Here is a 227497-nt window from a genome sequence, read left to right on the forward strand (position 1 = left end):
CGGCTACGACGCGCCGCAGGTCGGCGAGGTGCTCGACCCCGACCGGTCCGTGCTCGGGCGCGCGGCGGCCGAGCACGGCGGGCAGCGGCTCGCGTCGTTCCTCGACGGGCTCGACGCCGCCCGCGGGGAGGACGCGCACGTCACGGCGATCGGGCACTCGTACGGCTCGGTGGTGACGGCGGCGGCGCTCGCGCCGGGCGGGGCCGAGGGTGTGGACGACGCCGTCTACCTCGGCAGCCCCGGCGTGGGGGAGGCGCCCGGCCGGCCGCCGGGCCACGCGTGGGTGGTCGAGGCGCCGGGCGACCCGGTGGCCGACACCGGCTGGTTCGGCCCGGATCCCAACCGGATGCCCGGTGTCACGGGGCTCTCGGCGCGCGAGGTCGTGCTGCCCGACGGGCGGGTGCTCACGGGCTCGCAGGGCCACGCCGGCTACCTCGAGCCCGGCTCCACGAGCGCCGCCAACGTGGCGGCCGTCGTCGGGGGACGCCCGGGCGACGCGGTGCTCGACCGCGGCGTGGGTGTCGGCGACCGCCTGCGGCGCCTGGTGGGCGGGTGATCACCGTGCCGCGCGCACGACGGCCCGCCCCCCGGTCGGTGGTGACCGGGGGACGGGCCGACGTGTCGACGAGCGCGGGGGACCGGTGTCAGTCCTTGCCGCCCGAGGCGGGCTTGTCCGAGGTGACCGACCCGTTCGGGCTGGTGCCCGAGACGGCGTCGGTGGCCGTGTGGCTCGGCACCTCGTTGGCGCCGGCCGGCGAGGGCGTGCCGGGCGTGCCGGCCGTGCCGGGCGTCGTGGACGCGGCCGACGTCGCCGGGCGCGGACGCGGGGCGGGCGGCGGCGGGGGCGGCAGCTCCGGCTCGCGACGCGTGGCGACGACGGCGATGCCGGCGCCGAGCACCGCGAGCACGACCAGCCACAGGCCCCAGCGGCGACGCTTGGTCTCCGGCGGCTCGATGCGGGCCGCGAGGTCCTTGCGCACCGAGGTCAGCTGGTCGTCGAACTGGCTGCGCACGGTGTCGCGCACGGTGCCGCCGAGATCGCGCAGCTCGTCGGCCGAGGTCGGCACCGACGACTTCTCGAGGCGCTTGCGGGCGTCCTTGGCGTACGCCTTGGCCTGCTTGCGGGCCTCCTTGGCGGCCTTGTTGGCGCGCTTGCGGGTCTCCTCGCGCGCCTCCTGGGCGCGCTGGCGGGCCTCGGCCTGCGCCTCCTCGGCGCGCTGGCGGGCCTCGGCGCGGGCGTCGAGGACGCGCTGGCGGGCCTCGTCGGCCGCCGCCCGCACGTCCTTGCGCACCTCGGCACGCTTCTTGGCGCCCTGCTTGCGCGCCTTCTCCTTGTCCTTGCGGGCCTGCTCGGCCGCCTTCTGTGCGCGCTTCTCGGCCTTCTTGCGGGCCTTCTGGCCCTCCTTGCGCAGATCGTCCAGGTCCTCCCTGGCACCGATCAGAGTCTTGCTGCTCACCAGTTCGTTCACCTCACTCGTCGTGGGTCGGCCATCATGCTCCCGGCCCCTCTGGTGCAAGTGCCCGACCCGCCGGGACGTCACACCCGCTACTCCATTCGAAGGTCCCCCCAGCCTGGTGGCACCATGGCCGGGTGACCTCCGCCGACACCCCGACCGCCACGCTGCACACCACCAACGGCGACATCTCGGTGCGCCTGTTCCCGAACGAGGCCCCGAAGACCGTCGAGAACTTCGTGGGTCTGGCCACCGGCGACAAGTCGTACAGCGAGCCGAACGCCAAGGGCGGCAGCAACGGACCCTTCTACGACGGCACGATCTTCCACCGCGTCATCGCCGGCTTCATGCTCCAGACGGGCGACCCCACGGGCACCGGCCGTGGCGGACCCGGCTACAAGTTCGCCGACGAGTTCCACCCCGACCTGCGCTTCGACCGCCCCTACCTGCTGGCCATGGCCAACGCCGGGCCCGGCACCAACGGCTCGCAGTTCTTCATCACCGTCGCGCCGACCACCTGGCTCAACCGCAAGCACACGATCTTCGGCGAGGTGGCCGACCAGAGCTCGCGCGACGTCGTCGACGCCATCGCCGCCACGGCCACCGGCCCCGGCGACCGCCCGGTCCAGGACATCGTCATCGACTCGGTGACCATCAACTGACACGACCGACAGGTGAGGTGAGCGGGACGTGACCGCGTCCGGACCGGGGCCCGCCGCGGGGCCGGACGCGGCGCCGTCCTGCGCACGCCACCCGGACCGCCCCACCAACCTGGCCTGCACGCGGTGCGGGCGGCCGGCGTGCCCCGACTGCCTGCGTCCGGCACCCGTCGGCGCGCACTGCGTCGACTGCGTGGCCGAGGCCGCCCGCACGACCCGCACCGCCCGCACCGTGGGCGGCGCGCCGGCGCGCGCGACGACGGCCACCCCGGTCGTCACCATCACGCTCATCGCGGTCAACGTCGCGGTCTTCGTGCTCACCGCGCTCTCGGCGGGCAGCGCGTGGAACAACGTCGCCTCGCCCTGGGTCAGAGCCACCTGGCTCGTGCCCGCCGACGTGGCGGCCGGCGAGTGGTACCGGCTCGTCACGGCGGGCTTCCTGCACGCCGGGCCGCTGCACATCGCCTTCAACATGATCGCGCTGTGGGTGCTCGGCCGGGACCTCGAGCTCGTGCTCGGCCGCCTGCGCTACGGGCTGCTCTACGGGGTCTCACTGCTCGGGGCCTCGACGGCCGTCGTGCTCCTCGGCGCACCTGACCGGCCGGTGCTCGGCGCATCCGGCGCCGTCTTCGGGCTCATGGGCGGCCTGGTGATCGTGCTGCGCCGCCTGCGGATGTCGCCGGGCCCGGCGCTGGCGACGATCGCGATCAACGTCGTGCTGACGTTCACCATCCCCGGCCTGTCGGTGCTCGGGCACCTCGGCGGGCTGGTCACCGGGCTGGCGGTCGCCGCGGCGCTCGTCCACGGGCCCGGGCGGTCACGGCCGGCGACCGGGCTCCTCGCCGTCGGCGGGATCGCCGTCGTCCTCGTCGTGCTCGTCGCCCTCCGTTCCCTGACGCTCTAGCCCACGCGCCCGCCCGGCCCGCGCGCGGTGGACCTGCAGCGCGTCGGCGACCTCCACCGGGTCGGCGCCGAGCTCGAGGCGGCCGAGCACGAGCAGCCGGCTGTCGGGCTCGGGCTCGTCGCGTCCCGGCTCGTCGCGGGCCTCGACCTCGAGGTACGACGTCGGCAGGCCCATGCGGCGCATCCGCATCGTGCGCACGGCGTCGACGCGCTCCCACGGCCAGCGCCGCGTGCCGGTGGCGCCGCGCAGCGCCAGGCCGGTCTCGTCGGCGCGCAGGCGCGGACGTGCGACGGCCCCGATCACCGCGGCCACGGCGAGGACGACCGCCGCGACGCCCGTGAGCACCCGTCCCGGGGCGTCGTCGGCGCTCACCGCCCAGGCCGCGAGCCCGATCGCGGCCACCGCACCCGCGACGACCGCGGGCCACGGCGCGGCCCAGGCCGACGACGCGCCGGGCTCGTCAGAGCCGTCCACGCGCGCTGTCCACAGGGTCCGTCCACAGCGGTGGATGAATCACACGCGTGTGGTTCAGCGCCACTTCATGGTCATCAGCAGCGACACCACGATGAGCCCGAAGCCGATGAGGAAGTTCCACGGCCCGAGGTCCTGCATGAACGGGATCGACTCGGAGGCGAGGTAGTTGACCACCAGCCACGCCAGGCCGACGAGGCCGATGCCGAGCATGACGGCGACGTACGCCGGGTGCGACGGCCCGGCGGGCGCGGGCCCGGCCTTCGGCGGCGGGGTGTAGGCCGGCTTGCGGCGGACCTTGGACTTCGGCACGACGGCTCCGATCGGCGGGATTCGGCCCGCAGTCTAGTGCACTCCGCCGTCCGGTCCGTCCGTACGCTGGAGGGATGCGCGTCCTGGTCGTCGACAACTACGACAGCTTCGTCTACAACCTCGTCCAGTACCTCGCGCAGCTGGGCGCCGAGCCGGTCGTGCACCGCAACGACACCGACGGCGTGGTCGACCTCGTCGACGAGGTCGACGGGGTGCTCGTCAGCCCCGGCCCGGGGACGCCCGACGACGCCGGCGCCAGCACCGAGATCATCCGTCGCTGCGCGGCCGTCGGGCGCCCCATGCTCGGGGTCTGCCTCGGTCACCAGGCGCTCGGCGCGGCGCACGGTGCGGTGGTCGAGCGCGCGCCCGAGCTGCGCCACGGCAAGACCTCGCTGGTGCACCACGAGGGCGCCGGGGTGCTCGCGGGCCTGCGCACCCCGTTCACGGCCACCCGGTACCACTCGTTGACCGTGCGCCCGGACTCGCTGCCCGCCGCGCTGGAGCCCACGGGCTGGACCGACGACGGCGTGCTCATGGCCATGCGCCACCGCGAGCTCCCCCTCGAGGGCGTGCAGTTCCACCCGGAGTCGGTGCTCACCGAGGACGGCCACCGCCTGCTGGCGACCTGGATGGGCGCGAGCGGTCACCCGGTCGACGCCGGCGTGGTCGACGACCTCACCGAGGGCCTGCGGGCGCTGGCCCTCGCTGCGGCACCTCCTGCATGACCCGCTAGTTGCCGAACAGGCCGCCGCCGCTGCCGCCGTCGCCGCTCCCGGAGCCGCCTCCGGCCCCGGTCCCGACGACGACCTGGATCGTGTCGCCCGCGCCGGCCTCGCTGCCTGCGGTCGGGTTCTGACTGATGATCTTGCCGACCTGCGACGGGTCGGAGACCTGCTGCGAGGTCTGGGAGAGCTGGCCGGTGAACCCGGCGCTGGAGAGCGCCGAGGCGGCCTCGGAGGGCGTCCGGCCGACGATCGAGGGCACCGAGAGCTGGTTGCCCCGCGACACCTCGAGGGTGATCTGCGAGTTCCGCGGCACCGTGGAGCCCGAGCCCGGCGAGGTGTCGACCACCGTGCCCGCCGCGCGGGCGTCGTCGACCTCGGTCGTGGTCACGCGCAGCCCCACGCCCTCGAGGGTGCGGATCGCGGTCGCGCGGTCCTGGCCGACGACGTCGGGGACGCGCAGCGTCTCGCGCTGGCGGCCCACGGTGAGCAGGACGGGGGTGCCCGGCGCGAGGAACTGCCCGGCGGCCGGGTCCTGGGCCAGCACGCGGCCCACCTGCGCGGAGTCGTCGACCTCGCGCTGCTGGGGCACCGGGGCGAGCGAGAGGCCGAGGCGCTGCACGCTGGCCTGGGCCTCGGTGGCGGTCTGCCCGACGAGGTTCGGCACCTGCACGTTGTCCGGCCCGCGCCCGACGCGCAGCTCGACCACGCTGCCCGGGGGGATCTCGATGCCGCTCGAGGGGTTGGTCGTGACGACCTGCCCGACCTGCTCGGGCGGGGAGGCCACCGGGACGACGGTGGGGCGCAGCCCCGCGGTCGACAGGGCCTGCAGCGCCGCGGCCTGCGGCTGGCCGACCACCGAGGGCACCGCGATGGTGTTGGCCGACGGCGAGAACAGGAAGTACGCGCCGGCCAGGGCCGCGAGCAGCACGAGCACGGCGACGAAGCCGATCGCGCGCCGCCGCCCCTGCCGGCGCCGGGCCTCGGACTGCTCGGCCTGCCACGCGGTGAACTCGTCGACCTCGTCGGCGTCCCCGCCGGGAGCGACGGCGGGCTGGCGGCCCGTCATGTACTCGGTGCGCTCCTCGGGCGTCATCACCATCGGGGCGCCGGGGCGCTCGCCGGTGAGGACGCGGTAGAGGTCCTCGCGCATCTCGTCGGCGCTCTGGTAGCGGTTCGACGGGTTCTTGGCCAGCGCCTTCATCGTGATGGCGTCGAGCTCGGGCGGCACGCCCGGGTGGACCGACGAGGGCGTCGGCGGGTCCTCGCGCACGTGCTGGTAGGCGATCGCGACCGGCGAGTCGCCGGTGAACGGGGGCCGGCCGGTGAGCAGCTCGAACAGCACGCAGCCGGTGGCGTAGACGTCCGAGCGGGCGTCCACCGACTCGCCCCGGGCCTGCTCGGGCGAGAGGTACTGCGCGGTGCCGATGACCGCCGCGGTCTGCGTGACCGCCGGCTGGGCGTCGGAGAGCGCGCGGGCGATACCGAAGTCCATCACCTTGACCGCGCCGGCCGGCGTGATCATGACGTTGGCCGGCTTCACGTCGCGGTGGATGATCCCGTGGCGGTGCGAGAAGTCGAGCGCGGCGCAGACGTCCGCGAGCACCTCGCAGACCCGGTACGGGTCCATCGGGCCCTCGGACTTGACGATGTCGCGCAACGTCCGCCCCGCCACGAACTCCATGACGATGTAGGGCAGCGGCACGTCGCTCGAGGGCGCCTCGCCGGTGTCGTACACGGCGACGATCGCGGGGTGGTTCAGCGCCGCGGCGTTCTGCGCCTCGCGGCGGAACCGCACCTGGAACTGCGGGTCGCGCGCCAGGTCGGCGCGCAGGACCTTGATGGCGACGTCGCGACCGAGCCGGACGTCACGACCCCCGTGGACCTCGGACATGCCGCCGTAGCCGAGTGCCGGACCGAGCTCGTAGCGCTCGGAGAGGAGCCGCGGCGTGGTCATCCTCAGAACTCCTGACAGGTGACGTTGATCGTCTCCCCGCGGGGGACCTCACCGGACGGCGAGAGGGCGAACACGCGGCAGGTCGCCTCGTCGTCGGGAGGGGAGCCGAGCACCGTGCTCACCTCGGGCTCGAGCCCGAGCTGGCGCAGGCTGGCCGAGACCGTGTCGGCGTTGCGGCCGAGGTAGCTCGTCAGGTTGACGCTCACCGTGTTGCCGGCGGTCGTCGTGGTGGTCGTCCGGCTGCTGCGCGTCGTCGTGGGGCTCGGCGTCGTCGTCGTGGTCGTCGTCGTGGTGGGCGTCGGCGGCGGCGGGTCGGAGGTCTGGGCCTGGTTGATGACGTAGAAGACGCCGCCGACCAGCAGCAGCGCGACGAGCGCCAGGGCCGCGACCGTGCCCCAGGGCCCGCGGCGGCGGGGCTCCTCGGGCCGGGAGGCCCAGCGGTCGGGCCGCTCGGCGCCCCGCGGCGGGGACGGCTCGCGCGTCATCGCGGGCGCCACGCGCGTCGCGGGGTTCACGCGCTCGGTCGGCGCGGAGCCCGGCAGCGGCAGGGGCTCGCCGCGGCGGACCGCGGCGACGGCGGCCGCGAACTCGCCGCCGGTGGCGTAGCGCTGGCGCGGGTCCTTCGACAGCGTCGCCTCGATGAGCTGCCGGACGACCGGCGGCACGTCGTTCGGCAGCGGGGGCAGCGGGTCGCGGATGTGCATCATCGCGACCGTCACCGCGTTCTCGGACAGGTACGGCCGGCGCCCGGCGAGGCACTCGTAGCCCACGACGCCGAGCGAGTAGACGTCCGACGCGGGCCCCGCGTCGCCGCCGCCGGCCTGCTCCGGGGCGATGTAGTGCGCGGTGCCCATGACCATGCCCGAGCGGGTCACCGGCGCCGCGTCCACCGCCTTCGCGATGCCGAAGTCGGTGATCTTCACCTGGCCCGTGGGCATCACGAGGATGTTGCCGGGCTTGACGTCGCGGTGGACCAGCCCGCGCTCGTGCGCGGCCTCGAGCCCGTGCCCGCACTGCTCGAGGATGTCGAGCGTGTAGTCGACGCCGAGGCGCCCGTGCACCGCGAGGATCTGGGCCAGCGGCTCCCCGCGGACCAGCTCCATGACGAGGTAGGCGGTGGGCACCTGCACCGTGCCGCTGGCCGTGGACCACTCGGTCGTGGTCTCGCCGTAGTCGTGCACCGCGGTGATGCCGGAGTTGTTGAGGCTCGCCGCGGTGCGCGCCTCGGTGCGGAAGCGCTGGAGGAACTCCGGGTCGCCGGTCAGCTCGGCTTTGAGGATCTTGACGGCGACCGTCCGGCCCAGCCGCGAGTCCTCGGCCTCCCACACCTCACCCATGCCGCCGACCGCGATCCGCCGGCCCAGCCGGTAGCGGTCGCCGATGAGGGACCCCGTCGTGGGTGCCACTAGGAATTCCCTCCCAGGGCGGCGGCGATGACGGCACGGCCGATCGGTGCGGCCACCGAGCCGCCGGTGGCCTCCTCGCCACGGTTGCCGCCGCGCTCGACGATGACCGACACGGCGATCTGCGGGTTGGGCACTGGGCCGAACGCGTCGTACCAGGTGTGTGGCGGGTTGGTCTTGGGCGACGCGCCCCACTCCGCGGTGCCGGTCTTCGACGCGATCTGGACGCCAGGGATCTTGCCCTCGCCCGAGCCGTTGTTCTCCGAACCGATCATCAGCTGGGTCAGCGTGTCGGCGGTGGACTGCGAGAACGCGCGGGCCAGGCGGTCGGGCTCGGTGGTGTCGACGGTCGAGAGGTCCTGGCCCTGGATCTGGGCCACCGCGTTCGGCGTCAGCGGCACGCCGCCGTTGGCGACGGTGGCGGTGATCTGCGCGTTCTGCAGGGGCGTCAGGCGCACGTCGCGCTGGCCGATGCCCGACTGGGCGACCGACGCGCCGTCGTCGAGGTCGCCGACGACGGAGGCCGTCACCGGCATGGGCACCGTCAGGGCCGGGTTGTTGAAGCCCAGCGACGTCGCCATGCCGCGCAGGCGGTCGGCCCCGACCTGCACCGCCATCTGCGCGAACGGCCCGTTGCAGGACTTCGCGAACGCCGTCGCGAACGGCACCGTCGCGCCCGGGCCGCACGGCTTGCCGTCGTAGTTCTCCAGCTGCGTGGTGCTGTCGGGCAGCGTGATCCGCGGGGCCGCCGTCACCGGGGTCTGCGGCGTGATGAGTCCGGCCTCCAGCGCGGCCGCCGTGTTCACGATCTTGAACGTGGAGCCGGGCGGGTAGGTCTCGCTGGTCGCGCGGTTGGACAGCGTGGGCGGGTCGTCCTCGGTCAGCGCGTTCCAGGCGTCCTGCTGGGTGGTGCCCGAGTGGCTGGCCAGGGGGTTCGGGTCGTACGACGGCGTCGAGACCATCGCGAGGATCTCGCCGGTCTGCGGGCGGATCGCCACGACCGAGCCCTGGTAGCCGCGACGGGTCATCGCCTCGTACGCCGCGCGCTGGATGCGCGGGTCGATGCTCAGCACGACGTTGCCCCCGGCGGGGTCGCGCCCGGTGATGGCGTCGGAGATGCGGCGCACGAACAGCCGGTCGTCGCTGCCGTTGAGCACCGGGTCCATGGCGCGCTCCATGCCGCCGGCGCCGTAGATCTGGGAGTAGTAGCCGGTGACCGGCGCGTAGAGCGGCCCGTCGGTGTACTGGCGCTGGTAGCGCAGCCGGTCGCCCGGGTCGGGGCTCTCGACGCTCTGGGCGAGCACCTCGCCGCCGGCCGAGATCTGGCCGCGCTGGCGCGAGTACTCGTCGAGCAGGACGCGGGCGTTGCGCGGGTCGGCGCGGTACTCGTCGGCCTTGACGACCTGGATCCAGGTGGCCTGCCCCAACAGCAGCAGGACGAGCACCATGACCGCGAGGGAGACCCGTCGCAGCGGGGTGTTCACTCTCCTCGGGTCCTTCCTCGCGGGGCCCCGTCGGCCGGGGCGGCCGCGGTCTGCCGCACGCCCTGCGGGGGCGTGCGCACCTGGTCGCGCGAGACCATCTCCGTGCTGGCCTCGGCCAGGGGTGCGAGCGGTGCCTGTGACGGCCCGGGCGTCGCGCCCGGGCGCTTCTCCGTAGCCGGCTGGCGGGCCGCGTTGGAGACCCTCAGCACCAGGGCGACGAGAGCATAGTTGGCCACCAGCGACGACCCGCCGTAGGACACGAACGGGGCCGTGATGCCGGTGTTCGGGATGAGGTTGATGACGCCGCCGACGACGACGAAGACCTGCCACGCGGTGGCGAAGCCCAGCCCGGCGGCCAGCAGCTTGCCGAACGTGTCGCGCACCGCCAGCGCGCTGCGCATCGCCCGGGTGGCCAGCACGCAGTAGAGCAGCAGCATCGCCGCGATCCCGACGAGCCCGAGCTCCTCGCCGAGCGAGGTGAAGATGAAGTCGGTGCTCGCGAACGGCACGAGCTCCGGGCGGCCCGCCCCGAGCCCGGTGCCGCCCATCCCGCCGGTGGCGAGGCCGAAGAGGCCCTGGCTGACCTGGTACCCGCGCCCGTTGTAGTCGGCGAACGGGTCGAGCCACACGGACACGCGGATCTGGACGCGGGACACGAACGTCCACGCGGCGAAGGCGCCGGCCCCGAAGATGGTCAGACCGATGATCACCCACGAGATGCGCTCGGTGGCGATGTAGAGCATCACCAGCACGATCCCGAAGAACATCAGCGAGGTGCCGAGGTCGGACTCGAAGACCAGGACGGCCATCGCGACGCCCCAGGCCACGAGCAGCGGGCCGAGGTCGCGGGGCCGGGGGAAGGTCATGCCGAGGAAGCGCTTGCCCGCGGTGGTGAACAGGTCGCGCTTGACGACGAGGAACGACGCGAAGAAGACGACGAAGAGGATCTTCGCGAACTCGCCGGGCTGGATGCTGGCCGGGCCGAGGCGGATCCAGATGCGGGCGCCGTTGACCTCCGAGAGCGAGGCGGGCAGCACCGCGGGCAGGGCGAGCAGGACCAGGCCGACGAAGCCGGCGGTGTAGCCGTACCGCGAGATCGTGCGGTGGTCCGGCACGAGCGCGAGCACGCCGACGAAGAACACGAGGCCGACCGCGGTCCAGCCGACCTGGCGCAGCGCCTCCTGCGCGGGCTCCTCGTTGCCGAGGCTCGCCGCGCGGGCGATGCGCGCGAGGTCGACCCGGTGGATCATCACCAGGCCCAGCCCGTTGAGCAGGGCGGCCACGGGGAGCACGAGCGGGTCGGCGTACGGGGCGAACTTGCGCACCGCGAGGTGCGCGGCGGCGAGCAGGGCCAGGTAGGCCGCGCCGAGGTAGAGCAGGGTCCAGGTGAGCTCCTGCTCCTGGTTCGCCTCGACGAGCGCCAGCGCGCCCGTGGTGATCACGGCCGCGAACGCGAGCAGGGCGAGCTCGACGCCGCGCCGGGTGGACACGGCGGCCGCGACCGCCGGCCGCAGCGCGGTGCGGTCGGCGGGGCGCTCGATGCCGGGGGCCCCGGGCGCGCCGGAGGCGCCGGGAGCGGTCGGGCCCGCCACTACGGCACCTGGCGGCAGTCCCGGCCCGGGACCGGCGCGGCGACCGTGGGGGTGCTGGCGGCCGGGGGCGGCTGCTGCTGCGGGTTGGCCGGGTCCACGGGCACGACGGGCGTCGGCGCCGGGGACGCGACGGGCTGCGGAGCCGGGCAGGGCGGGAGCATCTGCTCCTGCGTCAGCCGCTGGACCGTGCCCTCGGCGCCCGCGAGGTCCTCGGCGGGGATGCCCTCGCCGGCGAGCCGGTTGCGGGCCACGGGCGTGAGGTCCACGAGGCGCGGACCGGGCTCCCCGACGACCTCCTGCAGCGGCACGCCGAGGAACGAGCCGGGCACGCCCTGGTAGACCGCGACGTGGTCGCCCTCGGCCGCCACGTAGTACTGGCTGTCGATGTAGACCTTGGCGGCGATGACGCCGATCGCCGCGATGGCGACGACCGTCAGCGCGGCGAGCGCCAGGCGCAGCCGGCCGCGCTGCGGGCGGCCGCGCGCGGGCTCGGAGGTGGCCGGCGCGGGGCGCGGCTCGGGCTCGCGGCGGGTCATCGTCGCGGCGGAGGCGCGCGCCGCGGCGGAGTCGCCGGGCGGGGGGTCGGCGCGGCCGTCGCCCGCGGCGCCGCCGTAGATGGGGTCGTGCTCGCCGTAGTCGACGTCGACGACGTCGGCGACGATGCAGGTGACGTTGTCCGGCCCGCCGCCCTTGAGGGCGAGCTCGATGAGCCGGTCCGCGCAGTCCTGCGTGTCGGGGATCGTCAGCGCGTCGGCGATCGTCTCGGCGCTGACGACGCCGGACAGCCCGTCGGAGCACAGCATGTAGCGGTCGCCGGACCGGGCCTCGCGCACGGTGAGGGCGGGCTCGACGTCGTGGCCGGTGAGGGCACGCAGCAGCAGGGATCGCTGCGGGTGGCTGGCCGCCTCGTCCTCGGTGATCCGGCCCTCGTCGATCAGCGACTGCACGAACGTGTCGTCGCGCGTGATCTGGGTCAGCACGCCGTCGCGGAAGAGGTAGGCCCGCGAGTCGCCGACGTGGACCATGCCGAGGCGGCTGCCCGCGAACAGCACGGCCGTCAGCGTCGTGCCCATCCCGTCGAGGTCGGGCTCCTCGGCCACGAGCTCGGTGATCGCGTCGTTGCCCTGGCCGGTGGCCTCGGCGAGCTCGCCCAGGAGGTCGTCGCCGGGCTCGTCGTCGTCGAGCGGCACGAGCGCGGCGATCACCAGCTTGGAGGCCACCTCGCCGGCCGCGTGCCCGCCCATGCCGTCGGCGAGGGCGAGCAGGCGCGGGCCCGCGTAGACCGAGTCCTGGTTGTTCTGCCGTACCAGGCCCCGGTCACTGCGAGCGGAGTAGCGCAGCACCAGGGTCACGGGTCGATCCTGCACGGGAGGGGATGGGGCGGCGACACCCGGGTCCGGGTGCCGGACGCGGGTGCCGGGTGGGGCGTCATGACCGCAGCTCGATGACCGTCTTGCCGATGCGGATCGGCGTACCGATCGGGACCCGCGTGGGTCCGGACACCTTGTTGCGGTCGAGGTAGGTGCCGTTCGTCGACCCGAGGTCCTCGACGTACCAGTCGTCGCCGGACTGGGAGATCCGGGCGTGGCGGGTCGAGGCGTAGTCGTCGTCGAGCACCAGCGTGGAGTCGTCCGCCCGGCCGATCATGATCGGCCGGCCGTCCAGGGCGATGCGCGTGCCGGCGAGGGCACCGGCGGTGACGATCAGGGCACGGGGCCCCGAGCGCCCGCCGCCGCGGGCCGGCTTGGACGTGCCCCCGCGGGGGGGACGTCGTCCGCCGGGCGCCGCGGCCCGCAGACCCGAGGCCGCGTAGAGGTCGCTGCGCACGACCCGCAACGCGGCGAGGACGAACAGCCACAGGAGGGCCAGGAAGCCGGCCCTCGTGATCTGGAGGACGAGTTCGGGCACGCCGTCGGGCCTTCGGGCCGTCAGCCCTGTGCGCGGAAGAGCAGCGCGGAGTGCCCGACCCGGATGGTGTCGCCGTCGGCGAGCTGCCAGGTCTGCACGGGCGTGCCGTTGACGGTGGTGCCGTTGGTCGACCCCAGGTCGGACAGGGTGGCCTGCTGGCCGTCCCAGTTGACCTCGAGGTGGCGACGCGAGACGCCGGTGTCGGCGAGGCGGAACTGGGCGTCCTGCCCGCGGCCGATGACGTTCGAGCCGTTGACCAGCTGGTACGAGCGGTTCGAGCCGTCGTCCAGGGTCAGCGACGCGGTCAGCTGCCGGGTCTGCACGCCGCCGCCGTAGCCGCCGCCCTGCTGCCCGTACTGGTCGTAGCCGCCCTGCTGGGCGTAGGGGTCGTAGCCACCCTGCCCGTACTGGCCGCCGTAGCCCTGCTGCTGGCCGTAGCCCTGCTGCTGGCCGTACTGGTCGTAGCCCTGCTGGCCGTAGCCCTGCTGGGGCTGCCCGTACTGGTCGTAGCCGGGCTGCTGGCCGTAGCCCTGCTGGCCGTAGCCCTGCTGCTGGCCGTACTGGTCGTAGCCCTGCTGGCCGTAGCCCTGCTGGGGCTGCCCGTACTGGTCGTAGCCGGGCTGCTGGCCGTAGCCCTGCTGCTGGCCGTACTGGTCGTAGCCGCCCTGCTGGCCGTAGCCCTGCTGCGGGTAGCCACCCTGCTGGGCGTACTGGTCGTAGCCGCCCTGCTGCGGGTAGCCGCCCTGCTGCGGGTAGCCCTGCGGCTGGCCGTACTGGTCGTACCCCTGCTGGGGGTAGCCCTGCTGCGGCTGGCCGTACTGGTCGTACCCGGGCTGCTGGGGGTAGCCGCCCTGCTGGCCGTAGTTGCCGTCGCGACCCTGCTGGTCGTCCGGGTAGCGGCCGGGTGCCTGACTCATGGGGTGTTCTCCTGCGGATCGGGGGCTCGCGGCCCGTCGCCGCGACGCGTCGGGGTCAACGGACGACCTGGTGCGGAACTGTCCCGTGTGCAGCGCGTCGGAACGCTCCAGAGAGACTACGACCTCACCGTATGTTTCCCACCCGCCCTCGGTGAGGTGTTCCTCCACGACATCGATCAGCGAGTGGGTGATGGTCTCCTCGTCGCCGGCCAGGCGTTCGTGGTCCGCGGGACTGAGCACCACCGTGTACTGGTTGGGCGCCAGGCGGCGTCCACCTGCCAACTCTCGCACGCCGTCCTCCGCCTCGCGGCGAAGGCCCTGTGCGATCTCCTGCGGGACGACCTTGCCGCCGAACACACGTGCGAAGGCGTCACCCACCAGACCTTCGAGCTTCCGCTCGAAGCGCTGTGCGCGCCCCACCGCGATCCCTCCTGTCCGGTAGCCGGTTCGGCCGTCCCTGGTCACTGCTGCCCGGTGCGGGGTGTCGCCACACCACAGGGGCGTCATCGATGGTATCGGTCCCCCTCCCGCGGGTGCGGACCTCCTTCGGGAAGGCCTCTCGAGCCCGTGCTAGCGTCCTCGCCAGCTCACTCCGGGCGAGTGGCGGAATGGCAGACGCGCACGGTTCAGGTCCGTGTATCCGAAAGGATGTGGGGGTTCAACTCCCCCCTCGCCCACCACCACGAAGGCCCCGGTCGGGTGACGACCGGGGCCTTCGTCGTCCCGGTCGCTGCGCGGGCGCTCCGACCGGCCCGTCGCCAGAGAGGACACCGACCCCGGATGCACGACGCACGGCTCCTGCTCGAGCTGGGGGACGAGGCGGTGCGCCGCCTCGCCCGTCGCGGCTACGCGCTCGACCTGGCCGGCCTGGAGGCGCTGTCGTCGCGGCGCGCCGCGGCGATCGGGCGGGTGGACGAGCTGCGGGCGGAGTCCAAGCGCGCGGCGGCCGAGGTCGGCAAGGCCGCCAAGGGTGGGTCGCCGTCGGCGGACGTGGACGCGCTCAAGGACCGCGCCCGCGAGCTCAAGGAGCAGATCCGCCGGGCGGAGGACGAGGTCGAGGCCGCCGAGGCCGCGCTGCGCGACCTGCTGCTGTCGATCCCGAACCTCCCGTCCGCCGACGCGCCCGACGGCGACTCGGACGCCGACGCCGTCGAGGTCCGCCGGGTCGGCGACCCGCCGGCCTTCGGCTTCACCCCGCGCGACCACGTCGAGATCGGCGAGGCCACGGGCATCCTCGACTTCGGCCGGGCCGCCAAGCTCTCCGGCGCGCGCTTCAGCGTCGCGCGCGGGCCGGGCGCGACGCTCGAGCGGGCGATCGCGTCCTTCTTCCTGGCGCTGCACACCGGACGGCACGGCTACACCGAGTTCTCGGTGCCCTACCTCGTCACCGGCGAGACGATGACGGGCACGGGCCAGCTGCCGAAGTTCGCCGAGGACCTGTTCCGCACCGGCACCGGCGACCGCGACCTCTGGCTGATCCCCACCGCCGAGGTGCCGCTCACCGCGCTGCACGCCGGCGAGATCCTCGAGACCGAGACCCTGCCGCGCGCCTACACCTCGTGGACGCCGTGCTTCCGGTCCGAGGCGGGCTCCTACGGCCGTGACACCCGCGGCATCCTGCGGCTGCACCAGTTCTCGAAGGTCGAGCTCGTGCGGGTGTGCGCCGCCGAGGACTCCCCGGCCGAGCTCGAGCTGATGCTGGGCCACGCCGAGACGTGCCTCCAGGAGCTGGGCCTGGCGTACCGGGTGGTGCGCCTGGCGGCCGGCGACATGGGCTTCAACGCCCAGCTCACCTACGACATCGAGGTCTGGCTGCCGAGCCAGGGCACCTACCGCGAGATCTCGTCGTGCTCGGACTGCGGCACCTTCCAGGCGCGCCGTTCGGGGATCCGCAGCAAGGACGCCCGGGGCGGGCGCGGCCAGGTCGCCACGCTCAACGGCTCGGGTCTCCCGATCGGGCGGACCATGGCCGCGATCCTCGAGCAGTGCCAGGCCGAGGACGGCTCGGTGACGCTGCCCGAGGTGCTCGTGCCCCACGCGGGCTTCCGGCGGCTGCTGCCCGACGGCTCGACGGAGTAGCTCTACCGCCGGATCGCCGCGAGCTGGTGGGCGTGGCCGACCAGCCGGCCCGCCGGGTCCCAGACCCGGCAGGTCTCGTGCATGCGGTCGGCGCCGGCGTGCTCGACCCACTGCGTCACGCGCAGCGGCCCGGGCGCCGGTGCGGCGACGACGTGCGCCGAGAGCGACATCGTCGGCGACCAGCCCACCAGCCCCATGTCGAACGTCGCGGGCGGCAGGACGTCGAGGGCGACGAGGAGCCCCTCGGTGGTCCAGGGCTCGCCGGTGTCGAGCGCGACCCAGCCGGAGATGCGGCCCTCGCCCGACGGCGTCCCGCGCAGGAAGCCGGTGGTGCGCGGGTCGAGCCGGGTGTCGACGACGTCCATGAGCGGCAGCGCCCCCCGCCCGTCCTCGCTGGTCGACGGGCTGCGGGGGCACTGCTCGCGCGGCGTGAGCTCCGGCGGGGGCGGCTCGTGGTCGTCGGGCGAGGGGTCGGCCGGCGGGCCCAGCACGCACGCCGCCTCGACGCAGGGCCCGCCCTGGTCGAGGTGCACGCGCAGTTGCGTGGCGCCCCGCCCGGTGCGCAGCACGGTGACCTGCAGCGAGGCCGGGCCGGGCTCGGGCGCGCGCAGGAACGTGCCGGTGAGCGCCTGCGGGCAGGTGTGCTCGGGCCGCTGCACGACGGCGGTCTCGCGGGCGGCGCGCGCCATCACCGCGAGCAGGTAGCCGCCGTGCAGCTTGGGCCCGATGCACCACTGCTCGTCGAGGAGCACCGACCACCGGCCCTCCTCCTCGGGCTCGGGGCGGGTGGCCTTCTCGAACTCAGCCACGCGCGGCGCCGGGGCTCGAGGGGGCGGTCACGACTGCGGCGGGCGCGGCCAGTCGGCGGCGTCGTCGCGGGGCGGCGCGGTGGGACGGATCGGCCGGGTGGACCGCTCCTCGGGCTCACCCGGCCGCCCCTCGCCGGACCGGGCGCCGGTCGGGGGGCCGACCGGGCCGGTGACGTCCTCGGACGCCCCGACGCCGGGGGCGCCGCCTGCCGGTTCCGCGGGGTCGCCGGGGACACCGGGACCGCCGGGCGCGCCGTAGCCGCCGGGAGCGCCGGTCCCGGGCGGGCCGTAGCCGCCGGAGGCCTGGGGGCCGCCGAGGCCGCCGTAGCCGCCCGGGGCGTCCGGGGCGCCGTACCCACCGGGAGCACCCGGGGCGCCGTAGCCGCCGGGTGCACCGGGGACGTCCGGGGCGTCGGGGTCGCCGTAGCCACCCGCGGCCTGCGGACCGCCGGGGGGCGGGCCGTAGCCGCCGGGGCCGTCGGGACCGCCCGGGTTGCCGGGTGCCGGGGTGCCCGACGGCGGGGTCACCGGCTCGGTGCCCGGGCCGGCCTGGGCGCCCGGGGCCTGCGGGCCGCCGGTCTCGGGTCCGCCCGGGCGGGCGACCTTCCCGACGCCCTCGCCGGCCTTCGCCTCGGCGCGACCGATCTGCTCGGAGTACTTGCCCCCGGTCTTCTGGTCGACCCAGCGCGCGGCCTTGCCCAGGCCGCCGCGGATGCCCTGCTCGTTGTCGGCGACCTTCTTGCCGACGGTGTCGCGCAGGTCGGAGATGAACTGCTTGCCCTGCTTGGCGTAGTCGTCGCGAGTCACGGGTCCTCCACCCACCGGGGTCCGGGCTTGGACGGTACCCGGGCGGCGACCGGGCCCACACCCGATCGATGGCCGTGACGGTGTCGCCGCGGGGGCGGTCTGCGGCAGGGTGGCCGTCGGGCGTGCCGGACGGCCAGGCACGATGGACGCGCGGGCCCGGGTCCGGAACGGGCGCGCACGGAACGGACACGACGGGACGACGGACACGGAGCGGGGCCGGCAGGCCCCGCCCGGAGCACGGGGATCGAGGAGGCGCGCGGGCGTGAGTTCGACGGAGGCGGGCCCGCCGCCCACCGTGGGCGGCGGGCGCTACACCCTCGGCGACCTCATCGGCCGTGGTGGCGCGGCCGAGGTGTTCCGGGCGCGCGACGAGCTCCTCGGGCGCGACGTCGCGGTGAAGCTGTTCCCGGCGGGCGTCGGCGAGGCCGACGAGTCCCGCCGGCAGCGCGAGGTCCAGACGCTGGCCGGGATGAACCACCCGGGCCTGGTGACGATCTACGACGTCGGCCAGGAGCGCGACCGCGCCTACTTCGTCATGCAGCTCATCGAGGGCGAGTCGCTGGCGGACCGCATCCGCAGCGGCCCGCTCGCCCTCGGCGACGTCGTCGCCCTCGGCGCGGCGCTGGCCGACGCGCTGACCTACGTGCACCGCCACGGCGTCGTGCACCGAGACATCAAGCCCGGCAACGTCCTGCTCGACACCGACGGGCGCCCCCACCTGTCGGACTTCGGCATCGCCGTCCTCGCCGACGCCACCAACATCACGGCCACCGGCATGGTCATCGGCACCGCGTCGTACCTCTCGCCCGAGCAGGTGCGCGGCCAGCAGGTGGGGCCCGCGTCCGACGTCTACGCGCTGGGCCTGGTCCTGCTCGAGTGCATCACCGCGCGCCGCGAGTACCCGGGCAACGCCCTCGAGGCCGCCGTCGCCCGCCTGCACCGCGCCCCGGAGATCCCGCCGGACCTCCCCGGCCCGCTCGCGGGGCTGCTCGCCGGGATGACGCTCGACGAGCCGATGGAGCGCCCGACCACCGAGCAGGTGGTCGGCGAGCTGCGGATGATCGCCCGCGAGAGCGGCATGGACGCGCAGACCGTGCTCGCGCCCGCCCCGGTCACCGGCAGCGGCGCGATGCGCACGACGGCCATGGGCCCGCCCGGCACCGGGCCCACCGCGTACGCGCCGATGGGCGCGACGGCCGCGGGGGCGACCCGGGCCCTGGGGACGCCGCCCGGCGGCTACGGCCCCGCGGGCGCCGCGGCGTACGGCACCGGGTACGGCGACGCCACGGCCCTGGTCGGCGGCGAGCCGGACGGCCCCCCCGCCGCGGAGCCGCGCCGGAGCCGGCGCACGGCCGCGGTGCTCGCCCTCCTGGCCCTGCTGCTGCTCGGCGGCATCGGCGGCTACCTGCTGCTGTCGAACAACGAGGAGCCCGCGCCGGCCGCGCCGCCGGTCCTCCCGCCGGTCCTCAGCACGTCGAGCACGACCACGACGCCCGAGGAGACGACGACCCGCACCACGCGGCGCACGACGACGCCGCCCCCGACCACCACCGTCGCACCGCCGCCGCTGACCACGCAGCGCCCGGTCGAGCCGACCACCACGACCACCACGGCCGTCGTGCCGCTGCCCGGCGGTGGCGGGGATGACGGCGACGCCGGCGGTGCCGGTGGTGCGGGCGGCGAGGGTGGCGGACTGACCCGCCGCGGGCCCTAGGCCGCCCCGGGCGAGAACTCCCCGGCGACCACGCCGTCGCGGAACGCCGCCCACTCGTCGGCGCGGAAGGCCAGCTCCGCGCCCGAGGACGTCTCGACCACCGTGCGCCCGCCGTCCGGCCGGGCGGTGACCTCCACCGCGCCGTTCGCGGACGCGGCGTCGCGGGCGACCTCGTCGAGGAACGCCGACCACGCCGGGCCGTCGAGGTGCACGACCGGCCCCTGGCCGTGCTCCTTCGTGTCGCGCAGGTACGTCGCGCCGTCGGCCTCGAGGACCTCGACGCAGCTCGCCCCGTTGGAGCTGAAGCTGGAGGTCCGCCATCCACGGGTCGGGTGAGGGGTCGTGCCGTCGGCCATGGCCGTGTCTCCTTGCACCGGGGGAGCGGAGGGACGCGCGCGGCGCCGGGGAGGCGCGGCGCGGGCGCGTCACCGGCCCAGCGCCGCCCTCCGGGCACGGATCACCTCCCGGGAGGTGTCCTCCGGCAGCGCCGCGTCGCGGAGTCTGGCAGCGGCCGTGCGGTATCCGCCAATCCGGTCGGGATCCTGGACGTAGACGGCCCCGTCCTGGAACTCCACGTAACCGATCGATCGCGCAGCGTCGAAATCGAGCAGCGTGAACTCGCCGTCGAGTCCGTCGTGCACCGCGACGGCGAGCGGCATCACCCGGATGCTGATGGTGTCGAGGGCCGAGAGGGCGAGCAGGTGGTCCATCTGCTCGGCCATCACCGCCGGGCCGCCGACGAGGCGGTCGAGGATCGTCTCCTCGATGACCGCCTCGTAGTGCAGCGGGCGGACGGGGTCGTGCAGGCGCTGCTGGCGGGCGAGGCGCAGCGCGACCACCCGCTCGACGTCGACCACCCGGACGCGCAGCGCGTCCGCCAGCAGCGCGGTCGCGTAGGCGCGGGTCTGCAGCAGCCCGTGCAGCAGCAGCGGCTCGTAGGCGAACGACGCCGACGCGAGCCCCTCGAGCCCGACGAAGGTGCGCAGCCAGTCGGGCACGACGTCGGCGAACGGCGCCCACCAGGTGCCGCGGTCGGCGGCCGAGGCCAGGGACGAGAGGCGGTCGACGTCGGCGGGGTCGGCGCCGTAGGAGCGCAGCAGCCGCACGACCTCGTCCGGGCGCTGCTGGTTCTTCCCCTGCTCGAGATAATTGATCTTCGCATGGGTGCAGTCGAGGACGCGGGCGGCGGCGCTCTGCGTGTGGCCGGCGTGCTCGCGGGCGGCACGCAGTTCGTGCCCGATCAGCCAGCGCAGGGCGCTCGGGTCGTTCCTCTCGGGTGCGCTGCGGTCCACCCGCCGGTTCCTCCGCCAGCCCGCGGCACCGCCGGTCGGCGCCGGTCGACACAGGGTAGCCAGCTGCCGCGCCACGAACCGGTGAACTACTCTCTGCCCTACATGTAACGAGGTGGGTGTCCCCGGAGGGCCGCGATGGCGTTCGAGCGATCCGTGGAAGCCGTCGGCGGACCGCCGCCCGCGCCCCCCGCCGACGGGCCGTGGGTCCTCCCGCCGGAGCCCGCCTGCGGCACGTTGACCACCACCGCGACCGGGCACCGCGCGACGCTCTCGCACTGCCGCTGCGGGCTCCCGGCCGGCGGTGAGGGCTACGACGTCGCGGTCGACGCCGAGCCCGGCGACGTCACCTCGGTGACGGTGCTCGGCCAGGTGCCCGGCGTCGCGCGCTGGGACCGCGGCGCCGACGGCCTGTGGCACCCCGCCCGCACCCGCTACCAGGCGCCGGGCCCGCCGCTGCCCTGGCGCGCGCTCGGGGTGTGCGGCGAGCACCGGCGCCACCGCCTGGTCCCGGTGGCCTCCCGCTGGTGACCCCGGCGACTAGGAGTGCCTCCGGAAGAGCGGGGCACGCCCGGGCGGCTGCTCGACCTCGCCGACGTGCGGCGCGGGCGGGACGGCGAGGGTCACCGGCTCGTCGACCGACACCTTGAGGTCCTCGTCGTGGTGGCGCAGCGCCAGGTCGTCGCCGTGCTCGAGGGTGTAGGTGACCTCGGTGCCCGACACCGCGAGGTGCAGTGAGCGCCCCCGCCACTGCACGCGGAAGCGCAGCCCCGAGAGCGCCTCGGGCAGCCGGGGCGCGAAGGTCAGCGTGCCGTCGTGGGTGCGCATGCCCCCGAGGCCCATGACCACGGCCGTCCACGCGCTGCCGAGCGCGGCGAGGTGCACGCCGTCGCGCACGTTGTGTTCGAGGTCGGCGAGGTCCATCTGCGCGGACTCGCAGAGGTAGTCGTAGGCGAGGTCGAGGTGGCCGGTCTCGGCGGCCATCACCGCGAGCGTGCCCGGGGACAGCGAGGAGTCCCGCACGGTGATGCGCTCGTAGTAGACGAAGTTGTCGTACTTCTGCTGCGGGGTGAACGCGTCGGGGCACTGGACCATGGCCAGCACGAGGTCGGGCTGCTTGACGACCTGCTTGCGGTACAGGTCGAAGTACGGGTAGTTGAGCAGCAGCGGGTAGTTCTCCTCGGGCGTGTGGTCGAAGTCCCAGACGGCGTGGCGGGTGAAGCCCTCGCTCTGCTGGTGCACGCCGAGGGCCTCGTCGTACGGGATCACCATCGCCGACGCCGCCGAGCGCCAGCTCGCGATCTCCTCGGGGCTGACGTGCAGCCGCTCGGCCTCGCGCGGCCAGCGCACGGCCGCGTCGGCGGCGCCGCGCAGGTTCTTCTGCGCCATGAGGTTGGTGTAGACGTTGTTGTCGGCCACCGCGGAGTACTCGTCGGGGCCGGTGACGCCGTCGATGCGGAACGCGCTGTCGCTGTCGTGGTGGCCCAGCGAGCGCCACAGCCGCGCGGTGGCGACGAGCAGGTCGACGCCGACCTCGCGCTCGAACTCCTTGTCGTCGGTGGCCGCGACGTAGCGCATGACGGCGTCGGCGATGTCGGCGTTGACGTGGAACGCCGCGGTGCCCGCGGGCCAGTAGCCCGAGCACTCCTCGCCGCGGATCGTGCGCCAGGCGAACGCGGCGCCCGCGAGGCCGAGGTGCTCGGCGTGCGCGTAGGCCAGGTCGAGGGTCGAGTGCCGCCAGCGCAGCGCGTCCGCGGCGGCGCGGGGCTGGGTGTACATGAACACCGGCAGCACGAAGGTCTCGCCGTCCCAGAACGAGTGGCCGTCGTAGCCCTGGCCGGTGAGCCCCTTCGCACCGATGGCGCGCTTCTCGGCGCGGGCGCCGGCCTGCAGCACCTGGAACAGGCACCACCGCAGCGCCTGCTGCAGCCGCGGGTCGCCGTCGATCTCGAGGTCGGCCGTGGACCAGAACCCGTCGAGGTACTCGCGCTGCGCGGCGAGCAGGCCGTCCCAGCCGGTGTACACCGAGGCGTCGAGCGCGGCCTCGACCTGGTCGACGATCGCGGGCTGGGAGCGCTGGCTCGACCACCCGTAGGCCATGTACTTGACGACGCGCAGGCTCTGGCCGGGCTCGAGCCGGGTGATCACCGTGGTGCGCCCGACGTTGTTGGAGCACGAGCTGGTGACCTGGGCGTCGTCCGGCCCGAACACCTGGTGCTCCATCGCGGCGCCGACCCGCAGCTCGGACCGCCGCGTCTGGTGGGTCATGCGCGCGCCGTGGCTGGAGTTCGAGTGGTGCTCGGGGACCAGCACGTTCTGCAGGGCCGCCGCGACCCGCGGGTCGCCCTCGATGACGGGCATCTGCTCGTTGGCGAAGAGCTCGGACTGGATCACGAGCAGCGCCGACGAGCCTGCGTCCTCGGGCACCGCGACCTCGTAGGAGATCGCCGCCACCGAGCGCTGCGAGAACGAGACGAGTCGCTGCGAGGTCACCGTCACCCGCTGGCCGTTCGGCGAGACCCAGTCGACGTGGCGGGTCAGCGTCCCCGCGCGCAGGTCCAGCGTGCGGTGGTGCTCGAGCAGCTGGCCGTAGCGCACGTCGAGCGGCTCGTCGTCGACGAGGACGCGGATGAGCTTGCCGTTGGGGACGTTGACCAGCGTCTGGCCCTCGTCGGGGTAGCCGAACCCGCCCTCGGCGTGCGGCAGCGGCCGGGACTCGAAGAACGAGTTCAGGTACGTCCCGGGCATCGCGTGCGGCTCCCCCTCGTCGAGGTTGCCGCGCATGCCGACGTGGCCGTTGGCCAGCGCGAACAGCGACTCGGTCTGGGGCAGGGCGTCGAGGTCGACGCGCGGCTCGTGCACCGTCCAGGGATCCACGCGGAAGGCGTTGCTGATCACGGGCGCTCCTCGTCACGGGAGGACGCGCGGACACCGGCGCCCTCGGGTCCGCGGTGCGTCGGCGATCTCCCGCGGAGGACGGCGGGAGCGTATCGGCCTCCCCCGGTGGCGAGAGGCGCGCGTGCCTACGGTGGGTCCATGGCCGCACGCGTCCGCATCCCCCGCACCGAGCTCGACGTCCACCCGCTGTGCCTGGGCGGCAACGTCTTCGGCTGGACCGCCGACGCCGAGACCTCCTTCGCCGTGCTCGACGCCTACGCGGCCGCGGGCGGCGACTTCGTCGACACCGCCGACTCCTACACGTGGCGGGTGGCGGGCAACTCCGGCGGCGACTCCGAGCGCGTGCTGGGCGACTGGATGGCCGCGCGCGGGTCGCGAAACCGCATGGTGGTCGCCACCAAGGTCGGCTCGTGGCCCGAGCGCCCCGGGCTCTCGCCGGACAACCTGCGGGCGGCGTGCGACGACTCGCTGCGACGCCTGCGCACCGACCACATCGACCTCTACTACGCCCACCGCGACGACCCGGACGTGCCGGTCGAGGACACGCTCGGCGGGTTCGACGAGCTGGTGCGCGCGGGGAAGATCCGCCACGTCGGCCTGTCGAACTACTCGGCGGAGCGGCTGACCTCCGTGCTCACCGTGGCCGAGCAGCACGGCCTCGCGCGGCCGGTGGCGCTGCAGCCGCACTACAACCTCGTCGAGCGCGCGGTGTACGAGGACGAGCTCGCCGAGGTCGCGTCGTCGGCCGACCTCGGCGTCATGCCCTACTTCGCGCTGGCCAAGGGCTTCCTCACCGGCAAGTACCGCCCGGGCGACGCCCCGCCCGACACCAGCGGCCCCATGGCCTCGGCGCGCGCCGGCGGGGCGATGGCCTACCTCGACGACCGCGGTGCGCGCGTGCTCGCCGCCCTCGACGAGGTCGCGGCCGCGCACGCGGCGCCGGTGGCCGCCGTCGCGCTCGCCTGGCTCGCCGCGCAGCCCACCGTCACCGCGCCGATCGCCAGCGCCCGCAGCGTCGACCAGCTCGGGACGATCCTGCCCATGGCCGAGCTGACCCTCGCCGAGGACGAGCTCGGCGCGCTCACGCAGGCCTCGGAGGACACCCGACTGGACGCCTGAGCGCCGCTCGGGTTTCGTGGTCGGGGTGAGCGCGCTCTCCTCGGTGCACCGCGCCCTGCAGGTGCTCGAGGTGGTCGCCGCCGCTGGCGACGGCATCAGCGCGAAGGCCGTCGCCCGCCGCCTCGAGTACAACCTCTCGACGACGTACCACCTGCTCGAGAGCCTGGTCGCCGACGGCTACCTGGTGCGGCTCGACGCCCTGCGCGGCTTCGGGCTGGGCCCCAAGCTCCCGGCGCTGCACGACCGGCTCGTCGCCCAGCTGCCCGTGCCGCGCGGGCTCGGGGCGATCCTGCGCGACGTCCACGCGAGCGCCGGGGCCGGCGCGCTGTACGCGGCGTACCGCGACGACGACGTCGTGGTCGTCGCCCACGACGACTGCGCCGACCACCCGGTGCCGGTGATCTCGACGTGGCGCGGCGCCCTGCACGCGACGGCGGTCGGCAAGCTCCTGCTGGCCGAGGCCGGCGACGCCGCCCGGCGAGCGGTCCTCGACCGCGACGGCCTGCCCTCGCACGCCTACCGGACGATGACCGACCGGGCGGCCCTCGACCGCGAGCTGCACGGGGTGCGCCGGCGCGACCTGGCCACCGACCGCGGCGAGTTCCGCGCGCGCCTGGCCTCCACGGCCGCCCCGGTGCGCGTGCCCGGCGCCGGCGGGCCGACCTTGGTGGGGGCCGTCGCGGTGTGCGTCCCCGTCGTGCCGGCGGGCGGGCCGGGCAGCCTCGGTGACCGGCGGCACCGCCTCGAGCGCGCGGTCCGCGACGGCGCGCGGCGCCTGGCCGACGCCCTGGGCGATCCGGTTTCCACTGGATGGGACGACGGGGGCCCGGGCGCGGTCCGCCGGGGTTAGCGTCCCCGCCATGAGTGCCCGGACCACCGCACCGTTCCGCGCCGACCACGTCGGGAGCCTCCTGCGCCCGCCCGCCCTCAAGCAGGCGCGCGCCGACCACGCCGACGGCCGCCTGTCGGACGCCGACCTGCGCGCCGCCGAGGACGAGGCGATCCGCGACGTCGTGGCCCTGCAGGAGTCGGTGGGCCTGCAGGCGGCCACCGACGGCGAGCTGCGCCGCAACTCGTGGCACATGGACTTCCTCTACCAGCTCGACGGGGTGTCCTCCTCGAAGGACTCGTCGGTGGAGGTGGCCTTCCGCAACGCCTCGGGCGACCTGACCTTCGCGGCGATGTCCCTGGTGATCGACCAGCGGATCGGGCTGTCGACCACGATCTTCGGCGACGCGTTCTCGATGCTCGCGTCCACGGTCACCACCGCGGTGCCGAAGCTGACGATCCCCTCGCCGTCGATGCTGCACTACCGCCTCGGCGGGGCCCCGGTGCACGAGGGCTCCCCGTACCAGGACCCCGACGAGTTCTGGAACGACCTCGCGGCCGCCTACCGGTCGGAGGTCTCGCGGCTCTACGACCAGGGCGTCCGCTACCTGCAGCTCGACGACACCTCGCTGGCGTACCTCAACGACCCCGCCCAGCGGGAGTCGATGGCGGCGCGCGGCGAGGACGCCGACCACATGCACGTCCGCTACGTCGACACGATCAACGAGGTGCTGCGCGACCGCCCGTCGGACCTGCGGGTGACGACGCACATGTGCCGCGGCAACTACCGCTCGTCCTGGGCGGCCGAGGGCGGCTACGACCACGTGGCCGAGAAGGTGTTCGGCGGCCTGGAGATCGACGGCTTCTTCTGCGAGTACGACGACGCCCGCTCCGGCGACTTCTCGCCCCTGCGCTTCCTGCCCCGCGGCGACCAGCAGGTGGTGCTCGGGCTCGTGACCACCAAGACCGGCCAGCTCGAGGACCCGGACACCCTCAAGCGCCGGATCGAGGAGGCGACGAAGTACGTGCCGATCGAGCAGCTCTGCCTGTCGCCGCAGTGCGGGTTCTCCTCCACGGTCGAGGGCAACGACCTCACCGCCGACCAGCAGCGCGCCAAGCTCGAACTGATCGTCTCCGTCGCGAACGACGTCTGGGGCTGAGGGGCTCGCTCGCCTTCGGGCCCACCTGGAACGAACGAACGGCGCTCTCGCTGCTTCCGATGCAGCAGGAGCGCCGTTCGTGTTTCGAGGCCGGCGACCGAACGCCAGGACGTGTCCGCTGTCCGGACGAGCGTGCGCCTGAGCGCTGCACGCCGGCATCCCCAACCCCGCCCGCCGTCCCCAGGGCGCCACGTCGGGCTCCCGTCGCACGCCGCAGCGGCGCGACGCTCCGTCCGTGCCACGACGACCCCGCCGGCAGGGACCGACCGCGAACGAGCTCGTCGTCATGGCCCCGTTGCGGGTCGTCGCCGTCGCGGACCTCGTCACCGCCGGTCTGTCCTCGTCCACGGTGGCCCGGCGCATCCGGCGCCGCCTCTGGCAACGCCCCGCACGTGGGGTCGCGCTGTTGCACAGCGGCCCGGCGACCCGGGATCAGCTCGTCCACGTCGCGCTCGTGTACGCCCGACCCGACGGTGTGATCACCGGTGTCGAGGCCGCTCGCCGTCACGGCTTGCGTCGGCTCCCGGCTTCGGACGAGATCCACGTCCTCGTCGAGGAGGACCGGCGCCTCACGTCGTCGGGCCTGATCGTCATCGAGCGCACCGAGCGTCTCCCGACGCCGATCGTCCGCGACGGTGTCCCGGTGGTGCCCCTCGAACGCGCGGTCGTCGATGCGCTCCGGCGCTCGTCCGACCGTGACGAGGTGCGGGCCCTCGTCGCGGAGGTGATCGGTTCCCGGCGGACGACCGTGCAGCGATTGCGGGACGAGCTCGAGGCCGGGAACCAGCGCGGGAGCGGTCTCGTGCGTGAGGTCCTGGTCGAGGTCGAGGACGGCATCCGCTCGGCCGCCGAGGGATGGGCCCGCGAGCTCCACGCGACGAGCGACCTCCCGCCGGTGTTGTGGAACCCGACCGTGCGTCGGCCGGACGGCCGGCTGCTGGGGAGGCCGGACGCGTGGTTCGACGACGTCGGGCTCGCGTGGGAGATCGACTCGCTCGAGTTCCACCCGGAGGGCGACGACGCCACGGCCCGCCGGCGTGCCGACTTCGTCGCCGCGGGCGCCCTCGTCGTGCACCACCGCCCGCGGCTGTTGCGCGTCGAGCCGCAGCGGGTGATCGAGGAAGTCTGGAGCCACTACCTGCTGGCGGCCTCGCGTCCTCGGCCGCTGCTCATGGTCACCCCGTCCTTGCGGGCCGCATAGCCCGCTCGCAGGACTCCCTACGGCCGACTGCGACTCGCCCCGCAGAACGAACGGCGCTCTCGCTGCTTCGGAAGCAGCGAGAGCGCCGTTCGTTCGGTCTGGGCGCGGGCGATGACCCGGCGAGCGAGCGAGGCGAGACGAGCTCTCAGACCCCGTACCGCGCCGCGAGCTGGCCTCGGCAGATGCTGGTGTTCGCGTCCACGCCCACCTGGTACGAGCGCGCCTTGCGCAGGTGCAGCGGCAGGGCCTCGACGCCCACGGTGGCGCCGGTGGGGTCGACGACGAGCGGCGCGGCGTCGTCATCCGGGATCCCCAGCTCCCGGCGCCTCGCCCGCAGCCGGCGGAGGTCGTCCGACGGCGGCGCGTCGCCCAGCGTCATCGCCGCGACCTGCTCGGGCGTCGCGCCGTCGCGCACGATCGGGCGGACGACCAGGTCGGTGCCCGCCATGAGCGCGCGCTCGGTGAAGTTGCGGCGCAGGTCGTCGAGCTCGTCCACCGCCTCCCCGACCTCCGAGCCGGCCATCGAGGTCACGAAACCCGCCCGGGCGGCGACGCCGGCGTTGATCGCGTCGGACGCGAAGTGGTCGATCAGCTCGACCTCGGCGCGCACGACACCGTCGACCGCCGACACCGCGTCGTGCGCGTCGGCGACCATGAGGAACGCGAAGTTCGGGGCACAGAAGTACGTGGGCAGGCGCAGCGAGACGGACGCGACACCGTCGGACACCGAGCACGACCCGACGAAGTCCAGCGAGACCACGTCGGTGTCGAGCTCGGGGTCGCGGACGGTCCGCAGCGCCTCCCACACCCCGGCCACCAGCGAGGTGGCCGGGGAGTCGGAGAGCACCGTCATGCCTGCGCCACCGCCCGGTCCTCGACCAGCTCGGCGTCGTCGGACGACGCCGGCGCGCTGGCGTCCGCGGACAGCTGGCACTCCGCCGGCACGGGGATGTCGTAGAGCCGGGCCGCGTTGAGGCCGAGGATCTTCTTCTTCCCGTCGACGCCGAGGCGGGGGTAGTCGTCGTACTCGTGGCCCTCGGGGTAGTCCCAGTCGACGAGGCCCTCGACCTGCCACTTCGGTTCCCAGATGTTGTAGTCCGAGCCGAAGGTCATCTTGTCCTCGCCGACCCAGAACAGCAGCTCGCCCATGACCTTCGCGAAGAAGCGGGGCCGGGCGTGCATGAGGCCGCCGAGCACGACCGAGAGGCCGGCGTAGACGTTGGGCTCCTGCGTCGCCATGAAGCAGAAGTCCTCGATGCGGGGCAGCCCGACGTGCTCCACGACGAAGTTGAGGTCCTGGAAGTCGGTGGCGGCGTGGTCGACGTCGGAGACGTCGAACGCGTCCTTGTCCAGCGGCCAGATGGTCGGGCCCTTGTGGACGTGGATGTTGCGGATCCCGAGCTCCTGCGCGCGCTCCAGGAACCGGTAGCACTCCGGGTCGGAGAGCTTGAACCCGCGCGAGTCGCCGTTCCACTCCGCGGTGTAGAGCTTCGCGCCCAGCGGCTGGTAGCGCTCGACGTTGGCCTCGAACTCGCGCATGCCGGCGTCGCCGTCACGCGGGTCGAAGCGCGTGTTCACGCGGAACTTCTCGGGGTGCTTCTTCGCCAGCTCGCCGTTGCGCTCGCTGGTGTTGAAGCCGTTCTTGTACCACTCGCGCAGGTAGGTCGACTGGAAGATCGCGACGTCGACGTGGCCCTCGTCGAAGACCTCGCGCATCAGCTGCTCTTCGGAGACCTTCTGGAAGTCCTCGATGGTCTGGTGCGTCTCGGCCGGGCCCAGCGACTGGTACGCGTGGAAGCACTCGATCCAGCCCTTGGCGTACTGCTCCGCACCGGGCACCCAGTTCTCCGGCGACGCGTCCCAGTAGTGCATGTGGGAATCGACGACGAAGTACTTCTCGCCATTCTTCTCGTACACGGATTGTCCTCCCGAACGGTGGTGGATGGAGGGATGACTAGGGGACGAGGATGCCGCGGCCGCGGATGCGACCGTTCTCGAGATCCGCGATCGCGGTGTGCACGTCGTCCAGGGAATACGTCTGCGTGTGGAGCGTGACGAGGCCGCGCTGCGCGAGGTTCATCAGCTCAGCGAGGTCGTTGTGGGTGCCGACGAGATTGCCGATCACGTTGATCTCGCGGGACACGATCTGGATGGTGTCGAGGTCCAGCGCGCCGCCGTAGCCGATGACGAAGTGCGACCCGCCGTTGCGCAGCAGCGACGGGGCCTGCTTCTCCGCCCCGCCCTCGCCGACGAAGTCGAGCACCACCTGCGCGCCGCCGTGCGAGATCTCGGCGACCTGGTCGACCTGCGACCCGTCGGCGAGCACGGTGTGGTGCGCGCCGATCTGCTCGGCGAGCTCCAGCGCCTCCGGGTTCGGGTCGACCACGGTGATCTCGGTGGCGGTGAGCGCGGCCAGCGACTGGATGCCGATGTGCCCGAGCCCGCCGGCGCCGACCACGACGCAGTGGGTGCCGGGGTGGAGCAGCGGCATCGCCTTGCGCACCGCGTGGTACGCGGTGATCCCGGCGTCGGCCAGCGCGGCGACGTCCTGCGGGTTCGTCCCGTCCTCGAGCTCGATGCAGGCCCGGTCGTGCGTGTGCAGGTACTCGGCCATCCCCCCGTCGCTGTCGATGCCGGGGAACGTCGAGTCTGCGCAGTGCATGTCGTCGCCCGCGCGGCACGCGTGGCAGAGCCCGCAGGTGGGCGTCGGGTGCAGGATCACCGTGTCGCCGACGGCGACGTTGGTGACCGCCGAGCCGACCTCGCTGACCCAGCCCGCGTTCTCGTGGCCGATCGTGTACGGCAGTGCGACGCCGGAGATCTCGGCCCACTGGCCCTCGATGATGTGCAGGTCGGTGCGGCACAGCCCCGCGCCGCCGATCTTGACGATGACGTCGTGCGGGCCCTGGATCGTCGGTTCGGGCACCTCCTCGAGCTGCGGCGGCTCGTGGTAGGCGTGTACCCGGACGGCTCGCACCGGTGGACCTCCTGCGTGGTGGTGGCGTGTTCCACACGCGGTCCACATCACACGTGATGCATCCATGGTGGGCAAGGCCACGGATTCCACCGATCGCCGAAACAGGCAGAACAGACGTCCTCCAGCGCCGCGTTAGGGTCGGGATCATGCGCATCGTCATCGCCGGGGGACACGGGAAGATCGCGCTGCTGCTCGAGCGCCGGGCCGCGGCGCGCGGTGACGCCACCGGCGCGATCATCCGGGATCCCGCCCAGTCCGACGACGTCCGCGAGGCCGGCGGGGAGCCCGTGGTGGCCGACCTCGAGGCGGTCGACGCGGGCGAGCTCGCGACGCACCTGACCGGCGCGGACGCCGTCGTGTTCGCGGCCGGCGCGGGCCCCGGCAGCACCGCCGAGCGCAAGGACACCGTCGACCGCGACGCCGCCCTGCTGCTCGCCGACGCCGCGGCCGCCGCCGGCGTCCGGCGCTACCTGCTCGTCTCGGCGATGAACGTCGACAGCCCGCCCGCCCCCGAGGACGACGACTCGATCTGGGCGCACTACCTGCGCGCCAAGAAGGCGGCCGAGGACGCGCTGCGCGCCCGGGACGACCTCGACCTGACGATCGTGCGGCCCGGGCGTCTCACCGACGAGCCGGGCACCGGCCTCGTGCGGCTCGGGCCCGTCGGCGGCGAGCCGCCCGTCGGCTACGGCGAGATCCCCCGCGAGGACGTCGCCGCCGTCCTGCTCGCCCTGCTCGACGCGCCCGCCTCGGCCGGCGCGGTGCTCGACCTCATCGGCGGCACCGTGCCGCCGGCCGAGGCCGTCGCCGCCCTGACCCCCTGACCCTGGCCCCCTGACCGGACCTCCTCACGGCGTGAGCCCGGCGTCGCGCGCCCAGCCGCGGGCGACGTCGCGGGCGTCGCGGCCCTCGACGGTGATCCGCCGGTCCAGCTCGCGGACCACGTCGTCGGTGAGCCGGCTCGTGAGCGCCCCGAGCACCGCCGCGACCTGCGGGTGCGCCGCGTAGAGCGACGTGCGCACCACCGGTGCGGCGCCCCCGCGCCCCGGTCCCGGAGCGCCGTCCACACCGCGCCCGAACCCGCCCCGGTCGTCCTCGAGGGCGACGAGCCCGAGCGCGGGGATGCGTCCGGACGTCCCGGGCACGAGGCCCGCGGTGCACCGGCCCCGCGCGGTCTCCGCGAGCACCGCGCCGGGGTCGAGCGGGCGCACGACCGCGGGGTCGACGCCGTAGGTCGCGAGCAGCCCGCCGAGCCCCCGCGGGTCCGTGGCCGCACCGGGTGGCGCGCACAGCACCGCCCAGGGGCGCGCCACCAGGTCGGAGACGGTGCGCACCCCGCCCGCGGCCACGGGACCGCCGACCACGAGCGCGTCGGTGTCGGCGAACGCGGTCGGTGCGAGCCAGGTGACGCCCTGCGCGGCGTCCGCGGCGGCGATCGCGGCGAACGGCGCGGGCCGGTCGGGGCCCCCGTCGAGGTCCCGGTCGGCGCGCCCGACGTAGGCCCAGCCGAGGTCGACCGTGCTGCGCGCGGGGAGGCGGACGTCGACCGCGCCGAGCTTGCCGCACTGCTCGGTGGCCTCGGCGCCGGCGGCCTGCACGACGGCGACCGCGAGGTGGCAGAGCAGGACGAGCTGGTCGGTGGGCCCGCCGGCGACGACGTAGCGCGCGCCGTGCAGGTCGGCCGCGGGCACCGGGCGCGGCGGCGGGGCCGTGCAGGCGCCCACCAGCAGCGCGGCCCCCACGAGCACGGCCGTCACGAGCGAGCACCCACGCACGACCGGGATCGTCCCCGACCGCCGCGAGCCGCCGTCAGGCACCTACCCGATGAGCCCCTGCTCCCGCAGGAAGGACCGGGCGACCTCGTCGGGGTCGCGGCCGCCCGCGGACACGCGCTCGTTGAGCTGGCGCATCACGGGCTCGGTGAGCGTCGGGGCGACCATGCGGCCCAGCAGCGCGAGACGCGGGGTGCGGGCGACGACGTCGCTGCGCGCGGTGAGCGCCGCGTTGTAGGGCAGGAAGTAGCCGCGGTCGTCGACGAGGGTCGAGAGGCGCAGCGGGTTGATCCGCCCGTCGGTGGCGAACACCTCGCCGAACGTGCACGGGTTCGCGGCGGCGATCGCCGCGTAGATCTCGTCGATCTCGCGGGTGTCCAGCGCCTGGTCGCCCAGGGTGATGTCGTACGTCGAGAGCAGGCCCTGGAGGCCGTCCTCGCGCCCGGTGAACTCCTGGTCCACGCAGAGCGTCGCCTCGGGCGAGCCGGTGCGCACGAGCGCGGCGAGGTCGCTGATCGTGCGGATGCGCAGGCGCTGCGCGGTGTCGGTGCGCACGCCCATCGCGTAGGTGTTGTTGAACGGGGTGCGGTCGAACCAGGTGACCTGGTTGCCGACGTCGGCGGCCTTGACCGCGTCGTAGAGCACGGTGGGGTCCGCGATCGTGGACTCCTGCGACAGGTAGGTCCGCCACGCGGTGCCGGTGTACTCCCAGTACATGTCGATCTGGCCCGAGGTCAGGGCCGCTCGCACGTTGGCGGAGCCCTTCGTGTCGCACCGGTCGATCGCCGTCGCCCCCGTCGACTGGAGCAGGGCGATCGTCATCTTGCAGAGGACGATCTGCTCGGCGAACTCCTTGCCGCCGACCGTCACCGTGGTGCCGGTGAGGTCGAGCTCGCGGGCCAGGCTCCCGGGCGGGGTCAGCCGGTCGCCGTCGCCGCACCCGGCCAGGGTGAAGAGCAGCGCAGTGACCAGGGTGAGGACCAGGGAGACGGGGAGCCGGTCTCGGATCACGGGGCGGAAGGCCTTCCGAACTCGTTCGATCGATTACTGGTCGCCACCGATGAGTCCCTGCTGCCGCAGCCAGCCGTCGGCCACCTCGGCCGGGACCTCGCCCTGCGAGGCCACCCGCGCGTTGAGGTCGAGCATCACCTCGTCGGTGAGACGCGGAGTGAGCGCATCGAAGACACGGCGGACGGTCGGGTGCTGGTCGAAGACCTCCCGGCGGATCGTCGGCGACGCGTTGTACTCCGGAAAGTAGTCCCGGTCGTCCTGGAGCGTCACCAGGTCCAGCCCGCGGAGACGGCCGTCGGTGGTGAACACCTCGCCGAAGTGGCACGGATTCCCGCTCGCCGCGGCCCGGTAGACGTCGTCCATCGCCACGGTGGTGAGCTGCGGCGGCCCGGTCGGCGGATCGGTGACCCCGTAGGTGCGGAAGAGCCCGGCGACGCCGTCGCCACCGGTGGCGAACCCGGACTCGACGCACGTGGTGGCGAGCGGGTTCCCGCTGTTGACGAAGTTGGCCCAGTCGCTGAGCGTGCGCAGGCCGTTCTGCTGTGCGAAGGCCCGCGTCGTCGCGATGCCGTAGGTGTCGTCGAAGGGCGCGGGCGGCAGCCACACGACGCCGTTCCGCTCCAGGTCCTGGTCACGCACCCCGATGTACTGCTGCTCCGGGTCCTGGATCGGGCTCGTGTTCCCGAGGTGGCTGATCCATCCCGTGCTCGTGTACTCCCAGTACAGGTCGACGCGGCCGCCGAGCAGGGCACCCCGGACGTCCGGCGAGTCCTCGGTGTCGCACCGGTCCACCGCCGCCGCACCGGTCGACCGGAGCAGGGCGATCGTCATCTGGCAGAGGATCAGCTGCTCGACGAAGCCCTTGCTGCCGACGGTGAAGGTGGCCCCGGTGAGGTCGACCTCGCGGGCGACGCTGCCGGGCGGGGTGGGGCGGTCCTCCCCGCCGCAGCCGGCCAGCATCGTCACGGCGGCCAGCGTCGCCGCCACGACGCGCAGGGTGCGCGACGTGCGGGATCGGGTGGGCTGTCCGGAGGAACGACGCTCCCCGGTCCGGCGGTCGGTGCTCATCCGCACAGTCTTCCTCGCCCCCTCACGCACGACCGCCCCGGTGCCGACGTGTCGGCACCGGGGCGGTGTGGGCCTACCCGGAGGTAGGAGTGGTGCTTACTGGCCGATCAGGCCCTGGCTCTTGAGCCAGTTGCGGGCCACCAGGTCAGGGTCCTGCCCCTCCGAGGAGATCTGGCCGGTGAGGCGGAGCTCGGTGTCGAAGTCCAGGCGTCGGGCGATCTCGTTCGACAGCTGGACGATCTGCGGGTTCCGGTCGACGACATCACGGCGGATGTTGTTCGACGCGTTGTACTTCGGGAAGTAGTTCCGGTCGTCCTCCAGCGACACCAGCCGCAGGCCGGGGATGCGGCCGTCGGTGGTGAAGACCTCCCCGAACTTGCAGGGGTTGCCGTTGGCGGTGGCCTGGTAGATCGCCCCGGTGTCGAGGGTGACGACCTGCGGCGGGGACGCGAGCGGTGCGGTGATGCCGTAGGTCTGGCGCAGGCCGGGCAGGCCGTCCGGACGCACCGCGAACTCGGACTCCACACACAACGTCGCGTCCGGGTTGCCGGAGTTGACGAAGTTGGCGAAGTCCGTGGTCGTGCGCAGGTTGTTCTGCTGGGCGAAGGCCTGGGTCGTGGCGATCGCGTAGGTGTTGTTGAACGGCGTCGGCTCGGTCCAGACGATGTTGTTCCGCTGCAGGTCCATGTCGCGCACCGCGATGTACTGGGCCTGCGAGTCCTGGATCGGCGGGCTCTGCTGGAGGTCGGTCACCCAGCCGGTACCGGTGTAGGACCAGTACATGTCGATGTCACCGCTGAGGATCGCGGTGCGGGCGGCGGCGGAGCCGGGGATGTTGCAGCGGTCCTCGGCCTGACCGCCGACCGACTGGATGGCGGCGATCTGCATCTTGCAGAGCAGCAGCTGCTCGTCGAAGTTCTTGCCGCCGACGGTGTAGGTCTGGCCGGACAGGTTGATGCCGCTCGCGGACAGGCTGCCGGCCGACGCCGCCGGAGCACCGCTGCCCGAGAGGCCACCACACCCGGCTGCCACGAGGGCGGTCGCCGCGAGCAGCACCGCCGACACCCGCCACCGGGCGCGGCCGGGGCGCAGCTCGCCGCGCCGGGGAATCCACTTCACAGTCGTTCTCCTTCTCCTCGGTGGAACCGGGCCGGCAACGCTCGGGACCGGTCGGGGGAATCCAGGGGGCGCCGGCCAGCTAGCCGGAGCGGGCGACGACGACGCGCTCGACGATGCCGGCCAGCCAGTCGACGATCAGGGCGAGGGCGGCGACCAGGGTCCCGCCGATCACCAGGACCGGGAAGCGGTTGGACGTCAGCGACTGGACGATGATGTCGCCGAGACCGCCGGCCCCGATGTAGGTGGCCAGCGTCGCGGTGCCGATGTTGAGGACGAGGGCCACCCGCATGCCGGCGATGATGACCGGCACGGCCAGGGGGATCTCGACGCGGAAGAGCGTCTGGCGGGACGACATGCCCATCCCACGCGCTGCCTCGATCAGCGAGCGGTCGACCTGCTGCAGCCCGACGACCGTGTTGCGCAGGACGGGCAGCAGCGCGGCCAGCGTGAGGGCGAGGACGGCGGTCCAGAAGCCGAAGTCGATCAGGAACGCGAGCAGCACGATCAGGCCGAACGGCGGCAGCGCCTGGGCGAACCCGCCGATGGCGAGCACCGTGCCCTGGGCCCGTCGGGCCCGGCGACGGCTGACCAGGATGCCGACCGGCACGGCGATGACGAGCACCGCGATCGTCGAGGCGACGGTCAGCGCCAGGTGCGTGCCGATCTTGCTGACGACGGTGGCGGGATCCAGCGCCTGGGTCTCGATGAAGTCCAGGGGCTGGCTGAACACCGAGACGAAGGCGATCGCGAGCCCGACGACGACGATGACCGGGTAGACGAAGAGGTCGGCGTTGTCGCGCAGGAGGGCGCGCTTGCGTCCGGAGGTCGCACCGCCGACGGCGGTGATCGCGGGGTTGCCCGCGAGCCCCGGGACGGGGTCGTGGGCGGTCACTGGCCACGCGCCCGCGTCTTGAGCCCGCCGACCAGGTCGTTCCAGTGCAGGACGCCCTGGGCCCGGCCTTCCTCGTCGACCACGGCGACCACCGAGGCGCCGCCGTCGAGCATGACGTCGACGGCGTCGTAGACCGTGCCCGAGATCGGCACCGTCACGAGGGGCATGCCCGTCGCGTCGCCGCCGGGGAGGTGGCGCCACGACACGGGCTTGCCCGAGCCGTCGACCTCGGCGACGGCGGTGCCGTTCTGGCTGCCGGCGGCCTTCTCGTCGGTCTCGATCGGGTGCAGCTCGAGGCGGGACAGCTCGAGCAGGCTCAGCCGTCGGACCGCCGCGCCGCCGCCGACGAAGTCCGACACGAAGTCGTTCGCCGGGCGGGTCAGGATCGTCTCGGGGTCGGCGTACTGCTCCAGCCGGCCGGTGGCGAACACCGCGATCTTGTCGCCGAGCTTCACGGCCTCCTGGAGGTCGTGGGTGACGAAGGCGATGGTCTTGCCGACGGTGCGCTGGATCTCCAGGAACTCGTCCTGGAGGCGGTCGCGCGTGATCGGGTCGATGGCGCCGAACGGCTCGTCCATGAGCATGACGGGCGGGTCCGCGGCGAGCGCCCGGGCGACGCCGATGCGCTGCTGCTGACCGCCGGAGAGCTGGCGCGGGTACCGGTCGCGGAACGTCGAGGGCTCGAGGCCGACGAGGTGGAGCAGCTCGTCGGCGCGCTCGCGGACGCGCTGCTTGTCCCACCCGAGCATCTTCGGGACGACGCCGATGTTGTCGGCGATCGAGAAGTGCGGGAACAGGCCGCCCTGCTGGATGACGTAGCCGATCTCGCGACGCAGCTGGTCGCCGTCGACGTTCGTGACGTCCTTGCCGTCGAGCAGGATGCGCCCGGCGCTCGGCTCGATCAGGCGGTTGATCATCTTGAGCGTCGTCGTCTTGCCGCAGCCCGAGGGCCCGATGAGCATGACGATGTCGCCCTGCTGGATGGCCAGGTCTAGCTGACTCACCGCGGGCTGGGTGCTGCCCGGGTAGATCTTCTCGACGCCCTCCAGGACGATCATGTCCGATCTCCCGGCGTCGTGCGCCGGGACGGTGGCGGTCTGGTCTGCGGTCTCAGACACGGATACCCCTGGGGATGGTCAGTCGCTGGACGATGGCGAAGAAGATCTCGAACGCCGCGGCGACGAGGAGACAGAACACGGTGCCCGTGATCACCTGCGGGAACGAGTTGGCGGAGCCGATGCGGGAGAGACCGGAGAGCACGAGCGTGCCGAGGCCGGGGCCCTGCACCAGGGCGGCGACCGTCGTGATCGCGATGGTGATGAGCGTGGTGACGCGGATGCCGTTGAGGATGATCGGCCACGCGAGCGGCAGCTGGATCGTGAGCAGCCGCCGCATGCGGCTGTACCCCAGCCCGCGTGCCGACTCCAGGACGGCCCGGTCGACCGACGTGAGGCCGGCGACGGTGTTCCGCAGGACCGTGTACAGCGAGTACACCGTCAGCACGATCACGGTGGTCGTCAGCCCGAAGCCGGTCAGCGGCAGGATGAGGACGAACAGGGCGAGCGAGGGCACGGTCAGGGCGGCCGCGGTGATGAGGAGCGAGCCCTCGCGGATCCCGACCGCGAACCAGTCGAAGCTGTAGCGCGGGGGATCGGGCTCACCCGATGAGACGATCATGCCCAGGACGATGCTGATCGCGGACCCGATGGTGACCGCGATGAGCACGACCAGGAAATGGGCCTGGGTGAGGAACAGGACCTGTTGGAGGTTCTGCGAGAGATAGGAGAAGTACTCGTTCACAAGGCTCCTTCCCGGGGAGCGGGACGGGTTCGCCAGGGCCGCTGGAACGCGGCACCCAGGGAGGTGGACAGATCCGAGGCCGCCCGCAGCACCGCGGCGCGGACCTCGTCGAGCACCGGGTCGATCCGCGACTCGGGGCCGCTGACGCCCAGGGCGGCGACGACGGTGCCGCCGCTGTCGCGGACCGGCGCGCCGAGGGACAGCAGCCCCCGGTCGGTCTCGTGACGGGCGGTCGACCACCCGCGGCGGCGCTCGTCGGCCACCCGTGACACGAGCTCGTCCAGCGAGCGGGGGGCCGCGGGACCCGCGGGCCCGAGGCCCTCGGGCACGATGACGCGGGCGATCGCGGCGGTGTCGAGGTCGAACAGCAGTGCACGTCCGGTCGCGGTGCACGACAACGGGGCGGTGCGGCCGACCCATCCCGCGGCGCGCAGCTCGCTGTCCGGCGCGGCGGTGCTGATGGTCATGACGCTGCCGCCGCTGCGGATGCCCACGTCCACGCGCTCACCGAGCAGCGCCGCCTCGCGGGAGACGGCCGCGTCGGCCTCGTCGCGCAGGCGGCGGTCGACGGCGGTGGCGCCGATGGCGAACAGCCGCGTGCCGATGCGGTAGCGCAGGGACCCGGGCTCGCGGTCGACGTAGCCGGCGTCGGCGAGCAGCTTGAGCAGGCGCGAGACCTGCGACTTGTCCCGTCCCAGCTGGCGGGCGATCTCGACGACGCCCAGCGAGGAGGGCCCGCCGGGGGTGCCGAGCAGGTCGAGCACGTCGAGGGCGCGGTGCACCGGGCCGCTGGTCTCCTCGCGCGGGCGCCGGCCGCGGGGGGCGGGCGCGCCGAGCGTCGGGTCGAGGGCGCCGTCGCGGGGCGGGGCGGGGCTGCGCTGGGCCGGTGTGGAGGCCGGTGTGGAGGCCGGCGCGGGTGCCGAGGCGGGTGCCGGGGCCGGTGCCGCGACGTCGGGTGCGTCGGCACGGGCGCGTGGGCTCACACGACACCTCCCGTCCCGTCACCCCGCCTCGCGGTCGGCCCCGGCGGGGCGTCTGCGGCAACGGGCGTTGTCCCTGCGACAACGATTGCGGGGACAGTAGGCGGGTCGAGCGAGGTTGTCACCCCGTTGATCTGACATCCGAGGGATGTCCGGGACGCCGCCGTGGACGCCGTGGGTAGCGCCCTGGCGCTCCGCACCCGGGCACGAAACGGATCCCGGCAGCTCCGGGCCACGGACGGGACGCGAACGGCCCTCCTCGGGCACGCAGGCGTAACGGAGAGTGACCTCCGCGCGTGTCGAGATCGTGATGTGTAGAGCGTCCCCGGCTGTCGTCCGTCCGGGGGAGCGTCCGCGCCCGTCCGTCAGGTCGGGTTGGCCGCGTCCCGGGAGTCGATGGCCTGGCGCTGCGGCTCCCCGACGCCCCAGAGCCCGAGCAGCCGGTTCTCGATGCGGTCGAGCTCCGCGCCGATCGCCACGTGGGCGCTGCGCCGGCGCGAGGCGGGCATCTGCTCGGAGGCGCGCACCGCGGACTCGAGGTCGGTGAGGCGCTGCTCCGCGTCGTCGACGAACGAGGTGATCTCGCCGGCTCGCCCGCCCTGGTCGCCGCCGTGGCGGGCGCGCAGGTCGCGGGCGGACAGCGCGAGGTTGTGGATGCGCGCGTAGAGCGCCGCGCCGCGGCCGGTGAACTCGTTGAGCTCGTCGGGGGCGATGCCGAACTGGCGCGCGCGGTGCGCGTCCCAGCGGTCCCGCGCGGTGCCGACGGCCTGGTAGACGATGGGGGCCACGACCGGGATGAGGATGCGCGCGATGCCGATGTAGCGCTTGATCTTCGCGCCGGTCAGCGGGTCGGCGGCCGTGCCCTCGACGTCGTCGTCGTCGCCCTCGGGCTCGGGGCCCTTGGCCTTGCGGCGCTTCTTGACGGCCTTGAGCGCCTTCTTGTCCCCGAGCAGGACCGCTTCCTGAGCCTCGGCGAGGAGGCGCTCCGCGCGGGCCGCCTTGCGCTGCTCGGATTGGGCGGCGGCCGCGAGGGCGGCGGCCCTCGGGCTCACTACGAACACGTCGTCGGCCATCTCCAGCGCGTCCGCGGCCGTCGCGGGTCGCTCGCGTGAGCGCCGCAGCAGTCCCATGGACCCTCCCCGTCTCGTGCCGGCGCTCGTGCCCCGGGCGATCGTCGAGCACCCTAGTGGGCCGGGACGGCTCGCCGCGGGCGCGACGGGCGCCGAGTGCCCCGCCCGGAGCGGGCGCACACCCGCCGCGGCGCCGGGGGCTGTCGGGGCCGCGTGGGAAGCTCGAGGGGTGAGCACGACGACCGCCCCGGGGGCCGGCGACGCGGGCGCGCCCGTCGCCGCCCCGCGTCCGGTCCTGCTCGACGCCGCGGCCACCACGCGGTGCCGTCGCCGGGTCCACCTCGAGCACGTCCCGGTGGAGGACCTCGTGGCGGGCGCCCCGCGCGACGAGGACGCCGACCCCGGGGTCGCGATGCGCCGGGCCGACGCGACGGCGCACCGGGCGGCGCTGGCCGCGCGCTGGGCCGAGCTGCTGGGCGCGCGCTGGACGGAGGTGCCGCCGGCGAGCGGCTCGGCGGCGCGGGCGGCGGCCACGCGGGCGGTGCTCGCGGAGGCGGGGCCCGGTGTCGACGTCGTGGGCGGCGCCGAGCTGCCGGCCGCCGAGGGCCGCCGGGGTGGGGCGGAGGTGCTGGTGCGCGCCGTGCCCGGCGACCCCGCGTCCGGCTGGTGGCCGCTGATCGTCGTGCGCCACCGGGTCACCGATCCCGGCGGCGGCGCGCTCACCTCCCCGCTCGCGCAGCCCCACCCCCTGGCCGCGGCGCCCGACGCGACGCGCCGGGTCCGCACGGTCACACGCGACGTCCTGCGCCTGGCGCACCTGCACCGGATGCTGCGCGCCGCGGGCCTGGCCCCGCCCGAGGCCCCGCCCGAGGAGCCCGACGCGCCGGTGTGGGGCGGGCTCGTCGGGCTCGACGCCGACGCCGTGGTGTGGATCGACCTCGCCACGCCCTCGGGGCCGGGCGGGCGCAGCGTGCTCGAGACCTACGACCGTCGCCACGCCGACCGCCTCGCCGTCGCCGAGTCCGCCCGCACGCGGGGCCCGGTGCTCGCCGAGCCCTCGCGCATCACCGAGTGCCGCCGCTGCCCGTGGTGGCCGACGTGCGAGGCGGCGCTGCGGGCCGTCGACGACGTCAGCCTCGTGGTCCGGGGCGACGCGGCGCTGCGGCTGCGCGGCCAGGGCATCACCACGGTGCGCGAGCTCGCGGCGGTCGACCCCGCGGTCGGGCTCCCGGGCCCGGAGCCGGACGAGGGCGCCGACCCGTCCGACCGAGGGGCCGACGCGGTGCCCGACGCGCCCGACCTCGTCGAGGCGGTCGCGCTGGCGCGGGCCTGGCGCGGCGACGTCCCGCTGGTGCGCCGGGTCGCGCGGCCCACGGTCGCGCGGGGCGAGGTCGAGCTCGACGTCGACATGGAGAGCCTCGGCGAGGACGGGGCCTACCTCTGGGGCGTGCTGCTCTCGGGCGCCGACATCGGCCTCGAGCCCGGCTACCGGGCGTTCGCGACGTGGGACCCGCTGCCCACCCGCGACGAGGGCCGCTCGTTCGGCGAGTTCTGGACGTGGCTGTCCGACGTGCGCGCCCGGTGCGCCGCGCGGGGGCTCGAGCTGCGCGCCTACTGCTACAACGAGCAGGCCGAGAACCGCTGGCTGCGCGGGTCGGCCGAGCGCTTCGCCGGCATGCCCGGGGTGCCCACGGCCGACGAGGTCGAGGAGTTCATCGCCTCCGACGTGTGGATCGACCTCTTCCCCGTCGTCAGCGAATCGTTCCTCTGCCCCCACGGCAAGGGCCTCAAGCGGGTCGCGCCGTCGGCGGGCTTCTCGTGGCACGACCCCGAGGCCGGCGGCGAGAACTCCATGCGCTGGTACCGCGAGGCGGTCGGCCTCGACGGCGGCGAGCCGGACCCCGCCCAGCGCGAGCGGCTGCTCGTCTACAACGCCGACGACGTCCGGGCGACGTGGACGCTGCGCACGTGGCTCACCTCGCCCCGGGTGCTCGAGGTGCCCCACATCGACGACCTCTAGCGGGGCTGCATCCGCAGCGCGCCGTCGAAGCGGATGACGTCGCCGTTGAGGTAGTCGTGCTCGACGATCATGGCCACCAGCTGGGCGTACTCGTCGGGCTTGCCCAGGCGCTGCGGGAACGGGATGCCGGCCGCCAGCTGCTCGCGGAACGACTCCTCGACGCCCGCGAGCATCGGGGTGTCGATGATCCCGGGCGCGATCGTCATGACGCGGATGCCGTACTGGGCGAGGTCGCGCGCCGCCGGCACGGTCATGCCCACGACGCCGCCCTTCGAGGCGGAGTAGGCGATCTGCCCGACCTGGCCCTCGAACGCGGCGACCGAGGCGGTGTTGACGACGACGCCGCGGGCACCGTCGGCCAGCGGCTCAGTCTGCGCGACGGCCTCGGCGGCCAGGCGCATCACGTTGAACGTGCCGATGAGGTTCACGCCGATGACCTGCTGGAACGTGCCCAGGTCGTGCGGGCCCTTCTTCGACAGGACGCGCCCGGGGGTGCCGATGCCCGCGCAGTTGACCACCACGCGCAGCGGCAGCCCCGTGTTCACGGCCACCTCGACCGCCACGGCCACGTCGTCGCCGTCGGTCACGTCGGCGCCGACGTACTCGACGCCGTCCAGGGGCTCGGCGCCGTCGACGGCCTTCGGCAGGTCGATGGCGATGACGCGTGCCCCGTCCGCGGCGAGCCGGCGCACGGTGGCGCCGCCGAGGCCGGAGGCCCCGCCGGTGACGATCGCGGCGACGTCGGTGGTGTCCATGCGCTGCAGTGCTCCTCGGGACGCGGCGGGTGGTGACGCTCGGTCGGGCGGCTGCCCGGCGGGGAGGCTATCGCCGACGAGCCCGCCGGTCAGCGCTGACCGTTCGCGTCACACCGCGCGGTCAGCGGCGCGTGATCCCGAGCTGGAGGTCGTCGAGGTAGCGCGCGGCGAAGCCCGCCTCGGAGTAGGCGAGGTAGAAGTCCCACATCCGCACGAACGTCTCGTCGAACCCGAGCGCCCGGACCTCGGGCTCCCGCGCCAGGAACGTCCCGCGCCAGCGGCGCAGCGTCTCGGCGTAGTCGGGCCCGATGGAGCGGCGCTCCACGACCTCCATGGTCGTGTGCTCGGCGAGCGTGTGCTCGATCGCCTCGATGCTGGGGATGAGCCCGCCCGGGAAGATGTACTTGTGGATCCAGGTGTACGAGGACTTCGTCGCCTGGAGCCGGTGGTCGGGCATCGTGATCGACTGCAGGCCGAAGCGGCCGCCGGGCGCGAGCAGCCGGTCGACGGTGCGGAAGTACTCGGGCCAGAAGCGCTCGCCCACCGCCTCGATCATCTCCACGCTGACGACCGCGTCGTACTCGCCGGTCGCCTCGCGGTAGTCGCGCACGGCGATGGTGATCCGGTCGGAGACGCCGGCCGCCTCGGCGCGGGCGCGGGCGAGCTCGGCCTGCTCCACCGACAGCGTCAGCGTCGTGACGCGGGCGCCCCGCTGCGCGGCGCGGATGGCCGTCTCGCCCCAGCCGGTGCCGATCTCGAGGACCTGGCTCCCGGCGCGGACGCCGGCCAGGTCGAGCACCCCGTCGATCTTGCGGTGCTGGGCGTCGACCAGCGGCTCCTGCGGGCGTGACGGGTCGAACCAGGCCGCCGAGTACATCATCGACTCGTCGAGGAACAGGGAGAACAGGTCGTTCGACAGGTCGTAGTGGCGGTGCACGTTCTCCCGCGACACGGTCGCGTCGGCGGCGACCTCCTCGTGCGGCTGCCCCCGGTCGTAGACCCGGCGCAGGTTGCGCACCGGGCGGGGCACGAGCTGCTCGACGTGGTCGGTGAGGCAGCGCAGCACGCCGACGAGGTCGTCGGTGTCCCAGTCGCCGACCATCCAGCCCTCGCCGAACCCGATCAGGCCGTGGAGGCCGAGGCGGGTGAAGAACGCCTCCGGCCGGATGATGCGCAGACCGGGGCCGCGGGGGTCGCCCTCGACCGACCCGTCCGGCCACACGAGGTGCAGCGGCAGGCGCCGCACCGCCGCCCGCACGAGGGTGCGGGCCACCGTCCGGCGCAGCAGGCTCTCCCCGGGGTCCTGCAGCCCCGGCCAGACACCCTCGGCGGGCTGGGGGACCACACGACGGGGTCCGGTGACCCGGGAGCTGGTGGAGGAGGTCGGTGACACGTCGCTGTCCTCTCGTCCGCGGCCGGGTGCTCGACCGCCTGGGCGCCTGCGCAGCGCCATGTGCGCCACGCTCGCTGCGTCCTTCGTCCTCGAGGCCCGAGGTGTTCGACGTGTTTCGCGCGGATCACGTCGGGAACCGCCGGAGCGAGGGCCCGCGACGATCACTCACGGCCCCGGCCGGTGCGTTACCGTGCGGCACCTGCCGAGGTCGGACGGTGACCGTGCGGCACCGGCACGGCCGCGGAGGAAGGTGCGATGGGCGTCCCCGAGCAGCTGCGCCGGCTCGACGAGGACCTGGCCACCGGCCGCGTCGACGCCGAGTCCTACCGGCGACGACGCGACGAGCTCCTCGCCGCCCGGCTGCCCGCGCCACCCCCGCCCGTCGAGCCCCGGGCCGATCCCTCGCCGGACGACGCCGACCTGGACGACAGCGAGCTCGACGCCGCCGAGCGCGAGCTCGGCTTCGGTCCCGAGTTCGACGAGCCCTACCCGGCGACCCCCACGGACGCGCCGTCGACGCCGCCGACCCGGGCCCCGGCCGCTCCGGCGACCCCGGCCGTGACCCCGCCGCCGCCCGCGGAGTCCCCGCGTCCACTCGCCGGCGCCCGCGTCGAGACCGGGCCGCCCGCGGACAGCGCGCCCGTTCCCGAGGCGCCGGCCGAGGTCGTGGCGGAGACCGTCGAGACCGCCGAGGACTCCGACCCCCCGGAGCCCGACCCCGCCCCGCCGGTGGAGGACACGACGACGGCGGAGGACGCGCCCGCCGAGGACGTCCCGGTGGAGGTCGCGCGGGCCGAGGTCACCCCGTCCACCACCCCGCCCCCCGACGACGACCCCGACGCCGCCCACCCCCGCGGCATCCCCGTCCCACCGCCGCCGGCGGACGCACCGCCGCTGCCGGGCACGTCGGCCGCGCCCGGTCTGCGCCCGCCCCCGCCCCCCGAGGACGACGACGCGGCCGAGACCGACGAGCGCCCGCTGCCCGCCGACCCGTTCCCGCCGCCGTTCCGCTGGTCGTCACCCGACGAGACCGGCGACCCCGACGGCGAGGCGTCGCCGGACACCACGCAGGTCGTGCGCGGCGCCCCCGGCCCGGCGGCGGACCGCACCCAGGTGGTGGCGACCGGTCGGGCGCCCGAGGAGACGCAGGTCGTGCCGGCGCGGGTCGCGTCGACCCGGTCCGGGCCGCCGCCCCCGCCGCAGGGCCCCGGCCGCACGCCCGGCCGCCCGCCGGTCCGGCCGCCGCCGGAGCGCACGCAGTTCGTGCCCGGCGCGGTGCCGGCCCGGGCCGCGAGGGGCGGGGTGGCGCGCCCCGAGGAGACGGCTCCGCCGTGGGCGGCCGCTGCGGCGCGCTCCGAGGGCCTGCAGGGACGCGAGCTGTTCGCCCGCGGATCGGGCCCGCGGGCGGGCGCGATCCTCGGCACGGTGGCGGTGCTGCTGCTCGTGGTGCTCGTGCTGGTGGTGTCGTTCGCCCTGGCCTGAGCGGGCGTCACTAGGCTCGCCCCCGTGGCGACGATGGTCAGCTTCCACGCTCACCCCGACGACGAGTGCATCGCGTGCGGCGGTGTCATGCGCGCGGCCGCGGACGCGGGGCACCGCGTGGTGCTGGTGGTCGCCACCCGCGGCGAGCACGGCGAGATCGTGCCCGGCGTCCTGGACGACGGCGAGACGCTGGCCGACCGGCGGGTCCGCGAGACGCACGCGGCCGCCGAGGTGCTCGGGATCGCCCGCGTGGAGTTCCTCGGCTACGTCGACTCCGGCATGGTCGACACCGAGACCAACGGCGCGCCCGGCTCGTTCTGGTCCGCCGACGTCGACGAGGCCGCCCAGCGGCTCGCGGCGATCCTGCGCGAGGAGGACGCCGACGTCCTCACCTGCTACGACCGCATCGGCGGCTACGGCCACCCCGACCACATCCAGGTCCACCGCGTCGGCCTGCGCGCCGGGGAGCTCGCCGGCACGCCGCGGGTCTACGAGGCGACCCAGAACCGCGACGAGTTCCGCCGCATGGTCGCGATGGCGCGCGAGGTCGGCGAGGACGCCCCGGACCTCGACCCCGAGGGCTTCGGGTCGCCCGAGGCGGAGCTGACCACCCGCGTCGACGTCACCCCGTGGCTGGACGCCAAGCGCGCGGCGATGCGGGCGCACCGCAGCCAGATCGCCGACGACTCCTTCTTCCTCACGCTCGACGACGCGCGGTTCGCGCTGGCGTTCGGCACCGAGTGGTTCATCCGCGTCGGCGGCGACCCCGCGCAGCGGGAGGACACCCTCTTCCCCGTCTGACCCTCGCTATGCCCCTCGCGCTGCGCACCCCGCGGAGGCCAGGGTGGGCGACGTGGAACGAGGACGGCGCCTGCTGGCGGACCCGCAGCACACCAAGGGCACCGCGTTCACCGACGCCGAGCGGCGGCGCCTCGGTCTGCTCGGCCTCCTGCCCGCGGGGGTGCAGACGCTCGAGGAGCAGGTCGGCCGGTGCTGGTCGGAGGTGCAGCGCCTCGCCAGCGACCTCGACCGCTACGTCTACCTCCGCTCGCTGCAGGACCGCAACGAGCGACTGTTCTACTCCGTGCTCGCCGCGCACGTGGCGGAGTCGATGCCGCTGGTCTACACGCCGACCGTGGCCGAGGGCTGCCGGCGGTTCTCCGAGATCTGGCGCCGCCCGCGCGGGCTGTACCTGTCGTGGCCCGACCGCGAGCACCTGCGCGAGGCGCTGCGGAACCGGCCGCACGCCGAGGTCGACGTCATCGTCGTCACCGACGGCCAGCGCATCCTCGGCATCGGCGACCAGGGCGTCGGCGGCATGGGCATCCCGATCGGGAAGCTGTCGCTCTACACGCTGATCGGCGGCATCGCGCCGGCGCGCACGCTGCCGATCCTGCTCGACGTCGGCACCGACAACGCCGAGCTGCTCGAGGACCCCTTCTACCTGGGCTGGCGCCACCACCGCATCGACGACGACGCCTACACCGAGTTCGTCGACCGGTTCGTCGAGGCCGTGCGCGCGGAGCTGCCCGACGTCCTGCTGCAGTGGGAGGACTTCGCGACGCCGCACGCGCTGCCGATCCTGCAGCGCTACCGCGACCGGCTGCTGACGTTCAACGACGACATCCAGGGCACCGCCGCGGTCGCCCTCGGCGCGCTGCGCGGGGCGACGGCCGTGGCGGGCACGCGGCTCCGCGACCAGCACGTGGTGATGCTCGGCGCGGGCTCCGCCGGCGTCGGGGTGATGGAGATGGTCGCCCAGCAGATGGTCGACGAGGGCCTGTCGGAGACCGAGGCCCTCGCGCGCTGCTGGCTCGTGGACGTCCGCGGCCTGCTCACCGCCGACCGCGAGGACCTCTCCGACGCCCAGCGCCGCTTCGCCACCGACCCCGCCGCGGTGGCGGACTGGGGTCCCGGTGCCGACGGGGGGCTCCCGCAGCTGCGCGACGTCGTCGAGCACGTGACGGTCGGTGTCCTGCTCGGTCTGTCGACCGCGGCCGGCGCCTTCACCGAGGAGATCGTCCGGACGATGGCGGCCAAGGTCGACCGGCCGATCGTCTTCCCGCTGTCCAACCCCACGGCCAACGCCGAGGCCCGGCCCGCCGAGATCGACGCCTGGACCGACGGGCGGGCCCTCATCGCCACCGGCTCGCCGTTCACGCCGCTGCGTCGTGGCGACCGCGACGTCCCCGTGGCGCAGTGCAACAACGTCTACGTCTTCCCGGCGATGGGCCTCGCCGTCACCGCCGCGCACGCCACGCGCGTCACCGACGCGATGATGCGCGCCGCCGCGGGCGCGCTCGGGGCCGCCTCGCCGGCCCTGCGCGACGGCGACGCGCCGCTGCTGCCGCCGTGGGCGCAGGTCCGCGAGCTCGCCGAGGACATGGCCGTGGCGGTGGGGCTGCAGGCGGTCGCCGACGGGGTCGCGCCGCGGCGCACCGAGGCCGAGCTGCGCGAGGCGGTGCGGGCGACGCGCTGGGAGCCCGGCTACGACGAGCCGTAGGTCCCCGTGGTGATATGGACGCCGACACCGGACGCGCGAGGGCCGGAGCCGGCGGAGGGGGAGGACCTGACGTGGCCACCGGCCTCGACCAGTCCGTGGAGGGACCGGCCCGGGACGTCCCGACCGTCCCCGACGAGCCCGACGCGACGCCTCGCCGGCGCTGGTGGGACGGGCGCACGGCCCTCGTCGCGGCCGGCGGCGGCCTGCTCGGCGCGCTGCTGTTCCTCGTCGCGTACCGGGGCATGCCCGACGACTCCTACATCACGCTCGACTACGCGCGGAACGTCGTCGAGCACGGCCACTGGGGCCTCACCCCGTTCCGGGACGCGAACTCCGCCACCTCGCCGCTGAACGTCTGGCTGCTCATCGGCGGCATCCTCGTGTCCGGCCGCCCGGTCGTCGCCGTGGGTCTGGTGCTCGTCGCGACCACCGCCCTCACCGCGGTCTGGGCCGCGCAGCTGGGACGGTCGGTGGGCGTCCGGCCCCCGCTCGTCGCCGGGCTCACCGTCGGCCTGCTCGTCACCTCGCCGATCTTCGCCTCCGTCGTCGGCATGGAGTCGTTCCTCGTCGCGGCCACGCTCGTCGGCGTCGCGCGCTACGCCGCGGACCGCCGTGCCGTGGCGGCCGGGATCCTCACGGGCCTCGCGGTGCTGACGCGCCCCGACCTGGTGCTGCCCGCGGTGGTCCTCGTCGCCGTGCTCTTCCTCGCGCAGGCGCCGCGTCCGTGGTTGCGGGCGCTGCTGGCGGTGGGCGTCGGCGCGGCGGTGACGCTGCCGTGGCACATCTGGTCGTGGTTCGTGCTGGGCAGCTTCGTGCCCGACAGCCTCATCATCAAGACCGGCGGCGCCTTCCCCGGTGGCGAGGTCTTCGGCAACGGCCCGCTGTTCATGGCCGAGCGGTGGCCGATCCCGATGCTCGTGGTCGGCGTGGTGGCCGGTGTCGGCGTCGTGTCGATCGTGGCGTCCGCCGTGCGCTGGGCGCGCGGGGCGGACCGCTTGCTCGACCGCGTCGTCGTCGCCGCTGGGCTCGCCGCGGCCGCGCACTACGGGGCCTACGCGGCGATGGGCGTCTCGTCCTACATCTGGTACTACTGCCCGTCGCTCGCGCTGCTGACGCTGTGCGCCGCGGTGGGCGCCGCGGACCTGCGGGCGCGCGTGACCGGGGCCGTCGTCACCGGGCTCGCCCTCGTCGCCGGCGTCGGTGTCGGGAACCAGGTGGCCCTGGGCGTCCCGTGGCCGCACCCGTCGATCTTCGGCAACTGGGCCAGCGCGGCCGACTACCTGAACGCGGGCCGCGAGCTCGGACGGGCGCTGCCCCCGGGCCAGAGCGTCCTGGCGCCCGGCGAGATCGGCACCCTGGCCTACGGGTGCGGCTGCGACATCGTCGACCAGTTCAGCGACCGGGCCCGGCTCATGGCGATCGTCGACGCGCGGGTGGCCGAGGCCGGTCCCGTCGGGGCCGCCCTGCTGCGGCTGAACTTCCTGCACGCGGAGCGCGGGCCGCTCGAGGCGCCCGACCACATCCTGACCTACCGGGTGGGCCCCGGTCCGGGCTGGCCCACCTACGTCCTCGGACGCGGCGCCGGGCACCTGGTCCTGGAGTAGAGGGGTTCAGCCCTCGAGGATGTAGCCGCGCCCGCGCACGGTGCGGATGCGCTCGGCCCCGAGCTTGCGGCGCAGGTAGCCGATGTAGACCTCGACGATGTTCGAGGTCGGCGGCCCGCCCCACACGCGGGTGACCAGCTGCTCCTGCGACATCGCCTGCCCGCGCGGGTGGCGGATGAGGGCGTCGACCACGGCGTACTCGGTGCGCGAGAGGCTCACCGGCTTGCTCTCGACGAACACCTGCTCGAGCGCGGTGTCGACCATGATCTCGCCGCGGCGCAGGAAGAGCTGGGCGGTGGGGCGGTCGTCGCCGAGGCGCAGGCGCAGGCGGGCGAGCAGCTCCTCCATCGGGAACGGCGTCACCAGGTAGTCGTCCTGCGTCGCGCGCAGGGTCGACACTGTGCGGTCGCGGGCCTCGGGGCTGGTCAGCGCGATGACCGGGGTGCGGGGGCTGTCGCGGTGGAGGTCCGCGAGGACCTCGACCGGCCGCAGCCCGGGCATCTCGATGTCGAGCACCACCGCCCGCGCCCCGCTGGCCCGTGCGGTCGCCCCGACGCTCCAGCTCTCGCGCAGCAACTGGGGCTCGAAGCCGTGGGACCGCAACGTGCCCACCAGGACGCTCGTTGTGCGGTGGGAGGGGGCCACGCACAGCACGCGGCCCCGCTCCGCGCCCGCATAACGATCAGGTCTCATCGACGACAGCTTGACGCGGACCTCGTCCGAGGGCAATCGACGAGCGGCGAGCGGAGACGTGACACACGTCGGCGGTGGTCTCCTGAGAGACACGCCCCGCGAGCGGGCGAAATCTTCACCCTTTCGGAGTCATCAGCCTGCTGTTCATCGCGCCGAGCGGGCCTGCGAGCGGTCGTTCGACGACGGATCTCTCAGCTCCGGCGTCGCCCGGCGGTCGGATCCCTAACGTCACCCGCCGTCGGAGCCGTGCGGCGACGCTCCCCCTTCTGCCGCCGCCGGCTCCGTGGTCACACCCCGCACACCCGTGCCCGGTACCGACCCCGGACGAGCTCCCCCGTCCCGGCGCCGCGGCACTCTCAGGAGGATCCCCGTGCCCCGACGCGGACGACATCGCACAAGTGTCCCGACACGCCTCATCGCGGCCGTGGCGGCGTTGCTGGTCACGGCCGGCGTCGTCGTCGCCGCCGGATCGGCGGCTGCCGACGACCAGGACGGCGGCCTGTTCAGCGCCCTGAGCAGCGACGAGAGCTCCGGTGGCTCCGACGACGAGGGCTCCGGCGACGACCAGGACGGCCAGGACCAGGAGTCCGAGGGCTCCGAGGGTTCCGGCGACGAGGAGTCGGGCGACGGCTCCGAGGACGCCGACGGCCAGCAGGACGGTCGGGACGGCCAGGACGGCCAGGAGCAGCGCCGCCAGCAGGACAACGACCTCGTCGAGGACGAGGGCGAGGTCGACGCCGACCGCGAGGCCCCCGAGGTCGAGGCCGCCGAGGCCGCCGACCCGTTCCCCGGCCGTGACGAGATCGCGGACGCGGACGAGGGCGACTTCGTCGACATCGCCGACGTCGACGCCAACGGCGGCGAGTTCGGCGAGGGCGGCCGCCGGCTGAGCGGCGGGTCGTACACCGTCGACTGCGGCGTCAGCGACCACAACAACTCCGACAACTACATGGCGGCGCCGGGCAAGCGGAACGGTGCCCAGCACGTCCACGACTACGTCGGCAACGAGAGCACCAACGCGAACTCCGACGACGACTCGCTCGAGCAGGCCGGCACGTCCTGCGTGAACGGCGACCAGTCGACGTTCTTCTGGCCGGTGCTGCGCGACCTCAACGGCACCGGGCCCGACGTGGACGAGGACGGCGGCACGCTCGACGGCAACCGGGGCGCGATCCTGCAGCCGCGGTCGGCCCAGCTGAGCTTCCACGGCCACGGTGACGAGCCGGTGGAGCCGATGCCGACGCACCTCATGATGATCATGGGGAACGCCAAGCAGGGCGCGCAGGGCGGCGAGAACGCCAACGCCAAGTACACCTGCACCGGGCAGGAGGAGCGGGTCACCAGCCAGTACCCGATCTGCGGTGCGGGCTCGAACCTGGTGCGCATCCTCGACTACCCGAGCTGCTGGGACGGCCAGAACCTCGAGTCGAAGAACTTCCGCGACCACATGGCCTTCACCGACGAGGACGGCAACTGCGCCGACGGGCTCACCCCCATCCCGGCGCTGCGGATCACGCTGACCTACGACCAGCCCGAGGGACGCGCGTTCCAGATCGACAGCTTCCCGAACGAGCAGCACGACCCGGCCACCGACCACTCCGACTTCGAGAACCTGGCCACCCAGGACTCGAACGACGCCGGTGCGGCCTGCATCAACGAGAACCGGACCTGCGCGAACCTGCAGCAGTAGTCCCGCACGACCCGAGGGGCCGCCCGCCCGTGATCTGCGCGATCACGGGCGGGCGGCCCCTCGCGTTCGTGGGCCCGCCGACCTACCGTCGGCGGCAGGCGTCGAGGAGGCGCTCACGGGAGTCCGGGCCACCGGGCTGAGAGGGGACCTGACGCGGTCCCGACCGTTCGAACCTGATCCGGGTCATGCCGGCGCAGGGAGGCCGCTGATGAGCACGTCCACGTCCACCTCCGGGTCCACCTCCGGGTCCGCCACCTCGGGCCCCGCCGAGGTCGCCCCCACCCTCGACGGGCCGGTGCCCAGGACCCTCGGCTTCCTCGACCAGGGCGCCTTCTGGGCCAACCTCGGGGTCAGCCTGCTCGGCTTCGCCGGGGTGCTGGCCGTGCTGGAGCCCGCCGGCGCCCCGCCGCTCACGGTGGCCGCGGCCGTCACGGCGACCGTCGTCGGCACGCTGATCGGCAGCGCCATGATCGGGCTCTCGGCGATGCCCGGCGCCGCGACCGGGGCGCCGGCCATGGTGCTGCTGCGCGGGCTCTTCGGCGGCGTCCTGTCGTGGGTCCCGTCGGTGCTCAACGTCGTGCAGCTCATCGGCTGGGGCACCTTCGAACTCGTCGTCATCGCCCAGGCCGGCACCCTCGCGCTCGGCGGGCCGACCTGGGCGTGGGTGCTCGGGGCCGGCGTCGTCACCACCGTGCTCACGCTGCGGCCGCTGGGGATGCTGCGGCTGCTGCGCCGGGTGGTCACGGTGCTCGTGGCGATCTCTGTCGCATACCTCGCGTGGTGGCTGTTCTCGAGGCCCGAGCTGTCGCTCACCGCCGGCGGCGGGTCCTGGGCCGGCTTCTGGGCGGGGTCCGATGCGGCGATCGCGGTAGCGGTGTCCTGGATCCCGGTGGCCTCGGACTTCTCCCGCCACTCGCGGCGCGTCTCCACCGCCTTCACCGCCGCGACCGTCGGCTACGGCGTCACCCAGATCCTCTGCTTCGTCGTGGGCCTCGCCGCCCTGGCGCTGGTCGGGGGCGACGGCGACGCGGTGTTCGCCCCGATGCTCGCCGCGCCGCTCGGGGTCGTCGCGCTGCTCGTGCTGACCGCGCGGGAGACCGACCAGTCGTTCGCCAACGTCTACTCGACGGCGGTGTCGGTGCAGAACCTCGCGCCGCGTGCCGACCGGCGTCTGCTCTGCCTCGCGATCGGTGCGGTGATCACCGTGCTCGCGCTCGGCGTCACGATCGACGACTACGCGGTCTTCCTCGCCGTCATCGGCTCGGTGTTCGTGCCGCTGCTCGGCGTCGGGGTCGGCGACGCGCTGGTCCGCCGAGGTACTCCGCCCGACCTGTCCCGCTGGGCCCCCTCCCGCCCGCTCATGGTCGTGGCCTGGGGGGTCGGTCTCGTCGCGTACCAGCTGGTCAACCCCGGTGGCGCGCCCGTGTGGTCGGACGCCTGGATCGCGCTGCGCGAGGCGCTGGGCCTCGCGCCGCCGTCGTGGCTCTCGGCGTCGTTGCTGTCGTTCCTCGTCGCCGCGCTCGTCGCCGCGGGGCTGGCGCGTCTCGAGCGGCGCGGGACGGGGTGACCGTGGGCCGCAGGGTCTTCGGGGGGCTGGTGCGCGAGCTGCGCTCGCCGTTGACGCTGCTCCTCGTCGTCGCCTGCGTGGTCGCGGGGGTCGGCGCGGCCGTCGTGCTGACGCCCACCCAGGAGGTGGAGGCGTTCGGGCAGCAGATCGGCGTGGGGGTGCAGGCGCCGTCGGCGACCTTCGCCGGGCCGCCGCGCATCGTCCAGATCGGCAACACCCGCCTCGACGTGCCCGACGTGACGATCTACGGCCCGTTGCGCCCGGAGCTGGTGATCGGCCCGGTGCAGCGCAACGAGACCGCCGGGCAGGCCATGACGTCCCTGGCCGGGGGCGCCGCACCGGCGGACGCGCTGGCGGCGATCGTCGGCGGCTTCGAGCGGTGGTTCGGGTGGGCGACGCTCGTGCTGGTCGCGGTCGTGCTCGGCGTCTGCGGCCTCGTGGGGTCGGTGCGCGTCCTGGCGACCCTGAGCCGCACCGCGCGGCGCTCCGGGGCCGCCGCGCGACCGTCGCTCATCGCCCGGCGGCTCTCGCGCCGGCTCACCCGCTCGACGGTCGTGGCGCTCACCGTGTCCCTGCTGGTGTGGGGCGTGTGCGGGGTGCTCGCGGTGGTCGGTGCCCGCGACCTGCGCGACGCCCGCTCGCTCACCGACCTCACCGGCGCGCACCACGTCACGCCGTCGCCGGTCGGGCCGACCGTGTCCGGGGTGCGCGGGGTCGTGATCGGCGACTCGCGCGTCGCCCGGCTCGGCGGGCCGCTCGCCCCGGACGCGACCCCGGAGGACGCCGCCTGCGCCCGCAGCACCGACTCGCTGGCCCGCCAGGTCGGCGCGGCGGTCGGCGACGAGGTCCTCAACCTCGCCTGCTCGGGCGCGCGCATCACCGCGGGGCTGCGCGCGCCGCAGTTCACCGGCGGGCTGGCGGTGCCGCCGCAGGTCGGGCGGCTCAAGCAGGTCGACGACCCCGCGTTCGTGGTCGTCGCCGTCGGGCCCAATGACCTGAACTGGACCGACCTCATCGGCTACTGCTACGCGGTCGCCGACTGCTCCGACAACTTCACCGCCGGCGAGTTCCGCTACCGGCTGGCCGCCTTCGACCGCGACTACGCCGACCTGCTCGCCGACCTCGCCACGCTGCCGTCACACCCCCGCGTCGTCGTCCTCACCAGCTACGACGTGCTGCGCCCGGACGCGCAGTGCTCGACCGTCCGGGGCCCGCGGCAGTACCCGGGGCTCACGCCGCCCGAGATCGCGCTGCTGTCCGACCGCAACGCCGAGCTCAACGGGGTGCTCACCACCGGGGCCCGGCGCTACGGGCTCGACGTCGTCGCCCCGCCGCTCGCGCCGCTCTGCACCCCGTCGGCGGACGGCCTGGGCCCGGACCTGCAGTCCCTCGACGACCCGCACCCGTTCCACCCCACGGGCATCGGGGAGCTGCGGCTCGCGATCCCCGTCGTCGACCGCGTCGGGGTTCCGCCGGGCTGACACGGGCTACCTGTGCCCCGTGAAGATGCGGACGCTCGGCCGGACCGGCATCAAGGTCAGCCCCTACTGCCTCGGCGCCATGATGTTCGGCGCCTGGGGCAACACCGACCACGACGACTCGATCGGGATCATCCACAAGGCGCTGGACGCCGGGATCAACTTCGTCGACACCGCCGACGTCTACGCCCAGGGCGAGTCGGAGGAGATCGTCGGCAAGGCGCTCGCAGGCCGCCGCGACGACGTCGTGCTGGCCACGAAGGCCCACGCGCCCATGGGCGACGACCCGAATCACCGCGGCAACTCGCGACGCTGGCTGGTGCAGGAGGTGGAGAACTCCCTGCGCCGCCTGCGGACCGACCACGTCGACCTCTACCAGATCCACCGGCCCGATCCGGACACCGACGTCGAGGAGACGCTCTCGGCGCTCACCGACCTCGTGCGCAGCGGCAAGGTCCGCGCGATCGGGTCGTCGACGTTCCCGGCGTCGGAGATCGTCGAGGCGCAGTGGGTGGCCGAGCGGCGCGGGCTCGAGCGCTTCCGCACCGAGCAGCCGCCCTACTCCATCCTCAACCGGGGCATCGAGCGCGAGGTCCTGCCGGTCTGCCGCCGCTACGGCATGGGCACGCTGGTCTGGAGCCCGCTCGCGATGGGCATGCTCACCGGGAAGATCCGCAAGGGGCAGGAGGCCGGGACGCAGCGCGCGCAGCGCACCCCGGGCCGCTTCACCGACGAGCGCAAGCTCGACGCCGTCGAGCAGCTGATCCCGCTCGCCGAGGAGGCGGGCCTGTCGATGGTGCACCTGGCGATGGCGTTCGCCGTGGCCCACCCGGGCGTCACCTCGGCGATCATCGGTCCGCGCACGGCGGAGCAGCTCGACGACGTCCTCGCCGGCGCCGAGGTCACCCTCGACGACGAGGTCCTCGACCGCATCGACGCGATCGTGCCGCCGGGGGTCGACGTCAACCCCGGCGACGTGTCGTACGAGCCGCCCGGGATCGGCGACGTGACCCAGCGCCGACGGCCGCGCGAGGAGCGCGCCGCGGCGGGGAATTAATTCCCGTTGTGGGGACAGATGGCTGATTGAGCTGCCGGCCCGGGGCCGCCACGATGATCAGTCCCACGGGTGCTCGGAGGGGGTTCGCCGATGGACGTCGTCGTCATCGTGATCGTGATCGTGGTGGTGCTGCTGGCGGTCGCCGGCGTCGCCGCCCTCGTCATCGCCCGTCGACGTCGGCAGCGTGAGCTCGCCGACGAGTTCGGGCCGGAGTACGAGCGCCGCGTCGCCGAGACCGGCGACCGCAAGCAGGCCGAGAAGGAGCTTCGCGAGCGCAAGGACCGGCACGACCAGCACGAGCTGCGTCCGCTGCAGCCCGACGAGCGGGAGCGCTTCCACGCGGACTGGCAGCAGGTGCAGCGCGGCTTCGTCGACGACCCGGGCGGTGCCGTGGAGCACGCCGACGCGCTGGTCGTGACGATCATGCGCCAGCGCGGCTACCCGATCGAGGACGGCCAGCGCCGCACCGACGACCTGTCGGTCGCGCAGCCGCACCTCGTCGAGGACTACCGGCACGCCCAGCGCGTCACCACCGCCCACCGCGACGGCACGGCGAGCACCGAGGATCTGCGCGGGGCGTTCACCGCCTTCCGCTCGCTGGTCGAGGCGCTGCTGGACGACGACGGCGGCGACCGCGGCGGTGATCACGGCGGTGATCGCGGCGGTGCGCACGGCGGCGCCCAGGACGGCGCCCACGGTGCCGGCGCCCCGGGTGCCGGGCCGGCGGGATCGACCGAGCGGATCCAGGGGCCCGGCGGGGGTGCGCCCGGCCAGGCCGGCGGGCACCCGGACGCGGGCACCGAGCGGATCGCGCCCGGTGGCGCGCCCGGCCCGGGGGGACAGCCCGGCGGGCCCGCGCCCGGACAACGCCCGACGGCACCCCCGGCCGGCGGCCCCGACGGACACCAGGAGCGCAGGCGATGAGCCACCCCGAGCAGGGCCGACCGACGGACCAGGCGGCCGACGACCAGGTGCCGGGCGAGCACGGCCGCCCGGGCGGGTACGACGAGGACCCCCGGCAGAACGCCGGCCAGGACCAGTACGGCCAGCCCCAGTACGGCGAGGCGCAGTACGGCGGGCAGCCGCAGGGCGACCCCTACGGCGGCCAGCAGCAGCACGGCCAGCAGTACGGGGGCCAGCCGCAGGGCGACCCGTACGGCGGCCAGCAGCACGGCCAGCAGTACGGCGGTCAGCCGGGTCAGCCGGGTCAGCAGTACGGCGGGCAGCCCGGTCAGCACTACGGCGGTCAGCCGGGCGGCGGGTACGGCGGCCAGCCCGGCCAGCAGTACGGCGGCCAGCCCGGCGGCGGGCAGGGCGGCGGGCAGGGCGATGTGTACGGCGGCGACCCGCAGGGCGCCCGGTCGGGCACGCCCTACACCGAGCGGCACGGCGACCAGCCGGGCCAGCAGCACGTGGGCCAGCAGCAGTACGGGGACCAGCAGTACGGCGGCCAGCAGCAGTACGGCGGCCAGGCCTACGGCGACCCGCAGTACGGCGGTCAGCAGCAGCAGTACGGCGGTCAGCAGTACGGCGGCCAGCAGCAGTACGGCGGGCAGCCCGGCGGTGCCGGTCCCGGCGGTGTCGGCCCCGGTCAGCCGGGCATCGGCGGGCAGCCGGGCGCCTACCCGGGCCCGCCCGACCACGGGCGCGGCGCGCCCGGCGAGCCCTCCGACGGCCGGGGTGGTCAGCCCGGCCAGGTCGGTCAGGCCGGTGGCAACCCGGCCGCCCAGGGCGGCTACGCCGACGAGGGCAGCCTCGGCCGCGACCAGGCCGGCCACGGCGACGACGACGACGCGCCCCGCGGGACGATCATCGACCCGGAGCGGGCGGCGCAGTGGCGCTCGCAGTGGGAGGACGTCCGGATGATGTTCGTCGACCGTCCCCAGGACGCGGTGGCCCGCGCCGACGGGCTGGTCGGCGACGTCCTCGAAGAGCTCTCGCGCACGTTCTCCACCCAGCGCAGCGCCCTAGACCCCAACGCGCTCGGCGGGGAGCCCTCCACCGAGGAGATGCGCCGGGCCGTCCAGCGCTACCGCGAGTTCTTCGACCGGCTGCTGACGCTCTAGATCACCTCTACGGTGCGGCCATGGTCTCCACCCCGGACTTCGGCCGCACCCTGGATCGGCTCGCCCCGGTCGTCGGTGCGGTGACGCGCGCGCACATCGCGCTCTACCGCCGCACCGGCGGCCGGCTCGGCCACGCCGTGCCCGGCATGCCGTCGATGCTCCTGCTCGACCACGTCGGGGCGAAGAGCGGGCAGCCGCGCACCACGCCGCTGCTCTACTTCACCCACCCCGACCAGCCCGACGACCTCGTCATCGTCGCGTCCTACGGCGGGCACCCGCGCCACCCCGCGTGGTTCCACAACCTCCGCGCGCACCCGGACACCACCGTCCAGGTGCGCGACGAGGTCCGGTCGGTGCACGCGCGCATCGCGACCGACGAGGAGCGCGAGCGCCTCTGGCCGGCGGCGCTCGCCACGTACCGGCCGTTCGCGGGCTACCAGCGGCGCGCCGAGGAGGTCGGGCGCACGATCCCGTTCGTCGTGCTCACGCGCCGCGAGGGCCCCTCAGTCGCGTAGCCGCACGTGGTCGGGGGTGAGCTCCTTGACCGACGACACCCCGAGCAGCGCCATCGTCCGGCGGATCTCCGCGGTGAGCATCGTCGCGAGGTGGTCGACGCCCTGCTCGCCGCCGGCCATCAGCGCGTAGAGGTAGGCCCGGCCGACCAGGCAGCCCGACGCGCCGAGCGCGACGGCGGCGACGATGTCGGCGCCCGACATGATCCCCGTGTCGAGCAGGACCTCCGCCTGCCCGCCGACCTCGGCCACGACCGAGGGCAGCGTCTCCAGGGGGACGGGGGCGCGGTCGAGCTGGCGTCCGCCGTGGTTGGACACGACCACCGCGTCGGCGCCCGCGTCGACCACCCGGCGGGCGTCCGCGGCGGTCTGCACGCCCTTCACCACGAGCGGGCCGTTCCACGTGGATCGGAGCCACGTGAGGTCGTCGAGGGTCAGCGCCGGGTCGAACATCGTGTCGATGAGCTCGGCGACCGTGCCCTCCCACGACGTCAGGGCCGCGAACTCCAGCGGGTCGGTGGTCAGGACGTTCGCCCACCAGTGCGGGTGGCGCGCCATGTCGAACAGGGTCCGCGCGGTGAGGGCCGGCGGGATGGTCAGCCCGTTGTGGGCGTCGCGCAGGCGCGCCCCGCCGACCGGGGTGTCCACCGTCAGCATGATCGCCTCGTTGCCGGCCGCCGCGGCCCGCCGGACGATCTCCTGGCTCGCCGCCCGGTCGCGCCAGAGGTAGAGCTGGAACCAGCGCCGCGTGTCGGGCGCGGCCGCCGCGAGGTCCTCGGGCGACGTGGTGCCCATGGTCGAGAGGGTGTGCGGCACCCCGATCCGGCCCGCGACGCGCGCGACCGCCGGCTCCCCGGCGTGGTGCATCATCCGGGTGAACCCGGTGGGGGCGAACGCGAACGGCAGCGCCGAGGGCCCGCCGAGCATCGTCGTCGAGGTGTCGATGTGCGAGACGTCGCGCAGCACCGACGGCCGGAACTCCAGCGCGGCGAACGCGTCGCGGGCGCGCCGCAGCGACAGCTCGCCCTCCGCGGCGCCGTCGGTGTAGTCGAAGACGGCCCGGGGCGTGCGCCGGCGGGCGATCTCGCGCAGGTCGGCGACGGTGTGGGCGCGTGCGAGGCGCCGGCGCACGGGGTCGGGGTCGGGGCGGGCCAGGCGCAGCAGGGGCCGCAGCTCCGCGGGGCGCGGCAGCCGACGGGCCGTGCGGGCGGGTGCCGGGTACTCCGGACGGGACGTCATCGGCCTCGCTCCTCGTCGCGCGTCGGCGGTTCGTCCCCAACCGAACGGGGCGGCGCGCCGCGCGTCAAGGCGACGGGGGAGCCGATCGGCGACGCCGCGGAGCCGGGGATGGTCCGCCCGTGGTGGAGCCCGGTGCGGTACAACCATCGAGCGAAGGCCGGATCGGCGGTCGGCAGGCCCGGTCGCCATCGGGGGAGAGGACGAGGTCGTGAGCTACCCGCAGCGCTCGTGGGACGAAGGCGAGGTGGAGGTGGTCGGCAAGCGCCTGTGGGCCGGCGGCGTCGCGACGGCGGTGGTCGCGGCCGGCATCGCGATCGTCGGCGTCCTCATCCTCACCAACGTCTTCGACCTCGGCATCCAGACCGCGGAGCGCAGCGGCGCCCTGGTCGACAACGCCATCACGATCATCCCGGTCTGCGCGGCCATCGCGGCGCTGGCGGGCACGGCCCTGCTGCACCTGCTGCTGCTGACCACGCCGCGGCCGGCCACGTTCTTCTCCGCGCTCGTGGTGCTGGCGCTCGTGGTGCTGCTCCTGCAGGTCTTCCTGGCCCGCGGCAGCGTCGTCGACCACATCGCCACCGCCGTGCTCTACGCGGCCATCGGGCTCGCGATCATCTCGATGCTCTCGGGCGTCTCGCGCACCGCGGTGCGTCCCGTGACGGCCGGCAGCGGCTGGGGCGGGCGCCAGTACGACGGGCGCTACGACCAGCGCTACGGCAGCTACGACCAGCCCTACGACCAGCGCGGACCGTACGCGGACCCCTACTCCGGTCAGGACGACCGCACCACCCGGCACGACCCGCGCGGACCCCAGGGCGGGCGCTGGTCGTGACCCCGCGGTGGCGGACCCACCGCACCGTGACGTTGGTTCTATTGACGCCCCTTCCCTTGACCCTTCGTGCGGACCCTGACGACGATCGAGTCGCGTGAATGCTCTGCGTGGGCGATACCTCCTGCCCGCGTCCAGCTCCGTCGCCCCGGTGGGCGACGCCGGGACGAGAGGTCAGTGATGGCACCGACAGCGGTCAACGGCACGAACGGCAGGCGTGAGCGCGGCGTCCTCCAGCGGACGGCGACCCCGCCGTCGAAGCACATGAGCCTGGAGGAGGCGCGGACCACCCTGCGGCTGGCCCTCCCGGAGCCCGGCAGCAAGTTCAGCCAGGACGACGAGTGGTGCGTCGTCGCCGAGCCCGACGGCACGTGGGGCGAGTACCGGTTCCACGACTACGACCGTATCTTCCGGATGCCCGGGCTCTACGAGAAGATCTTCTACGACGTCCTGGGCTGCGACTCGCCGCGGTTCATGGTCGGCCTGTTCGCCGAGGCCCTGGCCTCCGCGGGCGTGTCCGCCGAGACCCTGCGCGTGCTCGACCTCGGCGCCGGCAACGGGATCATGGCCGAGGAGCTCGCCGCGATCGGCGTCGGGCACGCCGTCGGCGTCGACATCCTCCCCGAGGCGGAGGAGGCGGCCGAGCGCGACCGCCCCGGCCTCTACGCCGACTACCACGTCGCCGACCTGACGGCGCTGGCCGCGGCGGAGCGCGAGACGCTCGCCGCGCACCACCTCGACACCCTCACGGTCGTCGCGGCGCTCGGGTTCGGCGACATCCCGCCGGCGGCCTTCCGCACCGCCTACGACCTCATCGCCCCCGACGGCTGGGTCGTCATGACGATCAAGGACGCGTTCCTCGACGAGACCGACACGTCCGGGTTCGCCGGCATGATCGGCGAGTCGCTCCGCTCGGGCGCGCTCGAGGTCGTGCGCCGCGAGCGCTTCCAGCACCGGCTGGCCACCGACCGCACCCCGCTGCTCTACGAGGGCATCGTCGCGCGCAAGAGGGGGCCGCTCGCGGGGTGATCGCGGGGTGAGCCGCGTCTACGACTCGTCGGTAACCGTGTGACCCAGGTCGCGTCCGGGCACACTCCACATCGGGGCACGTCGAAGGTGGCGTGCCCCGGAGACGACGTGGAGGTCGCCGACATGACCGTGGAGCAGCACCGCAGCCGGACCCCGGTGGGCCGCGACGCCGCCGCCGGCACCGTCGACGTGGCGACGGCGCTGGAGGCGGTGATCCCCGCCGACCTGCTGGCCGAGGTCGATCCGGCCCTGTGGGGTCGCACGGTCGTCCAGCTCGCGCAGGGCCTGGCCACCCACCCCACCGACGTGGGCCGGGTGGTCGCGGGACACGCGGCGCTGGCCGCGCGCATCGGCAGCGCGACGGTCGCCCGGGTGCTGGGGTCGGACGCGGAGGGCCCGGTCCCGGTGGAGAAGGACGGGCGCTTCCGCGATCCCACGTGGGAGGAGAACCCCGTCTACTGGGCGGTGCGCCAGCAGTACCTCGCCGTGGTGCAGACGCTGCACGACCTCGTGGGGGCGGCGGGGCTCGACGAGTCGTCGCGCGAGCGCGCCGAGCTGCTCATGGACGTGCTCGGCAGCGTGCTCTCGCCCACCAACCTGCTGCCCGGCAACCCGTCCGCCCTCAAGCGCGCCTTCGAGACGGGCGGCTCGAGCGTGCTGGCCGGCGCCCGCCAGATGCTCGACGACCTGGCCACCAACCAGGGCCGGCCCCAGCAGGTGGACCGCTCGAGCCTGCGCGTCGGCAAGGAGCTCGCGGCCACGCCGGGCAAGGTCGTGTACCGCAACCGGCTGATGGAGCTCATCCAGTTCGAGCCGCAGACCGACGAGGTCCACGAGATCCCGATCCTGGTCAGCCCGCCGTGGATCAACAAGTACTACATCATGGACCTGGCCCCGGGCCGCAGCCTGCTCGAGTGGGCGGTCCAGCACGGGCACACCGTGTTCGTCATCAGCTACCGCGACCCCGACGAGTCCATGGCCGACGTCGGGCTCGACGACTACCTCGAGCTGGGCAACCTGGCCGCGCTGGACGTCGTCCAGGACATCACCGGCGCCGAGAAGGTCAACCTCGTCGGCCTGTGCCTCGGCGGCCTCATGGCCACGATCGCCAGCGCGATGCTCCACGCCCGCGGACAGGAGCACCGCCTCAACTCGCTGACGCTGACGAACACCCTGCTGGACTACTCCGACCCGGGTCCGGTGAGCAGCTTCGTCGACCCCGAGATCGTCGACCGGCTCGAGCGCAAGATGGCCAAGACCGGCTATCTGCCGGCGGACTCGATGGCCGGCACCTTCGACCTGCTGCGCGCCAACGACCTGATCTTCAACTACGTCGGGCCGAACTGGCTGGAGGGCAAGGCCCCGCCGGCCTTCGACATCCTCGCGTGGAACGCCGACTCCACCCGGATGCCCGCGAAGATGCACGCCTTCTACCTGCGGCACTTCTACCTGATGAACGAGCTCGCGCGGGGCGAGCTCGAGCTGCTCGGCGAGCACCTCTCGCTGAAGTCGGTCACCAACGACACGTTCATCGTGGCCGCGATCAACGACCACATCGCGCCGTGGCGGACGTCGTTCCAGTCGACCACCCTGCTGGGTGGCGACGTCACCTTCACGCTGTCCAACGGCGGCCACATCGCGGGTGTGGTCAACCCGCCCGGCAAGAAGGCCAAGTACTGGATCGGCACGGTCGGGGGCGACTCCGCGCCGGACGCCGACACCTGGATGCAGCGGGCCACCGAGGTGGGCGCCTCCTGGTGGGAGCCGTGGCGCGACTGGATGGGCGAGCGCGGTGGCGGCATGCGCCAGCCGCCGCCCACCGGCTCGGACGCCTACCCGCCGCTCCAGGACGCGCCCGGCTCGTACGTCCTCGGGACCGGCTGACCACCACCGCCCGACTCGCCCGCGCGGCCCTGCCGCGTGGGGCGACCGGGTGACGCGGGTGCTCCGTGCGCGCCCCGGGATTGACGGGTGTCGTCCACCCTCGGCACGGTGTTGCGTGGAGCGCGCGTCGCGTGCGCTCTGCGCAACGCCCGCCGCCCGCCCGTCCCGAGGGTGCCGCCATGGACCGCTACGCGTCCGTCGACCTCCGCCGTCACGTGGACCTGGCCGTGGGCCCGGCCTACGACCGCGTCTTCCTCCGCCTGGACCTGCTGCTCGCGAGCCGCGAGGGCCGGTGCCCCTGCGCGGTGTGCTCCTCGCGGGTCGCCGCCGAGCGCGCCCGGCTGGTGGCGTCACTGCCGCCACTGTGAATCGGCCGCGGTGAACCGCGCGGTGTGACGAAGCGTGCACCGGGGGTGACCGGGGCCACTGCGCCGCCGACCGCGCGGGGTCGTGCTTGGTAAACTGAGCGCGTCACCGACGACGCGGAGGTTCCACCATGACCACCCCGACCGCCGACCCCACGCTCGAGTCCGCCCGTGAGCAGGCCCTCGACATGATCACGCAGGTCCAGGAGGCCGGTCTCCGTCTCGCGGGGGCCTTCGCCGAGAGCTGGACCTCGGTGCTGCGCGGCGTCCCGGGTCTCGTGCCCGGTGGTGCCGACGCACCCGCCGCCGCGACGGCCGCCACCGCCGGCCTGCCGCGCTCCGCGGCCGAGGCCGTCGACCGGTTCTACGACACCGGCGTGCAGGTGCTCGAGGCGCAGCGCTCCGCGGTCCACCACGTCCTCGGCGCCACCGCGCCGGCGCTGCTGCGCCCGCTGACGGTCGTCACGCCGCCCGCGGCCCGCCGCTGACCGTCGTGTCCGACCCGGGCCGGGCCTGGGACGACCACCGTCGTGCCCTGGGCGGGTTCATCCGGAGCCAGCGCAAGCTGGCCCGGCTCTCGCTGCGGCAGCTCTCGGCCCTGAGCAACATCTCCAACCCCTACCTGAGCCAGATCGAACGGGGACTCCACGAGCCCTCGGTCCGTGTGCTGCACGCGATCGCGGAAGCGCTCGACATCTCGGCCGAGAACCTGCTGCTGCAGGCCGGCCTGGTGCGCGAGCGTGCCGGGAGCCACCCGCCCGAGGCCGGCGAATCGTCCACCGAACGGGCGATCCGCGCCGATTCCCGTCTCTCCGACGGCCAGAAGGAGGCGCTGATCTCCGTGTACCGCAGTTACACCGCCGGTCCGCCCGACGGGAGGGACGCCCGATGAGCGCCCTCGCCCTCGAGCCGCCCCACGAGTCCCCGTCCGACCCCGACGAGCCGGAGCGCGACCTCGGCGCCGTCGGCGACGTCACCGTCTTCGGGCACCGCCTGCACGTCTGCCACCGCCCGGGTGCGCCCGGACGTCGACCGCTGGTGCTGCTCAACGGCATCGGCGCGAGCCTCGAGTTCCTCGACCCGCTGGTCGCCGCCCTCGACCCGGAGCGGCCCGTCGTGCGCTTCGACGTGCCCGGCATCGGGGGCTCCCCGGCGCCGTGGGCGCCGCTGCCCATGTGCGGCCTCGCGTTCCTGCTCTCCGGGCTGCTCGACGAGCTCGGCTACGCCCGCGCCGACGTGCTCGGGCTGTCGTGGGGCGGGGGCATCGCGCAGCAGTTCGCGCTCCAGCACCCGGACCGCACGGGCCGGCTCGCGCTGGTCAGCACCGGCATGGGCGCGGTGATGGTGCCGGCGCGGCTGAGCGTGCTGGCCAAGATGCTCACGCCGCGGCGCTACAACGACCGGAACTACCGCCACGACGCCGGCGCGGAGATCTACGTCGGGGAGTCGCAGGCCGCCGTCGACGAGGTCTTCTCGCGCGCCCGCTCCGTCGAGCCGCGGGGGTACCTCTACCAGCTGCTGGCGCTCATGAGCTGGACGAGCTTCCCGGTGCTGCCGTTCATCGCCGCGCCGACGCTCGTGCTCAACGGGCGCCTCGACCCGGTCATCCCCGTCGTCAACGCCCACATCATGGGCGCGCTGCTCCCGCAGAGCACCGTGCACCTGCACGAGGGCGGGCACGTCGGCATCCTCACCCGCCCGCACGACCTGGGCCCGGTGCTCGAGGACTTCCTGGACCGCTGAGCTCCCGGGCGGGTGGACGGCCGCTCGCCTAGGGTCCGTCGGGTGACCGGGGCGACGACGGACTGGCGGACCTGGGTGCCCGAGCGGCTCCCGTACCCCGAGGTGCCGGTGGGCGCCCTGCTCGACGGGGCGGCCCGCCGGTTCGGCGACCGCGTCGCGTTCTCCCACCACGACCGGACGCTGACCTACCGCGAGCTGTGGCGCACGGCCTGCGGGTTCGCCCACCACCTGCAGGCGCGCGGGGTGGAGCCCGGCGACGTCGTCGGCGTGCACCTGCCCAACACGCTGGCCTTCCCCGTCGCGTACCACGGGATCCTGCTGGCCGGGGCGACGTTCAGCCCGGTCAGCCCGCAGCTGCCGCCCGACGGCGTCGCGGCGCAGCTCGCCGACGCCCGCGCGGTGGCGGTGGTCGGGCTGCGCGATGGCGGCGCCGGCGTGCCGCTGATCCCCACCGACGGGGTCGGCCTGGGGTCGGAGGACGCCGACGCCCCGCCGGTGGTCGACCTGGACCCGACGGTCGCGCGCGCCCACCTCTCGTACACCGGCGGCACCACCGGCCTGCCGAAGGGCGTCGTGCTCACCCACGCCAACGTCGTGGCCAACGTGCTGCAGTACGCCTGCCACACCACCGGCTCGCATCCCGAGCACGGGGTCGGGGGCGACGTCACCGTCGAGCAGGTCGGGCCGCCCGAGGAGTGGCCGACCCGTCTCGGCGAGGGCGTCGGGATCGCCGTCGCCCCGTGGTTCCACGCGATGGGCACGGTCGGCGGCATGACGGTCCCGCTGGTGACGGGGACGACGGCGATCGTGCACGAGCGCTTCGACCCCGGCCGCTTCCTCGCCGACGTCGAGACCCACCGGGTGACGGCCGTGACCGGCGCCCCGCCGCTGTTCCACGCGCTGCTCGCGCACCCCGAGGCGGAGTCCCGCGACCTGACCTCGGTGCAGGGCATCAGCTCGGGCGCCGCGCCCATGCCGCTCGCGCTGGCCGAGCGGCTCGCCGAGCGGATGCCCGAGGCGGTCATCGTCGAGGGCTACGGCATGACCGAGGCGACGATGGGCCTGACCTTCGGCGCGACGGCCCGCTCGGCGCACCGGCGCATCGGCACGGTCGGGGTGCCGGTGCCCGACACCGAGGTCGTCGTCGGCGCGCCCGGCGCCCCGGTGCCGGCGGGCGAGCCCGGCGAGGTCTGGGCGCGCGGGCCGCAGGTGATGGTCGGCTACCTCGACCGGCCCGAGGACACCGCCGCGACGCTGGTCGACGGGTGGCTGCGCACCGGCGACATCGGCGTGCTCGGCGAGGACGGCCTGCTCGAGATCGTCGACCGGGCCAAGGACATGCTGCTCTACAAGGGCTACAACGTGTACCCGCGCCACCTCGAGGAGCTGCTCGCCACGCAGCCGGAGGTGGCCTCGGCCGCCGTCGTGGGCCGCGCCGACCCGGCGGTGGGCGAGGAGCCCGTGGCCGTCGTCGTACCGGCGCCCGGGGTCACGCTCGACCACGACGCCGCGGCGCGCCTCGTCGCCGCGGTGGACGAGCAGCTCGCGCCCTACCAGCGGCTGCGTGCGCTGCACGTCGCCGAGGCGCTGCCCGTGTCCGCGGCGGGCAAGGTGCTCAAGCGCGAACTGCGCGACCAGGTGCGCGACGCGGGGTCGCTCGACGCGCCCGTCTGGCGCCGCGACCAGGCCTGAGCCCCCCGCCGCGGCGCTAGGCTGGGCGGCATGGCCCGGATCCGCATCGTGCGCGCCGCCGACGGACGGCAGTGGATGGTGCGCCAGAAGATGGAGTGGACCGATCCGGCCACCGGCGAGGACTTCGAGCACGACATGCAGGGTGGCCGGCTCGCGGCCATCGGCATCGTCTCGATCATGGGTCTGCTCTGGGTCGCATTGCTGGCGTGGTGGTTCACGGGCAGCCAGGGCGTCGTCGTTCCCGTCTGGGTCTGGCTGATCCTGCTGCTCATCGCGGCGTTCTTCCCCGGGCGCTGGGTGCTGCGCCGCCCGCGCACGCTCGTGGCCGAGACGCCCGGCGGTTCCGACGGCTCGGCGCCCGAGCGGTGGGTCGGCTGGGTGCGCGGCACGAGCGCGGCGCGCGAGGAGATGTCGGCGACCATCCGCAGCCTCGAGACCCGCGCGACCCCCGCGTACGCCGACAGTCCGCTGCAGCCGGTGAGCTGAAGGGCCGGTGAGCTGACGTGCCCGAGCTGCCCGAGGTCGAGGCCCTCGCCGAGCACCTGCGCACGCACGCGCTGGCCCGGCCGGTGGCGCGCGTCGACCTCGCGAGCATGACGGCGCTCAAGACGTTCGACCCGCCGGTGTCGACGCTGGTCGGCCGGCTCGTCACCGGGGCGGCGCGGCACGGCAAGTTCCTCGACGTCGAGCTCGACGGGCTGCACCTCGTCGTGCACCTGTCGCGGGCGGGCTGGCTGCGCTGGCACGACCAGGCGTCGACCACGCCGCCGAAGCCGGGCAAGGGGCCGCTGGAGTTCCGCGTGCACCTCGAGACCGTCGGTGGGCCGGGCTTCGACCTCACCGAGGCCGGCACGCAGAAGCGCCTCGCCGTCTACCTCGTGACCGATCCGCAGCAGGTGCCGGGCATCGCGAAGCTCGGTCCGGACGCGCTCTCGCTCGGGCGGGCGGAGTTCGGCGAGCTGCTGGCGGGGCGCACCGAGCGGCTCAAGACGCTGATCGTCGACCAGCAGGTCCTCGCCGGCATCGGCAACGCCTACTCCGACGAGATCCTCCACGTCGCGAAGCTGTCGCCGTTCGCCGCGGCGGGCAAGCTCGACGCCGAGGCCGTCGACCGGCTGCACGCCGCGATGATCGGGGTGCTGAGCGAGGCCGTGGACCGCGCGGTGGGCCAGGACGCGGCCCGCCTCAAGGGCGAGAAGCGCTCCGGGATGCGGGTGCACGCGCGCACCGGGCTGCCGTGCCCGGTCTGCGGCGACACCGTCCGGGAGGTGTCCTACGCCGAACGGTCCTTCCAGTACTGCCCCACCTGCCAGACACAAGGGCGTGCACTGGCGGACCGCCGCCTGTCGCGTCTGGTCAAATAGGTGTCGTGCCCAGCTGGTTGACCGATCCGCGCCTGGTCGCCGCCGTCATCGTGGCGATCGCGCTGGTGGTCTCCGTCCTGGTGTACCGGCGGGTCAAGCGGCGCAACCAGTTCGCGTCGCCGCTGGAGCGCGCGACGTTCTCGACGCTGCACACCGTGTCGCTGGCCGCGCCCGCGCTGCGCGAGGGGCTGTCCGAGGGCTCGGCCCAGTTCGCCGTGCCGTACCTGCGGACGCTGCTCGACACCGAGGCGCTGTCGATGACGGGGGCCGACTGCGTGCCGCTGGCCTGGGACGGCGAGGCCGAGCACCACAGCCTGGACGTGCGCCAGTACGCCGAGAAGTGCATGCGCACCGGGCGCCAGCAGGTGGCCAGCCGCAAGGACATCGAGTGCGGGTCGCAGGACTGCCCGGTGCGCGGCATCGTCGTCGTGCCGCTGGAGGTCGACGGCAACGTCGCGGGCACGCTGGCCGCGGTCAGCGCGGACACCCCGGGCCCCGTGCTGCTGCGCGCGTCGGCTGAGGTCGCCCGCTACGTGTCCAGCCAGCTCGAGCTCGCCGACCTCGACGAGTCCCGCGCCCGGCTCAACCGCGCCGAGGTCCGGGCCCTGCGCGCGCAGATCTCGCCGCACTTCATCTACAACGCGCTCAACACGGTCGCCTCGTTCATCCGCACCGACCCGGAGCGGGCGCGCGAGCTGCTCATGGAGTTCGCCGACTTCACCCGCTACTCGTTCCGGCAGGCCGGCGAGTACACGACGCTCGCCGACGAGCTCAAGAACATCGACCGCTACCTGACCCTCGAGCACGCCCGCTTCGGCAACCGCCTGACGGTCAAGGTGCAGGTGGCGCCCGAGGTGCTCTCGGTGGTCCTGCCGTTCCTGGCGCTGCAGCCGCTGGTGGAGAACGCGGTGCGCCACGGCCTGTCGGGCAAGCCCGGCGGGGGCACGGTGACGCTCACGGCGGAGGACTCGGGCGCGGAGTGCACGATCACCGTCGAGGACGACGGCGTCGGCATGGACCCCCAGGCGCTCAAGGAGGAGAACCGCGACGCCCACCTCTCGGGCGCGCACGTCGGGCTCGGCAACGTCGACGACCGCATGCGCTCGGCGTTCGGCCCGGATTACGGGCTGGTCGTCGAGACCGAGCGCGGGGCGGGGACGAAGATCATCCTGCGCGTGCCGAAGTTCCGGGCGGGCGTGCGCGTGTGACGTGACCACCGGCGCGCCGGGCCCGTGCGTCGCGCTTAGGGTCGGGTGCATGCAGATGCGGTTCGGCTCGGCCCTGTCCTCGGTGCTGCCCGGCCCCCTCGCCGCGGCGACGGGCACGCGCACGGTCAGCGTGGTGCGGCTCCAGGGCGTGATCACGGCGGCGAGCGGGCCGGTGCCGCGCGCGGTCATCAACATCACCGCCGTCGAGGACGCCCTGCGCCGCGCGTTCACCGCCGACCGGGTCGAGGCCGTGGCGCTGGTGATCAACTCGCCGGGCGGGTCGGCCACCCAGTCGGCCCTGGTCGCCGACCGCATCCGCGGGCTCGCCCAGGAGCACGAGGTGCCGGTGCTGGCCTTCTGCGAGGACGTCGCCGCCTCGGGTGGCTACTGGCTCGCGTGCGCCGCCGACGAGATCTACGCGCACCCGACGTCGCTCGTGGGGTCGATCGGGGTGGTGTCGGGCGGCTTCGGGCTCACCGGGCTCATCGAGCGCTACGGCATCGAGCGCCGCCTGCACACCGCCGGCGAGAACAAGGCCCGTCTCGACCCGTTCCAGCCCGAGAAGGCCGAGGACGTCGAGTGGCTGCTCGGGATGCAGGGCGAGCTGCACGAGCTGTTCATCGAGTGGGTGCGCTCGCGGCGCGGTGACGCCCTGCGGGAGACCGCCGACCTCTTCACCGGCGAGGTGTGGACCGGTCGGCGCGCCCTCGAGCTGGGGCTGGTCGACGACCTCGGCACCGCCCGCGAGGTGCTGGCCCGCCGCTTCCCCGGCGCCGAGCCGACCACCGTCGAGCCGCGCCGGCCCCTGCTCGCGCGGCTGGGTCTGGGCGGGATCGTCGGTCCCGCCGCCCCGACGGCCGCCCTCGACCCGATCGGCACGGCGATGGAGTGGTTCGAGCACCGCTCGCTGTGGAGCCGCTTCGGGCTCTGACCCGGAACGCCCCGTGGTTGTCGGGGGTGCTCGCTAGACTCGAACACGTGTTCGAGGATGGTTGGCAGGTGGTGCCGGCGGGGGTGGAGGAGCTCCCCGCCGGCGCCGCGCTGGCCGCCGTGCTGGAGGGGCTGGATCCGGCGCGGGTGTCGCCGTTCGACACGGTGCGCCTGGTGGCCGCGCAGCGCCGCCAGCTCGCCCACCAGCAGGCCGTGTTCCACGCGTGTGCGCGGGAGGCGGCGCTGGCGGATCCGGGCGCGCCGGGTGGGCGCGCGGATCGTGATGTGCCGGCGGCGGGGGATGAGCTGCGGGCGGTGCTGGCGGCGTCGCGTACCGCGGTGGCCCGGTTGTTGGATGTCGCGGACGGCGCGGCCCGGTATCCGCGGTTGGGGGAGCGGTGGCGGGCCGGGGGGATCGACGAGGCGCGGGTGGCGATCCTGGTGCGCTGGACCAGCGCGCTGTCGTCCGAGCACGCCGGGCAGGTGATCGACCGGTTGGTGGACGAGGCGGCGGGGCTGACCCCGTCGCGGTTGATCGACCGGGTGCAGGCGCTGGCTAAGGCCCTGGACCCGGGGTGGGCGGAGAAGCTGTACCGGCAGGCGCGGCGGCAGCGGCGGGTGCGGGCGCGGTGCACGGAGGCGGGCACGGTGAACCTCTCGGCGCTGGACCTGCCGCTGGCTGCCGGGGTGCGTTCGGTGCGGCGGGTCAACGCGTTGGCGGCGCGGGTGCAGGCGGCGGGGCATCCGGGGTTGATCGACACCATCCGCGCCGACGTGATCTGCGCGCTGCTGCACCCCCGCAGCGCCGGCGCCACCGACGCCGAGATCGTGGCTGCGGTCCTCGCCGCCGCCCACCCCGACGACCCCCAACCCCGCCGCACCCCCGACCCCGCCCAGGCACCACCCGACGACCCGACCCCACCCGACGAGCCCACGCTCGACGACCCGGCCCCGGCCGACGACCCGGGCTCGGCCGATGATCCGGCGCCAGCCGAGGACCCGGCGGCGGCGGACGACCCGGCGCCGACGGATGACCCGGCGGCGGGGGTGGGGCGGCGGTCGACGCGGCAGTCGCGGTTCGAGCTGCGGGTCGGGCTGGGCACGCTGCTCGAGCTCGACGACCGCCCCGCCCGGCTGCCCGGCTGGGGTGTCATCACCGCCGGGCTCGCCCGCGAGCTCGCCGCCGCCTACAGCGACGCGGAGTGGCGGGTCGCGGTCACCGACCACAGCGGCGCCCTGGTCGCCGCCCTGCTCACCCGCCACCGCCCCACCCACACCACCGCCAGCCCACTCGAGCCGGCGATCCCGGGGGCGCCGCGCCCGGTGATCGAGCTCCACGTCACCGCAGCCCAGCTCGACCAGCTCCGCCCCACCGACCACCCCGCCTGGACACGGCTGCTCACCGACCTGCACCACCAACACCAGCTCTGGCGCACCGCCCGCACCGCTCGCACCAACGACGACGCCGACGACCACGGCTCGCGGGAGGCGTTGGCGCGGTTCCCGTCGGTGGCGTTGCGCCGCTGGATCACCATCCGCGACCGCTCGTGCGTGTTCCCGCCCTGCGGGGCCTCCGCGCTGGCCGCCGAGATCGACCACACCCGCCCCGTCATCGAGCACGGCCTCACCGTGCCCGGGAACCTCGGGCCCGCGTGCGGGCACGACCACGACCTCAAGGACCAGGGCTGGACCCTGCACCAACCCCGACCGGGCTGGTTCACCTGGACCAGCCCCACCGGGCACACCTACCCCCGCCCACCCCAAGCCATCACCGACGCCCTGCCCGACCCCCAACCACCGGCGGTCCCCTCCAGCACCGAACCCGACCGCTACGCCGACGACGGCCCCCTCTGGGACCGACCCCCGGCACCCCCGCCCCGACCACCACCCACACCCACCGACCAGGACCCCGACCCCCCGTTCTGATGGGGCTCGGCCTCCGCGCGGGAGATTCGGTCCCCACCATCGCCCGGTCGGACCTAGGCTCCCGGGGTCAGGACGTGCACGGGCGCGGGAGGTGGTGGACCGTGCCGGTCCCCGGCGTCCCGTGGGGCGGTCGCGACACCTCGGCGCTCAGCCATGAGCTGATCCACCGCTGGGTCCACGACGGCGCCGACCCCGCCGCGATCGACTCCGCCCGCGTGCGCCACGCCGCCCGCGGCGAGGAGCTGCGTGCCGCGGCACAGCGCCTCGAGCGGGCGCACGGCGAGCTGGGGACGGCGTGGCGGGGTCGCGACGCCGACGCGGCGAGCGCGCACGTGCGCACCCTGGTCGCCCGCATGAGCCGTCTCGGCGACGCGGTCACCGGGCAGGCCGGCAGCCTCCAGGGCGTGCGCGACGCGCTGGCCCGCGTCCAGGCCCTCGTCGGTGCGCCCCGTCCGCCGGCGCTGCCCGTCCTCGGTACCTCGCCGGCCACACCGGGTCTGGCGGGCGCGCTGACCGCTGGTGGGCCGGCCGACGGCTTCGGCACGTTCCACGCCGCCCAGGCCGAGGAGCGTGCCGCGCAGGGTGCCTACCGCGCCTACCTCGAGCACACCGGGCTGGCCGCGCGCGGCGCCCCGTCGGCCGTCGACGGCCTCGCCGGGCGGGCGACACCGGGCGGCGCGGGACCGCTGCCGGCCACGGCCCGCGGCGGCGTGCCCGCAGCGGCGACGCCCGGGAGCTTCGGGTCCGGTGCTCCGGCGCGGGGCGGGGTCCTCGCGCGGGCCGCAGCTTCCGCCGGCACCCCGACGCCCGCCCTCCGGCCCGGCGGACCGGGTCCCGCGGCGGGCGGCGTGGTGTCCGGCCGGTCGGCTCCCGGTGGCGGGCCCGCCGGCGTGGGTCCCGCGCCCGGCACGGGGGAGCGGGCGGGCCCGCTCGGGCGGTTCGTCTCGCGCCTGCTCGGCGGTGGCGCCGAGGTCCCGCCCGGTGGCGGGGGTCGCGGTCCCGGCGGGCCCGGGTCGGGCGGGCCCGGCGCGCCGATCGCACCCGGGACCGGTGGTGGTCCGGGTGGCCGCCCGGTGCCCGGCGGGGCGGGGGCTCCGGGCGCCGGCACGCCCGTGTCACCCGCGGGCCCGGTGGCCCCGACGGCCGCCGACCGCCTGACCGGCGGCGCGGTCACCGGGCGGCCCGTCAGCGAGGGACGCCGCGGCGAGCGCCGGGACCAGCCCGGTGGCCGACCCGGCGTCGGCGGCTCGACCGGGGCACCCGAGGGGCCGACCACCGGAGCGGCGCGCGGCGGCGAGGAACGGACGACCCCGGGCACCACGTCCGGGACCTCGAGCACCTCCCCGGGCCCCGGCAGCGGTAGCTGGGCCACCCCCGCCGGGACCACCCCCGGCCCCGCGACCCCGGGCCACACCCCCGGCGGCCACGGCAGCGACGTCCCCCTCCTGCCCCCCACCGGCGGCGCCGCGGGGGCCGCGCGCGCCGCCCGGTCCGGCGGGTCACCGGTGCGCCACCCCGAGTACCTCGTCGACGCCGACCCCTGGCGCGACCCCGCCGACGACCCCGACGAGCGCCGCCTGGTCACGCCCCCGGTGCTCGGGGAGCACGACGACCGGTGAGCATCGTGCTCGATCGCCACGAGCTGCTCTGGGTCCTCGAGCAGTGCGGCGCCGCCTGGCCCTACCCGCTGCGTCCGGTGCACTGGTCCGCCGAGACCGACGCCGAGGTCCAGCGCCACCGCACGGCCACCGAGCAGGCGCTGCGCCGCCGCGGGCTCCTCGAGCCCGCCCCGGCGCGGCTGCTGCTCGACGCCGGCACCGCGGTGGCGGGCTGGGGGCTCGCCGTCGACCTCGTCCGCCGCGACGCCGCTGACCCGATCGCGGTGGTGGCGCTGGGCGACGGGCGGGTGGGGGCCGTGCTGTCGTCGCCCGAGCACGCGGGCGCCCCGGTGCGGGTGGCGCCGTGCCCGCCCGACGGCCTCGCGGAGGCCGTGTTCGCCCTGGTCCCGCCGGTGCCGCCCGGGTCGGGGCCCGCGGTGCCCGTGCCGGCGGGCGGGCTCCCCGCCGACCTCCCCGCCACGCAGCGCGCGACCCGCGCCCGCGACGCCGGCGAGGACCTGCTCGCCACCGTCACGGCCGTCTCCCAGGTCGGCGTGGCCGAGCGCCGTGCCGGAGTCGAACCCCGCCGGGTGGCCGCGCCGCTCTGCTGGCTCGACGGCCCCCGCGGCCGTCACGTGCTGCGCCTGCCCCCCGGGCCAGCGCCGGGCGTCGCGCCCGCGCGTCCGCCACTGCTCGTTCCCGCAACCGGCGGACAACTGCTCGCCGAGGTCCGTACCGTGCTGTCCGACGCGGTCGCGCCGCGTCCGCCCGGAAGGAGCACCGCATGAGCGCACCCCAGCCGCCAGGGGGGGACGCCGCGGGCGCGGGTGGCGAGGCCGCGATGCGGCCCGAGGAGACGCGCGCCTTCGCGGGGCGGGTCGAGGGCCTCGAGCAGGGTGTGGCCGAGGCGCAGGCGGCGCTCGACCGGCTGGCGGCCGAGTCGCTGCCCGTGGGCTCCGGCGAGGACAACGCGGCCATCGCGGCCTGGTACCGCGAGCTCGTCAGCTCCGACACGGTGCCGGCCGCGCGCTCGCTGGCCGGCGAGCTCGAGGCCCTGAAGAGCGCCCTGCGCCAGAGCGCCGCGCTCTGGGAGCAGACCGACGCGGGCGGCGCGCGGTCCCTGGGTCAGGAGTCCGGGCCGGCCTGAGGGCCGCTCCGGTGGTCCGTGGAGGCCCGTGCCGTCATGCGGGCGGAGCAGTTCCCCGCCCCCGATCGGGTGGTCCGGGCCCGGAGTGCCCACCCCGACGTGCGCTCACGGCGGGGCACGGAAGGGTGACGAGCCGATCGGGTCCTATCGTGGACGTGCGAACCCCGGCTGGGCAGGATGGCGTGGCAGTGAACACGAGTGAGAACGACGGCCTCGTAGTACTCGCCGTCGACGACGAAGAACCGGCGCTCATGGAGCTCGCCTACCTGCTGGAACAGGACCAGCGGGTGGGCACCGTGCTGCGCGCCTCCGACTCGATCTCGGCGCTGCGGATCCTCACGGGCGGCGACCGCGTGGACCTGGGCGGCTTCGGCGGCGGTGGTACGCCACCGGCGGGTCTGCCGTCGCCCGCCAAGCAGTCCGACGTGGACGTGCTGTTCCTGGACATCCGCATGCCGGGTCTCGACGGCCTCGAGCTGGCCAACGTCCTGTCCCGCTACGTCATCCCGCCGTCCGTGGTCTTCGTGACCGCGCACGACGACCGGGCCGTCGAGGCCTTCGACGTGGGCGCGGTGGACTACCTGCTCAAGCCCCTGCGTCCCGAGCGGCTCTACGCCTCGCTGTCGCGGATCCTGTCCTCGCGCGGGACCACGGTGCCCGTCGAGCCCGCCACCGACGAGGAGGGCGACGACGAGGTGATCCCCGTCGAGCTCGCCGGCACCACCAAGCTGGTGCAGCGCTCGACGGTGCGCTGGGTGGAGGCGCAGGGCGACTACGCGCGCCTGCACACCACCGAGGGCAGCCACCTCGTGCGCATCCCGCTGTCGGTGCTCGAGGAGCGATGGTCCGACGCCGGGTTCGTCCGGATCCACCGGTCGTACCTCGTGGCGCTCCCGCTGATCACCGAGCTGCGCCTCGCGGGCTCGGGCTACGTGGTGCGGCTCGGCAGCGGGCCCGACGTCGCCGAGCTGCCCGTCAGCCGGCGGCACACCCGCGAGCTCAAGGACCGTCTCGTCCGCTCGACGAAGCAGGCCTGGGGACGACGGTGAGCTCCCCCGGCGGCCCGGCGCGGGCATCGGGCCCGCGGCCGGACACCGCCGGGACGGACGCCTCGGCGTCCACGGGCAGCTCCGCCACCACGCACGTCGACACCCTGCGTCCCGTCCCCGACCCGCCCGCCGACGCCGCGCCGTTCGGCGCCGGCGCGTGGGACGACGACGACGAGGACGACGACGGGCCCGACCCGGCCGACGGCGAGGACTTCTCCTGGTCCGCGTCACCGGACCCGGAGCCGGACACCGACGCCGAGACCGCCACCGACACGGGCACCCTCCGCCGGTCGCGGCCCTCGCGCTCGGGGCGCCCGGGCACCGGGGTGCCGACGCCCCCGAGCCCCATGAACGCGGCCACGGGCCCCACGCCCTCCACCGGCCCGGAGCCCGTCGCGGTGCCCGACCCGCCGCGCCGCCCGGTGCCGCCGACCTTCCCCTCGCCCGGCCAGCCGCCGCCCGGGGTCGCGCGCCGCCAGGGCCGCCACGCCCGGCCCGAGTCCCCGGGCACCTCGACCCACACCCCGCCCTCGGGCTACACGCCGCGCCACGCGGCCCCCGACGCCGAGACCGAGCAGTTCGCGGTGACGCCGTACACCGGTCCCGGGGGCGTCGGCCCGGCGCCCCTGACCCCGGCGCCGGCCGGCGTCGTCCCCACCTCGCACGCCGGCCACGCCGCCCACACCACCGACGCGGACAGCCCCGCGCTCTGGACCGGGCCCGGCGTGGTGATCCCGCCGTCCGTCGGCGCCGCGGGCGACCCCGCCGACGCCGCGGGGGGCGACCGGGTCCGCGTCGTCCTCGCCGAGCGCCGGGTGCCGACGCGCGCGGTGCGCACGGTCGCCGAGATCGAGCAGCAGACCGAGACCGGCGAGCTGCTGCTGCGCAACCTGCTGCGCTCGCAGCTCGCGCTCGGCGTGCGCCTGGGCCTGGTCGCGGTGTTCGTCTTCGGTGCCCTGCCCGTGATCTTCCTGGTGCTGCCGCGGGCGGGCACCCTCGAGGTCGCCGGGGTGACGCTGCCCTGGCTGGTGCTCGGACTCGCGCCCTACCCGTTCATGCTGGCGCTGGCCTGGCTGTACGTGCGCACGGCCGAGCGCAACGAGCTCGACTTCGCCGACAACGTCGAGGACTGAGGCGGTCGTGGACACCGCGGGGTACGTGGCCGTCGCCGCCATCGTGGTCGTCGCGGTCGTCACGATCGTCATCGGCTCGCTGGGCGTGCGGGTCGCGCGCACCACCGACGACTTCCTGGCCGCCTCGCGCACCGTCGGCACCCGCGCGAACGCCGCCGCGATCTCCGGGCAGTACCTGTCGGCGGCGTCGTTCCTGGGCGTCGCGGGCATCGTGCTCAAGGACGGCGTCGACGGGCTCTGGTACCCGGTCGGCTTCACCGCGGGCTACCTGGCGCTGCTGTTCTTCGTGGCCGCCCCGCTGCGGCGCTCCGGCGCGTACACGGTTCCCGACTTCGCCGAGGTCCGCCTCGACTCGACGCTCCTGCGCACCGTCACCACGTGGTTCGTCGTGATCATCGGCTGGCTCTACCTGCTGCCTCAGCTGCAGGCGGCCGGCCTCGCGCTCACGGTGCTGACGACCGCGCCGCCGTGGGTCGGCATCGTGGCCGTCGGGCTCGTCGTCACCGCCAGCGTGACCTTCGGCGGCATGCGCTCGATGACCTTCGTCCAGGCGTTCCAGTACTGGCTCAAGCTCACCGCGCTCGCCGTACCGGCCCTGGTGCTGGTCGCCGTGTTCGTGCTCGGCCCGTCGCGCTCGTCGGAGCCGCCGCCGCCCGTGTTCACCGATGCCACCAGCGTCGACGTGAGCACCCCGGTGACCCTGCAGGTCCCCGCGCCCGTCGAGATCGGGGTGCGCGGCGAGGTCGACGGCGCGACCGTCAACGGGCCGGTGTCCTGGGCGCCGGGCCTGCACCGGGTCGACGCCGGCACGACGCTCCGTTTCCCGGCCGGCGCGGCGGTGCCCGTGGTCAGCGACGCCGACCCGGACGCCGCGTCCTGGTCGGCCCCGCTGACCGGGGGCACCGAGGACGGGCACTCGCTGCTCGCGACGTACTCGCTGATCCTCGCGCTGCTGCTGGGCACCATGGGCCTGCCGCACGTGCTCGTGCGCTTCTACACCAACCCCGACGGCCGGGCCGCGCGCCGCACGACGGTGGTCGTGCTGGCGATGCTCGGCGGCTTCTACCTGCTGCCGGTGCTGCTCGGGGCCCTGTCGCGGCTGTACGTGCCGCAGTTGCTGGTCACCGGGCAGACCGACGCCGCGGTGCTCCTGCTGCCGACCGCGGCGCTGCCGGGCTGGTCGGGCATCGCGCTCGCGGCCCTCGTCGCCGCCGGGGCCTTCGCCGCGTTCCTGTCGACGTCCTCGGGTCTGCTGCTGTCGGTGGCCGGGGTGCTCTCGACCGACCTGCTGCCCCGCAAGCTGGGCGACTTCCGCATCGCCGCGCACGTCGGCGGCGTCGTGCCGATCGTCGGCGCCCTGGGGGCGAGCCGGCTCGACTTCTCGCTCACCGTCTCGCTGGCCTTCGCCGTCGCTGCCTCGACGTTCTGCCCGCTGCTCGTGCTCGGGATCTGGTGGAAGGGCCTCACCGACCGCGGGGCGACCATCGGCATGCTCGTCGGCGGCGGGGTCGCCGTGGCCGCGGTCGGCTCGACCCTCGCGGGCGTCGCGCCGGGTGGCTGGGTGGGGGTGCTGCTGGCCCGCCCCGCGCTGGTCACCGTCCCGCTGACGTTCCTCGTGATGGTCGTCGTCAGCCGGAACTCGCCGCACCGCGTGCCCGCCAACGTCGGCCGCACGCTGCTGCGGCTGCACGCGCCGGAGCGCCTGGGCCTCGGCGACGCCCGCCGCGGGGCGCGTCCCTCGGCCTGACGGGTACCCGTCCCGTACTGTTCCGGCCACACTGTGTGAGCAATCGATCGCGCAGGGTAAGAACGGACGAGTCGGACGTTCACCGCTGAATCGGTCGGGTCGAGTCTGGAGGGCTCGTCGAGTGATGCCCGGGTGGGTCGTCACACGAAGGGAGTAGTCGGTGTGATGTGGGGCGGATTAGGGTTCGGCGCGATCGTGACGACGACGGACAAACCCGCGGAGACCTCGTGAGTGCCACCGACGACAGGCCCGGAGGGTCGAGCCCGCTCTCGGCCTCCACGTCCGACACCCCGTCCGCGTACCAGGAGGTGCAGGGCTCGCCCGAGTTCGTGTCGTTGCGCCGTCGCTGGCGCGGCTTCATCTTCACGATGAGCGCCGTCTTCCTCGGCTGGTTCCTCGTCTACGTGCTGCTCTCCGACTTCGCCCACGGCGTGGTCGACACCCGCATCGGCGGCACCAACTTCACGGTCGGCCTGGTGCTGGGCCTGCTGCAGTTCGTCTCCACCTTCACCATCGCGACGATCTACGTCCGCTTCGCCAACAAGAACCTGGACGACGACGCCGAGGCGCTGCGCCAGCGTGTGGAGGACAAGCTGTGAGCACCCAGGTCGGCAGCCCGGCCCTCAACATCGGGATCTTCGCGCTCTTCGTCGTCGTGACCCTGCTGATCGTCTACCGGGTCAGCCGCGCCTCCAACACCGCGTCCGACTACTACGCCGCCGGCAGCTCGTTCACCGGGCCGCAGAACGGCATCGCGATCTCCGGCGACTACCTCTCGGCCGCGTCGTTCCTCGGCATCGCCGGCGCCATCGCCGTGTACGGCTACGACGGCTTCCTGTACTCGATCGGCTTCCTCGTCGCCTGGCTCACGGCCCTGCTGCTGGTCGCCGAGCTCCTGCGCAACGTCGGCCGCTTCACCATGGGCGACGTCCTGAGCTTCCGGATGCGCCAGCGCCCGATCCGCGCCGCCGCCGCGGTGTCGACGCTGCTGGTGTCGTTCTTCTACCTGCTGGCCCAGATGGCGGGTGCCGGCGGACTGATCTCGCTGCTGCTCGGGGTCAAGAACGTCCCGGGCACACCGTTCGACGGTCAGTCGCTGGTCATCGCGGTGGTCGGCATCCTCATGGTCGTCTACGTGCTCTACGGCGGCATGCGCGGCACGACCTGGGTGCAGATCATCAAGGCGACGCTGCTGGTCATCGGCGCCTCGGTCATGACCGTCTGGGTGCTGGGCCTCTACGGGTTCAACCTGTCGGGCCTGCTGGGCGACGCGGTGGCCAACACGGGCAAGCCGCTGCTCGACGCCGGCAACCAGTACGGCAAGACGCTGACCACCAAGCTCGACTTCCTGTCGCTGGCCCTCGCGCTCGTGCTGGGCACCGCCGGCCTGCCGCACATCCTCATGCGCTTCTACACGGTGCCCACGGCCAAGGAGGCCCGTCGCTCGGTGCAGTGGGCGATCTGGATCATCGGTATCTTCTACCTCTTCACCCTGGTCATCGGGTACGGCGCGGCCGCCCTGCTGCCCGCGGGCACGGTGACCACCGAGCGCGGCAACGTCAACGACGCCGCCCCGCTGCTGGCCTACCAGATCGGCGGGACGCTGCTGCTCGCGATCATCGCGGCCGTCGCCTTCGCGACGATCCTCGCGGTGGTCGCCGGGCTCACCATCACGGCGGCCGCCTCGTTCGCGCACGACATCTACGCGAACGTGATCAAGGAGGGGAACCCCGAGCCGGGCACGGAGGTCAAGGTCGCCCGTCGCACCGCGCTCGTCGTCGGCGTGGTGGCCATCTTGGGCGGCATCCTCGCCAACGGCCAGAACGTCGCGTTCCTCGTGGCGCTGGCGTTCGCGGTGGCCGCCTCGGCGAACCTGCCGACGCTGCTCTACTCGCTGTTCTGGAAGAAGTTCAACACCACCGGGGCGCTGTGGAGCATCTACGGCGGGCTCGCGGTCTGCATCCTGCTGATCGTCTTCTCGCCGGTCGTCTCCAGCACGAAGACCTCGATCTTCGGAGAGGGCGTCGACTTCGCGCTGTTCCCGCTGCAGAACCCGGGGCTCGTGTCGATCCCCGTGTCGTTCCTGCTCGGCATCGTCGGCACGTTCGTCGGCTCACGCGAGCCGGTGAACGAGGCGAAGTTCTCCGAGATGGAGGTCCGGTCGATGACCGGTGCGGGCGCGTCCCGCACGGGGGCCGACCACTAGCTGGTCGCGCCGGGGGCAGGCCTGCGTGATGGGATGGCGGCGTGAGCCATCCCGGTCTGCCCTCGGTCGGCCCCGGCGCGATCCCGCCCGGGGCCACGCTGCTCGACGTGCGTGAGGACGACGAGTGGGTCGCGGGCCACGCGCCCGACGCCGTGCACCTGCCGATGTCGCAGTTCACCGCCCGCCTCGACGAGGTCCCGCCGGGCCCGCTGGCCGTCGTCTGCAAGGTCGGCGGGCGGTCCGCGCAGGTCACGGCGTACCTCCTCCAGCGCGGCCACGAGGCGGTCAACGTCAGCGGCGGCATGCTCGCCTGGGAGGCCGAGGGCCGGCCGCTGACCGCCAACGGCCCCGGGCCGGCGCGGGTGGTCTGAGCCGTGAGGACGTGTCCGTGACCTGCCCGCGCTGCGGGCGGCCCCAGCCACCGCCGGACTCGCCGGGCGCGCCGCGTGCCGGCGCGACCCGGTACTGCGTGCACTGCGGTCGCGTCCTCGCCGGGGTCCGGTGGGTGGCGCTGCCGCCCGACGCGATGCGCCCCCGCGAGCCCCGCCGGCCGCGGCGCCCCTACGCCGGGCCCCCGCGCTACCGCGCCACCCCGCGCTGGAGCCTGCGCACCTGGATGCCCGCGCCCGAGCCGGGCGACGACGGCCCGCTCGCGCTGCCCCCGGCGCGCGAGCCCGAGGACGCCCTGCGCCGCACCGCCGGGCTGCTCGTGCGCCTCGCGACCGTCACCGCGGCGCTCGCCGGGGTCGCCGCGCTGGCCGAGTTCTGGCGCTACGGCCTGCTCGTCGCCAGCCGCAGCGCCGCGCTGTCGTCGGGTCCGCTGGCGTTCTCCGACGCGCTGGTGACGCTCGTCGGGCTGCTCGCGCCGGTGATGGCGCTCGCGACCGGCGCGCAGTTCCTGCTCTGGCTGCACCGGGCGCGCGGGCTCGCGGCGACGATCTCGGGGACGCGTCCCGCGCGGCGGACCTGGGCGGTGGTGCTCGGCAGCGTCCTGCCCGGCCCGAACCTCACCGTGCCCGGGGCGGCGCTGGCCGAGGTCGAGCACGCCGCGTCGGGGGAGCCGGCCGCGGCGCGCCCGCGCCCGTCGACGCCGGTGCGGCGCTGGTGGATCGCCTGGGACGCCAGCGTGGTGCTGGGCGTCCTCGCCGTGCTGCGCGGGCTGGGCGAGAGCACCCAGGCGCTCGCCGACGCCGTGCTGCTGCACGCGGTCGCGGACGTCGCCGCCGCCGTCGCCGCGGTGGCGACCGTGCTCGTCGTCGCGCACCTCACCGAGCTGCTCGCCCCCGAGCTGCGCCCGGCGGGGCGCGAGGCGGTGGTGGGGGTGTCGGGACCCGCGTCGGCCCCCGATGCGTCAGCCGAGGACGGCGTTGCCGCCGGCGGCGGGGGGAGCGGTGGGGTCGTTGCCGAGGTCGGGTGACATCTCGCGGACCACGAAGTCCTCGACGTGGAAGAGGTTGTCGCCGGCCCGGCGCACGATGGCCAGCAGCGTGCTCATCGAGGCGACCTCCTCGACCTGCTCCTTGAGGTACCACTGCATGAACTGCTCGCCGATGTAGTCGCCCTCGTCGCGGGCGGTGCGGGCCAGCGTCTCGATCTGGTCGGTGACCGTGCGCTCCTGCGCGAGCACCAGCGCGACGACGTCCTCGAGCGACGCGAACTCGGTGCGCACGTCGTCGATGCCGGGGATGGTCACCGGGATGTCGTTGTCGAGCAGGAACTGCACGATGCCCATCGCGTGGTTGCGCTCCTCGAGCGCCTGCGCGTAGAAGTGCCCGGCCAGCCGCGGGAGGTCCTGGTCGTCGCAGTACACGGCCACCGCGGTGTACTGCTGCGAGGCGGTGAACTCGTTGCGGATCTGGGCCCGCAGCAGGTCGTGGAAGGTCGACGTCGCGGCGGTCATGCCTGCGAGTGTAGGGGCGGTCCGGCGCCGGTCAGGTGCGCGCCGACCGTCGTCCGTGCCGGCTGCGGGGCGCGGGCGGGGCGTCGCCGGGGGGCGCCACGGGGATCGCGCCCGTCCAGCCGAACTGCTCGGTGTGGACGCGCCCGGCGGGCACGCCGAGCTGCTCGAGGGCGGCGAGCGACCCGGTGAGCACCGAGGGCGACCCGCAGACGAAGTAGTCGAGCGCAGCGCGGGACGCGGGGTCGTGCGGGAGCACCTCGGCCAGCAGGGCGGCGTCGATCCGGCGGCCCTCGGTGCGGGTGACGCGCAGGTCCAGGCGCCGGCCCAGCGCGGTGAGCTCGTCGGCGAACAGCGGCTCGTGGCCGCGCTCGGCGACGACGAGGCGGTGCGTGCGGTCGTCGCCGCGGTCGGCGAGCGTGCGCAGCATGCTCATCATCGGGGTGATGCCGACGCCGCCGGCGAGCAGCACGAGGCCCGGGGAGTCGTGCGCGATCTCGGCGGTGAACGAGCCGTGCGGGCCGTCGAGCCACACCTTGCTGCCGGTGCGCAGGGTGGAGAGCAGGCCCGAGAAGTCGCCCTGGTCGCGGACGGTCAGCTCGAGGCGCCCGGTGACCCGGGCGCTCGAGGCGATCGTGAACGGGTGCTCCTCGGCGCCGACGACCCCGCGGCGCAGCCGCAGCCACACGAACTGGCCGGGCGCGAAGCGCAGGCCGCCGCGGCGCAGGTGCACCGGGGCGAGCACGAGCGTGCTCACCGTGGGGCTCTCGCGACGCACGCCGTAGACGACGTAGGCGCCCTGGCGGGAGAACAGCGGGCGCCACACCCACCGGTGCGCGAGCACCCCGAGCAGCACGAGCACCAGCGCCGAGAGCACCCAGCGCATCAGCGGGTCGGTCACGAGGTTGCCGAGCCAGAACACGTGCAGGCCGGCGAGGACCAGCGCGGCGCCGGCGAGCAGCACGTGGAGGCGGGCCCAGATCTCGTAGCGCGCGCCGGGGCGGCGGCCGCGTGCGGCGACGAGGCCCACGAGCAGCAGGCCGGCCGCGGACGACCAGCCGGCCTGGGCGGCGGCCGGGGACTGGAAGGGGTTGAACAGGCGCGGGTGGTTGACGATCGCGACCGTCAGGTGGAGCCCGACGAGCACGACCGCGAGGATGCCCAGCCAGCGGTGCAGGCCGAGGATCCGCTCGACGCCGAACGACCGCGTCAGCGTGCGCACCCGCGAGGGCACGACGACCACGACGACGAGCAGGCACGCGGCCAGCAGGCCGAGCCCGACCGAGAGCATTCCGAGCACCGAGTCCCCGCCGCGCGAGGCGAGCAGGGCCACCGGGACCACCACGAGGGCCGTGAGGGCGCCCACCCACAGGGCGCGAGTCCACCGTTGCTGCACGGGCACGGACGGTAGGCAGTCGCGATCACCGGCCCGGCGCGTCTGAGAGCGTGGCCGTCCGTGGCGCGACGACGGGCGCCTGCGGCGCGCCCAGGCGCCCCCTGCTCGCCCGTTCGGGTGAGGGCGTGGTCCGTCTGCTGAGACGGGCTCTCAGGTTGGCGTGTCTTGCCAGCGTGGGGGCCACGCTGGCGTTCAACGGCAGGAAAGCCACCGGCTCGCGGCGCCGAGTCACGCGCGACCCGGCAGGATGCCCCCCGTGCTCCATCTGCGCAGGCATCGCCGGACCTCGCCCCGGCTCGCGTTCGTCGTCGGCGCGGTCGGTCTCGCGGCGCTCGTGCCGCCGGCGCTGCGGTCGCTGCGGGGCCGCCCGGTGTTCGACCGCAGCACCGCCGCGGCCGGGGTGTCGGCGCAGTTCGACCAGGACGCGGACTCCTACGACCGCCTCGTCGGCGCCAACCCCGGCTACCACGAGCACCTGCTCCTGTCTGCCCGCCGCCTCGGACTGGACGGCGACGGGGCCGGCGCGGTGCTGCTCGACGTCGGCTGCGGCACGGGGCTGTCGACCGCCGCGTTGGTGGAGACCTACCCCGCGGCCCGGATCATCGGCGTCGACGCCTCGGCGGAGATGCTCGCCAAGGCCCGCGAGAAGTCGTGGCCCGACGGCGTGCGGTTCGTGCACGCGCGGGCCGAGGAGCTCGGGACGGCGCTCGCCGAGGCCGCGATCGAGGGCCCGTTCGACGGCCTGCTCGCCGCCTATCTCGTGCGCAACCTGCCCGACCGCGACGCCGGGCTGTCCGTGCTCGTCGAGCACCTCGCGCCCGGTGCGCCGATCGCGGTGCACGAGTACTCGGTCGCCGACTCGGCGCTCGCCCGCGCGATCTGGACCGCCGTCTGCTGGGTGATCATCATCCCGCTCGGGTGGCGGGTCACCGGCGACGCCTCGCTGTACCGCTACCTCTGGCGCAGCGTGCTGGCCTTCGACGGCCTGGCGCGCCTCGAGCAGCGGCTGCGCGACGCCGGCCTGCGCGAGGTCCACACGCGGCCGGTCGACGGCTGGCAGCGCGGGATCGTGCACACGGTGCTGGGTCGCCGCTGACGACCCAGGTCGCCGCGAGGTGGGGGATTTGCTGGCGTTGATCGCCAGCGTGGCCCCCACGCTGGCACAACCCCACGCTGAGGGAGGCTCAGCCGCGGCGGCGGGCGGCGCGCACGGCGTAGGTGCGCTCCGCGTACTCGATGTCGTCCTTCCACAGGCGCTTGGCGGTCCACTCCATCGCCGGCCGCAGGAGCGCCTGGGCGCGGCGGGCGTGGGCGAAGCCGGGGCGGGCGGAGTGGGCGATCGTCGCCTCGACCACCGCGGTGCGGGGGCGGCCGTCGGGGTGCGGGGCGAGCGGGGTCGCGTGGGTCTCGACGACGCTGCCGGCGCCCTCGCCCTCGGTGATGTGCATGACGATCGTGCGCGGCTCCGGGCACGTGAACCGCGCCCGCACCGGGATGCCCCAGTTCTTCGAGACCCGGAACGCCACCTTGAGGTCGAAGTGGTCGTCCTCCTCGGACGCCTCGCGGCCCGGTGCACGCTCGACGCGCAGGTCGGCGAACGAGTGCGGGTGGAACCAGGCGCCGTGCCACGGGTCGAGCCGGTTCGCGATCACGTCGGCGGGCTCGCACGTGCCGACCATCGAGGCCACCGCGACCACGCTCGCGTCGACGTCGGGGCGCACCGGGAGGATCGGCGCGGCGGTGGGCTCCTCGCCGCCGACCGCGTCGAGGCGCACCCAGGCCAGCGCACCGTCGTCGTGGGCGGGCAGCGTGCGCCAGCCCGCGCGCCCCGACGGCCCGAGTGCGAGGCCGTGCCAGCGGCAGATCAGCTCGCAGCCCGACTGCACCGCGGTGGACATGTCCGCGCCCAGGTGCGGGCACGCGCCCGGCCCCACGTGCAGCGACCCGTCCGGCGAGCGCCAGACGACCAGCTCCACGCCCGCGACCGTCGTCCCGAATGGCGTGCCGGTGCGGATGTCGCGGCTCGCGCCGACCACGTACCAGTTGCCCGAGGGCCGCGCGGTGGCGCGGGCCAGCGCGGCGTCGATGATGCCGACCTTGGCGTCGCGCCAGGTGGGTTCCATGGCCGCCCACTCGTCGCCCGACAGCCGTCGCAGCGGGTTCGCGGTGGCGCGCCGATCCGCCTTCTTGAGCACGAAAGCGACGCTAGGCCGGGTGTCGTGCGGTCGCAGTGACAGGCAGCGGGCTGTGGCTGGACGCACGGCGTGCTGCGCCGAACGAACGAACCTTCACCCCAGAGGGGCACGTTCCCAGGGACACGACAGGCACCGCGGGCCACCGCGCCCCGAGCCCAGCTCGAACCCGGCGATCGTCAGCACCTCGATCCCGGCGGCCGCCAGCCGCCCGTTCGTCGTGGTGTTGCGCTCGTAGGCCACGACCCGCCCGGGGGCGACGGCGAGGGTGTTGTTGCCGTCGTCCCACTGCTCGCGCTCGGCGGCCACCGACTCCAGCCCGGTGTCCACCGCGCGCAGCACGTCCACGCCCATCGCCCGCGCCGCGGCGGGCCGGAAGGGCTCGGGGCCGGTGATCTCGAGGTGGTCCGGGCCGTCCGGGCGCACCGTCCACGCCTCGAGGCCCTCGAGCACGCCCGGGTAGATCACCATCGTGTCGACGTCGACCATCGTCGCCACGGTGTCGAGGTGCATCGTCGCCCGCCGCTGGGTGATGGGGACGACGAGCACGGTGTGCGCCAGGCCGTCGGCGAACATCGCGCGGGCGAACGACTCGGCGCCCGCCGGGCTCGTGCGCTCGCCCGCGCCGATCGCGAGCACCCCGGGCGCGAGCAGCAGCACGTCGCCGCCCTCGACCGCCGAGGTGTCGCGCGCCGCGGTCGGGGCGACGACGCCGAGCTCGGGGTGGTGGCGCTGGGCCAGGGCGACGAGCGTCGCCTCGCGGCGGCGTGCGGGCATACCCATCGACGACGCGACCACCCGCGGGCCCACGCGCACCGACGAGTCGCGGGTGAACATGAGGTTGGGCAGCGGGTCGACGGCGAAGTCGTGCGGGCCGGCCATCGCCCGCACGAGCGAGCGTCCGGTGACGGCGAGCTCGGCGAACGTGCGCCCGCCGATGAGGGCCTCGGCGAGCGCGGCGTCGTCGAGCCCGGAGAGCTCGGCACGGACCGCCTCGCCCAGCTCGCGGCCCAGGGTGCGCTCGTCGACGGCGTCGGCGATCCCGGCCTCGCGGGCCGCCGGGTCCCGCAGCGACGTGACGAGCACCTCGCCCAGCAGCAGTACCCGCACGCCCTCGGAACGCAGCAGGTCGGCGAACGCGTCGTGCTCGACCTGGGCGCGCTCGACCCAGGGGATGCCGTCGAAGAGCAGGCGATCGGCGTTGCGCGGGGTCAGCCGCTCCAGCTCCGGGCCCGGACGGTGCAGCACCACGGTGCGCAGCGCGCCGACCTCGGAGTCCACGTGCGGGGCGTCCACCACGGTCGGCGACCCTAGGGCGGCGGCTCTACTGTGCGCAGCCATGGGACTCCTCGAGGACAAGGTGGTCGTCGTCACCGGTGCCGGCCGCGGCATCGGGCGCGGTGAGGCGCTGGAGTGCGCGCGGCAGGGGGCGGCCGTCGTGGTCGCCGAGTTCGACGCCGAGGTCGGCGACGAGGTCGCCGGCGAGATCACCGCCGCGGGCGGGCAGGCGATCGCGGTGCCCGGCGACGTGTCGGAGGCCGACGTGGCCGACCAGCTCGTCAAGACGGCCGTCGAGCGCTTCGGCGGCCTCGACGCGGTGGTCAACAACGCCGGCATCCTGCGCGACCGCACCCTGGTGAAGATGTCCGACGCCGAGTGGGACGACGTCATCCGCGTCCACCTGCGCGGGCACTTCGCGCCGACCCGGGCGGCGTGCCGGTACTGGCGCGAGAACGAGCGCCCCGGGCACCTGGTGCACACGGCGTCGACGTCGGGGATCCTCGGCAACTTCGGCCAGGCGAACTACGGCGCGGCCAAGGCGGGCATCGCGGCGTTCTCCACGATCGTGGCCATGGAGATGGCGCGCTACCACGTCACCTCCAACGCGATCGCCCCGTCCGCGCTGACCCGCATGACCGAGGCCCTGCTGCCCCCGGATGTGCGCGAGGACCGGCGCGAGAGCCTCGAGCGCGGCGAGTTCGACTTCTTCGACCCCGAGAACGTGGCGCCGTTCGTCGCCTACCTCGCCTCCGACCACGCGTCGCACATCAGCGGCAAGGTCTTCGGCGTGCAGGGCGACTCGGTGGAGCTCTACCAGCCGTTCACGTCGGTGGCGGAGATCCGCGGCGACGGGCACCGCTGGGACCCCGAGGCGATCCCGGACCGGATGGCGGAGCTGTTCGAGCAGGCGGGCATCGACCCGGCGCCGGAGAACATGATGGCGCGCTCGCGGCACAAGATCATCAGCTAGGCGGGCAGGAAGGGCAGCGCACCGCGCAGGAGCGCCGAGCCGACGAAGGCGACGACGTCGAGCAGGGCGTGGGCGCCGACCAGCGGCCAGAGCCGGCCGGTGCGCTGCCACACCCGCCCGAACACCAGGCCCATGAGCAGGTTGCCCACGCCGCCGCCGAGGCCCTGGTAGAGGTGGTACGACCCGCGCAGCACCGCGGAGATCGCCAGCGCGCGGTTCTCGCCCACGCCCAGGCGACGCAGGCTGTGCAGCAGGTACCCGACCACCAGCACCTCCTCGGCCCACGCGTTGGCGCACGCCGAGACGATCAGCGCCGGCACCGTCCACCACTGCTCGCCCAGCATCGAGGGGATCACGGTGGTGTTGAGGCCCAGGGCCCGCGCGCCGAGGTAGAGCGCCAGCCCCGGGATCCCGATGAGCGCGGCGAGCCCCACCGCGCCCAGCGCGTCGCGCCCCGGGCGGCGCCCGTCGAGGCCGATCGTGCGGGGTCCGGCGCCGGCGCGCACGAGCAGGTAGAGCCCCAGGGCGCCCCAGGCGACCAGCGCGAGCGACGACGCGAGCTGCGCGGCGAGGTCGGCCCACGGGTTGCGGGCGAGCGTCTCGTCGATCGCGACCTGCCGCTGGTCCAGCGGCACCGGCGAGGCCAGCGCGTCGAGCAGCGAGACCAGGCTGCGCACGCCGGAGAGGCCGAGCGTCACCGCGAAGACGACGACGAGCTCGGTGCGCAGCAGCCGCCGCTCGCGCGGGGGCAGCGGCGTGACCGCGGGGACGGCGGGGTGGGCCCACCCGCGCCAGACGTCCCGTGCCGTCGTCACCGGGGCGAATCTAGGGGTCGGCGTCAGTCGTCGCGGCCGGAGGACCGGGGTAGCCGGTCGTCGTGACCCGCCACGCCCTGATCTCCGGCGCCAGCATCGCCGGGCCCGCCCTCGCCCACGAGCTCGCCGCGCGGGGCTGGCGCACCACCGTCCTCGAGCGCGCGCCGCGGCTGCGCGACGAGGGCCAGAACGTCGACGTCCGGGGCGCCGCGCGGGAGGTCGTGCGCCGGATGGGTCTCGAGGACACGCTGCTCGCGGCGGGCACCGGCGAGGTGGGGCTGCGCTTCGTCGACGACGCCGGTGGCCGCGTCGCCGAGTTCCCGGCCGGCGAGAACGACTCCGACGGCGGCACCGCGGAGATGGAGATCCTGCGCGGCGAGCTCTCCCGCGTCCTCTACGAGCGCACCCGCGAGCACACCGACTACCGCTTCGGCGAGCAGATCGCGGACCTCGCCGACCACGGCGACCACGTCACGGCGACCCTGCAGGGCGGCGAGCGGATCGACGCCGACGTCGTGGTGGTCGCGGAGGGCACGCACTCGCGGACCCGGTCGCTCGTGCTGCCCGACGCCGACACCACCGAGCTCGGCCTGCACATCGCCTACCTGACGATCCCGCGCACCGCCGACGACGACCGGTGGTGGCGCTGGCACACCGCCGCCGGCTCGCGCAGCACCAGCCTGCGGCCCGACAACCGCGGCACGACCCGCGCCATGCTGGCCTTCGTCAGCGACGTCCGCGGGCTCGGCGAGCTCGACCGGGACGACCAGATCCTCATCCTGCGCCGCACCTTCGCCGACGCGGGCTGGGAGGCACCCCGCGTCCTCGCCGCCCTCGACGACGCCCCGTTGTACTTCGACGCCGTCGGGCAGGTCCGGCTCGATCGCTGGAGTGCCGGGCGCACCGTGCTGCTGGGCGACGCGGCCTGGGCCACCGGCCCGTTCGGCACCGGCACCAGCCTCGCCCTGGTCGGCGCCCACGTGCTGGCCGGCGAGCTGGGCACCCGGTCCGACGTGCCGACGGCCCTCGCCCGCTACGAGGAGATCGTGCGGCCCTCGGCCCAGCGGGCCCAGGACGAGGTCAAGCCGCTGGCCATCCGGGCCATGAACCCCCGCAGCACCGCCGCGGTGAAGCTCCAGCGCGCCGTCCTCGGCGTCGCCGCGCCGGTGTCGGACAAGCTCGGCGGCCTGGTCGGCAGGCTGACCCGCCCGCCGGCCGACCGGTTCGCGCTGCCCGACTACCCCGCGGCCTGATCGGTAGCCTCGACGGCGTGCTGCGCCTGCTGGTCACCCCGCGCTGGATCGGGTGGACGCTGGTCGCGCTCGCGGCCGTCGTGGTGTGCGGTGGCATGGCCTACTGGCAGCTCCTGCGGGCCGAGTCGCCCGCCGGCTCGCTGCTCAACGCCGGCTACGCGTTCCAGTGGCCGCTGTTCGGGCTGTTCTTCGCCGCGCTCTGGTGGCGGATGCTGCGCACCGAGGCCCGCGCGCTGGACGAGGTGCGGGCCGAGCAGGAGCCGGCCGCGTCGCTCCCGCACGACGCCCCCGTCCGCGACGCTCCCGGCGACTCCCCGTTCGGGCCGCGGCCCGCAGGCGTGCGCCCGGGCGGGCTCGACGCCGGCGGCGCGCCCGCCCCGGGCCGGGCGCGGTACAACGCGGCACTCGCCGAGCTCGCCGCTCGTGAGCAGAAGGAGACCGATCCGTCGTGACAGCGTCCGGGGCGTCCGAGACGTCCGTCCCGCAGACCCGGCCCACGCCCGAGGTCGTCGCCGCGCTCAAGCGCTACCGCGTCGGCGCCTGGGTGGTCGGTGTCGGGCTGCTCGTGCTCGTGCTGGTCGGGATGCCGCTGAAGTACCTGGCCGGCGACGGCACCGTGGTGGCGATCGTCGGGCCGATCCACGGCTTCCTGTACATGGGCTACCTGCTGCTCACCGCCGACCTCGCCTACCGCGACCGTTGGCCGGTGGGCCGTGCCGTGCTCGTGGCGCTCGCGGGCACGATCCCGTTCGTGTCGTTCGTGGCGGAGCGGAAGATCACGCGTCCGCTGCGGGACGCGGCGTAGCGCGCAGCCCGGGCACCCCGTCGCGGCGGTCGTCGCCGACGAGGGCGCGCACCGCCCCGCCGAGCTGGCCGGGGCACGACAGCGGCGCGGCGAAGGCCAGGCGCACGTCGTGGTCGTCGCGCTCGGTCTCGACGCGCAGGCGCAGGCCGTAGCGGTCGACGCCGAGCGGGGCCAGGCGGTGCCCGGGACGGCGCAGGTGCGGGGGCAGGCGGGGGACCAGCGAGGACAGGGTCCCCGCGTGCGCGGCCGCGAGGTGGGCGAGCCACCGGTCGCCGGTGGCCGCGACGGGGTCGGGCGGCGCGGCGGCCATCGCGGTGGGGGCGAGGGCCTCGGTGCCCTCGGCGTCGGAGAGCACGACCATCGCGGGCTCGAGGCGCAGCAGCACGTCGCCGTGGCCGACGTCGAGCAGGCGCTCGTCGGGCTGCTCGGCGGCGATGCGCAGCGCGGCGCGCCGGGCCACCCGCAGCGGCAGCACCCGCAGGCGCCCGGACAGCCACAGCAGCCCGCGCACGGGGCGGCGCACGGTCACCGGCGCGACGTCGGCGAGCTCGAGCATCACGGGCAGCAGGGCGTCGCGGCGGTCGCGGGCGGCCACGACGAGCGGGTGGTCCTCGGCGAACTGGAGCGTCGCGGCCCCGGTGGCCGGGACGTGGTGCAGCGTCGGGGCGGCGCGCAGGTCCGGCTCGCCATCACAGCCGTCCCCCGTCACCTGACCGACGACCGAGGCGTGCTGCGCGCGGCCGGCCAGGGTCCGGGCGCGCTCGGCGGGGGTGGGGACGGGTGGTGCGGGGGGTCGGCTCCTGGCCATCGGGCTCCTCGGGTCCGGTGAACTGAGGGGAGCCTAACCTCACTTCGGCGCGGGAGGCGAGAGTGCCGTGGGATCCCCGGGCCGGTGCCGGGTCCGCCGCGAGCCGAGCGCTACCGTGCGCTCGTGTCCACCGTCCCCGAGGCCGGCGGGGCACCGGTCGACGGTGTGCCCCCGGTCCTCCGCGCCATCGTCGACGACGCGGCGCTCGTGGCGGAGGGCCCACGCCCGGACATGGCGACGGTCGTGGACGCCCACCTCGCCGCGCGCGCCGCCGACGGCGGCGGCCTGATCGGGTCGCTCGTCGTCCCGGTCTCGCGCATCTCGGAGCTGGTCGCCCAGCTGGTCAAGCGCCGGCCCGCGGGTCCGATGCCGGTCGCGCTCGCCGTCGACACCGGGCTCGGCGGCGTGCCGAAGGCGCTGTCGCTGACCTCGTCGCGCGCCGCCCTCCTCGACCCGCGCACGGTCGAGATGCCGGCCCCGCACGACGTCGACACGGTCTGGCTCGAGCGGGTCACCGAGTTCGTCCCCGACGAGGTCGTGGCCGTCGTGGAGCCGCGACGCCCCGACGCCGACGGCTCCGCGGACTGGCTCGACGGGGTGCGCCGGGTGGTCGACCACGGCTGCCGGCCCAAGCTGCGCTGCGGCGGCGGGCGGGCCGGGGCGTTCCCGGGCGTCCACGACGTCGCCGGCTTCCTCGCGCTCGTCGTGGGCGCCGGGCGGTCGTTCACGGCGAGCATCGGGCTGCAGGCCGCCGTGCGCCACACCGATCCCGCCACCGGCTTCACCCACCACGGCTGGCTGAACCTGCTGGTGGCGACGCTGCGCGCCCAGGACGCCGCCCCCGGCGAGGGCACCGAGGAGCGCATCGGCGAGGCGCTGCGCGTCACCGACGGGGCGACGCTCGCGGGGGAGCTCGCCGCGGCCGACCCGGCGGCGGCCGTGCGGCTGCGCTCGCTGTTCTCGTCGTTCGGCTCCACCGCGGCCGCCTCCCACGGCGCGGAGCTCGCCCGGCTCGGCCTGCTCTGAACGGTGCGGGGGGCGGTCGCGACGAGGCCGTAACCTCGGTGGGCGTGACCGGTCAGCGGAGCTCGACCCAGCGGGTGGCGTTCCTCGGCCCGCACGGCACGTTCTGCGAGCAGGCCCTGCACACGCTGGGCCCCGGCGTCCTGGACGACGCGCTCGGCGACCCCGAGCCCGAGCTGCGCCCCCTGCCCAGCACCACGGCCGCACTCGACGCGGTGCGCGCGGGCGAGGCGGACGCCGCGTGCGTGCCGGTGGAGAACTCGGTCGAGGGCGGGGTGCCGGCCACCATGGACGGGCTGGTGGAGACGCCCCCGCTGGTGATCGTGCGCGAGATCCTGCTACCGGTGCGCTTCTCGGTGCTCGTGCGCCCGGGCACCACCGCGGACGCCGTCGCCAGCGTCGCGTCGCACCCCCACGGCGAGGCCCAGACCCGCCGGTGGATCGCCGAGCACCTGCCCCGCGCCGAGGTGCGGCTGACGTCCTCGACGGCCGCCGCCGCCGCGCAGGTCGCGGCCGGCGAGGTCGACGCCGCGGTGTGCGCGCCCGTCGCCGCCGCCCACCACGGCCTGGTGGAGCTGGCCTCGGGCGTGCACGACACCGGCGACGCGGTGACGCGCTTCGTGCTCGTGCGCCCGCCCGACGGCCGCCCGCTGCCCGCGCCCACCGGCGCCGACCGCACCTCGCTGGCCGCCACCACGCACAACGTGCCGGGCGCGCTGCTGGCCGTGCTCACCGAGATCGCGGTGCGCGGGGTCGACCTCACCCGCATCGAGTCCCGCCCGCTCAAGGACCGCCGCGGCGAGTACTGGTTCTTCCTCGACGGCACCGGGCACGTCGCCGACCCGGCGATGGGCGAGGCGCTGGCCGCGCTGCGCCGCCGGTGCACCGACGTGCGGTTCCTCGGGTCCTACCCGCGCGCCCACCTCACCGGGGCCGGTCCCGCGGCCGGCGACGGGCCGGGTCCGGGGCAGACCGTCAAGGACTGGGCCGAGGCCGCCTCCTGGCTCGCCGCGCTGCGCGAGGGGACGGGCGCGTGAGCGACCTGCGCCTCGTGCTGGCCCGCCACGGCCAGACGCAGGCCAACATCGACCGCGTCCTCGACACCGTGCTGCCCGGGCCTCCACTCACCGAGCTGGGGCGCCTGCAGGCGGCGGCGCTGGGCCGCGAGCTCGCCGACGGCGCCGAGGGCACGGTGACCGCGCTGTACCACTCGCCGGCGCGGCGGGCCCGCGAGACCGCGGACCTCGTCGCCGAGCAGCTCGACCTCGCCCCCGTCGAGGTCACCGGCGTGCACGAGGTGCAGGTCGGCGAGCTCGAGGGCCGCAACGACGAGCCCGCGATCGCGGCGTTCCGGGACGTCGTCGACCGCTGGCAGACCGGCGACCTCGACGCCGCGCACCCCGGCGGGGAGAGCGGGCGCGACCTGCTCGCCCGCTACGCGCCCGTCGTCGCCGACCTGCGCGAACGTCACGCCGACGGCGGCACCGTCGTGCTCGTCAGCCACGGGGCCGCACTGCGCGTGGTGGCGCAGGAGCTCGTCGACCACGTCGGCACCCCGCCCCCCGAGGAGGAGCACGTCGCCAACTGCGGGCGCGTCGTCCTGCGGCCGCGCGGCAGCGGGTGGGAGCTCGTCGCGTGGCGCAGCGCCGTGCCGGGCGGGCTGCCCAACACCGACGACGTCACCGGCTGAGCGCCCGGTCGGCCACGCGCCGCACGTCGTCGACGATCGCGCCGAACAGGGCGGGCGGCACCGCGTGGCCCATGCCCGGGTGCGCGACGAACCGGGCGCCGGGGATGCGCCGAGCGGTGTCCCGGCCCGCCGTCCACCGGATCAGGGGGTCGTCGAGGCCGTTGATCACCAGGGTCGGTGCCGAGATCGTCGCGGGGTCGGGGAAGCGGTGCGCCCGCCCGGCCGCGAGCTGGCGCTGGGTCGTGGCCCGGTCGCGGGGGCGCCGGGCGTGGCTGGTGCGCGCGGTCGCCCGCGCCCACTCCTCCGGGAACGGCTGCGCGGGCGACCACAGCGCCCGGTAGATCGCGACGAGGGCCTCGACCTGCTCCTCGTCGGTCTCGCCGGGGCGGATCCGCGCCAGCGTGCGGAACACGCCGGGCCGCACGTAGCGCGCCGTCCGCAGCAGCCCGACGTCGGCCGGCGTGCCCATGATGCTGACCAGGGAACGCACCCGGTGCGGGTCCTCCGCCGCCGCGCCCTGCGCCAGCGCCGCCCCCATCGACGCGCCCACGACGTGCGCGTCGGCCCACCCGACGGCGTCCATCACCGCGAGGGCGTCGTCGACCATGTCGCGGCTGGTGTAGGCCGGCGCCACACCGCCCAGCAGCGCCCGGTACGGCCGCGGCCGCTCCAGCGGCGCGCAGGCGGTGGACAGCCCGGTGTCCCTGTTGTCGAAGCGCACCACCGCGAATCCGGCGTCGACGAGCCGCCCGACGAGCTCCTCGGGCCACCAGACCATCTGGAAGTCCAGGCCCATGACCAGCAGCAGCGGCTCGCCGTGCGCGAGGTCGCCGAAGGACTCGTAGGCGATCCGCACGTCGCCGCGGTGTACGGACCGGACCTCGGGCATGGCGGCCTCCTCAACTGCGAACAACGTTAACAGATAGGCTGTCGCCGGTGAACGCCCGACGGCCCGGCCCTGCCCCGTCCCTCACCGTGGACGGCATCGCGGCGGCGGGGATCGCGCTCGCCGACCGGGGCGGGCTCGACGCGGTGACGATGCGCTCCGTGGCCGCCGCCCTCGGGACGAGCGCGCCCGCGCTGTACCGCTACGTGGCCTCCCGGGAGGAGCTGGTCGGGCACATGGTCGACGGGGTCACCGCGGAGCTGCGCCACCCGCCGCCGAGCGGGGACGGGACGGGCGATCTCGTGGCCGTCGCCGAGCAGCAGCTCGCGCTGCACCGGGCGCACCGCTGGCTGGCCGCCGCCTCGGCGGTGCCGGTGCCCCTGGGCCCGCGGGTCCTGGACCACCTCGAGTGGGGGATCCGCGTGCTCGCGCCCCTCGGCGCCCCCGACGCCGCGGTGATGGAGGCGATCGCGCTGGCGAACGGGGCCGCGGCCCTCTTCGCGGCGGGCGGGCCCCCCGCCGGTGCGGAGCTCTTCCGGCACCTCGACGTGGACCGCCACCCCGGCCTCGCCGCGCTCCTGGCCACCGCCGCCCCGGCCCCGCCGTCGGAGTCCTCGGACGACCTGTTCCGGCGCGTGCTGACGGGCATGCTCGCCGCCGCGCTGGACCCGGGACGCGGGTAGCACCTACCCCCAGCCGAGGCGGTGCAGCGTCTCCTCGTCGATGCCGAAGTGGTGCGCGACCTCGTGCACGACGGTGACCGCGACCTCCTCGCGCAGCTCGTCCTCGTCCTCGCAGACGTCGGCGAGCGCCTCGCGGTACAGCGTGATCCGGTCGGGCAGGAACCCGCCGTAGTCGCTGTAGCGCTCGGTCAGCGCCACGCCCTCGTAGACGCCGAGCAGCTCGGGGTCGTCGGGGTGGCGGTCGTCGACGAGCACGACGACGTTGTCCATCGCCCGGGTCAGGGCCTCGGGCAGCTCGTCGAGCGCGTCGGCGACGAGCTCCTCGAAGCGTGCGGCTCCGACGTCCACCCGCTAGTAGCCGCCGCCCCCGCCGGCGTCCTCGCCGCCACCCCCGCCACCGAGGCCGGGGACCGGCAGCGACGGCAGCGGCAGGCCGGGCTGGCCGCCGTCGGTCTGGCCCGGTCCGGGCTCGCCCGCGGTGCCGCCGGTGGCCGCGCCCTCGCCCTCCGGGGCCGGCGCCGCCGCACCGGGCACCGACGCGGGGGCGCCGGGGCGCAGGCTCGGCGCGGTGGCGGGCGCCTCGCCGCCGATCCGCACGCCCTCGCGGGCCGTGCCGGTCAGCGGGGCGAACCCGGAGCCGTCGGCCAGCAGCGAGCCGAGGTTGCAGCTCACGCGCCGGGTGCCGGCGCTCCAGGAGCCCTCGGCGAGGTTGGTCCAGTACACGGTGAGCTTGGAGTCCGTGAGCTTCTGCGCCGAGCCCACGTACTGCTCGGCGATCCGCTGGCAGGTCGGCTGCAGGTAGTTGTCCTGGTCGTCGACCGACGGGAAGGCGTCGCGGAACTGGGTGCCGAGGTCGACGGTGCCCGCGACCTCGGCCGCGTGGGTCTCGCCGCACGTCACGGGGTCGGAGACCTCCTTGCCGACGAGCCCGAGGCACGTGCCCGGGTCGAAGACGACGGCCTGGTCGGCGTCGGCGACCCGCCCCTGCGACGGGAACAGCGCGCCCGTGCGGCCGGGGGCCTGCAGCCCGCAGCGAACCGTGCGGTCACCGCCCTGCCACGCGGCCGCGGTGGGCTTGAGCGCGCCCACCCGGTAGCGCCCGGCCGGGTCGAGACGGCCCTGCAGGTAGGTCCGCGCGGCCGGCGTGCACTGGTCGGTGACGAGCTGCTGCCACGCGGCGTCGTCCGGGAACAGGGCCCCGGGCGGCTGCGTCGCGTCCACCGCGCCGACGCTCTCGAACAGGTGGGGCTGCCCGCAGTCGACCTCGCGGACGTCGCCGGCGTCGTCGCGGCCCCAGGTCAGGCAGCGGCCGGGCTCGGTGGTCAGCACCGGGCGCTCGTCGCCGTCCTCGCCCGACGACGACCCGCCGCTGGCCGACGGCCGCTGGTCGGCGACGCCGAGCACGCCGAGGCCCTGCCCGGTGGCCGCGAGCGCCGTCGCGGCGACCAGCATGATCAGCGCACCGGCGAGGATGCCGATCACGCCGCGGCGCGCGGCGCGGCGGCGGGGATCGGTGGCGTCGTCGGGCCCGAGCACACGGTCGAGCCACCGGTGGCCACGCGGATCCCCGTCGAGGTCGCGCAGGTCGTCGTCGTCGCCGTCGGGGCGGTCCTCACCGGAGGGCCCGGACTGGCGTTCCCGGAGGAGCATCGCCCTGACATCATGCCGCCCGAGGTCCGCCGCGGCGGCGCAGGTCGCGGTCGGGCAGGATCGACGGTGACCGGTGCGCGCCGGGCGGCGCCGGTGACGGCTGGGGTGGAGGGGTCATGACGGGGCGAGACGACGAGCGGGCGGAGCCGTCCGAGCGCCGGACCGAGAAGGTCGACCTCGACGCCCTGCGGGCGGACGCCGCCCGCGGGGAGCAGCCGTCCACCGAGGACCGGCCGACCGAGAAGGTCGACACGTCCGCGGCCGCGAAGCACCGGCGGGCCGACGAGGCCGCGGCGGCGAGCGACCAGGGCGGTACGGGCGACGGCGCCGACGACGCCACCCCGCCCTCGGGCCTGCCGCGGGCCGGGTCGTCGGGCTCGGGCAGCGGCGCGATGGCCGCGGTCGGGTCCGGATCCGGGTCGAGCGAGGTCGCGACGTCCGGCGAGCGCGGCCGGCGTGGGCGGGTTCGCTTCCAGGACCCCGAGAACACCACGCCCCGCGAGCCCACGGTGGCCGAGCAGCGCGCCCGCCGCGAGGCCCAGCGCCGCGAGCGCGCCCAGGCCGACGCGGCCGCGGCGGCGGCCGATCGCAAGCGCAAGGTCCGCAAGCGGGTGCTCATCGGCGGCGGCGTCGCGGTCGGCGTCGTGGCGCTGGTCGCGGTGGTCTACGCCGCGAGCCAGCCCGACGAGGTCAGCGCCCAGTGCGTCGACCCGCAGGGCGTCGTCGTGCCCGACGAGAACTGCGGCGGCAACGAGCAGGGCGGCTACTACGACAGCGGCGGCCACTTCGTGCCGATCTTCATCGGCGGCTTCGGCGGCCAGTACCACTACAACTACGGGTCGAACGCCCCCGTCGGGTCGCGGGCCACGACCGGGTCGACGGCGCCGCCGGCCAGCGGCACGACGGTGCGCAGCGGCACCTCGGGCAGCACGCTCGGCACCAGCAACGGCAGCAGCGGCACGGTGAGCCGCGGCGGCCTCGGCGTGGGCGGCAGCAGCTCCAGCGGCACCAGCGGCCGGGGCGGCAGCTCGAGCAGCGGCGGGGGCAGCAGCTCCAGCGGCAGCTGACCGCCGGGGGATCCGGCAGGATCGCCCCCGTGCAGCGCGCCACCGGCAGGCCCCGTCCCGACTGGCAGTCGAAGATCGAGGAGCAGGGGCTGGTGTTCGGCACCCCTGCGGCGGGGCTGAACGGCGCCCGGCCGTACTGGGACGAGTCGGTGCACTACGTCTTCGACATGGCCGAGATCCTCTCGCTCGAGGCGGACGTCGAGCTGCTGCACTCGATGTGTCTCGAGGCCGTCGACCACGTCGTCACCACCGAGCGGTTCCGCGACTTCGCGCTGCCCGAGTGGTGCTGGGAGCAGGTCGCGGCGTCCTGGCGGCGCGGCGACCCGCACCTCTACGGCCGCTTCGACCTGCGCTACGACGGCGCCGGCCCCGCGAAGCTGCTGGAGTACAACGCCGACACCCCGACCTCGCTGCTCGAGGCGTCGATCTGCCAGTGGTACTGGCTCAAGGACGTCCACCCCGACGACGACCAGTGGAACTCCCTGCACGAGAAGCTGGTCGAGCGCTGGGGCGAGATCGCCGCGAAGCTGCCCCGCAACGAGGCCCACTTCTGCTGGTCGCAGGCCGACCCCACCGGCGAGGACCACGTCACGGTCGCCTACCTGCAGGAGTGCGCCGCCGAGGCGGGCCTGGACACCATCGGCCTCGCCATCGAGCAGCTCGGCTGGGACTCGGCGCTCGACCGCTTCGTCGACCTCGAGGAGGCGCCGATCGCGACCGTGACCAAGCTGTACCCCTGGGAGTGGATCCTGGGCGACGACTTCGGCAAGCACGTCACCCGCAGCCTCCCCGAGACGACGTGGATCGAGCCGCTCTGGAAGACGCTGCTGTCGAACAAGGCGCTGCTCGCGGTGCTGTGGGAGATGTACCCCGGCCACCCGAACCTGCTGCCCGCCTCGCTCGGCGACCCCGGGTTCCTCACCGAGTACGTCCGCAAGCCGCTGCTCGGACGCGAGGGCGCCAACATCGCGGTCGTGGCCCCGGGCCACGAGACCGAGACGGGCGGGGTCTACGGCGAGGAGGGCTACGTCTACCAGCTCTTCGACCCGCTGCCCGAGTTCGACGGCTACCGCCCGGCGCTGGGCGCGTGGATCGTCGGCGACACCTCCGCGGGCCTCGGCATCCGCGAGACGACGGGCCTGATCACCGACAACGGCGCGGCGTTCGTTCCCCACCGCATCCCCGACTGATCCCCCGACGGATCCTCTGCCCTAATCTGGCGCCCCGTTCGTCCGTATGGAGGGCCCAGCCGTGCTCGCTCCCGACTTCTGGCCCACCGTGGGCGTGAACATCGGCCTCATCGCCGTCTACGCGGTGATCGGGGCGGTGCTGATGTACCTCGGCTACTTCGCCATCGACCTGACGACGCCGGGCGACCTGCGCGGCCTGGTGCGCGAGGGCCGGCCGAACGCCGTCGTGGTGGCCGCGGCGGGCCTGGTGTCGATGGCGTTCATCGTCATCACCGCCATCTACATCTCCGGCGGCGGCTTCCTGGCCGGCATCCTCAACACCTCGATCTACGGCCTCGTCGGCATCCTCGCCCAGGTCCTGGCGGTGCGCGGGCTCGAGGCGGTCTCTCGGCTCGACGTCGACGCCTGCCTGCACGACGACCGGATGACCGCCGACTCGTTCGTCATCGCGGCCATGCACGTCGCCCTCGGGCTCGTCGTCGCGGTCGCGATCATCTGACCGGCGTCTACCGGGTGAGAGCGGGGGACACGCCCCCACCCCACCCCGTTCACGGGTCCCTCACGACCTACGCTCGTCCGCGGTGGCTACTGACCGGTCCGTCCCGCCCGTGACCGCGCGTCCCCGGCACCCCCGGGGCGCCCGGTGACGACCCTCGTGCGCGCCGACCAGGCGTCGGACCCGCAGGGTCCCGGGGAGATCCCGCGCACCGGCGGGCGTGCGGTGCTGGTCTGGGCGCTGCTCACCGTGCTGCTGGGCATCGCGGTGCCGCTCGCGCCGGTGACCGCCCAGGACACCACCGTGACCTGGCCCGACCCGGCCGCGGCGCCCGGCGCGGCGATCTCGACGCAGCTCGCGCTCAACCCGCCGCGCCCACTCGACGTCACCGCCACCGTGCCGTGCACCGCGCTGCGCGCCGGCGGCGACGTCCTGCGCACGCTGCCCGGCGACCCCGCCGGCGGCGGCCTCGTGCTCGCCTCCACCGGGACGGCCGCGAGCCTCACCGTCTCGGGCACCGTGGTGGCGGCCGGGCCGGTGCCCGCGGGCGACTGCCGCCTCGTCGTCACCGCCGACGCCGCCGGTGTGCGCGTCACCCAGGACGGCGCGCCGCTCCCGCTCGCGTGCGGCGACTGCGCGACGGTGCTGCCGCCCCAGATCGCCCAGCTCACCACCAGCACCGACGGCACGCCGGCGTCCGCCGGGCTCGCGGTGTCGGTGCGCACCGACGACCGCTACGCCTCGGACCCCGGCCTGCTCAAGACGGTGCTGCTCGTCGCGCACCTGGCCGCGCTCGCGGTGCTGCTCGTGCTCGTCTACCGCCAGGGCCGGTGGCGGCGCGCCCGCGGCTGGCTCGCGCCGCGCTCGTGGCCCGACCGCCTGCGCCGGCACCTGTCGTGGGCCGACGGCCTGCTCCTCGCCGTGTCCGCGGGCTGGGTGTTCGTCGCCCCCATGAACTTCGACGACAGCTGGTACCCGCTGATGGCCCGCGACGCGGGCGAGGCGGGCTACATCGGCAACGCCGTCTACATGTTCAACGTCACCGAGAACCCCTTCGTGGCCTCGCAGTACGCGATGCAGATCTGGGGCGGGATCGGCGGCTGGGGGCTGGTGTGGCAGCGCTGCCTGCCCCTGCTCTACGGCTTGGCGACGTGGGCGCTGCTGCGCACGTTCTTCGTGCTGATCTCCCGCCGGACCGCGGTGCGGCGCTCCTGGGTGCCGTGGGCGCTGCTCGTGGCCCACCTCGTCTGGTTCCTGCCGTTCGGCCTCACCCTGCGCCCCGAGCCGCTGATCGTGCTGCTCTCGGTCGTGGTGCTCCTGCTCGTCGAGATGGCCCGCGACCGCAGCACCCCGATCCTCTACGTGGGCGCGGTGATGGCCGCGGCGCTGGCGATCGCCTGCTCGCCGACCGGACTGGTGGCCGTCGCGCCGCTGCTGGTGGAGATCCCGCGCGCGTGGCCGACGATGGTCGCGACCCCGCGCCGCGACCAGATCGCGCTGCTGCTGGTGCTCGGCGCCGCGGCCAGCGTCGCGATCCCCCTCGCCTTCGCCGACGCCTCGCTCGGCGACGTGCTCGAGGCCTCCGCGGTGCACGCGTACTACTACGACACCGTCCCCTGGTACGACGAGCTCGTCCACTACCAGACCCTGCTCGGCCCGGGGCGCACGCCGTGGGCGGCGCGGGCGCCGATCCTGCTCACGCTCGGCCTGGTGCTGGTCGTGGCCGTGGGCAGCGGCCGGCGCGGCCCGGAGGACGACGCCCTGCGCCGCGTCCTGCTGCACGCCGCGGCCACCACGGCGCTGGCCTTCGTCCTCGTCGCGGCGAGCCCCACGAAGTGGGTGCTGCACTTCCCGGCGATCGCCGCCTCGGGCACCGTGCTCATCGCGCTGACCCTGCTGCGCGGGCCGATGCCGCGCCACGACCGGGCGCTGGCCACCGTCGGGGGCGTCGCCGTGCTGGTGATCGCGACGTCGGTGAGCTACGCGGGCTGGAACCTGTGGCGGCCCTACACCGACCGCGGCCAGTTCTTCGGCGAGCACGCCGACCCCTATCCGACGCCGCTGAGCCAGAACCTGCTCGCCCCGCACCTCGGGCCGATCTTCCTGCGCAACCCGCTCGTGTGGGTCGGCATCGCGCTGCTCGCCGCGGCGTGGGCGCACTGGTCGCTGCGCCGCTGGCCGGACCGCTGGCTGCCCCGCCCCGAGCCCGACCGCGCGCTGCTCGCCGTGGCCTGCGTGAGCGTCGTCCTCGGGATGGTCGGGGTCATGGTGCTCGCGCCGCTGCGCCAGTACCCGGGGTGGACGGTGGCGCTGGGCAACGTCAAGGACGTCGTGCGCCAGGGCTGCGGGCTCCAGGACAACGTCAGCGTCCTGCAGCCGACGCCGGTCCCGCTCGGCGCGCCCGTCGGCCCCGCGGCGACCACCGGCGACTTCGTCGACGACACCGCCGCCCCGGCGCCCTCTCCGGTGCCCGGCCTCGGGCGGGTGTGGCACGACGTCACCGACGGCTCCGGCGGCCGCGGCACCCTGGTCACCGGCTGGTACCCGGTGCCGCCGGGCACCGAGGCCACCGACGTCGTGGTGCCGCTGCTCGAGTCCGGCCCGCCCGACGAGCGGGTGTCGGTGGAGTTCGGCGACGGCGCCGCGGCGGCTCCCCGCGTCCTCGGGCGGACGCCGATCGACTACCTGCCGCAGGCCGACGAGCGGACCTGGCAGCACCGGCCCGTGTCGCTGGTCGACGCGCCCGGCGACCCGACGTTCGTGCGCGTCGTCGTCGACACGACGGGCCAGCGGGGGCAGGACCGCCTCGCCGTCGCCCAGCCGTTCCTCGCCCGCCCCGAGCCGATCTCGCCCGTGCTCGACGGGCGCCCGGTGCTCGTCGACCAGATGTCGACGGTGATGTGGCCCTGCGTCGACCAGGTCGCCTCGCACGGCGGCATCGCGCCCGCCTCGGACGTGCGCATCCACGCCGACGAGGACCTGACCTCGGCGTACTACGCCCTGCAGGACAACCGTTACCGCGGCGGGGTGTGGCGCCTCGACACGGTCGGCGCCACCTACGTCCGCCTGGCGACGTCGGTGCCGCCCGGTGCCGAGCGCGCCAAGCCGTGGGGCCGCGTCGACCTCGTGGTGCGCGACCTGCCGACCGGCCGCTACGCGGTCACCACCAGCGAGCGCAGCCAGAGCGGCTGGGCGCGCGGCCCGACGCTGGCGCGCGAGGACTACGTCGACGTCGAGTACCAGGGCGCGGTGGGCTAGAGCTGGTCGTCCCGCTCGACCTCCTCGCGGAAGTCGTCGTCGCGGTCGGCGCGCACCAGCGCGGCGTCCAGGCGGGCGAGGTCGTCGCCCGCCACCTGCCCGGCCAGCTCCTGCGGGTCCTGCGGCAGGCCGAGCTTCCCGGCGCCGGCGAGGGCCTTCGCGTCGAGGTGGGGCCGGAACTCGGGCCACACGGCCTGCACCTCGCGCGTGAAGATGTCGGCACCGACGGGTCCGAGGCGGGGCACCGTCGTGAGGAACCCGCGCAGCCGGTCCGCGTCGCCGTCGGCGGCCTCGCGCATCCGGCGCAGGTCGCCGCCCCGCTCGTCGAGCACGAGCTGCGCGCCCTCGCCCAGGGCCGTCGCGGTCTGCTCGGTGCTGCGGTACTTCGCGCGCCCGAGCGCCTGGATCCGCTCCTCCCACGACGCGTCGCGCATCCGCTCGGGCGTGCCCATCCCCGAGTCGATCAGCTCGCGGCAGGCCCGGAGTCCGAGCTGGGCCTGGACGCGCCGCGAGAGCAGGACGCTCAGCACGAGCAGGAGGTAGAGCGGGGCCGGCTCGTCCTCCAGCGCGATGCCGGCCTCGTCGGCGAACGTCTGCCCGGCGGACTCCAGCAGCGCGTCGATGGTGCTCATCCGCGCGGGTACCCGCCCGGCGGCGGTGCGCACAGTCCGGCCATAGTCTCGGGGGCGTGCAGAGACCGGCGATGGTCGCCTCCGACGTCGACGGCACGCTGCTGGGCGACGGCGAGCAGCTCTCGGCGCGCACCCGGGCCGTCGTTCGGCGGATGGCCGACGCGGGCGTGCCGCTGGTGCTCGCGACCGGCCGCCCGCCGCGCTGGGTGCCGCGGGTGTGCGAGGCGCTCGGCGTGCACGCGCTGACCGTCGCGGCCAACGGCGCGGTGCTCTACGACGCCGCGACCGACCGGGTGCTCGCCGCCGAGCTCCTCGATGTCGCGACCCTCGCCGAGGTGGCCGAGGGCCTGCACGCGGCGATCCCCGGCTGCGGGCTGGCCGTCGAGCGGGTCGGCACCGGTGCGTTCGACCGCCGCGACGAGCAGTTCGTCTCCGAGGCCGCGTACGTGCACGCCTGGCCGCACCCCGACCACCGCCGCGTCGGGGCCGGCGAGCTGCTGGCCGAGCCGGTGATCAAGGTGCTCGCGCGCCACCGGACGCGCAGCAGCGAGGACATGGCGCGGGCCGCCCGTGCGGCCGTCGGGCACCTCGTCGACGTCACGTACTCGGCCGGCGGCGGGCTGCTCGAGTGCGCCGTCCGCGGCGTCACGAAGGCGCACGGGCTGGCCCGCGCCGCGGAGCACCACGGGGTGGTCGCGGCGGACGTCGTCGCGTTCGGCGACATGCCCAACGACCTCGCGATGCTGCGCTGGGCCGGGCACGGGGTGGCGGTGGCCAACGCCCACCCCGATGTGCTCTCGGTCGCGGACGAGGTCACCGCGAGCAACCTCGACGACGGTGTCGCGTCCGTCCTGGAGCGGTGGTTCTAGGACGGGTTCCCGTGCGACACCCCTGGACCACCGCGGGCCGTCTGTCAAGGCCCGCGTAGCATCCGGACGAGAACAGGCGAGCAGGAGGGACCACCACGTGCTCGATCGCGCCGCGACGCCCGGCGAGGGATCCGGCGTCACCGTCGGCCCGGTACGGGGCGAGGTGGCGGTCCTCGAGACCGTGCAGCGCCGTCTCGGCACGCCCCCCGTGGTCGGTGCCGCCCGCGCGATGTCGTTCTTCGGCGAGCACGCCGCCGGCTGGATCGCCCTGGGCGCACTCGGGGCCGCGCTGGACGCGCCCCGGCGCCGCCAGTGGGGCACCGCGGTGGCCGGCGTGGTCGCCGCGCACGGTGCCTCGATCGTCGTCAAGCGCGTGGTGCGCCGCCGCCGGCCCCACGACCCCCGGGTGGCCGTCCACGTCGGCACGCCCAGCCGCCTGAGCTTCCCCTCCTCGCACGCCTCGTCCACCACCGCGGCGGCCGTGCTCTACGCCGGCCTCGTCGGCGGCGCGGGGGCCGGTGCGGCGACGCTCCTCGTGCCCGGCATGGCGCTCTCGCGCGTCGTGCTGGGCGTCCACTACCCGACCGACGTGCTGGCGGGCTCGGTGCTCGGGACGGTGTGCGCCCTCGGCGCACGTCGTGCCGTGCGCCGGGGCTCGGTCGGCCGCTGGAGGACCGCATGACCCCCGTGACGCCGCCGAGCCCTGCGGCCGAGCCGTCCGTGCAGCCTCGTCCCGCCGACGGCGGCGACGAGGACACGGCCGAGGCCTCGCCCGCGCCCGTCGCGCCGACGCACCGCCCGAAGCCGGTGGCCGTGCCGCTGGGCTTGCTCAAGACCATGCGCCCGCGCCAGTGGGTCAAGAACATCCTCGTGCTGGCGGCGCCGTTCGCCGCGGGCCGGCTGCTCGACCTCACCGTGCTGCCCGACGTCGCGCTGGCGTTCGTCGCGTTCTCGCTCGCGGCCTCGGGCGTCTACCTGATCAACGACACCAAGGACGTCGAGGCCGACCGGGCGCACCCGAAGAAGCGCTACCGCCCGATCGCCGCGGGCGTCGTGCCGCCGACCCTCGCGGTCGTCTGGGGCATCGTGCTGTTCGTCGCGGCGCTGGGGGTGAGCCTCCTCGCCGACCCCGACCTCCTGATCGTCACCGCGGTCTACATCGCGGTGCAGCTCGCGTACTGCCTGTGGCTCAAGCACGAGCCGGTCATCGACATCTGCATCGTCTCGTCCGGCTTCCTCATGCGGGCGATCGCCGGCGGCGCCGCCGCGGGGCTGCCGCTGTCGCCCTGGTTCCTGCTGACGATGGCGTTCGGCTCGCTGTTCATGGCGTCGGGCAAGCGCTACGCCGAGATGCGCCTCGCCGAGCGCACCGGCGCCAAGATCCGCAAGTCGCTGGAGCGCTACTCCGCGTCCTACCTGCGCTTCGTGTGGTCGCTCTCGGCCACCGTCGTGATCATGGCCTACGGGTTGTGGGCCTTCGGCATCGGCGTGGTCGCGGCGCCCGGCCGCCTGCCCGGCGCCCCGTCCACCTGGGCGATCGTGTCGATGGTGCCGTTCGTCGTCGCCATCCTGCGCTACGCCGTCGACGTCGACGGCGGCAACGGCGGCGAGCCCGAGGAGATCGTCCTCGGCGACCGCGTGCTCCAGGTGCTCGGTCTGGCGTGGGTCGTGCTCATCGGCCTCGCGGTCTACACGGCCGTCGCGTGATCCCCCGGGCGCGCGAGCTCCTCTCCGGACTCGTGCGCTACGGGCTGGTCGGGGTGGCCAACGCGGCCACCTACTACGGCACCTACCTGCTCGCCCACCCCCAGGCCGGCTACCTCGTGGCCCACGCCGTCGGGCTGGGCGCGGCGATGGTGGTGTCGTTCCTGCTCAACTGCCGCTTCACGTTCCGCGTCCGGCCGACGTGGACGCGGTTCCTGCTCTACCCCGCCTCCCAGGTGGTCAACATCCTGGCGACGACGGTCGGGGTCGTCGGCCTCGTGCACCTCGGGGTCGACGAGCGCCTCGCGCCCCTGGTGGCGGCGGGGCTGGCGCTGCCGGTGAGCTTCCTGGCCGCGCGCTTCGTCATCACCCGCGCGGTGCTCGACCCCCGGCCGGCCCTCGCCGACGCGGTCACCGGGCCGATCGCGCTACCGGAACGCTGACCGGCTAGCGACGCTCCACGGTCAGCGTGGTCCAGGCACCCACGTGGATGCGGTCGCCCGAGCGCAGGGCGACGGGGGTGTCCGGGGTCAGCGGGTCCTCGTCGTAGTTCAGCGTGGTGCCGTTGGTCGACCCCGCGTCCATGACGACCCACCGATCGGGGGGCAGGGCCATCAGCACCGCGTGCAGCGCGGAGACGCCGGGGTCGGGCGGCGGGCCCGCGAGGTCGATCTCGGGGGTCTCCGCCGCCGCGGGCGGGCCGCCGGCGCGGCCGATGCGCACCTCGTCGGCGCGCAGGACCACCTCGCGCGGCGGGGCGGCGGCGGGGAAGTCGGGTGTCACGGCGCCGGTGGCGTCCGCGGGGCGGCGGGCGAGGACGAGGTCGTGGTAGTCGCGGTCGGCCGCGACCGTCACCACCCAGCGGCCGGGGCCGCCCTCGTCCCCGGCGTCGTCGCCGGGCGGACCGTCGTTCACCGGTCGACCACGCCCTCGCCGTCGAGCGGGATCGGGCCGGTGCGCTCGTCCGGGCCGCGGGCGTCGACCGCCACCGACGGGCGGTCCCGGGCCTCGGCGGGCGGGACGATCGGCACCAGCGCCAGCGTCGCGTTGTCGCTGCCGCCGTCGTCGAGGGCCGCGCCGAGGAGGGCGAGGGCGGCCGCGCGCACCGGGTGCTCCGGGGCGTCCGCGCCCCCGGGCGCCAGGTCCGCCTCCGCGCTCCCGCCCACCCGGTCGCCGTCGTCGGCCACCCCGAGCTCGCGCAGGGCGGGCGCGGCGAGGCGGGCGAGCACCGCGGGGTCGGGCAGGTGGTTCCACAGCCCGTCGCTGCACAGCAGCAGCAGCCCCGGCACGCCGAGCCGCACGCGCCGGGCGTGCGCCGGCCCGCCGGGGGCGTCGCGGCCCAGCCAGCGCGTCAGCACGTGGGCGCGGCGGTCGCGGGCGGCCTCCTCGCGCGACATGAGGCCGGCGTTGGCGATCTCCTCGGCCCACGAGTCGTCGGTGCTCAGGATGCGCGACGATCCGTCGGAGGCGAGCCAGTAGGCCCGGCTATCGCCGATCCACGAGACCACCGCGTCGCCCCCGCGGACGACGGCCGCGACGTAGGTGCAGGCCGGGCTGTCGCCGCCGACGAGGCCGAGGTCGGCGGCCGCGGTCGCCCCGGCCGCCGAGGCAGCCGTCGCCAGCGCGTCGAGCTCGCCGCCGAGCCCGGTGCCGGCGCGACCGGGACGGTCCTCGTCGGCGGCCGGGTCCGCGACCGCGTCGGGATCGATGGTGACCGGGCCGGTGTCGTGCGACGCCGACACGGCGCGGAAGCCGGTGGGCGGGGTCGCGGGGGCCGCGGCGGTCTCGAGGGCGGCGCCCACGGCGGCGGAGGCGGCGGCGAGCGCGGCCTCGTCGCCCCGGCGGGCCGAGGCGACGCCGTCGCAGACCACGGCCACCCAAGTCTCCACGCCGCCCTCGACGCGCCGGCCCAGTTCGACCGCGTCCTCGTTGCGCCGCCGGCGCAGCCCGCGGTCGGTCACCGCGGCCGCCGCGCCGATCACCAGCTCCACGTGGTCGCGCGGGGACGGGCGCCGGGTGCCGCAGGACGGGCACGTGCCGTCGGCCTCAACCGGCGCCAGGTCGCCGCACTGCGGGCACGGGACCGCCGCGCCCGCCGCGAGGTGCGCGCGCAGGTCGGTGCGCTCGACGAGCGGGCCGCCGTCCGCCGCGGACGCCGCGCGCCCGGTGCGCTCCCCGGGGATCGGGGGTGTCCCGGCCATCTCCATCACGGGATCGGTGCTCCTCGGGGATCGCGGGCCACGGGGGCACGGCGGCTCGCGCGGTCACCGCCGCGCCGGGTGGGGCCATCTTCCGGGTCGGCCCCGACCGGGTCACCGCGACCCACGCCGGTGTCCCCCGGACGGGAGGGGTAGCGCCCGCGCACCCGCCGCGCCTCGCCGGCGAACGCCTCGACGCTGCGGTGCCGGCGCGCGGGGTCGGGATCCGTGGCGCGGGTCAGCAGCGCCACGAGGTCGGGATCGTCGCGCAGCACGGGGATCCCCGCGGGGTCGGGCAGGCGCAGCGCGAGGTTGCGCTGGTGGTCGAAGTCGGCGAGCAGCACCGCGAGCGTGCGGCCGAGCGCGAACACCTCGGAGGCCACCGACGGGCCGGGCCCGCCGGGGCGGATCTCGGGGGCCACGAAGCCGGTGGTGGCCCAGACGTCGCTGTGGCGGTCCTCGACGCGGCGCACGCTGCCAAGGTCCAGCACCGTGATGCCGTCCGGGCCGGTCAGCAGGTTCGACGGGTTGAGGTCGGCGTGGAGCAGCCCGTGCGCGTGCAGCGTCGCGACCGGGGGCACCGCCCCGAGGACGGCGTCGAGGGCCTCGGCCGGCGGCAGCGGGCGCCGCGCCGAGAGCGGCTCGCCCGTCACGTGGTCGAGCACGAGCAGGCGCACCGGGCCGCCGCGGCCGTCGGCGTCGACCACGTCGCGGGCCCGGACGAGGCCCGGGACGTCGAGGCGCAGCAGGACCTCGGTCTCGGTGACCGCGAGGTCGCCCGCGGCCGGCCCCTCGGGGCCCTCGAGGCGCCCGAGCACGACGAGGCCGTCGTCTTCCCGCCGCGTGGCCGTGTACGACCAGCCCCGCGCGCCGCGCACCAGCGGGGCCCGCACGCGGTAGCGGCCCGCGCGGCCCCGGAGCTCGGTGCCCGTCGCGAGGTCCGGCCGGACGTCGTAGGGCGCGCCGCACCAGGTGCAGGTGCCGCGCTCGGGACCCGGGCGCCCGGAGCGGCCCCGACCCACGGGCCCGTCGCAGCGCACGCAGAAGCGCGCCTGCTCGGGGACCGGGGGAGCCGTGGTCCCCGGGTCGGGTCGGTCCATACCCGCCATCGTGTCACCGTGGTGCGTCCCGACGCGCTCCGCGGTCCGGGGACGATCACGGCGTGCCGCGGCGCGCCACCGTCGGGTGATGCGCCGTCCGGGCGGCCGGGGTCCGCCGCTTAGCCCAGAGGCGTCACCACCAGCGGTTTCCCCGCCCCGACCAGGGAGGGTGGCCGGGCCGATGAGGGCGCCGCCTGCCATGCTGGCGACCGCACCGAAGCCGATCGGGGGGTTGGGTGCCGCGCCTCCACGGGGGTCCGGCCCGCGGCCGTCCGACCAGAGTCCGGAGGTCCGTCCCGTGAGCTCAGCCGACGACGCCCGTCGTCCCGTCGAGTCCGACGAGCTGACCGGCGACCGGTCGGCCCAGCACCGTCGCCCCGAGGGCGCCGGTCTCCCTGGTGGGGACACCAGCCTGCCGGGTACGGGCGCCTCGAGCCCCCTCGACACGCCGCCCGTGGGCAACGACTTCGGCAGTGACCACCGTGCCGACCGCAGCGCCGGCCTCAGCGCGGACCACGGCGCCGACCAGAGTTCCGCACGGACCGGGGAGCTCGACGGCACCCGCGCCGGAGGGCTCGGCGGGGGTCTCGGCGGCCCGAGCAGCGGCCCGGGGGGCGCGCACGCCTCGGACGGCCCGCGCGAGACGCCGGCCGGCACCACGTCCACGGCCTCGCCCGTGGCCACGTCCCCGTCGTCGTCCACCGCCGGCAGCGACTCGGTCGCCGACGCCGCGGCCGACGCCGAGCGCGCCCTGGCCCAGGCCGCCCGCGACGCGGAGCAGGCCGTGCGCGACGCCCACAGCGACGGCACGCAGGCGGTGGAGAAGGGCTTCGCCGACGCGCAGCGCGCCACGGAGCGGGCCTACGAGGAGGCCGCGGCCAAGAACGACCGGCTCGGCTGAGCGCGGGACGCCCCCTGATGCCGGTCCAGCTGCGCATCACCGCGGACGGGCTCGTCGTGCGCTTCACCGGTTCCGACCGGGTGTGGGCGTGCTCCCGCGGGGTCTACCTGCCGCTCAGCCGCGTGCTGCTCGCCCGCCCCATGACGCGGCACGACGCCGTCGCCGGGAGCCCGCGCGTCCACCTGCCCGGGGTCAGCGTGCCCAAGGTCCTGCGCGCCGGGTCCTTCGGCATCGGCGAGCGCCGACAGCTGTGGGCGGTGCGCGGGGCGACCCAGCTGCTCGCGATCTACCTGCGCGGCGACCCCTACCACCGCGTGGTGGTCGAGGTCCCCGACCCCGAGGCGACCAGCCGCACCATCAACGACGCCCTGCCGCCCCGGCGCCTGCCCGCCTAGAACGCGTCGGCGACCAGCGGCGCGAGCAGCAGGTCCGGGTTGTTCTGGGTGACGGCCTGGAGGCGCCACTTGTGCGGGAAGAGCGCCAGCAGCTCGCCGTCGATGCGGCGGGTGAGCACCTCGATGCCCACGGCGCTGCGCAGCGTCCGCGCGCCGGCCTCGTCGGTGCGCCGGGCGATCGTGTACTCGAGGCGGTCGAGCTTCACCGGCGCGCCGAACTCGTCGGCGAGCCTCGCAGTGACCACCTCGAACTGCAGCGGGCCGACCGCGGCCAGCACCGGCGCCTGGTCGCCGCGCAGGTCCGAGGACAGCACCTGGATGACGCCCTCGGAGTCGAGCTGCTCGATGCCCTTGCGGAACTGCTTGGTCTTCGACATGTCGGCCACCCGGCACACCGCGAAGTGCTCGGGGGCGAAGCTCGGGATGGTCGGGAACGTGACCGGCTCGTCGGCCCACAACGTGTCGCCGGGCCGCAGCGCCGTGGCGTTGACCAGCCCGACGATGTCGCCGGGGAACGCCTCCTCGATCGTCGAGCGGTCGCGCCCGAACATCGCCTGCGCGTACTTCGTGGCGAACGGGCGCCCGGTCGCGTCGTGGGTGAGCACCATGCCGCGCTCGAAGCGCCCCGAGCAGATGCGCACGAAGGCGACCCGGTCGCGGTGCGACTTGTCCATCGACGCCTGCACCTTGAACACCAGCCCCGAGAACGGCGCGTCGATCGGGCGGGGCTCCCCCTTGCGGTCCGGGCGCGGCCCGGGCGGCGGGGCGAGGTCGACCAGCGCGTCGAGCAGGCGGGCGACGCCGATGTTGGACAGCGCGGAGCCGAACATCACCGGGGTCGCGGTGCCGGCGTGGAACGGCGCGGGGTCGAACTCGGCGCCGATCTCGTCGAGCAGCTCGAGCTCCTCGGTGGCGCGCTCCCAGTCCTCGCCCTCCTCGGCGGCCGCGGTCGCGGCGTCGAGCACCTCGACGGTGGCCTTCGACGCCCCGTGCGCGGTGCGGGTGAAGCGGTGCATGGTGCCGTCGGCGCGCTCGACGAGGCCGTGCAGGTCGCCGGCGATGCCCACCGGCCACGTGATCGGCATCGGGCGCAGGCCGATCGTCTGCTCCACCTCGTCGAGCAGCTCGAGCGGCTCGCGGCCCGGGCGGTCCCACTTGTTGACGAACGTCAGCACGGGGACGCCGCGGTCGCGGCAGACGTCGAAGAGCTTGAGGGTCTGCGGCTCGAGGCCCTTGGCCGCGTCGAGCAGCATCACCGCGGCGTCGACCGCCGCGAGCACCCGGTAGGTGTCCTCGGAGAAGTCGCCGTGGCCCGGGGTGTCGAGCAGGTTGATCACCTGGTCGCGGTAGGAGAACTGCAGCACCGCGGACGTCACCGAGATGCCGCGCTCGCGCTCCATGTCCATCCAGTCGGACGTCACGCCGCGCCGGCCGCCCTTGCCGTGCACGGCCCCGGCCGCCGAGATCACCTCGGCGTGCAGGGCGAGCGCCTCGGTGAGCGTCGACTTGCCCGCGTCCGGGTGGCTGATCACCGCGAACGTGCGCCGTCGCTGCGCCTGGGTGCCCGGGTCCTCGGCACCGTCGACACCGGCTGCGGCGGTCACCGCGGTCATCGCACTCCTCCTCGTGGGCCGTCCGGCCCACCCCCGAGGGTACGACCGTGGTCAGGACGAGGGGCGCAGCGCCCGCAGCGGCTCGGCGAGCTCCTTGCTGAAGTGGTCGAAGAACCCGTCGACGTCGGTCCCGGCGTTGATCAGCGCGAGGTGGTCGTAGCCGCCGTCGACGAACTGCTGGGCCACCTGCAGCTGCTTGTCGGTGTCCGGCCCGCAGGCGAACGCCTCGCGCATGTGGTCGGCGGTGATCATCGCCGTGGCCGCGTCGAAGTTGACCGGGTTCGGCAGCTCGGCCTGCACCTTCCAGCCGGTGAGCCCGAAGCGGAACAGTTTGCGGGCCTGCTCGGCGGCCTCGTCCTCGGTGGCGCCGAAGGCCAGCGGGACCTCCGTGTAGCGCGGGCCCTCGCCGCCGGCGTCGGTGAACGCCTGGATGAGGTCCGCCCGCGGCTCGGTGGTGAAGATGCCGTCGCCCAGCTCCGCGGCGAGCTTCGAGGCCTGCGGGCCGCCCGTCGCCACGATGATCTTCGGCAGCGTCTCGGGCAGGTCGAACACCTGGGCGTCCTCGAGCGTGAGGTGCTTGCCCTCGTAGGTCTGGTAGCCGCCCCGCCACAGCAGCCGGATGATCTCGATGGACTCGCGGAACATCTGGTGGCGGACGTGCACCGCCGGCCAGCCCTTGCCGACGACGTGCTCGCTGAGCCGCTCCCCGGAGCCGAGGCCGAGCGTGAAGCGGCCGTCGGAGAGCAGCTGCGTGGTCGCGGCGGCCTGGGCGATGATCGCCGGGTGGTACCGGATGAACGGGCAGGTCACGCCCGTGGCCAGCTCGATCCGCTCCGTCTTCGCGGCCATCGCCGCGAGCATCGACCAGGCGAAGCCGGAGTGCTGCTGCTCCGACACCCACGGGTGGTAGTGGTCGGAGATCTCGACGAAGTCGAAGCCGGCCTCCTCGGCGCGCACGCACTGGCGCACCATCTCGGTCGGCGAGTAGGCCTCGGCGATCAGCTTGTAACCGATCTTCACGGACGGACACCTCCGGGCGGGACGGCTGGTCCGTCCGGGTCCCCGACCCGGCGCGACACCACACCCGGACGGCCGTGCTCGCGGGCGTAACGCCGCCCGCCCCGCCGACGACTTCCCGGGTGGCCCCGGAGGGTCGTCGGACCCCCGACCCGACGACCGTCCGGGGCCTTCCTAGTTGGCGCCGGCGCCGTCGAGGGGCTTGTCGGGCTCGATGCGCGGCATGTTGCCGCCGCCCCCACCGCCGCCCGAGTCGGGCTCCACCCAGATCGTCACGGCCTCGCCGGCCGGCACCCGCGTGCCCGCCGTCGGCTGCTGGGCGGTCACCGTGCCCTCGACCGTGGGCGGGGTGTCCGGGTCGGGATCGACCGCGACGACCCGGGCCGCCATGGCGACCTCGTGCGCCTGCGCGGCCGGCAGTCCCACCAGCGCGGGCACGAGCACGAGCTCGGGTGTCCTCATGGGCACCGACCGTAGTCAGCTCACGGCGGGCGGTGCCACCACAGGAGGACCCGGGTGCCGTCGGGGTCGTACCGCACGTCGTGGCCGTCGGCGGTCCCCGCGAGCAGCGCCAGCCCGCGCCCGCGGTGCCCCGGGTCGGCGGGGGCCGGGCGCCACGCGCCGCGGTCGGCCACCTCGATCTCCAGCCACGGCGGCTCCGCGGGGTCGAGCCGTGCGACCAGCCGGACCGCACCGCCGTCGCCGCCGTAGGCGTGGTCGACGACGTTGGCGAGCGCCTCGTAGCACGCGGTCGCGATGTCCTCGAGGCGATCGGCCAGCGCCGGGCCCGCGGGGGACCCCGCCGTCGCGCGCACCCAGGACACCAGGTCCGTGCGCAGGCCGCGCAGGTCCTCGGGCCGGACGTGGTCGTGCGTCACCTCGTGGACGACCCGTCGCGGACGTGCCGGCGCGGCGGGGTCCGTCCCCGGTCCCGGCCCGTCCCTCGGCTCCATGGCGACGGGGTCGACCGCGCCGGGCACGGCGAACCCCCGCGCGAGGTCCACGATCCGGCGACCGGCGCCGGCGCCGGGGTGAGCGGGAGGCGTGCGCGACTGCGACGACCGGCCCGGCAAGATGGGCCACCCGGCGCAGCCGGGGGCGGTCCCGGACGGCAGGAGAGCACATGGCGCAGCGGCACCCGCGGTCCGGAGCGGCCGGGCCCGGCCGGCGACGGTCTCGCCGGCGCGGCCTGGTGCAGGGCCTGGGGGTGCTCGCGCTGACGGCGCTGGCGCTCGCCGGCTGCGCCCGCGGCCCGGAGCCCGGCGTGCCGCCCATCCCGATGTCCTCCACCGAGGCCGCCCGCTCGGCACCGCCGCCGGGGACCTCGAGCACTGCCGGCCCCGGGCCGTCGTTCACCCCCTGCACGGGCGGGCTCGAGTGCGCGTCGGTGCCGGTGCCCGTCGACTACGCGAACCCGGCCGGGCCGAACCTGCCGATCGCGATCGCCCGCCGGCCGGCCACGAACCCCGCCGCCAAGCTGGGCGTCCTGCTCGTCAACCCCGGCGGGCCCGGCGGCTCGGGCGTCGAGATCGTCCAGGCCGGCCTGCTGCCCCCGGAGATCACCGACCGCTTCGACGTCATCGGCTTCGACCCGCGCGGCGTCGGCGGGAGCCGCGGCCTGGAGTGCCCGCTCGGCCCGGACACGCCCTACCTCGGCGACCCGGACCCCGGCGACCCCGCCGACGAGGTCGCCACCAACGACGCCGTCGATCGCTACGCGCTCGCCTGCGGCCAGCGCTACCCCGACCTCCTGCCCCACCTCGGCACCCGCAACGTGGCCCGCGACATGGACCGCATCCGCGAGGCGCTGGGCGAGGACCGCATCAGCTACCTGGGCTTCTCGTACGGCACGTCGATCGGCCAGACCTACGCCCAGCTCTTCCCGACGCGGCTGCGCGCGATCGTGCTCGACGGCGTCGTCGACGTGACCAAGCCGGGCCTGGACTCCGCGCAGGCCGAGAGCTTCGAGAACTCGCTGCGCCAGTTCGCCGCCGCGTGCACGGCCGACCCGCGCTGCCCGGTGCGCGCCGACCCCATCGGCGTCGTCGACCGCGTGCGGGCGCGGCTCGCCGCGGCACCGCTGCCGGTGCCCGGGCGCAGCCCGCTGTCGGCGGGGATGTTCGAGATCGGCGTCGTCTACCCACTCTACAGCGAGACGAGCTGGCCCCAGCTCGCGCAGGCCCTCGCCGCCGCCGACCGCGGCGACGGCGGCCCCATGAGCCAGCTCGCCGCCGCGTACTTCCGGGGCAGCAACTCCGACACCTACAACGCCGTCACCTGCCTGGACAACGCCTGGCCCACCGACGACGCGCAGGTGTTCGCCTCGTCGCGCGCCACCGAGGCGCGGGCGCCGCACTTCTCGGGCAACGTGCTCGTCAGCGGCCTGACCTGCGCCGACTGGCCGGCGCCGCAGCAGCCGCTGACCCCGCTCGAGAACTACCTCGGCCCCCCGATGCTCATCCTGGGCACCACCGACGACCCGGCGACGCCGTACCAGAACAGCGTCGCGCTGGCCCAGCGCCTGCCCGGCTCGGTGCTGCTGACCTACCGGGGCGACGGCCACACCGTCTACACGAACGGTGTGCCGTGCATCGACGACGCGGTGAACCGCTACCTGCTCGAGACGACACTGCCGCCGCCGAACACCACCTGTTGAGGCGCGGCCGAGCCCGTAGGGTCGGCGCCGGTGCGCCGGGAAGTCTGGTCGGCAGTCGCTGACGCCTGCCCGCCGGAGGACCCGTGACCCGCTCGACGCCCCGCCTGTTCGCCCGCCGCACGTGGTCGGAGACGGCCCGGATCGGCGACGTCCTGCGCCGGGAGACGGTCGGCGGCGTCCTGCTCGTCGGCGCCGCCCTGGTGGCGCTGCTCTGGGCGAACTCGCCCTGGCGCGAGGCCTACGGCGCTCTGGCCGAGCTGCGCGTCGGTCCCGCGTCCCTGCACCTCGACCTGACCCTGGCGACCTGGGCCGCCGACGGCCTGCTGGCCGTCTTCTTCTTCGTCGCCGGGCTCGAGCTCAAGCGCGAGTTCGTGGCGGGCGACCTCCGGAGCCCGGCGAAGGCGGCCCTGCCGATCGCGGCCGCGGTCGGCGGCATGATCGCCCCGGCCCTGATCTACACCGCGATCAACCTCGGCGGGCCCGGCGCCGCGGGCTGGGCGATCCCCACGGCCACCGACATCGCCTTCGCACTGGCTGTCCTCGCGCTCATCGGGTCCTCGCTGCCCGACGCGCTGCGCACCTTCCTGCTGACCCTCGCCGTGGTCGACGACCTGCTCGCGATCACGATCATCGCGCTCTTCTACACCGACCGGCTCGCGGTCGTGCCCCTGTTGCTCGCGCTCCTGCCGCTGGCCGTCTTCACCCTGCTCGTCCAGCGGCGCGTCCGCTCCTGGTGGCTGCTGCTGCCGCTGGCCGCGCTGACCTGGGTGCTCGTGCACGAGTCCGGGGTCCACGCGACCGTGGCCGGGGTGCTCCTGGGGTTCGCGGTGCCGGTGATCCGGCGGAAGGAGGGTCCCGGGCCGGGGCTGGCCGAGCACTTCGAGCACCGCTGGCGGCCGGTGTCCACCGGGTTCGCGGTGCCCGTGTTCGCGTTCTTCGCCTCCGGGGTGACGGTCATCGGCGGCGGGCTGGGCGCGGCGTTCACCGACGCGGTCACCCTGGGGATCGTCGCCGGCCTCGTGGCCGGCAAGGTCGTCGGCATCCTCGGCGCGACCTGGCTCGTCCAGCGGGTCACCCGCGCGCAGCTCTCCGAGGAGCTGTCCTGGGCCGACGTGTTCGGGCTCGCCCTGCTGGCGGGCATCGGTTTCACGGTGTCGCTGCTCATCGGCGAGCTCGCGTTCGGCACCGGCAGCGCCGCCGACGACCACGTCAAGATCGGGGTGCTGAGCGCGTCGCTGCTCGCCGCCCTGCTCGCCACGGTCGTCCTGCGCTACCGGAACGCCGTGCACCGGCGCATCCACGAGCGGGAGCGCGTCGACCGCGACCACGACGACGTGCCCGACGTCTACGAGGAGGAGGCCCGGGAGCAGGGCTCCTGACGGTCGCGGCCGCTGGCCCCCGCTGGGCCGACGGGGTGTACCACCGCCGCCACGCGGCCCCAAGCGGGCCGGCGGAGGGGTGTCGGCCTTGCCCGCGACGACACCGCCACGCACCCTCGCCGCATGACCGGACCGGCGGGCCGCACGGCCCGCAGCGCCACCCGCCGTCGCGGCACCCGCGCCCGACCCGGTCGGGCGGGCGAGACGGTCACGCCGGTCGCGGCCGTCGCGCCCGAGCCGCAGGAGCAGCCCGACCCGCCCGCCCAGCCCGACGGGGACGCGCTGGCCCGGACGATCGCGATGGTCAACGACAAGGGCGGGGTCGGGAAGACCTCCATCGTCGCCAACCTCGCGGGCCAGTTCGCGGCCGCCGGGTACCGCTGCCTGCTGGTCGACCTCAACCGGCAGGCCAACCTCGCCGACGACCTCGGCTTCCGCGACGAGCCGATCGACGACCACGGCGCGGGCCTGCTGCTGAGCATCGTCGGCGGCTCCCCACTGCGCCCGGTCGAGGGCGTGCGGCCGGGGCTCGACGTGGTGCCGGGCGGCTCGCGGCTGGTCGACCTCGTCCCGCTGATGGTGTCGCGGGTGCAGGAGCGCGGGCGGGACGCGTTCCGCGCCCTCGCCGACGTGCTCGCGCCCGTCGCCGGCGACTACGACCTCGTCTTCGTCGACTGCCCGCCCGAGACCACGATCCTCACCGACCTCGCGCTGACCGCGGCCCGCTGGGTGCTCATGCCCACCAAGTCCGACGTCGGCGGGCTGGTCGGCATGCGGCTGGTCGGCGAGCGCTTCACCCTGGCCCGCGAGCTCAACCCCCGGCTCGGTCTGCTCGGCGCCGTGCTGTTCGCGACCGGCTCGCGCTCGCGGGTCGTGCACGCCGAGGTCCGCGAGGCCGTCGCGCGGGCGTTCGGCGGGCACTCGCCGCTGTTCACCACCTCGATCCGCCACGCCGAGCGCACCGCCCAGGACGCACGGCGCCTCGGCAAGCTCGCCCACGAGCTCGAGCAGGAGGTCGCAGCCCAGCCGGCGTGGTGGGCCGCACTGCGCGCGGGGCAGAAGGAGGCCGGGGGACGGCGACTGTCCCCGACCGCCGCGAGCGTGGCCGGCGACTACCGCGACCTGGGCGTCGAGCTCCTCACGTTGCTGCGCGAGGCCGAGGAGAGCGACACCACCGCCCCGGCGACCCCCCTCGCCCGCCCCGAGCAGGAGGCCACCCCGTGACCGCCGACCCGCACGCCCACGACCTCAGCGACGCCTTCGGCCGCCCCGCCGCGGCGAGCCTGCGCGGCCTGCTGCCCCCGCGCCCGCGGCGCGGCGAGGAGCCGGCGGGGGAGCCGGGGCCCGAGGTCGACGCAGCACCCGAGGTCGACGAGAGCGCCGAGGTCGACGAGGGCACCGGCACGGCAGCCGTGCCCGCGCCCCGCGCTCCGCGCGGACGTCGGTCGCGCCCCGCGGGGCCCGCGAGCCTGCCGCCGGCGACGGCGTCCGGGACGGCGCGCCGCTGGGGTGCCGTGCGGTTGGTGTCGCACGAGCACGTCGAGCTGCTCGTGCTCGTCGCGCTGCGCCGCGGACCGGGCGACGGCCGCGAGATCGCGGAGCGCCTGCGCCACGACAGCGGAGGTGGGCTCGCCCCGCCGCCCACCACGGTCCAGCGCACCCTGCACCGCCTCGTCCGGCGGGGTCTCGTCGAGCGCGACCCGGACACGACACGCCGTCGGTACCGCCTGACGGAGCCAGGTCGCCGAGCGGTTCGGGCGCGTGTGCGCGCCTGGGAGGCCCTCCGCCGAGCGGTGGACGCCGTGGTGCGCGCCGACGACGAGGACTGACCGCGCCGTTCCGGATGCCGGACGACGCCGCCGCGCCCGATCAACCGGGCGGCGCACGCGGTGGCAGCCCGCTGAGCCGGTCCGACCAGCGATATCGGTCGCTCCGGCCCTGTGATCAGGGCCTTGTGATGCAGGCCACCCCGGTGACAGACTCGATCACGGCGCCACGGCGTCGGCGACGGTCGTCCAGCAGCGCGCGGCCTGATCGCGTACGGCCCACCGAACGTCGGCGACATTCCTATCCAGAATGTAGCGAACGGCCCAGCGTGATTAGGCACAAGAATGGCGCCCGAATGCCCGCACCTCTGCTGCGGCCAGTTGATCGAGAAGTGCACCCGTCGGGCCACCCTATTTTTGATCTTCCCGGTCTAGCGCTTTCACGGAGGGCGCGCTGTAATGTCCGGTCCGTCAGCGGCGGGCTGTGGTCCACCGCACAGCAGGACCATCCGTTCGGAGGTGCACGGTGCCGGCAGGCCTGAGATTGGCTCTCGCGGTCATCGGCGGTTATCTCTTGGGTCGTACCAAGAAGATGAAATTCGCCATCATGTTGGGGGGCGCGCTCGCCGGGAAGAAGCTCCCGACCGATCCCGCCCAGTTGCTCGCACAGGCCGGCAAGCTGATCCAGGCGTCGCCCGAGCTCCAGAAGCTCGACTCGGCGATCCGGGGGCGTCTCCTCGAGGCCGGTAAGGACGCCGCCCTCGCGGTGGCCAGCTCGCGGATGGAGGCGCTGACCGACAACCTGGTCAACCGCGTCGAGAACCTCGGCAAGCCGGCGGCCGACGCCGCCGGGGCGGCCGGGCAGGCCGCCGGGCAGACGGCCGGTGCCGCCGGCGACGCCGCGGGCCAGGCCGGCGGGGCCGTCACCGACGCCGCCTCCACCACGGGCAGCGCGGTCGGCGGTGCCGTCAGCGGCGCCTCCGGCGGTGCCGCCAGCGCGGTCGAGGGCGCCACGAGCCGCCTCGGCAAGCGGGGCCGCCGCAAGGCCGCCGACGAGTCGGAGGCGCCCGCCGAGGAGGCCGCCGACGAGGACGTCGACGACACCGAGGACGTCGACGAGGTCGACGAGGCCGAGGACGTCGACGACACCGAGGACGAGCAGGGCGACGAGCCCGAGTCCGAGGCCCCCGCACGCGCGGCGGGCACGCGCCGACGCAGCAGCTCGCGCAGCTCGTCGTCGTCCGCCCCGTCGTCCTCCTCCTCGTCGACCGGGCAGGAGCGCCGCCGGCGCTCGTCGTCCACCGCGTCCTCGGGCGCGTCGGGTTCCTCCTCGGAGGGCTCCGGCTCCTCGTCGACGCGCAACGGCAGCAACGGGACGCGCAGCAAGTCATCCGCCGGAGGGCGGTCACGCGCGTCTTCGTCGGAGGGCGGCTCGCGCAGCCGCGCGACCGCCGGCACAGGGTCCCGTCGGACGGTGAAGCGCGATGACTGAGACCACCGACCCCCGACAGGCCACCAACGGCCAGGTCCCCGAGGGCGGCGACGAGGACGGCGGCGGGTCGAGCCTCACCGACATGCTGCCCGTCGACCGCCTCAAGCAGGCGGCCCAGACACTGCTCAAGGCCGCCACCGACAAGGCCGTGAACGCGGCCCTCGACCAGGTCGAGGGCCTCACGAGCCGGCTCACCGACGTCGCCGAGAACGGGGGCGTGGGCCTGTCGGCGGCCCTCGGCGGCGTCGGGTCGATGGCGGAGGGCGGCAGTGGCATCGGCGGCGCGCTCAAGGGTGGGTTCTCCGCCGTGAAGGACAAGGTCACGGGGGCGCTCGGCATGGGCGGCGACGACGGCGACGGCGACGGCGACGCCGAGGGCAGCGGCGGCGGAGGCAGCTCCAGCAGCGGCCGCGGCAAGTTCAAGTTCATGAACATCTACGAGGTCCAGGACGTCGGTGTGCCGCTGCGCGTGGCCTACGACCAGTGGACCCAGATGGCCGACTTCCCGAGCTTCATGAAGAAGGTCGAGACGGTCAACCAGGAGTCCGACGAGAAGGTCGTCTGGACCGCGAAGGTGTTCTGGTCCCGGCGCTCGTGGACCACCACGATCCGGGAGCAGGTGCCCGACAGCCACATCCTGTGGGTCTCGTCGGGGGCCAAGGGCTCCGCGGACGGCATCGTCACCTTCAGCGAGCTCGCGCCGAACCTGACGCGCATCGTCCTGATCATGGAGTACTACCCCCAGGGCTTCATGGAGAAGACCGGGAACCTGTGGCGGGCCGTCGGCCGGCGCGCGCGGCTGGAGTTCAAGCACTTCTGCCGCCACGTCATGATGGACACGCTGATCAACCGCGAGGAGCTCGAGGGCTGGCGCGGCGAGATCCGCGACAGCGAGGTCGTCAAGACCCACGAGGAAGCCCTCGAGGAGGAGCAGCGCGCGGCCGAGGAGGCCGACGACGACGAGCTCGACGACACCGAGGACGAGTACGAGGACGACGTCCCGGCCGAGGACGAGGACGACCTCGTGGCCGAGGACGACGTCGACGACGCCGAGCTCGAGGACGAGGCCGCCGACGACGAGGTCGCGGACGACGAGTACGAGGACGACCTCGAGGACGTCGACGAGGCCGAGGACGTCGAGGACGTCGACGAGGCCGAGGACGTCGACGATTCCGAGGACGTCGACGAGGCCGAGGACGCCGAGGACGAGGCCCCCGCGGAGGAGGAGCGTCCGAAGCGCCGTTCGCGCCGTCAGCGCACGCCGGCCTGATCCGACCCGGCCCGATCCCCACCCCGGTTGAGAGCGCAGCCGGGCCGACCGCCACATCACCGGACCCCGGCGCCGCCGGGGTCCGGTGCCACTCCCCGGCGCACAGAGAGGGGGCACGGTGACCGTCAGCCAACGGCAGGGCGGAGGCGTGCAGAAGGAGCCGCAGGGCGGGCTCGCTGAGGTCCTGGACCTCATCCTGGACAAGGGCCTCGTCATCGACGCTTTCGTGAAGGTCAGCCTCGTCGGGATCGAGCTCATCACGATCGACGCCCGCATCGTCGTCGCGAGCGTCGACACCTACCTCCGGTTCGCGGAGGCCACCAACCGACTGGACCTGCACGCCAAGGGCGGCAAGGACCTCGGGCAGGTCATGGGCGACATGACCCAGGGCGCGACGGAGAGCGGCGCCAAGGGCAAGACCAAGGGCGTGCTCGACGCCGGCAAGGAGAAGTGGGACGAGGTGCGCGGTGAGCGCCAGAGCAGCAGCCGGCGCGAGAAGGCGTGAGGGAGGCACCGTGAGTCAGCAGACGGATTCCGGGTCGTCGTCCGGGTCCTCGCAGCAGCAGGGCACCACGCGCGGCTCCTACATCTACGGGATCGTGCCGGCGGGCGTCCGCATCCCCGAGGGGCTCGAGCCCATCCCGGCCGCCGAGGAGGGCACCCAGCTGGGCCTCGTCACCGAGGGAGGCCTCGCCGCGGTCGTCAGCGACGTCGACGCCGGGCGGGCGCTGGGCACGCGCAAGGACCTCATGGCGCACGAGGCCGTCCTCAACGCCATCGCGCAGGACACCCCGGTGCTGCCCATGCGGTTCGGCGCCGTCGTCACCGACGACGACGCCGTGGCCGAGGAGCTCCTCGCGCCGCACCAGGACTACTTCGTGCGCGCCCTCGAGCAGCTCGAGGGGCACCTCGAGTTCCGCCTGCGCGGCGACTACGACCAGGACGTCATCCTCACCCGCATCCTCGAGGCCGACCCGCGCATCCAGCAGATGCGGGAGAAGGTCGCGGGTGTCGACGAGGACGCGAGCTACTACGACCGCATCCGCCTCGGGGAGGCCATCTCCAAGGCCATGGAGCAGATCCGGGCGGACGACGCCCAGGCCTGCGTGGACGCGATCGCGAAGTTCGCGGTGGCCACGGAGGTCAAGGAGGTCGGCGGCGAGAACGGGGCCGTGCACATCGCGTTCCTCGTGCGCACCGACCACCGCAGCGACTTCGAGCGTGCGATCGACGACCTCGGCGACGCGTGGTCGGGACGGGTCGAGCTCCGGCTCATCGGCCCCACCGCGGCGTTCGACTTCCTCCCCGAGTTCGACGCGCCGGAAGAGGCCCAGGTCTGACGTGGGCTTCTTCACCGAGCTGCTGCTGCTCCCCCTCGCGCCCGTCCGCGGTGTCGCGTGGGTGGGCGAGAAGATCGCCGACCAGGTCGACCACCAGATGCACGATCCCGCCGTGATCCGCGCCCAGATCGACGAGCTCGACGCGGCCCACGATCGTGGCGAGATCACCGAGGAGGAACGGGACGAGCAGCAGGAGGTCCTGCTGCAGCGCCTCGTCGGCGGAGGTGGCGGGTGACGCGCTCCGCCGACCGCGAGAGCACGACGGACGAGGACGGGGGCGTCACCGACCAGGAGCGCCCCCGTCGCCGTCGCCGGCCCGCGGAGGGCTCCGGCAACGGGTCGGCCGACACGAACGGGTCCGCCGAGGGCGAGCGCCCACGCCGGCGCAAGTCGGCCGACAGCGGCACGAGCACCGGCACGAGCACCGGCACGAGCACCGGGGAACGCCCACGGCGCCGACGCCGGCCCGAGGGCGAGGATTCCGGGTCCGCGGAGTCGGAGCGACCGCGGCGCCGCCGCGCGAGCACCGGCTCCTCCGACGGCGGCGAGGAGCAGGAGCGCCCGCGACGTCGCAAGAAGGCGGAGCCCGAGGGGTCCGACGACTCGGCGGAGCAGGCTCCCCGCCGCCGGCGCCGGCCCGCGGGTGACGACGGCGCTGCGGCGCAGGAGCGCCCGCGGCGTCGCGAGAAGCCGGCTCCGGAGCCCGAGCCCGAGCCGGTGGACGAGTCCGACGACGAGGTCGAGGACGAGGACCTGGACGACGAGGTCGAGGACGTCGACGAGGAGGACGCCGGGGAGCCGGAACCCGAGCCGGAGCCCGAGCCGCAGGCCCCGAAGCGCATCCCCGCACGCAAGATCGCCCGGTGGGCCGCCGAGCAGGTGCAGGAGATGAGCGGCAAGGAGAGCGAGGCCGTCACGTCGGTGCGCCGCACCGAGGACGGCTGGACCGTGGGCCTCGAGGTGGTCGAGAGCCGGAAGATTCCGGAGACCAGTGACATCCTCGCCACGTACGAGGCCGAGATGGACGCCGAGGGCGAGCTCATCAGCTACCAACGCCTCAAGCGCTACACACGCGGCCGCGGCGACGAGGACTGAGCGCCGGGCGGCACACGGAGGGACACACCATGACCGACCCGGTGCGCTGGACCGGGCAGATGCCGCCGACCGCCAACCAGGGCGGCGGGCGGCAGCCGGCCCGCAACGGCGCCGGCGGCGGCGGTGGTGGTGACGGCACCAACCTCGCCGACATCCTCGAACGGGTCCTCGACAAGGGGATCGTCATCGCCGGGGACGTCCAGATCAACCTGCTCGACATCGAGCTGCTGACGATCAAGCTGCGGCTGATCGTGGCGTCGGTCGACCGCGCCAAGGAGATGGGCATCGACTGGTGGGAGCGCGACCCCACCCTGTCGTCCGGCCACTCCGAGCTGGAGAAGGAGAACCAGCGGCTGCGGGAGCGGCTCGAGGCCCTGGAGGGCCGCGACGCGCCGGCGGCGCTCGAGGGCGGTGAGCAGGAGGAGGCCGACGAGATCGAGGACGCCGACGTGGTCGAGGAGGACGAGTCCGAGCCGGAGCCGGAACCCGTGAAGCCGCGCCGGAAGCGGAGGACCGACGGGTGAGCGACACGCTGACCTACGTCTACGCCGTCGCCCGCGACGTCGACCCCGCCGCCGTCGCGGGGCTCGAGGGCCTCGACGGGCGCCCGGTGCGCACCGTCGAGCACGGCGGCGTCACCGCCGTGGTGAGCGACGCCGACCGCGCCGAGTTCGAGGAACGCGCGCTGGAGGAGCGGCTGGAGGACCTCGAGTGGCTCGCGGCCACCGCCCGGGCGCACCACCACGTCGTCGACACCCTGGGCCGTGACCACGTCCTCGCGCCGCTCGGCCTGGCGACGGTCTACTTCGACGACGAGCGGGTGCGCGCGGTGCTCGCGGAGAGCGCCGCGACCTTCGGCGCCGTGCTCGACCGTCTCGCCGGCCGCGCGGAGTGGGGCCTCAAGGTCTACGCGCGCGGACGTCCCGCCGCGCCGGAGGCGGCGGAGAAGCCGCGGTCCGGCGCGGACTACCTGCGCGCGCGGCGCAAGGCGCTGCGCGAGGGCGACACGACGCTCGAGGACGCCCGGGCCGCCGCGGTCGAGGTGGACGCCGCGGTGACCGCCCTCGCGGCGGCGACGCGCGCGCACCGGCTCCAGGACGCGCAGCTCTCCGGGCAGACCGACCCGATGGTCCTCAACCAGGCCTACCTCGTGGACGTCGAGCGGGTGGACGATCTGCGCGCCGCCGTGGCGTCCTTCGCCGACCACCCGCGCGTCCGGGTCGAGCTCACCGGGCCCTGGGTCCCGTACTCGTTCGCGGCGGCGGCTCCGGGGACCGGCTCGTGACGGGGCCGGGCTCGGGTGAGCTCGAGCCCCGGGCGACGTCGCTGTTCGGTGACGAGGAGGTCGCGCTGGTCGACCTGCTCGACCGTCTCCTCGCCGGCGGTGTCGTGCTCGTCGGCGACCTGACGATCTCGCTGGCCGGGGTCGACCTCGTGCGCATCTCCCTCCGCGCGCTGGTCATGTCGATCGCGCCCGTGGAGCGCCAGGGCACGCTCGCGGCGCGTGCCGAGCGCGCCGACCAGGCCGAGCTGGAGGCCGGCCGTGGCTGAGCGGCCGAACCGCATCGAGATCGACAAGGACGAGGTCCGGCGCGACCTCATGAAGCTGGTGCTGACGATCGTCGAGCTGCTGCGCCAGCTCATGGAGCGCCAGGCGATCCGGCGCGTGGAGCAGGGCGACCTCACCGAGCAGGAGGAGGAGGACCTCGGCACGTCGCTGATGCTGCTGGCCGAGGCGATGGACGAGCTCACCGAGCAGTTCGGGCTCACGCCGAAGGATCTCAACCTGGATCTGGGACCGCTGGGACCGCTGCTGCCGCGGGATCGCTGAGCGCCGCCGATCGGGCGGTCTCCACCCCCGCGGCGCGGGGTACTCAGGGGGCATGACCAGCGCCCAACGTCCGAGCAGCACCCCCGACAGCCCCACCCCGACGGCGACGTCGATGGGGGGCGCGGCCGATCCGACGGCGGTGCCCGGCACCACCGAGGTGCTGCCCTCGGTGGTCCAGAAGGTGACCGCGTACTCCGCCCGCGAGATCCCCGGGGTCGTGGCGCTCGGCGCCAGCGCGTCGCGGGCCGTCGGCGCGGTGCGCCAGACCCTCACGGGCAACACCGAGAACACCGCCGGCGTCCGCGTCGAGCTCGCCGACCAGCAGGCCCACATCGGGCTGGACGTCGAGATCGAGTACGGCGTGGGGGCGCGGGAGCTGGTCCGCGCACTGCGCCGCCACGTGCCCAAGGCCGTCGAGGAGATCGCGGGCGTGACCGTCGTCGAGCTCAACGTCGTCATCACCGACGTCCACCTGCCCGGCGCCGACCTCGACGCCGACAGCGGCGCGACGCCCCCGCCGCCCGCCAGCCTGTAGCCGACGCGGCCGCCCGGGGGCCCGCACGCGGCGTGGGACGATCGCCGTCGTCCCCGCCCGCCGTGCGACCAGGAGGCCCCCGTGGCGACCGTGCTCGTGACCGGTGCGGCCGGCTTCATCGGCGCGAACGTCGTGCGGTACTGGCGCCGCGTGCACCCGGGTGACCGGGTGGTGGCGCTGGACGCGCTGACCTACGCCGGGGTGCGGGGCAACGTCGAGGGCCTCGACGGTGTGGAGTTCGTGCACGGGTCGATCGGCGACACCGACCTGGTCGCCGACCTGCTGCGCACCCACGCCGTGGACGTGGTGGTGAACCTCGCCGCCGAGTCGCACAACTCGCTGGCCATCCTGCGGCCCGGCGACTTCTTCGCCACCAACGTCATGGGCACCCAGGGGCTGCTGGAGGCGGTGCGCCGGGTCGGGGTGGGCCGGTTCCACCACATCTCGACCTGCGAGGTCTACGGCGACCTGCCCCTCGACGTCGATGACGCGTTCACCGAGGAGTCGCCCTACCGGCCGCGGACCCCGTACAACGCGGCCAAGGCCGGCGGCGACCACGTGGTGCGCGCCTACGGGCTGACCTACGACGTGCCGGTGACGATCACCAACTGCGCGAACAACTACGGGCCCTTCCAGTTCCCGGAGAAGGTGATCCCGCTGTTCACCACCCGCGCGCTGGCCGGCGAGCCGCTGCCGCTCTACGCCTCGACGAAGAACCGCCGCGAGTGGCTGCACGTCGACGACCACGCCGCGGCGATCGACGCGGTCGTCCACCAAGGCACCGTGGGGGAGACGTACAACGTCGGCTCCGGGCACGAGGTGGACATCGAGGGCATCGCCGACGCGGTGCTCGGGACGCTGGGGCTCGGACCGGACCTCAAGACGATCGTCCCGGACCGGCCCAGCCACGACCGTCGCTACCTGCTGGACTCCACCAAGCTGCGCAGCGAGCTGGGGTGGGCGCCGCGGGTCAGCTGGGACGAGGGCCTCGCCGCGACCGTCGAGTGGTACCGGCAGAACGAGGCGTGGTGGCGCCCGCTGCTCGGCCGTTCGCCGGTGGTCGAGGGTGCCGGGGCCGACTGGGGCAGCGCGGGTGGGCAGCGGTGAAGGGCATCGTGCTCGCCGGCGGGTCGGGCAGCCGGCTGCACCCGGTGACGCGGGCGATCTCGAAGCAGCTGCTGCCGGTCTACGACAAGCCGATGATCTACTACCCGATCTCCGTGCTGATGCTGGCCGGCATCCGGGAGATCCTGGTGATCTCGACGCCGGTGGACCTCCCGGCGTTCCGGCGGCTGCTCGGCGACGGCAGCGACGTCGGGGTCTCGTTCACCTACGCCGAGCAGGCCGCGCCCAACGGGCTGGCCGAGGCGTTCCTCATCGGCGCCGACCACGTCGGCGGCGACACCGCCGCGCTCGTGCTCGGCGACAACATCTTCCACGGCCAGGGCTTCGCGACGATCCTCGCCGAGCAGGTCACCCGCCTGGAGCGCGAGAAGGGCTGCGTGCTCTTCGGCTACCCCGTGCGCGACCCCGGCCGCTACGGCGTCGGCGAGGCCGACGAGACCGGGCGGCTGCTCTCGGTCGAGGAGAAGCCGGCGCAGCCGCGGTCGAACCGGGCCATCACCGGCCTGTACTTCTACGACAACGACGTCCTCGACATCGCCCGCGGGCTCACGCCCTCGGCGCGCGGCGAGCTGGAGATCACCGACGTCAACCAGGCCTACGTGGCCCGCGGCGACGCGCGCCTGATCGACCTCGGCCGCGGCTTCGCCTGGCTCGACACCGGCACCCACGAGTCGCTCATCGAGGCGAGCCAGTACGTGCAGGTGCTCGAGCACCGCCAGGGCGTGCGCTTCGCGTGTCTCGAGGAGATCGCCCTGCGCCAGGGCTGGATCACCGCTGACGCCGCCTTCGTCCTCGGTGAGCGCCAAGCCAGCTCCGGCTACGGCGAGTACGTCATGGACGTCGCCCGCCGAGCAGGGGACAAGGCCCGGCCGGATGACGGAGCGCGCCGGAGATCGCACGGCAGTGCGACGGAGGAGCACTGACGTGCGGATCTCCTTGGCGCGACTGGTTAGTGATTCTGCACCGGGTCGGTGCCCAGGAAGTCCTGGAAGTCCGTCGGGAGCTGGCTGGTGAAGTTCTGCCACTCGCCGTCGGACAGGGCCGTCTCGAGGCCCTTGGCGATCGCGCGGGCGTGCTGCCGGGCCTGGGCGACGGTCACGCCGTCGCCCTCCTGCTCGGCGATGCGCTGGTAGAAGGTGTCGACGTCGAAGCGCTCGCCACCACCCTCGGCCGGCAGCGCGTCGGCCAGGCGCCCGGGGAGCTGGGCGGCCAGGTCCTTGCTCTCGCCGCCCTCGAGGCGCTGACCGAGGACGGTCAACGTCGCGGTGACGGCGCGTTCGGCGCTCTCGTTGTCCGGGAGCGCCAGGCTCTCCTTGACCGCGGCGACGAACTCGTGTTCCTGCATCGTTCTCCCTTCGCGTGGCGTGTTCCACGCGACGGGTGCCCGGGCCAGCCCTTCGCGCACACGTCGCGGCGGGGACGGGCCGCGATCAGAAGAGCGCGCGCGTGAACGTCACGAAGGACTCGGCGAAGCTCGCGAGGATGGCGAGGATGTTGGTGACCGTCGCCGCCGCGGTGGTGGGCGAGTCGATGATCCAGAACAGCACGAGCGCGCCCACGAGGAGCCCCACCACGCGTTGCATGCTCCGCACGGTAATCGCCACACCACCCCCGCGTCACCGTCGGGTCGGCCAGCGGTGCCCCGGTGGGCTCTCCGGGAGAGGGGCGTGCTCCGCTCGGCGGAGCCGGCGTTCAGTCGTCGAGACGCGCGGACAGCCCGCGGTTCAGTTCGGACACCTCGAGCGTGCGCGGTCCCTCCGAGAACGTCACCGACGCGATCACCCCGTAGTTCACGAGGACCGCCTGGTTCTCGGTGAACGCGTACCGGTGCACCTCGCCGTCGTTGATGATCTGGGTGAACCGCGCCATGACCGCGTCGAGGCCCTCCTCGAACTTCAGCGTCAGCGGGATCTGGGGCACCGACACGTACACCGTCATGGTTCTCCTCCGCCGGCCCGACCGGCGGCGGGGCAATCCGCCGAGCGCCGCACCGAAATTGCTCCGAGTGCCGCGCGTGGAATCCCGGGCGGCCACCGATCCTAGATCGAGGAATCCGCTCCGCGGTTCCCGACGGGGAGGTCGTGTCATGGAGATCGACGGGGTCGAGGTCCACGAGGAGTCCGAGGACTACGGGTATTCCTGGTCCTGGGACGACCCGCGCGGATTCCAGTCCGAAATCCTCTGGCAGCGCGAGGTCGGGCACCTCAGCCTCGGCACGCGCCAGCTCCCGGGCGGCTGGGTGCACAACCGGCTCGACCCGCACGCGTGGGGCAGCGCGCGGACGATCTACGAGGCCCGCCAGGTCGTCGAGGCCTACGTGACGAAGGCGGCGGCCAAGCCGGGCTGAGCCCGGCGCGGGCCGCGCCGCACCCGGGTGCAGCATCTCGTGCCGAACGGGGTACCCGACGGGCCACCACAGCTCGCCCGACCCCCCGGGAGGCCTCCATGCCGCACGGCGTCGCCCACCAGCTCATCGCGTCCCACCTGGTCGAGGGGGAGATGACGCCGGGCGAGGAGATCGCCCTGCGGATCGACCAGACCCTCACCCAGGACGCGACGGGCACGCTCGTCATGCAGGAGCTCGAGGCGATGGACCTCGACCGCGTCAAGACCGAGGTCTCGGTCCAGTACGTCGACCACAACCTCCTGCAGGCCGACGAGAAGAACGCCGAGGACCACGCCTACCTGCGCTCGGCGTGCCGGCGCTTCGGGCTCTGGTACTCCAAGGCCGGCAACGGCGTGTCCCACCCGACGCACATGCAGCGCTTCGGCAAGCCCGGCAAGACGATGATCGGGTCGGACTCGCACACGCCCGCGTGCGGCTCGCTCGGCATGCTCGCGATCGGCGTCGGCGGCCTCGAGGTGGCGCTGGCGATCACGGGCAAGCCCCTGAGCATCCGCATGCCCGAGATCTGGGGCGTCGAGCTCACCGGCGAGCTGCCGCCGTGGTGCTCGGCCAAGGACGTCGTCCTCGAGATGCTGCGCCGCCACGGCACCAAGGGCGGCACCAACCGGATCATCGAGTACCACGGCCCCGGTCTGGAGAAGCTCACCGCGATGGACCGCCACGTCATCGCGAACATGGGCGCCGAGCTGGGCGCGACGACGACGGTGTTCCCCGCCGACGACGAGGTCCGCCGCTTCCTCGCCGGCGAGGGCCGCGAGGAGGACTTCACCGAGCTGCTCGCGGAGGAGGGCACCGAGTACGACGTCACCGAGTCGATCGACCTGTCGCAGATCGAGCCGCTGATCGCCCAGCCGTCCTCGCCGGGCAACGTCGTGCCGGTGAGCGAGGTCGTCGGCACCCCGGTGGGCCAGGTCGTCATCGGCTCGTCGGCCAACCCGGGCCTGCGCGACTTCGCCATCGCCGCGCGCATCGTGGACGGCCGCCAGACCCACCACGGCGTCAGCTTCGACATCAACCCGACCTCGCGCCCGATCCTCGCCGACCTCACCCGCTGGGGCGGCACGACGTCGCTGATCTCCGCCGGCGCGCGCATCCACCAGTCGGGCTGCATGGGCTGCATCGGCATGGGCCAGGCGCCTGCGCCGGGCACCAACTCGCTGCGGACCTTCCCCCGCAACTTCCCCGGCCGCTCCGGCGGCGGCGCCGACGACAAGGTCTGGCTGTGCTCGCCGGAGACGGCGGCGGCCAGCGCGCTGCGCGGCGAGATCACCGACCCGCGGGTGCTCGCCGACGAGCTCGACCTCAAGTGGGACGGGCTCAACCTGCCCGAGCCCACCGTCATCCCGGGCATGCTCGAGGAGCCGCCCCCCGCGGAGGAGGCGCAGCACGAGGAGCTGGTCAAGGGCCCGAACATCTCCGGGCTGCCGGAGTTCGACCCGTTCCCGGACTCGTTCGAGGTGCCGGTGCTGCTCGCCGTCGGCGACGACATCTCCACCGACGACATCTCGCCGGCCGGCGCCGAGGCGCTGCCGTTCCGCTCGAACATCCCCGAGCTGGCCCGCTTCGCCTTCGTCCGGATCGACCCCGACTACCCGAAGAACGCCGAGGAGATCAAGGACTCGACCGGCCACGCCATCGTCGGCGGCGCCAATTACGGCCAGGGCTCGTCGCGCGAGCACGCCGCGATCTGCCCGCGGTACCTCGGCCTGCGCGTCGTGATCGCCGAGTCGTTCGCGCGCATCCACTGGCAGAACCTGGCCAACTTCGGGATCCTCGCGCTCGAGTTCGCCGACGCCGGCGACCGGGAGAAGATCGCCCAGGGCGCCACCCTGTCGTTCTCCGACGTGCACCAGCAGCTGCAGAACGGCACCGAGGTCACCGCGCAGGTCGACGGCCAGGAGCTCACCTTCCGCCACAGCCTCTCGGACCGTCAGGTGAACATGGTCCTCGAGGGCGGGCTCATCCGTCAGCTGGCGGAGCAGCAGGGCTGAGGTCGTCGGGCTCCCCGGGGTCGGGCTGCAGGTCGACGCCCTCCTCGGGGAGCCCGGACACCGTCCGGCGCTCGCGGGTCAGCGTGTAGCCGCCGTCGTCGTAGGGCGGGCGCAGGTCGAGGACGACGACGTCGTCGATCTCGTCGCCGACGCCGCGCACGCGGGTGGTGAGCGTCGTGCCCGGGCCCTCCCGCTGGGCGTGCCCGAGCAGCCCGCCGCGGGTGGGGTCGAAGGTCCAGTCGGTCAGGGCACCGTCGGGGTCCCCGCCGGAGGTGAAGGCGACGGCGGCGACGGCCGGCTCGGTGACCCCGGCCTGCTGGCGGGGCTGGCGCAGGCACGGGAAGTAGGTCCGGATCTGCCAGGCGACGCCGACCGCGGCGCCGGCGGGCAGGTACTGCGGCAGGGGCACCCAGGCGCGCTGGACCGGCGCGGTGAAGGCCAGCCAGCCGCCGGTCGTGGTGCTGTCGTCCTGGGCGACGAGCCGCACCACGTCGGCCCCCGGTGGCGGCGCGTCCTCCTCGAGCAGGGGCAGCGTGCGCCACGCGACCGACTCGGGGTCGTCGGCGCCGATCCGCCGGCTGCCGAGCGGGGCGAACCCGCCGGGGGTCGCCCGGCCGTACTCCGCGCGCAGCGAGACGTCGCGGGCGGTGCGCCCCGAGACCGCGACGGCGACCCCGGCGTCGGCGGCCGGGGGGAGGCGGTACCAGCCGGTGGCCAGGGTGCCGGTGCGCGCGTCGGCGTCCGCGCCGTTCTCCGGGACCAGGAAGCTGCCCCAGACCGTCGTGGCGTCGGGGGTCCCGGGCGGCGGCGGGCTGGCGGGGAAGAACGCGCCCGGGACGAAGGGCTCGTCGCGCAGCTCGGGGTCCGGGGCGTCGTCGGCGTCGAGGGCGGGCGCCGGCACGGTGTCGTCAGCCGGGGCGAGGGCGCGGGCGCCGCGGGGGTCCAGGACGTCGATCTGCCCGCCCAGCCCGCAGCCGGTGGCCGCGGGGTCGGTCCAGCCGTCGCCCTGCGGGGACCACGCGCCCGAGGTGCGGATCGCCGCGCGGGTGACGTCGCGGACCGTCCACGTCGTCATCACCGCGAGGAGGCCGACGACCAGCACGGGCACGGCCACCGCGAGGGCCAGGCGCCGTCGCGGACGGGCCCACCGGTGCGCGGCGAGCGCCGCGGCGGCGGTCAGCACGAGCAGCGCGAGCGCCCACCACAGCGGCTGGTCGAACGCGATCCCGCGCACGGAGGGGTAGTCGCCGTACGACGGCATCCCGATCCCCCAGCCGTACGGCCACATCGCCCGCCCGTGCCCCACCAGCGCCGCGGCGAGCACGGCGGACAGGGCGACGGCGAGCAGCGCGGTCTGCGGCACCCGGCGCGCGCGGTCGAGCGCGGCGACCAGGCGGGGACCGGTCACGAGCAGCAGGGTGAGGAAGACCGCACCGAGCCCGGCGAGGGCCCCGAAGTGGTGGGTCGGCTTGCTGGGCGTGGGCAGCAGCAGGGCGAGCGCCAGCAGCATCGACCAGCCGGCGAGCGGGAGGCGCGCGGGCACCGGCAGGTCGCGGACGCGGGCGGCGACGAGCAGCACGAGGAACCACACGAGCGCCAGCAGGCACGCCACCACGGCGGCGCGCCGGGCGTACGACCCGTGGTGGGAGAGCGTGTCGAACAGCGCGTTGTAGCGCAGCAGCTCCTCGTACCAGGTCTGCACCCGCTGGACCGGTGCGAAGATCTCCTGGGCGCGGGCGAAGTCGCGGTAGGCGCCGTCGGTGAAGCCGAGCAGGCTGCCGACCGCGAGCGGGGCGAGCACGACGACCCAGCTGCCGGCGACCGACCACCAGCCGGTCGCGCGCTCGCGCACGAGCCGCCCCGCGGCGGGCGCAGCGGCCACGAGCGGGGCGAGCGCGACGAAGCCGGTGGGTGCGGCCATCAGCCCGGCGGCGGCGAGGCCCACCCCGAGGCCGAGCAGGGCGATCCGGCGCCGATCGAGGGCCTCGGCCACGGCGACGAGCGCGGCGATCGCGAAGAACCCGACGACCGGCTCCGGCCGCACGCCCATGTCGTAGGGCAGGAACCAGGCGAGGAACGCCGCGGCGAGGGCCGTGCGCGCCAAGGCGGGCGCCCACCGCCCGGACCCGCCCAGCGGGGTGCGCGCCACGAACGCCCGGGCGAGCGCCCAGGTGCCGAGGCCCAGGACGAGGGCCGGCACGCGCTGGGCGACGATCCCGACCCCGGCCGTCTGCTGCCACCACGAGAGCGCGTAGTACGGCCACGTGAACGGTGTGAAGCCCTGGTTGTAGAGCTGGTAGTAGTTCGCCAGGTAGCCCGAGAACGGCAGGTTGGCCGCCATCGAGCTGTAGTAGCCGTCGTCGTCGGTGATCGGCGCGAGGTAGAGCCAGGCGAGCAGCACGGCCGGCACGAGGACGTCCACCGCCCGCGGGCGCAGGCCGGCGAGCCGCACCCCGGTGCGCGTGGCGCGCTCCCGGGCCCACCGCGCGAGCCGCTCGTGGGCCCGCGCGTCCCACAGCGCCGGCGGGGCGCGCCCGGACGGCACGGCCAGCGCCACCGCCCCGACGACGAGGGCCACCACGATGAGCGTGATCAGCGCGGACTTGCCCGGCGTCGGTGTGTGGTCGAAGGCGTCGTCGAGGACCAGGCGCACCGACAGGTCGTCGGCGGTGAGCAGCGTCCCGGGCGGCACCGACGTCCGCAGGGCGTCCACCTCGGGCAGCGGCGTCACCGGGCGCGGCTCGGGCCGGGACTCGGGCAGCACGGTGCGCTCGAGCTCGCGGCGCTCCTCCGGGTCGGGCTCGACGATGCGGCTCGGCGTCGCGGACACCACCGCGCCGTCGAGCAGCACGCGCACCCCGGCGGCGTCGCCCGCCACCACGAACCGGCAGTCGTCGGCCGGCAGGAGCCCCGACCACAGGTCGAAGCCGCCGCTGCGGACGCTCACCGCGTCGCCGCGCGCCACGACCGTCAGCGCCTCGGCCTCGGCGTCACGCGACGTCGGGCCCATCGTCGACAGCACGACGCCGTCCGGCGTGGCCGCGGCGGCGCGGGCCGCGCGGCAGCTGAAGCGGACCTCGAGGTCGGCGGGCTCGTAGGCCGTGAGCATGAGCATCGTCGGGGCGGGGTCGCGCGGGTCCGCGGGCCAGCTCACCTCGGGCGTGCTCACCGACACCGGCGCGAACGGCAGGAACACGGCGCCGACCAGGGCCGTCAGCCCGGCGACCACCGCGATCACCCACGCGACCGGGACGGGTCGGCGCGGCGGGCGGGACGGGTCCGGGGGCGAGCCGTCGGGCGCGGCCGACACCTGCGGCGGGGCGTCCGTGCTCACCAGCCGCCGCTCCTCGTTCCTCGTCCTTCCCGGGATCGCCACGCTAACCGGGCGATCCCGGCCGACGGCGCCCCGGGGCCCGCGACGCGGGCCGGGTCCTCCACGGATCCACGGGGGCTCCCGGCTACGCTGGACCCATTGCAGCACCGAGTGAGGAGTCGCTCGCCGTGAGCGACCGGGCGCCCGGCAACGTCGGAGCCAAGAGACTGGTCGGCGCGGCCGGCCTCGGCGTGCTGGTCTCCGGCCTCGTCGTCAACGTCTACCTCGCCGTCGTCGCCCGGGCCCTGCCGCCCGCCGAGTACGCGACCTTCGGGTCGTTCTGGGCCCTGGCGCTCGTCCTGGGCTTCGGCGCCTTCCTGCCGCTCGAGCAGGAGCTGGCCCGGCGGCTCCCGCTGCCCGGTGACCGGCGGGCGCTCCTGCGCGCGGCGTCGGGGGCGGCGGCGGTGCTCGCCGGCATCGCGCTGGTCGTCCTCGGGGCCGCCCTGCCGGTGGTGTCGCGGGCCCTCGAGGACAACGTCTCGGTGCTCGTCGCCCTCGCCGCCCTGTGCGTCGTGTCGGGCGGGCAGTTCCTGGTCCGCGGCACGCTCATCGGCACCGACCGGCTCGTGCGGCACGCGGCGGTGATGGTGCTCGACGCCGTGCTGCGCCTCGGGCTCGCGGTCGCGGTGTTCGTCGTGGGCGGGGAGGACGCCGCCGCCTTCTGCTGGGCCCTCGTCGCCGCCATCGCCCTGGCGCACGTGCCGCAGCTGCCGGGTGCCTGGCGCCGCGCCGTCGCGTGGGGCCGTCCCGTCGTCGGCCGCCCCGTCCCCGCGCCCACCACCCGCGGGCTGACGCGCGCGGCGCTCCCGCTGCTGGTGGGCTCGGCGTGCGCCCAGCTGCTCCTCAACGGCCTGCCCGTGCTCGTCGTCGCCCAGGCCGCCGACGGCCAGGAGATCGCGGCCGCGGGCGTGTTCGTCGCGGCGTTCACGCTGGCCAAGGCGCCGCTGTCGATGGTGGTGCCCCTGCAGTCGGCCGTGGTCCCGACGCTGACCCGCCTGATCGCGCAGGGGCGGCGCCGCGAGGTGCTCGTCCTGCTGGTCAAGGGCGCCGCGGTGCTCGTCGGGCTCGCCGCGGTCGCGGTGCCCCTGGCTTGGTGGATCGGCCCGGCGATCGTGACGCTGATCTTCGGCCCCGACTACACCATCGGCGGCCTCGACCTCGCGCTGATCATCTGCGGGGTCCTGGCCCACATCGGGCTCGTCGTCATCACCCAGGTCCACGTCGCGCGCGGGCGCCACGTCGACGTCGCCCTGAGCTGGATGGCCGGCCTGGCCGGGGCCGGGCTGACGTTCTGGCTCGTGCCCGGCGTCATCCTCTCCGGCGAGGTCGCGTTCCTCGTCGGCTCGGTGGTCGGCGCCGCCGCGAGCTCTACGATCCTGGCGGTCTCGCGCCGCCGGTCCACCCGGGAGGACACGCTGTGAGCACGGAGTACGACGAGGACTACTACCGCTTCAACGGGCAGGCCGACGACCGGCCGGCCCTGCGGTGGTACACGCGGCTCGTGCACCGCTACGCCGCCGGCGGCCCGTACCTCGACTTCGGCTGCGGCACCGGGCACCTGGTGCGCCGGCTCTCCGCGCTCGGCCCGGCGTCCGGCTTCGAGATCTCGGAGTACTCGGCGGCGACGGCCCGCACGAACGCGCCGGGCTGCACCATCACCACCGACCCCGCGGAGCTGGGCGACGGGTCCTTCGGCGCGCTCACGGCGATCCACGTGCTCGAGCACCTCGACGACGCCGTCGCCGACCAGACGCTGGCGACGTGGCGCCGGGTGCTGCGCCCGGGCGGGCACGCCCTGGTCGTCATGCCCGACCCCGCGGGCCGCGGGCGGCGCCTCGCGGGCGAGCGCTGGATGGGCTTCGCCGACCCCACCCACATCAACCTCAAGCCGCACGCGCAGTGGCGGGAGTTCGTCACCGAGCGCGGCTTCGCCGTCGAGCGCGAGGGCACCGACGGGCTATGGGACGTGCCCTACGGCCGCCTGCCCAAGCTCCTCGACGCCGCGCGCTACGCCGTGCCCGCGTTCGCGCAGTTCCTGTCCGGGCGCCTCGCGCTGCCCGCGGGCAGCGGGGAGTCGTCGGTGTTCGTGCTCCGCCGCTCCTGAGCCGCTCCTGAGCTACTGGTCGGCCGGCGGCCGGATCACGACCTCGTCCACCGGCACCGACATCGTCGTGTTCGGCGCGGGCGACCAGCCGCTGACCACGGTGCTCCCGCGCTCGACCCGGTAGGCGCCGATGGTGGGCACGAACGGCGTCAGGCGGTACACCGTGCCGGCCTCGGCGTCGGGGGCGTCCCGCAGGCGCGTGACCAGCCCGACCATGCGGGAGTCGCGCGCGCTCTGGGCGAAGAGCCCGCCGCGCGGGATCTGCCAGATGCCGTCGAGGGTGTAAGCCAGCTCCTGATCGCCCCAGACGACGGCGAGGGTCGAGGGCTCGTTGATCCCGTCGGCCTGCACCGGCTTGCGCTGGCAGGGGAAGAGGAACGCGTACTGCCAGCTCACGGCCGTCGCCTCGCCGGGCGCCGCGTAGTCGGTCAGCGACGTCCAGCGCTGCACCGAGGGGGCCGTGAACGCGAGCCACCCGCCCGTCGTGGTCGAGGTGTCCACGGCCACGAGGCGCACGACGGTGGCGCCCTCGGGCGGGCCGTTGCCGGCCTCGAGGAGCACGCCGCGCCAGGTCGGCGAGTCGACCCCGCCGCCGTCGGGGTCGAGCCCGAGCTCCCGGCCGCCGACGGGGACGAGCCGATCGCCCTCGGCCCGCGCGTACTCGACGCGCAGTGTGTTGCCGTCCCCGGTCCGCCCCGACACCGAGGTGGTCATCGCGGCGTCCGGCCGGTCCGGGATCGCGTACCAGGGCGTGGCGAACGAGCCCACCGAGCCGTCGTTGCCGTCCGCGGCGGCGGGCCCGGGCGCCGGGGCGGTGAAGCTGCCCCAGGTGGTGACGCCGGGGACGGCGGGCGGCGGGCTGGACGGGAACGACCCGCCGGCGACGAAGCCGCTGGAGGCGCCGGGCAGGACCGACGCGAGGCCCGGCGCCGGGGTCAGCGGCACGGCGTCGGCCGGGTCGAGCACCTGCATCTGGGAGGCCGCCACACAGTCGGTGCCGAGCGGGTCGCGCACGGCGTCGGCCCACGGCGACCACGTGCCCGCCGTCCGCACGGCGCCCAGGGCGAAGCCGCCGACGAGGTACACGGTGGTCACCAGCAGGACCGCGACCGCGGTGGCGGCGACCGCGGTGACGCCGACGAGCGGGCGCCGCTCGGCGGGCCGCCGGCGCCCCAGCAGGACCAGGCCGCCGGCGACGACGAGGCCGCCGAGGATCCACCACGCCGGCTGGCCCAGGGCCACGAAGGCGACCGTCGGCGGCTCGCCGGGGTCGGGCAGGCCGAGCAGCCACGAGTAGGGCCAGGCGTTGGCGCCGTGCCCGGCGAGCCCGCCGGCCACCGCCACCGCGAGCCCTGCGCCGACCACGACCGCCGGGCGGACCGGCGGCCGGGACGGGTCCGCGCTCCCGAGCTCGCGCAGCAGCACCGGGGTCCCGACGATGACGAGGGCGAGCACGGCGCCGCCGACCCCGGCGAGGGTGCCGAAGTGGTGGGTCCACTTGCTCGGCGTCAGCCAGAGCAGCGCGAAGCCCAGCAGCAGGGTCGTGCCGGCGAGCGCGGTGCGGGTGGGCAGCGGGCGCCCGCGGCCCCGCAGGAACGTCGCGAGGAGCCCGAGGACGACGAGCGCGACGATCCCGAGCAGCACCGGGGCGCGCTTGGCGTACGACCCCATCGGCGCCTCGTCGGAGAGCAGGTAGCTCCACCGGACGATCTCGGTGTACCAGCTCTCCTGCGACTGCATGCCCAGGAAGATCTGCTGAGCGCGCAGGAAGTCGCGCAGCGAGCCGTCGGCGAACGCGAGGAGGCCGACGAGGGCGCCGGGGCTCGCCACCGCGACCAGCCGCCCGAACGCCCGCAGCGGCGTCACGCCGGCGCGCAGGCGGCGCCACACCGCGGGCAGGCACGCCAGCAGCGGCGCGAGGGCGACGAACCCCGTCGGCGCGGACGTGGCGCCGAAGGCCGCGACGCCGACCGCGAGCCCCAGCAGGCTCCAGCGGTCGCGCTCGAGGCCGACGGCGAGCGCGAGCAGGCTGCCGACGACGCTGGTGGCGACGACGGCCTCGGCGCGCACCCCCATGTCGTAGGGCAGCCACCAGGACAGGAACCCGACGGCCAGCACGGCGTGCAGCAGCACCGCGCGGCCCCGGCCCGTGCCGGCGGGCAGGGCGCGGGACACGTAGGCCCGCAGGAGCACCCACGTGACCAGGGCGAGCAGCAGCGAGGGCACCCGCAGCAGCACGGGACTCGTGCCGATGCCGGTCTGCCACACCGACAGGACGTAGTAGATCCACGTGAACGGCGTGAAGCCCTGGTTGTAGAGCTGGTAGTAGTTCGCGACGTAGCCCGAGAACGGCACGTTGGCCGCCATCGCGCTGTAGTAGCCGTCGTCGTCGGTCATCGGCGCGAGGAAGGTCCACAGCACGAGCACCGCGGGCACGACGGCGTCCACCACGCGGGGCCGGGGTCGTGGCCCTCCGGCGCCGACGATCGGCGACGACGCGCGCCGGTCGCGCACCACCAGCGCGCCCAGCGCCACGAGTACGGCGAGCACGAGCAGGACCGTCACCGCGGTCTTGGTGCCGGTGGGGCTGGTGGCGAACTGGTCGTCGACCGTCACGCGCACCGCGAGGCCGGCGGAGGTGCCGGGCGCCGCGGCCGGCACCGAGGTCATCAGCGCGTCGACGTCCGGCAGCAGCTCGGGCCCGCCGCGGCCGAGCACGCGCCCGTCGACGGCCACGGTGAGCCCGCCGGCGACGTCGCCGGTCACCGCGATCGCGCACGACGGCGGGAGCGTCGTCAGCGCCAGCGGCACGCCGCGGGAGAGCACGGTGAGCTGGTCGCCGCGCACGGTTATGACCAGCGCCTGCGTGGCCGTCTCCGGCGAGGGCGGGGGCATGGTGGCGAGCAGGAGCCCGTCGCCCGCCCCCGCGGCGCGCGCCGCCGTGCAGTCCGCGCGCACGTCGAGGGCCAGGGGCCGCTGGGTGGTCAGCTGGAGCGCGGTGGACGCCGGTGCCGACGGGTCCGCGGGCCACGACACCACGGGCTCGTTCACCGCCACCGGCAGCAGCGGCAGGAGGACCGCGCAGACCAGCGCCAGCGCGCCGGCGAGCAGGGCGACGAGCAGGGCCCGGGCGCCCGCATCGTCGCGCGGGAGGTCCCCGTCGGCCCGCGCCTGCACGGCGGGCGGACGCGAGGTCTTCGGGGTCGCCGTCAACGGCCGCGCTCTCGGTTCGGTGGGCGGACACCGCACGCTAGCAACTACTGCCCGTGAGGAGGCTCCGCACCCTCGGTACGTCCGCCGGGTCGGCGACGCGCCCCCGCCCACGACCGTCGGCCGCGGACCTCACCTCTACAGTGGCTGCACGGTGAGTAGCCGGACCGTCGGTCACCGAGGGAGGGCGATGGACGACCACCAGCGCAACGACCTCGTCATCGTGCTGACCTACTACACGCCGTACGTGTCGGGGCTGACCAACGTCGCCCGCGACCTGGCGGAGGGCCTGGCCGCCCGCGGCTGGCGCGTCTGTGTCGTCGCCTCCAAGCACGACCCCGAGCTGCCCACCCACGAGGTCGTCAACGGCGTGCGCGTGGTCCGGGCGCCGGTGCTCGCGCGGGTCGGCAAGGGCACGATCGGCCTGAACCTCACGCGCCTCGCGCTGCGCGAGATGCGCCGCTCGACGGTGGCGAACCTGCACCTCCCGCTGGTCGAGGCCGGGCTGCTCGCGCGGCTGTCGCCGGTCCCGGTGGTGACGACCTACCACTGCGACGTCTCCCTGCCCACGGGCGCGGGCCCGCTGGTGGTGCGCGCGCTCAACGGGCTGCAGCACGGCGCCATCGACTTCTCCAGCCGCGTCGCGCTGCGCCGCTCGGCGGCCGCCGTGGTCAGCAGCGAGGACTACGCCCGCCACAGCCGGATGTGGCCCGCGATCGACGGGGGCATGGTCGCGGTGCCGCCGCCGTGCCCGCCGCGCGCGCCGGGCCGGCCGAGCTACCGGCGCGGCTCGGGCTTCCACGTCGGCTTCCTCGGGCGGATCGTCGAGGAGAAGGGCGTCGAGCACCTGGTCGACGCGTTCCTCGCGCTCGACGACCCGGACGCCCGGCTGCTCATCGGCGGCGACTTCCAGGGCGTCGCCGGCGGCAGCGTCGTGCAGACCGTGCGCCGCCACATCGGCGACGACCCCCGCGTCGAGGTGCTCGGCTTCCTGCCCGAGTCCGAGCTCGACGACTTCTACGCCTCGCTCGACGCCTTCGCGCTGCCGTCGGTGAACGCCTTCGAGGCGTTCGGCATCGTGCAGGTCGTGGCGATGATGGCCGGGGTCCCGGCCGTGGTCAGCGACCTGCCCGGGGTACGCACGGTCGTCGAGAACACCGGCTTCGGCGCCGTCGTCGCCCCGCGCGACGTCGCGGGCCTCACCGCGGCGCTGGCCCGGCTCCGTGACCACCCGCTCGACCGCGCGGCCGGCAGCGCCGCGGCCGCGGCCCTCTACAGCGTCGACGCCGTGCTCGACGCGTACGAGGCCGTCTTCACCAAGGCCGTGGGCCGATGACCGCCCCGCCGCCGTCCCGAGGAGGAACCGTGGGAATCGACGAGGTCTCCCGGACCTGGACCCGTCTGGGTGCCGAGGACCCGATGTGGGCGGTCCTCACCGACCGGGAGAAGGCCGGCGGGGGCTGGACCCCCGACGACTTCCTGGCCACCGGGGCGCAGGAGATCGAGACGCTGCTGGCCCGCCTGGACGCCCTCGGCGTCGCCCCCACCCGCGGGCGCGCGGTCGACTTCGGGTGCGGCGCCGGGCGCCTGACCCACGGGCTCGCGCTGGCGGGCTTCGACCAGGTCGTCGGGCTCGACATCTCGCCGACGATGCTCGAGAAGGCCCGGGAGATCGTCACCGCGCCGCAGGCCGACTTCCGGCTGGCGACGGGGCCGGAGCTCGAGGTGGTCGAGTCCGACAGCGCCGACCTCGTCTACACCTGCCGGGTGCTCCAGCACATGCCCACCGAGCTCGCGCACCGGTACATCCGCGAGTTCTACCGGATCGCGCGTCCCGGGGCGCTCGTCGTGTTCCAGCTGCCGACGAAGCCCGCGACCAACGCCGCCGGCCTGGTCCTGCGCGCGCTGCCCGCCCCGGTCGCGCGGCGGCTGCGCCGTGGGATGGAGATGCACGGGACCCCGGAGGCCGGCGTGCGCGAGCTCGTGGCGTCCTGCGGGGCGCGGGTGGTCGCCGCCGACCACGACACCAGCGCCGGGCCCCGCTGGGACTCACGTCTGTACGTGACGCTGGCGGGCTGAGCTGACCGGCGCGCTCGCACGGCCCCCGACGGGGTCGCGCGTCCCGGACCGCCCCGCGGCAGCGCGCCGCGACGTCCGGGGCGAGCTCGGTGCGGTCGCGGTCTACCTGCTGCTGGCGCTGCTCCTGCACGCCCGCGCCCTGGTGCGCGGGGAGCCCGCGGGGGCGATCCCGTCGGACTCCGGGCTGTTCGCGTGGTGGCTGGAGTGGACGGCGCGGGCGCTGGCCCACGGCGAGAACCCGCTGTTCACCACGGCCATGAACGCGCCCGGCGGCGTGAACGCGCTGTGGAACACGACGATGCCCGTGCTGGGCACGCTGCTCGCCCCGCTGACGTGGACGGTCGGCCCCGGGGCCGCCTACGACGTCGGCATGGTGCTCGGGCCGGTCGCCTCGGGGGCCGCCGCGCTGCTGGCCCTGCGGCCGTGGGTGCCGGCGACCCTGCCGCGGGCGGTCGCCGGCGCGCTCTACGCGTTCGGGCCATTCATGATCGCGCACGCCTGGGCGGGGCACCTCAACCTCGTCTGGATGGTGCTGCCCCCCGTCGTGCTCTGGGCCGGCCGCGCGATCGTGGTCGAGACGACCCGCCCCTGGCGCGACGGGGCGATCGTCGGCCTGGCGCTGGCGGTCCAGACCGGCTTCTACACCCAGACCCTCGCGCTGGCCGCGATCGTCCTGCTCGTCGTCGGCGTCGTGCTCGCCGTGCGCTTCCCGCACGACGCCCTCCGGCGCGCGCCGTCCGTGGCGCGCTCGGCCGCCGCGGCGGTGCTGGTCTACGCCGTCCTCTGCGCCTACCCGCTGTACCTGCTGCTCGCGGGCCCGGCGCGCCCCCTCGTGCCGATCCGCGACGTCTCGCTCACCGGCGCCGACGCCGCCAACGTCCTCGTGCCGTCCGTGCTGAGCGTCGTGGCGCCCGGCGAGGCCCTCGGCGGAGCGCTGCGCGGCTACGCCGGCGAGCAGGGCTCGTTCCTCGGGCTCGGCGTGCTCCTCGTGGTCGCCGTGACCCTGGTCGTCGTCCCGCGCCGCGACGTCCGCGTCGCGGCCGTGATCACCGCGCTCGTCGGCGTCCTGTCGCTGGGCACCTCGCTCACGGTCCTCGGCCACGACACCGGCGTGCCGCTCCCGTGGCGCGCGGTCCTCCACGTGCCCCTCGTCGAGGAGGCGGAGCCCGGGCGGCTCGCCCCGTTCGTCGCCCTCGGCGTCGTCCTCGTGCTCGCGGTCGGGCTCGACCACGCCCTGCGGGCGAGACGCCGGCTCGCGGTCCTCGGGATCGCCGTCGCCGCGCTGACCTGGCTGCCCGCCGGCCTGCTGCCGTCGACCCCGGTGACCGTCCCCGCGTTCTTCACCGCGGGCGCGCCGGGCCTCGCCGACGGCGAGATCGTGGAGAGCTGGCCCCGCGCCAGCGGCCGGTGGGCCGACGGTGTCGACCCCCTGTGGTGGCAGGTGGCGGCCGGCATCCGTTACCGGCAGACCGGCGGCTACTTCATCGGCTCCGACGCCGGGCACCCGCTGCTGCTCGAGGGCCCGGTCTACGAGTACCACCGCGGCGCCGCCGGCCAGCCCGCCCGCGCCGACCTCGCCCGCACGGAGCTCTCCGCGCTCGGGGTGGGCGCGGTGCTCGTGGTGCCCCGCGCGGACGTCGACGTCCCGACCGCCCTGGGCTGGACCACCGAGGTCACGGGGGTCGCGCCGCGCTGGGTCGACGGGGTCTGGCTCTTCGACCTGCCCCGCTAGACCCCGAAGAGGCGACGCCAGTTGTCGGCCGCCGTCAGCGCCGGCGCCGCCGCCCGCCACCGCTCCGCGGCCGCGGAGCCCTCGCGCGCGAGCCGCCACAGCACCCGGGCGCCCTCGCGGCCCAGCGACCGCAGCACCGCCGGGTCCCGGCGGCGCACGCGCACGCCGCCCTGTCCCGCGTCGGTGACCGCGACCCGGTCGAACAGCGACACGTGCCACCAGTCGGCCTCGCCCGCGCCCACGAGCCCGGCGTGGAACGGGGTGCGGCCCAGCAGCTGCTGCACGGCCCGCTTCGCCATGACCGCGTGGGTGCGGGTGGGCTCCGGCCCGCGGCGCACGATCTCCATGTCCGTGGGGCCCATGCCCGGGGCGTCGGTGATCGGGTGGGCGACGGTCTCGCCGTGACCGGCGCGCAGGCCCCGGACGGCCGCGACGGCGGCCACCCCGCCGTCGTCGAGCACCGCCGGCCCGGCCAGGAAGTCGTCGACCGCCCGGATCAGGGTCGCCGCGAGCCCGTAGTTCATCGCGAGCAGGTAGCGCGCGAGCAGGTCACCGAGCACGGCCGCGACGTGGCGGGCCGGGAACGGGGAGTGCAGCGCCGAGGTGATCATGGCGTTGCGCAGGTTGAAGTACCGGTGCCAGTCGTCCCAGTCCTTCCACGGAAAGTCGGCGTGCCACACCCCGGCGCCGGGCAGCGTCACGGTGGCGACCCCGTGGGCGCGGGCGCGGTAGCAGTACTCGACGTCGTCCCACTGGAAGAACAGCGGCAGCGGGTAGCCGGCCCGGCGCACGAGCTCGGCGGGGATCAGGCAGGACCACCAGCCGGTGTAGCCGGCGTCGACCCGCCGGTCCTGGACGTTCTTGGTGCCGTCGGGGAAGAACGCGGTCACGTCGGACTCGCCGACCGCGCCCGGGACGACGTGCCCGTTGGAGAGGTCCTCGAGGCGGGCGTACTCGGCGCCGGCGAGCACCTGCGTGGGGTGCAGCAGGTTGAGCATCTGCGCGCCGACGATCGTCGGGTGGGCGACGCAGCGCCCGAAGGCGGCGAGGCGGACGACCACCTCGGGCTCGCAGCGGATGTCGTCGTCCATGAACAGGACGTCGACGTCGGGGCGCCCGCCGTGCTCGACCACCTCGTAGAGGCCGCGCGTGAAGCCGCCCGAGCCGCCGAGGTTGGGCTGGGGCAGGTACTGGAAGCGCCCGCCGAGGCGCTCGGCGACGTCGGCGAATCCGTCGCGGGTGTCGATGCGGTCGGTGCCCTGGTCGACGACGACCACCGCGTCGAGCAGGCCGACGACGTCCGGCTCGGCGGTCAGCGCGCGCAGGGTGGCGACGCAGTCGTCGGCGCGGTTGTGGGTGCACACCACGACCGAGGTGCCGCGGTCGGTGGCGGGCGCCGCGACGGTCCACCGGGCGTCGTGCACCAGCAGCTCGTCGTCGGCGGTGACGACCTCGACCCAGAGCCCGCCCCCGTCGAGGTAGCGGTCGAGGGGGGCGGACAGCCGCACCTCGTCCGTGCCGGCGTCGTGGACCGCGAGCGTGCGCGGGACGCCGTTGGTGTCCGACGCCCGCAGCAGCACCCGCCCGGCGCCGCGGATCCGCGCCTCGAAACGCACCTCGCGCGCCGTGGTCCAGCGCTGCCAGTAGCTCGCCGGGAAGCGGCCGAAGTAGGTGTTGGTGCCGACGTGGCTGTCCGCGGCCACGCGCAGGTGGCGACGCCCGCGCTCCGCGCGGCCGCGCAGCACCTCGGCGTAGAGATCCTCGGGCACCTCGGGCAGCGGCCCGGCGAACAGCCCGCGGGCCACCACCAGGCGGGCGGCCTCCCCGGCCGGCCGCTCGGGGCGGGTCGTCGAGCGGGCGGCGACGTCCGTCATGCCCCCAGGGTAGGAGGCGGGCGTCACGACCCGATCAGGGCGGCGATGCGCCGGCCCACCAGGGGGGCCAGCGAGGCCGTGAAGGTGGCCGTGAGGTGGTTGTCGTCGAGGTAGACCACGACGCGGCCGATCTCCGGCGGGCACACCGTGGGCAGGCACAGCACGTCGGACAGGTCGAGCAGCGAGACCGTCGACGGCGTGCCCGCGGGCAGTTCCACGCCGTCGGGGTAGAGGTCCGCGCGGGGCACGTCGCACTCGGGCGCGCCGCGCCCGTAGTCGTCGATGCAGCTCGGCGGCCCGTACGCGAAGCGCGGGTTGTCGCGCACGCCGAGCACCGGGACGCCCGCGCCCGACAGCCGACTCCAGGCCTCGACCATCTCCGGCGAGGTGCGCTCCGTGCGGCCCGGGCGGACGTCGTGGGTGGCCTGCGCGACCACGAGGGCCGGGCGGGCGGCGGCGAGCGCCGCGAGGGCCTCCTGGTTCCAGGTGATGCAGTCGGCCTCCCCGCGGTTCGACTCGGCGGTGGTCGACAGCGGGCACCCGGGCCGGATCAGCGTCTGCACCCGCCAGCCGCGCTCGCGGGCGATCGGCGCGACGGCGGGCAGGAACTGCTGCATGTGCGAGTCGCCGACGACCACGATCGTCCGGGCCGCGGGGTCGGGCGCGGGCACGTAGGTGCACAGCTCGAGGGCGGGCTGGTCGGGGACGCCGGTGCAGCCCGTGCCCTCGTCGCGGTAGTGCACCCAGTCCTCGTAGGCCGACACCGCGGGCGGGATCGGCTCGGCGTCCGGCGACCCGCGGTCGACGAACCCGGCCACGCGCGACGCCGCCCCGGGGTGGTCGGGGTCGCCGGCCGCGCCCGACGGGTCGGCGCGGACCGTGGTCACGCCGTGCCACGCGAGGGCCAGGACGAGGACCGGGGCCAGCGCCACGGCGGCGGCGCGGTGGTCGCGCAGGGGGCCGGGACGGGCGCGGCGGCGCCGCAGCAGCGGGTCCTCGACGAGGTGGCGCGTGCCCGCGGCCAGCAGCAGCGACAGCCCGATGATGCCCAGCCCGAGCAGGGGCCCGGGCTCGGAGACGTGGAACGTCGCGGAGGCGAGCAGCAGCACCGGCCAGTGCCACAGGTAGAGCGGGAAGCTGATGCTGCCGAGGTACTGCATCGGGCGCGACGCGAGAAGGCGCGCGGTGCCCAGCGGGTGGTCGGTGTCCCCGGCGACGATCACCGCGGCCGCGCACGTCACCGGCCACAGCGCGAGGTAGCCGGGGAAGCCGCCCTCGACGTCGAGCACCACGCCGCAGGCCGCGAGCCCGACGAGCCCGGCCCACCCCGCGACGACCCCGGCCCAGGCGGGTAGGCGCAGCCGGTGCAGGTGCAGGGCGAGCAGGCCGCCGAGGGTGAACTCCCAGACGCGGGCGAGGGCGTCGAAGTACGCGTAGGTCTGGTCGGTCGCCGTGCTCGTCACCGACCACACCAGGGAGACCGCGGTGACCCCGACCAGCAGGGCGTTCACCGCCGGCCGGGTGGCGACACCGGCGCGGCGGGCCAGCAGCGTCGCCCCGACGACGACCAGCGGGAACGCGATCGCGAACTGGCCCTGGATCGACAGCGACCAGAAGTGCTGCACGACGCTCGCGGAGTCGTGCGAGGCGTAGTAGTCGACGGAGTCGGCGGCCAGGCGCCAGTTCTCGACGAAGAACGCCGACGCCACCAGCTCGCGCACCGCCTGCGGCCACCGCGACTCGGGCAGCAGGGCCACGCTCGCGATCACGGTGCCGGCGAGCACGACCGCCGCGGGCGGCACGAGACGGCGCAGCGTGCGCCCCCACTGCCCGACGAGGTCGACGCCGCCGCGCTCGGCGGCGCGCACGAGCTGACCCGCGGCGAGGAAGCCGGTGAGCGCGAAGAAGACGTCGACGCCGCCGGAGACGCGGCCGATCCACACGTGGTAGATCACGACCAGGAGCGACGCGACGGCGCGCAGACCCTCGATCTCGGGCCGGAACCGCGACCCGTCGCTGGGCTGGCGCCCGCCCGTCCCCGGCGCGGCGGGGCTGCCGGCGGTGGGGCGCTCGGCGGTCGACGTCATCGCCCCGGACTGTCCCCTCCCGCTCGATGCCGCACACCCCGGGGTCCCGGGGAGCAGCGCCCCGGGCGGCGACCGGCCCACGCCGAGCGCCGTCCGGGCGTCCGGAGGTCGGCCCGTCCGGGTCAGCGGTCGGGACCCGTCCCGGCGCTCATACCCCGCGCGGAGGGGATCGACGCCACCCCGGCCGCCCCGGCGTCGGGCACGGACGTGATCACGACGACCACCTGCTCGTTGTCGTGGGTGAAGGCCTCGTAGGTGGCGCTCGTGCGGGTGCGGTCCAGGTACTCGGTCCAGGCGCGGTGCTCGCCGTCCTCCCACCCGGGGTGGTTGAGGTACTCGTCGAACACGACGACCGACCCGGGCCGCAGCCGGGGGCCGACGTGCTCGAGCACGGTGACCGTCGAGGAGTAGAGATCGGCGTCGAGGTGCACGAGGTCCACCGGGCCGGGGTGCGCGTCGAGGAACGCCGGCAGCGTGTCGGCGAACCAGCCGATGACGAGCTCCGCGCCGGGCACCTCCGGGGGCTCGGTGGCGAAGGTGCCGGCGGCGAACCCGGCGCGCCAGTCCTCGGGCAGGCCCTGGAACGAGTCGAAGCCGTGGACCCGCCCGTCGCCGCGGGCGTCGGCGATCGCGCGCAGCGTGCTGCCCGTGTAGACGCCGAACTCCAGCGCCATCCCGCCTCGCGGGGCGAGCCCGAGGGCGTGCACCAGGGTCGCGGCCGGGGTCGGGAACGTGCGGGCGCCGGGCATCGCGTCGCGGACGAAGCGCGCGCTCGACGCGACGGCGTCCCGCTCGCCGGCGGCCAGCATGTCGCGGCGCTCGCGCACCTCGCGGGCGTGGAGCTCGGCGGACAGGGTCGCGATCTCGGCGCGCAGGGCGGCCAGGGCGTCGGCGTGCTCGCGCGCCCTGGCCTCGAGGGCGTCGAGGCGGGGGGTCACGCGGGCGTCGGTGCCCGCCTCGACGGCGCGGACCAGGCGGACGTTGAGGGCGTGGCGCAGGCGCGTGAGGCGGCGGGACACGGCGGCCATGGAAGCGGAGCGCGCCGACCCGCGTCGAGGGCCCGTCGCGGACCGGTCCGTGGGGGTGGACGGGCGGACCTCAGGGCGCCGCGACCGACTGCCCCGCCGGCGTCGCCGCGTGCCGGCGGCGGATCGCCGGCCGGCGCGCCGCGGCCACCGCCATCGCGGTGTGCCCGAGGCCCAGCATCACCATCGTCGCGACGCCGAAGGGCCAGTAGATGTGGCTGGTGAGGAACGACCACGCGCCCACCACGGCGAACACGGCGCCGGCCGCGGCGAGCAGGCGCCAGGCACCGGGCGCGCGCACGAGCGCCAGCACCGCGGCGAGCAGCGTGGCCGCGAGGTAGGCGTAGACGCCGGGCAGCACGACGGCGTCGGCGATCTCGAACAGCGACGACACCCACGGGCCGGGGCCGAGGCGCATCGTCTCGTGGCCGCCGCCGACCCCGGCCAGGGCGTCGAGCGCGGTGTAGAAGCCCGTGTAGACCAGGCCCAGGACGACCACGAGGCCCTCGAGCACCCACCCGACCGGGCCGGCGGGACGGGCGACCCGCACCACCGCCCACGGCCCGAGCGCCAGCAGGGGGAAGAGCACCAGGCCGATGACGTGCAGGTCGCGCCACCAGGGCGCCCACTCGGGCGTGAGCGCCACCGGGTGCGAGGTCCCCAGCACGGCCAGGGCGACGGCCGGCAGGGCGGTGGCGGCCACGGCCGCGGACAGGCGCATCGCGGTCATCGTCGCAGGGCGCCGCCGACGCCCGGGCGGCCGCTCCGGCGGGCACGTCTTGTCACCTTCGAGACAGCGCCAGAGTGGTGCTCGGTGATCGTCTGCACCGATCGGGTGAGCTGCTAGAGATCCTGTCGCTTTCCGTACCCACCGGGTGCTCCACTGACCGGGTGACGGCTGAGCGGGCGCCGACGTGACCCTCCTGGCGGGCGCGCTCGCGATCCTGGCCGCCCTCCTCTTCGCGATCGCCTCCGTGGCCCAGCGCGGCGCGGCCGCCGACGTCCCCGACGACGACGCTCGCGGCGGGCGCCTCCTGGCCCGGCTCGTGCGCTCCCCGCGCTGGTGGGCGGGCACGGCGGGCGACACCGGCGGCTTCGTCGTCCAGGCCGCGGCGCTCGGCGTCGGCTCCCTGCTGCTCGTCCAGCCCCTGCTCGTCACCACCGTGCTGTTCGCGCTGCCCCTCGAGGCGCGGATGAACGGCCGGCGCATCGGTCGCCGCGAGGTGCGCTGGGCCCTCGTGCTCGTCGCCGCCCTCGCCCTGTTCGTGGTGGTCGGCGAGCCGACCGCCGGCGTCGACCAGGCGCCGCTGGGGTCCTGGCTGCCCGCGCTCGCGGTGCTCGCCGTCCTGCTCGTGGCCTGCGTGCTGCTGGCCGGGCGCCGGCGCAGCCCCCGCCGCGCGGCCCTGCTCGCCGTGGGCACCGGCCTGCTCTACGGGCTCACCGCCGCCCTGACCAAGTCCGTGGTCGACCTGCTGGGCGACGGCCCGATCGCCCTGCTCACCGCCTGGGAGACCTGGGCGCTGATCTTCTCGGCCGTCGGCGGCACGCTGCTGCAGCAGGCGGCGTTCAGCGCCGGCCCGCTCGCGGCGTCGCTGCCCGCGGTGACGGTGGGGGAGCCGGTGGTCGCCGCCGTCCTCGGCATCACGGTGCTCGGTGAGCAGGTGCTCGCCGACGGCCTCGAGTGGGGTCTCATCGGTGTGCTCGTCGTCTGCATGGTCACCGCCACCGCCGCGCTCTCGCGCTCGTCGGCCGCGATCGCCACGCCGGAGCCCGAGCCGGTGGGGTCGCGGTGAGCGTCGACCTCGACCTGCAGGTCGACCTGGCCGGGCGCGCCGCCGCGGCCTGGATGCTCGGCTCGTTCATCGTCGTCTTCCTCGCGACGCGCCTGGTCGTGCGGCTGATCCGGGCGGGCAAGGGGCCGTTCCGCGACCAGTCGGTGGGCGGCGTGCACCTCCACCACCTCGTCTGGGGCATCTTCGGGATGCTGATCGCCGGGGTCGGCGAGTTCACCTACCGGCCCGAGCCGCCGTGGCAGTACGTGCTGGCGGCGCTCTTCGGGGCGGGCGCGGCGCTGGCGCTCGACGAGTTCGCGCTGTGGCTGCACCTCTCCGACGTCTACTGGGAGCGCGAAGGACGCCTGTCGGTCGACGCCGTGTTCGTCGTCGGCGCGCTCATGGCCCTGCTCGTGCTCGGCGCCAACCCGCTCGACCCCGACACCGGCGGCGGCGTGCTGGTCCTCGTCGGCACGATCCTGGTCAACGGCCTGCTGGCGATCCTCGCGCTGTTCAAGGGACGCCCGCTGCTCGGTCTGCTCGGGTTCCTCGTCCCCGTGATCGCCCTGGTCGGGGCCGTGCGCCTCGCGCGCCCGACCTCGCCGTGGGCGCGGCGGCGCTACCCCGCGGGCTCGAGCAAGGACCTGCGGGCCCGGCGCCGCTTCCCCGAGCGGGAACGCCGCCGCTGGGACGCCGTGGTGGACGCCGTCGCGGGCCGCCCGAACGACCCGGCCGGTGTGGACCCGGGCGGTGCGGATCCGGGCGCCGACCCGACACCCGAGCGCGAGCAGGAGGGAGCACGCTGACCATGGACGCCCCCACGGACGCCCACGACGAGACCGACCCCGGTGCGCAGGCACCCCCGGAGGACGGCCCCGACCACGGCGTGCACCTCGGTCAGCAGGACATCCGCGCCGCCAAGCTCGCGGCCCGCCGCGCCGCGGGCGAGACCGAGCCCTACCGCTGGCCGGTGGACCACGCGGTCGCCGACATCCGCTCGGCGCACGCCGACCTCGCGCCGGACACGGTCACCGGCGACCGGGTGTGCGTCGCCGGCCGCCTCACCGGCCTGCGCCGCCAGGGCGGGCTGAGCTTCGGGACGCTGCGCGACCGCTCGGGCGCCATCCAGCTCTTCGTCGACACCGCGGTCGTCGGGCACGACGCCCACGCCGCGATCGACGACCTCGATCGCGGCGACTGGGTCGGCGTGCGCGGCACGGTGATGACCACCCGCCGCGGCGAGCTCTCGATCCGCGTCGACGAGTGCGCGCTGCTCGCCAAGGCCCTGCGCCCGCCGGCCGGGGGCCACCACGGCCTCGCCGACGTCGAGACGCGCTACCGCCAGCGCTACGCCGACCTCGAGGTCAACGAGCGCACCCGCGAGATCTTCCGCATCCGCCACGCCGCGGTGCGCGCGATCCGCGAGCACCTGGCAGGCGAGGGTTTCACCGAGGTCGAGGGCCCGGTGCTGCAGAGCATCCAGGGCGGCGCGTCGGCGCGGCCGTTCGTCACCCACCACAACGCGCTCGACCTCGACATGTACCTGCGGATCGCCCTCGAGCTGCACCTCAAGCGGCTGATCGTCGGCGGCATGGAGCGGGTCTTCGAGCTGGGCCGCGTGTTCCGCAACGAGGGCGTCGACACCCGGCACAACCCCGAGTTCACGATGCTCGAGGCCTACCAGGCCTTCGCGGACTACCACGACATGATGGACCTGACCGAGGGCATGGTCGTGGCCGCCGCGCACGCCGCGCTGGGGGACGACCTCACCGTCCGGTACCAGGGCCAGGAGATCGACCTCCGCCCGCCGTGGCCGCGGCAGCGCTTCGCGGACATGATCGCCGAGAAGACCGGCGCGGTGATGCACCCCGACATGCCGATCGCCGAGGCCCGCCGGGTGCTCGACGGGCTCGGCATCGCCTGGGAGCAGGGCTGGGGCGCCGGGCGGCTGATGAAGGAGGTCTACGACGAGAAGGTGCAGCACGACGTCGTCGGCCCCGTCTTCTGCATCGACTACCCGCGCGAGGTCTCGCCGCTCGCCCGCGCCCACCGCGAGGACCCGGCGTACAGCGAGCGCTTCGAGCTGATCGTCGCCGGCTTCGAGCTGTGCAACGCCTACTCCGAGCAGAACGACCCCGTCGAGCAGATGGCCGCGTTCGAGGAGGAGGCGCAGGCCAAGCGCGACGGCGACCCCGAGGCCGGCGACATCGACCTCGACTACGTCCGCGCCCTCGAGTACGGGATGCCGCCCACCGGCGGCCTGGGCATCGGCATCGACCGGCTCGTGATGCTGCTGGCCAGCGTCGACTCGATCCGCGAGGTCATCCTCTTCCCGACCCTGCGCCCCGAGTTCGCCCCGCCGCCGGGGGGCGGGCCGGGCGGCGCGCACCGCCCGGTGCTGCCGCCCACCGGCCTGCCGGCCGCCACGATGGCCGCGGCCACCCCGGCGCCCCTCACGCCGGTCCCGGCGGGCGCGGGCGCCGACACGTCGGCGGCGGCCGTCGTCACCGAGACGGAAGCGGCGCCCCGCCGGCCCTGGGTCGTCACCGTGGTCGCCGGGCTGACCGCGCTCGCGGGTCTGCTGCACCTGCTGGTGCACATGCCGATCGTCCACGAGCGCCTCGGTGAACGGGTCGCCCTCGACTTCGTGCCGCCCTGGTTCGCCGTCACCGGGCACGTCCTGTCGGCGGCGATCGGCCTGCTCCTGCTGCTGCTCGCCGACCAGCTGGCCAAGCGCAAGCAGGCCGCGTGGCGGGTCGCGGTCGCGGTGTCGGCCCTCGCCGTCGTCGCCCACGTCCTCAAGGGGCCGCACCAGGTGGGCCTGGGCATCAGCGTGGCGCTGCTCGTGATGCTGGTGGTGGCGCGCGGGCAGTTCCGGGCCCCCGCCGACCCGCCGTCGCTGCTGCGGCTGCTGCGCTTCGTCCCGGTCTACCTGGCCGCGGTGCTGGCGTTCGGCTTCGTCTCGCTGGGTCTGCAGAGCGGGCGGATGACGCCCGGGCTGACCTTCCTCGGCGGCCTCGAGACGATCTTCGGGGGGCTCGTCGGGATCGACGGGCCGTACACGTTCGACCGCCGGCTGTTCGCCGACACGTTCCCCGCCGCGCTGCTGGCGCTCGGCGTGGTCGGGCTGGTCGTCTTCCTCGTCCTGCTGTTCCGCCCGCTGACCGCTCGCGACCCGCACACCCGCGACGACTGGACGCGCGCCCAGACGCTGGTGCACACCTACGGCTGGGACACGCTCGCGGCCTTCGCGCTGCGCGACGACAAGAGCTTCTTCTTCGCCTCCGACGGCCGGGCGATGATCGCCTACACCTACCTCGGCGGCTACGCCCTGGCCGCCGGCGACCCGATCGGCGACGAGGCGTCCGTGCCGCGGGTGGTGGACGAGTTCCTCGCCATGTGCGCCCAGCGCGCCTGGACCCCGGCGTTCCTCGCCGCCCGCGAGGAGGACACCCGCGAGGGCGGCCTGCTGGCCTCGCGGGGCTTCCGGTCGTTCTACCTGGGCGACGAGGCGATCATCGATTGCCCGTCGTTCACGCTCGAGGGCCGCGAGCGCAAGAGCGTGCGCGCCGCGGTGCGCCGGGTCGAGCGCGACCACCACTTCCAGCTCATCGCCGAGTCCGCGGCGTCGCCCAAGCTCGTGGCGGCGCTCAACGCGATCTCGGAGAAGTGGCGGGGCAAGGACCCCGAGCGCGGGTTCACGATGTCGCTCTCGCAGGACATCACCGGCTCGGCCGCCAACAGCGACTTCCTGCTCTGCGTCGCCCTCGACGCCGACGGGGTGCCCGGCGGCTTCCTGCGCCTCGTGCCCGCGTATGGCGGCCCGGCCACCGGCACGACCTTCGGGTACACGCTCGACCTCATGCGCCACGACCCGGGCGCGCCCAACGGGATGACCGAGTTCCTCATCGCGAAGAGCGCGGCGGCGCTGGGCGAGCGCGGGGTCACGCGCCTGTCGATGAACTTCGCGATGTGGGGCCGGCTGTTCGCCGACGACGTGCCGTTCACGCCGGCGCAGAAGCTGGCGCGTCGCGCGGTGGGCGTGCTCAACCCGTTCTTCCAGGTCCGCTCGCTGCACGACTTCAACGCGAAGTTCGGCCCGCAGTGGCTGCCGCGCGTGCTCGCCTACCGCAGCCCGGCGGACCTGCCGCGGGTCGGCCTGCTCTACGCCGGCGCCGAGGGCTTCCTCGCCGTGCCGGGCCTCGGGCCGCTGTTCGTGCCGGCGGCGGTGGGCGGCGCGCCCGCGCCGTCGGCCGTCGAGGGCCCCGCCGCGGCGGCAGCGTGAGCGTCATCGAGGCGCACCCGCGGCGCACGCGCGGGGGCGGGTTCGGCGACGTGGTGCTGGTCGTCGTGCTGGTGCTCATGGCGCTGGCGGTCGTGCTCGTCGTGGTGGTCATCGCCGCCGGCGGCGACCGCTCGCGGCAGGGCCCGCGCGGCCCGGGGGCGCTCGACGCGCTCGAGGCCGACATCACGGCGTCGGGCCTCGCGGTCTGCTCGCGCACCGACGTGCCCGACCCGCGCGCCACCGACGCCGTCGCCGCCCGGACCCTGGTGGTCGCGACGTCGCCGGGCGCGTGCGGCGGGGACACCGCGCTGGTGCAGGCGGACGCGTTCGGCGACGACACCGACCGCGACGCCGCCGCGCGGAGCCTCGAGGGCCAGGCGCGTCCGCGGGGCGCGGCGAGCGTGCGGACCTACGGCGACCTCGTCGTCGTCACCCGGGGCGGCGGGGACGACGCGGCCGCCGACCGGCTGGAGGCGGCGCTGCTCGCGAAGGGTGCGCGGTGAACGTCAAGCTCGGGGTGCTCGGCCTGGCGATGATCAACATCGCGGCGATCGTCAGCGTCCGCAACCTGCCGGTGATGGCCGAGTACGGCTGGTCGATGCTGGCGCTGTTCGCCCTGTCGATCGTGGTGTTCCTCGTGCCGATCGCGATGGTCGCCGCCGAGCTCGGCACCGGCTGGCCCCGCGACGGCGGCGTGTACGCCTGGGTCAAGGAGGCGTTCGGCGAGCGCGCCGGCTTCCTGGCCGTGTGGTGCGACTACGCCGAGAACGTCGCCTGGTTCCCCACCGTGCTGTCGTTCATGGCCGCGAGCCTCGCCTACGCGATCGACCCCTCGCTGGCCACCGACAAGGTCTTCCTCGTCGTGGTCATGCTCGCGTTCTTCTGGGCCACGACGGTCGTCAGCCTGCGCGGGGTGGGCACGTCGTCGTGGATCGGCTCGGTGGGCACGATCGCCGGGTCGATCATCCCGGCGATCGGCCTGGTGGTGCTCGCCGCCGCGTTCCTCGCCCAGGGCAACCCCACGCAGATCCCGTTCTCGGTCGGCGCGCTGGTTCCCGACGTCGAGCTGAACAACCTCGCGTTCCTCGGCGGGATCATCCTGCTGTTCACGGGCATGGAGATGGCGGGTTTCCACGCCCGCGACACCCGCGACCCCGGCCGCACCGTGCCCCGCGCCATCGCCCTGTGCGTCGGCGTCGTGGTGGTCTTCTCGGTGGTCGGGTCGCTGTTCCTCGCGATGGTCGTGCCCGCGTCGGAGATCAGCCTCGTCTCCGGGACCATGGAGCTGTTCTCGCGGGTGCTCGATCGCCTCGGCATCGGCTGGGCGGTCGCCCCGCTCGCGCTGGTCGTGGCGTTCGGGGGCGTGGCCCACCTGGCGCCGTGGATCCTCGGCCCCGCCAACGGCGTCGCCGCCGTCGCCGCGCAGGGCTCGGCGCCGCCGCGGCTGGGCCGGCTCAACGCGCACGGCGTGCCGGTGACCCTGCTGCTCCTGCAGGGCGCCGCGGGCACCGTGTTCACGCTGCTGTTCCTGCTCGTGCCCAGCGTCAGCACGTCGTACTGGATGCTCTCGGCGGTCACCGCCCAGATCGTGATCATCATGTACGGGCTGATGTTCGCCGCCGTCGTGCGCCTGCGGCACACCCAGCCCGACACCCCGCGCCCCTACCGCATCCCCGGCGGCCTGCCCGGGGTGTGGGCGGTCGGCGGGGTCGGGCTCACCGGGTGCGTGTTCGCCTTCGTGCTCGGGTTCGTCCCGCCCGGGCAGCTGGCCACGGGCAACACGGTCACCTACGTGCTGCTGCTCGCGACCGCCGTGATCGTGCTCTCGGCGCCGCCGTTCGTGTTCGCGGCGCTGGCCCGGCGGCGGGCGCAGCGCGAGGGCACCGGCGGCACCGACGGCACCGGCGGCGAGGCCGGTGACGAGACCGAGGCGGTGAGCGCCCGGTGAGCGTCCACGGCATCGCCGAGGTCGACATCACGACGAACTCGTTCCTCGGCGCCGGCGCGATCGTGGCGCTGATCGTCGTGCTCGGCCTGGTCTTCGTGCTGCGCACGCGCGTGGGGCGCTTCTCTCGCCTGGGCCGCACGCTCGTCGTGCTGGTCACCACGGTCCTCGTGCTGCTCGGCGCCGGGGCCGGGGTCAACGCCCACTTCGACTACTTCCGCACCCTCGGCGACGTCATGGGACTGCCGCCGTCGGACGAGGTCGAGCTGGCCGCCCTGCTCGCGCGCACCGATCGGCCCGCGCAGGGCGTCGTCACCACCACGGTGCTGCCGGGCCGGAAGTCGGGGTTCGCGGCCCGCCCGGGCACGATCTACGTCCCGCCGGCCTGGTTCGCGCGCCCGCGTCCCGAGCTGCCGGTGGTCGTGCTGCTGCACGGCACCCCGGGCACCCCGCAGGACTGGCTGGACGGCGGCCAGGCCGCGGCCACCGCCGACGCCTACGCCGCGGCGCACGGGGGCGCCGCCCCGATCCTCGTCATGCCCGACGTCAACGGCGCGATCGACGCCGACAGCGAGTGCGTCGACGGGCCGGTCGGCAAGGTGGAGACGTACCTGACCGCCGACGTCCCCGCCTTCGTCGAGCAGGTGTTCCACACGGCCTCGCCGGGGCGGGGCTGGGCCGTGGCGGGCCTGTCGGAGGGCGGCTCGTGCTCGCTGATGCTCGCGCTGCGCCACCCCGATCTGTTCGGCACGTTCGGCGACTACGCCGGGCTGGCCGGTCCGCGTGCGGGCGACACGAACGACGACACCGCCTCGGCCGTGGCCCAGCTGTTCGGGGGCTCGGCGCAGGCGTTCGCCGCGCACGAGCCGTCGTCGCTGCTCGCCGCGCGCCGCTTCCCCGGGCTGGGCGGCTGGTTCGAGGTGGGCGACGCCGACGCCGAGCCCTACGCCGCGACCCAGCGCCTGGTGCCCGAGGCCCGCCGCGCCGGGATCACGACGTGCGAGGTCGTCGTCCCCGGCGGCGGCCACACGTTCGACGTCTTCTCGCGCGCGTTCGCCGACTCGCTGCCGTGGATGGCCGGGCGCATCGGTGCCGGACCGCCGGTGACGGGGTGCCCGCCGGGCGCCGGCTCCTAGGCGACCGCCAGGCCCTCGATCGCCTGCTGCAGCGTCTCCTGCGCGTCGTCACCGAGCTTGCCGAGCGCGGGGACGAGCAGCGGCGTCGCGAGCTTCGCGGCGCCGTGGAAGGTGAACGTCGCGCGGTAGGTCACCGTGGTGCCCGGTCCGTCGGCGACGAGGTACATGTCGTCCTCGCTGGTGACGGTCTTGTTCTCGCCGACGATGCGCAGGTGGCCGGGCTCGTCGACCTCCAGTGTGTAGATCAGCGTGGTCTCGCGGCCCCGGAACTCCGAGACGTTGCGCCACTGCTTGCCGACGCCGACCGGGGTGTCGTCGACGGGCGTGCAGGAGATCGTCCCGGCGTCCCACTCCTCGGCGTTGGCGAAGTCGCGCAGGTAGGCCTGGACGGTCCCCGGCGCGGCGGGGGAGTGGGCGTCGCGTTCCACGGTGGGCATGTCGGCGGATACCCGCGCCGGGCGTGACCCACCGTCCCGGCTACCGTCGATGGCGTGACCAGGGATCCAGACCTCGTCGTGGTGGGTTCGGGCTTCTTCGGGCTGACCGTGGCCGAGCGGGCCGCCACCGAGCTCGACAAGCGGGTGCTCGTCGTCGAGCGCCGCGCGCACCTCGGGGGCAACGCGTACTCCGAGCCCGACCCCGAGACGGGGATCGAGGTGCACCGCTACGGAGCACACCTGTTCCACACGTCGAACCAGCGGGTCTGGGACTACGTCAACCGGTTCACCGACTTCACCGGCTACCAGCACCGCGTCTTCACGATCTACGAGGGCCGCGTCTACCCGATGCCGGTCAACCTCGCGACGATCTGCGAGTACGCCGGGCGGGCGATGAGCCCCGACGAGGCCCGCGCGTGGGTCGCCGAGCACGCCGCCGAGATCGACGTCGCCGACGCGGCGAACTTCGAGGAGAAGGGCGTCGCGCTGGTCGGCCGCCCGCTCTACGAGGCGTTCTTCGCCGGCTACACCGCCAAGCAGTGGCAGACCGACCCGAAGGAGCTGCCGGCGTCGATCGTGAGCCGCCTGCCGGTGCGCTACACCTTCGACAACCGGTACTTCTCCGACACCTATGAGGGCCTGCCGGTCGACGGCTACACCGCCTGGCTGCAGCGGATGGCCGACCACCCGAACATCGAGGTCCGTCTCGACACCGACTGGTTCGACCTGCGCGACTCGCTGCCGGCCGACGTGCCGACCGTCTACACCGGCGCGCTCGACCGCTACTTCGACTACAGCGAGGGCGAGCTCGGCTGGCGCACGCTCGACTTCGAGTCCGAGGTGCTGACCACGACCGGCGACTTCCAGGGCACCCCGGTGATGAACTACGCCGACCGTGACGTGCCCTACACGCGCATCCACGAGTTCCGGCACTTCCACCCCGAGCGCACGTCCTACCCCAAGGACAAGACGGTGATCGTGCGCGAGTACTCGCGGTTCGCCCAGCACGGCGACGAGCCGTACTACCCGATCAACACCGCCGAGGACCGCGCCAAGCTCGAGCGCTACCGCGAGCTCGCCCGCAAGGAGGCGACCAACCGCAAGGTGCTCTTCGGCGGCCGCCTCGGGACGTACAAGTACCTGGACATGCACATGGCGATCGGTTCGGCGCTGACGCTGTTCGACAACCGCATCGCCCCGTGGTTCACCGACGGTGCCTCGTTCGACGACGCCGACCTGGCGGAGGTGTGATGCACCGCCCCGCCGCGGGCCTGCTCGCGACCCTGTCCTGCGCGGCGGTGCTGACGCTCGCGGCCTGCGACGACAGCGAGCCCGCGCCCTCGGGCGGCGGTCACGAGGGCGGGCACTCCGCCCCGCACGGCGAGACCCACCCCACCCACCACACCTCGGCTCCCGCGGGCCCGTCGGGGGAGTTCGACCCGCGGAACTGCCCCAGCGGCCGGGTCTGCTGACCGTCACTGCTGGGTAGCACCTCCCGGTGATCGTCCCGGGCTCCCTCGTGTTCACCGTCTCCGGCGAGCGGCCGGGCTACCTCGCCGAGGTCCTCACTTCCTGGGGGCGGGCCCGCGGCGTCGCGGACTGGCCGATGACGTTCCTCCTCGAGCCCGGCACCCGGGCCCGGGAGTGCCGCACGGTGATCGCCGACGCGTTCCCCGCCGCGGACGTCGTGGTGCACCCCGAACGTCTCGGTGTCCTCGCCAACCCGCACCGCGCGCTCGCCACGGCCTTCGAACGCGGCGCCGCGTTCGCGGTGCTCGGCGAGGAGGACATCGTCGTCGCCGACGACGTGCTCGAGTTCTTCACCCACGCCGCCGTGGCCCACCGCGACGACCCCTCGGTGCTCGCGGCCTGCGCCTTCTCGCGGCTGCCCGCGCCGCAGCCGGCCGACGCGGTCGGCTCCGGGCGCTTCAGCCCCTGGGTGTGGGGCACGTGGTCCGACCGCTGGCACGACACGCTCGGACCGCGGTGGTTCGAGGCCGCCCGCGCCCCGGAGCCGGGCGGCGGCAACGGCTTCGACTTCGGCGTCGAGCGGATGATGGCGGCGTCGGGGCGCCGGGTCGTCATCCCGCTGGCGAGCCGCTCGGACGACATCGGCCAGTACGGCGGGGTGCACGCCGTGCCCGAGGACTGGGAGGCCGGGCGGGCGGCCACCTTCGCGGCGCACCGCGAGCCCCGGCCGTTCCGCGACGTGACCCCCGTCGGGGTGGCGGCGGCGGCGACCCGCCGGGGGGCTCCCCGGACGTAGGTCGCCCCGCCGCTACCGTCGTCGGTGTGACGAGCACGGTCGACGAGGGACGGCGCCGCGGCGCCGCGGGGACGGTGGAGACGACGGTGCGCCCCGCAGGTACGGGTCCGGCGCTGCTGCAGCGCGTCATCCTGCCGCGCCCGGCCGACCCCACCTCGGTGCGCGCGCTGTACCTGGACGAGGGCACGGCGACGTCGGTGAAGACCACCGCGCCCACCGCCCACCGCCCGGGCACGTTCGACGAGACCGCCGACGAGTACGTCATGCACGTGCGGCGCAGCGGGTCGCGCGTCGCCGAGGTGACGTCGCGGACGTCGGTGCGCCTGCCCGAGCGCAGCGAGGTGTCGTTCGCCGCCTACTTCAACGCGTTCCCGGCCGCGTACTGGCGCCGCTGGTCGGTGCTCGCCGAGGTCGTCCTGCGGCTGCGCGTGCGTGGCCGCGGGCGCGTCGACGTGTACCGCTCGACCGCGCGCGGCGTGGCCGTGCACCTCGCCGGCGAGCTCGTCGGGGAGGCCGGCGACGGCGCCGAGCAGGAGGTCGTCGTCCCGGTCGCGCTGACGCCGTTCGGCGACGGCGGCTGGGTGTGGTTCGACCTCTCCAGCGAGGGCGGCTCCCTCGAGCTGCTCTCCGGCGGCTGGTACGCCGACCGCGCGGCCCCCGGGCGCGGCGCGGTCGCGGTCGGGATGCCGACGTTCAACCGCCCGAGCGACTGCGTCGCGACGCTCGCCGCGCTCGGCGAGGACCCGCTGGTCCGCGAGGCCCTCACCGCCGTGATCATCCCGGACCAGGGCTCGTCCAAGGTCCGCGACCAGCCCGGCTTCGACGAGGCGGCCGCGGCGCTGGGCGACCGGCTGCGGATCATCGACCAGCCCAACCTCGGCGGCTCCGGCGGCTACGCGCGGATCATGTACGAGGCACTGGAGACCACCGACTGCGAGCAGATCCTGTTCATGGACGACGACATCGTCCTCGAGCCGGACTCGGTGCTGCGCGCGCTGGCGTTCTCGCGGTTCTCCCGCGAGCCGATGCTCGTCGGCGGGCAGATGCTGTCGCTGCAGGCGCGCTCGCACCTGCACGCGATGGGCGAGGTCGTCGACCGCGGCACGTTCTTCTGGCAGCTCGCCCCCCACACCACCGACGACCACGACTTCGCGGTCGACTCGCTGCGCGAGACGCTGTGGATGCACCGGCGCGTCGACGTCGACTACAACGCCTGGTGGATGTGCCTCATCCCGCGCGCGGTGGCCGAGCGGATCGGGCTGCCGCTGCCGCTGTTCATCAAGTGGGACGACTGCGAGTACGGCCTGCGCGCGGGCAGCCACGGCATCCCGACCGCGACCGTGCCCGGCGTCGGGATCTGGCACATGAGCTTCGTCGAGAAGGACGACAGCTCCGACTGGCAGGCGTACTTCCACGTGCGCAACCGCCTCGTCGTGGCCGCCCTGCACGGGCCGGACAACCCGCGCGCGATGCTCGCCGACTCGCTCAAGCGCACGCTGCGGCACCTGTTCCTGCTCGAGTACTCGACGATCGCGCTGCACCACATGGCGATGCGCGACTTCCTGTCCGGGCCGAAGGCGCTGTTCGGGGCCCTGCCGACGGCGCTGGGCGCGGTGCGCGCGACGCGGGCCGAGTTCCCGGACGGCACGGTGCACCGCGACGCCGGCGACCTGCCCCGCCCGGCGGTGGGCGCGCGCGAGTCCCAGCTGTGGCCGAAGCCCCCGGCGAGCCGGCTGGCCCAGGTCGCGGCCCTCGCGCGCGGGCTGGCGCACCAGGTCCGCCCCGTCGACCCGCACGCCCACGAGCGCCCGCAGCGCGACGTCCCCGCCGAGCACGGCCAGTGGTTCCTGCTCTCGCGCCTCGACGGGGCGACGGTGACGACGTCCGACGGCTCCGGGGTGACCTTCCGCAAGCGCGACCGCGAGATGTTCTGGTCGATGCTGCGCGAGTCGGTGGCCCTGCACGCCGAGATCGGGCGGGCGTGGACGGCGATGCGCCGCCGCTACCAGGACGACATGGGCGAGCTGGTGAGCCGCACCGCCTGGCGCGAGCAGGTCTTCGACCGCTTCCGCTGACCGCGCGTTCTGGGCAGGGTGGCTGGCCGGGAAATCCCCCCGCTCGTTCTCGGTGATCCCAGAAGGCGGACCGGACCTGTCCGCCTCGCTCTCTAGCGTTCACGTCATCAGGGACGACGAGGGAAGGCCCGAGATGACCACGATCGCCGCGCAGGAGACCACCGTGACCAGCACCGACGCCGACGAGCGCGCCGACCTCCTCGCCGAGCTCGCGCAGGCCCGGCACTGGATCGTCTTCCCCACCCGCGACCTCACCGACGAGCAGGCCGCGTCCCGCCCGACGGCGTCGCAGCTCTGCCTCGGCGGGCTGATCAAGCACGTCGCCGAGGTCGAGGAGGGCTGGATGCGCTTCGCGGTGCACGGCGCCTCGGCGGAGGAGGGCTTCGAGCTGCCCGAGGGCATGACGATCGACGACTTCGAGGGCTGGATCGCGAGCCTCGACGAGAAGCCGGCCTGGCTCGTCGAGCGCGAGAACGAGTTCAAGCTGCTGCCCGAGGAGACCCTCGCGGGCGTGATCGCGCACTACGAGCAGGTCGCGGCACGGACCGAGGCCACGCTGGCGACGTTGCCGGACCTCAACGTGCGCCACGAGCTGCCGCCGGCGCCGTGGAACGAGCCGGGCGCCACCTGGTCGGTGCGCCGCGTGCTGCTGCACATCATCGCCGAGACCACCCAGCACGCCGGCCACGCCGACATGCTCCGAGAGCACATCGACGGCGCGACGTCCATGTGATCGCCGTCCCGGTCTGCTCCCTACCGAGCGGTAGTGCCACACTGCCCGCGTGACGGAGCAGACCGGGCAGCGTGGCGAGGTCGAGACCGGGACCGACAGCACGGACACGCGAGCCGAGACCAGTCAGGACGAGGCCGACGAGATGGCCGGCCCGAACGAGCAGTCCGGGTACGAGGGCGACTCCGGCTCGTCGAGCGGGTCGAACGACTCGGGGGCCTCGAGCTCCCAGTCCTCGGACTCGAACTCGTCGGACGAGAGCTCGACGGACGAGAAGTCGTCGAACGAGAGATCGTCGAACGAGAGCTCGTCGAACGAGAGCTCGTCGAACGAGAACTCGTCGAACGAGAACTCGTCGAACGAGAGCTCGTCGAACGAGAGCTCGTCGACCGAGGAGTCGAGTTCGGACTCCGACTCGAACTCCGACTCGAGTTCGTCCGACGGCCAGTCGTCCCAGCAGGACAGCCAGAGCGACCAGCAGGACAGCCAGCAGGACCAGCAGGGCGACGAGTCCGAGGCCCCGCACGGCCGCGAGACCCGCTCGCCGATCAACCTCGGCGACACGGCGTGGAAGGTCGCGAACGTCCTCGCGACCGTCGTGCGGGTCGTCGGCTACGCCCTGGCCGCGATCCTCGTCCTCGACATCATCCTCACGTTCGTCGGCGTCAACACGGCCAACGGGGTCGCGCAGGTCATCGGCAGCATCAGCGACACCGTCGTCCTGGGCTTCCGCGACCTCTTCCTGCTGTCCGACCCGATCCTGACCACTGTGGTCAACGACGGCCTCGCGGCGGTCTTCTGGGTGCTCGTCGCGGAGTTCGGCTCGCGCCTGATCCGCTGGCTGGGCGCCCGCCTGGCCTGACGGCCGGTCGGACGCGCCGGTCAGACGCGGGCGGCGGCACCGCCCGCGGCGGCGCTGCCCGCCACCGCGCGCACGGGCAGGAACGCCGCCAGCCCGAGCAGCAGCACGATCCCGATGCCGAGGATCCCCCAGCGCTGGGCGCCGAAGACCGTGATGAACAACGCGAACATCGCCGGCGCGAGGAAGCTGACCGCGCGCCCGGTGGTGGCGTAGAGCCCGAACAGCTCGCCCTCGCGCCCGGGCGGCACCACGCGCGCGAGGTAGCTCCGCGAGCACGCCTGCGCCGGTCCGACGAACAGCGACAGGAACGTTCCGCCGATCCAGAACGCCGACGGCCCGCTGGCGAACAGCATCACCCCGGCGGTGACGACCAGGGCGGCGAGGCAGACGACGATGACGATCTTCGGGCCGACGCGGTCGTCGAGCCAGCCGCCCACCACCGCGCCCAGTGCGGAGACCACGTTGGCGACGATCGCGAAGATGATGACGTCGCCCGGGGAGAGCCCGAACGTGCCCGAGGCCAGCACGCCGCCGAACGTGAAGATCGCGGTGAGCCCGTCGCGGTAGATGGCGCTGGAGACGAGGAAGCCCAGCAGGTGGCGGTCGTCGCGGTAGAGGCGCCCCAGGCGGCGGAACAGCAGCTTGTACGACGCGGCCCACCCCACCGCGGCCTCGGTGTCGCCGGGCGGCGGCGGGAACGGGAAGCGCATCCTCAGCACCGGGATCGTCGACACCGCGAACCACACCGCGGCGAGGACGACGACCACCCGCACGGCCGTGCCCTCGCCCTCGAACGCGATCACGGGCGCGTCGGAGAGGAAGAGGACGAAGCTCAGCAGCAGCAGCACGATGCCGCCGACGTAGCCCGCCGCCCACCCGATGCCCGACACACGGCCCGTCCGCCCGGGCGGCGCGATCCGGTAGATCATCGCGTTGTACTCGACCTGCGCGAGCTCGTAGGCGAACGTGCCGACCCCGAGCAGCAGCAGCCCCCACCACAGGTAGGAGGGCTCCGGCGCGACGAAGGCCATCAGCGCCGTGCACACGATGATCACCGCGGTGAGAACGCCCAGGCGCCGCTGCCGCCCGGCCTCGGCGCCGGCCGCGTCGCTGCGCTGCCCGTACACCGGGGCGACGAGGGCCACGAGCACGCCCGACACCGTGATCGCCAGGGCCAGCGCCGACGACCCGGTCGCCTCGTCGGCGGCCACCGAGCCGGTCAGGTAGACGGTGAAGACGAACGTCGTCACCACGTGGTTGAACGCGGCGGAGCCCCAGTCCCACGCGGCCCAGGCCGCGAGCGGACGCCCGATGCGGGCCGTCGGCGGGGTGGACGGCGCAGTCGGTGACGACACGCGCGCACGGTAGCGAGTCGCGCCCGCCCGGCGCCGTCCTGCTCCCGCACCTGTGCGGCGACGCGCCCACGGGTGAGGCGGGGCCACGTTCGATGACGGCGGCGCGGGCGTGCACTCCGCGACCCGGCGCGCGCGGACGGCCCCTGCGCTCGCAGGTCCGTGCAGGTCAGACGGTCGGTACCCCGATCGTTACGGCTCGACGATCACTCGATCGCGTGACCGTCCGTGTCCGGACGCATCTCACGCTGAGCCCTCACCGTTAGGCCATTGTGACCATCGGGCCGCATCAAGTGGCCTAATCGGACCCCGAATGGAGCTCTAACATGGCGCGATTCGCCAAGACCGTCCTGGCCACCGCGATGCTGGGTGCGGGCATGAGTGCCCTCGTCCCGGGCGCCGCCCTTGCCCAGGAGCGCGGCGGCGACGAGCAGACCGGGCTCGCCAACGTCGACGACACCCAGACGATCGTCCCGGTCAACGCCTGCAACAACAACGTGCCCGTCAACGTGCTCGGGGTCCAGGTCCCGATCCAGGACGTCGCGGGCCAGATCCCGGTCCTCAGCCCGGTCGAGCACGGCAGCGAGCAGGCCGCGGGCGTCGCCAAGAACTGCGACAACGACGTCGCCGCCGAGAACGACTGACGCCGCGAGCGCGCCTGGACCGCGGCGGCACCCCACGAGGCCGTCGCGTTCCGCGGTGTCGGGGTTCCCGAGTGCCGGCCACGGAGATGAGCAGGGGACGACCCGCTCTCCGGTCACCGGTCATCCCCTTTTCGGTTTCTCTCCACGATCCCGTCGAACGGGGTCGAAGACCCACCAGCGAGGAGTACCTGCTGTGAACCTTGTGCGTCGCTCTCTGACCGCCACCGCCCTGATCGGCGCGGGCCTGGCCGCCACCACCGGTGCCGCCTTCGCCGGTGACGGTGGCCACCGTGACGGCTCCGTCGAGCAGCACGGCCTGGTCAACCTGAACGACACCCAGACCGTCGTCCCGATCAACGCCTGCGGCAACAACGTGCCGGTCAACGTGCTCGGGGTCCAGGTCCCGGTGCAGGACATCGCCGGGAACGTCCCGATCCTCAGCTCGGTCGGCGGCGGCAGCGAGCAGGGCGCCGGCGTCAACAAGAGCTGTGAGAACGAGGTCGCGGCCGACAACTAGGCCTCGACGACGAGCGGAACCGCCGACCCGCGTCGGCGGCGACGCCCACGCCTGTTCGTGCACCCCGCCTCACCGGCCCGGCCGGCCCGAGGCGGGGTGCACGCGCAGCCCGAGCCCCGGGAACACGGGGCCGCCACAGGCCCCCGGTGCGAGGTCATCCGTCGGGGGAGGGCCTTGCACCGGGCCCTGGACCCCGGCCTCCCCTCGGGGGCCGGGGCCCGCGCGTGTTCGGGGTCGGGTGCGAGGGGCGGTGCCCTATCCTCGGGCCCGCAATTCCGCTCTCGACCCGGAGGCCGTCGCCGTGCTCAAGGGATTCAAGGATTTCCTCCTCCGCGGCAACGTGGTCGATCTCGCGGTCGCCGTCGTCGTCGGCGCGGCGTTCACGGCCGTCGTCACCGCGTTCACGAATGCGTTCCTCAAGCCGCTGATCCAGGTGTTCTCCGGTGGCGGCGAATTCGCCGGATCGTTCGTGGTGCGGGGTGTCGTCTTCGACTACGCGAGTTTCGTCAACGCGGTCATCACCTTCGGCCTGACCGCGCTGGTCATCTACTTCTTCGTCGTCACGCCGCTGCGGATCGTCGAGGAGCGCCGCCGGCGCGGCGAGGAGGCCGGCTCCGCCGACCCCACCGACGTCGAGCTCCTCGCCGAGATCCGCGACCTGCTCCGCGAGCAGGCCGCCCGCTCCGGGCCGTCCGACGGCCGGGGCACCGCGGGCGGCGCCGGCGGGCGCATCCCCCACCAGGACCGCTGAGCTCCGGCTCGAGCGCCGTGGGGTCGATCTCGAAGTGCACGGTCGACCACGGGTCCGGCCGCGCGTCGTGCACGAGCACCGCGCCGGGGAAACCCGTCCAGAACGCCAGCGCGCCGGGCACGGCGGCGTTCGTGTGCAGGCACACCGGGTCGTAGCCCTCGGCGAGCGCCCACCGCGCGGCCGCGGTCGCGAGCAGCCGCCCCACCCCGCGCCGACGGTGCCCGGGAGCGCCCATACCCGGCAGAGCTGGCCGACCCGCCGCCCCTCGTAGCGCTGCGCGAGCCAGGACGGGACGTAGCGGGGCTCCGGTCCGCCCGCGCGCACCGAGGCGGTCCCGGCGACGGCGGGTCCGTCCGGTCCCTCGGCGGTGCCCACGAGCAGGCGCGTGCCCGGAGCGTCCAGGTACGTGCCGGCGAGGTCGTCGACGTCGGCGTGCAGCCGCGGGTCGTAGCCCCCGAGCTCGCGCTCGAGCACGGCGCGCAGGCCGTTTGGTCCTACTGGCTCGCCCAGTACGAGAACGAGCGGTAGTCGGGGTACGGCTGGAGGTAGGGCTGGCGCGGGCCGAGCGTCACCGTGATCTCGGGGGCCGTCACGAGCTCGCCGGGCAGGACGAACGAGTCCTGCACCCACGAGCGGTCGTCGGTGGCGAACTCCCAGTCGCCGGCGCCCCGCCCGTCCACGCCCACCGAGACCACGCCGGCCTGGGTGTTGCGGTCGGCCAGCGGCTCGCGGGCCTCGACGCGCGTGGTGAGGGTCACCGGGACGCCCGGGGTGAGCCCGCGCAGCGTGAAGTGCTCGCCGCCCTCGACCTCACGACCCGAGTCGACGATCCGTCGCCCGTCGATGCGGTCCTCCCCGCGCAGGATGGTCCGCGGACGCATCCCGACCAGCGCGCGATCGACCTCGTAGCCGTGCGCGGCCTCGTCCACCGGGTCGCCCACGTTGACGTGGTCGACGATCCGGCCGGGGACCGCGACGTCCGGCAGGTCGCCGCTGCCCACCACCGACCAGTCGGCGGTCCACACGTCGGTCTGCGTGCAACCGCCGTTCGACTGGCACACCCCGCCGAGAGCGGCGTCGCGGACCGGGGAACGGGTCTGGAAGGTGGTCAGCGGCTCGTCGGAGAGCACGCCGGCCGCCGACATGTCCTCGAAGTCGACGTCCATGAACTCCGTGAAGACCGAGAAGTACGTCGGCCGCTGGTCCGCGGGCATCCGGGCGAGGGCCTCGTAGAGCGCGCCGGTGCCCTCGACCGACGGCTCGGCCAGCCCGTTCGTCGTCAGACCGATCATGTCGACGACGGCGCGGTCGGAGAAGTACGCGGTCGCCCCCACGTCGTTCACCGCGATCCGCGCGTCGGGCGGCGTGTTGCCCCGCAGCCACAGGGCCGGTGACAGGGCCGCCTCCCGGATGCCCGCGCCCTGCTGGGCGGACCGCAGGGCCCAGGTCGGCACCGACACCACACCGATCAGGACCGCGACCCCGATCAGGGCGACGACGACGGACCGGCGCTGCGGTGCGGCGGGGACGGCGCGTCCGAGGGTCCGCACCCCGAGGACGACGAGCAGGAGCACGAGCGGCAGGAACGGGCTCATGTACCGCCCGTTCTGCCAGAGCGCGGTCATGAGCGTCGAGTCGGCGACGACGATCCCGAGGAGGCCCAGCGCGAGCACGGCGGCCAGCACGCGGTGGCGCGGACGGTCCAGCACGAGCGCGGCCAGACCGAGGGCGGCCAGCAGGAGGGTCCCCGGCGCCACGAGCCCCACGTCGTCCGTGAGGCCGCCGTAGGTCGCCACCGCCTCCCGCGTGTTGGTGACCATGCGGTCGACCACCTCGAGCGGCGACCCGAGGAACTGGTGGAGCCAGGATTTCGCGAGGACGCCGTTGTTCTCCGACGACCCCGTCAGCACCAGGTAGAGCAGCCGCTGTCCCAGCGCGACGACGGGCGGGAGCGCGCACCAGGCCGCAGTGACGACCACGGCGCGCGTGGTGAGGAGACCGCGGCGACGACCCTGCACTAGCGTCGCCGCGACGCCGACCAGCACGGCCCCCGCCAGCACCAGGCCCTCGGGCCGCGCCAGCACGAGGAGCAAGGCCACCAGCGGCGTGGACCGGAAGCGCCCGGAGGGCTGCTCGCGGACGAAGGCCAGCAGCGTGCCCACGGCCAGCACGGCGACCATGCCGACCTCCATGCCGCTCGTGGCACCCCACAGCAGCGGGCCGCAGAGCGCGGTGAGCACCGCCGTGGCCATGCCGACGCCCGGGGAGGCGACGCTGCGGCCGAGGTGCAGGGCCAGCACGGTGGTGGCGACCATGCACGCGACGCCGAACGCCACCGCGGCGTAGAGCAGCAGGCCGCTCTGGGCCCCGAGCGCGAAGGCGGCCCCGAGGACGAGCACGTAGAGCAGGCTGCTGGCGCCGGTGCTCGGCGGCATGCCGTCCTGGTACTGCAGGAAGTGGCCGAGGCCGATCTGCCGCGCGTACTGCAGATGGATGTAGACGTCGTCGAGGGGCGGCGAGAACCGGCCCTGGTTGTACGCGGCGTTGAGGACCAGGAAGCCGAGCGACACCGCCAGCGCGAGCGCCCCGACGCCCCAGGCCGCGACGTCGATCCTCGGGGCCAGGGAACGCAGCCGAGCGCCCTTCCGGCCGGACTCCGGCGCCCCCGTGCCGGCCGACGGCCCGCTCCCGAGCTCGGTCTCCGGGTCCCGGGCGTGGTCGTGTTCCAGCGTCGTCATCGCGTTTCCCCCTGGCCACAGCCGACGTCCCCTCCGCCGTCACCGCACCGTAACCACCGGGCGGACGCCCCTCCCCGCGGGTCCGGTGCGGCGACGAGCCGAGCACGGAGGGTCCTCGTCCGGCGGGTCCGTCCCGGTCGGCGGCAGGCCTCGGCCGACACACCCTCGACCCGGTGTCACCGCCACTCGGCGGTGACTGCTCCGATCGAGGCGCGGTGACGGAGAGCGACCCCACGCGTGCACACGCTCCCGGATCGAACGGCGGTCCACCCCAATCCACCGATCGGAGTATCAGGAGACGGCCACTCGGAGCCGTTAACCAGGTCGAGGGTCGGAACGCGGCCCTGGTGGTGGACGTCGGGGGAGGCGCGGTGCGGACGGTGGTGGGGCAGGACCACGACATCCCGGCGCCGCGAGGCGCCGCCGCGCCCCGCCCGACGTCCACCCGCACCCGGGCCGTCACCGTCGAGCTGCCGGCCCTGACCGGGCTGCGCGCGGTCGCCGCGGTCTGGGTGCTGCTGCACCACCTGAGCTTCCTGCCCGTCTCCGGCTACGCCGGCTGGTTCGCCCCCGTGGCGCCGCTGGTCAGGGCCGGGACGCTGGGCGTCGACCTGTTCTTCGCCCTCTCCGGTTTCCTGCTCGCCCGCTCCTACCTCGACCGGTGGCGTGGTGCCCCCGGCCCGCGGCAGGCGCTGGGCTTCGTCTGGGCCCGCGTGGCCCGTGTCTGGCCGCTCTACGCGGTCGTGGTGGTCCTGGTCGGGCTGTGGTGCGCCGCGCGCGCCGTCCTGGGGAGCGACGGTGTGATCACGTGGCAGGGCACCCAGCCCGGCCTGGACCCCCTGAGCTGGCTGCGCCAGCTGACGATGACGCAGATGTGGGGCTCCGGCGGCATCGACGGCGTGTCGTTCGTCCTGCCGGCGTGGTCGATCAGCGCCGAGTGGGCCGCCTACCTGGCCTTCCCGTTGCTCGCCGGCGCCGCCTGGCTGGTGCGCGGCTGGCCGCGCCCCCTGCTCGCCGTGCTCGCGGTCCTCGCCGCCTCGCCGACGGCCCTCGTCGCGGTCCGCGGTGCCTTCGGCGGCTCGTTCGACGGGTTCTGGGCCGTGCGCCTCGTCGCCGGCTTCTCTGCCGGGGTGCTGACGTGGCTCGTCGTGCGCCGGGTCCCGCTGACGGCGGCGGTCTCGCGCTGGGCCCACCGGGTGCTGCTCGTGGCGATCGGCGAAATCGTCCTGGTCGTCTACTGGGCCGCCACCGCGCCGCCCACCGCCGCGTTCGCCGCCGACGCCCGCGTCTTCCTCGCCGCGCCGCTGATGCCCGTGCTGCTGGGCGCGCTGGCGCTCACCGACGGACCGGTGGCCCGCGCCCTGGGCGGCGCGCGCCTGCGCCACGGCGGGCGCATCTCCTACGCGCTCTACCTCGTGCACTTCCCCCTGATCGAGATGGCGCTCGTCGCCATGACCCGCATCCCCGCGCTCGCCCCGGACACGGCGGCGGCCGCCCTGCTCGTGCCCCACCTCGCGGTCGCGTCCCTGGTGCTCGCGCACCTGGCGTACCGCTGGGTCGAGGAGCCTGCGCAGGCCTGGATGCGGGACCGGGACCCGTCGCGGCGCCGGGGTGGCGTGCGCCGCGGCCTCGCGGAGACCCGGCGTCCGGAGGTCACCCCGCCCTCCGGTCACCGGGCGGTCGGGCGGCGTGGGGGCAGCCACGCCGTCCGGCCGACGACGGCCACCACCCCGTCGCTGCGCGCGGCCTGAGAGGGCTCGAGGCCTACCGCGGGCCGCCGAGGTCGTTGAGCGTCAGCAGCGCCGCCGGGCCGTCGGCGGCGGGCCGGACGACCGTGCGCGCGGCGTTCTCCAGCCGCGGGAACACCGCGCGGTAGTGGTCGAGCGGGAGCCCGAGCATCGAGCACAGCAGCAGGCGCAGCAGCGTCTGGTGGGCCACGACGAGGACCCGGCCGTCGGGGTGGGCGGCCGCGGCCTCGGCGAGCACCGGGGCGGCGCGCGCGACGGCGTCGGCGCCCGGCTCGCCCCCGGGCAGCGGCGCGCTCGCGGGCCGGCGCAGGAACGCGGCCACCGCGTCGGGGTACTCCTCGGAGGTCTCCTCGCGGGTGTGCCCGTCGGCCTTGCCGAAGTCCACCTCCACGAGGCGCTCGTCGACCCGGTAGGCCAGCCCCGCGGCCTCGGCCGCCGCCGACGCGGTCTCGCGGGCCCGGCGCAGCGGCGAGGTCAGCACCGCGTCGAGGCCCGCCCCGGCCGCCCACCGGGCGAGCTCTTCCGCCTGCTCCTGCCCGCGCGGGGTGAGCGGGACGTCGGAGCGGCCCGCGTAGCGGTCGCTGTGCCACACGGTCTCGCCGTGGCGCACCAGCACCAGCTCGGTCACGTGTCCTCCCCGGGCGGGCCGATCCAGCCGCGCTCGGCCAGCGCGGCCCGGAACGCCGCGTAGCGCTCCTCGATGGCCGGATCGTGCCGTGGCGCGAGCACCTCGGCCACGTGGACCATCTCCCCGGCCACGGCGACCAGGTCGGGCTCGCCGTCGCCGGCGGCGACCCCGGCCCGCGCCAGCATCGCGGTGCCCAGCGCCGGTTCGGCCTGGTCGGGGCGGTGCAGCGCCACGCCGAGGACGTCGGCGCGGTGCTGGTTCCACCAGGGGTTGCGGGTGGCCCCGCCGGTGATCGTGCGCGGCCCGGAGACGTCGGCCCCGAGGCCGGCGACGTGCTCGAAGCACAGCCGCTCGACGAAGGCGACGCCCTCGGCCAGCGCGGCGAACGCGGTGCGCTCGCCCCGCGCGCCGGCGAGCTCGGCGAGGGGACGGGCCCGGTCGCCGTCAAGCCAGAAGCCCTCCGCGTCGGGCGCGGCGAACGGGAAGCGCTCGCCGGTGCCGGCGAGGGGGTAGACGACGGGCAGGTCGCCGGTCCCGCCGGCGGCCAGCGCCCGGGTGTGGACGTCGAACCGCGCCGGCTCGACGTGCTGGGCGAGCACCGCGGCGCCGGTGCTCGACGCCCCGCCGGGCAGCCACCAGCCGCCCTGCGGGTCGCGGTGGCAGTAGACGGTGCCGGCGGGGTCGTGCAGCAGCCGGTCGGCGACGCCCTTGAGCACCAGCGTCGTCCCGAGCACGGCGTTCCAGTCGCCGGGCCGGACCGCGCCCGCCCCGAACTGGGCCGCGCAGCCGTCGGTGGTCCCGGCCAGCACCGGGGTGCCCGGGCGCAGGCCGGTGGCGGCTGCGGCGTCGCGCCCGAGGCCGCCGAGGGTCCGGCCGGACGGGACGACGGCGGGCAGCGCGCCGGGGTCGATCCCGAGCGCGGTGAGCACCTCGGCCGGCCACCGGTCGGCCAGCAGGTCGTAGCCGGTCTTGAGCGCGGTGCTCGTGTCGGTCGGCACGTCGTGCCCGACGAGGTGCGCGGTGACGACGTCGGTCTGGTGGCGGACGCGGGCGCCGGGGTGCTCCTCGAGCAGGGCGAGCACGGTGGGCAGCGCCCAGCTGGCGCCCACGCGGTAGCCGAGGCGGTCCCAGACCTCCGCGCCCACCTCCCGGACCCGCTCCACGTGCGGGCTGCCGCGGGCGTCGTCGTACATGACGCCCGGTGTCAGTGGCCCGTCCTCGCTGGTCAGGACCACGGTGCCCGAGGTGGCGTCCACCGCGAGGCCGCCGACGGCCGCCGGGTCGACGCCCGCCACCACCTCGGCGAGCGCGGCGTCGACGGCCGCGGTCCACTCGCCCGGGTCCTGCTCGTGGCGGACCTCCCCGTCGGTGGTCGCGGGGTGCCGGCTGTGCAGCGGGCGGGTGGCCGCGGCGCGCACGGTCCCGTCGTCGGCGACGGCCAGCGCGCGCACGCTCTGGGTGCCGAGGTCGATCCCGATCCAGGTCCGACCGTCCATCGCTCTCCGTCCGTCCTCGGCGCTCGTCAGCCGGTCGCGGTGCTGCCCGCGGGGACCCGCCGGGCCACCTCGGGGTCGATCTCGGAGCGGATCACCAGCGACACCCCCGCGACCACGAGGTACATGACGCAGTACGCGATGACCACACCGGCACCGCCGAACAGCGGGAAGAACGCCGTGACGGTCAGCGGGCCGAGCAGGGCCGCGCCGCCCGCCCCGGTGTTGAGGATGGCCAGCGCCGCGCCCTTGTCCTTAGGCGACACCATGGACGGCATCAGCGCCGAGAGCGGCACGAAGCCGGCGAGAACGATGCCGTAGACGGCGCCGAGCACCGCGGTGACCAGGAAGTCCTGCGAGGCGATCGCGACGAAGTACCAGAGCGGGACGGCCACGGCGCACCCCAGGCAGCCGAAGACCGTCACCGTGCGCCGCCAGCCGAAGTGGTCGCCGAAGACGCCGAAGAACAGGTTGGCGCCGATGTTCGCCGCGTAGGTGACCGTGGCGAGCACCGCGACCTCGGCGGTGGTGAGGAACCCGCCGCCGGGGGTGTCCGGGCCGAAGACGAAGGGGAACATCGCGAAGAAGCCGTACTGCGGCGCGGTGTTGACCAGGCGGACGAAGAAGCCGGCGATGGTGCGCTTGTCGCGCCAGAGGATGTCGATGCCCTCGGTGAGGCGGCGCAGGCTGCGCGGGTGCGCGACGGTCTCGTCGGCGATGGGCTGGAGGCCCTGCGGCTCGGTGACCGCGAAGCAGCCGATGGCGGCACCGACGGCCACGACGACCAGCGACAGCACGAGCGTGCCGTACTCGCTGATGCCCAGCGGGCCCACGCAGATCGCGGCGACCGCGGCGCCGAGGGTGGGCAGGCCGCCGGTGAAGGCGAACCAGAACCAGCCGGCGGCCGAGCCGCGCATCTGCGGGCGCGCGATCGTCTGGACCCACACCAGGAACGCGAACGCGAACAGCGGGTAGGCCAGGCCGCGCACGGCGTAGACGGTGATGATCAGCGGCGCGCTCCCGGCCGGGATGGCCACGAACAGGAAGAGGATCTCGAAGACGATCCAGATGCCCGCGCCGAGCCACATCACCCGCCGCGGGCCCCAGATCGCCGAGAGCGTCCCCGAGAACCACGAGGCGATCAGCGCGGCGACGCCGTAGAGCGTCACGGTGGCGAACGAGGCCTGGGTGCCGTCGAGCCCGCCGCCGCTGGGGCTGGCCAGGAACGACGACAGGAAGCTGGTCTCGACGCCGTCGCCGATCATGAAGATCAGCACCCCGACGAAGCCCCAGCGCAGCGGGTACGGGATGCCCCACCGCTCGAGGCCGACGCGGGGCGCGCCGTCGTCCTGCACCCCCGTCCGGGCGTCGGTGCGGTTCGCGTCGTCGGTCTCGCTCACGGGTCGCCCTCCCTGTCGTGTGCGGCTCATCACAACTAACAGGGACGGTGCTAAGTTCACAAGAGTCTTGTGGGATCCCGGTGCGCCACGGTGACGTCGACGTGCTCGCGCATCTCGGCCAGCAGCTCCTCGCTGACGCCGTCGTCGACGACGAGGGTGTCGAACTCCTCGAGGGGGCAGAGCTGGTGCAGCGCGCGCCGCGGGGCCTTGCTCGCGTCCATGAGCAGCACCGAGCGCGCGGCGGCGCCGAGCATGGCCCGTTTGACCAGGACGATGTCCTGCTCCTGGTGGTAGGTCATCGACCCGGTCATCGACGAGGTCGACACGAACGCGGCGTCCACCGACATCCGCGCGATCGACTCCGTGCAGCCGATCCCGCCGAACGAGTCGTGGGTGCGCGAGTAGTCGCCGCCGAGGGCGATCAGGCGCACCTCGGGCATCTCCTTGAGCAGCTCGAGGGCCGGCAGGTAGTTCGTCACGACGGTCAGCGGGCCGACCGCGTCCAGCAGCTCCACCAGTGCGAGCGCGGTCGTCGAGTCGTCCACCATGATCGACGACCCGGGCTCCACCAGGGGGAGCGCGGCCGCGGCCACCGCCGCCTTCTCGGAGCGGTGCACGGTGCGGCGGTACTCGGAGTGGGACTCGAACACCGACGTCGGCTGGGCCGAGACGCCGCCGCGGTAGCGGCGCACCAGCCCCCGCCGGGCCAGCTCGTCCACGTCGCGGTGCACGGTCATCAGGCTCACGCCGGTGAGGTCCACCAGCTCGGCCGCGGTCGCCGACCCGACGGCCAGGACGTGGTCGGCGATGCGCTGCTGCCGGGTGGTCCGGGGATGGACGGCGCGGCTGGGGGGCGGCGGGCTCACACCGGCCAGCTTCGCCCACCGGTCCGGTCGCCGGTGCCGACGACCGGGTAGTTCCACCGGGCGGTGTGCCGTGGACCACGATCCGCCCTTCTGTTGATCACAGAGGCGATGTTAATTTCCCATGGTCGCTGGGAGGAGATCGATGACTGCTCACCCGCCCACCCCGGACCGGACCGGTCCCGCCGCCGTGGTCTTCGACCTCGACGGGGTGCTGCTCGAGAGCGAGCACCTCTGGGAGGAGTTCTGGACCCGGTACGCGGCCCGGTTCTCGGCCACCTGGACCCCGGAGGACACCGGCCACGTCCAGGGCATGAGCGCGACCGAGTGGTCGGCGTACCTGGCCGACCGGGTCGGCAACGCCGAGGACGCCGCGACCGTGGAGCGCGCGGTCGTCGACGACATGATCGGCGCGCTGCGGGCCGGGCGGATGGAGCCCTACGACGGCGCGGTCGCGATGGTCCGCGAGGTCGCGGCCCGCGTCCCCGTCGGCCTCGCGACCTCGGCGACGCGCCGCATCATCGACGCGGTGCTCGAGCGCCACGGGCTCACCGAGTCCTTCGGGGCCACGGTGTCCAGCGCCGAGGTCGCGCGCGGCAAGCCCAGCCCCGACGTCTACCTCGAGGCCGCCCGCCGCCTCGGCGTGGACGGCGCCGACTGCGTCGGCGTCGAGGACTCCAGCAACGGGATGCGCGCCGCCCACGCCGCCGGCATGACGGTCGTCGCCATCCCCAACCCCACCTACCCGCCGAAGCCCGACGCGCTCGCGCTCGCCACCCGCGTCGCGGACGGCGTGGCCGGCGCGCACCGCGAGATCCTCGCCCTGCTCGACGGCGCCACCACGGGAGCCTCGGGAGCCGCGCGGTGACCGGCGCGGGGTCCGGCCCGGCGACGCTCACCGACGCCGCGACGTTCAAGGCGCGCTGGGTCGACGGCCTGGTCGCGGCCTACTCGCGCACCGTGCGCCGCGCCCCCGACGCGTTCGGGGTGATCTCGCGGTCCGCGCCGCGCCGGGGCAAGGTCGCGGTGGTCATCGGCGGCGGCTGCGGGCACTACCCGGCGTTCGCCGGCGTGGTCGGGCCCGGGCTGGCCGACGCCGCGGTGATCGGGGACGTGTTCACCAGCCCGTCCGCGGAGCAGGCGTACCGCACCGCCAAGGCCGTCGACGGCGGCGCCGGGGTGCTGTTCAGCTACGGCAACTACTCCGGCGACGTCATGCACTTCGGGCTCGCCGCGCGCCGGCTCGCCGCCGAGGGCATCCCGTCGCGGACGGTGCTGGTCACCGACGACGTCGCCAGCGGGCCGGACGACCGGCGCGAGACCCGCCGCGGCGTGGCGGGCGACTTCTTCGTGTTCAAGGTGGCCGGCGCCGCCGCCGAGCGCGGTGACGACCTCGAGGCCGTGGCCGCGGTGGCCGAGCGCGCCAACGACGCGACCCGCACCTTCGGCGTCGCCTTCGGCGGCTGCACCCTGCCCGGCCAGCGCGAGCCGCTGTTCACCGTCGAGCCCGGCACGATGGAGCTGGGCCTGGGCATCCACGGCGAGCCCGGGATGCGCACCGTCGACGCGATGGACGCCCACGACCTCGCCGACGCGCTGGTCGACCAGCTCGTCGACCAGCTGCCCGCGGGTGGCGACGGCCGGGTGGCGGTGCTGCTCAACGGCCTCGGGAGCACGCCGTACGAGGACCTCTTCGTCATCTACGGCCGCGTCCACGAACGGCTGCTCGGCGCCGGGCTCCGGCCGCACCGCCCCGAGGTCGGCGAGTTCGTCACCTCCATGGACATGGCGGGGCTGTCGCTGACCCTCATGCCGCTGGACGCCGAGCTCGCCGAGCTCTACGACGCGCCCTGCGAGACGCCGGGCTTCCGGCTCGCGGCCGGCGGCACGCTGGCCGGCGAGGGACCGGCCCCCGAGGACGTCCCGGAGGCCGAGCGGCGCACGCCGTCGGTCGCGCCGCCCCTCGAGGAGACCGACCCCGCGGCCGGCGGGATCGCCGCCGCCGCGCTGACCGCCGCCCTCGAGGCCGTGGTCGAGCACGAGGACGAGCTCGGCCGGCTGGACGCGGTCGCCGCCGACGGCGACCACGGCCAGGGCATCGTGCGCGGGATGCGCGGCGCCGTCGCGGCCGCGCGCACCAGCGGGGCGACCGGTGACACGGCGTCCGACGTCGGCACGGCCCTGCTCGCCGCGGGCACGGCGCTCGCCGACGCCGCCGGGGGCGCGTCCGGCGCGCTGTACGGGGTGCTGCTCACCGAGACCGGCGGCCGGCTGCAGGCGCTCGGCGAGGTCACCGTCGACCTCCCCGCGCTGGCCGACGCCGTCGACGCCGCCCAGCACGCGGTGACCGAGCTGGGCGGCGCGCGGCCCGGCGACAAGACCATGGTCGACGCGCTGGCCGCCTTCACCGGCGAGCTGCGCGCGGCCGTCGAGCGCGGCGAGGGGGTCGCCGACGGGTTCGGCGCCGCGGCCGCGCGGGCGCGCCGGGCCGCGGCCGACACCGCCGACCTCGACGCCGTCGTCGGTCGCGCGGCACGACTGGGCGGCGAGCGGGGTCGCGGCAGTCCCGACCCGGGCGCGACCTCGCTCGCCCACATGCTCGTGGCGGCCGGCGCGGTCGTCGCCGAGCGCTGCAGACGACAAGGAGGCAGGACGTGACCGGGATGAAGGTGGCCGTGGCGGCCGACAGCGCCGGCGTGGTCCTCAAGGACATCCTCGCCGAGGCGATGCGGGCCGACGACCGGGTCGCCGAGGTGACCGACTTCGGGGTGCCGGACGACGGCGACGAGCGCGCCTACCCGCTGCTCGGGCTCGAGGCGGCGAAGGCGGTGGCCGACGGCCGGGTGGACCGGGCCGTGCTCTGCTGCGGGACCGGGATCGGCATGGCGATCACGGCCAACAAGGTCGAGGGCGTCCGCGCCACCGTGGCCTACGACCCGTACTCGGTGGAGCGCTCGATCAAGTCCAACGACTGCCAGGTGCTGTGCCTGGGCGGGCGGGTGATCGGGGCGGAGCTGGCCAAGAAGATCGTCGACGACTGGCTCGGCTACACCTTCGACCCCGCCTCGGCCTCCGCCGAGAAGGTCGCCCACATCACCGAGTACGAGCAGCAGCGGACCGGGAAGGACCTGCCGTGACCCGTGTGCTCGCCGCGGGCGACCACTTCGTCGCCCCCCGGCTCTTCGACACCGCCCTGCGGGGCGAGCCGGGCCTGCCCGGCGACCTCGACGTCACCCACCTCACCGCGGGCTGGCCCACCGAGCCCTTCGGCCCGGTCGGCACCGGCGACTCACGGGTCGAGGAGGCCTCGGGCACCGAGGACGACCTCGTCGCCGCCCTCGACGGCGTGCGGGTCTGCCTGACCCAGATGGCGCCCTTCACCGCCCGCGTCTTCGACGCCAGCCCCGCGCTGGAGATGGTCGCGGTCTGCCGCGGCGGCCCCGTGAACGTCGACCTCGCCGCGGCCGACCGCGCCGGCGTCGCCGTGACCCAGGCCCCCGGGCGCAACGCCGCGGCCGCCGCCGAGTACGCGGTGGGCATGGCGCTCGCCGCGCTGCGCCGCATCCCGTTGGCCGCCGCCGAGCTGCGCGAGGGGCGCTGGCGCGGCGACTTCTACGACTACGACGAGGCCGGCCTGGAGCTCGACGGGGCGACGGTGGGGCTCGTCGGCTACGGCGCGATCGGGCGCATCGTGGCCCGGGTGCTGCGCGCGTTCGGGGCGACCGTGCTCGTCGCCGACCCCTACACCGACCGCGCCACCGCCGAGACCGACGGCGTCCGGCTGGTCGAGCTCGACGAGCTGCTGCGCGCGTCGAGCGTGGTCAGCCTGCACGCCCGCCTGTCGGACGAGACCCGGGGCATGATCGGCGCCCGCGAGCTCGACCTCATGCCCGACGGCGCGGTGCTGGTCAACACGGCACGCGGCGGCCTGCTCGACCACGCCCCCCTGCCCGAGGCCCTGCGCTCCGGGCGCCTCGGCGGGCTGGCGCTCGACGTCTTCGACGTGGAGCCGCCACCGGAGGACTGGCCGCTGCGCGACGCGCCCAACGTCGTCGCCACCCCGCACCTCGCCGGGGCCACGCGCCAGACCGCGCACCGCGCGGCCGCCATCGCCGCCGGCGAGGCCGGCCGGTTCCTGCGCGGCGAGGCGGTGTGCCACCCGGCGAACGAGACGGCCCGGAACGCCCAGGGGGTGGCGTCGTGATCGTCGGGGTGGACGTCGGCACGTCGATGACCAAGGCCGACGCCTACGACGACGACGGGCGCAAGCTCGCCTCGGCCGAGCGGGCGTCGCGCCTCGAGCAGTACCCCGACGGCCGGGTGGAGCAGGACCTGGAGGACGTCGTCGCCTCGGTCGCCGACGTCATCCGCCGCGTGGTCGCGGAGGTCGACCGGCCCGTGCGCGCGCTGGCGCTCACCGGCCAGGGCGACGGGCTGTGGCTGCGCGACGCCGACGGGATGGCGGTGCGCCCGCCGATCTCGTGGCTCGACGACCGCGCCGGCGACGTGGTCCGGCGCTGGCAGGACGACGGCACCGTCGCCGAGGTCTACCGGCGCACCGGCACCGGGCTCTTCCCCGGCTGCCACGCCCCGCTGCTCACCGCGCTGGAGCGCGACGAGCCGGAATCGCTCGAGCGCGCCGCCGTCGCCGGTTACTGCGTCGACGCGCTCGTGCAGCGGCTCACCGGCGTCATCACCGTCGACGCCTCCGACGCCTCGCTGCCGTTCCTCGACGTGGTGTCGCGGCGCTACGACGACGGCGCGCTCGCCGCCTGCGGCCTCGAGCACCGCCGCGGTCTGCTGGCCGAGCCGGCGCCCTCGCACGCGGTGTTCGCGCTGGACCGCCGCGGCGCGGAGATCACGGGGCTGCCCGAGGGCACGCCGGTCACCGGAGGACCGTTCGACCTGCCGGCCTGCGCCGTCGGCGCCGGGCTCTCCACCCCGGGCGACGGCCTGCTGATCATCGGCACCACGCTGGCCTGCGAGGTCTTCACCGACCGCGTCGACCCCGACGTCGTCCCCGAGCCGGCCGGGATGTGGCTGTGCACGCCCGAGGAGGGCGTGTGGCTGCGGGCGATGCCGGCGATGGTCGGCACCGCCGGGCTGGACTGGCTGCTCGACTTCATGGGCGTCGGCATCGACGCCCTCGGCGACCTGCTGGCCGGCACCGCGCCCGGCGCGGGCGGGGTCTCGGCGCTGCCGTTCCTGTCGGCGTCGGGGGAGCGGGCGCCGTTCGTCGACACCCGCGCCCGCGGTCAGATCGAGGGCGTCACGCTGAGCACGAGCCGCGGCGACGTCGTCCGCGCGGTGTGCGAGGGCATCGCCTACACCGCCAAGCACTGCTTCGAGCGCGCCTCGTCCTCGGCCGACGGCGAGGGCCGCCTCGTGGCGTGCGGCGGCGGCTCGCGCTCCGGACCGTGGGCGCAGATCTTCGCCGACGTCCTCGACCGCCCGCTCGTGGTGCCCGACGACCCGGGCCTCGGCACGCGGGGCGCCGCGGTGACCGCGGCCCGCGCGCTCGGCGACGACCTCGACCCCGCCGCCTGGGCGGCCCCGTCCCGCGTCGTCGAGCCGTCGAACCACGCCCGGCAGCGCTACGCCGACGGCTACCTGCGCTACCGCGCGCACGTCGACACCGCCCGCGACTTCTGGGCCCGCCAGGCCGAGGGTTTCCGCCGCGGGCCCGAGCCCGGCCCCGTCCGCCCGGAGGTGACCCCGGCATGAGCGCGCTGTTCGGCCTCACCGACCGCACCGTGCTCGTGACCGGGGGCGGCAGCGGCATCGGCCAGCGCGTCGCCCGTGAGACCCCGATGGGCCGCATGGGGACCCCGGACGACCTCGTCGGGCCGGTCGTCTTCCTGCTCTCCGACGCCGCGTCCTACGTGACCGGCACCGACCTGCTCGCCGACGGCGGGTTCACCGGGTGGTGAACGGGGTCGACGCGGGCGAGCTCGCGTCCACCCGCGCCGCGATCGTCGACCACGCGCGGCGGCTCGTGGCCGACGGCCTCGTGGTGGGCACAGCCGGCAACCTCTCGGCCCGGGTGGGCGAGATGGTCGCGGTGACGCCCTCGGGCGTCGACTACGCGGCGATGGCCCCCGAGGACGTCGTGCTCGTCGACCTCGACGGCACCGTCGTCGACGGGCACCTCAAGCCCACCAGCGAGCTGCCGCTGCACCTGCTCTGCCACCGCCGCCACGACGCGCGCGCGGTCGTGCACACCCACTCCGCCGCGGCGGTGGCGCTGTCGCTGCTGCGCGACGACGTGCCGCTCGTGCACTACCAGACCGCGATCTTCGGCGGCCGGGTCGCGGTGGCCGACTACGCGCCGTTCGGCACCGACGAGCTCGCCGCGAACGTCTCGGCCGCGCTCACCGACCGGACCGCGGCGGTGATGCGCCACCACGGCACGCTCGTCCTCGCCGACACCCTCGCGGTCGCCGACGTCGGCGCCCGCCACCTGGAGTGGCTGTGTGACGTGTGGCTGCGCGCGGCGGCCGTGGGGTCGCCGCGTGAGCTCTCCGACGACCAGGTCGCCGACGTCGCCCGCCGGCTCGCCGGGTATGGGCAGACGCCGGGTCGTTAGACGGGCAGGCGCCGGAAGACCGGGCGCGGGATGTGGCGCAGCACCGACATCACCGCGCGCAGCGGGGCCGGCGCCCAGACCAGCTCCTTGCCCTTGGTGACGGCGTCGACGGCGATCTCGGCGACCTTCTCCGGCGTGGTCGAGAGCGGGGCGGGGTCCATCCCGGCGGTCATCTTCGAGTGCACGAAGCCGGGGCGCACGATCGTCACGCCGATCCCGTCGCCGCGCAGGGCCTCGGTGAGCCCGGTGTAGAAGGCGTCCATGCCGGCCTTGGTGGAGCCGTAGACGAAGTTCGAGCGCCGCGCGCGCTCCCCGGCCACGCTCGACAGGGCGACGATCCGCCCGTGGCCCTGCGACCGGAACTCGGCGGCCAGCGCGACGCCCACCGACACGGTCGCCACGTAGTTGACCTCGGCGAGCTCGACGGCGACGTCGATGTCCTGCCAGGCCTTCTCCTGGTCGCCGAGCAGCCCGAACGCCACCACGGCGACGTCGATGTCGCCGCCGGCGAACGCCTTGCGGACGGCCTCGGTGTGCACCGCGGCGTCGCGGGCGTCGAACTCGACGGTCTCCACCGTCGCGCCGGCGCGGGTGAGGCGGGCGGCGGCGTCGGCGAGACGCGGCGACTGGCGACCGGCCAGCACCACGCGCACCGGACCGCCGGTGAGGTAGCGCTCGGCGATCGCGAGGCCGATCTCGGACGTGCCGCCCAGGAGCAGCAGGGACGTCGGGTGGCCGACGGCGTCGATCATGGTTCTCCTCAGGGGGTGAGCCGGAGGCGGCGCGACATGTCCGACGCGAACACGCCGTCGGGGTCGGCGGCGTCGCGGATCTTGCGCCACTCGTCCAGCCGCGGGTACATGGCGGCGAAGGTGTCGGGGTCGGTGCGCGAGTCCTTGGCGGTGTAGAGGCGCCCGCCCATGGCCAGCACGCGCTCGTCGAGGGAGCGGCAGAACGCGCCCAGGCCCTCGACGATCGGGAAGTCGACGCAGATGTTCCAGCCGGGCATCGGGAACGACAGCGGCGCCCGATTGCCCTCGCCGAACTTCTTGAAGACGTTGAGGAACGAGACGTGCCCGGACTCGGCGATGTCGCGCACGATCGCCCGAAACTCGGCCTCGGCCGCCAGCGGGACGATGAACTGGTACTGCAGGAAGCCCTTCGAGCCGTAGGCCCGGTTCCAGTCCCCGAACAGGTCCAGCGGGTGGTAGAAGGCCGTGAGGTTCTGGATCTGGCCGCGCTTGTTCTTCGTCTTGCGGTAGTACAGCTCGCCGATGGCCGAGAACGTCAGCTTGTTGGCCAGCCCGTTGGGGAAGACGTCGGGCAGGTCCACCAGCGTCGGCGCGTCGAACTTCAGCGGGTCGCGGCGCAGCGTCGCGGGCAGCTCGTCGAGCCGCGCCAGCGAGCCGCGGCCCAGCGCCGCGCGGCCCAGCTTCCGGCCGGTCGAGATCGAGTCGAACCACGCCGACGAGTAGTCGTAGGCCTCGTCCGAGCCGTCGGAGAAGCGCTCGATGGTCTCGTCGAGGTCCGCGGTGCGCTCGGTGTCGGCGACGAAGTAGGCGGTCTCGGTCTTCGTCATGCGGATCGTGGCGCGCAGGATGACGCCGGTCAGCCCGATGCCGCCGACCGTCGCCCAGAACAGCTCGGACTCCTGGCCGTCGGGCTCGAGGCGGCGGACCTCGCCCGAGGCGAGCATGAGGTCCATCGACACGACGTGGTCGCCGAAGCTGCCCGCCGTGTGGTGGTTCTTGCCGTGGATGTCGTTGGCGATGGCCCCGCCGATGGTCACCTGGCGGGTGCCCGGCAGCACCGGCACCCACAGGCCGAACGGCAGGGCGATGCGCATGAGGCGGTCGAGCGAGACGCCGGCGTCGAGGTCGACCAGCCCGGTCTCGGCGTCGACGCCGTGGACCCGGTCGCGCGCGGTCATGTCGAGCACGAGCCCGCCGGCGTTCTGGGCGGTGTCGCCGTAGGACCGCCCGAGGCCCCGCGCGATCACGCCGCGGCGTCCGGCCCCGGCGAGCGCCTCCGCCAGCGCCGGGGTGGAGGCGACGTCGTCGCCGGTGAGCACGGTGGCCCGGCTCGGGGCCGTGCGGGCCCACCCGGCGAGCGTCTTCACGGAGCGTGGCATCCCGCGCGAGTCTAGGGGGTGTCCAGGACCGGGACTCCCGCGCGTCCCGTCCGCGCCCACCCGGCGACGGTCTCCTCGCCCACCTGCGGCGACAGGGCCCCGAGCGGCAGGCGCGGCACCCAGCGCGCGAGGCCGACGGCGTCGCGGGTCGGGTCGCCGTCGAGGTACACCGGCAGGCGCACCTCCTCGACGAGCAGCCGCGGGGTGAGGAACGGGCCGCCGGTGGTGGGGGAGACCGCGATCTCGCCCGCGTCCGAGAGCCCGGGCGGGGTGAGCCGCCACGGGGGCACGGCCGCCGTGCCCCCGGTGAGCGCGGGCGGGCGCAGGCACGGGAACACCACGGCGACGGGCCAGTCGACGAGCGCGGTGCTGCCCGGGGCGACGACGTCGTCGAACGGCACCGTGCGCGGCACGCGGGGGACGCTGACGGCGAGCGGGAGCTCGGGGGTCTGCCCGGTCGGGCTCGCGACCTGCGCGTCGGCGGCGTCGCGCGCGGCGCTCGTGGCCCGCACCCGCACGAGCGTCGCGCCCTCGGGGGCCAGGGCGCGCAGGTCGCGGGGGGCGACGCCCGCGGTCGGCCCGCCCGGTCCCTCGGTGCGCGGGGGGTCGGTGGGCGAGGCGGCGAACTCGAGCGCGACGGCGCCCCGGCTGATGCTGCCGCTGACCGCGACGACCACGGGCGCGCGCCGCTCCCGCGCCTCGGGCGGCAGCACGAACCATCCCGACAGCAGCGTGGCGGGGCCCGTGGCGGCGGGGGTCGGGGGCGCCGCCCACCCCGGCAGCTCCGTCCCCCCGATCCGCAACGGCACCGGGGCCGGCGTGTCATCTGTGGTCGGCGTGAATGCCAGCGTGGCGGCCACGCTGGCGTTCAACGCCAGGAAATCACCCAGCTCGCCCGAGGGTGGGCCGGCGGGCAGCAGCCCGGCGCGCGGGTCGGTCTCGACGGCGAGGTCCGAGGCCAGCCCGCACGGGTCCCCGCCCAGCGCCGCGAGCGAGTCCGAGCCGTAGCTGAACGTCCCCCGCCGGTCGGCGGTGACCTTGAGGAACGACCCGCCCTCGATCGCGATCACCGCGACGACGAGCACCAGCGCCAGCGCGCCCGGCGCGAGCACCCGCGCCGCCCGCCGCGGCAGCCGCCCGCGCGTCCCCACGACCACCGCGAGCACGAGCGTCCCGGCGATCGTCACCGGCAGCGCGATGTTCGCCAGCGGCACCCGCGCGATCTGCGGCGGGATGTCGTTCCAGAACACGCCCCACGCCGACGCGTAGGCCCACTGGTTGTAGCCGGTGAGCACGAGCGTCGTCACCAGCCCGAACCCGCCGAGCAGCGCGACCAGCGCCGGCCCGCGCAGACGCTCCACGGCGGTGACGACCCGCGGCGACCACAGCACCACGAGCAGCGTCAGCACCGCGGTCCCGACGCCCGCGAGCTCGCCGAAGTGCAGCGTCCACTTCGTCGGGCTGACGATCAGCGTCACCGGCCCGAGCGCGGTCACCGCGAGCAGCCGCCGCGCCGGCCCGGTCGCCACCCCGGCGCGCACCCGCGCCGCGAGCAGCGCCCACGCCACGGCGGGCAGCGCGAGCAGCGTCAGCAGCACGGCCAGCCGCGCGCCGAGCCCGCCCTGCACGTTGCCCGGCTCGACGAGCGAGGCGTAGCGCGAGAGCTCCTGCCACCACGGCTGCCCGCCGCCGATCAGCTGGCGCACCCGCGTGGCCTCGAGCAGCCCCGCGAGCGACTGGTCCGCGGCCATCGGCAGCACCGCGACGGACAGGCCCGCCACGACCACGAGGACCCGCGTCCACCCGTCTCGGAAACGCGCCAACGCCGGCAGCGCCACCAGCAGCGGGGCGAGCCCCAGCAGCGCGCCGGGCGTCAGCGCCACCGTGAACCCCGCCAGCACCGCCGCGCCCAGCAGCGGCAGCAGCGCCCGCGTCGCGACGGCCCGCTCCGCGCACACCCAGACTGCGAGCACCCCCAGCGCCAGCCACGGCTCCGGGCGCAGCGAGAGCCCGAACGGCGCCCACCACGCCGCGAACGCCGCCGCGGCCACCCACGTCGTCCCCGGCCGGCGCAGCGCCGGGCCGAGCCGGGGCAGGGCGTGGCGGCGCAGCAGGAACCACAGCAGCAGGCCCAGGACGGTCGCGGGCACGCGCAGCCACAGCACCGACGCCGCCGGGCCCGGCGCGAGCGACGCCCACGCCCGCACCACCTCGTAGAACCAGCTGAACGGCGCCTCGGGCGCGTTGAGCCAGCGGTACACGTTGCCCGTGAACCCGTTCTCGCCGCGCGAGCGCAGGATGCCGGCGATGTAGCCGTCGTCGACGGTCGCGGGCCCGACCACCGCCCACCCGGCGAGCCCGAGCGCCACGACGCCGTCGACGACCCGCACGCGCGAACGCCGGGGCGCGCGCCACGACCGCCCCCGCCCCACGGCGATGACCATCCCCGCCAGCCCCAGCAGCACGCCGAGCCCGAGCAGCAGCTTGAGCACCGAGGGCGTGGTCTGGAACCGCGTGTCCGTCCGCAGGGCCAGCGACAGCCCGTCGGCGCCCGGCGCGCCCGCGATGATCGCCGCGACGACGGGCCGCACGTCGCCCTCGCGCGTCGCCACGACCCGGCCGTCGAGCGCGACGGTGGTCCGCTCCGGCGTCGACGCCACGGTCAGCGTGCACGGTCCCGCGGGTCGGGGAACGGCGGCGAGCACCTCGCCGTCGCTGGTCACGAGCACGCCCCCGGGCACCGGGCGCACGGTCAGGCCGCCGACCGGGGCGGGCGGGGTGCCGGGCGGCGTCGTCGCCAGCGTGGCCGCGCCGGGCGGGGTGGCGTCCAGCGCCGCGCAGCTCACGGCGGCGTCGAGCGCGACCGGCTCGTAGGGCATCAGGGGCAGCGCGACCGCCGTCTGCCCCGGCGCCTGGGGCCACGCGAACGTGACGACGGGCTGGCTGACCGGGGCGAGCGGGAAGAGGATCGCGCACAGCAGCGTGAGCACCGCGGACGCGAGCAGCAGCCCGCGCCCGCGAGCCCTACCCGAGGTACTCACGTCCCGAGTAGGCCTCCGAGGCCAGGGTCGCGAACTGCTGCAGGCCGCTGCGGCTCACCCGGCCGACGGTGAGGTCGTAGCCGTCGGTGGGCTGGTCGTAGACGATCCGGTCGACGTTGCCCCAGGGCAGCGCCGGCACCCCGCCCGGCGTGATGGCGGAGAACGGGCGCACCGTCGCCCACGTCCGCTCCGACTGCACCATCGTCCCGCCCCACGACTCGTAGGTCGGGTTGGTGAGGATGAACTCCGGGGTGCCCTCGGCGGCGATCAGCCGCAGGGTCGGCGTGGGCGCGATGCCGTCGCGCACCGCGACCTGGTCGACGCACGGCCAGAGCACGGACGAGAGCTGGTCGCCGAACACCCCGCCGGCGACGTCCGACGCGGGACGCCCCGCGGGCCCGGTCAGCGCCGACACCGGCTGCAGCCGCGCGAGGTGCGGCGCCGCGACCGCGAGCGAGCTGTCGGGTCCGGCGACGCGGTCCTCGACCTGCAGGCGCACCGCGGTCGGCCGGCTGCCGGGCAGCTGGACGGGGATCTCCTGCCACTGCCGCGCCGTGAACCCGGGACCCGGCGTCACCGCGACCGACTCGGCCTCCACCGGCGCCGCCGGGTCGCCGGACCCGAACTGGACGACGATCCGCTGGCGGTCGGGGTCGTTGCCGGCGACGGGGACGGTCAGGTGCGTCGGCGCGTCGGGGTCCTGCGGGTCGGCGGCCGGCAGCGGGTACCAGCCGGTGGTCAGCGTCCCGAGTCCCGTGACGCCGGCGGGCGGCGTCGTCGGGTCGGTGCCGGGCACGAGCTCGACCTGGTCGTGCCACACCGCGCCCGGACCGGGGGCGGGCAACGGGGCGGGGTCGTCGAGGGCGAGCGCGAAGTCGCCCGCGCGCTGGTCGGGCGTGGTCTGCGCGCCGAGGTCCCCCGGGGTCCGCGCCATGACGAACACGGCCTCGGACAGCCCGCACCCGCGCCCGGTGAGCGCCTGCAGCTGGCTGCCCGCCACCGTCCACCCCGGCGACTGCCGGATCGGCGCCAGCACCATCACCCAGACCATCAGCCCGACGAGCACGGCCGTCGCGGTGACGAGCACGGCCCGCTCCGGGGTCACCCCGTACGTCCGGCGCCCCTGGCGCCGGCGCCACGCCAGCCACAGCCCGGCCGCCGCCGCGAGGAGCAGCCACCACCAGACGTCGCGCAGGTAGAACTCGTTCCAGTGCGGGGCGAGCATCTCGAGGTCGAGCATCGAGATCTCGGGGTCGAGGTGGTCGCCGTAGAGCTGGCCGCGGTCGCTGTAGGGCTTCCAGACGTTGGGCGCGGCGAAACCGAACACGGTCGCGCCGGCGATCAGGGCCACCGACGCCCCCGTGACCAGCGCGCCCGGCCGGCGCGGCAGCGGCGAGCGCAGCAGCGTCAGCGCGAGCAGCACGGTGGCCGGCGCGGCGACGGCGCCGAAGTGGTTGACCCACTTCGTCGGGCCCAGCGCCAGCAGGCCGAGCGCGACGGCCGTGGTCACCGCGGCGGCGAGGGTCGCGTCGCGCAGCCGCCCGCCGGCGGGGCCCTGGCGGCCGCTGCCGATGGAGACGACCACGAGCAGCACCACGGTCAGCAGCACCGGCAGCCGCCGGCCCCAGGTCCCGGTCTCGATGAGGGTCCGGTAGTGCGCCCACTCCTCGTACCAGGGGAAGGTCAGGTAGTACCAGCTGTGCACCGCGGTGGCCTCGACGACGTCACCGAGGGTGGCGTCGCCGAAGCCGATGGGGATGGCGATCGTGCCGGCGGCGATCACCGCGCCCGCCGCGCCCAGACGCGAGCGCCAGCCGTGCGCGACCAGCCAGCGCCAGAGCCAGGGCAGCGCGACGACCACGGGGGCGGCGGCCACGAGCCCCGACGGCGAGACGGTGACCGCCAGCGCGGCCAGCGCCGTCGCCGGGATCAGGAGGCCGACGGCCTCGCGCCGGCGTGCGACCTCGGCGAGCACCAGCACCGCCGCGGCCAGCGGGACGATGACCACCTCGGGGCGCAGCGCCATCCCGTACGGCAGCCACCACGCGAGGTGCGCGAGCAGCAGCGCCCACGCCACCCCGGGCAGGCGCCCGGCGCGCCCGAGCAGCGCGACCAGCAGCATCCGCAGCAGCCACCACGTCGCCAGCCCGAGCACCAGGGGCAGCAGGCGCATCCACATCAGGCCCCACCCGGGCAGGCCGATCGCCTCGCCGAGGTGCCCCCACACGGCCATGAGGTACTGCGTCAGCACGAACGGGTTCTCCGTCGTGTTGAACATGTAGATCTGGTTGCCGATGTAGCCGGTGGGCGTCGCGCCGCGCGCCATCAGCAGGTACCAGGAGTCGTCGTTCTGCAGCGGCCCGAGCACCACCCAGGCGGCGGACACGAGCAGCACGACGGCGTCGGCCGGGTGGAACCGCGGACGCTCCACACGCGGGCCGCGGCCACGCCAGCGCCGGGTCGCGAGCCAGAGCGTGGCGCCGAGGGCCAGCGCGTGCAGCACCAGCAGGGTCAGCTTGAACGCGCTCGGCACCGACGAGTAGCGGTCGTCGGTGTGGATCGTCGCGGCCAGGCCCGGCGTGCCCGGCGCGTCCGTCGCGAGCTCGGCGACCTGCGGGACGAGCGCGCCCGGCCGGTCGACGAGCACCTGCCCGTCGCGGGACACCCGCGTCCCGGCCTGGTCGGCGACGACGCGGTAGGTGCAGTCGCCGAGCGGGAGCAGCTCGTCGAGCAGCGTGTCGCCCGAGCTCGTGACGACCACCCGGCCGCCGCTGGTGACGACGCGCAGGCCCCGGCCGGGCGTGCCGGCGGAGGCCGGCTCGGTGCGCAGCCCGTCCCCGCCCGCGCGCAGGGCGGCGCACGGCACGTCGGCGGTCAGGGACAGCGGTCGGTACGGGGTGAGCGGGATGCTCGTCGACGTCGCGGGCGCCCCGGCCTTCGGCCAGGTGACGACGGGGTCGTCGGCGAGCACCGGGGCGAGCGGGATCGCGAGCCCCAGCACGACGGTGAGCGCCGCGAGCGCCGCCAGCCACCACCCACCGGTGCGCGGGCCCCGGCGCGGCGGCCCGGACGGCTCATCGTGGGGTCCCGCGCCCGGAGCCGGGTCGGCCCGGTCCTCCTGCGCTGCCACCACGGCCATGGGTCGCGACGATATCGACGGGCCCGGGACGCACCCCGACGAGGTCGGCGTGGCGAGCTGCGACCCGGGGCCAGCTCCGCTGCGCTGCGTGTCCCTCGTACCCTCGGGGCATGACCGTCACCGGCCCGGACACCGGCGAGCGGCCCGCCCCCCTGGGGCTCGGGGCCCAGATCGTGCGGTTCGTCGCGATCGGCGCCGTCGCGGCGTCGGTCGACCTCGGCTTCTACGCGGGGCTGCTGGCGCTCGGCGTCTGGGCGCCGCTGGCCAAGGCCGTGTCGTTCATCCTCGGCACCACGACGGCGTACCTGCTCAACCGCCGCTTCACCTTCGCCTCCTCGTCCGGGGGCACGGGCAAGTTCCTCGGCTTCGTCCTGCTCTACGGCTCGACCTTCGCCGTCAACGTCGGCGTCGCGAGCCTCGTGCTGGCCGTCATGCACGCGCCGTCGGTGAACCCGGGCGTGCTCGCGGGCTTCCTGTCCTGGTTCATCGCCCAGGCCTGCGCGACGACGATCAACTTCGTCGTCATGCGCACCGTGATCTTCCGCGACTGAGCCTCAGCGCTCCGGCGACGGCGTCCCCGGCGGCGGGTTGCCGATGGGGCCGGGGGTGTACGTCCCCCACACCTCGCGCTCTCCGCGCTCCACGGTCGGCGACGCCGCGTCGGGCGTGTACGGGTCGAGGCGCTCGACGATGCCCCAGTCGCGCTGCGGCTGGCCCTCGAGGTAGGTCGGGAGCTCGGTGCGCCGCTCGAGGATCTCGATCCACCCCAGCGGTCCGCCCGCGTTGGCCGACGACCAGTTCACCCCACCGGGGCGCAGCTGGCTGGCGTCGGCGATGAGGCGGTAGCGCGCCACCTCCGCGATCCCGTCGCGCACGTCGAACGGCCGCAGGCACGGGCTCGCGAACTGCACCGGCCACTCGAGGTAGCCCGGGTTCTCCGGCCCGAGGATCTCGGTCAGCGGCACGAGCTGCGGTGCGCGCATGGGCGCCACGGCGAGCCAGCCGTCGGGCCCGAGCGCGCGGTCCTGGGCGATGAGGCGCACCTCGTCGGCCTGGGCGCCGGCGCCGGTGGCGAGGTTGAGCCGAATCTCCCGCCACCCCGGCTCACCGAACGCCCCGTCGTCGATCCCGTCCTGCCCGAGGATCTGCACGCGGCCGTCGGGCAGGCGGTCGGCGAACTGGATGGTGAGGAAGTTGCCGCCGTTGAGGCGCCCGGCGACCGAGAGCACCAGCGGCGTCGCGCCGCTGCGCAGGTCGTCGTCGAGCTGGTACCAGTCGGTGCGCAGGACGCCGGTGCCCCCGCCCGCCGCGTACGAGCCGAGCGCCTGGTCGGCGAGCCCGTTGCGCAGCGAGTACTCGACGCCCGACACCCCGGTGCCGCCCCCGACGGGCGGGGCGGCGCCGGCCGCGGAGAACCCGGTGCTGCCGGGCTGCGGGTCGACCAGCTGCGCCTCGGGCGCCGACGCCGGCACGGAGCCGGGCGGCAGCGGCGCGGGGGTCGGGGCCGCCGCGGCGCCGGGCGTGGTGCTCGTCGTCGTGCTGCTGGGCGGGGTGGTGGTCGTGGTCCCGCCGCCGTCGGTGATCGCCCCGCCGGAGCCGCCGGACGCGGTCGCGCCCGTCGCGGGGTCGGTGGTCGGCGTGGGGGTCGGCGGCGCGACGGTGGGCAGCACGCCCGGCGCGGACGGCGCGAGGCCGGTGGGGGCGGGCGCGGCGGCGAGGACGCCGGCGAGCGTCGAGCCCTCCACACGCACCCGCTCGGCGAGCCCGCAGCTCCCGCCGAAGGGGTGCTCGAGGACGTCGCTGCCGAGGGAGAAGCTGCCCTCCTGCGCCTCGATCCCGTCGACCATCGACATCATCTCGAACGCCAGCAGCGCCGCGCAGACCAGCGCGATCGGCGCCGACCCGATGCGCAGCGCCCGCGCCCGGCGCTCGACGGTCGAGCCGCCGCGGGTGCGCCGCAGCCGGCCCAGCGCCTCGCGCGGGGGCTTGAGGACGGCCCCGACCGCGGCGGACGCCGCCGAGGGCTCGGCGGCCTCGGTGTCCGGGTCGCCGTTGACCGGGACCCGCGGCGCGCCCCGGATGTGCTCGATCCCCGCGAACACCAGCAGGAGGATCGCCACGCCGAGGCACAGCGTGTAGATCGGCCACGGCGCGGTGAGGCCGTAGCCGAACGGCCAGCCGTCCCAGAACACCGGGCCGCCGCTGAACGGCACGCCCCAGTTGTTCGTGTACCACCAGGTGTTCGGGCCGGTGAACGCCAGCGCGAGCACCACGAACAGCGCCGCGAGGAACAGCAGCCGGTTGCGGCGCGAGCGCAGGACGTCCGACGACGTCGCGAGCGCCGTCAGTGCGGCCATGCCGGCGCCGAGGGCGGCGAACGCCCCGAAGTGGTGCGTCCACTTTGTGGGGGTCAGGGCGAGGACGGCGAACGCGATGACCGACGAGCCGATGAGGCGCTGCGAGGGGCCGAGGGCGGCGCCGGCGATCTTGTCGCGGCGCAGCAGCACGACGATGCACACGGCGATCCCGAGCATCAGCAGCAGCACCGGGAAGCGCCGTTCCAGCGAGCCGTCGGCCGCGGTCCCGAACAGCGACTGGTAGCGCACGACCTCCTGGAACCAGCTCCAGTTCGGCCCCATCAGCGTGCGCAGGCGGGTCGCCTCCCACACCGCGGACCACGTCTGGTCGGCGAAGACCACCACGAGCACCAGCAGGCCGGCCGCGAACACCGGCGCGAGCACCGGCAGCCAGCCGCCGAAGCGGACGCGCTCCATCACCAGGCGCCACAGCGGGCGCGCGGAGGCGAGGAACGGGGCGACGGCGATGAACCCGGTCGGCGTCGCGGCGACCGCGAACGCGGCGGCCATCAGCCCCAGCGCCACCGGGGCGAGTCGCCGCGTCGCCACCCCGCGCTCGACCGCGCAGAACGCGAGCAGCGCCGAGATGACGACGACGGGCTCGGGGCGCAGCCCGTTGTTGTAGGGCAGCCAGAACGCGAGGAACACCATCGCCGCGGCCCACGCCGCCGCCTTCGACCGCCGGACCTGCTGGCCCAGGCGCGGGAGCATCTCGCGGCTGATGAGGATCCAGGACACGATCCCCATGAGCAGCGACGGCACGCGCAGCCACAGCACCGAGTCGTCGACGCGGATCCACAGCGCGTAGATCTCGTAGAACCAGCCGAACGGTGCCTCGGGGACGTTGAACCAGCGGTAGTAGTTGCCGATGAAGCCCGCCGACTCGCGGGCGCGGGCGATGCCGAGGATGTAGCCGTCGTCGGAGGTCTGGCTGCCGATCACAGCCCACACGGCGAGCACGGCGGTGACGACGAGGTCGCGGCTCGTGGGCCACCACCAGCCCTTGGGCGCGAGCCGCGGCGCCCGGCGCCCGGCGCGCACGTCGAGCGCGTGCAGCGCCCACACCCCGCCCATCGCCGCCAGCACGGCGAAGAGCCCGGCCAGAACCTTCAGCGTGGTCGGCGTCGTCTCGAAGCGCGTGTCCGGCGTGATCGACACCGCGACGCCGGCGACGTCGTCACGGGAGTCGTCGAGGTCGGAGTAGATGCCGACGACCTGCGGGCGCGCGTCGAACGGCAGCCGGATCTGCTGCCCGACGCCGAGGTCGACGAGCGTCGAGAAGGCGTCGGAGGTGATGCGCACCGTGCAGTCGCCGGTCGGCACCGCCGCGGTGGCCATCTGCTGGCCGAGGTCGTTGAGGACGAGCTGGCCGTTCTCGACGGTGAGGCGCATCCCGACCTGCGGCCCGTCGGGCGACAGCGGCGGGTAGGTCGAGACGACGGTGGCCGCGGGCACGTTGCGCGCGTCGAGGTCCTGCACCGCGCGACAGGGCACCGTGATGCTCATCGTCTCGGGCCGGTACACCACCAACGGGGCGTCGACCGGACGGGTACCCGTGGTGGCGCTCGGCCACAGGATCGTCGAGGTCTCCTGCACCACCGGCAGGATGGGGAACAGCACCCCGAGGACCGTCCCGAGCAGGCCCAGCCCGACGGCGAGCAGGCGCAGCCACCGGGGCCCGCGGGTGGGGCGACGTCCGGGCGGGGTCTCGGCGGCGTCGTCGCCCGGACGCACCGGGCTGACGGCCTGTTCCGAGGTCAGCACGCTGCGAGGTTAGTCCGGGGCCCGGAGACGCCCGTGAGGTGTCCCGGTGTGGGTGACCGCGCCCACCCCGCTCACCGACGGTGGAAGCGCTCCCGGCGACCGAGGCGCACGAGGGCGAGCCACTCGCGCAGGCCCGCGGGGTCGCGGCGCGAGACGAGGAAGTACCAGGCGAAGCGCAGGTGCTCGATGGCCCCGAACCGGCGCAGTCCCGGCTGCGCCAGCAGGTAGCCGCGGTTGCGATAGGTGTAGTAGCGCTTGGTCGCGTCGCCCGGGTCCTGGGCGTGCAGCCGCCCGCCGAGCATCGGGCGGAACTCCGCGGAGCCGTCGGGGTGCACGTACGCCGTGGTCAGGCACGTCCCGTAGGGAAGCCCGGAGCGCGCCAGGCGCCGGTGCACCTCGACCTCGTCGCCGCGGACGAACAGCCGCAGGTCGGGCACGCCGACGACGTCGAGCGTCGAGGCCCGGAACAGCGCGCCGTTGAACAGGTGCGCGATGCCGGGCATCAGCTCGCCGTCCCCGTAGCCCGCCAGCTCCGAGCGCCGGCGCATCCACCGCAGGCCCTGGCGCAGCGGGAACGCGAGGCGCTCGGGGTCGGCCAGGTCGGCGATCACCGGCGACACCTCGGCGAGCCCGCGCCGGCGCGCGATCTCGAGCAGCGTCGCCAGGACGTGCTCGTCGGCGGGGCGGCCGTCGTCGTCGGCGAGCCAGAGCCAGTCGGTGCCGCGGGCGAGCGCGGTGAGCATGCCCAGCGCGTAGCCGCCGGCGCCGCCCAGGTTGTGGTGCGAGGGCAGGTACGTGACGGGCAGCCCGCAGTTCTCCACGACCTCGCGCGTCGCGTCGTCGGGCCCGTTGTCGACGACGACGAGGTGGTCGGGCCTGCGGGTCTGCTTCGCGATCACCGCGAGCCCGTCGACGAGCAGCTCGGCGCGGTGGCGGGTGACGACGACGGCGACGACCGTCTCGCCGTCGGGCGCCACGGTCACCCGCCGGCCTCGACGCCGTCGAGGCGGCGCAGCGTCTCCGGGCTCAGGTTCTCGAAGACGTCGCGGCCCTTGTAGTGGCTGACGACCTCGCGCAGCGGGCCCTGCTCGCGCATGACCCCGCCGTCCATCCAGATCGCGGTGTCGCAGAGCTCGACGAGGAACTCGTCGGAGTGCGACGCGAACACGAGGATCCCGGAGCGGCCCACCAGGTCGCGCAGGCGGTCGCGGGCCTTCTCGAGGAACGCCGCGTCGACGGCGCCGATGCCCTCGTCGAGGATGAGGATCTCGGGGTCGATCGAGGTGACGACGCCCAGCGCGAGCCGCACGCGCATGCCCGTCGAGTAGGTCCGCAGCGGCATGTCGAGGTAGTCGCCGAGCTCGGTGAACTCGGCGATCTCGTCGACGCGGCGCTCCATCTCGCGGCGGTTCATGCCGAGGAAGAGCCCACGGATGAGGATGTTCTCGTAGCCGGAGATCTCCGGGTCCATGCCGACGGCGAGGTCGAACACCGGCGCCACGCGACCGCGGATCGACGCCCGCCCGCGCGTCGGCTCGTAGATGCCCGCGAGCAGGCGCAGCAGCGTCGACTTGCCCGCGCCGTTGTGCCCGACGAGCCCGACGCGGTCGCCCTCGCGCAGCGTGAGGTCGATGTCGCGCAGCGCCTCGACCACCGGCACCTTCTGCTCGCTGATCCGCCCGCCCGCGCGACCGAGGACCGACTTCTTCAGCGACCTGTTCTTGGCGTCGAAGATCGGGAACTCGACGGAGGCCCCGCGGACCTCGATGCTGACCATCGCGCTCACACCCAGTACGCGACGCGGGATCGGTAGTTGCGCAGCGCCACGAGCGCCAGTGTCCACCCCACCACGGTGATGCCGCCGACGACCGCCCAGTGCGTCCAGCTCTGGACCTGGCCGACCAACGGCGCCCGGAAGATCTCGATGAAGTGGTAGAAGGGGTTGAGCTTGGCCAGCTGCTCGATGATCGACTTGGTGCTCCCGGGCGCGCCGCCGCTGAGCAGATCGGTGGTCCAGATGATCGGCGTCATCGTGAAGAACAGCTGCATGAAGCTCGAGACCACCGGCGGGATGTCGCGGAAGCGCGCCGAGATGATCCCGAACAGCAGCGTCACCCACAGTCCGTTGATCACGATCAGCACGAACGCGGGGATCGCAAGCAGCGCCCACCAGCTCAGGCCGGGGTGCAGGATGCCGGGCGTCCCGCCGGTGCCGGGCACGACGTTGATCATCCGGTAGGGCTCGTCGAGCTGGGTGAAGAAGATCGCGAGCACGACCACGTAGACCACGACGTTGTGGGCGAAGAAGAGGATCTGCCGCCACACCGTCCGGAAGACGTAGATCATCAGTGGCGCGGGCAGGAAGCGGATGAGGCCCTCGTTGGCGATGAAGGTCTCGGTGCCCTCCAGCACGCAGGCGCTGATGAAGTACCAGATCATGAAGCCGACGGTCACGTACGGCATGAACGTGCCGATGGGCTGGCCGAAGAGCTGGGAGTACAGCCCGCCGAGCGCCGCGGCCGTGACGGCCATGCTGATCGTGATCCACAGCGGGCCGATCACCGAGCGGCGGTACCGCTGCTTGATGTCCTGCCAGCCCAGGTGACCCCAGAGCTCGCGCTGGGCGACGGCCTTGCGGATGTCGTCGAACGCACGTCCCCAGCTGCGCGGTGACGGCGCGTTCTCGACGGACGCCGGGTCGTCGGCGTCCTGGCGCGCGAGTGCGGGGACGGCCACGTCGGGTGAGGGTACCTGCGCACCCGGTGTGCGCCGGGAGCCCACGTCGCGGGCCTGTCGCGCCGGTCCCGCGCTCAGAGGTACTGGCCGGTCGTACCGCCGCCGGCGGCCGCCGACGCGCCACTGGGCAGCCCGCGCCGCATCTGCTCGAGCTGCACCTTGGCGGCCATCTGCTGGGCCACGAGCGCGGTCTGGATGCCGTGGAACAGGCCCTCGAGCCAGCCGACGAGCTGGGCCTGGGCGACGCGCAGCTCGCCCGCCGACGGGGGCTCCTCGCCGCCGAAGGGCTCGACGAGCCGCTCGAGCTCCTCGCGCAGGTCGGGCGAGAGCGCCGACTCGAGCTCGCGCAGCGACGAGGCGTGGATCTCGCGCAGCCGCCCGCGGCTGGCGTCGTCGAGGTCGGTGCCGCGGACCTCCTCGAGCAGCTGCTTGATCATCATGCCGATGCGCATGACCTTGGCGGGCTCCTCGACCGAGCCCGAGAGGTCCTCGCGCTCGGCGGGCGCGCCGGCGCCGTCGGCAGCGCCGTCGCCGTCCGCGCCGTCCTCGCCGCCGCCGGGGACCCGCACCGTCCCCACCGGCTGGCCGTCGGGGCCCACGACCATCACCTGGTCGCCGGGCGTGGGACTGCGGTCGCCGGTGGCCTCGCTCATGCCCTCCATCCTCCACCCGTCGGCGAGCGGCGCCCGTCCGGCGCCCCGCGGCGTCCCCTGAGCTGACCACCGTCGCCGCCCGGTGGGGCGCTCCGTACCCTCCGAAGGCGTGTCCTTCGACGTCGCCCGGGTCCGCGGCCTCGTGCCGGCCCTGGGCGACGGATGGGCGCACCTCGACGGGCCCACCGGGATGCAGATCCCCGAGCAGGTCGCCACCGCCGTGTCCTCGGCGCTGCGGGCGCCCGTCTCGCGGCCGGGTGGGGTCTACCCGGCGTCCAAGCGCGGCGGCGCCATCGTCGAGGCCGCGCGCCGGTCGATCGCCGACCTCGTGGGCGCCGACCCCAAGGGCGTCGTGCTCGGCCCCGGCCCGGCGCCGCTGATCGAGCGCCTCGCCGACGCGCTGGGCGCCGACTGGGCCCTCGGCGACGAGGTCGTGGTCTCCCGCCTCGACGACCTCGCCAACGTCGCGCCGTGGGAGCGCGCCGCGCACCGGGCCGGCGGGCGGCTGCGCACCGCCGAGATCGACGTCGAGACCTGCGAGCTCCCCAGCTGGCAGTTCGACGAGCTGCTGGGCGAGCGCACCCGCGTCGTCGCGGTCACCGCGGCGTGCCCGGCGATCGGGACGCGCACCGAGGTGGCCGCCATCGCCCGCAAGGTGCACGCCCTGCCGCACCGGGGCACGGGCATCGAGCCGCTGATCGTCGTCGACGCCAGCGCCGCCGCGCCGTACCTGCCGCTGGACCTCGAGACGATGGGCGCCGACGTCATGGTGCTCTCGGCCGCGGCGTGGGGCGGGCCGTCCGTGGGCGCGCTGGTGTTCCGCACGCCCGACCTGCTCGACCGCCTGCCCGCCGCCTCGCTCGACGCCTCCGCCCGCGGACCCGAGCGCCTCGAGGTGGGCGACGCCCCGTGGGCCCTGCTCGCCGGGCTCGTCGCGTCGGTGGACTACCTGGCCGACCTCGACGACACCGCCCAGGGCTCGCGCCGCGACCGCGTGCTCACCTCGATGAGCTCGGTGCGCTCGCACCAGGACGACCTCACGTCCTACCTGGTGTCCGAGCTGCGCTTCCTGCCCGGCGTCATGGTCATCGGCGAGCCGCCGCGCCGCATCCCGGTCGTCGCCTTCACGGTCGCCGGGCGCACCGCCCGCGAGGTCGCGGAGCGCGTCGCCGAGCACGGCGTCTGCGTCGTCACCGACACCGGCGACAGCGGCGCGCTCGAGGTCCTGGGCGGGGCCGAGGTGGGCGGCGTCGTGCGCGTCGGGCTGGCGCACTACAGCACCCGCGCCGAGATCGACACCCTGGTGAGCGCGCTCGCCCGGTTGTAGGTGCGCTGCGCGCACGTGAGCAGAAATCGGTGCTCCGGCACCAAGTGGTGCTCACGTGCGCTCGCGCACCCCTCACTCGTCGCGCACCACGAGCACGATCTTGCCGATGACGCCGCCCTCGTCGAGCGCCGCGTGGGCGCGCGCGGCCTCGGCGACCGGGACGTACTCGTGGATCACCGGGCGCACCTCGCCCCGGCCGATGAGCGGCCACACCTGGTCGCGGGTGCCGGCGACGATCGCGCCCTTGCCGTCGGGGCCCTCGACCTCGCGCCCGCGCAGGGTCGTGGCGCTGATCGACAGGCGCCGGCCGAGCATCGCCCCGAGGTTGATCTCGGTCTTCGCCCCGCCCATCAGCCCGATGATCACCAGGCGCCCGCCGATCGCGAGCGCCGTGAGGTTCGCCTTGAGGTTCGAGGCGCCCATGTTGTCGAGGACGACGTCGACGCCCCGGTCGTCCGTGGCGCTCGCGACCTCGCTGGGCAGGTCGTCGTGGTAGTCGATCGCGACGTCGGCGCCCAGGTCGAGGCAGGTCTGCAGGCGCTCGGGGGAGCCGGCGGTGGCCAGCACGCGCGCACCGAGGGCCTTGCCGATCTGGATCGCGTGGGTCCCGATGCCGCCGGTCCCGCCGTGCACGAGCAACGTCTCGCCCGCCTGCAGGCGCCCCGCCAGCGTGAGGTTCGACCACACCGTGCACGCGACCTCGGGCAGCCCGCCGGCGTCGGTCAGCGAGACGCCGTCGGGGACGGGCATCAGCTGCGGCGCGGGCACCGCGACCTTCTCGGCGTAGCCGCCGCCGGCCAGCAGCGCGCAGACCGGGTCGCCGACCGACCAGCCCTCGACGTCGTCGCCGAGCGCCGCGATGCGCCCCGCGCACTCCAGCCCCGGGATCTCCGACGCCCCGGGCGGCGGCGGGTAGTTGCCCTGGCGCTGCAGGACGTCGGCGCGGTTGACCGCCGAGGCGACGACGTCGACGACGACCTCGCCGGGACCGGGTTCCGGGTCGGGGTGCTCGGTCCACTCGAGGACGTCGGGACCGCCGGGCTCGCGGATGCTGATCGCGTACACGGCGCGCGACGCTAGCGCCGACGGGCGCCCGCCGCGTCCCGTACCACGGGTAGGTCCTTCCGCAGTACCATCGCCTCATGGCCGCCGAGCAGGAGCCGCGTTGGCTCGACCCCGCCGAGTGGCACGCGTGGCGCAACTACATCGCGGGCCAGGCGCTGCTGGCCGGACGCCTCAACCGCGAGCTCTCCGACGCCCACGGCCTCTCGCTCGCCGACTACGAGATCCTCGTGCGCCTCTCCGAGCAGCAGGACCACCGGATGCGCATGAGCCTGCTCGCCGACGAGGTGGTCGCGTCGAAGTCCCGGCTGTCCCACCAGGTGTCGCGGCTCGAGAACGACGGCCTGGTGCGCCGCGAGCTCTGCCCGTCCGACGGCCGCGGGGTCTTCGCGGTGCTCACCGACCGCGGCTTCGACCTGCTCCAGCGCGCCGCGCCCGACCACCTCGAGGGCGTGCGCGCCCACTTCGTCGACCTGCTCGACGACCACGAGCGCAAGGTCATCGGCGACGTCTTCGAGCGCGTCCAGACCAAGCTGCGCGCCGACTCCTGACCCGCCCTACCCTGGCCCGCGGAAGCGTGGCAGAGCGGCCGATTGCATCCGCCTTGAAAGCGGACGTCCAGCGATGGACCGGGGGTTCGAATCCCCCCGCTTCCGCGGCGCTGGCCTGGTCTTCTGTCGGCAGGGAGCCGGCTCCTCATAGGCTGTCCGACCGTCTGGTCTCATTTCTGGTCTCAGTAGTAGGGGGGATATGGGTTCCGGCGATGGGTCGGGGGCGCGCTCGACCGACGACACCGACGGGAGCTCAACGGAGGGCGACTCGGAGGACCAGGCGGCAGCGTCCCAGCGAGTGGCGGCGGACGCCGGGGTTGCCGAATTTGAGGCGCAGACGAGCGACGAGGCTGGCTCCAGTCGGATCACCGCGACACAGCTAGCCTTCGCCGGCGCGCTCCTCGCCTCCGTTGGCGCAGCCGGCGCGCTCGGTGCGCTCGATCGAAACGAATTAGCGGTAGCATTCGCAGCTATCCCTTTCGTGATTCTCTTAGTGGTCGCATGGTGGCCTCGCATCGGAATTCTTCGACGTCTCACGCTCGTCGTTCTCTTAATTCTCTCGGGAATCGTCCTGTATCTTGTGGCGCCCGCGGGGAAGAGCGAGTCGGAGGCCCCACCGCCAAACTCGCTCCTGCCCATGTCCTCGTATCAGCTTCCCGCGTCGTCGACCACGACTGCAATCCCGTCAACGACAGCTCCCACGACTACGACTCGACCTCCGATCGACCGTGCAAGCGAGACAATCAATGTAAGACTCGGTTCGACTGAGACCGGGCTAGGCGGTTCGACGCGAATCGGTCTGATCTCAATCTATCCCTCGGACGCAGTCATGACGTTCACCAGTCCGCTACGGCAGTGTCGAGCAACACTCGAAGTCGGGGAGTCGTTCGTCGCACAGGAGTCTCCCTACCTCTCTACAAATTGGTACAGTCTCACGCTCTTGAACAAGTCATCCAACTCGGTTCAGGTTGAGATCGCTCAGGGAAGTGGCGATTATCCACCTTCTGGCGGCTCTTGTTACTAGCTCGAAGGCGAATCCCACAAGAGGGATGCGAGCCGTCCTGCGACGTCGCGCCGAATAGGCTCCGTGACGTGCTGGTAGCGCTTGGCCATCGCCGAGTGAGACCACCCCATGGTCGCCATCACGGCTCGCTCGGGGACGCCGAGCAGGAGCAGCATCGTCGCCGCCGTGTGGCGCGCATCGTGCAGGCGCGCCTCTCGGACGCCGGCCTTCCGTAGCAGCCCCTTCCAATGGTTGTGATCCGTTCTGGGGTTGATCGGCCGGCCGTTCGGCTGAGCGAAGACCCAGCCACCTTCTTCCCACAGGTCGGCGGCCTTCTGTCGTTCGAGGTCCTGGGTGTCGCGGTGTCGGCGAAGAAGGCCCGCCACGGGATCAGGTAGGCCGACGCCGCGCCGGCCGGCGCGAGACTTGGTCTCCACGGTGATAAGGCCGCCCGTTCTCGACGGACAATCCCGGGCACGGCTGTGCCCGCACGAGTCTCCGCAGCCGTGCTGCCATGGGTATCGCTGGAGGGCTCGCCTCACACGCAATGTTCCTGCGTCAAGGTCGAGGTCCGGCCATTGCAGCCCGAGCGCCTCGCCCTTCCGAAGCCCGAGAGAGAGGGCGACCACCCAGCGCGCGCCGTTCCGCTGCTGTTCGGCGGCCGCCAGGACGCGGCGAGCCTCGTCGACCGTGAACGGCTCGACTTCCTCGTCGGTAAGACGAGGCGCCTTCGCGAGTTCCACCGGGTTCTTGACGATGTGACCCCGCCGCACTGCCTCGTTGAGTGCGGTTCGGAGCGTCCGGTGTGCCTGGTGCACCGTGCCCGACTTGAGCCCGCTGGCCGCCATCTTGGCGTAGAGCTTCTCGATGTGCTCGGCCTCGAGTCGGGCGAGGCGGTGACTGCCGAGGCCCGGCCCCAGATGCCGATAAACCGCCGTCCGATAGCCCGTCAGGGTCGATTGCCGAACGGCTGCGCTGATGATGTTCTCGACCCAGTGCTCCAGCCACCCGCCGACCGTCCAGCGTTGTCCGGGCCGGGTGAGCGTGCCAGAGGCGCGGTCACGTTCCAGCTTCTTGACCTTGGCCGTGACGTCCTTCTGAGTGCGCGCTCGGACGTGGCGGCGGTCCGGCTTCCCGTCGTCGCGCACGCCCATGGTTACGCGGCCGTGCCACCAGCCGTCGTTGCCGAGATACACCGACGACCGCCCGTTGGCGGCGCGTGTTCGCTTGTCCATGTCACGCCGCCGGGGTCGAGGGCGTGAGTCGACGAGCGAAGTCCGACACCGCGGTGCGCCGGACCCGTCGGAGTCGGCCGATCTGAACGGATTCGAGCTCGCCAGTGCGAACGAGGCGGAAGGCCATCGTCCGCCCAATCCCGAGGAGCTCCGCCGCCTCCTCGACGGTCAGGAGGACCTTATCCCCGTGATTCTCGGCCATGCTGCTTCTCCTTGATCATGAGTTGCCGAGTTGACGTCGGTCTTGGCCTGGTCGTACTGCTCGCGCCATCGCCGGCGTTGGGCGATGGACCGGAGCAGGAGTTGGAGCCGGTCGGGTTGGTCGCGGTCGCGGGGCCCGATGAGCTGCCAGTCGTAGCGGTCGAGGTCGCCGTCGTCGGTGCCGTGCTCGGCGGTGGCCCCGACGGCGCCGAGGACCTTGAGGACGTGAACGCGGCGCTCGCTGCGGTGTTGGGTCAGCGTCTTACCGGACCACTTGCGGGAGACCAGGCAGCGCCGGCCGCCATAGCCGAGGTTCTCGCGCTTGTGGGCCTTGGCGCGGCATTGGCCGGGCACCATCCCGGGCTTCGGGTTGTCCGGGGTGATGCCGTGGAGCAGCCAGTTCGGACAGGACTCCGAGCAGGGCTCCCACCGCAGCGCCTCGACCAGCCGGTCCATGTGCGCCGCGGCCGCGGGGGTGTCGGGCTCGGCGCTCTCGCCGATGCTCTTGGTCAGGTACTTCGTCAGGTACCGCAGCGCCTTGTCGCTCTTGTCGCTGCCGGAGATGACGCCCTGGATGTCGACCTGGGTTCCGAACTCGATGACATGCGCCGGGGCGGCGTCGGGGTCGTCGAGCTCGTCGAGCGCGGACTCCCACGAGCGGAGCGGGGTGCCGGTGTCGGGGTCGACGTAGCAGGCGGGGTCGTGGGTCTCGTCCCACACCGGCGGGCGGTCCTCAGTGTGGAGCGGCTGGTCGTGGTTGGGCCACCACACCTGGTGGTAGGTGGCCGCGACGACTTGCCGGATGAGCTTGCGGGGAATGGTGCCGCGGATCGCAGCGTGCAGGTGGGGGGCGCCGCGGCGCTGGGGTTCAACGGCGGCGAAGTACTGCACGTTCCACCCGACCGCGCGGCGCAGGTTCTGCACGAACCGGTCGAACAGCTCCCCGAGGTGCAGGGCGTCGCGGGCGGCGCGGCGGTAGTCGTAGCACTCGGGGTCCCGCGGAGCGCCGTCAGCGCGCACCGGGCCGTAGGACGGCAGCGTGAGTGTGACGAAGGTCGAGGGCCGGTAGGTCTTGCCGTTGGGGGCCTCGAACACCCGACCCGTGGTCGTGGCCCGGACCGGAAGGCGGGGCAGGTCGGGGACATCCTGGCGTCGGCGGGTGGAGCGGGTGCGGCGCCTCGGCTTCGCCTGCTCGTCGCGACTGGTGCTGGAGGAGCCGCGGACGCCTTCAGCGCGCAGCAGGGCGTCGGTGTCGTCAATTGCCGCCTCAACCTCGAGGACGCGGGTCATCTCGCCGGCCTCGAGCGCAGCGGCGTGGTCGTGCTCGAGGTCGGCCCGCTGCCCGAGCAGCGCCCGCTGGCGCACCGTCGGCTCCTGGGTCGGCGTCTCGGGTTCTTCGTCGAGGTGCCAGCCCTCGCGGGCCTGCCAGAGCCGCAGCCGCCGGGCGCGGTCGGCACACGGCCCACACACCGAGGCGCGGGTGGCGCCACATGGGATCGGGACCACGGTCGTGGCGCCGGTCTCGCGGTCGATGCGTCGGACCGCCAGGGGGCGAATGCACGCCCCGACCTGCTCGGCCGAGGTCTTCGCGACCTCGCACATCACGGGGCCGGTGAGCTTCCCGACCGGGACCGGCTCCGCGACTCGATCGTGCTCGTCGGCGGTGTTCATGAGCGGACCTCCGCGACGCGGCCGATGCCGTCGCCGATGCCGCCTGCGATCGCGGCCAGGACGTGCCCGACGCCGGTGACGACGCCGGGAGCGACAACGGCGAGCAGGGCGACGGTGATGACGCCGAGCACGACGGCGGCGCCGACGGCGCGGGTCTGGGCGGCGATCACGGTGAGAAGGCCCGTGATAATGACGGCGGCGATCACGGTTGCCTCCGATCGGCGTTGGGGCGGTCCAGGCGTACGGCCCGGACGTGGTGGAGCTCGCGGCGCGGGGCGCCGGCCGTGAGTTGGTGCTGGCGGTGGGCTTCGAGGGCACAGTCGGTGGCGGCGGTGAAGGCCTCCACTACCTGGGCCTCCCTGAGGGCGCGACGGCGGGCGAGAAGGACCCAACCGGCGGCCGTGAGGGCGCCGAGGACGAGGACGATGGCGACGCTCCAGCCGACGACGCGGTTGGCCTCGGCGGTGGTGGCCGCGATGCCGCGCAGTCCGGCGTCCAGGGTCCGGTAGCCCCCAGTCGCCAGGAGGACGACGCCGGCCAGGCCGACGAGGGCCCCGAGCAGCGAGCCGCCGGAGCCGTCGCGGGTGCTGTCGCCCGTGGTGCGGATGATGTTGATCAGGCCGGTCTGTCTCATGCCGCCTGTCCTCCCGAAGTGGAGCCGCCAGAGCGCTTGCTGCGGGTGGCGAGCGGGGGGACCTCGACCTGCTCGGGTGCCGGATGTTCGGCGGCGAGGTAGGCGAGTTCGGCGTCGGAGACCCAGTCGGCGCGGACCTTGATGGGCTGGCGCTTGCCGCCGTCCTCGTCGACGACGAACCCCATGCCGGGGCAGGCCTCGGGGATGGCGTCGCAGCGCGCCCCGCGGTCGTAGGCCGAGTCCGAGAGCACCATGCGTGTCTCGACGTCGGAGTCCAGCCGGAGCGCGACGCGGTAGCCGAACATGTCCCGGAAGGACAGGACTTCCTTGCGGGGGTCCTGCACGCACCCGATGACCACCACGCCGGGGGCGCGGCCCTGCGAGAGCATCCGGCGCACCGCGGCGTTGGCGCGGTCCTTGAGCTCGCGGTTGGCGATGTACGTCGTGAGCGCGAGCAGCTCATCGACCAGGATCACGTAGAGCGGGTAGTCGCCGAACATCCGCGCCAGCAGCTTGCGCACGTTGCCGCCGAGGGCCTCGGCGCGCTGGCGCATGAGGTCGGCGGCGAACTCCAGGGCGGCCACGAGGTGTTCGTCGTCGCCGTAGGCGAGCATGTAGAACAGGCCGGAGACCATGCGGTACTCCATGCCGCCCTTGGGGTCGATCCCGACCAGCCGCACCTTGCCCGCCGTGATGGCCGGAGCGAGGGCGCGGATGATGCAGGCGACCAGCCCGGACTTCCCGGCGCCGGTCAGCCCGGCGATCAGGACGTGGGTGCCCATCAGCCGCAACCACCACGGTTCGCCGTCCTCGCGCCGTCCGACCCGCAGCCAGCCGAAGTCGGGGGTGACGAGGTTGTCGCGCTCGTCCTTGTCCTCGGCCAGGACGTCGCGGTACACGACCCGCAGCAGCACCCAGCCCTCCCGCGACGGGTGGGCCAGGACGCGGACCTCGAGGGCGCACCACTCGCACGCGAGGGCGTCGGCCTGGCGGGCGATGACGCCGGGGGTGACCCCGGCGCAGAGCTGGACGTGGAGCTGGTCGACGTGCTCGCCCAGGGAGCACCACAGCAGCCGGGGGACGATGACGCGGTGGGAGGCGTCGGTGGCCTTCACGCCGGTCGCGGCGCACACGTCATCCCACGACCACCGGTACCGCGTCCGCCTCATGAAGCGACGCAGCCGTGACACCACGCGGGAGTCCCAGGTGCGGGGTGAGGAGCGCGACCAGAGCCGCCCGACCATCGCGCCGACGACGGCAACGGCGAGCAGCCCCCACGACCCGAGAGCAAGGTAGGCGAGCGCACCCAGGGTCAGGGCACCGCCCAGGACTGGCACGTAGAGGCAGCCCCAGACGGTCATGACCGCGAGCCAGCCGGCCCACCAGCCAGCGGTGAGCGAACAGCGAAGCAGCCGGGAACGCTCGTGGAGGCGCTCCATGCGCATCACGTCGGCACGGGTGCGGATGGTCTGGCCGCGCCACAGCCGCGCGGTGCTGATCTCTCTCATCGGGCTCGCCCCCCGAGCCCGCCGCGGCTGATGCGCTCCTTGGGGGCGTGGTTGGCGAACTTGCCGCCCTTGCCGTTGCACGCGCCGCACTTGCCGTAGGAGCGCTCCCAACCGCGGGAGGTCCAGGTGCGCTGGGCGCAGGAGCCGGAGCCCTGGCAGGCGGTGCAGAAGTGGTAGCCGCCGGTCGTCAGGCCGGTGGCGCGCATTGAACGAGCCATGATCAGAAACCCCTTTCGGAGCGAGAGGAACGGTGAGAACGGCCCGCACCGCGACTGCGTCGGCGGGTCTGGGCGGACGGGGAGCTGGCGACTTGAACTGCGGTCACTTCCCAGCAGCTCGACCCGCAGGCGGGGCATCGCTCGGTTGACAGCTGGACCACGCCGTCGCCGCCGTCCGTCGTGATCGGGACTGGGCTCCACTGCTCGACGCAGCCGGCGCTGCGACAGGTCAGGACCAGCTCGTCGAGCAGGGCGAGGGTCTGCACCCGTGTCCGAGGTGCCGGACGCGACGCGGCCATCAGGCGGCGTCCTCGGGTGTGATGTCTTCGCGCGTCGAGTTCTCCGTGGTCGGGGCCGGCGTGCCCAATGCGCGGCGGATCGCCCGTCGATCGGTGGGCGTAGTGGCCGCCCACAGCCCGTAGTCCTGGCCGGTGTCGAGTGCCCAGCGCAGGCACTCGGTGGCGACCGGGCAGGCCCGGCACAACGGCGCGATCGTGATCCGAGCCCGCGTCGTGGTCAGGCTGGTGTCGTCGTCGGTGGCCGGAAAGAACAGGTCGGGGTCGGTGTCGTGGCAAGCCGCGCGGGTCTGCCAGCCCGTGCCGGCCATCAGGCCGCCGCCTCGGATTTGCCCGGCCCGTTGCTCCCCTGGCCCTGAGTGCCACGGGCGCCTCCGCCGGGTGCGCGCATGCCGCGTGCGCGCAGGCTGAACGCCAGGCGCGGCCGGGGGCCGTTGGTGTCGAGGTAGGGGGTGACCTCGAGCCCCTCGAACTCCACCGGACGGAACGGCAGCCCAGGCAGCGCCTCCGGCGGAACCGGCTGCACCTCCGCGGCGATCTTCACGTTCACCGAGCGCTCGTTCTTTCGCGCCTCGGGGTCCGGGTCGTGGACGCCGACCTCCCAGACCGGCAGACCGTTGTCCTTGTCGACTGCCTGCACGAACCGGTCGCGCGTCGAGCGGTCGTAGTCCGGTACCGCCTCGGCGCCGTCGGTGGTCAAGAACGCGCCATGGGGGAAGACGTCCCCCATCGACACCTTCAGTCGCCTCTTGATGGCCATCGTTGTTGCTCCACTTCGCTGAATCGCACCCCACGTGTCGGGGCCTGCGACTAGCGTCAGAGCGGTCTCGGCATCGACCCGGAAGAAAATTCCGGGGTCCTCGACTGAGCCGGGGGGAGGTTCTTGCCATGCGCGGGATGACTGAGTCGCTGACCATCGGCGAGCGCGTCGCGTTCTACCGCCGACGCCGCGGGCTGTCCCAGGACGTGGTAGCCGGCCTCGTCGGCCGGACCGAGGACTGGCTGAGCAAGATCGAAAACAACAGGGCGGAGCTCGACCGACTTTCAGTCATCCGCCGCTTCGCCGACGTCCTCGACGTCTCGCTTGGAGACCTACTCGGCGAACCGACACTGCTCGACTGGACCGCGGAGAGCGGCACCAGCACCGTTCCTGCGCTGCGAACCGCCCTGATGGACTACCGCAAGCTCAACGCGGTCCTCCGGCGAGCCGCGCCGGCCACCGAGCCACCGGCTATCTCGGCGATCGAGCGGGACGTAGCGGCGATCTTCGATGCCTACCAAGCGGCCCGATTCGGGTTCGTCACCAGCCGCGTCCCGCTCCTGCTCACCGACGCGCTCACTGCGGCCGACGCCTATGACGGCACCGACGGCGAACGAGCCCACGCACTGCTGGCCCTCGCGTACCAAGTTGCCGCATCAACACTCACGAAGCTCGGGGAGTGTGACCTCGCTTGGATGGCCGCCGACCGCGGTCTCGCTGCAGCTCAGCGCTCGGGCAGCCTCCCGGTGATGGGCTCGCTGTTCCGCTCAGTAGTCCACTCACTGCTCGCCACGGGCCGCTACGACGCTGCCGCCCAGCTCACCGCCGACGGGTCGGACTACCTCTCGGCCTCGCTCGGCGGCGCCGACACCAGCCTGTGGTCGGTCTACGGCTCGCTGTTTCTGGCCGGCGCCATGGCCTCCTCGCGCATGGACGACCGCACGCTGACTCGCGAGTTCCTCGAGCAGGCACAACGCGCCGCCGGCTATCTCGGCGCCGACGCCAACCACATGTGGACCGCCTTCGGCCCCACCAACGTCGCGATTCACAGGGTCGCCACCGCGATGGAGCTCGGCGACGTCCAGGTCGCTGCGGACCTCGGCCCGACCGTCGACACGTCCGCCCTGCCCGTCGAGCGCCGCGTTCGCCACGCCCTCGAGACCGCCCGAGCTCTCTCAATCTCGGGTCGCCGGGACCAGGCCCTGAACACCGTCCTCGACGCCGAGCGGCTCGCTCCCGAGCAGGTCAGACACCACTTCATCAGCCGCCAGCTCGTGCTGTCATGGATGAAGAACCCCCGCGGCACCCTGACGCCCGAACTCGGAGCGCTCGCGCACCGCCTCCGGCTCGCCGCCTGACCCCCGTGTCTCGAGTCTCGCGAGGCGCGGGTCAGTAACCTCGGGGTGTGGCCACGACCGAGGACACCTTTGCAACCCCGCGCGTCGCTGCTGGCGCGCTGTTCGTCAACTCCGACGGCCAGGTCCTCCTCGTGCACCCGACGTATAAGGACACCTGGGACATTCCCGGCGGCTACGTCGAGCGCGGCGAATCACCCGCCGCAGCCTGCCGACGTGAGGTGCTCGAGGAGCTCGCGCTCGACCGCGAACCGCTGCGCCTCGCTGCCGTCGACTGGGCGCCGAACGACCGCGAGGGCGACAAGCTCCTATTCGTCTTCGACTGCGGTCCTCTCGGCGACGACGAGCAGCGCATCCAGCTAGACGGAGAGGAGCTCGATCGCTGGGAGTGGGTCAGCGCCAGCCAGCTCGACGACTACCTCATCCCGCGTCTCGCGCGCCGGATTGGGTCGCTCCTGGACGGCGGCGCGCCTAGGGGCGCCTACTTCGAGCATGGGGTCCCGGTCCCGGGATCAGCGTTCGTCTGACTCTTGGGCCGGGTCGGCGGTACATCGGTGTGTACCGGTCCAACCTCAGCCAACGGCTGGGGGCACCGCCCTCAGACGCTGCCGGCGAAGATTGCACTGCACGCTGCCGGGCCCATCACCCTCTCTGTTTACGTCAGCGATGAGGCGTGGCTGGAGGACGACGTGGCGAGTTGGATGATGGCCGTTAGCAGCGCGACGGTGATGATGTTGGTGTCGATGGTGCTGCACCAGCTCCAGCTCGCCTACTCGTCGAGGGCCGCCCTTGCACGGCTCGACGCGGAGACGATCGCGAACGTGGCGGGGACTCTGCGGGCCGGCGGCGAGGTTCAGGTATCGCGAGCGGTCCGGCGAACGTGCTGGACGGTCTCAGTGCCTAGTCAACCGGACTGCTGATATGAGCGTTCCGTCCCCTCCCGAGGAACCCCGCGAGCAGGACGACGTGACTGAGGCTCTCGGGTTGGCACCAAGCGCAGAGCCGGCTGACTTCTCGACGTTCTACCGGAATCGAATGCCGGGTCTAATCGCGTTTCTTATCGCCCAGGGCGCGCCGCCGGACCTCGCCGCCGACTGTGCGCAAGAGACGATGGCCAAAGCGTTTCACCGGTGGTCTACTTTGACTGCTCCGAGAGCCTGGGCTCGCACAGTCGCGACGAGGCTTTGGCTCAAGCAACAGTTCGGGAGCCGCGAGGCGCCCGGCGTTGAGGGTGAGGTCGGCCAGGACGGTCGATTGCTTATTACGGCGACGTCGTCCGAGCTAGACGATCTCATTGCTCGGCACGATTTCTTACATCGGATCGCAATACTGCCGCCTCGGCAACGACAAATCCTGATCCGCAGCTTTGACGGGGAAACACCGGCGGAGATCGCGGACGCGTTGGACATGCCCGCCGAGACGGTGCGTAGCAACCTACGCCACGCGCGGAAAGCCATGCAGTGTCGTGTAAGGCGCGAAGGAGGTGAACTCCAATGACGCTCCCCTCGTTCGACGATGGCCGCGCCGCCTACGATGCCCTCGTCAAGGACGTCGCGTCCCGAGTCGATCTCGAGGCTGGCTTAGCCGCAATCGTGGAGGGGTCCACGGCGACTGCGGACGGTTCAGCGGCTCTGACTAGGCTGGAGGCGGATATGCGAGCGGTCCTTGATCTCGAGCAGGGCCTTGCCCAAATTGTGGGTTCTGAGCGACACATCACGGACGACGACGCGGGTGTACCACCAATCACGGACTCGGGTGAGGGGGCCGACTCTCGCGACCGACCGACTGGCTCACCGCACCTTGCCAACACCACCGCGACGGATAGTGGCCCGGGCAGTTGGACCACCCTGCGCCAGCCGGGCTACCGCTGGGCCGTGGCGACGCTCCAGCCGGGTGCGACGCGTACCGAGCGCAGGCTCCACGCCGTCGCGGAAGCCGAGGCCCGCAACGTAATCCGATGGATTTGGGAAGAGCTATGGGCGAGCCTTCACCTCGCTCGGGAAGTCGTCCCGACAGGTGACGTAGCACGCGAAGCCCCGAGAATCGGCCCGATCACGCTCGGCCCGCCGACACGGTTCAGCGTCGAGCTCCGCCCGGGACAGCACCTCGCAGACTTCGTCGCGGTCCGCGATCGCTTGGCCACCGCCTTCGAAGTCAACGACGTCGAGGTCCAGCACCTCGCCCACGGCTGGATCACCGTTCAGCTCATCGAGAACTCGCACTCCAACTCGCTCGGCAGGACGGCGCCCGCTGAAGGTCCCGAATCACCCGGTGACCACCGGCGCGGGACCGGTCGTTTCCCTCGGCGGAGGCGGCGGGGGCCTGCGGGCGGACCTCGCGGAGGAAGGTGAGGTCTCGCTAGCGGCGCCCTCGGGGCTGGGCGTGTTCCGTTGTACCGCGACTTGGTAACTAACCCACGGCGGCGCGACGGAGATGGAGCCGACCTGTACCAACCCGGTGGGCCGACCATGAAGTTTCGCGCCGTTGGAGTAGGGAGAAATTGGCATCGAATGATGGCCGGGGTGACTCGAAGGTGTCACGTTATCGCGGCGGCCGACACAAAGCTCGCGGTTGATCTCTCGCGCTCAAGGCCGCGCAGGCCGAGCCGAAGGGACAGTGGACCGACGGCGTCGGGAGGTCTGCCTGCCCCGGAGCGTCACACGGGCTGACTCCCGATCAAGAGTGCTACGCATCGCTGCGCGACGGACTCCGTCCGCTCTTGCTCGCGAGCCTCCACGCCCGTGTCACTGCGCTCCAAGCGTGGCGGGGGCAGCGCCCCGCCACCCGACCGGGGCCGACAGCCCTACGAGCTCTCTGCTTGGAGGCCGATCATGCTGCGAGAGCTCCCTCTCACCTGGAAGAACGGGACTGTCGGCGACATCCCCTGACCCGCACCCTCGGCCGCTGAGGCTCTTACGGGCCAGGCTCTAGGCCACCCGAGTGATCTATGGGTTGATGCGCATCCTCTGATAACAACTACGTAACGCCAAGCGATGTGCCGTGCATGGACCCGGGAACTGGACAGTTAATAACGGCGATCGTTCAAATCGTTACAGTCCTAATTCTCGCGTCCGCCTTGATCGCGAACGTGATTCAGACTCGGCGAATCGGTAGCGAGGCCCGTCGCGGCGCTTACATGAACATGATTTCCGCGCAAACAGATACACGCACAGCTTTCATGATCGACGATCCCGTTCTTCTCGAGTGGCACCTGCGGGCCCGAGGCTACCCTACGTCTTCCCATGAGGAGAACAAGCGGCGTCTCTACCTATTAGTCCGACTCGAAGCACACGAATCGAATTTCCTGGCGTGGCAGCAGAAGCTGCTGAACACAGAAACCTGGGCTGCGTGGGAACGGCTCCTTCGCGCCGACACCCGTATCAAGGAGTTCCGCGACGTCTGGCCGAGCGCTCGACAGCTGTACGTCAAGAGCTTTGCTGAAGAGGTCGACCGTCTCATCGTGGACGACGGGAACTGTCACATGGTCCAAATACCGTTGCTCGCTTCCAACGCACTCAGCGAGGAACCCGTGGCCGGCGACGAGACGGCCGTGACCGCTCGCCGTGCTGCCGAATAGATCTCTTATCAGTCAAGGCGGCGCCTCCGGCGCCGCGCCGGCCCTGGCCCGGCCCTGGCCTCCCGCTCCGCTCCGGCGGGCCGGGGCCAGGTCGGCGAACGGGGCTCGCCTTGCGTGAAGATCAGTCGTCATTCATGTCTCGAGGTGGCAGGACGCCTGCCTCCAGAGCTGCGGCGGCCTGGTGCTCGCTAAGCGCGAACAGGGTGTTGGCGAGGTTGTTGGCCGAGCTCAGGGTGTCGGGGTGGTCCTCACCTAGGACCCGGCGGCGGCGGTCGAGGGCGTCCTCGTACAGCGCACGGGCGGCCTGGTGCTCGCCGAGCGCGAACAGGGTGCTGGCGAGGTTGTTGGCCGAGATCAGGGTGTCGGGGTGGTCCTCACCTAGGACCCGGCGGCGGCGGCCGAGGGTGTCCTCGTGCAGCGCGCGGGCGGCCTGGTGCTCGCCAAGCGCGGACAGCTCGGAGGCGAGGTTGCTGGTAGACCTCAGGGTGTCGGGGTGGTCCTCGCCTAGGACCCGGCGGTAGCGGCGGAGGGTGTCCTCGTGCAGCGCGCGGGCGGCCTGGTGCTCGCCGAGCGCGGACAGGTCGATAGCGAGGTTGTTGGTCGAGCTCAGGGTGTCGGGGTGATCCTCGCCTAGGACCCGGCGGCGGCGGTCGAGGGTGTCCTCGTCGAGGGTGCGGGCGGCCTGGTGCTCGCCAAGCGCGCGCAGCTCGACGGCGAGGCTGTTGGCCGTGGACAGGGTGTTGGGGTGGTCCTCGCCTAGGACCCGGCGGTAGCGGTCGAGGGTGTCCTCGTCGAGGGTGCGGGCGGCCTGGTGCTCGCCGAGCGCGGACAGGTCCATGGCGAGGTTGGCGGCTGCAGCCATCGCGTTCAGATCGTCGTCTCCGAAGCGTTCCCGCAGCCGGTTCAGACGCTCGCGGTGCAGTTGTACCGCCGCTCTGTATTGGCCCACGGCGGATAGCGCGCCCGCGATGTAGTTGTTGGCCCAGAGCGCCGGCCACGAGTCGGGCCCGAGCCGGGTGAGCCAAGACCGGTGTAAGGGCTCGATCATCCGCAGCGCCGCGAAGACTTCACCTCGCCGTAAGAGATACCGGCTGGCTTCGCAGGCCTGCCAAGCCAGCGCTTGCTTGTCTGTGCCAGCGAGGTCAAGGACCCGCAGGTGTGGCAGCAGCTGGGCCCACTGCGGCCAACCACGCGGATCGCCCGTCGCGGGGGGCGTCTGCGCGGCCAGTAGGTCTTCCACTATGCCCACGACGCTTCCGGGGTCGGCAGTGTCGGCGCGCAGCAGGCGTTGGGTCAGGCGGTGCACCGTGACGTGATCGTCGGCGAGTTTCACCAGCCCATAGCGGGCTAGCAGACCCAGGGTCCGGCGCAGCGCCAACGGCGCGGCAGCCACCGCCTCCAGCGGGCCGCCCAGGACCTGCGGGCTGGTCTGGAACCACTCCACCGGGATCGGCTCCGGCCCTAGGAACGCGCAGATCCGCGCCAGCGCCACCGCCGTTGGATCGACCGCGCCGATGCGGTCAACCGCGACCCGCGTGGCCTTGGCCAGGGTCCGCGGGTAGCTCACAGGTCGGCCTTCGTCGAGCAGTTGCGCCGGCGTCGTCTCCAACAACCCCAGGTACTCCCCGGCGGGCATGCCCGTCTCGACCAGCACTCCGAGCGCTTGGGAGAGCGCCAGCGGCAGATCACCGAGAGCGTCGGCGTGAACCGCCCCGGCGTGTCCGGAGAGCTATGGGATTGAGTGCTCGGGCTCGGGTTGGGCGTGGTGTTGACGGTAGTGGGCGTGCTCGAGCTCGACGGGTGGGATGTCGCCGGCGGTGCTGTGTAGTCGGCGGTGGTTGAACCAGTCGACGTACTCGAGGGTGGCGATCTCGACTTGCTCGACGGTGCGCCAGGGCGCCCGCGGCTTGATCAGCTCGGTCTTGAACAGTCCGATGGTGGACTCGGCCAGCGCGTTGTCGTAGGCGTCGCCGACCGAGCCGACCGAGGGTGCGGCACCGGCCTCGGCGAGGCGTTCGGTGAAGGCGATCGAGGTGTACTGGGAGCCGGCGTCGGAGTGGTGCACCAGGCCTCCGAGCTCGGTGATGCCTTCCTGCCGGCGGGTCCAGACGGCTTGCTCGAGGGCGTCGAGCACGAGGCTGGTGCGCATCGTGGTGGCGGCGCGCCAGCCGAGGATGCGCCGGGAGTAGGCGTCGAGGACGAAGGCGACGTAGACCATCCCGGACCAGGTCGGGACGTAGGTGAAGTCCGCGACCCACAACCGGTCCGGTGCGGCCGGGTTGAAGCGCCGGCCCACCAGGTCGCGGGCTCGGGCTTGATCGCCGGGGATGGTGGTGCGGATCCGGCGGCCGCGGCGGACTCCGGCCAGGCCCTGGGCGCGCATCAGCCGCTCCACGGTGCAGCGGGCGACCGGGATGTCCTCGCGGTTGAGCTGGGCCCAGACCTTGCGGGCGCCATAGACGCCGTAGTTCTCGGCGTGCACCCGGGCCACCTCGACGCTCAGCTGCTCGTCGCGACATGCCTGGGCGGTGGGCTCGGCCGCAAGAGCCTTGCGGGCCTCGTAGTAGGTGGACGGGGCGATGGACACACCGAGCTCGCCGAGCACGGTGCAGATCGACTCGACGCCCCACCGCCGGCCCGCACTGCTGCGGGCGGCGTGCTCGTCAATGAACTTCACGAGCGTCGCGGTGGCCGGTCGATCTCGGCCGCGAAGAAAGCCGAGGCCGCCTTCAGGATGTCGTTGGCCCGCTTGAGCTCGGCGTTCTCCCGGCGCAGCCGCTTGAGCTCGTCAGACTCCTCGCTCGTCGCGCCTGGGCGCACACCACCGTCGATCTCAGCCTGACGGACCCACTTGCGCACCGTCTCCCCGGTGCCCACCCCGAGCTTCTCGGCGACCGCGTTCATCGCCGCCCACGGCGACTCGTAGTCCGCCCGAACCTCGGCGACCATGCGCACCGCCCGCTCCCGCAACTCCGGCGGATAGGGCGGCTGGGACCGACGTGTCATGACCAGATCTCCTCAGACGATCAGGTCTCCGGACACGCCGGGGCGGTTCAGCGAGCTGGTCAGCCTGCTCGTAGGACAAGGACGGTAGCTGCGCCCGCAACAGGGTGATCGACTCCGGGCGGGAGAATACGTCCACCTCAACCCTCGCCGCGACCTCGGCCCAGTGCCTGCTACGGGAGGTCACCACGACATGTCCCGGACCGGCCAGCAGCCACGCGTGGACCTCCGTGGCCGACACCGCGTTGTCCAGAACCACCAGCCATCGGCCCCGGCTGCGGCACTGAACACGCAGCGCCTCCACCGCCAGGCCGAGCGGTGTCGTCGGATCAACCAGTCGCCATGCGACCGCGAACGCGGCGAGCTGTTCCGCGATTAGGTCAGCCTGCTCGGCGTCGACCCACCACACCGCGTCGTAGTCGTTGGCGAACCGCCACACGTACTCCGCGGCCAGCTGGGTCTTACCGATTCCGCCCGCACCGTGCAGCGCCTGAACTACCGAGCGACCCGACCCCTGCAACCCCTCCCGCAGCCGCACCAACAGCCCGTCCCGACCGGTGAACGCCTCGTTGCGCCGTGGCACCGACCCCCACACCCCTGGCAGTTCTCCCGGCAACCGTGGCCCACGACCGCGGTCCGGCTCGGCCTCGCGACCAGGCAGCGGAGGCTCCTGATCCGGGCGCCCCGACGGACGGATCGCTCGGAGCAACGCATCCCGGGCCGCCTCGCGAGGCAACCCGTGTAACGCCGGGGCGATCAGCCCGCCCAGTAGCGGCGGCGCCGACGCATCGTCGATCCGCACCGGCACCAGGAAGCCCGCCCGCTGCTTGGCCGTCCGCAACGCAGCGGTCCACTCCTCACGGGTCCAGCGCTCCGGCTCGTAGTACGCCGCGGAGCACACCGCCACCATCACCTCACACGAGGCCAGCGCAGTGTCCATCTTCGCCACGAATGAGTCCCCGGCCTGCCAGTCCCAGCAGTCCAGCTCGACCTCGATGCCCCACCCGGCGTGCTCGAGCTGCCAGCCCACCCACTCCGCCCACGCCCGATCCCGACCGGCGTGACTGACGAATACCCGCACCCTGCAGCCCCCTAAGCGCGCCGACCGATCATCGTCGCCCAAGAACCGGCTGTTACGGACCACGCTCGCCTCTCCCGTCGGCGGCACGGCCGAGCGGCCGGGCTCAACGGCCGCTACCGAACCACTGAACAGTGGAGACACACGTCGACCGATGTCGGTGGACGCTCGCGATTCAGCTTCCAAGGTGGAGGTCCTCCAGGCCGTCGCTAGGCCGTCGCTAGGCCGTCGCTAGGCCGTCGGAGGTCGGGCAGGGCCGACCGACGCTGAGAAGCGTCGAGTACGTCCGGCCCTGGTCGGGGCTCTACGCATGCAGCGCTGCAGGTCGTTAGACAACCGCCAAGATCGATTTACGACATCTCGAGGCCTGCTACCGCTCCATTGATCATTCACGCCGCGTCGCGACCTCAAGGGGCGTCCAGGGAGTCGCTTAGCGATCCGCTTCGCCGACCCTTGTCCCTGCCGCCGCGCGAGTCGAAGGGTCCGTAGGAGGAGAACGGCGGGAGAAACAGGTAGCCAGTGTGGGTGGGGCGGTGGGGCACACGTGGGGTACAGGACCTCTCCTAGGGCCGGAAATGGCCGCAACCCCGGAGGTCGACTCTCTGCTGAGGAGCTACTCCGCTTAGCGTTGCAGGTCGCCAGGAGCCGCAGCCATGCTCCGGCTTACGGGACCAGCTCGGCGGTACCGAGGCCTGCAGGGCTACGGACACCCTCGTGTCGGTTTGAGTCGTTGAGGCGGCATGACGACCCCGATCCGCGGTAGCCGCGCGATCGAGGCGGCCGCGATCGCCTGGGTCTTGGACCTCGAACGCCTTGTTGGACGTGCACCGGTCGATACCCGCCACAAGAGTGCACCGGCGGACGTCGAGAGCCCGCCTCGCACCATCGAAGTCAAGGCGTACGGGCACTCCGCCCGAGGCAACGACCTGTGGCTGGAGGTGCGCCAGGTCGAGGAGGCTGAACGTACGAGCACTTCTACATCTACGTGGTCGAGAACGTCGATCAGGGCGACCCGTCCGCCTTCACCCTGCGGGTTCTCGGTGGGCGTCAGCTTCAGACACTCCTCGCGAGGAAGCGCGAACAGCGGTACTTCACCGTGCCCTGGCCGGTCGGCCACTACGACGCGACGCCGCTGGGGCTGTAGGTCGCTGGTCGCCGTGGTCTCACTCTTGGTCTCAGTCGCTGCCGTCCGGCGACGTTCGCGGGGCGGGCCCCAGCGGCGCGGGCTGAGGCCAGCGTCGGCGGCGACCGTCACCGCACCCCGGGCCCTACAGCTTGAAAGCGGACGTCACGAGAGTGACCGGGGGTTCGAATCCCCCCGCTTCCGCCGCGCGGGGGCACAATGGCGGCAGCCTCCACCAGGGCGGGGTCGACCCGGGACGCGATCACCATCGCGAGGGGGACCGCCCATGCGCACCTCGGACACCCACACCAGCGCACACACGGCGCTGCGCGAAGCCACCCAGGCGCTCAGCGTCCGGAGGGACGGCGCGGCGCACGGCGCCCTGACCGAGACCGGCTACCAGGCCCTGGCCGCCGACCTGGCCCGCACGCTCGACGCCGTGGCGGGCCTCTTGCGCTCGGTCGGCGGAGGCGCCCATCCCGCAGCCCCCCACGGCCTGCTCACCCTGGCCGAGCACCTGGACGTCGGCGCCGTGATGGCACGGCACGCCGGGGGCGACGGCGCCCGTCCTCCCGTGCGGACGATGCGCCTCGATCCGGAGCGCTGCGCGACCACCGACGGCTGACGGCCCCTTCCGGGCGCACCGCGGGGCGCAGAACGGACCGTGATCTCGATCCGCAGGTCCGACCGGACAGCCGGCTGTGTCCCCACCGTGGTGCACCGAGGCCTCGACCTCGACTGACCATGCGGGGCCGGGCCTGAGGGGATCCGACACCGACCGGTGACAGCAGCAGCGCTGTCACCGGGGGCGCTGTGTCCGGGCCAGCAGCACCCACGTGGCCCCGTGCGCGGTGACGACGACGACGGCGAGGACCAGCCCGATCGTGGCCGCCGAGCCGCTGGCCGCGATCGCCCCGAGCGTGAGGAGCGTGAGCACGGCCAGCGCGGTGGGCAGCGCGGCCCACCGACCGGGCAGCACCCCGCTGCCGCGCAGGGCGACGGCGGCCGCGCACAGCGCCGCCAGCAGCAGGAGCCCCGACACGTTCAGGACCGGCGACAGTGCCGCGACGCCCAGGTCCCCGGCGACGCCGAGCGCGGCCACCACGACGGCGGCACCGGCCACGCCGGACAGCAGCAGCACCGACCAGGCCGCGAGCCCGGCGGCTCGCGCCGGCCCGGAGATGCGCCCGACGAGGGTGCGCTCCTGCTGGAGCAGGCCGAGCACGGCCACGGCCGAGCACGCGACCGCACCGATGACCGCGCACCAGACCACCGTGAACCACGGGCGGTCGATGACCGCGAACGGCGGCTCGGACGCCTGCACCTTCGGGCCGAGGGTCCAGGTCAGGGCCTGTGCGGCCCAGAGCACGCCGGCCGCGAGCGCGGCCCGCCGCGTCCTCCGCACCGTGGTCGCGGTGGGACGGGCGGCGGAGGTGCCCCGCGAAGCGGTCGCGCGAACCATGATCACTCCGAGGCGTCGGCCGCCCCGGTCGTCGTGACCACGCTCGGCGGTGACGTCGAGTGTTCGCAGCGCGGGTCGAGCCGACCACGGTGCTGACCCGCGACGGCGCGAGGGTTGACCCTCGCCGAGGCCGCACCGCCCCGTACCCTTCGTCGTCGCTGGGCCGTCCGGAGCAGGGAGCAGCACGTGCGGATCGACGGAGCCGTCGCACTGATCACCGGGGCGTCCACCGGGATCGGTGCCGCCATCGCGGTCGACCTCGCCCGGCGCGGGGCCCACGTGCTGCTCGTCGCCCGCAACGCCGAGGCGCTCGAGGAGCGGGTGGCCGACATCCGGGGCCGGGGCGGCCGGGCCGACAGCTTCACCGCGGACGTCGGCGACCAGGAGCAGGTGGCCGCCCTGGGCGCGGCCGTGCGCGAGCAGGTCGGCGTCCCCGACGTCGTCGTCAACAACGCCGGGGCGGGCCGGTGGCTCTACCTCGACGAGACGGAGCCGTCGGAGCTGGAGACGATGACGGCCGTCCCCTACACCGCGGCGCTGCTGGTCACCCGCGAGTTCCTGCCCGACATGCTCGCGCGGCGCAGCGGCTGGATCGTCACCATCAACTCGCCGGTCTCGCGGATGACCTGGCCCGGCGCCACCGGGTACGCCGGGGCCCGCTGGGCGCTGCGCGGCCTGACCGCGGCGCTGCGCCAGGACCTGCGGGGCACCGGGGTCGGCGTCAGCGAGGTGGTGCCGGGCAAGGTGCTCAGCGACTACTTCGCCAACAACCCGGGCGCCGAGGACCGCATCCCCAAGATCGACGCCCTGATGCCGGCGCAGACCCCGGAGCAGGTGGCGGCGGCCGTCGCCCTGGCCGTCGCCCGCGAGCGGCGCGAGGTGCTGCTGCCCTGGCCCCTGAAGGTCGCCGACCTCGCCGGGCGCTTCACCCCGCGCCTGCTGGAGAAGGTCGTCGCCCTGACGGGACACCGGCGGTAGATCACGCCCCCGGGTCCTTCCACCGCAGCTCGTCGAGGATCTCGTCCTGCTGCTCGCGCGGGGACCGGGGCTCGTCGTGCGGCACGGCCGGGCGCTCGAACGGCGGCGCCAGGGCCCGCCGGACCTCGGGCTGCAGGGCCTCCTCGACCGCGCCCGCGATCTGCGACTCGCCGGGCTGCTCGTCCGGCTGATCGCCCTCGTCCGCGGCCATGGTCGGCCCCTCCCCGTCGGGTGCGGCCCGGGTGCCCGCTGCCGGGGGCGGTGAAGCCGTCTCAGGCCCGGGCGTCCGCCGCCGCGATCCGCCGCGAGGCGAGCGTGAGGAAGGTGATCACGCCGGCGGCGAGCACCACGCCCATGAGCAGCACGGAGAAGCCGACGCCCACGACCCCGGCGAGCAGGCCGGCGCCCACCAGCAGCACGACGAGGACGGCGATCAGCACCGGGTTGCGGGTCTCGCGCGACCACACGATCGTCCGCAGCGCGGAGAGCGCGATCAGCACGATCGCCACCGGGATCGCGACCGAGAGCGCGGCGGCGACGGAGCCGATGTGGGCCACGTGCTCGTCGGCGTCGACGGCGACCTCGAGGCCGGCCCCGAGCGCGGCGACCGCGGCGAACACGAAGTAGTGGCCGTAGCCCCAGGTCAGGGCCACGCGCAGGGTGGTGAAGCCCTCGCTGTCGCCGCCGAGGAAGTAGACCCACCACAGGCCGAAGACGAGCAGCAGCCCGCCGACGGCCAGCGCGAGCAGGGAGAACGAGAAGCCGGTGTCGAACGCGCCCGCGAGCGCGTTGGTGACGCCGAGGATCACCTCGCCGAGCACGATGAGCGTCAGCAGCCCGTAGCGCTCGCCGATGTGCTCGGGGTGCCAGGTCGTCGGGCGCCCGCGGGACTCGGCGTAGATCGGCACGCCGAGCTCGGCGGCGACCAGCAGCAGGTAGCCGACGTAGACCCAGGGCGAGGGCACGAAGGTGAGCCCGATCCAGAGCACCTGCACCAGCGCGATGCCGGCGGCGTAGGTGCGGCAGGTCGTCGCCCGCTCCGGGTCCTCGCGCGCGGCGCGCAGCCACTGCAGCACCAGCGGCACGCGCATGATCACGTAGCCCACGACGACGAGGGTGATGTCGAAGTCGCGGAACACCGCCGGGATGCCGACGGCGAGGACGAGCACGCCGGCCATCTGCACGAGGGTCAGCACGCGGTAGGGGACGTCGTCGCAGTCGTAGGCCGAGGCGAACCACGTGAAGTTCATCCACGCCCACCAGATCGCGAAGAACACGACGAGGTAGCCGAGGATCCCCGGCACGGCGTGGTCCTCGGCGATCGCGTGGTGCATCTCGGCCGCGGCCCGCGCGATGGCCACGACGAAGGCCAGGTCGAACAGCAGCTCGAGCGGGGTGGCCGCACGGTGCGACTGGTCGGGGTCGCGCGCCCCCATCAGCCGGTGCCACGGCCGGCGGCTCACCGGCGACGTCGTCTCGCTCATGGACACCCTCTCCGGCCGCGCGATCAGCCCGGTCAGCGTGGCCGACACCTCACGCGGAGGCAACGCCGCAGGGTCGGGCCTCAGTCGGTGGGTGCCACCACGACGTCGCCGGGGCCGAGGCGCTTCGGGACGGGACGCTCGCCGCCCGCGTAGATCTCGGCGACGAGGCGGGCCAGGCGCCGGCCCGCGAGGCGGTAGAACCGCGTCTGCGTCATGCGCCCGAACACCCCGAAGCCGAGGGCGACGATCGGGTTCGGGATCTTCGCCCGGCTCGAGACGCCCGTCATGACGAACTCGACGCGGCCGGTGTCGAGGTTCTTGATCACCTCGTAGACGAGACGGCCGCGCTCGAGGTGGTGCTCGAGGGTGCGGTAGCTCCAGCCCCAGGAGCGCTCGCGCGTGCCGTCGGCGCGCTCGCGGACCTCGTCGACCTCCGCGTCCACCCGCACCCCCATCGGGAAGCGCAGGATCGCGAAG

214 protein-coding genes, 2 tRNA genes, 2 pseudogenes and 1 riboswitch (2 of these 219 running past the window's edge) are annotated in these 227497 nt (G+C 74.5%); of the genes and pseudogenes, 125 read left to right on the forward strand and 93 right to left on the reverse strand.

The genetic code is table 11. The features are described 5' to 3' along the window. Window positions 1-556, forward strand: the end of a protein-coding gene (locus ACQPX6_RS00800; RefSeq protein ID WP_433784786.1) for an alpha/beta hydrolase. It extends 833 nt beyond the left edge of the window; the window shows 556 of its 1389 coding nt (coding positions 834-1389); its start codon lies off the left edge, out of view; the stop codon is at window positions 554-556. An 88-nt stretch (window positions 557-644) separates the two neighbouring features. On the opposite strand, the gene ACQPX6_RS00805 is transcribed toward ACQPX6_RS00800, so the two are convergent. After that, window positions 645-1457 carry a hypothetical protein gene (locus ACQPX6_RS00805; RefSeq protein ID WP_433784787.1) on the reverse strand — a complete coding sequence of 271 codons (813 nt, stop codon included), beginning with the start codon at window positions 1455-1457 and terminating at the stop codon, window positions 645-647. A gap of 134 nt (window positions 1458-1591) precedes the next feature. Between ACQPX6_RS00805 and ACQPX6_RS00810 the strand changes: the two genes are divergently transcribed. Both ACQPX6_RS00810 and ACQPX6_RS00815 read left to right on the forward strand, forming a co-directional pair. Then, window positions 1592-2116, forward strand: a complete 525-nt coding sequence (locus tag ACQPX6_RS00810; RefSeq protein WP_433784788.1) for a peptidylprolyl isomerase — start codon at window positions 1592-1594, stop codon at window positions 2114-2116. A gap of 28 nt (window positions 2117-2144) precedes the next feature. After that, the gene (locus tag ACQPX6_RS00815) at window positions 2145-3017 is read left to right on the forward strand and encodes a rhomboid family intramembrane serine protease (protein WP_433784789.1); all 873 of its coding nucleotides are present in this window, start codon (window positions 2145-2147) and stop codon (window positions 3015-3017) included. Here ACQPX6_RS00815 and ACQPX6_RS00820 read toward each other — a convergent pair. Both ACQPX6_RS00820 and crgA read right to left on the reverse strand, forming a co-directional pair. After that, window positions 2931-3491 carry a PH domain-containing protein gene (locus ACQPX6_RS00820; RefSeq protein ID WP_433784791.1) on the reverse strand — a complete coding sequence of 187 codons (561 nt, stop codon included), beginning with the start codon at window positions 3489-3491 and terminating at the stop codon, window positions 2931-2933. The genes ACQPX6_RS00815 and ACQPX6_RS00820 overlap by 87 nt on opposite strands. A 54-nt stretch (window positions 3492-3545) precedes the next feature. After that, window positions 3546-3800: a cell division protein CrgA gene (gene crgA / locus ACQPX6_RS00825; RefSeq protein WP_433784792.1), complete on the reverse strand. Its 255-nt coding sequence runs from the start codon at window positions 3798-3800 to the stop codon at window positions 3546-3548. 74 nt (window positions 3801-3874) lie between these two features. Here crgA and ACQPX6_RS00830 point away from each other — a divergent pair, with 74 nt between their 5' ends. Further along, window positions 3875-4525: an aminodeoxychorismate/anthranilate synthase component II gene (locus ACQPX6_RS00830; protein WP_433784793.1), complete on the forward strand. Its 651-nt coding sequence runs from the start codon at window positions 3875-3877 to the stop codon at window positions 4523-4525. A gap of 4 nt (window positions 4526-4529) precedes the next feature. Here the strand turns inward: ACQPX6_RS00830 and pknB are convergent, their stop codons facing one another. The 7 genes from pknB to ACQPX6_RS00865 form a co-directional block, all read right to left on the reverse strand. Then, the gene (pknB, locus tag ACQPX6_RS00835; protein WP_433784794.1) at window positions 4530-6479 is read right to left on the reverse strand and encodes a Stk1 family PASTA domain-containing Ser/Thr kinase; all 1950 of its coding nucleotides are present in this window, start codon (window positions 6477-6479) and stop codon (window positions 4530-4532) included. Window positions 6480-6481: 2 nt separating this feature from the next. Beyond that, window positions 6482-7885, reverse strand: coding sequence for a serine/threonine-protein kinase (locus tag ACQPX6_RS00840; RefSeq protein ID WP_433784795.1), 1404 nt, complete (start codon window positions 7883-7885; stop codon window positions 6482-6484). Next, the gene (locus tag ACQPX6_RS00845; RefSeq protein WP_433784797.1) at window positions 7885-9366 is read right to left on the reverse strand and encodes a peptidoglycan D,D-transpeptidase FtsI family protein; all 1482 of its coding nucleotides are present in this window, start codon (window positions 9364-9366) and stop codon (window positions 7885-7887) included. Before ACQPX6_RS00845 ends, ACQPX6_RS00840 begins: the two co-directional genes overlap by 1 nt. After that, window positions 9363-10907 (reverse strand): FtsW/RodA/SpoVE family cell cycle protein, encoded by a 1545-nt coding sequence (locus ACQPX6_RS00850; RefSeq protein WP_433788413.1) that lies wholly within the window; start codon window positions 10905-10907, stop codon window positions 9363-9365. Before ACQPX6_RS00850 ends, ACQPX6_RS00845 begins: the two co-directional genes overlap by 4 nt. Window positions 10908-10957: 50 nt before the next feature. Next, window positions 10958-12310, reverse strand: coding sequence for a protein phosphatase 2C domain-containing protein (locus ACQPX6_RS00855; protein ID WP_433784798.1), 1353 nt, complete (start codon window positions 12308-12310; stop codon window positions 10958-10960). A gap of 76 nt (window positions 12311-12386) precedes the next feature. After that, window positions 12387-12866: an FHA domain-containing protein FhaB/FipA gene (locus ACQPX6_RS00860; protein WP_116707858.1), complete on the reverse strand. Its 480-nt coding sequence runs from the start codon at window positions 12864-12866 to the stop codon at window positions 12387-12389. Window positions 12867-12886: 20 nt separating this feature from the next. Further along, on the reverse strand, window positions 12887-14203 hold the full coding sequence (locus tag ACQPX6_RS00865; protein WP_433784800.1) for a DUF3662 and FHA domain-containing protein: 1317 nt from the start codon (window positions 14201-14203) through the stop codon (window positions 12887-12889). Window positions 14204-14377: 174 nt separating this feature from the next. Here ACQPX6_RS00865 and ACQPX6_RS00870 point away from each other — a divergent pair. Both ACQPX6_RS00870 and serS read left to right on the forward strand, forming a co-directional pair. Further along, window positions 14378-14463 (forward strand) — tRNA-Leu (locus tag ACQPX6_RS00870). A 100-nt stretch (window positions 14464-14563) separates the two neighbouring features. Then, window positions 14564-15862: a serine--tRNA ligase gene (gene serS, locus ACQPX6_RS00875; RefSeq protein ID WP_433784801.1), complete on the forward strand. Its 1299-nt coding sequence runs from the start codon at window positions 14564-14566 to the stop codon at window positions 15860-15862. Between the two features lie 2 nt (window positions 15863-15864). On the opposite strand, the gene ACQPX6_RS00880 is transcribed toward serS, so the two are convergent. Then, a complete protein-coding gene (locus ACQPX6_RS00880) occupies window positions 15865-16671 on the reverse strand; it encodes a thioesterase family protein (protein WP_433784802.1) in 807 nt (268 codons plus the stop codon). 27 nt (window positions 16672-16698) lie between these two features. Beyond that, window positions 16699-17478, reverse strand: coding sequence for an antitoxin (locus tag ACQPX6_RS00885; protein WP_433784803.1), 780 nt, complete (start codon window positions 17476-17478; stop codon window positions 16699-16701). Between the two features lie 262 nt (window positions 17479-17740). Between ACQPX6_RS00885 and ACQPX6_RS00890 the strand changes: the two genes are divergently transcribed. Continuing rightward, a complete protein-coding gene (locus ACQPX6_RS00890; protein ID WP_433784804.1) occupies window positions 17741-19192 on the forward strand; it encodes a serine/threonine-protein kinase in 1452 nt (483 codons plus the stop codon). On the opposite strand, the gene ACQPX6_RS00895 is transcribed toward ACQPX6_RS00890, so the two are convergent. Continuing rightward, window positions 19189-19548, reverse strand: a complete 360-nt coding sequence (locus tag ACQPX6_RS00895; protein WP_433784805.1) for a DUF397 domain-containing protein — start codon at window positions 19546-19548, stop codon at window positions 19189-19191. The two genes, ACQPX6_RS00890 and ACQPX6_RS00895, sit on opposite strands and share 4 nt — an antisense overlap. Before the next feature lie 69 nt (window positions 19549-19617). Further along, a complete protein-coding gene (locus tag ACQPX6_RS00900) occupies window positions 19618-20484 on the reverse strand; it encodes a helix-turn-helix domain-containing protein (RefSeq protein ID WP_433784806.1) in 867 nt (288 codons plus the stop codon). A gap of 135 nt (window positions 20485-20619) precedes the next feature. Between ACQPX6_RS00900 and ACQPX6_RS00905 the strand changes: the two genes are divergently transcribed. Next, on the forward strand, window positions 20620-21012 hold the full coding sequence (locus ACQPX6_RS00905; protein WP_433784807.1) for a hypothetical protein: 393 nt from the start codon (window positions 20620-20622) through the stop codon (window positions 21010-21012). A gap of 9 nt (window positions 21013-21021) precedes the next feature. Here the strand turns inward: ACQPX6_RS00905 and ACQPX6_RS00910 are convergent, their stop codons facing one another. After that, window positions 21022-23379 (reverse strand): glycoside hydrolase family 65 protein, encoded by a 2358-nt coding sequence (locus ACQPX6_RS00910; protein WP_433784809.1) that lies wholly within the window; start codon window positions 23377-23379, stop codon window positions 21022-21024. Window positions 23380-23517: 138 nt separating this feature from the next. Here ACQPX6_RS00910 and ACQPX6_RS00915 point away from each other — a divergent pair, with 138 nt between their 5' ends. The 4 genes from ACQPX6_RS00915 to ACQPX6_RS00930 all read left to right on the forward strand — a co-directional run bounded on the left by ACQPX6_RS00915 (window position 23518) and on the right by ACQPX6_RS00930 (window position 27687). Then, on the forward strand, window positions 23518-24498 hold the full coding sequence (locus ACQPX6_RS00915) for an aldo/keto reductase (protein ID WP_433784810.1): 981 nt from the start codon (window positions 23518-23520) through the stop codon (window positions 24496-24498). A gap of 25 nt (window positions 24499-24523) precedes the next feature. Continuing rightward, on the forward strand, window positions 24524-25348 hold the full coding sequence (locus ACQPX6_RS00920) for an IclR family transcriptional regulator (RefSeq protein ID WP_433784811.1): 825 nt from the start codon (window positions 24524-24526) through the stop codon (window positions 25346-25348). Between the two features lie 10 nt (window positions 25349-25358). Continuing rightward, a complete protein-coding gene (locus ACQPX6_RS00925) occupies window positions 25359-26486 on the forward strand; it encodes a 5-methyltetrahydropteroyltriglutamate--homocysteine S-methyltransferase (RefSeq protein ID WP_433784812.1) in 1128 nt (375 codons plus the stop codon). A gap of 235 nt (window positions 26487-26721) precedes the next feature. After that, on the forward strand, window positions 26722-27687 hold the full coding sequence (locus tag ACQPX6_RS00930) for a hypothetical protein (RefSeq protein ID WP_433784813.1): 966 nt from the start codon (window positions 26722-26724) through the stop codon (window positions 27685-27687). A 145-nt stretch (window positions 27688-27832) separates the two neighbouring features. Here ACQPX6_RS00930 and ACQPX6_RS00935 read toward each other — a convergent pair whose 3' ends face one another. Genes ACQPX6_RS00935 through ACQPX6_RS00945 form a run of 3 tightly spaced genes read right to left on the reverse strand, consistent with a single transcriptional unit; the run spans window position 27833 to window position 30664 of the window. Beyond that, window positions 27833-28540 (reverse strand): iron-sulfur cluster assembly protein, encoded by a 708-nt coding sequence (locus ACQPX6_RS00935; RefSeq protein WP_433784814.1) that lies wholly within the window; start codon window positions 28538-28540, stop codon window positions 27833-27835. Then, window positions 28537-29604, reverse strand: a complete 1068-nt coding sequence (locus ACQPX6_RS00940) for an amidohydrolase family protein (RefSeq protein ID WP_433784815.1) — start codon at window positions 29602-29604, stop codon at window positions 28537-28539. Before ACQPX6_RS00940 ends, ACQPX6_RS00935 begins: the two co-directional genes overlap by 4 nt. Before the next feature lie 37 nt (window positions 29605-29641). Beyond that, the gene (locus ACQPX6_RS00945; RefSeq protein WP_433784817.1) at window positions 29642-30664 is read right to left on the reverse strand and encodes an NAD(P)-dependent alcohol dehydrogenase; all 1023 of its coding nucleotides are present in this window, start codon (window positions 30662-30664) and stop codon (window positions 29642-29644) included. A 146-nt stretch (window positions 30665-30810) separates the two neighbouring features. Here ACQPX6_RS00945 and ACQPX6_RS00950 point away from each other — a divergent pair, with 146 nt between their 5' ends. Next, the gene (locus ACQPX6_RS00950) at window positions 30811-31488 is read left to right on the forward strand and encodes an NAD(P)H-binding protein (RefSeq protein ID WP_433784818.1); all 678 of its coding nucleotides are present in this window, start codon (window positions 30811-30813) and stop codon (window positions 31486-31488) included. 24 nt (window positions 31489-31512) lie between these two features. Here the strand turns inward: ACQPX6_RS00950 and ACQPX6_RS00955 are convergent, their stop codons facing one another. The 9 genes from ACQPX6_RS00955 to ACQPX6_RS00995 form a co-directional block, all read right to left on the reverse strand. Further along, entirely contained in the window at window positions 31513-32421 is a 909-nt protein-coding gene (locus ACQPX6_RS00955) for a glycine betaine ABC transporter substrate-binding protein (RefSeq protein ID WP_433784819.1), read from the reverse strand. A gap of 60 nt (window positions 32422-32481) precedes the next feature. Next, window positions 32482-33447: a glycine betaine ABC transporter substrate-binding protein gene (locus tag ACQPX6_RS00960; protein WP_433784821.1), complete on the reverse strand. Its 966-nt coding sequence runs from the start codon at window positions 33445-33447 to the stop codon at window positions 32482-32484. Window positions 33448-33480: 33 nt separating this feature from the next. Next, window positions 33481-34434 carry a glycine betaine ABC transporter substrate-binding protein gene (locus ACQPX6_RS00965; protein ID WP_433784822.1) on the reverse strand — a complete coding sequence of 318 codons (954 nt, stop codon included), beginning with the start codon at window positions 34432-34434 and terminating at the stop codon, window positions 33481-33483. A gap of 177 nt (window positions 34435-34611) precedes the next feature. Beyond that, entirely contained in the window at window positions 34612-35634 is a 1023-nt protein-coding gene (locus ACQPX6_RS00970) for a glycine betaine ABC transporter substrate-binding protein (protein WP_433784823.1), read from the reverse strand. A 79-nt stretch (window positions 35635-35713) separates the two neighbouring features. Then, window positions 35714-36526, reverse strand: a complete 813-nt coding sequence (locus ACQPX6_RS00975; protein WP_433784825.1) for an ABC transporter permease — start codon at window positions 36524-36526, stop codon at window positions 35714-35716. Further along, window positions 36523-37584, reverse strand: coding sequence for an ABC transporter ATP-binding protein (locus ACQPX6_RS00980; protein ID WP_433788414.1), 1062 nt, complete (start codon window positions 37582-37584; stop codon window positions 36523-36525). Before ACQPX6_RS00980 ends, ACQPX6_RS00975 begins: the two co-directional genes overlap by 4 nt. 52 nt (window positions 37585-37636) lie before the next feature. Next, the gene (locus tag ACQPX6_RS00985) at window positions 37637-38326 is read right to left on the reverse strand and encodes an ABC transporter permease (RefSeq protein ID WP_433784826.1); all 690 of its coding nucleotides are present in this window, start codon (window positions 38324-38326) and stop codon (window positions 37637-37639) included. Then, the gene (locus ACQPX6_RS00990; RefSeq protein WP_433784827.1) at window positions 38323-39309 is read right to left on the reverse strand and encodes an IclR family transcriptional regulator; all 987 of its coding nucleotides are present in this window, start codon (window positions 39307-39309) and stop codon (window positions 38323-38325) included. The genes ACQPX6_RS00985 and ACQPX6_RS00990 overlap by 4 nt, the downstream gene beginning before the upstream one ends. 362 nt (window positions 39310-39671) lie before the next feature. Then, entirely contained in the window at window positions 39672-40436 is a 765-nt protein-coding gene (locus ACQPX6_RS00995; protein ID WP_433784828.1) for a DUF6474 family protein, read from the reverse strand. A 235-nt stretch (window positions 40437-40671) separates the two neighbouring features. Here ACQPX6_RS00995 and ACQPX6_RS01000 point away from each other — a divergent pair, with 235 nt between their 5' ends. Beyond that, window positions 40672-42396 carry a TM0106 family RecB-like putative nuclease gene (locus tag ACQPX6_RS01000; RefSeq protein ID WP_433788415.1) on the forward strand — a complete coding sequence of 575 codons (1725 nt, stop codon included), beginning with the start codon at window positions 40672-40674 and terminating at the stop codon, window positions 42394-42396. Here ACQPX6_RS01000 and ACQPX6_RS01005 read toward each other — a convergent pair. Continuing rightward, a complete protein-coding gene (locus ACQPX6_RS01005) occupies window positions 42393-43151 on the reverse strand; it encodes an SDR family NAD(P)-dependent oxidoreductase (protein WP_433784829.1) in 759 nt (252 codons plus the stop codon). The genes ACQPX6_RS01000 and ACQPX6_RS01005 overlap by 4 nt on opposite strands. 121 nt (window positions 43152-43272) lie before the next feature. Next, the gene (locus ACQPX6_RS01010; RefSeq protein WP_433784830.1) at window positions 43273-44544 is read right to left on the reverse strand and encodes a class I SAM-dependent methyltransferase; all 1272 of its coding nucleotides are present in this window, start codon (window positions 44542-44544) and stop codon (window positions 43273-43275) included. A 255-nt stretch (window positions 44545-44799) separates the two neighbouring features. Between ACQPX6_RS01010 and ACQPX6_RS01015 the strand changes: the two genes are divergently transcribed. The 4 genes from ACQPX6_RS01015 (at window position 44800) to ACQPX6_RS01030 (ending at window position 50133) form a co-directional block, all read left to right on the forward strand. Next, window positions 44800-46026, forward strand: a complete 1227-nt coding sequence (locus ACQPX6_RS01015; protein ID WP_433784832.1) for a hypothetical protein — start codon at window positions 44800-44802, stop codon at window positions 46024-46026. A 24-nt stretch (window positions 46027-46050) separates the two neighbouring features. After that, a complete protein-coding gene (locus tag ACQPX6_RS01020; RefSeq protein WP_433784833.1) occupies window positions 46051-46827 on the forward strand; it encodes a PIG-L family deacetylase in 777 nt (258 codons plus the stop codon). A gap of 52 nt (window positions 46828-46879) precedes the next feature. Beyond that, window positions 46880-48529: an NAD-dependent malic enzyme gene (locus ACQPX6_RS01025; RefSeq protein ID WP_433784834.1), complete on the forward strand. Its 1650-nt coding sequence runs from the start codon at window positions 46880-46882 to the stop codon at window positions 48527-48529. Window positions 48530-48600: 71 nt separating this feature from the next. After that, on the forward strand, window positions 48601-50133 hold the full coding sequence (locus ACQPX6_RS01030; protein WP_433784836.1) for a hypothetical protein: 1533 nt from the start codon (window positions 48601-48603) through the stop codon (window positions 50131-50133). Between the two features lie 6 nt (window positions 50134-50139). Here ACQPX6_RS01030 and ACQPX6_RS01035 read toward each other — a convergent pair whose 3' ends face one another. After that, window positions 50140-50745 (reverse strand): response regulator transcription factor, encoded by a 606-nt coding sequence (locus tag ACQPX6_RS01035; protein ID WP_433784837.1) that lies wholly within the window; start codon window positions 50743-50745, stop codon window positions 50140-50142. A 505-nt stretch (window positions 50746-51250) separates the two neighbouring features. On the opposite strand from ACQPX6_RS01035, the gene ACQPX6_RS01040 reads away from it, so the two are divergent. The 7 genes from ACQPX6_RS01040 (at window position 51251) to ACQPX6_RS01070 (ending at window position 59199) form a co-directional block, all read left to right on the forward strand. Then, a complete protein-coding gene (locus ACQPX6_RS01040; RefSeq protein WP_433784839.1) occupies window positions 51251-52516 on the forward strand; it encodes a DUF1996 domain-containing protein in 1266 nt (421 codons plus the stop codon). A gap of 105 nt (window positions 52517-52621) precedes the next feature. Beyond that, window positions 52622-52733: riboswitch (TPP riboswitch) on the forward strand. After that, on the forward strand, window positions 52725-54083 hold the full coding sequence (locus ACQPX6_RS01045; protein WP_433784840.1) for a purine-cytosine permease family protein: 1359 nt from the start codon (window positions 52725-52727) through the stop codon (window positions 54081-54083). It overlaps the preceding riboswitch by 9 nt. A 2-nt stretch (window positions 54084-54085) precedes the next feature. Continuing rightward, window positions 54086-55564 carry a GDSL-type esterase/lipase family protein gene (locus ACQPX6_RS01050; protein WP_433784841.1) on the forward strand — a complete coding sequence of 493 codons (1479 nt, stop codon included), beginning with the start codon at window positions 54086-54088 and terminating at the stop codon, window positions 55562-55564. A gap of 19 nt (window positions 55565-55583) precedes the next feature. Continuing rightward, window positions 55584-56618 carry an aldo/keto reductase gene (locus ACQPX6_RS01055; RefSeq protein ID WP_433784842.1) on the forward strand — a complete coding sequence of 345 codons (1035 nt, stop codon included), beginning with the start codon at window positions 55584-55586 and terminating at the stop codon, window positions 56616-56618. 90 nt (window positions 56619-56708) lie between these two features. Beyond that, entirely contained in the window at window positions 56709-57542 is an 834-nt protein-coding gene (locus tag ACQPX6_RS01060; RefSeq protein WP_433784844.1) for a hypothetical protein, read from the forward strand. Next, on the forward strand, window positions 57539-58684 hold the full coding sequence (locus tag ACQPX6_RS01065; RefSeq protein WP_433784845.1) for a hypothetical protein: 1146 nt from the start codon (window positions 57539-57541) through the stop codon (window positions 58682-58684). Before ACQPX6_RS01060 ends, ACQPX6_RS01065 begins: the two co-directional genes overlap by 4 nt. Before the next feature lie 20 nt (window positions 58685-58704). Then, complete coding sequence (locus ACQPX6_RS01070) at window positions 58705-59199, forward strand: nitroreductase family deazaflavin-dependent oxidoreductase (protein WP_433784846.1); 495 nt, start codon at window positions 58705-58707, stop codon at window positions 59197-59199. On the opposite strand, the gene ACQPX6_RS01075 is transcribed toward ACQPX6_RS01070, so the two are convergent. Next, window positions 59188-60435: an alpha-hydroxy acid oxidase gene (locus ACQPX6_RS01075; RefSeq protein WP_433784848.1), complete on the reverse strand. Its 1248-nt coding sequence runs from the start codon at window positions 60433-60435 to the stop codon at window positions 59188-59190. The two genes, ACQPX6_RS01070 and ACQPX6_RS01075, sit on opposite strands and share 12 nt — an antisense overlap. A 208-nt stretch (window positions 60436-60643) precedes the next feature. On the opposite strand from ACQPX6_RS01075, the gene ACQPX6_RS01080 reads away from it, so the two are divergent. The 23 genes from ACQPX6_RS01080 to ACQPX6_RS01190 all read left to right on the forward strand — a co-directional run bounded on the left by ACQPX6_RS01080 (window position 60644) and on the right by ACQPX6_RS01190 (window position 83702). Beyond that, a complete protein-coding gene (locus ACQPX6_RS01080; protein ID WP_433784849.1) occupies window positions 60644-61267 on the forward strand; it encodes a hypothetical protein in 624 nt (207 codons plus the stop codon). 177 nt (window positions 61268-61444) lie between these two features. Further along, complete coding sequence (locus ACQPX6_RS01085) at window positions 61445-62293, forward strand: class I SAM-dependent DNA methyltransferase (RefSeq protein WP_433784850.1); 849 nt, start codon at window positions 61445-61447, stop codon at window positions 62291-62293. A 123-nt stretch (window positions 62294-62416) separates the two neighbouring features. Beyond that, window positions 62417-64177, forward strand: a complete 1761-nt coding sequence (locus ACQPX6_RS01090) for a PHA/PHB synthase family protein (RefSeq protein ID WP_433784851.1) — start codon at window positions 62417-62419, stop codon at window positions 64175-64177. 179 nt (window positions 64178-64356) lie between these two features. Next, window positions 64357-64545: a hypothetical protein gene (locus tag ACQPX6_RS01095; protein ID WP_433784852.1), complete on the forward strand. Its 189-nt coding sequence runs from the start codon at window positions 64357-64359 to the stop codon at window positions 64543-64545. A 128-nt stretch (window positions 64546-64673) separates the two neighbouring features. Further along, on the forward strand, window positions 64674-65030 hold the full coding sequence (locus ACQPX6_RS01100; RefSeq protein ID WP_433784853.1) for a hypothetical protein: 357 nt from the start codon (window positions 64674-64676) through the stop codon (window positions 65028-65030). 5 nt (window positions 65031-65035) lie between these two features. Next, window positions 65036-65434, forward strand: coding sequence for a helix-turn-helix domain-containing protein (locus tag ACQPX6_RS01105; RefSeq protein WP_433784854.1), 399 nt, complete (start codon window positions 65036-65038; stop codon window positions 65432-65434). Further along, window positions 65431-66285 (forward strand): alpha/beta fold hydrolase, encoded by an 855-nt coding sequence (locus tag ACQPX6_RS01110; protein ID WP_433784856.1) that lies wholly within the window; start codon window positions 65431-65433, stop codon window positions 66283-66285. The genes ACQPX6_RS01105 and ACQPX6_RS01110 overlap by 4 nt, the downstream gene beginning before the upstream one ends. A gap of 42 nt (window positions 66286-66327) precedes the next feature. Next, on the forward strand, window positions 66328-67977 hold the full coding sequence (locus tag ACQPX6_RS01115) for a class I adenylate-forming enzyme family protein (protein ID WP_433784857.1): 1650 nt from the start codon (window positions 66328-66330) through the stop codon (window positions 67975-67977). A 30-nt stretch (window positions 67978-68007) separates the two neighbouring features. Next, window positions 68008-68463, forward strand: coding sequence for a hypothetical protein (locus ACQPX6_RS01120; protein WP_433784858.1), 456 nt, complete (start codon window positions 68008-68010; stop codon window positions 68461-68463). Window positions 68464-68480: 17 nt separating this feature from the next. Beyond that, window positions 68481-69341, forward strand: coding sequence for an Fpg/Nei family DNA glycosylase (locus tag ACQPX6_RS01125; RefSeq protein ID WP_433784859.1), 861 nt, complete (start codon window positions 68481-68483; stop codon window positions 69339-69341). A 5-nt stretch (window positions 69342-69346) separates the two neighbouring features. Next, on the forward strand, window positions 69347-70549 hold the full coding sequence (locus ACQPX6_RS01130) for a sensor histidine kinase (RefSeq protein WP_433784860.1): 1203 nt from the start codon (window positions 69347-69349) through the stop codon (window positions 70547-70549). A gap of 55 nt (window positions 70550-70604) precedes the next feature. After that, the gene (locus ACQPX6_RS01135; RefSeq protein ID WP_433788160.1) at window positions 70605-71480 is read left to right on the forward strand and encodes a S49 family peptidase; all 876 of its coding nucleotides are present in this window, start codon (window positions 70605-70607) and stop codon (window positions 71478-71480) included. Window positions 71481-71527: 47 nt separating this feature from the next. Further along, window positions 71528-73405, forward strand: a complete 1878-nt coding sequence (locus tag ACQPX6_RS01140; RefSeq protein WP_433784862.1) for a hypothetical protein — start codon at window positions 71528-71530, stop codon at window positions 73403-73405. Between the two features lie 101 nt (window positions 73406-73506). Further along, on the forward strand, window positions 73507-75024 hold the full coding sequence (locus ACQPX6_RS01145) for a hypothetical protein (RefSeq protein WP_433784863.1): 1518 nt from the start codon (window positions 73507-73509) through the stop codon (window positions 75022-75024). Continuing rightward, window positions 75021-75791 carry an ESX secretion-associated protein EspG gene (locus ACQPX6_RS01150; protein WP_433784865.1) on the forward strand — a complete coding sequence of 257 codons (771 nt, stop codon included), beginning with the start codon at window positions 75021-75023 and terminating at the stop codon, window positions 75789-75791. The genes ACQPX6_RS01145 and ACQPX6_RS01150 overlap by 4 nt, the downstream gene beginning before the upstream one ends. Continuing rightward, window positions 75788-76150: a hypothetical protein gene (locus ACQPX6_RS01155; RefSeq protein WP_433784866.1), complete on the forward strand. Its 363-nt coding sequence runs from the start codon at window positions 75788-75790 to the stop codon at window positions 76148-76150. The genes ACQPX6_RS01150 and ACQPX6_RS01155 overlap by 4 nt, the downstream gene beginning before the upstream one ends. A 188-nt stretch (window positions 76151-76338) precedes the next feature. Continuing rightward, on the forward strand, window positions 76339-77199 hold the full coding sequence (locus tag ACQPX6_RS01160; RefSeq protein ID WP_433784867.1) for a LytR/AlgR family response regulator transcription factor: 861 nt from the start codon (window positions 76339-76341) through the stop codon (window positions 77197-77199). After that, window positions 77196-78332, forward strand: a complete 1137-nt coding sequence (locus tag ACQPX6_RS01165; protein WP_433784868.1) for a hypothetical protein — start codon at window positions 77196-77198, stop codon at window positions 78330-78332. The genes ACQPX6_RS01160 and ACQPX6_RS01165 overlap by 4 nt, the downstream gene beginning before the upstream one ends. A 7-nt stretch (window positions 78333-78339) precedes the next feature. Continuing rightward, entirely contained in the window at window positions 78340-80079 is a 1740-nt protein-coding gene (locus ACQPX6_RS01170) for a cation acetate symporter (protein ID WP_433784869.1), read from the forward strand. 227 nt (window positions 80080-80306) lie between these two features. After that, a complete protein-coding gene (locus ACQPX6_RS01175; RefSeq protein ID WP_433784871.1) occupies window positions 80307-80678 on the forward strand; it encodes a DUF485 domain-containing protein in 372 nt (123 codons plus the stop codon). Continuing rightward, on the forward strand, window positions 80675-82285 hold the full coding sequence (locus ACQPX6_RS01180; protein WP_433784872.1) for a solute symporter family protein: 1611 nt from the start codon (window positions 80675-80677) through the stop codon (window positions 82283-82285). The genes ACQPX6_RS01175 and ACQPX6_RS01180 overlap by 4 nt, the downstream gene beginning before the upstream one ends. A gap of 41 nt (window positions 82286-82326) precedes the next feature. Beyond that, a complete protein-coding gene (locus ACQPX6_RS01185) occupies window positions 82327-82656 on the forward strand; it encodes a rhodanese-like domain-containing protein (RefSeq protein ID WP_433784873.1) in 330 nt (109 codons plus the stop codon). A 17-nt stretch (window positions 82657-82673) separates the two neighbouring features. Beyond that, window positions 82674-83702 carry a DUF4328 domain-containing protein gene (locus ACQPX6_RS01190; RefSeq protein WP_433784874.1) on the forward strand — a complete coding sequence of 343 codons (1029 nt, stop codon included), beginning with the start codon at window positions 82674-82676 and terminating at the stop codon, window positions 83700-83702. On the opposite strand, the gene ACQPX6_RS01195 is transcribed toward ACQPX6_RS01190, so the two are convergent. Both ACQPX6_RS01195 and ACQPX6_RS01200 read right to left on the reverse strand, forming a co-directional pair. After that, window positions 83637-84185: a ferritin gene (locus tag ACQPX6_RS01195; protein WP_433784876.1), complete on the reverse strand. Its 549-nt coding sequence runs from the start codon at window positions 84183-84185 to the stop codon at window positions 83637-83639. The genes ACQPX6_RS01190 and ACQPX6_RS01195 overlap by 66 nt on opposite strands. 31 nt (window positions 84186-84216) lie before the next feature. Further along, entirely contained in the window at window positions 84217-85578 is a 1362-nt protein-coding gene (locus ACQPX6_RS01200) for a ferric reductase-like transmembrane domain-containing protein (protein WP_433784877.1), read from the reverse strand. A gap of 370 nt (window positions 85579-85948) precedes the next feature. Here ACQPX6_RS01200 and ACQPX6_RS01205 point away from each other — a divergent pair, with 370 nt between their 5' ends. Further along, on the forward strand, window positions 85949-86674 hold the full coding sequence (locus ACQPX6_RS01205; protein ID WP_433788161.1) for a class I SAM-dependent methyltransferase: 726 nt from the start codon (window positions 85949-85951) through the stop codon (window positions 86672-86674). 88 nt (window positions 86675-86762) lie between these two features. Here ACQPX6_RS01205 and ACQPX6_RS01210 read toward each other — a convergent pair whose 3' ends face one another. Together ACQPX6_RS01210 and ACQPX6_RS01215 are read right to left on the reverse strand one after the other, a co-directional pair. After that, window positions 86763-87701 (reverse strand): DUF5914 domain-containing protein, encoded by a 939-nt coding sequence (locus tag ACQPX6_RS01210; RefSeq protein WP_433788162.1) that lies wholly within the window; start codon window positions 87699-87701, stop codon window positions 86763-86765. Window positions 87702-87866: 165 nt separating this feature from the next. After that, a complete protein-coding gene (locus ACQPX6_RS01215; RefSeq protein ID WP_433784879.1) occupies window positions 87867-89111 on the reverse strand; it encodes an arginine deiminase in 1245 nt (414 codons plus the stop codon). Here ACQPX6_RS01215 and ACQPX6_RS01220 point away from each other — a divergent pair. Beyond that, a complete protein-coding gene (locus ACQPX6_RS01220) occupies window positions 89110-90021 on the forward strand; it encodes an SDR family NAD(P)-dependent oxidoreductase (RefSeq protein WP_433784880.1) in 912 nt (303 codons plus the stop codon). The genes ACQPX6_RS01215 and ACQPX6_RS01220 overlap by 2 nt on opposite strands. Here ACQPX6_RS01220 and ACQPX6_RS01225 read toward each other — a convergent pair. After that, window positions 90018-90836 (reverse strand): CPBP family intramembrane glutamic endopeptidase, encoded by an 819-nt coding sequence (locus ACQPX6_RS01225; RefSeq protein WP_433784881.1) that lies wholly within the window; start codon window positions 90834-90836, stop codon window positions 90018-90020. The two genes, ACQPX6_RS01220 and ACQPX6_RS01225, sit on opposite strands and share 4 nt — an antisense overlap. A 62-nt stretch (window positions 90837-90898) precedes the next feature. Between ACQPX6_RS01225 and ACQPX6_RS01230 the strand changes: the two genes are divergently transcribed. From ACQPX6_RS01230 to ACQPX6_RS01240, 3 genes are read left to right on the forward strand one after another with little or no spacing between them, the layout of a single operon-like run. Beyond that, entirely contained in the window at window positions 90899-92089 is a 1191-nt protein-coding gene (locus ACQPX6_RS01230) for an FAD-dependent monooxygenase (RefSeq protein WP_433784882.1), read from the forward strand. Between the two features lie 17 nt (window positions 92090-92106). Further along, entirely contained in the window at window positions 92107-92541 is a 435-nt protein-coding gene (locus ACQPX6_RS01235) for a hypothetical protein (RefSeq protein WP_433784883.1), read from the forward strand. Then, window positions 92538-92894 carry a DUF3817 domain-containing protein gene (locus ACQPX6_RS01240; protein WP_433784884.1) on the forward strand — a complete coding sequence of 119 codons (357 nt, stop codon included), beginning with the start codon at window positions 92538-92540 and terminating at the stop codon, window positions 92892-92894. The genes ACQPX6_RS01235 and ACQPX6_RS01240 overlap by 4 nt, the downstream gene beginning before the upstream one ends. On the opposite strand, the gene ACQPX6_RS01245 is transcribed toward ACQPX6_RS01240, so the two are convergent. Next, window positions 92866-93702 carry a DUF2470 domain-containing protein gene (locus ACQPX6_RS01245; protein WP_433784885.1) on the reverse strand — a complete coding sequence of 279 codons (837 nt, stop codon included), beginning with the start codon at window positions 93700-93702 and terminating at the stop codon, window positions 92866-92868. The two genes, ACQPX6_RS01240 and ACQPX6_RS01245, sit on opposite strands and share 29 nt — an antisense overlap. A 123-nt stretch (window positions 93703-93825) precedes the next feature. Here ACQPX6_RS01245 and ACQPX6_RS01250 point away from each other — a divergent pair, with 123 nt between their 5' ends. The 3 genes from ACQPX6_RS01250 to ACQPX6_RS01260 are packed head-to-tail and all read left to right on the forward strand — an operon-like array spanning window position 93826 to window position 96415. Next, complete coding sequence (locus ACQPX6_RS01250; protein WP_433784886.1) at window positions 93826-94728, forward strand: hypothetical protein; 903 nt, start codon at window positions 93826-93828, stop codon at window positions 94726-94728. 44 nt (window positions 94729-94772) lie between these two features. After that, window positions 94773-95762 (forward strand): prephenate dehydratase, encoded by a 990-nt coding sequence (gene pheA / locus ACQPX6_RS01255; RefSeq protein WP_433784888.1) that lies wholly within the window; start codon window positions 94773-94775, stop codon window positions 95760-95762. After that, window positions 95759-96415 (forward strand): histidine phosphatase family protein, encoded by a 657-nt coding sequence (locus ACQPX6_RS01260; protein WP_433784889.1) that lies wholly within the window; start codon window positions 95759-95761, stop codon window positions 96413-96415. Before pheA ends, ACQPX6_RS01260 begins: the two co-directional genes overlap by 4 nt. On the opposite strand, the gene ACQPX6_RS01265 is transcribed toward ACQPX6_RS01260, so the two are convergent. After that, a complete protein-coding gene (locus ACQPX6_RS01265) occupies window positions 96405-97304 on the reverse strand; it encodes an alpha/beta fold hydrolase (protein ID WP_433784891.1) in 900 nt (299 codons plus the stop codon). The two genes, ACQPX6_RS01260 and ACQPX6_RS01265, sit on opposite strands and share 11 nt — an antisense overlap. Window positions 97305-97351: 47 nt before the next feature. Here ACQPX6_RS01265 and ACQPX6_RS01270 point away from each other — a divergent pair, with 47 nt between their 5' ends. Continuing rightward, entirely contained in the window at window positions 97352-97984 is a 633-nt protein-coding gene (locus ACQPX6_RS01270; RefSeq protein ID WP_433784892.1) for a TetR/AcrR family transcriptional regulator, read from the forward strand. A gap of 3 nt (window positions 97985-97987) precedes the next feature. Here the strand turns inward: ACQPX6_RS01270 and ACQPX6_RS01275 are convergent, their stop codons facing one another. Continuing rightward, on the reverse strand, window positions 97988-98332 hold the full coding sequence (locus ACQPX6_RS01275) for a metallopeptidase family protein (protein WP_433784894.1): 345 nt from the start codon (window positions 98330-98332) through the stop codon (window positions 97988-97990). Between the two features lie 3 nt (window positions 98333-98335). Then, window positions 98336-99634, reverse strand: coding sequence for a septum formation family protein (locus ACQPX6_RS01280; RefSeq protein WP_433784896.1), 1299 nt, complete (start codon window positions 99632-99634; stop codon window positions 98336-98338). 116 nt (window positions 99635-99750) lie between these two features. Here ACQPX6_RS01280 and ACQPX6_RS01285 point away from each other — a divergent pair, with 116 nt between their 5' ends. The 4 genes from ACQPX6_RS01285 (at window position 99751) to ACQPX6_RS01300 (ending at window position 105645) form a co-directional block, all read left to right on the forward strand. Continuing rightward, entirely contained in the window at window positions 99751-100701 is a 951-nt protein-coding gene (locus tag ACQPX6_RS01285; RefSeq protein WP_433784897.1) for a hypothetical protein, read from the forward strand. 29 nt (window positions 100702-100730) lie between these two features. Continuing rightward, entirely contained in the window at window positions 100731-101891 is a 1161-nt protein-coding gene (locus ACQPX6_RS01290) for a glutathionylspermidine synthase family protein (protein ID WP_433784899.1), read from the forward strand. A gap of 46 nt (window positions 101892-101937) precedes the next feature. Then, entirely contained in the window at window positions 101938-102390 is a 453-nt protein-coding gene (locus tag ACQPX6_RS01295; RefSeq protein ID WP_433784901.1) for a DUF350 domain-containing protein, read from the forward strand. A 144-nt stretch (window positions 102391-102534) separates the two neighbouring features. Further along, window positions 102535-105645: an arabinosyltransferase domain-containing protein gene (locus ACQPX6_RS01300; protein WP_433784903.1), complete on the forward strand. Its 3111-nt coding sequence runs from the start codon at window positions 102535-102537 to the stop codon at window positions 105643-105645. Here the strand turns inward: ACQPX6_RS01300 and ACQPX6_RS01305 are convergent. Next, entirely contained in the window at window positions 105642-106277 is a 636-nt protein-coding gene (locus ACQPX6_RS01305) for an endonuclease (protein WP_433784904.1), read from the reverse strand. The two genes, ACQPX6_RS01300 and ACQPX6_RS01305, sit on opposite strands and share 4 nt — an antisense overlap. Window positions 106278-106333: 56 nt before the next feature. Here ACQPX6_RS01305 and ACQPX6_RS01310 point away from each other — a divergent pair, with 56 nt between their 5' ends. The 4 genes from ACQPX6_RS01310 (at window position 106334) to ACQPX6_RS01325 (ending at window position 109293) form a co-directional block, all read left to right on the forward strand. After that, window positions 106334-107146, forward strand: a complete 813-nt coding sequence (locus ACQPX6_RS01310; protein WP_433784906.1) for an HAD family hydrolase — start codon at window positions 106334-106336, stop codon at window positions 107144-107146. 97 nt (window positions 107147-107243) lie between these two features. Continuing rightward, window positions 107244-107828 carry a phosphatase PAP2 family protein gene (locus ACQPX6_RS01315; RefSeq protein WP_433784907.1) on the forward strand — a complete coding sequence of 195 codons (585 nt, stop codon included), beginning with the start codon at window positions 107244-107246 and terminating at the stop codon, window positions 107826-107828. Beyond that, the gene (locus ACQPX6_RS01320; RefSeq protein ID WP_433784908.1) at window positions 107825-108853 is read left to right on the forward strand and encodes a decaprenyl-phosphate phosphoribosyltransferase; all 1029 of its coding nucleotides are present in this window, start codon (window positions 107825-107827) and stop codon (window positions 108851-108853) included. Before ACQPX6_RS01315 ends, ACQPX6_RS01320 begins: the two co-directional genes overlap by 4 nt. Beyond that, window positions 108850-109293 carry a GtrA family protein gene (locus ACQPX6_RS01325; protein WP_433784909.1) on the forward strand — a complete coding sequence of 148 codons (444 nt, stop codon included), beginning with the start codon at window positions 108850-108852 and terminating at the stop codon, window positions 109291-109293. Before ACQPX6_RS01320 ends, ACQPX6_RS01325 begins: the two co-directional genes overlap by 4 nt. A gap of 4 nt (window positions 109294-109297) precedes the next feature. On the opposite strand, the gene ACQPX6_RS01330 is transcribed toward ACQPX6_RS01325, so the two are convergent. The 3 genes from ACQPX6_RS01330 to ACQPX6_RS01340 are packed head-to-tail and all read right to left on the reverse strand — an operon-like array spanning window position 109298 to window position 112148. Then, complete coding sequence (locus ACQPX6_RS01330; protein ID WP_433784911.1) at window positions 109298-109765, reverse strand: FHA domain-containing protein; 468 nt, start codon at window positions 109763-109765, stop codon at window positions 109298-109300. Further along, window positions 109762-111051, reverse strand: coding sequence for a PP2C family protein-serine/threonine phosphatase (locus ACQPX6_RS01335; RefSeq protein WP_433784913.1), 1290 nt, complete (start codon window positions 111049-111051; stop codon window positions 109762-109764). The genes ACQPX6_RS01330 and ACQPX6_RS01335 overlap by 4 nt, the downstream gene beginning before the upstream one ends. Window positions 111052-111056: 5 nt before the next feature. Continuing rightward, window positions 111057-112148, reverse strand: a complete 1092-nt coding sequence (locus ACQPX6_RS01340; protein ID WP_433784914.1) for a protein kinase domain-containing protein — start codon at window positions 112146-112148, stop codon at window positions 111057-111059. Window positions 112149-112446: 298 nt separating this feature from the next. On the opposite strand from ACQPX6_RS01340, the gene ACQPX6_RS01345 reads away from it, so the two are divergent. Together ACQPX6_RS01345 and ACQPX6_RS01350 are read left to right on the forward strand one after the other, a co-directional pair. Beyond that, complete coding sequence (locus ACQPX6_RS01345; RefSeq protein ID WP_433784915.1) at window positions 112447-113049, forward strand: hypothetical protein; 603 nt, start codon at window positions 112447-112449, stop codon at window positions 113047-113049. Window positions 113050-113066: 17 nt separating this feature from the next. Next, the gene (locus ACQPX6_RS01350; protein ID WP_433784916.1) at window positions 113067-113444 is read left to right on the forward strand and encodes a hypothetical protein; all 378 of its coding nucleotides are present in this window, start codon (window positions 113067-113069) and stop codon (window positions 113442-113444) included. Here ACQPX6_RS01350 and ACQPX6_RS01355 read toward each other — a convergent pair. The 4 genes from ACQPX6_RS01355 to ACQPX6_RS01370 form a co-directional block, all read right to left on the reverse strand. Continuing rightward, a complete protein-coding gene (locus ACQPX6_RS01355) occupies window positions 113441-115057 on the reverse strand; it encodes a peptide chain release factor 3 (RefSeq protein ID WP_433784917.1) in 1617 nt (538 codons plus the stop codon). The two genes, ACQPX6_RS01350 and ACQPX6_RS01355, sit on opposite strands and share 4 nt — an antisense overlap. Before the next feature lie 51 nt (window positions 115058-115108). Then, window positions 115109-116077 carry a TIGR03557 family F420-dependent LLM class oxidoreductase gene (locus tag ACQPX6_RS01360; protein ID WP_433784918.1) on the reverse strand — a complete coding sequence of 323 codons (969 nt, stop codon included), beginning with the start codon at window positions 116075-116077 and terminating at the stop codon, window positions 115109-115111. A 171-nt stretch (window positions 116078-116248) separates the two neighbouring features. Further along, window positions 116249-116536 (reverse strand): PASTA domain-containing protein, encoded by a 288-nt coding sequence (locus ACQPX6_RS01365; protein ID WP_433784919.1) that lies wholly within the window; start codon window positions 116534-116536, stop codon window positions 116249-116251. A 20-nt stretch (window positions 116537-116556) separates the two neighbouring features. Beyond that, window positions 116557-117078 (reverse strand): ATP-binding protein, encoded by a 522-nt coding sequence (locus tag ACQPX6_RS01370; protein WP_433784920.1) that lies wholly within the window; start codon window positions 117076-117078, stop codon window positions 116557-116559. A gap of 119 nt (window positions 117079-117197) precedes the next feature. Here ACQPX6_RS01370 and ACQPX6_RS01375 point away from each other — a divergent pair, with 119 nt between their 5' ends. From ACQPX6_RS01375 to rfbA, 17 genes are all read left to right on the forward strand, one after another. Further along, window positions 117198-118730, forward strand: coding sequence for an alpha/beta hydrolase (locus ACQPX6_RS01375; RefSeq protein ID WP_433784922.1), 1533 nt, complete (start codon window positions 117198-117200; stop codon window positions 118728-118730). A gap of 83 nt (window positions 118731-118813) precedes the next feature. After that, window positions 118814-120109 carry a Na+/H+ antiporter NhaA gene (gene nhaA, locus ACQPX6_RS01380; protein ID WP_433784923.1) on the forward strand — a complete coding sequence of 432 codons (1296 nt, stop codon included), beginning with the start codon at window positions 118814-118816 and terminating at the stop codon, window positions 120107-120109. A gap of 123 nt (window positions 120110-120232) precedes the next feature. After that, the gene (locus tag ACQPX6_RS01385; RefSeq protein ID WP_433784925.1) at window positions 120233-121333 is read left to right on the forward strand and encodes a ParA family protein; all 1101 of its coding nucleotides are present in this window, start codon (window positions 120233-120235) and stop codon (window positions 121331-121333) included. Beyond that, a complete protein-coding gene (locus ACQPX6_RS01390; RefSeq protein WP_433784926.1) occupies window positions 121330-121938 on the forward strand; it encodes a PadR family transcriptional regulator in 609 nt (202 codons plus the stop codon). The genes ACQPX6_RS01385 and ACQPX6_RS01390 overlap by 4 nt, the downstream gene beginning before the upstream one ends. Before the next feature lie 529 nt (window positions 121939-122467). Further along, on the forward strand, window positions 122468-123367 hold the full coding sequence (locus ACQPX6_RS01395) for a hypothetical protein (protein ID WP_433784927.1): 900 nt from the start codon (window positions 122468-122470) through the stop codon (window positions 123365-123367). Continuing rightward, entirely contained in the window at window positions 123360-124637 is a 1278-nt protein-coding gene (locus ACQPX6_RS01400) for an SRPBCC family protein (protein ID WP_433784928.1), read from the forward strand. Before ACQPX6_RS01395 ends, ACQPX6_RS01400 begins: the two co-directional genes overlap by 8 nt. Window positions 124638-124785: 148 nt before the next feature. Continuing rightward, complete coding sequence (gvpJ, locus tag ACQPX6_RS01405; protein ID WP_433784929.1) at window positions 124786-125142, forward strand: gas vesicle protein GvpJ; 357 nt, start codon at window positions 124786-124788, stop codon at window positions 125140-125142. 10 nt (window positions 125143-125152) lie between these two features. Then, window positions 125153-125977, forward strand: coding sequence for a GvpL/GvpF family gas vesicle protein (locus ACQPX6_RS01410; RefSeq protein WP_433784931.1), 825 nt, complete (start codon window positions 125153-125155; stop codon window positions 125975-125977). A 1-nt stretch (window position 125978) separates the two neighbouring features. Further along, entirely contained in the window at window positions 125979-126212 is a 234-nt protein-coding gene (locus tag ACQPX6_RS01415; protein WP_433784932.1) for a gas vesicle protein GvpG, read from the forward strand. After that, window positions 126209-127072 carry a gas vesicle protein GvpO gene (gene gvpO, locus ACQPX6_RS01420; protein ID WP_433784933.1) on the forward strand — a complete coding sequence of 288 codons (864 nt, stop codon included), beginning with the start codon at window positions 126209-126211 and terminating at the stop codon, window positions 127070-127072. Before ACQPX6_RS01415 ends, gvpO begins: the two co-directional genes overlap by 4 nt. Before the next feature lie 29 nt (window positions 127073-127101). Next, window positions 127102-127596: a gas vesicle protein gene (locus tag ACQPX6_RS01425; RefSeq protein WP_433784934.1), complete on the forward strand. Its 495-nt coding sequence runs from the start codon at window positions 127102-127104 to the stop codon at window positions 127594-127596. Then, on the forward strand, window positions 127593-128357 hold the full coding sequence (locus ACQPX6_RS01430; protein ID WP_433784935.1) for a GvpL/GvpF family gas vesicle protein: 765 nt from the start codon (window positions 127593-127595) through the stop codon (window positions 128355-128357). Before ACQPX6_RS01425 ends, ACQPX6_RS01430 begins: the two co-directional genes overlap by 4 nt. Next, the gene (locus ACQPX6_RS01435) at window positions 128354-128623 is read left to right on the forward strand and encodes a gas vesicle protein (protein ID WP_433784936.1); all 270 of its coding nucleotides are present in this window, start codon (window positions 128354-128356) and stop codon (window positions 128621-128623) included. The genes ACQPX6_RS01430 and ACQPX6_RS01435 overlap by 4 nt, the downstream gene beginning before the upstream one ends. Then, complete coding sequence (locus ACQPX6_RS01440; RefSeq protein ID WP_433784937.1) at window positions 128616-128903, forward strand: gas vesicle protein K; 288 nt, start codon at window positions 128616-128618, stop codon at window positions 128901-128903. Before ACQPX6_RS01435 ends, ACQPX6_RS01440 begins: the two co-directional genes overlap by 8 nt. Before the next feature lie 52 nt (window positions 128904-128955). Beyond that, window positions 128956-129438, forward strand: a complete 483-nt coding sequence (locus tag ACQPX6_RS01445) for an Asp23/Gls24 family envelope stress response protein (protein WP_433784938.1) — start codon at window positions 128956-128958, stop codon at window positions 129436-129438. 81 nt (window positions 129439-129519) lie between these two features. Next, window positions 129520-130545, forward strand: coding sequence for a dTDP-glucose 4,6-dehydratase (gene rfbB, locus ACQPX6_RS01450; protein ID WP_433784939.1), 1026 nt, complete (start codon window positions 129520-129522; stop codon window positions 130543-130545). Beyond that, entirely contained in the window at window positions 130542-131486 is a 945-nt protein-coding gene (gene rfbA, locus ACQPX6_RS01455; RefSeq protein WP_433784941.1) for a glucose-1-phosphate thymidylyltransferase RfbA, read from the forward strand. The genes rfbB and rfbA overlap by 4 nt, the downstream gene beginning before the upstream one ends. A gap of 26 nt (window positions 131487-131512) precedes the next feature. On the opposite strand, the gene ACQPX6_RS01460 is transcribed toward rfbA, so the two are convergent. From ACQPX6_RS01460 to ACQPX6_RS01470, 3 genes are all read right to left on the reverse strand, one after another. Continuing rightward, window positions 131513-131908 (reverse strand): DUF2267 domain-containing protein, encoded by a 396-nt coding sequence (locus ACQPX6_RS01460; protein ID WP_433784942.1) that lies wholly within the window; start codon window positions 131906-131908, stop codon window positions 131513-131515. A gap of 85 nt (window positions 131909-131993) precedes the next feature. Beyond that, window positions 131994-132146, reverse strand: coding sequence for a hypothetical protein (locus ACQPX6_RS01465; protein ID WP_433784943.1), 153 nt, complete (start codon window positions 132144-132146; stop codon window positions 131994-131996). A gap of 109 nt (window positions 132147-132255) precedes the next feature. Beyond that, complete coding sequence (locus ACQPX6_RS01470; protein WP_433784945.1) at window positions 132256-132501, reverse strand: hypothetical protein; 246 nt, start codon at window positions 132499-132501, stop codon at window positions 132256-132258. A gap of 148 nt (window positions 132502-132649) precedes the next feature. Here ACQPX6_RS01470 and ACQPX6_RS01475 point away from each other — a divergent pair, with 148 nt between their 5' ends. Together ACQPX6_RS01475 and ACQPX6_RS01480 are read left to right on the forward strand one after the other, a co-directional pair. Further along, window positions 132650-132910 (forward strand): hypothetical protein, encoded by a 261-nt coding sequence (locus tag ACQPX6_RS01475; protein ID WP_433784947.1) that lies wholly within the window; start codon window positions 132650-132652, stop codon window positions 132908-132910. A gap of 98 nt (window positions 132911-133008) precedes the next feature. Then, complete coding sequence (locus ACQPX6_RS01480; protein WP_433784948.1) at window positions 133009-134961, forward strand: aconitate hydratase; 1953 nt, start codon at window positions 133009-133011, stop codon at window positions 134959-134961. Here the strand turns inward: ACQPX6_RS01480 and ACQPX6_RS01485 are convergent. Then, on the reverse strand, window positions 134930-138295 hold the full coding sequence (locus tag ACQPX6_RS01485) for an arabinosyltransferase domain-containing protein (RefSeq protein ID WP_433784949.1): 3366 nt from the start codon (window positions 138293-138295) through the stop codon (window positions 134930-134932). The two genes, ACQPX6_RS01480 and ACQPX6_RS01485, sit on opposite strands and share 32 nt — an antisense overlap. Before the next feature lie 167 nt (window positions 138296-138462). Between ACQPX6_RS01485 and ACQPX6_RS01490 the strand changes: the two genes are divergently transcribed. Beyond that, window positions 138463-139755, forward strand: coding sequence for a lipopolysaccharide biosynthesis protein (locus tag ACQPX6_RS01490; RefSeq protein WP_433784950.1), 1293 nt, complete (start codon window positions 138463-138465; stop codon window positions 139753-139755). Further along, window positions 139752-140438: a class I SAM-dependent methyltransferase gene (locus ACQPX6_RS01495; RefSeq protein ID WP_433784951.1), complete on the forward strand. Its 687-nt coding sequence runs from the start codon at window positions 139752-139754 to the stop codon at window positions 140436-140438. The genes ACQPX6_RS01490 and ACQPX6_RS01495 overlap by 4 nt, the downstream gene beginning before the upstream one ends. A 12-nt stretch (window positions 140439-140450) precedes the next feature. On the opposite strand, the gene ACQPX6_RS01500 is transcribed toward ACQPX6_RS01495, so the two are convergent. Further along, the gene (locus tag ACQPX6_RS01500) at window positions 140451-143651 is read right to left on the reverse strand and encodes an arabinosyltransferase domain-containing protein (protein WP_433784952.1); all 3201 of its coding nucleotides are present in this window, start codon (window positions 143649-143651) and stop codon (window positions 140451-140453) included. A 187-nt stretch (window positions 143652-143838) separates the two neighbouring features. Here ACQPX6_RS01500 and ACQPX6_RS01505 point away from each other — a divergent pair, with 187 nt between their 5' ends. From ACQPX6_RS01505 to ACQPX6_RS01515, 3 genes are all read left to right on the forward strand, one after another. Beyond that, a complete protein-coding gene (locus ACQPX6_RS01505; protein WP_433784953.1) occupies window positions 143839-144984 on the forward strand; it encodes a glycosyltransferase family 4 protein in 1146 nt (381 codons plus the stop codon). A 29-nt stretch (window positions 144985-145013) separates the two neighbouring features. Continuing rightward, window positions 145014-145727: a class I SAM-dependent methyltransferase gene (locus tag ACQPX6_RS01510; protein WP_433784955.1), complete on the forward strand. Its 714-nt coding sequence runs from the start codon at window positions 145014-145016 to the stop codon at window positions 145725-145727. A 142-nt stretch (window positions 145728-145869) separates the two neighbouring features. Further along, window positions 145870-147459: a hypothetical protein gene (locus ACQPX6_RS01515; RefSeq protein WP_433784957.1), complete on the forward strand. Its 1590-nt coding sequence runs from the start codon at window positions 145870-145872 to the stop codon at window positions 147457-147459. On the opposite strand, the gene ACQPX6_RS01520 is transcribed toward ACQPX6_RS01515, so the two are convergent. From ACQPX6_RS01520 to ACQPX6_RS01535, 4 genes are all read right to left on the reverse strand, one after another. Continuing rightward, window positions 147456-149333: a glycosyltransferase gene (locus tag ACQPX6_RS01520; RefSeq protein ID WP_433784958.1), complete on the reverse strand. Its 1878-nt coding sequence runs from the start codon at window positions 149331-149333 to the stop codon at window positions 147456-147458. The genes ACQPX6_RS01515 and ACQPX6_RS01520 overlap by 4 nt on opposite strands. A 23-nt stretch (window positions 149334-149356) precedes the next feature. Beyond that, window positions 149357-151420: an acyltransferase family protein gene (locus ACQPX6_RS01525; protein WP_433784959.1), complete on the reverse strand. Its 2064-nt coding sequence runs from the start codon at window positions 151418-151420 to the stop codon at window positions 149357-149359. Between the two features lie 122 nt (window positions 151421-151542). After that, window positions 151543-152448, reverse strand: a complete 906-nt coding sequence (locus ACQPX6_RS01530; RefSeq protein ID WP_433784961.1) for a class I SAM-dependent methyltransferase — start codon at window positions 152446-152448, stop codon at window positions 151543-151545. Window positions 152449-152518: 70 nt separating this feature from the next. Next, complete coding sequence (locus ACQPX6_RS01535; protein WP_433784963.1) at window positions 152519-153175, reverse strand: hypothetical protein; 657 nt, start codon at window positions 153173-153175, stop codon at window positions 152519-152521. 184 nt (window positions 153176-153359) lie between these two features. Between ACQPX6_RS01535 and ACQPX6_RS01540 the strand changes: the two genes are divergently transcribed. Genes ACQPX6_RS01540 through ACQPX6_RS01565 form a run of 6 tightly spaced genes read left to right on the forward strand, consistent with a single transcriptional unit; the run spans window position 153360 to window position 161583 of the window. Further along, complete coding sequence (locus ACQPX6_RS01540; RefSeq protein ID WP_433784965.1) at window positions 153360-154238, forward strand: DMT family transporter; 879 nt, start codon at window positions 153360-153362, stop codon at window positions 154236-154238. After that, entirely contained in the window at window positions 154235-155023 is a 789-nt protein-coding gene (locus tag ACQPX6_RS01545; RefSeq protein WP_433784966.1) for a hypothetical protein, read from the forward strand. Before ACQPX6_RS01540 ends, ACQPX6_RS01545 begins: the two co-directional genes overlap by 4 nt. Window positions 155024-155025: 2 nt before the next feature. Continuing rightward, window positions 155026-158502 (forward strand): lysine--tRNA ligase, encoded by a 3477-nt coding sequence (lysS, locus tag ACQPX6_RS01550; protein WP_433784967.1) that lies wholly within the window; start codon window positions 155026-155028, stop codon window positions 158500-158502. Beyond that, complete coding sequence (locus ACQPX6_RS01555; protein ID WP_433784969.1) at window positions 158499-159005, forward strand: hypothetical protein; 507 nt, start codon at window positions 158499-158501, stop codon at window positions 159003-159005. Before lysS ends, ACQPX6_RS01555 begins: the two co-directional genes overlap by 4 nt. Then, entirely contained in the window at window positions 159002-160450 is a 1449-nt protein-coding gene (locus ACQPX6_RS01560; protein ID WP_433784970.1) for an APC family permease, read from the forward strand. Before ACQPX6_RS01555 ends, ACQPX6_RS01560 begins: the two co-directional genes overlap by 4 nt. After that, on the forward strand, window positions 160447-161583 hold the full coding sequence (locus ACQPX6_RS01565; protein ID WP_433784971.1) for an alpha/beta hydrolase: 1137 nt from the start codon (window positions 160447-160449) through the stop codon (window positions 161581-161583). Before ACQPX6_RS01560 ends, ACQPX6_RS01565 begins: the two co-directional genes overlap by 4 nt. Here the strand turns inward: ACQPX6_RS01565 and ACQPX6_RS01570 are convergent. After that, window positions 161580-162020, reverse strand: a complete 441-nt coding sequence (locus ACQPX6_RS01570) for an SRPBCC family protein (protein WP_433784973.1) — start codon at window positions 162018-162020, stop codon at window positions 161580-161582. The two genes, ACQPX6_RS01565 and ACQPX6_RS01570, sit on opposite strands and share 4 nt — an antisense overlap. A 54-nt stretch (window positions 162021-162074) precedes the next feature. Here ACQPX6_RS01570 and glf point away from each other — a divergent pair, with 54 nt between their 5' ends. From glf to ACQPX6_RS01595, 5 genes are all read left to right on the forward strand, one after another. Beyond that, window positions 162075-163271 (forward strand): UDP-galactopyranose mutase, encoded by a 1197-nt coding sequence (gene glf / locus ACQPX6_RS01575; RefSeq protein WP_433784975.1) that lies wholly within the window; start codon window positions 162075-162077, stop codon window positions 163269-163271. After that, a complete protein-coding gene (locus ACQPX6_RS01580) occupies window positions 163271-163492 on the forward strand; it encodes a hypothetical protein (protein WP_433784976.1) in 222 nt (73 codons plus the stop codon). Before glf ends, ACQPX6_RS01580 begins: the two co-directional genes overlap by 1 nt. A gap of 26 nt (window positions 163493-163518) precedes the next feature. Further along, window positions 163519-164286 carry a hypothetical protein gene (locus ACQPX6_RS01585; RefSeq protein ID WP_433784977.1) on the forward strand — a complete coding sequence of 256 codons (768 nt, stop codon included), beginning with the start codon at window positions 163519-163521 and terminating at the stop codon, window positions 164284-164286. A gap of 26 nt (window positions 164287-164312) precedes the next feature. Then, window positions 164313-166361 carry a glycosyltransferase gene (locus tag ACQPX6_RS01590; RefSeq protein ID WP_433784978.1) on the forward strand — a complete coding sequence of 683 codons (2049 nt, stop codon included), beginning with the start codon at window positions 164313-164315 and terminating at the stop codon, window positions 166359-166361. A gap of 133 nt (window positions 166362-166494) precedes the next feature. Next, the gene (locus tag ACQPX6_RS01595) at window positions 166495-167094 is read left to right on the forward strand and encodes a DinB family protein (protein ID WP_433784980.1); all 600 of its coding nucleotides are present in this window, start codon (window positions 166495-166497) and stop codon (window positions 167092-167094) included. Window positions 167095-167217: 123 nt separating this feature from the next. Here ACQPX6_RS01595 and ACQPX6_RS01600 read toward each other — a convergent pair whose 3' ends face one another. Next, the gene (locus ACQPX6_RS01600; protein ID WP_433784981.1) at window positions 167218-167655 is read right to left on the reverse strand and encodes a hypothetical protein; all 438 of its coding nucleotides are present in this window, start codon (window positions 167653-167655) and stop codon (window positions 167218-167220) included. 34 nt (window positions 167656-167689) lie between these two features. Here ACQPX6_RS01600 and ACQPX6_RS01605 point away from each other — a divergent pair, with 34 nt between their 5' ends. After that, window positions 167690-167953: a hypothetical protein gene (locus ACQPX6_RS01605; protein WP_433784983.1), complete on the forward strand. Its 264-nt coding sequence runs from the start codon at window positions 167690-167692 to the stop codon at window positions 167951-167953. A gap of 20 nt (window positions 167954-167973) precedes the next feature. Here the strand turns inward: ACQPX6_RS01605 and ACQPX6_RS01610 are convergent, their stop codons facing one another. Continuing rightward, the gene (locus tag ACQPX6_RS01610) at window positions 167974-169308 is read right to left on the reverse strand and encodes an MFS transporter (protein WP_433784984.1); all 1335 of its coding nucleotides are present in this window, start codon (window positions 169306-169308) and stop codon (window positions 167974-167976) included. A gap of 323 nt (window positions 169309-169631) precedes the next feature. On the opposite strand from ACQPX6_RS01610, the gene ACQPX6_RS01615 reads away from it, so the two are divergent. The 3 genes from ACQPX6_RS01615 (at window position 169632) to mscL (ending at window position 171217) form a co-directional block, all read left to right on the forward strand. Next, entirely contained in the window at window positions 169632-169949 is a 318-nt protein-coding gene (locus ACQPX6_RS01615) for a hypothetical protein (RefSeq protein ID WP_433784986.1), read from the forward strand. A 202-nt stretch (window positions 169950-170151) separates the two neighbouring features. Continuing rightward, window positions 170152-170466 carry a hypothetical protein gene (locus ACQPX6_RS01620; RefSeq protein ID WP_433784988.1) on the forward strand — a complete coding sequence of 105 codons (315 nt, stop codon included), beginning with the start codon at window positions 170152-170154 and terminating at the stop codon, window positions 170464-170466. A 301-nt stretch (window positions 170467-170767) separates the two neighbouring features. After that, the gene (gene mscL / locus ACQPX6_RS01625) at window positions 170768-171217 is read left to right on the forward strand and encodes a large conductance mechanosensitive channel protein MscL (protein WP_433788163.1); all 450 of its coding nucleotides are present in this window, start codon (window positions 170768-170770) and stop codon (window positions 171215-171217) included. A 109-nt stretch (window positions 171218-171326) separates the two neighbouring features. Here mscL and ACQPX6_RS01630 read toward each other — a convergent pair. Beyond that, window positions 171327-171452, reverse strand: a pseudogene (locus ACQPX6_RS01630) (GNAT family N-acetyltransferase); the annotation flags it as partial. Window positions 171453-171711: 259 nt separating this feature from the next. Next, a complete protein-coding gene (locus ACQPX6_RS01635) occupies window positions 171712-173955 on the reverse strand; it encodes a hypothetical protein (protein WP_433784990.1) in 2244 nt (747 codons plus the stop codon). 371 nt (window positions 173956-174326) lie between these two features. Between ACQPX6_RS01635 and ACQPX6_RS01640 the strand changes: the two genes are divergently transcribed. Continuing rightward, window positions 174327-175706, forward strand: coding sequence for an acyltransferase family protein (locus ACQPX6_RS01640; protein ID WP_433784992.1), 1380 nt, complete (start codon window positions 174327-174329; stop codon window positions 175704-175706). A gap of 13 nt (window positions 175707-175719) precedes the next feature. Here ACQPX6_RS01640 and ACQPX6_RS01645 read toward each other — a convergent pair whose 3' ends face one another. Genes ACQPX6_RS01645 through ACQPX6_RS01660 form a run of 4 tightly spaced genes read right to left on the reverse strand, consistent with a single transcriptional unit; the run spans window position 175720 to window position 180090 of the window. Next, entirely contained in the window at window positions 175720-176331 is a 612-nt protein-coding gene (locus ACQPX6_RS01645; protein WP_433784993.1) for a histidine phosphatase family protein, read from the reverse strand. Then, complete coding sequence (locus ACQPX6_RS01650) at window positions 176328-177827, reverse strand: FGGY-family carbohydrate kinase (RefSeq protein WP_433784994.1); 1500 nt, start codon at window positions 177825-177827, stop codon at window positions 176328-176330. Before ACQPX6_RS01650 ends, ACQPX6_RS01645 begins: the two co-directional genes overlap by 4 nt. Window positions 177828-177853: 26 nt before the next feature. Further along, window positions 177854-179224 (reverse strand): MFS transporter, encoded by a 1371-nt coding sequence (locus ACQPX6_RS01655; RefSeq protein ID WP_433784995.1) that lies wholly within the window; start codon window positions 179222-179224, stop codon window positions 177854-177856. 56 nt (window positions 179225-179280) lie between these two features. Then, window positions 179281-180090: a DeoR/GlpR family DNA-binding transcription regulator gene (locus tag ACQPX6_RS01660; RefSeq protein ID WP_433784997.1), complete on the reverse strand. Its 810-nt coding sequence runs from the start codon at window positions 180088-180090 to the stop codon at window positions 179281-179283. 142 nt (window positions 180091-180232) lie between these two features. Between ACQPX6_RS01660 and ACQPX6_RS01665 the strand changes: the two genes are divergently transcribed. From ACQPX6_RS01665 to ACQPX6_RS01695, 7 genes are read left to right on the forward strand one after another with little or no spacing between them, the layout of a single operon-like run. Continuing rightward, entirely contained in the window at window positions 180233-180955 is a 723-nt protein-coding gene (locus tag ACQPX6_RS01665; RefSeq protein WP_433784998.1) for an HAD family hydrolase, read from the forward strand. Continuing rightward, window positions 180952-182745, forward strand: coding sequence for a dihydroxyacetone kinase family protein (locus tag ACQPX6_RS01670; RefSeq protein WP_433784999.1), 1794 nt, complete (start codon window positions 180952-180954; stop codon window positions 182743-182745). The genes ACQPX6_RS01665 and ACQPX6_RS01670 overlap by 4 nt, the downstream gene beginning before the upstream one ends. Before the next feature lie 5 nt (window positions 182746-182750). Beyond that, window positions 182751-183224: an RpiB/LacA/LacB family sugar-phosphate isomerase gene (locus tag ACQPX6_RS01675; RefSeq protein WP_433788164.1), complete on the forward strand. Its 474-nt coding sequence runs from the start codon at window positions 182751-182753 to the stop codon at window positions 183222-183224. Next, window positions 183221-184291, forward strand: a complete 1071-nt coding sequence (locus ACQPX6_RS01680) for a 2-hydroxyacid dehydrogenase (RefSeq protein ID WP_433785000.1) — start codon at window positions 183221-183223, stop codon at window positions 184289-184291. The genes ACQPX6_RS01675 and ACQPX6_RS01680 overlap by 4 nt, the downstream gene beginning before the upstream one ends. Continuing rightward, the gene (locus tag ACQPX6_RS01685; RefSeq protein ID WP_433785001.1) at window positions 184288-185811 is read left to right on the forward strand and encodes an FGGY family carbohydrate kinase; all 1524 of its coding nucleotides are present in this window, start codon (window positions 184288-184290) and stop codon (window positions 185809-185811) included. The genes ACQPX6_RS01680 and ACQPX6_RS01685 overlap by 4 nt, the downstream gene beginning before the upstream one ends. Next, window positions 185808-186017, forward strand: coding sequence for an SDR family oxidoreductase (locus tag ACQPX6_RS01690; RefSeq protein ID WP_433785002.1), 210 nt, complete (start codon window positions 185808-185810; stop codon window positions 186015-186017). The genes ACQPX6_RS01685 and ACQPX6_RS01690 overlap by 4 nt, the downstream gene beginning before the upstream one ends. Further along, window positions 186011-186673 (forward strand): class II aldolase/adducin family protein, encoded by a 663-nt coding sequence (locus tag ACQPX6_RS01695; RefSeq protein ID WP_433785003.1) that lies wholly within the window; start codon window positions 186011-186013, stop codon window positions 186671-186673. Before ACQPX6_RS01690 ends, ACQPX6_RS01695 begins: the two co-directional genes overlap by 7 nt. Here the strand turns inward: ACQPX6_RS01695 and ACQPX6_RS01700 are convergent. The 4 genes from ACQPX6_RS01700 to ACQPX6_RS01715 are packed head-to-tail and all read right to left on the reverse strand — an operon-like array spanning window position 186670 to window position 194984. Beyond that, window positions 186670-187425, reverse strand: a complete 756-nt coding sequence (locus ACQPX6_RS01700) for a decaprenylphospho-beta-D-erythro-pentofuranosid-2-ulose 2-reductase (protein ID WP_433785005.1) — start codon at window positions 187423-187425, stop codon at window positions 186670-186672. The genes ACQPX6_RS01695 and ACQPX6_RS01700 overlap by 4 nt on opposite strands. 8 nt (window positions 187426-187433) lie before the next feature. Then, on the reverse strand, window positions 187434-188804 hold the full coding sequence (locus tag ACQPX6_RS01705; RefSeq protein ID WP_433785006.1) for an FAD-binding protein: 1371 nt from the start codon (window positions 188802-188804) through the stop codon (window positions 187434-187436). 11 nt (window positions 188805-188815) lie between these two features. Further along, window positions 188816-191845 (reverse strand): arabinosyltransferase domain-containing protein, encoded by a 3030-nt coding sequence (locus ACQPX6_RS01710; RefSeq protein WP_433785007.1) that lies wholly within the window; start codon window positions 191843-191845, stop codon window positions 188816-188818. Continuing rightward, window positions 191829-194984 (reverse strand): arabinosyltransferase domain-containing protein, encoded by a 3156-nt coding sequence (locus ACQPX6_RS01715; protein ID WP_433785008.1) that lies wholly within the window; start codon window positions 194982-194984, stop codon window positions 191829-191831. The genes ACQPX6_RS01710 and ACQPX6_RS01715 overlap by 17 nt, the downstream gene beginning before the upstream one ends. Window positions 194985-195094: 110 nt before the next feature. Here ACQPX6_RS01715 and ACQPX6_RS01720 point away from each other — a divergent pair, with 110 nt between their 5' ends. Next, window positions 195095-195535, forward strand: a complete 441-nt coding sequence (locus tag ACQPX6_RS01720) for a GtrA family protein (protein WP_433785010.1) — start codon at window positions 195095-195097, stop codon at window positions 195533-195535. Between the two features lie 3 nt (window positions 195536-195538). On the opposite strand, the gene ACQPX6_RS01725 is transcribed toward ACQPX6_RS01720, so the two are convergent. From ACQPX6_RS01725 to ACQPX6_RS01745, 5 genes are all read right to left on the reverse strand, one after another. Continuing rightward, complete coding sequence (locus ACQPX6_RS01725; protein ID WP_433785011.1) at window positions 195539-199105, reverse strand: arabinosyltransferase domain-containing protein; 3567 nt, start codon at window positions 199103-199105, stop codon at window positions 195539-195541. 71 nt (window positions 199106-199176) lie between these two features. Continuing rightward, complete coding sequence (glfT1, locus tag ACQPX6_RS01730; protein WP_433785013.1) at window positions 199177-200088, reverse strand: galactofuranosyltransferase GlfT1; 912 nt, start codon at window positions 200086-200088, stop codon at window positions 199177-199179. Further along, a complete protein-coding gene (gene wzt / locus ACQPX6_RS01735) occupies window positions 200085-200882 on the reverse strand; it encodes a galactan export ABC transporter ATP-binding subunit Wzt/RfbE (RefSeq protein WP_433788165.1) in 798 nt (265 codons plus the stop codon). Before wzt ends, glfT1 begins: the two co-directional genes overlap by 4 nt. Window positions 200883-200887: 5 nt before the next feature. Beyond that, a complete protein-coding gene (wzm, locus tag ACQPX6_RS01740; protein WP_433785015.1) occupies window positions 200888-201841 on the reverse strand; it encodes a galactan export ABC transporter permease subunit Wzm/RfbD in 954 nt (317 codons plus the stop codon). A 74-nt stretch (window positions 201842-201915) separates the two neighbouring features. After that, the gene (locus ACQPX6_RS01745) at window positions 201916-202503 is read right to left on the reverse strand and encodes a bacterial proteasome activator family protein (RefSeq protein ID WP_433785016.1); all 588 of its coding nucleotides are present in this window, start codon (window positions 202501-202503) and stop codon (window positions 201916-201918) included. A gap of 100 nt (window positions 202504-202603) precedes the next feature. Between ACQPX6_RS01745 and ACQPX6_RS01750 the strand changes: the two genes are divergently transcribed. Beyond that, window positions 202604-203821, forward strand: coding sequence for a cysteine desulfurase-like protein (locus ACQPX6_RS01750; protein WP_433785017.1), 1218 nt, complete (start codon window positions 202604-202606; stop codon window positions 203819-203821). Between the two features lie 72 nt (window positions 203822-203893). Here ACQPX6_RS01750 and ACQPX6_RS01755 read toward each other — a convergent pair whose 3' ends face one another. Continuing rightward, window positions 203894-204886 carry an NAD(P)H-quinone oxidoreductase gene (locus ACQPX6_RS01755; RefSeq protein ID WP_433785019.1) on the reverse strand — a complete coding sequence of 331 codons (993 nt, stop codon included), beginning with the start codon at window positions 204884-204886 and terminating at the stop codon, window positions 203894-203896. A 77-nt stretch (window positions 204887-204963) separates the two neighbouring features. On the opposite strand from ACQPX6_RS01755, the gene ACQPX6_RS01760 reads away from it, so the two are divergent. Both ACQPX6_RS01760 and ACQPX6_RS01765 read left to right on the forward strand, forming a co-directional pair. Next, window positions 204964-205434 (forward strand): MarR family winged helix-turn-helix transcriptional regulator, encoded by a 471-nt coding sequence (locus ACQPX6_RS01760; protein WP_433785020.1) that lies wholly within the window; start codon window positions 204964-204966, stop codon window positions 205432-205434. A gap of 20 nt (window positions 205435-205454) precedes the next feature. Continuing rightward, window positions 205455-205539: transfer RNA gene (locus ACQPX6_RS01765), tRNA-Ser, on the forward strand. 915 nt (window positions 205540-206454) lie between these two features. On the opposite strand, the gene ACQPX6_RS01770 is transcribed toward ACQPX6_RS01765, so the two are convergent. The 9 genes and pseudogenes from ACQPX6_RS01770 to ACQPX6_RS01810 form a co-directional block, all read right to left on the reverse strand. Continuing rightward, complete coding sequence (locus ACQPX6_RS01770) at window positions 206455-207672, reverse strand: tyrosine-type recombinase/integrase (protein WP_433785021.1); 1218 nt, start codon at window positions 207670-207672, stop codon at window positions 206455-206457. 1 nt (window position 207673) lies between these two features. Continuing rightward, window positions 207674-207856: pseudogene (locus tag ACQPX6_RS01775) on the reverse strand (helix-turn-helix domain-containing protein); the annotation flags it as partial. Continuing rightward, a complete protein-coding gene (locus ACQPX6_RS01780) occupies window positions 207841-209544 on the reverse strand; it encodes a replication initiator (protein ID WP_433785022.1) in 1704 nt (567 codons plus the stop codon). The gene ACQPX6_RS01780 and the pseudogene ACQPX6_RS01775, both read right to left, overlap by 16 nt. Beyond that, complete coding sequence (locus ACQPX6_RS01785; protein WP_433785024.1) at window positions 209541-209750, reverse strand: hypothetical protein; 210 nt, start codon at window positions 209748-209750, stop codon at window positions 209541-209543. The genes ACQPX6_RS01780 and ACQPX6_RS01785 overlap by 4 nt, the downstream gene beginning before the upstream one ends. Further along, on the reverse strand, window positions 209747-210178 hold the full coding sequence (locus ACQPX6_RS01790) for a hypothetical protein (protein ID WP_433785025.1): 432 nt from the start codon (window positions 210176-210178) through the stop codon (window positions 209747-209749). The genes ACQPX6_RS01785 and ACQPX6_RS01790 overlap by 4 nt, the downstream gene beginning before the upstream one ends. Beyond that, window positions 210175-211686, reverse strand: coding sequence for an FtsK/SpoIIIE domain-containing protein (locus ACQPX6_RS01795; RefSeq protein WP_433785026.1), 1512 nt, complete (start codon window positions 211684-211686; stop codon window positions 210175-210177). The genes ACQPX6_RS01790 and ACQPX6_RS01795 overlap by 4 nt, the downstream gene beginning before the upstream one ends. Then, window positions 211683-211892 carry a hypothetical protein gene (locus tag ACQPX6_RS01800; protein ID WP_433785028.1) on the reverse strand — a complete coding sequence of 70 codons (210 nt, stop codon included), beginning with the start codon at window positions 211890-211892 and terminating at the stop codon, window positions 211683-211685. The genes ACQPX6_RS01795 and ACQPX6_RS01800 overlap by 4 nt, the downstream gene beginning before the upstream one ends. 310 nt (window positions 211893-212202) lie before the next feature. Continuing rightward, the gene (locus ACQPX6_RS01805) at window positions 212203-212511 is read right to left on the reverse strand and encodes a WhiB family transcriptional regulator (protein ID WP_433785029.1); all 309 of its coding nucleotides are present in this window, start codon (window positions 212509-212511) and stop codon (window positions 212203-212205) included. Continuing rightward, a complete protein-coding gene (locus tag ACQPX6_RS01810; protein ID WP_433785031.1) occupies window positions 212511-212960 on the reverse strand; it encodes a plasmid replication, integration and excision activator in 450 nt (149 codons plus the stop codon). The genes ACQPX6_RS01805 and ACQPX6_RS01810 overlap by 1 nt, the downstream gene beginning before the upstream one ends. Window positions 212961-213097: 137 nt before the next feature. Between ACQPX6_RS01810 and ACQPX6_RS01815 the strand changes: the two genes are divergently transcribed. The 3 genes from ACQPX6_RS01815 to ACQPX6_RS01825 all read left to right on the forward strand — a co-directional run bounded on the left by ACQPX6_RS01815 (window position 213098) and on the right by ACQPX6_RS01825 (window position 215812). Then, complete coding sequence (locus ACQPX6_RS01815) at window positions 213098-214318, forward strand: helix-turn-helix domain-containing protein (RefSeq protein WP_433785032.1); 1221 nt, start codon at window positions 213098-213100, stop codon at window positions 214316-214318. Between the two features lie 47 nt (window positions 214319-214365). After that, window positions 214366-214842 (forward strand): NUDIX domain-containing protein, encoded by a 477-nt coding sequence (locus ACQPX6_RS01820; protein ID WP_433785033.1) that lies wholly within the window; start codon window positions 214366-214368, stop codon window positions 214840-214842. 583 nt (window positions 214843-215425) lie between these two features. Next, entirely contained in the window at window positions 215426-215812 is a 387-nt protein-coding gene (locus tag ACQPX6_RS01825) for an RNA polymerase sigma factor (RefSeq protein WP_433788166.1), read from the forward strand. A 476-nt stretch (window positions 215813-216288) separates the two neighbouring features. Here the strand turns inward: ACQPX6_RS01825 and ACQPX6_RS01830 are convergent, their stop codons facing one another. After that, window positions 216289-216501 (reverse strand): hypothetical protein, encoded by a 213-nt coding sequence (locus ACQPX6_RS01830; RefSeq protein WP_433785034.1) that lies wholly within the window; start codon window positions 216499-216501, stop codon window positions 216289-216291. Window positions 216502-217493: 992 nt separating this feature from the next. On the opposite strand from ACQPX6_RS01830, the gene ACQPX6_RS01835 reads away from it, so the two are divergent. After that, on the forward strand, window positions 217494-217892 hold the full coding sequence (locus tag ACQPX6_RS01835; RefSeq protein ID WP_433785035.1) for a hypothetical protein: 399 nt from the start codon (window positions 217494-217496) through the stop codon (window positions 217890-217892). Between the two features lie 121 nt (window positions 217893-218013). Here the strand turns inward: ACQPX6_RS01835 and fxsT are convergent, their stop codons facing one another. The 3 genes from fxsT to ACQPX6_RS01850 form a co-directional block, all read right to left on the reverse strand. Beyond that, window positions 218014-219546, reverse strand: coding sequence for an FxSxx-COOH system tetratricopeptide repeat protein (gene fxsT, locus ACQPX6_RS01840; RefSeq protein WP_433785036.1), 1533 nt, complete (start codon window positions 219544-219546; stop codon window positions 218014-218016). 75 nt (window positions 219547-219621) lie between these two features. Next, window positions 219622-220841, reverse strand: a protein-coding gene (locus ACQPX6_RS01845) for an IS3 family transposase (protein WP_433788167.1) whose coding sequence is annotated in 2 segments (ribosomal slippage) — window positions 219622-220610 and window positions 220610-220841 — 1221 coding nt in all. Because the reading frame shifts where the segments join, the coding sequence is not laid out codon by codon here. Continuing rightward, a complete protein-coding gene (locus ACQPX6_RS01850; RefSeq protein WP_433788168.1) occupies window positions 220726-222117 on the reverse strand; it encodes a TIR domain-containing protein in 1392 nt (463 codons plus the stop codon). The genes ACQPX6_RS01845 and ACQPX6_RS01850 overlap by 116 nt, the downstream gene beginning before the upstream one ends. Window positions 222118-222958: 841 nt before the next feature. On the opposite strand from ACQPX6_RS01850, the gene ACQPX6_RS01855 reads away from it, so the two are divergent. Then, window positions 222959-223117, forward strand: a complete 159-nt coding sequence (locus ACQPX6_RS01855) for a hypothetical protein (protein ID WP_433785037.1) — start codon at window positions 222959-222961, stop codon at window positions 223115-223117. Between the two features lie 265 nt (window positions 223118-223382). Beyond that, the gene (locus tag ACQPX6_RS01860) at window positions 223383-223721 is read left to right on the forward strand and encodes a hypothetical protein (RefSeq protein ID WP_433785039.1); all 339 of its coding nucleotides are present in this window, start codon (window positions 223383-223385) and stop codon (window positions 223719-223721) included. A gap of 174 nt (window positions 223722-223895) precedes the next feature. Here ACQPX6_RS01860 and ACQPX6_RS01865 read toward each other — a convergent pair whose 3' ends face one another. Next, the gene (locus tag ACQPX6_RS01865) at window positions 223896-224501 is read right to left on the reverse strand and encodes a hypothetical protein (RefSeq protein ID WP_433785040.1); all 606 of its coding nucleotides are present in this window, start codon (window positions 224499-224501) and stop codon (window positions 223896-223898) included. A 243-nt stretch (window positions 224502-224744) separates the two neighbouring features. Here ACQPX6_RS01865 and ACQPX6_RS01870 point away from each other — a divergent pair, with 243 nt between their 5' ends. Beyond that, the gene (locus tag ACQPX6_RS01870; RefSeq protein WP_433785041.1) at window positions 224745-225536 is read left to right on the forward strand and encodes an SDR family NAD(P)-dependent oxidoreductase; all 792 of its coding nucleotides are present in this window, start codon (window positions 224745-224747) and stop codon (window positions 225534-225536) included. 1 nt (window position 225537) lies between these two features. On the opposite strand, the gene ACQPX6_RS01875 is transcribed toward ACQPX6_RS01870, so the two are convergent. From ACQPX6_RS01875 to ACQPX6_RS01885, 3 genes are all read right to left on the reverse strand, one after another. Continuing rightward, the gene (locus ACQPX6_RS01875; RefSeq protein WP_433785042.1) at window positions 225538-225747 is read right to left on the reverse strand and encodes a hypothetical protein; all 210 of its coding nucleotides are present in this window, start codon (window positions 225745-225747) and stop codon (window positions 225538-225540) included. A 61-nt stretch (window positions 225748-225808) separates the two neighbouring features. Beyond that, window positions 225809-227020 carry a low temperature requirement protein A gene (locus ACQPX6_RS01880; protein ID WP_433785043.1) on the reverse strand — a complete coding sequence of 404 codons (1212 nt, stop codon included), beginning with the start codon at window positions 227018-227020 and terminating at the stop codon, window positions 225809-225811. An 80-nt stretch (window positions 227021-227100) separates the two neighbouring features. Continuing rightward, on the reverse strand, window positions 227101-227497 hold the 3' portion of the coding sequence (locus tag ACQPX6_RS01885; protein ID WP_433785045.1) for a DUF1990 family protein. 281 nt of this gene lie beyond the right edge of the window; the window shows 397 of its 678 coding nt (coding positions 282-678); its start codon lies beyond the right edge, outside the window; the stop codon is at window positions 227101-227103.

Source organism: Actinomycetospora sp. CA-101289, assembly GCF_050955895.1.
GTDB lineage: Bacteria > Actinomycetota > Actinomycetes > Mycobacteriales > Pseudonocardiaceae > Actinomycetospora.

What these genes read in the sequence shown, in the direction of transcription:
- ACQPX6_RS00830 (WP_433784793.1), top strand. Translation starts at nt 3,875, where the DNA reads ATGCGCGTCCTGGTCGTCGACAACTACGACAGCTTCGTCTACAACCTC.
- pknB (WP_433784794.1), bottom strand. Translation starts at nt 6,479, where the DNA reads ATGACCACGCCGCGGCTCCTCTCCGAGCGCTACGAGCTCGGTCCGGCA.
- serS (WP_433784801.1), top strand. Translation starts at nt 14,564, where the DNA reads ATGCACGACGCACGGCTCCTGCTCGAGCTGGGGGACGAGGCGGTGCGC.
- ACQPX6_RS00895 (WP_433784805.1), bottom strand. Translation starts at nt 19,548, where the DNA reads ATGGCCGACGGCACGACCCCTCACCCGACCCGTGGATGGCGGACCTCC.
- ACQPX6_RS00905 (WP_433784807.1), top strand. Translation starts at nt 20,620, where the DNA reads ATGGCGTTCGAGCGATCCGTGGAAGCCGTCGGCGGACCGCCGCCCGCG.
- ACQPX6_RS00915 (WP_433784810.1), top strand. Translation starts at nt 23,518, where the DNA reads ATGGCCGCACGCGTCCGCATCCCCCGCACCGAGCTCGACGTCCACCCG.
- ACQPX6_RS00925 (WP_433784812.1), top strand. Translation starts at nt 25,359, where the DNA reads ATGAGTGCCCGGACCACCGCACCGTTCCGCGCCGACCACGTCGGGAGC.
- ACQPX6_RS00935 (WP_433784814.1), bottom strand. Translation starts at nt 28,540, where the DNA reads ATGACGGTGCTCTCCGACTCCCCGGCCACCTCGCTGGTGGCCGGGGTG.
- ACQPX6_RS00950 (WP_433784818.1), top strand. Translation starts at nt 30,811, where the DNA reads ATGCGCATCGTCATCGCCGGGGGACACGGGAAGATCGCGCTGCTGCTC.
- ACQPX6_RS00980 (WP_433788414.1), bottom strand. Translation starts at nt 37,584, where the DNA reads ATGATCGTCCTGGAGGGCGTCGAGAAGATCTACCCGGGCAGCACCCAG.
- ACQPX6_RS00995 (WP_433784828.1), bottom strand. Translation starts at nt 40,436, where the DNA reads ATGGGACTGCTGCGGCGCTCACGCGAGCGACCCGCGACGGCCGCGGAC.
- ACQPX6_RS01005 (WP_433784829.1), bottom strand. Translation starts at nt 43,151, where the DNA reads ATGGACACCACCGACGTCGCCGCGATCGTCACCGGCGGGGCCTCCGGC.
- ACQPX6_RS01015 (WP_433784832.1), top strand. Translation starts at nt 44,800, where the DNA reads ATGGGCGTCCCCGAGCAGCTGCGCCGGCTCGACGAGGACCTGGCCACC.
- ACQPX6_RS01045 (WP_433784840.1), top strand. Translation starts at nt 52,725, where the DNA reads ATGAGCACGTCCACGTCCACCTCCGGGTCCACCTCCGGGTCCGCCACC.
- ACQPX6_RS01060 (WP_433784844.1), top strand. Translation starts at nt 56,709, where the DNA reads ATGGACGTCGTCGTCATCGTGATCGTGATCGTGGTGGTGCTGCTGGCG.
- ACQPX6_RS01065 (WP_433784845.1), top strand. Translation starts at nt 57,539, where the DNA reads ATGAGCCACCCCGAGCAGGGCCGACCGACGGACCAGGCGGCCGACGAC.
- ACQPX6_RS01070 (WP_433784846.1), top strand. Translation starts at nt 58,705, where the DNA reads ATGGTCTCCACCCCGGACTTCGGCCGCACCCTGGATCGGCTCGCCCCG.
- ACQPX6_RS01075 (WP_433784848.1), bottom strand. Translation starts at nt 60,435, where the DNA reads ATGACGTCCCGTCCGGAGTACCCGGCACCCGCCCGCACGGCCCGTCGG.
- ACQPX6_RS01085 (WP_433784850.1), top strand. Translation starts at nt 61,445, where the DNA reads ATGGCACCGACAGCGGTCAACGGCACGAACGGCAGGCGTGAGCGCGGC.
- ACQPX6_RS01090 (WP_433784851.1), top strand. Translation starts at nt 62,417, where the DNA reads ATGACCGTGGAGCAGCACCGCAGCCGGACCCCGGTGGGCCGCGACGCC.
- ACQPX6_RS01095 (WP_433784852.1), top strand. Translation starts at nt 64,357, where the DNA reads ATGGACCGCTACGCGTCCGTCGACCTCCGCCGTCACGTGGACCTGGCC.
- ACQPX6_RS01100 (WP_433784853.1), top strand. Translation starts at nt 64,674, where the DNA reads ATGACCACCCCGACCGCCGACCCCACGCTCGAGTCCGCCCGTGAGCAG.
- ACQPX6_RS01110 (WP_433784856.1), top strand. Translation starts at nt 65,431, where the DNA reads ATGAGCGCCCTCGCCCTCGAGCCGCCCCACGAGTCCCCGTCCGACCCC.
- ACQPX6_RS01120 (WP_433784858.1), top strand. Translation starts at nt 68,008, where the DNA reads ATGGCCCGGATCCGCATCGTGCGCGCCGCCGACGGACGGCAGTGGATG.
- ACQPX6_RS01135 (WP_433788160.1), top strand. Translation starts at nt 70,605, where the DNA reads ATGCGGTTCGGCTCGGCCCTGTCCTCGGTGCTGCCCGGCCCCCTCGCC.
- ACQPX6_RS01155 (WP_433784866.1), top strand. Translation starts at nt 75,788, where the DNA reads ATGAGCGCACCCCAGCCGCCAGGGGGGGACGCCGCGGGCGCGGGTGGC.
- ACQPX6_RS01195 (WP_433784876.1), bottom strand. Translation starts at nt 84,185, where the DNA reads ATGACCGCCGCGACGTCGACCTTCCACGACCTGCTGCGGGCCCAGATC.
- ACQPX6_RS01210 (WP_433788162.1), bottom strand. Translation starts at nt 87,701, where the DNA reads ATGGAACCCACCTGGCGCGACGCCAAGGTCGGCATCATCGACGCCGCG.
- ACQPX6_RS01220 (WP_433784880.1), top strand. Translation starts at nt 89,110, where the DNA reads ATGGGACTCCTCGAGGACAAGGTGGTCGTCGTCACCGGTGCCGGCCGC.
- ACQPX6_RS01215 (WP_433784879.1), bottom strand. Translation starts at nt 89,111, where the DNA reads ATGGCTGCGCACAGTAGAGCCGCCGCCCTAGGGTCGCCGACCGTGGTG.
- ACQPX6_RS01245 (WP_433784885.1), bottom strand. Translation starts at nt 93,702, where the DNA reads ATGGCCAGGAGCCGACCCCCCGCACCACCCGTCCCCACCCCCGCCGAG.
- ACQPX6_RS01265 (WP_433784891.1), bottom strand. Translation starts at nt 97,304, where the DNA reads ATGCCCGAGGTCCGGTCCGTACACCGCGGCGACGTGCGGATCGCCTAC.
- ACQPX6_RS01280 (WP_433784896.1), bottom strand. Translation starts at nt 99,634, where the DNA reads ATGCTCCTCCGGGAACGCCAGTCCGGGCCCTCCGGTGAGGACCGCCCC.
- ACQPX6_RS01285 (WP_433784897.1), top strand. Translation starts at nt 99,751, where the DNA reads ATGACGGGGCGAGACGACGAGCGGGCGGAGCCGTCCGAGCGCCGGACC.
- ACQPX6_RS01295 (WP_433784901.1), top strand. Translation starts at nt 101,938, where the DNA reads ATGGAGGGCCCAGCCGTGCTCGCTCCCGACTTCTGGCCCACCGTGGGC.
- ACQPX6_RS01305 (WP_433784904.1), bottom strand. Translation starts at nt 106,277, where the DNA reads ATGAGCACCATCGACGCGCTGCTGGAGTCCGCCGGGCAGACGTTCGCC.
- ACQPX6_RS01320 (WP_433784908.1), top strand. Translation starts at nt 107,825, where the DNA reads ATGACCCCCGTGACGCCGCCGAGCCCTGCGGCCGAGCCGTCCGTGCAG.
- ACQPX6_RS01335 (WP_433784913.1), bottom strand. Translation starts at nt 111,051, where the DNA reads ATGGCCGGGACACCCCCGATCCCCGGGGAGCGCACCGGGCGCGCGGCG.
- ACQPX6_RS01340 (WP_433784914.1), bottom strand. Translation starts at nt 112,148, where the DNA reads ATGGACCGACCCGACCCGGGGACCACGGCTCCCCCGGTCCCCGAGCAG.
- ACQPX6_RS01350 (WP_433784916.1), top strand. Translation starts at nt 113,067, where the DNA reads ATGCCGGTCCAGCTGCGCATCACCGCGGACGGGCTCGTCGTGCGCTTC.
- ACQPX6_RS01355 (WP_433784917.1), bottom strand. Translation starts at nt 115,057, where the DNA reads ATGACCGCGGTGACCGCCGCAGCCGGTGTCGACGGTGCCGAGGACCCG.
- ACQPX6_RS01365 (WP_433784919.1), bottom strand. Translation starts at nt 116,536, where the DNA reads ATGAGGACACCCGAGCTCGTGCTCGTGCCCGCGCTGGTGGGACTGCCG.
- ACQPX6_RS01375 (WP_433784922.1), top strand. Translation starts at nt 117,198, where the DNA reads ATGGCGCAGCGGCACCCGCGGTCCGGAGCGGCCGGGCCCGGCCGGCGA.
- ACQPX6_RS01385 (WP_433784925.1), top strand. Translation starts at nt 120,233, where the DNA reads ATGACCGGACCGGCGGGCCGCACGGCCCGCAGCGCCACCCGCCGTCGC.
- ACQPX6_RS01395 (WP_433784927.1), top strand. Translation starts at nt 122,468, where the DNA reads ATGAAATTCGCCATCATGTTGGGGGGCGCGCTCGCCGGGAAGAAGCTC.
- ACQPX6_RS01400 (WP_433784928.1), top strand. Translation starts at nt 123,360, where the DNA reads ATGACTGAGACCACCGACCCCCGACAGGCCACCAACGGCCAGGTCCCC.
- ACQPX6_RS01425 (WP_433784934.1), top strand. Translation starts at nt 127,102, where the DNA reads ATGACCGACCCGGTGCGCTGGACCGGGCAGATGCCGCCGACCGCCAAC.
- ACQPX6_RS01445 (WP_433784938.1), top strand. Translation starts at nt 128,956, where the DNA reads ATGACCAGCGCCCAACGTCCGAGCAGCACCCCCGACAGCCCCACCCCG.
- ACQPX6_RS01460 (WP_433784942.1), bottom strand. Translation starts at nt 131,908, where the DNA reads ATGCAGGAACACGAGTTCGTCGCCGCGGTCAAGGAGAGCCTGGCGCTC.
- ACQPX6_RS01465 (WP_433784943.1), bottom strand. Translation starts at nt 132,146, where the DNA reads ATGCAACGCGTGGTGGGGCTCCTCGTGGGCGCGCTCGTGCTGTTCTGG.
- ACQPX6_RS01470 (WP_433784945.1), bottom strand. Translation starts at nt 132,501, where the DNA reads ATGACGGTGTACGTGTCGGTGCCCCAGATCCCGCTGACGCTGAAGTTC.
- ACQPX6_RS01475 (WP_433784947.1), top strand. Translation starts at nt 132,650, where the DNA reads ATGGAGATCGACGGGGTCGAGGTCCACGAGGAGTCCGAGGACTACGGG.
- ACQPX6_RS01480 (WP_433784948.1), top strand. Translation starts at nt 133,009, where the DNA reads ATGCCGCACGGCGTCGCCCACCAGCTCATCGCGTCCCACCTGGTCGAG.
- ACQPX6_RS01505 (WP_433784953.1), top strand. Translation starts at nt 143,839, where the DNA reads ATGGACGACCACCAGCGCAACGACCTCGTCATCGTGCTGACCTACTAC.
- ACQPX6_RS01520 (WP_433784958.1), bottom strand. Translation starts at nt 149,333, where the DNA reads ATGACGGACGTCGCCGCCCGCTCGACGACCCGCCCCGAGCGGCCGGCC.
- ACQPX6_RS01525 (WP_433784959.1), bottom strand. Translation starts at nt 151,420, where the DNA reads ATGACGTCGACCGCCGAGCGCCCCACCGCCGGCAGCCCCGCCGCGCCG.
- ACQPX6_RS01530 (WP_433784961.1), bottom strand. Translation starts at nt 152,448, where the DNA reads ATGGCCGCCGTGTCCCGCCGCCTCACGCGCCTGCGCCACGCCCTCAAC.
- ACQPX6_RS01535 (WP_433784963.1), bottom strand. Translation starts at nt 153,175, where the DNA reads ATGACCGCGATGCGCCTGTCCGCGGCCGTGGCCGCCACCGCCCTGCCG.
- lysS (WP_433784967.1), top strand. Translation starts at nt 155,026, where the DNA reads ATGGACGCCCCCACGGACGCCCACGACGAGACCGACCCCGGTGCGCAG.
- ACQPX6_RS01570 (WP_433784973.1), bottom strand. Translation starts at nt 162,020, where the DNA reads ATGCCCACCGTGGAACGCGACGCCCACTCCCCCGCCGCGCCGGGGACC.
- ACQPX6_RS01580 (WP_433784976.1), top strand. Translation starts at nt 163,271, where the DNA reads ATGCACCGCCCCGCCGCGGGCCTGCTCGCGACCCTGTCCTGCGCGGCG.
- ACQPX6_RS01595 (WP_433784980.1), top strand. Translation starts at nt 166,495, where the DNA reads ATGACCACGATCGCCGCGCAGGAGACCACCGTGACCAGCACCGACGCC.
- ACQPX6_RS01615 (WP_433784986.1), top strand. Translation starts at nt 169,632, where the DNA reads ATGGCGCGATTCGCCAAGACCGTCCTGGCCACCGCGATGCTGGGTGCG.
- ACQPX6_RS01635 (WP_433784990.1), bottom strand. Translation starts at nt 173,955, where the DNA reads ATGACGACGCTGGAACACGACCACGCCCGGGACCCGGAGACCGAGCTC.
- ACQPX6_RS01650 (WP_433784994.1), bottom strand. Translation starts at nt 177,827, where the DNA reads ATGGACGGTCGGACCTGGATCGGGATCGACCTCGGCACCCAGAGCGTG.
- ACQPX6_RS01665 (WP_433784998.1), top strand. Translation starts at nt 180,233, where the DNA reads ATGACTGCTCACCCGCCCACCCCGGACCGGACCGGTCCCGCCGCCGTG.
- ACQPX6_RS01675 (WP_433788164.1), top strand. Translation starts at nt 182,751, where the DNA reads ATGAAGGTGGCCGTGGCGGCCGACAGCGCCGGCGTGGTCCTCAAGGAC.
- ACQPX6_RS01690 (WP_433785002.1), top strand. Translation starts at nt 185,808, where the DNA reads ATGAGCGCGCTGTTCGGCCTCACCGACCGCACCGTGCTCGTGACCGGG.
- ACQPX6_RS01700 (WP_433785005.1), bottom strand. Translation starts at nt 187,425, where the DNA reads ATGATCGACGCCGTCGGCCACCCGACGTCCCTGCTGCTCCTGGGCGGC.
- ACQPX6_RS01705 (WP_433785006.1), bottom strand. Translation starts at nt 188,804, where the DNA reads ATGCCACGCTCCGTGAAGACGCTCGCCGGGTGGGCCCGCACGGCCCCG.
- ACQPX6_RS01715 (WP_433785008.1), bottom strand. Translation starts at nt 194,984, where the DNA reads ATGGCCGTGGTGGCAGCGCAGGAGGACCGGGCCGACCCGGCTCCGGGC.
- ACQPX6_RS01720 (WP_433785010.1), top strand. Translation starts at nt 195,095, where the DNA reads ATGACCGTCACCGGCCCGGACACCGGCGAGCGGCCCGCCCCCCTGGGG.
- wzt (WP_433788165.1), bottom strand. Translation starts at nt 200,882, where the DNA reads ATGGTCAGCATCGAGGTCCGCGGGGCCTCCGTCGAGTTCCCGATCTTC.
- ACQPX6_RS01745 (WP_433785016.1), bottom strand. Translation starts at nt 202,503, where the DNA reads ATGGAGGGCATGAGCGAGGCCACCGGCGACCGCAGTCCCACGCCCGGC.
- ACQPX6_RS01760 (WP_433785020.1), top strand. Translation starts at nt 204,964, where the DNA reads ATGGCCGCCGAGCAGGAGCCGCGTTGGCTCGACCCCGCCGAGTGGCAC.
- ACQPX6_RS01770 (WP_433785021.1), bottom strand. Translation starts at nt 207,672, where the DNA reads ATGGACAAGCGAACACGCGCCGCCAACGGGCGGTCGTCGGTGTATCTC.
- ACQPX6_RS01780 (WP_433785022.1), bottom strand. Translation starts at nt 209,544, where the DNA reads ATGAACACCGCCGACGAGCACGATCGAGTCGCGGAGCCGGTCCCGGTC.
- ACQPX6_RS01790 (WP_433785025.1), bottom strand. Translation starts at nt 210,178, where the DNA reads ATGAGACAGACCGGCCTGATCAACATCATCCGCACCACGGGCGACAGC.
- ACQPX6_RS01795 (WP_433785026.1), bottom strand. Translation starts at nt 211,686, where the DNA reads ATGAGAGAGATCAGCACCGCGCGGCTGTGGCGCGGCCAGACCATCCGC.
- ACQPX6_RS01800 (WP_433785028.1), bottom strand. Translation starts at nt 211,892, where the DNA reads ATGCGCGCCACCGGCCTGACGACCGGCGGCTACCACTTCTGCACCGCC.
- ACQPX6_RS01805 (WP_433785029.1), bottom strand. Translation starts at nt 212,511, where the DNA reads ATGGCCGGCACGGGCTGGCAGACCCGCGCGGCTTGCCACGACACCGAC.
- ACQPX6_RS01810 (WP_433785031.1), bottom strand. Translation starts at nt 212,960, where the DNA reads ATGGCCATCAAGAGGCGACTGAAGGTGTCGATGGGGGACGTCTTCCCC.
- ACQPX6_RS01815 (WP_433785032.1), top strand. Translation starts at nt 213,098, where the DNA reads ATGACTGAGTCGCTGACCATCGGCGAGCGCGTCGCGTTCTACCGCCGA.
- ACQPX6_RS01825 (WP_433788166.1), top strand. Translation starts at nt 215,426, where the DNA reads ATGGCCAAAGCGTTTCACCGGTGGTCTACTTTGACTGCTCCGAGAGCC.
- ACQPX6_RS01835 (WP_433785035.1), top strand. Translation starts at nt 217,494, where the DNA reads ATGATCGACGATCCCGTTCTTCTCGAGTGGCACCTGCGGGCCCGAGGC.
- ACQPX6_RS01860 (WP_433785039.1), top strand. Translation starts at nt 223,383, where the DNA reads ATGCGCACCTCGGACACCCACACCAGCGCACACACGGCGCTGCGCGAA.
- ACQPX6_RS01875 (WP_433785042.1), bottom strand. Translation starts at nt 225,747, where the DNA reads ATGGCCGCGGACGAGGGCGATCAGCCGGACGAGCAGCCCGGCGAGTCG.
- ACQPX6_RS01880 (WP_433785043.1), bottom strand. Translation starts at nt 227,020, where the DNA reads ATGAGCGAGACGACGTCGCCGGTGAGCCGCCGGCCGTGGCACCGGCTG.